We start from the raw sequence: 228,275 nt of genomic DNA on the forward strand, positions 1-228,275 counted from the left end.
GTGACGCGGTGCAGGGGCTGGAGCAGGTCAGTCACGTGTGGCTGTTGTTCCTGTTCCATCAGGCCCTGGAAGACAAGCCACGCCTGAAGGTGCGCCCGCCGCGACTGGGCGGCAACAAGTCGATGGGCGTGTTCGCCACCCGCGCCACACACCGACCGAACGGCATCGGGCAATCAGTGGTGAAGCTGGACAAGGTCGAGGCCAATCGCCTGTTTATTTCCGGGATCGATCTGCTCGACGGCACGCCGGTGCTGGATATCAAACCGTACGTGCCGTATGCCGACATCATCCCGGCGGCGACCAACGACATCGCCAGCGCCGCGCCGCAGCTGATCGACGTGCAATGGGCGGATTCGGCGCTGAAACAGGCGCACACACACGCTCAGCGCCTCGGCGAGCCATTGGTTGAACTGATTGAACAGTGCCTGGCCCAGGATCCGCGTCCGGCGTATCAGACACCGACGCCGGAGCGTGAATATGGCGCACAGTTCTGGGATCTGGACGTGCGCTGGCATTACCCGACGCCCGAACAGATCCGCGTGCTGGAAGTCATCCCGGCCTCAGCGTAGACCCCGGAAACGAAAAAGCCCGCGCTGCCTCTCAGGCAACGCGGGCTTGTTGCTTTTCTGTAGGAGTGAGCCTGCTCGCGATTGCGGTGGATCAGTCAAGATGGATTTCGACTGACACGGTCCTATCGCGAGCAGGCTCACTCCTACAAAGGGGTGTTATTTTTCGACGAACGCACGCTCGATCAGATAATCACCCGGCTCGCGCATACGCGCCGAGATCTTCAGGCCGAAGCTGTCGAGCACTTCGCTGGTCTCGTCGAGCATGCTTGGGCTGCCGCAGATCATCGCACGGTCGTCCTGCGGGTTGATCGGTGGCAGGCCGATGTCGCTGAATAGCTTGCCGCTGCGCATCAGGTCGGTCAGGCGGCCCTGATTCTCGAACGGCTCGCGGGTCACGGTCGGGTAGTAGATCAGCTTGTCACGCAGCGCTTCGCCGAAGAACTCGTTCTGCGGCAGGTGCTCGGTGATGAATTCGCGGTAGGCGACTTCGTTGACGTAACGCACACCGTGGACCAGGATCACTTTTTCAAAGCGCTCGTAGGTTTCCGGGTCCTGAATGACGCTCATGAACGGCGCCAGACCGGTGCCGGTGCTCAGCAGGTACAAATGCTTGCCCGGGTTCAGGTCATCAAGAACCAGCGTGCCGGTAGGCTTCTTCGAGATGATGATCTCATCGCCTTCCTTCAAGTGCTGCAGCTGGGAGGTCAGCGGACCGTCCTGCACTTTGATGCTGAAGAACTCGAGATGCTCTTCCCAGTTCGGGCTGGCGATCGAGTAAGCGCGCATAAGCGGGCGGCCGTTGGGCTGTTGCAGGCCGATCATCACGAACTGACCGTTCTCGAAGCGCAGGCCCGGATCGCGGGTGCACTTGAAGCTGAACAGAGTGTCGTTCCAGTGATGAACACTGAGGACACGCTCGTGGTTCATGTTGCTCATGTACGTTTGACTCCTGGAGATTGGTCTGCGCGGCTCAATGAGGCTTAACGTGCGCAATTGCATCGCATTCTAATAGCGACGACAATATCTGTTAACTGGATTATTAAGATAAGGGTTATCGGTTATATCGATATGCGATTTACTCTCCGTCAACTGCAAGTCTTCGTCGCCGTCGCCCAGCAGGAAAGCGTATCCCGCGCTGCGGGTCTGCTCAACCTCTCGCAATCGGCGGCCAGCACTTCGATCACCGAGCTCGAGCGCCAGTCCAGTTGCCAGCTGTTCGACCGCGCCGGCAAACGCCTGAGCCTCAACGCCCTCGGCAAACAACTGTTGCCGCAAGCGGTGGCCCTGCTCGATCAGGCCAAGGAAATCGAAGACCTGCTCAATGGCAAATCCGGTTTCGGCTCTTTATCAGTGGGGGCGACGCTGACCATTGGCAACTATCTGGCCACCCTGCTGATCGGCAGCTTCATGCAGCGGCACCCGGAAAGTCAGGTCAAGCTGCACGTGCAGAACACTGCCAATATCGTGCAGCAAGTCGCGCATTACGAAATTGATCTGGGTCTGATTGAAGGCGATTGCAGCCACCCCGACATCGAAGTGCAGAGCTGGGTCGAGGATGAGCTGGTGGTGTTCTGTGCGCCGCAACATCCGCTGGCCAAACGCGGCAGCGCGACGATGGAAGAACTGACCCACGAGGCATGGATTCTGCGGGAACAGGGCTCTGGCACGCGGCTGACCTTCGATCAGGCCATGCGTCACCATCGCAGCGCGCTGAACATTCGTCTTGAGCTGGAACACACCGAAGCGATCAAGCGCGCAGTGGAATCAGGGCTGGGAATTGGCTGCATTTCGCGGCTGGCGCTGCGCGATGCCTTCCGGCGCGGCAGTCTGGTGCCGGTGGAGACGCCGGACCTGGATCTGGCCCGGCAGTTCTATTTCATCTGGCACAAACAGAAATACCAGACCTCGGCCATGCGCGAGTTTCTCGAGCTGTGCCGCGCCTTCACCGCCGGGGTGCAGCGCAGCGACGAGATCGTCTTGCCGACCATTGCTTAAAGCAGAATCACCGCCCACACCAGGCCAATCATGCTCAACGCCACGAACTGCGCAGCGCTGCCCATGTCCTTGGCGTTCTTCGACAGCGGGTGCAGTTCCAGCGAGATGCGGTCGATGGCCGCTTCCACCGCTGAATTGAGCAGCTCGACAATCAGAGCGAGCAAGCAAACAGCAATCAACACCGCCTGCTCGACACGGCTGACATTGAGGAAGAATGTCAGCGGAATCAGCACCACGTTGAGCAGCACCAATTGACGGAACGCCGCTTCGCCGGTGAAGGCGGCGCGCAGGCCGTCGAGCGAATAGCCGGAAGCGTTGAGAATGCGTTTCAGGCCGGTCTGGCCCTTGAAAGGTGACATAAGAAAGAAACCAGCCAAAAAGGAGTGGGGAAGCTAGATCAACGAAAGTCAAAAAAGCGTGAAACCGCCAGCCATCACTGGCTCGGAATTGACTCAAGTTGTTGCAGCAGTAAAGCCGCTTGTGTCCGAGTGCGCACATTCAATTTGCGAAAGATCGCCGTGACGTGGGCCTTGATGGTCGCTTCCGACACGCTCAGCTCATAAGCGATCTGTTTGTTCAGCAGACCTTCGCAGACCATGGTCAGCACGCGGAACTGTTGCGGCGTCAGGCTGGCGAGGCCATCACTGGCGGCTTTCGCCTCATCGGACACGCTCACCGCTTCGAAGGCTTGCGGCGGCCAGAACACGTCGCCATCAAGCACCTTGCGCACCGCTTCCTGAATCACGCTCAGATCGCTGGATTTTGGAATGAAGCCACTGGCGCCGAACTCGCGGGATTTGACCATCACCGAGGCTTCTTCCTGGGCCGAGACCATCACCACCGGAATCTGCGGGTACTGCCCGCGCAGCAGCACCAAGCCGGAAAAACCGTAGGCGCCGGGCATGTTCAGGTCCAGCAGGACCAGATCCCAGTCAGCCTTTTCGGCCAGGCGCGCTTCCAGTTCGGCAATGCTCGCCACCTCCACCAACCGCACGTCCGAGCCAAGGCCCAGCGTCACTGCCTGGTGCAGGGCGCTGCGAAACAGGGGGTGATCATCGGCAATCAGGATGTCGTATGTGGCCATTTTTCAAATGATCCTGTTTTTGATGGCCCGCCAGTGCATTCCGGTCAGACCAAAGCAACTCAAGATGCCACATTCCGGCGACATCCACAGGGGCACGTTCAACGCCAATCAGCAACAAACACGGCGTTTCAAACCTTGGCCGCACCCTAATCGGCGCCAAGCATGCCCAGCGCAGCCGGGGTGGTCAAGCAACATGGCCAGCGCTAGCGACAGTATGGGCAACTATCGGGCCAACTCCGGCTGCGGCTTTCGTATATAAGGCAACAGCTCCGCGTGAGCGGGGGTCGATTCGTTCAGGTCCAGTTGCTGTTTCGCACCAAGGTAATGCTGGCTGAACACATCGAAATAAGCGTCCAGCGCCGAAGCAGCATCGCTGTCACCGGCCAGTTCCAGGCACAACGCTGCGACTTCGGCGGTGCACAGGTGCTCGTTGCGGGTCGAACGGCGCAAACGGTAACGCGAGAGTTTGTCCGGCAGCAGGCTGAGGATCGGTAAGCGGTCGAAATACGGACTCTTGCGGAAAATCTTCCGCGCTTCAGTCCAGGTCGCATCGAGCAGAATGAACAGCGGGCGCTTGCTGCTATCGACACTCACCGTGTTGGTTACCCGCGACGGCTCGACATATTCACCCGGAAACACCAGATATGGCTGCCATTGCGGATCGTTGAGCAGTGCTAGCATTTGCGGGTCGGGCTCGGTGCGTGACCAGATGAACGCATGGTTGTCGCGCACCACGTCGGCAATCAGCCAACCGGTATTGCTTGGCTTGAAGACTTCCTTGCCGGTCATGATCAGGCACACGCCAGAACGGGTGTCGACGCTTGGTCGCCACGAGCACAGGCAATGACTGATGATGACCCGGCAATCGCGGCAACGCTCGGAGCGAAAGCCACGCGCCTGAATCGGCTTGATGCCTTCGTCCTCGCGCTGATCGCGCAGGCGGGCCACGGCGTTGGGGGCATGGTTCATCACGGGCAACACCGGCAGACTGGGAAACTCGACACGAACGACACTCGGCAGGGTAATAAAGGCCGGCAGTTTACCAGAGCGACGGCCACAAGCCTGTACCGCCCAGACCGGCTCCCCTATAATTCGCCGCCACTGAACGCACCGCCCCGTGACGGGTCGAACCACCAGTCACCGAATCAGGAGAGTTTCATGCTGCGCCTTATCGTTCCTACCGCTGCCATTCTGCTGGCGTCGTCCTTTACCGCTCAGGCTGCGTCCCTGAGTGAGCAGAATCTGAACCGAGAGCTGCGCAACGTCGCCGCCCAAAGCAGCGTCGGCACGCCACGGGCGATCAATGAAGACATTCTTGATCAAGGCTACACCGTCGAAGGCACGCAACTGATCAACCATCTGAGCGTGCAAAAGAGCCACGCCGACAAGATGCGCGCCGATCCCAAGGCTGTGTATTTCCAATTGGGCGCGTCGGTCTGCAACAACCCGTCGTACCGCAAGCTGATGGCCAAGGGCGCGATCATGCGTTACGACTTCACCGAAGTGAAAACCAACAAAGCCATCGGTTCGGCCAGCTATCAGGAATCCGATTGCCCGAAAGCCGCGCCAGCGAAGAAGAAGTAATCAGCGCGAAGCCTTGGCGCGCCGCTGTTCATCCTCGGCGCGCAGTTCCGCCACCAGCGCCTGCAAATAGCGCGAGCGGCGTTCGCCGCCGGCCAATCGTCGGCAGCACTCTTCTTCGAGACTCAATTGATGCGTCTCGGCCGACTCCTGCAACATTCGATACAGCTGAGTATCGATTTCCAAAACCACTCTGACCATGCATCCCGCCTCCTTGCCACCCACGAATCCTTGAATTGCCTTGCCTTGCGCAAGCGCAAGGTTGTCTTACGACGTCTGTATTTGAGTAAATCAGAGTGATGGCCCTTTGCGACACGTTCAGACGAGCGGCGAGGCTTTGGCGCGAATCAGTAAGCGGTTGCCAGGCGAAACGTTACAGCGCACTGTTCAAGTCAGCGCGAATGCGTGCGAGGGTCTAGATTGAGAGTATTCCCGATCATTCGTTAACGGCAGAAATGGAACTGCCGGCCCTGTGTGTTTTTGCAGTGCGGCCCGGACGCTGTGTCAGGGCTAGCCGCCCTGTACAGAAGGAGACGTTGAATGCCTTATCAACCGAATGACCTCTTGAGCCGTCATTTTCAGGAAAGCGGCGACCTCATCCGCGAGGTCGAAGCACAACTCAACCATGTTTCCCCCAACAGCCCGAACATCCCTATCTACCGCGACATGATCCTCACCGTGCTGCGCATGGCTCAGGAAGACCATAACCGCTGGAACGCCAAGATCACTCTGCAAGCCCTGCGTGAACTGGAGCAGGCGTTCCGTGTGCTCGAACAGTTCAAGGGCCGGCGCAAGGTCACCGTGTTCGGCTCGGCACGTACGCCAGTGGAACATCCTCTGTATGCAATGGCCCGTGAGCTCGGCGCAGCGCTGACGCAGGCAGACATGATGGTCATCACCGGCGCTGGCGGCGGCATCATGGCCGCCGCCCACGAAGGGGCCGGACGTGACCACAGCCTGGGCTTCAATATCACTCTGCCCTTCGAACAGCACGCCAACCCGACCGTGGATGGCACTGACAAGCTGTTGCCCTTCCACTTTTTCTTCACCCGCAAACTGTTCTTCGTCAAAGAGGCTGATGCGCTGGTGCTGTGCCCGGGCGGCTTTGGCACCCTTGATGAAGCGCTGGAAGTGCTGACGCTGATTCAGACTGGCAAAAGCCCGTTGGTGCCGGTGGTGTTGCTGGATGTTCCGGGCGGCACCTTCTGGCAAGGTGCGCTGGACTTCATCCGCAATCAGCTGGAAGAAAATCGCTATATCCTGCCGACCGATATGAAGCTGATGCGACTGGTTTACAGCGTTGAAGAAGCGGTGGACGAGATCAATCAGTTCTATAGCAACTTCCACTCCAGTCGCTGGCTCAAGCGGCAGTTTGTGATTCGCATGAACCATAAGCTCAGCGACCAGGCACTGGCGCAGATGCAGGAGGAATTTGCTGATCTGTGCCTGAGCGACGGGTTTCATCAACACGCCTACAGCGGTGAAGAACACGACGATGCGCAGTTCAGCCACTTGGCGCGATTGGCGTTTGCCTTCAATGGCCGCACTCATGGTCGGCTGAGGGAATTGGTGGACTTCATCAACCTGGCGGAAAACTGGGCCGACTCAAAACCGCCCGCAGCACAACGCTCACGCGAGCCTTTCAACGTAATTTGAAGGCAAAAAAAGGCCCGCTATTTTCTAAAAAATAGCGGGCCTTTTTTGTTGAATCGGTCTAATCGTCCATCCCTCGACCGCTGAACAAGCGGTTGATCATCTCCATCGAAAACCCCCGATACGCCAGAAACCGGCCTTGCCTGGCCCGTTCTTTCGCATCAATCGGTAAATGCCCGGAGAACTTGCGTTGCCACGTATCCTGAAGCTGCGCCTGCCAGTTGATACCGCTTTCGCGCAGGGCAATTTCAATATCGGTGCGTTGCAAACCGCGCTGGCTGAGCTCCTCACGAATTCGCAATGGGCCATAGCCGGAACGGGCGCGGTAGGAGACAAAACTTTCAAGGTAACGGGCTTCGGAAAGCAGACCCTCTTCCGTCAAACGGTCGAGGGCTGTTTCGATCAGCTCCGCCTCGGCGCCGCGCTGACGCAGCTTACGCGTCAACTCGACTCGACCATGCTCGCGACGTGCGAGCAGGTCCATGGCGGTTCGCCGCACCGCGACGAGAGTATCGAGTACAAGTGTCATTCAACGACTCAAACGTCGACATCGGCCTCGGCCATGTTATCGAGCTTGTCCCGGGAGGCCAAAGCCTTGACGTCTGCCACTGGGGCCAGCAGCTTGTCACGCAGTTGCTTCTCGAGCTTCGCGGCGATTTCCGGGTTGTCTGCCAGGAACTTGGCCGAGTTGGCCTTGCCCTGACCGATCTTGGTGCCTTCGTAGGCATACCATGCGCCGGACTTCTCGACGAAACCGTGCAGCACGCCCAGGTCGATCATCTCGCCATTGAGGTAGATGCCTTTGCCGTAAAGAATCTGGAACTCGGCCTGACGGAACGGCGAAGCCACCTTGTTCTTCACAACCTTGACGCGGGTTTCGCTGCCGACCACTTCGTCACCTTCTTTCACCGCGCCGGTACGGCGGATGTCGAGACGAACCGAGGCGTAGAACTTCAGCGCGTTACCACCAGTAGTGGTTTCCGGGCTGCCGAACATCACGCCGATTTTCATTCGGATCTGGTTGATGAAGATGACCAGGCAGTTGGCATTCTTGATGTTACCGGTGATTTTACGCAGCGCCTGAGACATCAGACGGGCTTGCAGGCCGACGTGCATGTCGCCCATTTCACCTTCGATTTCAGCCTTCGGTACCAATGCGGCCACGGAGTCGACGATGATCACGTCAACAGCGTTGGAGCGCACCAGCATGTCGGTGATTTCCAGGGCCTGTTCGCCGGTGTCCGGCTGGGAAACCAGCAGGTCATCAACGTTGACGCCCAGCTTGCCGGCGTACTCTGGATCGAGAGCGTGTTCGGCGTCGACGAATGCGCAGGTCGCGCCAGCTTTCTGCGCCTGGGCGATGACCGACAGTGTCAGTGTGGTTTTACCGGAGGATTCAGGACCGTAGATTTCAACGATACGGCCTTTTGGCAGGCCGCCGATGCCGAGTGCAATGTCCAGACCCAGAGAGCCAGTAGAGATGGATGGGATCGCCTGACGGTCTTGATCGCCCATACGCATTACGGCACCCTTGCCGAATTGACGTTCGATCTGACCCAGGGCCGCAGCCAAGGCTTTCTTCTTGTTGTCGTCCATTAAAGTCCTCACGTAATCAATAAGGCCTGACGGCCAACACCTGTATAAGTAGCCAGTATTATTCCACAGCGTTCGAAGATCGCCTACCCCTGATTTTCGATTTCTCGTGCCGCTAGTCGCACAAGCCCCTCCAGCGCGGCCTTCACCGTTTGACGGCGGACTTCGTCGCGGTTGCCAGGGAAGTGTTGAACCTCGCTGTAAATCGCATCGCCCACGCCCCAGGCCAGCCACACCGTACCCACCGGCTTGTTCGGCGTGCCGCCGTCGGGACCGGCAACACCGCTGACCGCCACGGCAAAATGCGCCAGGCTGTGCTGCTGCGCACCGCGCACCATCGCCTCGACCACTTCACGACTGACCGCGCCCACCGTCTCGAACAAATCGCCCGGCACAGTCAACTGCCGGGTTTTCTGTCGATTGGAATATGTCACGTAACCCGCTTCAAACCAGGCCGAACTGCCGGGAATCCGCGTGATCGCTTCGGCAATCCCGCCGCCTGTGCAGGACTCGGCGGTAGTAACGTGGGCATTGAGCATTTGCAGACGTCGGCCCAGTTCTGCGGCCAGTTGGGTGGTCTCTTTCACGGCGAGCTCCAGATCGTGTGGAATGCCTTCACCGTACACGAGCCGGACGCGCTTTCAATACACAGAATCATTCAAAATGTTCGGGCGCCAACGCTCTGACGTAGGCCTGACAAGCCTGCAAAGCGATCAATCCACGGTCCCCGGTGTCGGTGATGGCGATAATTCGTTGAGCATGCGCCGGGTCAAGTCGGGCGCGTACGGTTGCAGAATCCACGCCGCCGGTGCCGGCGGTGGCTGGCACCGCGCAGGCGTGGGCAACGTCGCCGGCGTCGAGAAGGACTGACAGCCGCACATCGGCAGTAGCAAGGCGATCGCGCAGGCGATCCTGATCACGTTGGGCATCGCTCAGCGCTCGATAATGGGTTTGTTCACTCGCCGCGAGCCGTTGCTCCAGGGCCAGGCGTTTATCCTGCTCGGCCTGCTGCGCGGTGGCGGCGGCGAGGTTCTGTCGATTCACGGCTTCAGCGTTTAATCGGGACTGCTCGGCCAGTTGCCGCCCGTAACGCCAGTCCTGAAATTGCCAGGCGCCAGCAAAGGCTGCTGCGGCCAACGACGAAACGCCGATCATTCGCCAGGGGATTGGCATAGCACCGCCCTCGCCCGCGCCCAGATATCCAGGCGATCCTGCAAACCGTTCAACCCGCCGTTGATGCGTCGGGTAATGGTGTTGAACTGATCACGGTCGGCCAGCTCATTCAGGCCCTTCTGTTCCCAGAACCATGCCGCAGACTCGGCCGCCCACTGCGGCTGTTCAAGCAGTTCGGGCAAGGACAGCAGACGCTCATCGCCGAACAGGCCGACGCTGCACTGGCGATAGTTGGCGCGACCGGTAATTTGAATGAGCCCACGCCCCCGATATTTTTGTCCATCGCCGTCCGCCTCGGGCGTGTTACCCAGACGCAGCGCCAATGTGCCGGTGTCGTATTTGCTCAGGTACTGGTTGTTGCCCAGTTCGCGCACGTAGCGCAACTGCCCGGACTCATGGCCAATTTGCGCAAGAAACGCGGCAATGCGCTTGGGCGTGTCGATGCGACGACGCGCCATGGCGTTGTTGAGTGCAGAAACAAAAACGCCCGCTTGGGAGCGGGCGTTGGGCATGATGTCGATAAGGTTGTTTTCGGTTATTTGCATAATGCTTGATCCTCCCTGGATTGATCCTGATTGAATCACGGCTGACCCGTGATGCCTGCCAGCCATTTATTTGCCAGAGTTTTCAAGGTGCTGGCCGGCGCGGGTTGTTCGGCTGACGCAAACACCCAACCAAGGGTTCCGAAGTGGGCTGTCCAGTCGATTTGCGGTGCCGGCATGACTTCGCTGATATCGACCCAGAGCAGATCCGGGTGAAACATCTCGGCCATATTGCCGTCGGTCGCGAACAACTCGACCACTGTGGCGTTGACGATGCGAGCGTAGGTTTTCATCAGGCGTACTCGTAAATGATGACGACCCCCGGGGCACCTGCGCCGCCGGGTCTGGCCGGTTGACTTGGCGCATTGGCGATTCCGCCTGCACCGGAACCGTAACCGGTGCCTGGAGCCGCTAATGCGTTGGCTGCGCTACTCGCAAAACCGCCACAGCCCAATGGCGAGTTACCGCCATTTCCTGCGAGGGTCGAGCCGTTGACCGATATTCCCGGGGCGCCAGCACTGCCCGCGCTATTGAGGACATTGCCGCCACTTGCCACAAGGCCAGGATAACCACCGGTACAAAGCGCCATTCCCTGATTAGCGACAAATCCGATCCACGGCGACCCGCCACCACCGGCAGCAGAAACCAGCGAACCGAACGAACTGGTGCCACCTCCTCCTGCGTTTGCAGCAGCCTGTCCGGCGCTTCCACCTGCACCCACCGTTACTATCTGTTGGGAACCGATCAAATCGGAGGAAAGCCAGGCTTCGGCATAACTGCCAGAGGCCCCGCCACCCACGGTCGCATATTGCGCAGCGGTAGTCGCGCCAACGCCCGCACTGCCACCGCCACCGGCCATAACCTTGACCAACACATTTCTCATCCCCGCAGTCGGCACATAAGCCCCCGACGCAGTAAACGTTTTCACCCCCAGCAACCGGCCGCTCGCCGCATTACCGCCGCTCGCATAGACCAACACCCAACTGTCCAGCGCAGCGCTGTACACCACCGAGCACACACTGCCGCCAACAATTTCCGCCGGGCGCAATGCGCTCAGTGCAAGGCTGACCAACGGCTTGGGCAGCAATCCATTCGGGGCAAACGTGCTCGCTCCGGTGTTGGCATTGGCTGCGGTGAAGCGCAGTGCCAAGCCATCCTTCAATACGCTGACCACTGGCACATAGTTGGCCATGTAAAGGTTGGCCGCGCCGATGTCCGCGGCGTGTTTGTCGTCACCAGCCTGGCTGAGCTTTTTCACAGCTTGCAGCAGTTGGCTCGCATCGGTTTCGCTCGGTTCCAGCCCGGCGGATTTGATGACATTCAACAACTCATCGGTAACGCTGTTGCCCCAGGCCGCCGGAATCAGCGAGCCCGGCATGCCTGCAACGGCGTCTTCATTGACGAACTTTCCATTCACCAGCCCTACGCTGGGAACGCTTTTCGGATAATCCACGATTGATTCCCTATAAAGTCAGAGCGCCGAGCCAGTCCGGCTCAATCGGGCGCGAATGTGCATCCGGAAACTCAGGCTGATCGGGCCAATCACGCAAGGCCTGGCGATAGGCAAGCAGTTGCTTGAACTCTTCAGCGTGCAGGGTCGTGCCCTCGCCGGTTTCCAGTTCTTCGGCATCACGCAAAACCAGCCATTGGGTGCTTTGAAGCACTTGGTTGCGCCAGGCACGCTCAATTGAGTCATGAGATTGGGCAACCACTGGAACCCGCTCCGGACGGCCGTCTTTATCAAGGGAAAGGACGGTTGCTTTCGGAGCATTCGATACCAGCGCGCAGTACTCGCCTTCGCTGAGTACAAACGCATCGTTGGGAATATTCAGGCCGTGCAGTTCAGAATGATAAAAACCGCTAGTAGTCGGGGAAAAATAATACATATTCAATTTCCTATGCCGATGATGCGCGCGGAAATAGTGGTGTTAGGGTAATCAGGGCAGCGCACATTGATGCCTACCTGCCTGCTGACGGTCGAAACGGCATTCCATGTAAGGAAAGTTGCTGTCGACGTACCTTCGTGAGTTGCCACCGCGACATACAACGCATTGGGGAATGCCAGCGGCCATAAATTCAGCTCGCCATTATTGTTATTGCCTGCCTGACTGGCACTGCCGTTAACCCATTGAATGATTATCCCGCCCATCCATGAGGGAAAAACCACATAACCAGAAGTACCCAATCGCACCATGAAGCCAAGTCTGAGTTTTTTAGGGGTAACGATTGATGCATCGCCAGTGCCCGCATTGACCTCGGCCTGAGAGGCAATTTTCGCCGTCCCCACGAACGCCTCTGTCGCTTGCTGAACCTTCCTGGCTATTGCTTGAAATGTCCGCAAGGGTGTCATGAGTTTTGCTGCGTTCGTACCAGCTTCAGCGTCTTCTTGAGTGGCCAGGCTTTCGTTTTGTTTCTTCAGGATCAATGCGTTGATCGCTGTGCGAAGCTGCGTGTTATCGCCTTCATCCGCCGCCACGCCTGAACTTTTGATAACTTCAAGAATTTCCTGCGTCACGCTGTTACCCCAACTTGCAGGGATCAGCGAACCGGGCGTGCCCGTGACGGGATCTTCATCGATAAATCTGCCATTTACCAAACCGGCACTTGGCAAACTTTTGGGATAATCCATTTTTAATCTCCTTCGGTGAACTTACATTCCGCCCTGTCAGCCATTAACGTTTGCAAGCCAAAGCGGTATTTCCGGCTTGGAACTCAATGCAGGAAAATATGGCGAATCAGGCCAGTCGCGCAGCGACTGAAAGTATTCGAGCAGGTCCAGATATTGCGCGGCCTGGAGGTGGGTGCCGCGTCCCAGCGCCTGCTCGTCACGATGGCGCGTGACCAGCCATTCGGTCGCTGCCAGCGATGTCTGGCGCCAGGCGCGTGCGGATGTCGCAGACTCTGTTTCTGCAGGCGTGGATGTCTGAAGATTCACTGAGTGCTGCGCTGCCGGCGATGGTTCATCTGCGGCCGGGATCGTGTCGAGCGGCGCGCCTATTTCGATTTGCTGGTCGTTCGGAACCAGAACCATCAACTCGACAAAGGACGGTGCAAACAACTGGTTGATGACGTAGTCACCGGTGTCGATCCGCTCGACGACCACGCCGTGTTCGACCCGAGCATAAATAGCCATTACTCGTACTCCCAGATTTCACAGAAGGCGTTGCCGCCGGCGCCGCTCACCACGGCAGCTGAAGCATTGGTCGAACAGGACCCGCTGCCACCGGAACCACGTCCGCCGGAAACGCCGACCCCGTTGACGCCCACGCGGGTACCACCACCGTCATAGGGGCTGGCACCACCTGCTCCGGAGAGAACGCCCCAATTGCCGTTGTACATCGCGTACTCACCGGGGATGCCCCGCGCATTGACAAGATTTCCACCGGTGACCGCTTGCCCTCCGGCCCCGCCCTGTACGAAACCGGCCGCTGTGGCTGAAGAAGCGACAGTGAGCACCTGCCCGCCCTCACCGCCCGCAGCGCTCATGTAGGTGCCGAACGAAGCGCCGCCACCGGCCTGCCCCATCACATTGCTCGCAGCGCCGCCGCTACCCAGCGTAACGGGCACGCCTGCGAGCATATCCGTAGTCACGTCATAAAGGCTTTGTGTGAAAGCTCCAGAGCCTCCGCCGCCGCCAATACCCTGCAAACCGGCGGCAACCGGCGAACATCCACCGCCGCTGCCCCCTGCCCGATCAGCCGGACAAGAATCCGCCTCGCTTTGAGGTTCGGCTTGTACAGCGTGATACCGACCTTTTCGATCTCCCGCTTTATCGGAATTCGACTCAGGGATGTCATCCAACCGGCAAGGCTGGCCAATTTATGTTCTGCGGAAAACCTGGCTGTTTATCGACTTTGTTCAGAGCCAGTTTGTAACCGGCGTAGGCTTTGAACTGCCACATGTCATCGTCATCAAGCAGACCCGCAATGTAGGCGTCTGCCATACCCACGGTCTGTTGATCGGCTTCGGCCAACAACTCGTCACGCCGCGCCAGGGCCGACGCTCGCCGTTCGCTTTCAAGCACCTGCGTAGCGTTCGGACGCGAGTGTTTGGTGACCTTGCCTTCGGTCCATTTCCAGAGGCCGTCGCGCTCTTCGATCGTTCGCAGAAACAGCTCATCGGAAATCTCCACCGCAGTTGCCGGAATCTGCGCGTGGATCGCCGAGTCGTAGCGCCCAAGCAACTCACCCGAGGCATCAAAATCTATATATTTCATTGAATTCACCTTTGATGTCAGAAGCCTATGGCGAACCAGTTCCAACCGCCCGGATCCGAATTGGAAAAGCGCTGAAACTGGCTTTGCGAGAGTCTGAACAGGGAGAAACGCAGATCGGCGAAGCCCGGTGAGATATCGCTGCCAGACAGAAAAAGCACGGCGTTGGGGAAGGCAATCGGATAAGTAATGGTTTCGCTGAGACCACCACCCGTGGCCAGCCCCCACTGCAGAATCAATCCACTGGGCAGGCGCTGATAACCGCCGGCCGTAACCAGCGAGGCGGTGAACATTGGCGAATACTTGAGTGCCCCGTCACCGGAGTCCAGGCCCCAGCCACCGCCAAGCAAAAGACGGCGAAAGGTCACGAAGCTGCCACCGACAAACGACAGCGATGTCGGCGAGGCGCCATTGGGGGTGCCCAGGGTTTCGCCAGCTCTGGCTTTGACCGTCAGACCACCAGAGCTGGCACAAAGCGATATCAGACCTCCCGCCGGGACAGTCGACCACTCCGGCAGTGTTGCAGTACTGGGGCCGGTAAAAATCGAAAGCCTGCCAACATCAGCGGCGGTCAATGACACCTCACCCACATAGTTGGTCTGCCCCGCCAGACTGCCAAGCGCACGCTGCACGAACTCGGTCGTCGCGACTTTCTGACTGGCATCGAACTGAGGCGGCGTTTCAAACAGCTTTTTGCTGCGAATGGCCTCCAGCAGCTGCGTGTTCAAGCCTTCAGTCGGTTCAATTCCCCCTGCTTTGATAACCGTCAAGACCTCTTCGGTAAGGGCATTGCCCCACTCAGCAGGAATCAGTGATCCCGGTGTTCCGGTGACGGGATTTTCATCAACGAAACGACTGTTGACCAAACCGACACCAGGCATGCTTTTTGGATAATCCATCCCTCATTCCTCCCTAGTCATAATTGATGTGCACCTTGGTGTGCGCTGGCGCACTGCGGTGAATCAGGCATTCCAGCGCCGAGCCCGGGTTGACGCCGAAGCGCTCGCCCCAGTAGCTCGCGCCGTAACGCCGGCCGAGCAGCAGGCGGCCGCCGGTGTTGAGCGTCCACATGAATTGCGCTTCCCAGGTGCCCCAATGCGCCGCACCGAACCGGGCACGGCCCATGCGGGGTGCTTCGTGTTCGGTGATGGTGGCGTTGGGGTAGCCCTGGCTTTTGGCAATGTCGAGGTAGTAGCCGACAGCCTGGCTGCCGACCGCGAGCAAGCGGCGGCGTACGGCGAGGCGGCGGTCGTCGAACAGCGGCGTGGCGCCCAGGCACGGGTCGGGCAGGTTCATCACCTGCTCCCAGTCCGGCACCAGTTCGCTGACGCCGGCCGGGTCCATTTCGTTGAGCAGGTCAGCGGCGCGCGCGTCGAGGCGCGCCAGTTCAACGGCGACGCCTTGCAGCACTTCTTCGAGCTCCGGCACACGTTCCGGGTCCCACGCCGGGCCGCTGGGCAGCAAGGCGCGCAGTTGCGCCTGGTATTGCGCGGCGGTTCTTATGCCCCCCATACGCAGCCTCCAAACGTCAGCAGTTCGCTGTCCTTGGCGGTGACGTTGGCGACCGGGGCGCTGAGCACGTGATCGGTTTCACCGGCAGCGCTGCTGATGGCTTCACGAATGTGGCTGATCAGCAGATCCTCGCCGAGGTCGGCCTCGCGGTTGTGCAGATCGCGCAACTGGGTTTCGACCGCTGCGCGCACGGCGCTGGTGTCCGGCGTGAGCTTCAGGCGGTAGGTCACCGGCACCTGAATCGGCGCACGCACATACACCTCGGCGGTCACCGGGCGCAACGGTTCGATGTACGCCTGCACCTGCGCCAGTTGCTCGGCGTTGGGCACCGGTTGTGGATCGTCGTCACGCATGATGTAGACGCCGACGGTGCCGGGGCCGAGAAAGCCGCCTCGGCACCAGGCGCGGGTGACGCCGGGCACTTCCAGCGCCCAGGTTTCGTAATCGTCTGCCGAGCCGCCGTGGGGAATGATCCGGTACGAGCGAATCACCCGCGAGCGCAGCGATTCGAGACTTTCCAGCGCGACGCCGCCGCTGAGGCCCGGCGCCAGGACGACGAAGCTGTTGCCGACCACGCCGGCAATCGGCTGCACCGGCGTCAGCGCCAGCCCGGCGTCGGCATTGCCAAGGCTGCCGGCCTCCAGTGCTGCAATCGTTGTCGTGTTGCTGCCATTAATTGCGGTGCGTGCGCTGGTGACTTTGTAGGTGCGGCCATCGCTCGCTTGCAGCAGCGTGTCGACGTCCAGCAGCGCGCCGGCCGTGGCGCTGAAACTGACGCTGCCGCTGGCGACTTGCGCGGGTTTGCGCGGCTGGTTCAAACGCAGTGCGGCGATGCGTTCCAGGGTCGACTCATCGGCGGTGTCCGGCAGGATCTGTCCGGCGATCCAGTCGAGGTAGCCGTACAGACCATACGCGGCGCCGCTGAGGGTGCGGGCCAGCACTTGCGCATCGGACTGGCGCAGCGAATCGCCGGCCAGGTCGCTTTGGGTGCGCTTGATCAGCACCGGCAGCGAAGGGGTTTCAAACGGCATAGATCACCTGCCAACTGTTATCGGGGTTGATGTCCAGACGTTCGCCGTCGGCCAGGGTCAGGACCGTGCGCAGGTTCAGGCGCTGGGCGTCGAGGCGTTCACTGAGGATGTCGACGGCGCTGCAGTGACCGTCGTCGATCAGCCATTGCAAGGCTTCGCGGGCATAGAATTCGGCGTCCATCTGGGTCTGACGGGTCAGCTTGACCCGGCGCAGCAGCCACAGCCGTGAACCGATGCGATCGTCAGCGACGGTGGGAAAGCTGTCGCCCCACCAACCGAAGCGCTCGTCGTCATCGAGGGCGTCGTCATCGGCGGCGCGGCGCCAGGTGAACAGGCTGATCAACACCGCGCGGGTCAGTGCGGCATGCAGGTTCGGGCTGATCAGCATCATTTGCCTCCTGCCGGCACGCCGGTCTGACCGTTGCCGGCCTGAACGCCGACGTGCACATGGTTGATCTGGCTGATGCCGCCGGCGAGCTGGTCGCCGCTGGAAACGATCTTGCCGGTCTGGTTGATCACCGGCGTATCGAAGTTCACCGCGCTGCTGGCGCGGACGTTCAGCGTGGCGGTTTCAATGTCGATGATCCGCCCGCGCTTGAAATGAATCCGGTCGCCCTCGTCGGTGTAGATCGCCACCTCACCGGCGGCGAGCGATTGCAGGCGATAGCGGCGGTCGGCGATGACCAGGGCGATGGCATGGGAACGGTCACCGCCAATGAAGGTGACGACACCTTCGGCGCCGGCCAGTGGATGGCTGGTGAAACCGTAGGGTTCGAAGTGTTCGAGGTCGTCGTTCACTTCGCCGGCGGTGAGGCGCATTTGCAGCGATTGCAGCTTGGAGGCCGAATTGGCGAGCACGACAGTGCCGCGCGCCAGCAGGCGTGTCAGTAGGCTCATGGGGTTTTCTCAAAATGTGGACAGGACGCGTTCCACTGTAGGAGTGAGCCTGCTCGCGATCGCGGTATGACAGTCGACACTTGTTTGTCAGTTGTACCGCTATCGCGAGCAGGCTCACTCCTACAAGGATCGGTGTCCGGTTCAGGGTTTTTTCGCTGGCGTTGGATCAGCATCGAAGGTATGCGGCGGTGCCACCTGCAAGGTCGTCATCGAGCCCTGCGCGGACAGCGAATAGGTGACTTTGGAAATCAGCATGTCGCCATCGAATCCCAGCACCGGATCTTTCACCCGCACCAACGTGTTGTGCCGCCACAGATCGCCGTTTGCCTGACGCCAGCCCTGCACCTGATAAGTGGTGGTTTGCGCCCGGCCCATGCGGGTGGCGCTTTCCCATTGGGCACGCTGCTGCGCCAATTCAAAAGTCAGTTGCGTGCCTTCATTGATTATCGTGGTGCGCCGACGCTTGAAGGTCAGGTCGGCGGCCGTCGATTCGACTTCGCTGACCGCCGCCCCGCTCTGCTTGTCCGAGCCTTTCTGCTGGCCGATCACCCGGTATTCGGAGAACACCTGGCTGTAATCCATGGGCGCATTGGCGGACAGAATATTCTTGCCCAGCTCGAGCACATCACTGGCCCGCCCGCCACTGCCGGGTTTGGCCAGCACCAGTTGGCCCAGCTCGTTGTCGGTGGAAAACACCCGCAGCAGCGAGAGCAGCCGATCGATCGACTGAAAGGCTGTTTCACCGGGCACGATGGTGTGTTTGGTCAGGCGTGTGGTTTCACTGATTTCGTTAACCACCGACAACCCATATTCCCTGGCCAGATCCTGAACGATGTTCAGCAATGGCTGCTGCTGCCATTGGCTGGGCAGGTTACGGGCGGCACAATCGACCAGATCCTGAGTCCTGGAACTGCCTTCGATGGTCAGGCTGATCTGCCGACCGTCATAGCGGATCGGCGCCTTGAACACGTAGCCGGTCAGCAGCAGATCCTGGCCGATTTTCACTTCGCACGGGTCACCCGGTTTGATCCGCTGATCCACCGTCTGCCCCGGCCACTGCCAGGTGATGTCGAGTTTGAAGGTGCGGAACTGGCGCTCCAGATCAGCAGTGATTTCCACGCTTTTCCAGCCGCCGTATTCCATGTTGTTGACGGTCAGCGTGACAGAGTTGTCCATCTCGCTCATGGCTTACTCCCTGGAGACTTTGACGTCGTTGGGGGCAAAGCCCGGATGGTTCATTGCGTTGCTCTGCGTCACTTCAGTCACCCGTGTGGCATCGGCAAATTGCCGGTAGGCGACCACCACTGCCGGCAGGCTTTCCTGAAACGATTGGCTGACCTGTCGCACCCCCGAAGACGCCACGGCCTTGAGGTGCGCAAGCAGCGCTTCCTTCACGTCATTGATGGCCTGGTGGTGTTTGGGATCGGCCTTGTCGAGCATCGGGTCAATCGCCGCGCCGACCGCTTTCTGCAGCGCTTTCATTTCCTCGGTCACCGGCACTTCCTGACGGGTCACCGGTCGATCCGCCTGATGCGCCACCGAAGGGGTCGAAAGGAGTTTTACCGCAGGGCTGGCGACCGGCATCGACGCCACCCATTGCGCCACTTTGACCAGCAGCGTGTCCTGCACCAGATCGGCCATGGCTTGCGCCGCCGCGTTGGTGTCCTTGCCGGTGGTGATCTTTGGCGCATCGGCCTTGCAAATGGCTTCGAGTTGTTGCGACACGTCGGCAATCACGCCACGGTAGCCCTCCTTCGCGAAGGCCTTCAGCTCCTTGATATCGCCAAGCAAGCCTTTGAATTCTGCCGCCACTTCCTTAGGCAACTCCTTCACGGCCTTGACCAGTTCGGTGATCTGCCGGTACTGCGCGATCAGCGGTTTGAGCTGTTCCTTGATCACCTCATAGACCCCGGTCAGGCTGTTGCGCAGATTGGCGATGCCGATCCGCGCAGCCTTGATCAGCGTCATCGCCTGTTCAAAGCGCGCCACGGCCGAACCCAGCAAGGTATCGGCCTTGGCCAACAGCACTTTCTGGGTACTGACCGTCGCGGTCGGAAACGGCAACGGTTTATCGGGATAAAATTTCAGCGCAAAGGTCACCAGCCCGCCGTCCTGGCGGGTGTGGGTCATGTCGCATTCGCCGACCTTGACCTGCAAGCGCCCAAGCCACGGATGCACCAGCTCGCCACTGCCCGCCTCTAACGCCTTGAGCAGCTTGTCGCGCTGCTCCAGGCAATCGGCGCCGACGATGAAGGCGGTGATGTCGTGAGTCTTCGCCTGCTGGCCGAGGTCTTCGAAATACGGCAGGTCACGTTGCGGGTACTCGTGCAATTGCCCCTTGCGACCGACCGGGGTTTTCGCCTGGTCGATCCAGAAGCCGACACCGCGAAAGGATGCCGGCAACAAACGGTCACGCCAGTTCATTGAGAACCTCCCATCGACAGCGAGCGATAACCGATGCGCGACGCCACGGCCAGGCCCGGTTGATTGGTTTGCGGTTGTTCGGTGCGCAACCCCGCCGGTGCATTTTCGAAGCGTACGGTCAGCCCGCCTTCGAGTTGCGTGCGGTTGTTGATTGCGCTTTGTTGAATCAGCGCACCGGAGCTTTGCGGCAACGTGCTGCCTAGCGCAGGCGCCCCAGGCGCAGCAGCGCTGGTGCCGGTGATAGTGGCGAAGAAGCCGGAAAAGTTACCTCCGAGCAGTTCTTTGACCTGCCCGAAAATACCTTGAAGCCTTGTCCACACATCACTGAACCAGGCGAGAACGGGTTGCCACTTCTGCTGGATCGTCTCTAGCGGCGACTGATTGAAAAGATCACTCAGGGTCACCTTTACCGACTGTGCGTCCGTTTTCAGTGTTGCCCACAAACCGGAGAAGTAGTCCGTGATGCCATTCCACTTCGCCATGACCGCTTCCACGGGAGCACTGCCGAACAAGTTCTGGAACTCGTTTTTCAATGGCTGAGCACCCGCCCTAAGTACGTCCCATAGTGCTGAAAAAACCGGCGCCAAGGGTTGCCAGGCACTTTCGACCATAGCGCTCGGAGACCAGGACAACGTGGATTTGAGTTGTTCCCATCCACTCGCGGCAATGTTTTGCATGTTGCCTACAGCACGGAAAATCGTACTTTGCGCAGTGTTCCAGACCGCCTCCATGTTCGTCGTCAGCGTTCCGTCGAACATAGAGGTGATGGCCGACCAACCCGTTGCGACTCTGTTGCCAATATCTTCAAGCGCCGTTGACGCGGCGCTTTGCGCAGAGTCCCATATGCCCGCCAGTTTTGCCGTCAGCGTGCCGTCGAATGTCGATTTGACCGATTCCCAACCGGACATCGTCGCCGCATAGCTACGATCCCAGTATTCGGTAACGGCCTCATCGGCCGAGTTCCACAGGGCGGTCATTTTTTCCAAAGGAGACGTGTATAGCCGGGCCTTGAGCTCTTGCAATCCAGCAGCAGTGCTGGCTGCGGCGCGGTCCCAGTAACCACGGACGGACACGCTTGCCGAATTCCAGGTTTCGTCGATAAATGCGCCGAATGCGCTCAGGCGTTCGGATGCTCCCGCCGCTAGATGGCTGGCGCCGGCAATCGCGTCAGCACGCATCTCCTGCCACTTCAGTGATGCTGTGGCACGCATCGCGTCGAACCGTTGCCTCGCGCCTGTGACCATGTCATCCCAGCCTTTCTGCACATCGTCGATGCCGCGACGAGTCGCATCGCTGATTGATTGCCAGGTCTGGCTGAAGAAACCCGAGATTGCCCCCCAATTGCTGGTAATCAAGCGCGCGCCAATCACGATGATCGCCACCGCCGCCGCAATCGTGGCGGCAATCAAACCGATCGGCGACGTCAGAATTCCCAACACACCAACCAGCCCCATTGCACCAACGGTCACGACCGTGAACGCGACAGCTGCCGCTGCCAAGCCTTCGACAAGGTACGGATTGTTCGCCACAAACTGACCAATCGAGGTGATCACCGGAGTGATCGCCGTGACGATGCCGTTGACCGCTGGCAATAATGCATTGCCAATGTTCAACGAGACCTTATCGAGGGCTTCGTTGAATTTTGCCAGGTTGGCCGAAGTTTCCCCCTGCACCAGCTTCGGCACCTTGAGACCCTTGAGTGCCATGGCCTTCCTCGCCAGCGCATCCTGCGCTTCGATGGCTTTCTTGATGCCATCCTGAAACGGCTTGAGCAAGCCACCTTCGGCAATGAACCCGGCAACATCCAGCGGCTCAAGACCACTGTCTTCCATGTTTTTCTTGAATGCTGCGACCTTGCCGCGCAGCCCTTTCATCTCGGCCTCCATCTTTTCCGCGCCCTTGAGCACGACAAGCATGTTGACCGTGACGGGAAAGTTCTGCGGGATCAGGCTCAAATTGGTATTCGCCATCACTGCACCTGCTGCATCGCATTGATCCGTTGCGCGTGCTCCAGCGATTCGCGGAGCACATCCAGTGGCCTGGCCATCATCTGTTCGGGGTCAACCTTCCAGAACCAGGCCAGGTCATAGGCGACGGCGATCAGGTCGGTGATGGCGTCGACGCCGCACTCATGAAAAAACTCGCAACGGCCCAGCTCAGCGCATTGAGGTCAGCCAGATCGAGCTGGTTGACCGACGACGGCGGAATGCCGGCGCACACGGCGATGTATTTGGCCGCCACGTCCATGTCGAGGCTGACTTCTTCACTCTTGTCGATCTTGTACGGCAGCGCCTTGATCGCTCGCACTTCCTGCACCGTCGGACGGCGCAGGACGAGTTCGGTCAGAGGCTCGCCGTGGGCTTCGATTGCTACTTGAAGCTTCACGGCGCCGCTCATTGCCAGGTCCCCTTGATGCCTTCGAATTTCAGTTCGATGGTGGCGTCGTCGCCCTTGGAGACTGGCTCCTCGACCAGATAGGCGCCGGCCAGCACGTAGACTTTTCCGTTGCTGAATTCGCAGGTGACGGTGATATCGGTGCCTTCGATCAGCTTCTTCAGCGGGAAGTCGGCGGTGTGCAGCGCGGTCACTTTGAACGACGGCGCGATGTCGGTTTCCTTGTAGAAACCGGGCACGACGGTTTCACGTTTGACAGCCATCAGCGGGGCTTCGCAGCCGCCATTGATAGTCAGTTGCGCGCCGTCGACCTTGACGTAGCAGGTGCCTGCAATCAGTTGACCCATGGTGTTTCTCCCTTGAATAAAAAAGCCCACGCGAGGTGGGCTGAATGCTTAGCGACGACGGCGCCGATCAGGCCGCGTCGTCGTACTGCAGACGGAACTGGTTGAGCAGTGCGAACACGCGCAGACCGTTGATGTAATCCGGCGGGAACAACACGTTCACGCGGCTCGGGTCCTGCACGTCGCGCTCGACGATCAGGTGCTCGGCGAACAGCTCGGCGTTCTCCACATGGCCTTCGAGTTCGAGCTTGGCGTACTGCGCGATCAGCTCGCCGCGAATGGTCGCTGGCGTGACGATCGGTTGGCCGGCGCCGAAACGGGTACCGTCGGAGGCCAGTTTGTGGCGGCCGTATTTGCTGGTGATCACGCTTTGCAGACGACGCACGATGAACGCCGACTGGTGCATGGTTTCGCTGTCCAGATAGGAGTTGTCGGCCTGACCGTAAGCGTTCTTCTGGTAGGTGGTGATCGAACGCTGGATGCGCACGTAACCGCCTTCGTAGTAAGCAGTGGCGATGCCGTAGTTGAGCAGCGACTGACGCTCGGTCAGGGTGAAACGCTCGCTTGCCGGCGCCGGGTCGACGCCCGGCAGGCTGCCGCTTTGTGTCGGGCGGCTGGCGTCGGCGGAGATGAACACCGCCGTGCGCGCTGCCAGTGCCGCCGCTTGTACCCAGAACGGTTGCGGTACGCCCGGCTCCAGCGCCTGGATGGTCATGTGCTGGTCATTACGCGCCTGGCCTGCGGCGACCAGCGTGCCGACCGTGCCGCGTTTGGCGCTGTAGACGTGACCGAACAGTTGCTTGGCCCACGACCAGCGCCCGCTGCTGTCATCCATGATCGCTTGCCAGGTGTTGAGGGTGGCCAGATCGGACCACGGCAAGGCGATGAATTCGAAAGGCTCGTCGCCCAGTGCCGCGACGGCGGCGATCTGATCCGGCACTCCAGCGCCGCCGGTCATGGCGGTGATTGCACTGGTCAGGCCAGCCGGAGTTTCTTCGCCGTTGCTCTTGCCCAGGCGATTGAATTGCAGGCTGATGTCATTGCCGCTGTCGCCGGTCCATTTGGCGTTCAGGGTGACAATACCTTCAGCAGCGGCTGCGCTGACCGGCAGGTCGGCAGTGGCGTTGATTTTCTGCGCCAGTGCAGTGGCCGCTTGCGCGGCGGTGGCGCCATTGACCACGGTGGCTTGCACACGTACGCCGCCGACATACAGGTTGAGCATGCCCGCCTGGGTCGCGGTGCCGGTCAGAGTCAGCACACCCTTGGCGATTGCGCCTTCAGTGTTGTGCAGCGGCAGGCACCAGATCTCGCCGATCGGGTCGGCCTTACGGAAGGTCTCGTACATCGAGGCGAGCATCGAGCCCTGGCCGCCGATGCTTTTCGCCAGCGCCACGCTGGAAACCAGCACCAGTTTGCCGACTTCAGTCGGGGCAATATTGTCGTTGACCTGCGCGACGATCAAACGGCGCATGGCCGAGGTCGCGCTGTTGGCGGCCGAGTTGTCCATTTCGGCATAGAACAGCGGCACACGAATGTCCGCCGGGATGTTGCTGAATCCGATCGCCATTATTTGGCTCCCTGTGGTTTAGCCGCTTTTGCGGTTTTGAGTGTGATATCGCCGTCGGCCAGACGCCGGCGCCACCAGGCGCTGTCCAGCACTTCACGGCCTTCGGCAGGTAGCAAGTCGCCCGCCTCCGGGTCAGGTACGACACGGCCAGCGGCCGGCACTACGGTGATGCGGTTGCTCATGGGGTTACGTCTCCAGAGAAAGTCATTTCCACCCGGCCATCCGGGCCCGGGCGTTGCAGATTGGGGTCAGCCGGATCGATCGCATCGACCCGCACCGTCATCCCGGTAAAGGACGACAAAGCGTCCAGTTCGCGCTCGTGCCAACTCTCCGCAGGCTGACTTGGCAGATTGCGGCCGAGCTGGAACTCGGCATAAAAACGCAGCCGATAGAACACGCGGCTGCTGTTGATCGACGCGAGTTCACCGCCGTCGTAGACGATGGCTCTGTAGTCGGCATCGGGCTTGAACCCCACCAGCGCGCGCCACAGTTCGGCGCGCAGGTCGTGCAACAGATCCAGCGCTTTTGTCGCGTCGGTCGCGTCAAGCACCAGGACGATTTCGAAGCGCTCGCGGATCGGTTGGGTGACGAGGTTTTGGGTGGTGCTGTTGCTGGCCAGATCGGCGATTGGCAGCACGTGGGCCGAAGGTGTTGGCAGATCCGGGTTGCCTTGCAGCAGCGCCAGATCGAGGCCCACCGAAATATGATTGGCAAGCCCAGGGCATTGCCCACGCAGTTGCGTGAGGATCGGGGTGATCTTCATGGGGGTGTTCCGAAGTAAGAGAAATTACAGTGAACGCCGCAGTCCCTGTGGGAGCGAGCCTGCTCGCGAAAGCGGTCGATCAGTCACATCGATGCTGAAGCTGACTTCCCTTTCGCGAGCAGGCTCGCTCCCACAGGAATATGCATTCGGTTCAGGATTACTGTTCAGCCTTGGGATCCAGGCACGACGCATCAATCAGGCAGCGATAGCTGTTCTCGCGACTGCCGCTGGCGGTAACCTTGTCGATCGACCAGCGTCCGCGCATGAAGTCCGGCCAGCTCGCATCGAGCAACAGCAGACCTTCGGCCGCCAGGCGCGGATCGCCCGGGCAGGTGATCTTCACCTTGTACTTTTGGCGCAGCATCTTGCGTACTTCGCCCTCGCCTACCGCGATGGCATCCGCTTCGCTGGGCTGCTTCTGGCGCACGGTCTTGAACGGCGCTACGCCCGTCTCGACCCAACGCAACACCCCGGCCGCCGCATCCCAGAAACAGGTCTTGCAGCCCTTGACCTGCTCGCGGGCCGATTCTTCCAGCGTGGCGCTGATGAATGCGTGATCGCCGGGGCGATTGTTGTGCGTAACCGACAGGGCCACGTCCGGCAGAATCTGCCCCGACAACGACTTGGTCTGCCCGGGCCGCGCCAGCACATACACGTCGCCGTAAGGCTTGGCCACGACGTTGTACTTTTTCGCCAGACGCGTGACAAAACCCATGTCGGTCTCGTTGGACTGGTCGATGTGCTCGATGCGGATCAACGAAACTTCAGGCGCGACCCGTGGCGAAAAGCCGTGGGGTTCTACCAGCTTGCGAAATAACCCGCCCAGCGTCGTCGGCCCATGACTGACGGTGCGGCGCTGCTTGAAGCCGGTTTCATCATCCTTGCTGAACGGCGCCGCAGTGGCCACCAGTGTGAGGCGAAACGGGAACAGTGTCGGCGTCAGACGCGTCACTTTGAACTGGCCTTTATCGATCATTGCGGTTTCCCGATAACCGACTTGCAGACCAATTTTTCCGCCCAGACTCGGCAGCCCTTCAAGGCCCTCCAGATCGATGGTCAGCGTCAGCTGATCGGACTCGAAACCGGCGGCATCAATGTGCTCCCAACTGATCAGACGCTGATTGAGCAGGGCCGCGTTGGCCCCGTAGATATTCACCGCCGGCGTAAATCCCAGTGCCATGCCCCCTCCTTAATCCCAGGCCGTCGCTGCTTTGACCACCGCGGGTTTCACGTCCAGTTCCGGCAGCTCGACCCAGACGCCAGCGGGCAGAATCGACCCGTGCTCGGCCAAGGTCGGGTTGAGTTTCCACAGCGCCTCTTCAGCGGTGTCATCACTGCGCCCGGTTTCCCGAAAGAGCAGCAGATTCACCGAGTCACCGGCCACGCTTCGTGCCTTACGCATTGTTGAACTCCGCCAATTCAATGACCCAATCGACCACCATCGCCGTGCCGTCATCGATGATCTGGGTCTGGGTTTCCTGAACGCTACTGATCCGCCACAGACCCCAATTGCGACCAATCCCGTCGATCAACGGCAGCGGGGTACGCAGATCCTGTAGCGCACGCAACTCATCGAGCCGATCCATGGCTACGGCGTACATCGACTTGCCGGTGATGGTCAGGGTTTCCGGTTTTTGTCCGGTCTGGCTGGACTTGGGTTTGCTGGTGAGGATCTGTATCTCGGTCCAGCCTCCGTCAGACTTGCGCAGTAACTGGTGGTACGCAAAGTTGCGCGACAGGCCAAAGATGAAATTGCCCAGTGCCATTTGTTGTTTCATCAGGCGACTCCATCGGTCAGGGCTGCATCGCGGCGCGTGGCAAGAGGGTTGTTGGTCATCAACGGGGTGATTTGCATGAATTGGTTTTGTAGATGTTGCGCGACCAACAGACCGATCTTGTCCGAGCTGCCGGGATCGCTGCAGTAGACCTGCACAGTCGGTGCATACGTCAGCGGCTGCGCTGCAGGCTGAGCAGTCGTCAGTTCTTTACTGACCTGCTCGGGCGCAGCGAGCTTGTCCGGTGTTGGCGCAACCAGTTTCTCTCCCAGCCAACTGCCTCCTTCCGAGCCAAGCCACCCACCGATGAGCCCACCAATGAGGCCGCCTACCACCATGCCCGGCGCCAACCCGATGCTGCCTATCGATGCACCTATGGCGGAACCGGCGGCCGCACCGGCCCAGCCACCGCCAGCGGCACCCAGGCCTGTCGCCATTTTGCGCTTGTCACCGCTGGCTACGCCTTCGACGACATCGGCGGCGCCGATTGCCGCCTTCACCGGCCAAGGCATGATTCGTGACACGGGGCGAATTTCAGCGGCCGCAACGCCCAGGCGCGGAGCACTGGGCCATGCTGCCTGTTCGAATATCTTCAACCCGTTGCTGGCGCTGGAAACCCGATTGGCAATGACGGGCCCCGCCCCCTGAGTAAGCGAGTTCACAGCGGCACCCGCTGATCCAGCCGGTTTCCAGCGATCAGGAATACGGCTGGCGGCTTTATCGACAATGCCTTTGCCTAAACGCTCCTTGAGTTGATCGGCAACCGATTCGAGAACGAAGTCGAACACTGGTTTAGCCCACTCAGCCGCCGTCAAAACGGCACCGGTGGTTTTCGGATAGGTTTCGGCCAGCTCACTCAACTTATCGGTCGAATGCGTATCGCCCGGTTTCTCGATGTCGGGTGCCAATGCGTTGCCTTTGGCGACCGACAAGCGCTCCTCTCGCGCATTCTTGATGTTCAACTGCCCTTGTTGGGTATTGGCGAGCGCCAGCGCGGACGCTTTCACCGAGGCGTTGTCGCCCAGGGCCGAGGTCGCATATTGGCGTTTATCGGTTACTTGGAAAAACGCTTCGTTGACCTGTGCCAGGTTCTGCGAAAGCGCGAGCGCGGCATTGCCACTGTCGGCAAATAGCGTGCGGGCCAATGCCGTACGTTGTTCGACGGGTTTGGCGTTCAGCGCAGCCAGCACCGTCAGCACAGCGCCTTGTTGCGAGCCTTGGTTGCCGGTATCGCGCAAGGCTTGCGCAACAGCTTTGGGATCAAGCTTCAATTGTTGCCAGGCGGCCGCTTCAGCCGCGGAGGCCTGGTCGCCTTTAGCCAACGCATCGGAAATGTTTTTCAGCGCAACGCCGGCATCATCCTTTTTCGTGCCAGCGTTCAGCAGTGCTGCCGACAGCGCCGCTGCCTTTTCCGGTTGCAGGCCGGCGGCTACTGCTGACTCACCCGACTGTTGCAGGACTGCACCGATGTCGGCTGACTGCACATCCCCAGGCAGCTTGCCGAGGTGGTTGACTGCGTCTGCCAGATCAACGGCCTGGTCCCGCGTAAGCTTCATTGAGGTCCGCCAGACCTTGGCCATTTCGGCCACTTCCATCGCCGGGAGCTTGAAGGCCGCCGCCGTGATCGCCACGTCGTTGGCAAAGGTCAGCAACTCGAGCTTTTTGTCAGAAGCATTGGCGTATTGGCTGCCAAGCCCTGCTTTGGCTGCCACGCTTGCGACATTGACCAGATCCACCCCGGTAGTGCCACCCGCCGCTACTAGCGGGGCGCTGGCCATGATCAGGCTGGACTGGGCGACGTCCTTTCCATCCTCGCGCGAAATTCCGGCGACGCTGCTCAGCGCGGCCGCCGCCGTATCCATTGCCAGCGCCGACTTGCGGGTTGCTGGAAGCTCAGCATTCGCTGAGGGTTTTTCCTCGGTTTTGCGCGCGCCGGATGAGTCGCCCTTCGCTCCAGTACTGGACGTCAGTGACAAAGAACGTAGCGCCGCGAGCGTCACGTTCAACGCGTCTATCGCCGTAGTGAGCAGACTGATCTTGCCGCTGGCCGTCAGTAACGCCTGATGCAGGCCGCCCGTCTGGTCTGTGGCGAGAAGTGGTCCGGCTGCTGCTCCCAACGCCGCTGCGCTCAGGCTGATAGCGGCCAGCGCGAGGCCCTTGCTGTCGTCAGCATTCGTTAGCGCAAATTGATTCACTGCCATTGCCGCTCTACTCCTGTTTCACGCCAAGGCGAGTGATCGCTATGTCGTAGCGGCGCAACGCCTTCTCGGCGTCCCATTCCAGAATCTCCGCCTCACTTACCGAGTAAATGAGCGGGACGATATCGAGGATTACTTCGATGTCGCGTTCCGAAAGTAGGCCGCCGGCTGGTTTAAAAAATCATCAATGCGCACCTGCAATTGCGTCCAGTCGGGGACGGTCAGCTGGGCCAGATCGGGGATCATCAGGCCGGTGCAGTGGGCAGTGATGAATTCGGCGCGTTCCTTCGCCGTTTTCAGTTTCTTCATCACTTTGGTGGCGCGCAGTGCAGGCATTTCCAGGCTCAGCGAGGTCACGGTACGGCCGGTGACGGCCAGCGGTTGCAGCAATTGCACTTGATCGGGATCGTCGGGTTTCTCCGCGTCTTCGACCTGGTCAAGAAAGTACGCACTCGGCCGGGTCGACATCTCATGGACGTACTGGGCGATGCTCACGTAATCCGGGCGTTTGAGCTGGTCGAGTTCCTTGACCGACAGGCCGGTGGCGAGCAACGCCAGCTCGAAAAACTGATCGTCTTCGTCATCGCCGGCGCGTTCCAGCGCTTCTTTCTGTGCGGCGTAGAACAGCGGTTTGAGCTGGATCGTTTTAATCTGCGAACCGTCATCGCCGGTGATCGGTGACAGCAGTTCGTGTTGGGGTGGCATCCACGGCATGTATGAAGTCCTTGGTGATTCTTTGGGAATTATTGAAATCCCTTGTGGGAGCGGGCTTGCCCGCGATGAGGTCGGCACTTCCAACATTGAGTTGATTGACCCACAGCTATCGCGGGCAAGCCCGCTCCCACAGGTTTTGTGTGTGGCGTGCTGCTGGTTTACGGCATCAACACCGCACGCCGGGCATCACCGAGGATGTCGACGCCGTTGAGCACGAATTTCTGCGTGCGCACGTCGATGTCGATCACCGGCACGCCGTTTTCCAGGCGGTTGTAAGTGCGGCAGGACAGTTCCAGGTTGGTCTTGGGTTTCTCGCCCATTTTCACTGCGGTTTCCTCAAGGGATTTCAGCTGGCCGCCGACGGTGTGGTAGGTGAACCAGGTGTTGCCGTCCTGATCCTGACCGGCTTCGCGCACGTTCAGCAGGATGTCGTCGCCCAGCTTCACGCCCAGCGCCAGCAGCACTTCGGCGCCGAGGCCTTGCAGGGTCAGCTTGGCGCCGAGCGCTTTGCCGCCCTTGGCCATTTCTTCGACGATGAAGCGCCCGCCGCGCATCTCTTCCATGTCGAATTCGATTTTCGGCGGGGTGAATTCCTCAACGGTCGCCGACAACGGCAGGCCTTGCAGGGTGGCCGCGATGGCCTGTCTTACGCGGTTGGTAAACATTAGAGAACGTCCTCCAGGAACTGCTCGATGATTTCATCGCGGGCGTTGAGTTGATAAACCATGTGTTCGTTCGGCGCGTAGCGGCCGTAGTCGATGACCACGTACCAGGTGCCGTTCTTGTACTTCTCGACGCTGTTGAGTTCCGGGTGCAGATAGACGCTGCCGCCGGGAATGGTTTCGTCGGCAACCAGGGTCTGCAGCCAGTCGTTGATGCGCTTGACCTCCTGATCCATGAAGGATTTGGTGAGGTTCTTGGCCATGGCTTTCTGGCCGGCCTTGACCAGCTTGCGGCTGATCGCGTCTTCGAGGCCGACGTAGCTGATGAACTTGCCGGTGACCGAGCGGTTACCCAGCAGCGAGAAGCCGCCAAGCACGGTGCGGGCGTAGTAGCTGACGCCGTAACGGTTGAGCAGATCGCCTTCGGTGGAAGTGTCGAGAATGTTGTATTCGACGACGCGCGAGACGTCTTCGGCGTAGGTCACCTGGTTGCCCGGGCTCTCCCACTGCTTGACCTTGGCCAGCGCGGCAATCGCCAGACTGGACGGCGACAGGAAGACGTTTTTCTTCGCCGCTTTCGAATACACGGCGGGCATGTTGTGCACCACCAGGCAACGGTCGAAACCGAGCTCGGCGCCGCCGAGTTCCTGGCTGTACAGCACCTGATCGGCCACCGAGACATCCTTGCCGTCCAGCACCACACGGGCCTTGATGCGCTTGCCGAACGCGGCGAACTCACCGGCCACCGCTTTGCTGCCGGTAAAGCCCGGCGCACCGATGATGGTCAGGTCTTCCGGGACACTGCCCAGCGCCGCCAGACCCAGCTTGCGGCCAGTGGCCGGCTCGACACCGCCAATCACATTGTTGACCGTGTCGGCCGGCGTCGCGCCTGCCTCGACGATGACTACGTACACCGGCACCTTGACCACTTTGAGGATCTGGTAAACCGCGTGATACAGCGTGCCCTCTTCCGACCCGGTCGGGTCGAGCAGCGCGTGAGTGGTAAAGCTGTTGATGCGGAACGGCGCGTTACGCGGAATCAGTGGATCGGCTTTCGGCGCGGTGCCGACCAGACCGATGACGTTGTCACCCAGGCCACCCATGGCCTCGGGGGATTCAGTGGCATTGACGGTAATGCCGTTGTGCTCGAAGTTCAGAACCTCAGCCATGTTCAGTCAGCCTTCTTGGCAGCGGCCTTTTTGGCCTGGGGGATAGGGGTTTTCGGTTCAAGTCGACCGGCAAAGTGCAAGGCGCTGGCCTCGACGTCGAGCAGTTCCAGCTCTTGACCGACGCTCGACCAGTGCCCACGACCTGTGGGGAACGGGACGAGCACGGTGTAGGTTTGGCGGTTTGCCATTTTTCGTTTCTCCATAAACGGGAAAGCCCCTCGAGGGAGGGGCTTTGGCGGGTGTTGGGTCAGTTGAACGGGATTAAAAAAACGCCCCGCAGTCGGGGCGCTCTAGCGAGTTTGCGTTGCGAACCATTCAGGTCGCTCAGGCCGCGCCTGCTCGTCTGGAAAACCCTCAGACTGCGGCCAATCGCGCAGCAATTTCAGATAGTGCAGTAGTGCTTCATATTGCTCACCGGATAACGTCGTAGCGCTTGCCATTTCAACTTCATCACGGTGACGCTCTCTTAACCATTTGATGCTTTCGATCTCACCGTCGCGCCAAATACGCTCGCTGGTGGCCTGGGTTTGAAAGTCAGGCTCAAGCTTTTTCAACACCGGTCGGCCGTTTTCGTCTGCGCCGATCACAAGAGATTGTGCTTCTCCGGCCAAAAGTTCAGAGCGCAGTTCTGCAGTGATCTCAACAGCATCGTCGGGCATTGCAACATGCACAGCGTCGTCATAAAAGCCACCAGTTGAGGCGGCATAAAAAATAGACATCGGTATCTCCCTGTTACCAGCCAACGGAAATCCATGGCCCGTTCGGTTGACCGCTGCTGCCGATGGCAGAAACAGTGAACTTCGTAAGGCCACCGTACATAACGCATAGGGTGGAGGTGATTGAAGTAGAGCCCGTCGAAGAGCTGTTTCCGACCAGTGTCATCACCTGAGCCACTGGGTAGGCTATCGGAAAGGTGACGCTTACTTGTCCGCCTGCCTCAATCGCATTGATCGTCCCCCACTGGATGATCACGCCGCCTAGCCAGCTTGGCAGCATGAGGTATCCGGTACGTTCCCGGGATACAGAAAAGCCCCAGCGCAACTTCTTCGGAGTGACGATTGTTTTGTCATCTGCGCCCGCATCGGTCTGTGCCTGAGTAGCCACTTTTGCAGTGCCTTGATTGGACTCGGTAGATTGCTGTGCGAGCGCTGACAGTGCCGAGATATCGATGTTTCCCTGATTGACCGGGGCGTTCCAGGCTTTGATGCACCACATGACGGCGATGTTGCGGGGGCGTGCCTCTGCGCCACCAGAACTATTGAAGCCTGCCGCGAAATTGGTCATTACGGCCGTATTGCCGTTGTCTACCACTACGGCACTGGGATTGCTGCCGGACGCATTAGCGAACGCCTGCATGCGGGTGACCGTATGAGCGTGCGATTTGTTGTCGTCGGCCTGCCAGCTGCCAAGGCCACGCCCGGCATCCACCCCCCGCCCATGATCCCAACCGCGCAAAAACTCCCCGCGCGCCTCAGGCAACCGAAAGTTGCCAACCCCCTCATCACCCTTATTGAACTTGCCACCCAAATAGGCGCTCAAGTCCGGGTAAGTCGCGCTGCTCTTGACGCTGTTATCCAGCTCCAGAAAACCCGGCGGCGGCGCATCAACCGGAAACGCCACAATCGATCCCACTGGCAACGCCGAAGCCTTGGCGATCAGCGCTTCAACTTCAGCTTTGGTGTACGAATCCTTGATCCCAAATCCGGCCAGCGTCTCCGGGTTTGCACCCGCAGTCGCGCGACCATATTCATCAACCGTCAAACTCTTGTAAGTCCCCGCAGCAATCCCGGTTCGCCCGGCGAGCATCTTGAATTGCAGCGCGGTCGTGCCAAGGGTGATCGGTGCGTTGGTGGTCAGGTGCCACAGCGAATCTCCATTCACTACGCCCTCCTCCACCATAACCGTCAGGCCCGGAGTGACCTTGGCGCTGGTGTTGGCATCAGTGGCCCGCACCCAGTCGCCATTGGCAACAATCCACAGGCCATTGTCCTTGGCCAGGGTCTGGCTCGGCAGCAACACACGATCGCCGGCGATCACTGCCACACCATCAATCTGCTGCGCACCGCTCAATACGACATTGCCCGTTGCTGCGACTCGCACCGACTGCTTGCCATCAAGTTTGCCGAGTTCTTCAGCCAGATAACTCATGACCCAGGCACGCGTCGCCTTGACCACGGTGTCATCGATCAACAACGTCACCAGCGACGCATTACTGGTCTCGAAAATCGAGCGAATGTAAAACTCTTTACCCGAGCCCGACGTCGCCAGCACCGGTTTGAACGACTCCGGATATTTGACGATGGCGTAAAGAATCCCGGTGTCAGTCCACAGCCCTGCTTCCCGCACATACCAGCCGCCAACATCCGGCGGAATGGTCACTTCCGCGAGCAGCCAGCTCGGGTTCTTCTCGTCCTGGAACAGCGCATTCAGCGGTCCGCGCCAGACTTCGCGTTTCAGTGCAGTGGCGGTCGCGGCCGGGTTGTAGACTGTGCCGCCGCCATCGCCGACGGAAATCTGCGTCAACTTGATCGGCGTGCCCGCAGCCTTGCACGCCGTTTCGTAGGCAATCCCTGCGTTGGTGAGCAGGGTGTAATAGTCAGCCATTCAGGCCCCCTGAGGATAAATAGTGGATGTTTCGACGGTGTACAACGCGGCGGCCATGAACGCCTCGCCAGAGGTTTCAAGGCCCTCGATGAACACCGGATAAACCGTGGTCAGCTCGCCGCAGAACGTCGCAGCACCGATGACGTGACTGCCGAATGCGCTCAAACCCACCGATACGGAGAGAACGTCCCTCTCGCTTTTCGCATCGGTCAGACGGCGGTCGAGACGTGCATCGATTTCTTCGCTGTAGGGTTGGTCGCTGAAGGCTCGTACGGAAAAGCTGTACGGCACGCCGGGCGGTGTCTGTTCGTACCAGGCGCGGATCTCGGGTCTTAATTGCAAACCTTTGGCGGCGTTTTCCAGCGCCTTGCGGGTGCCGGCCTGGCGCGCGGTGGGCCAGGCCAGTTCGACGGTCAGGCGCTTCTCCGCCACCGGCGCATCAGTGCTCCATTCGGCGACGCCACGATCGGCAGCCAGATAAGGCAGGAAAGCCACTGGCGTTTCGCTGGGGTTCATCAATTCCGGGAACGGCGGTGCGATGCGATCAAGCAAGGCGCCGAAGCCCAGATCCAGTCCGCGCTCAAGTACCGAGCTGTTGGCTGGCAGTAAGGTCGGGCGCTGAGTTTTTTCACTCATAGCGTCAGCACCTCGACTTCGACCGCGGTGCAATAAGGCGCCTGAAAAGCGGTGGTGACGATCGGCGCCAGCGGTTCGAGAATCTGCAGTTGCACGGCGCCGGCGCTGTGCAACGTGTAGTCGATCCAGCTCGGATCGACCCGACCTTCCAGGCGATGACAACTGTCGGCGTAAGCCTGCAATTGCGCTTGCGCCGCGACCTTGGTCAGGCCCGAATCGGGACCGGAATTGATTTTGGCGACGACGCGGATTTTGTAGCGCTGGATCTCGGCAGCCTTGACGGTGACAAGGTCGGTTTCCGGGCGCACGTCGGGACGAGCAAAGTGCTGACGGACGCCGTCGAGCAATGCTTCGGAAGGCGTACCATCGCCGTCTCGAGAAAGCACGGTGACTTGCACTTCGCCCGGCGCAGTGCGCCGCCCGTTGCCATCCTTGACCTGCGCGGCGAGGCCGTCGGGATCGAAGGTGTAGGTGACGTTTACCACGCCGGAATCAGTGGACTCGACCTGCACCGTGGGCCGCTCGCCGAGGGTGAATACCTCACGGCGATACTGCATCCGCGAACCAGCCGCCGGTGCATGAGGTGCCAGGTAATAACGCAGCCGAGCGTCGTCATCACTTTCATAAATCGCCGGCACCGGCGGAAATGCCGCCGGGTCGCCGGGATCGAGCAATTGCCGCTCCAAGCCCATGTCCGCCAGCCGCGCATCCAGATTGCTGCCGGTCGCCCACCACGCCAGCATCTGCTTGATGCGCGCATTGTATTTACGCTCATGGGTTTGCAGACGCACGCAGAACGCTTCCAGCGCTAGGGTCAGCAATTCGCTTTCGTTTTCCAGACTCGCCTTGAGTTTCACGGCGCTGGTCGGCGAACGAGCACCCACGTATTCGATGACGAAAGTCTTGAACTCGGCGAGCAGATCTTCAAACGCTTCGACTGTGATCAGCGCGGGTTCGGCCAGCTGATTCTGGCCCGGGATAAGCATGCTCATGTCGCCACCTCGAAAGTTTGTTGGCGGTTTTTCCAGGTGCCGGCAAATCGCAGCAGCAGGCCGTCGCCGTGGCGACTGGCAACAATCACTTGCGGCTGAAAATCATCGATACCGTTTTGCGAGTTGTAGAACGCTTGCGCGGCGTGGCTCTGTGCCAGAAGCAGAATGTCGTCACCGAGGTTCTGCCCGAGGAGAGTGGGAATCAGCGAACCGTACAAAGGTCGCTTCTGCCGGGTGCCCAGCGGCGTGGTCAGGGCCCGGGTCGCGCGCTGCACAAACTGCAGCCAGTCGTCGACCGTGGCCCCGCTGTCTCTATCGATTCCGATCATGGAAAACTCTCGATTCAGGGGCTGATGACGCGGCCCTGGTGGTCGACCAAAGGGCCGCTGAAATGCACGCCCGAGGCGTCGATGCTCAGGCCGACGGCGCCCAGTTGCAGGGTGATCAACTGCGGAGTCATGGCCAGTCGCGCCGGGCCGATGCTGAACTGGAGCGACTCGCGAGAACCGTTGAACGCGGCCGGGCCGTTTTGCCAGTGCAAGGTGTGAGTGGCATCGTCGTAACCGCTTTCGCTGCCGTCGACATGCACCCGACGGGTCAGCGTCGGTACGGTCGAGGCCGCTGGGAAACGGTCACTGTTCAAACCGAACAACGCCACACTCTGCGCACCGCTTTCACCGCTGCCATAGTTGAACAGCAGGCACTGCTCGCCCACCGTCGGGATTCGCGATTCGCTTTGCGCACCGGCGCTGGGGTTGAAAAACTTGATCGCCGGCGTGAGCAATCCGCCATGGCTGACCTGGCAAGTGTTGCTAGCCGCATCGACCGATTGACAGATACCAATACGACAGAAACTCTCGGCACGGCGATGCAGGTCTTCGATTTCCGCTTCCATTTCCGCCAGACGCTCAATGATCGGGCCGAGCTGCATACGCAGTAATGCGTCGAACATCGGTCAACCCTCCAGCGCGGTGTATTGCTCGGGATCGTCGATATTGCTGACCTCCCAGGTGCGGGCAAATTTGGGCACGCCCAGCGGATCATCGAGCAGGGTCGGACCGAGGTAGAGGGTCTGCTCGAAGGTCAGGGTCCAGGCTTTGTATGGCTGATCGCCGCGAATGAGCAACGAGGGCAATCCATCGATATTCGTGGGCAGATCGCATTGATCGCCGGGCAATCCCCAGCGGTTGTCGGTGATCAGGTTTTTCAGCACAGCGATCAGGTCGCATGCCGTAAATGCGGTCGCAGAAAGCGCCGGCACGACTTGCAGTGACAACGTCATTACATGAGCGATACGCCCATCTGCGGCGCGCACGCCGGACGCGTTTCGGTCAAAGTCGATCAGTATCCAGGCCTGATCGCCCGCCGCAGTGAAGTCATCGGGACCGCCGACATTGAGGTTGAGACCGGCGGTGTTGCGCAGTGTCGTCGCGATGGCTGTAAACAGTTGCGACGGCTGCTGGATCGGTGTGGGCATACATGACCTCCTTTTCATTCGTCCACGCGCAGCCCTGCCGCCAACATGGCGGCACGGAAAATATTCAGGGTTAAGGCTGGTCGCGCGGCGGTACTTCGCAGACGCCGATGCGCTTGGCCGCCCAGCGTTCGTAAAGGCCGATGGCGACGTCGGCGCCGGCCATGGCGGTCAGGCAGCCAAACGCACCAGCGGCCCAGATCGACATGCCGGCGGCATACAGCAGCATGATTGCCGACACGCCGCAGATCATGCAGGCACCGGAGCGCAGGGCCAGCCGCCGTACCAGTGACCAGCCGCGGGCGCCCTCCTTGTCGGCACGCCACATTTCGCCGGACACCCCTCCGACGACGGCGAGGAGGATGACCAGCCAGATCGGCATGTCCGCCAACGCTTGTTGCTCGTTTGTCATGTCACGCCTCCGTGGGCAGTGGGTGATAGATGGGAATTGAGTTCAAATAATGTCTCTTCAGGCAGGCATTCCAAAAAGCCCGGCCTTGCGCCAGGCTTTTCAGCAATGCGGTCCCGCCGATCGATTACTCGAGTTGGAATCAGTAAGGTGCGACTGGCCACGCGATGTTCGCCGGATAACCAGACTGCTGATCGATGTCGCTGAGGGCGATGCAGTATTGCTTGTGGGCCAACAGCCGAGCCTGGTCGTCGCTGGTGGCGACGCCGACGTCGGCTTTGAACTGCAGCGAGTTCATCAGTAACCAGTTGGCGGCCCCATTCAGCAATTGCCACTTCTGCTGTTCGGCTTCGTTTCGCAGCTCTTCTTCGGTCGGTGCAGAGAAGGTCCAGACCCCATTGAAGGTTGCGCTCCAACCCACCCGAATATCCGTACTGCCGGTTACATCAACCCAAACCGAGGTTGGCGAAGCGGGTGGTTCAAGAATCACTTCACTTTCTTTCAACTGGACAACTCGGTTGTATTCAACCAATGCATAAAGACTCATTGGGTCTTCCTCATTTACTCTTTGGCAGGAATATCGCCGTGCAACTGGCAGGTATTTAAAAGCCCGGCAACAAGGCCAGGCTTTTCGGTAATGCACTGCGCATTTCAATATTGCGGATGCGTCAAATGTCGCTTATGGCACTTCAGGCCAAATGACGCTCAGTGGATAGCCCGGCTGTTTGTTGACTTGGCTCATCGCGATGAAGAACTGCTTGTAGGCCAGCAGTGCGGCCTCTTCAGCAGGTGTTGCCAGCCCCAGCTCGACTTTTTGCACCAGTGCCGACGATGCCAGGGTGAAGTTGACTTTGTCTAAACGAGTCATTCTTTCGTTACGCATTTGAATAGCCAACATGGACGGTTGCCCCCACATATCGCTATCAGTAAATGTCCAGACGCCGTCGGTGTTCACCGCGTTCCAGGAATAATCGATCTTGGGCAATGCGCTGACATCCACCCAGACTTGATCCGCCGGAAACTCATCGGTGATCGGGTTCGCGGTTTCAAAAATGTTGTCTACTTTGCCAGCGACAACACGTGCGTATTTCTTCATGCTCATCATCCTTATTGAGTGCCGGCATCCCGGCGTTTCAGTTTCTGCCCGGTAGGCATTCCAAAAAGCCCGGCGCTTGCACGCCGGGCTTTTCAGTAATGCGCTCCTTCGCCTTCCTTCCAATCCTGTATTCGAGAAGGGAGCTGACTTTTCGGCGCTACTGGCGCGGTACGAGTCCATTCAGATTGTTTTTCCGACCGCGGTCCCTGCCCGCCGGATAACTGCTTCTGGTGCTTTACGCTGCACACCCGGGTCAGTTGCCAACCCTCTGAACCGTTGAGGCCGGTTCATCGCTGCCTGTTCTTGTGAAACTAAAGAGCTTGTCTTGCCAGCCGCTTTATCGAGCGGCTTGGTGGCAAGAATATGCATGGATGCATATACAGTCAATGCGTAAATGCATTTATTTATGCATTAAATTTGCGCTTGCGCATGAAACCCAAGCGGGCCAAGGGGTGGGGAGATTTCTGCAGGCGAAAAAAAACCTGCCGAGGGGCAGGTTTCAGTTGGATGAACGAGAGTTAGCGGGCGTACATGCCCCACCAGAAGACGTGACCGAGGATGACGATCTGCTCTTCCTGGATTTCCTGGAAGCTGTAGTCCTCGTCCGGATGCTCGTCGCGATTGAAGCTGCGCAGGCGAATGCCGGTGGGCAGGCGATAAAGTTGTTTCACGCGCAACTGGCCGTTGTGATTGATCGCATACAGGTCGCCGTCGATGATGTCGCCGATACCGCACTTGCCGGCGTTGACGCCGACAGTCGCACCATCGCGCAGGACCGGTAACATGCTGTTGCCGCGCACCGTTACGCATTTGGCCTGGTCGAACTGCACGCCGTTGTGGCGCAGGCTGCGCTTGCCGAAGCGCAGGCTGGAGCGTTCGCTCTCTTCGATGACGAATCTTCCTGATCCAGCAGCCAATTCAACCTCACGTAGAAAGGGCACCGACACCTCGTCGTCATCGACGGGCGTGTCGTCGTCCCACAGGCTTATGTCCTTGAGTTCCGCATGCACGTCAGCGCGAGTGCCGCCGGTCGTTGGCGTGACATCCGCGCGCCCGCGCAACTGATCGGTGCTGACGTTGAAATACTCGGCGATCTTCGAGATATGTTTATCCGAAGGATCGACAATCTTCCCGCTGAGAATCCGCGAGAGCGTGGATTGAGGCACGCCGGTGCGACGGTGGAGCTCCGTGGGGGAGATCCCGTGCTGGTCGAGCAGTGCTCTTAAGACGGACGAAACGTTGCGTTTTTGCATAACGCGCATAGTGCTTGAAGTTTTTCGCGAAGACAAATGCTAATTTGCATAAATCGTGCATTGATCAACTTTTCACTGCAAGTAAACGCTCTCCCGACCGCAGTGCCTGCGTCGGGCTGACTGCCCATGGTAACCTTGCGCCCATCGCGGAAAAGCCCGGTCACTGCCCGCGCTTTGCCCTACATCTTTTAACGAGTTGCCCGACAATCCGATGAATAAAGCCGTCTCCGACCTGTCCTCCCACACTCCGATGATGCAGCAATACTGGCGCCTGAAGAATCAGCACCCGGATCAGCTGATGTTCTATCGCATGGGCGATTTCTACGAGATCTTCTACGAAGATGCGAAGAAAGCTGCCAAGTTGCTGGACATCACCCTGACCGCGCGCGGGCAGTCGGCGGGTCAGGCGATTCCGATGTGTGGGATTCCTTACCACGCGGCGGAAGGTTACCTGGCGAAACTGGTCAAGCTCGGCGAGTCGGTGGTGATTTGCGAGCAGGTCGGCGACCCAGCCACCAGCAAAGGCCCGGTTGAACGCCAAGTGGTGCGGATCATCACGCCGGGGACGGTCAGCGATGAAGCGCTGCTCGATGAGCGTCGCGATAACCTTATTGCTGCAGTGCTGGGCGATGAGCGTCTGTTTGGTCTGGCGGTGCTGGACATCACCAGCGGCAACTTCACTGTGCTCGAAATCAAAGGCTGGGAAAACCTCCTGGCCGAGCTGGAGCGCGTGAATCCAGTTGAACTGCTGATTCCGGATGACTGGCCAAAAGACCTGCCGGCGGAAAAACGCCGTGGCGTGCGTCGTCGTGCGCCGTGGGACTTCGAGCGTGACTCTGCGTTGAAAAGTCTCTGCCAGCAGTTTTCCACCCAAGACCTGAAAGGCTTCGGCTGCGAAAACCTGACCCTGGCCATTGGCGCTGCCGGTTGCCTGTTGGCCTACGCCAAGGAAACCCAGCGCACCGCCCTGCCTCACTTGCGCAGCCTGCGTCACGAACGCCTCGATGACACCGTGGTGCTCGACGGCGCCAGCCGGCGCAATCTCGAGTTGGACACCAACCTGGCCGGTGGCCGCGACAACACCCTGCAATCGGTGGTCGATCGCTGCCAGACCGCCATGGGCAGCCGATTGCTGACTCGTTGGCTGAACCGGCCGTTGCGCGATCTCACCGTGCTGCTGGCCCGCCAGACCTCAATCCGTTGCCTGCTCGACGGTTATCGCTTCGAAAAGCTGCAACCGCAGCTCAAGGAAATCGGCGACATCGAACGGATCCTGGCGCGGATCGGTCTGCGCAATGCGCGACCGCGTGACCTTGCGCGTCTGCGTGACGCCCTCGGCGCGCTGCCAGAACTGCAAGTGGCGATGACCGATCTGGAAGCGCCGCACCTGCAGCATCTGGCGGCCACCACCAGCACCTACCCGGAACTGGCGGCGCTGCTGGCAAAAGCCATTATCGATAACCCGCCGGCGGTGATCCGTGACGGCGGCGTTTTGAAAACCGGTTACGACAGCGAACTCGACGAACTGCAATCACTGAGCGAAAACGCCGGCCAGTTCCTTATCGATCTCGAAGCCCGCGAAAAAGCACGTACCGGTCTGGCCAATCTGAAAGTCGGCTACAACCGCATCCATGGCTATTTCATCGAATTGCCGAGCAAGCAGGCTGAATCGGCGCCAGCGGACTACATCCGCCGGCAGACGCTGAAGGGCGCCGAGCGGTTTATCACGCCCGAGCTGAAAGAGTTCGAAGACAAAGCACTGTCGGCCAAGAGTCGCGCGCTGGCTCGGGAAAAGATGCTTTATGAAGCGCTGCTCGAAGACTTGATCAGCCAACTGCCACCGCTGCAGGACACTGCCAGCGCACTGGCCGAGCTGGACGTGCTGAGCAACCTTGCCGAGCGCGCGCTGAATCTTGACCTGAACTGCCCGCGTTTCGTCAGCGAGCCGTGCATGCGCATCACTCAGGGGCGTCACCCGGTGGTCGAGCAAGTGCTGACCACGCCGTTCGTGGCCAACGATTTGAGCCTGGACGATAACACGCGCATGTTGGTGATCACCGGGCCGAACATGGGCGGTAAATCCACCTACATGCGGCAAACCGCTTTGATCGTGCTGCTGGCGCATATCGGTAGCTTCGTGCCGGCCGCCAGTTGTGAGTTGTCGCTGGTCGACCGCATCTTCACCCGTATCGGTTCAAGCGATGATCTGGCCGGCGGTCGTTCGACCTTCATGGTCGAGATGAGCGAAACCGCCAATATCCTGCATAACGCTACCGAGCGCAGTCTGGTGCTGATGGACGAAGTCGGGCGCGGCACCAGCACCTTTGACGGTCTGTCGCTGGCGTGGGCGGCGGCCGAGCGCTTGGCTCACCTGCGCGCCTACACCTTGTTCGCCACGCACTATTTTGAACTGACCGTGCTGCCGGAAGCCGAACCTCTGGTAGCCAACGTGCACCTGAACGCTACCGAGCACAACGAACGCATCGTGTTTCTGCACCACGTTCTGCCTGGGCCGGCCAGCCAGAGCTACGGCCTGGCAGTGGCGCAACTGGCGGGTGTGCCGAGCGAAGTGATCCTGCGCGCGCGTGAGCATCTGAGTCGCCTGGAAGACACTGCCCTGCCCCACGAGGCGCCGAAACCGGCGGCCAAGGGCAAACCGTCGACACCGCAGCAAAGCGATATGTTCGCCTCGCTGCCGCATCCGGTACTCGACGAATTGGCGAAAGTGGATCTGGACGATATGACGCCACGCCGTGCGCTGGAAATGCTCTATGCACTGAAGAACCGGATATAAGCACTGAAGAAGCGGATATAACGCAAATCGCTTCAAGCTGTTAGAATCTCGCGCGGTTCGGGATGCTGCTGGCTCATAGCCTGGTCAGCAGGTATCGCTCCCGAACCTGGCGACCCCAACCGTGAAGGGGCAACGCTGCCGCCGCCTGAGGAGAAAATTAGAAATGACCTTCGTCGTCACCGACAACTGCATCAAGTGCAAGTACACCGACTGCGTAGAAGTCTGTCCGGTGGACTGCTTTTACGAAGGCCCGAACTTCCTGGTGATTCACCCGGACGAGTGCATCGACTGCGCGTTGTGTGAACCAGAATGCCCGGCTGTGGCGATCTTCTCGGAAGACGAGATCCCAAGTGGCATGGAAAACTTCATCGAGCTCAATGCCGAGCTGGCGGATGTCTGGCCGAATATTACAGAGAAGAAAGATCCGTTGCCGGGCGCTGAAGAGTGGGATGGCAAGACCGGTAAAATTGCTGACCTCGAACGCTGATCTGCCTCGCGTCGAATGAAAAGGCCCCTTGCGGGCCTTTTTGCTTTGTGCAGGTTGTACTTTTTTGCAGGCGAAAAAAGGGGCGGTATGACCCGCCCACATTTTTTCCCTATTCCCTGTATTCCTTTTCATCGTCCTGATGAATCGCCTCCTGCGATGTCCGTTCCCCTCTTCCGTGAAGGGCGTGTCTGTCCGTCGACACAGCCCTGATATTAGAGAGTTTCCGCAGCGGAGCAATCAGGCTCAGGTGCATGACTACGCTGACATAAAGACATAACAATTGAAAAATTTTCTGCAAAATCAGAAAGTTACCGTTTGGCAACGAGTGCAATCGCCTTCCGCCGAAGTGTAAAAATAGCGAACACTTACGACACAGTAAGCAAAGGCTTACAGCGCGAGACTACAAACTCAGAAAATGCAGACCGCTCGTCTGGCACCTCGCCTGCCAGCCCCGATGCACGAGACAGGCATAAACAAAAAGCCCCGACTGATCAAATCAGCCGGGGCTTTTTGCGGGCGGTCGATCAGGCGCTTACTGAAACAGCGACTCGCTCGACAGGCCATTCTTCTCCAGGATCTCGCGAAGGCGCTTTAGGCCCTCCACCTGGATCTGCCGTACCCGCTCGCGGGTCAGACCGATCTCCAGGCCTACGTCCTCAAGCGTGCTGCTTTCGTGGCCGCGCAGGCCAAAGCGGCGGATCACCACCTCGCGCTGCTTGTCGGTCAGTTCCGACAGCCATTGATCGATGCTCTGCGACAGGTCGTCATCCTGCAGCAGTTCGCACGGATCCGTTGGACGATCATCAGTGAGGGTGTCCAGCAGGGTTTTATCCGAATCCGGACCCAGCGAGACGTCGACCGAAGAAACCCGTTCGTTCAGGCCGAGCATGCGCTTGACCTCGCCCACCGGTTTTTCCAGCAGGTTGGCGATTTCTTCGGGTGAAGGTTCGTGATCGAGTTTTTGCGTCAGCTCGCGTGCGGCCCGCAGGTACACGTTGAGCTCCTTGACCACATGAATCGGCAGCCGGATGGTCCGGGTCTGATTCATGATCGCGCGTTCGATGGTCTGACGGATCCACCAGGTGGCATAGGTTGAGAAGCGGAAGCCGCGCTCGGGATCGAACTTTTCCACCGCGCGGATCAGGCCGAGGTTGCCCTCTTCAATCAGATCCAGCAGCGACAGCCCCCGATTGACGTAACGCCGGGCGATCTTGACCACCAGCCGCAGGTTACTTTCGATCATGCGCTTGCGCCCGGCCGGATCGCCACTTTGCGACAAGCGCGCAAAATGAACTTCTTCTTCCGGGGACAGCAGAGGGGAAAAGCCGATTTCGTTGAGATACAGCTGCGTGGCATCAAGTGCCCGAGTGTAGTCGATGTATTTATGTTGTTTGAGTGTGGCGGAGTGTCTGGATTTGGAACGAACGGAAGGTGGAGCAGCCCCTTCATCATTCAACATCGAATCCGAATCGATGCCGGTCTCCATAAGGAGAACCTCATCGTCGATGTCAAACTCCGGCACTTCTTTACTGAGAGCCATTGTTATAGTCCTTTGGTGAGTTCGACCCCAAGCTCAAGCGACGCCTTTATCCTTGGCAACGCTGGAGCCTGTCCCCTCTACGCGACGGAACAGGCTGGCCTTCAAATCAACGTCTTGGCAGGAACTGCAGCGGATCCACAGGTTTACCTTGGCGGCGAATCTCAAAATGCAGTTTCACCCGGTCTGTACCCGTTGACCCCATTTCGGCAATTGTCTGTCCGACCTTGACCTGCTGCCCCTCCCGAACCAACAGCCTGCGGTTATGTCCGTAAGCACTGACGTAGGTTTCGCTGTGTTTGATGATGACCAATTCGCCGTAGCCCCTTAAGCCACTCCCGGCGTATACGACCGTCCCATCAGACGCAGCTAAAACAGGCTGTCCCAAATCTCCGGCGATATCAATTCCTTTATTCAAACTACCGTTTGAAGAGAATTTTCCAATCAGAACGCCATTAGATGGCCATCCCCAGCCGGTCGGGGCCGGGCCTGCCGGAGGCAGTGGCGCGGGCGCAGGTTTGCTCGCGACGGACGGTACAACCCCTTTGGAACCGGTGGTTGTAGTGGTTGTGGTGCCATTCGCCTGGCGCCGGATTACCGTGGTTTTACTCGACGAAGAAGGTGAAGAACTGGCGTTGCTCACGACCGCAGTCGGCGTTGAACCGCTGCGCCCGTCGAAGCGAATTGTCTGACCCGGATGGATCGTATACGGCGTAGGAATGTTGTTCCGCGCGGCGAGGGTTTTGTAGTCCCAGCCGTAACGAAAGGCGATCGAAAATAAGGTATCGCCAGGACGGACTACATATTGCCCGGTGGTTACGGTAGGACGTTGTGCCACCGCATTGTTGCGATCGACAACCCGCACGTTGCTCGATTTGGTGCTGGAGCAACCGACCAGCAAGGTGCTCAAGACAAGGCCAGTCACCAGGCGCTGAAAGCTCGTGTTACCCATACGCTGCGCAATGACTGTGAGACTCACCCGCCGCTCCCTTTTGTGGTGGCTGAAAATTCTGAATGCCGCACTGCGGCATGAGGTGTCGCAAGTATAACGGGCCGAACCGGCTTTACCTTTAATGAAGCGAAATCACCGGGCGCACACGTTTGCCAGTGGCAAATACGCTGCGTTTAAAACCTGGCTGCCGGTGTAAGACCGGCGCCGTTGAAAGGAATTCAGCGCCTGTTTACAAATGCTCAGGCCAGTGGCCCGTTGAGCAAAGGCACGAAACGTACAGCGCCCAAAACGTGTCGGGAAAAGCCATGTTCTTCGCGCACGATCAGCATCAGTTGCTGCACTTCACCGGAGCCGACTGGAATCACCATGCGTCCACCAGGAGCCAATTGATCAAGCAAGGCCTGTGGCACATCGGTGGCCACGGCGGTGACGATGATGCCGTTGTAGGGCGCCAGCGCCGGCCAGCCTTCCCAGCCATCGCCCCAGCGAAATACCACGTTACGCAGGTTCAACTCGACCAGACGCTCCTTGGCGCGATCCTGCAGCACCTTGATGCGCTCGACGGAAAACACCCGCTCAACCAATTGCGACAACACGGCCGTCTGGTAGCCGGAGCCCGTGCCGATCTCCAGCACTTTATCCAGCGGACCCGCTTCCAGCAGCAGCTCGCTCATGCGCGCCACCATATAAGGCTGGGAAATGGTCTGGTTGTTGCCGATCGGCAGCGCGGTATCTTCATAAGCGCGATGCGCCAGCGCCTCGTCGACAAACAGGTGACGCGGTGTGCGGCGGATCACTTCCAGCACTTTGGCGTTCGATACGCCTTCTTCATACAGCCGCTGGATCAGTCGCTCGCGCGTACGCTGGGAGGTCATGCCAATGCCGCTGCGCAGGCGGTCGTCATGTTCACGCATCAGCTCAGCCCCCCCAGCCAGCCGTCAAGACTTCTGAAGGCATCATTGAAAGTGCGATCAAGCTGCAACGGTGTGATGGACACATAACCCTGCATCACGGCATGAAAATCGGTGCCCGGGCCGCCATCCTCAGCGTCACCGGCAGCGGCGATCCAGTAACCGGCCTTGCCGCGCGGATCGACCACTTTCATCGGGGCTGCCGCGCGAGCGCGGTGGCCGAGGCGGGTCAACTGAATGCCACGGATGTGATCGATGGGCAAATTGGGGATGTTCACGTTGAGTACCGTGCGCGGTGGCAGATCGAGCCCGGCGTGGGCCTCGACCAGTTTGCGCGCAAAGTAGGCCGCTGTCGGCAGGTTGTCCACCTGACGCGAGACCAGGGAAAAGGCAAACGATGGGCGCTGGAGAAATCGTCCTTCCAGCGCAGCCGCCACGGTTCCGGAATACAGCACGTCGTCACCAAGATTGGCGCCCAGATTAATGCCGGAAACCACCATGTCCGCTTCGCGTTCAAGCAAGCCGTTAAGGCCCAGGTGAATGCAATCGGTCGGCGTGCCGTTGAGGCTGATAAAGCCGTTGGCCAAGTATTGCGGGTGCAGCGGACGGTCGAGCGTCAGCGAACTGCTGGCGCCGCTTTTGTCCTGCTCCGGGGCGATAACCACGCATTCGGTGTAGTCCGCCAGCGCAGCATAAAGCGCGGCGAGACCGGGCGCGGTGACCCCATCGTCGTTAGAAATCAGAATACGCATGGGCTGTCCGTCTGCCCCACCGGCACCAGATCAACGAGCTCGCGCACCAATACGGTGGCGAAGCATCCGGCCGGGAGGACGAATTCCAGTTGCAGAATGTCAGGTTGGGGATAATGCCACGTCAACCCGCCAATGGGCAGCCGCAGGATGCGACGTTCATGGCTCATGCCGGCGTGGATCAACCAGTCGCGCAGCTCCGCTTCGCGGGTGGCGATCGCCTGCTCCAGTTCATGGACAGCACCAGCAGCCGGCGAGTCACCTACACCCCACTGCGGACCGGTCGGGTGCAGGTCGAGAATCGCCAGACGCGGGTCGCTGCATTCGGCTTCACCGGCCGGGAAAAAACTGCGGCTGTCGGTGAAGGCCAGCAGATCGCCAACCAGCGCGGTGTTCCAGGTGCCATCGGCGACGCGCGCCGCCAGCACCTGGTTGAACAGAAAGCTGCGCGCCGTCGACAGCAGGCGCGAGCGCACATTGCGCTGTTCCGGCAAAGCCTTGCGCGCCGCCCACGCCCGCGCATCGACAACGTTACCGCCGTCATGGCCGAAACGCTGGGCGCCGAAATAATTGGGAATGCCCTGCTTGGCGATCAGTTGCAGGCGTTGTTCAAGCGCGTCTTTGTCGCCATTGAATTGCGTCAGGCGCAGGGTGAAACCGTTGGCCGAATGCGCACCGCGTTGCAGCTTGCGCTTATGGCGCGTGGTCTTGAGGATCTTCAGCGTGTCGTTTTCCGCCGCCGTCAGATCCGGGTCGGCCTTGCCCGGCAGTTGCACGCTGAACCACTGTCGTGTCAGGGCCTGACGGTCTTTCAGGCCGGCATAGCTGACGGTGCGCAACGGCACACCCGCCGCCTTGGCGATTCGACGGGCCGCTTCTTCGGTATTCAGACCGCGTTTTTCGACCCAGATCCACAGGTGTTCGCCGTCACCGCTGAACGGGATATCCAGCACTTCATCGACCTGAAAATCTTCGGCAATGGCTTTCAGTACTGCGGTACCAAGCGCTTCGCCATAGGCCCGCGGGCCGAGCAATTGCAGTTCATTCATGCGCGCAGCAACAAGGCAACGGAGTGCACGGCGATGCCTTCTTCGCGACCGACAAAGCCAAGCTTTTCGGTGGTGGTAGCTTTGACGTTCACTTGATCCAACTCAACTTGAAGATCCGCCGCGATCAGCGCGCGCATCGATTCGATATGCGGCGCCATTTTTGGCGCCTGGGCAACGATGGTGTTGTCGACGTTGCCGACTCTCCAGCCCTTGGCGTGGATCAGACTGACCACATGACGCAAGAGCACACGGCTGTCGGCGCCCTTGAATTGCGGGTCGGTGTCCGGAAAGTGTTTGCCGATATCACCCAGCGCCGCCGCGCCGAGCAAGGCGTCGCTCAAGGCGTGCAGCAGGACGTCACCGTCGGAATGAGCGAGCAGCCCGAAGCCGTGTGCAATCTGCACGCCGCCCAGAGTAATGAAATCGCCTTCAGCGAAACGGTGCACATCGTAGCCGTGGCCAATACGCATAAAAAAACGCCCCGATTTTTGTCAGGGCGTGATTCTACCTGCATTAACCGCGCAGAGCGCGCGCGTGATGCTGCAAGTGGTCGTCAATGAAGCTTGAGATGAAGAAATAGCTGTGGTCGTAACCCGGTTGCAGGCGCAGCTCCAGCGGATGCCCCGCTTGTTTTGCGGCGTGTTGCAAGGCTTCGGGTTTCAGTTGCGTGGCGAGGAAATCGTCGCGATCGCCTTGATCGACCAGCAACGGCAACTTCTCCGTCGCCTCCGCAATCAGCACACAGGCGTCCCACTCCTTCCACTTCGAACGGTCTTCGCCCAAATAGTTGGAAAAGGCCTTCTGGCCCCACGGGCAATCGATCGGATGGGTAATCGGCGAGAACGCCGACACTGATTGATAACGACCCGGATTGCGCAGCGCGCAGACCAACGCGCCGTGGCCGCCCATGGAGTGGCCGCTGATGCTGCGCTTGTCGGATGCGGGGAAATGCGCTTCGACCAGTGCAGGCAGTTCCTTCACGACATAGTCATGCATCTGATAGTGCCGCGCCCACGGTTCCTGGGTGGCGTTCAGATAAAACCCCGCACCGAGACCGAAGTCCCAGGCCTTGTTCGCATCGTCCGGAACATCCGGGCCACGCGGGCTGGTATCCGGGGCGACAATAATCAGACCGAGCTCGGCAGCCATGCGCATCGCACCGGCCTTCTGCATGAAATTCTCATCGGTGCAGGTCAGCCCCGACAGCCAGTACAACACCGGCAGCTTGCCGCCCTGCTCCGCTTGCGGCGGCAGGTACACGGCAAAGACCATGTCGCAATCAAGCACTTCGGAACGATGGCGATAGCGCTTGTGCCAGCCACCGAAACTCTTCTGACAGGAAATATTTTCCAGATTCAAGGGATTCTCCCTAGCTGTAAGCTGCAAGCCGCAAGCTTCAAGAAAAAGCACGAACACCTTTACTTGCAGTTTGAAGCTTGCAGCTCGGGGCTGCTGTTAGAAATGTATGACGGTGCGGATGCTCTTGCCTTCGTGCATCAGGTCGAACGCCTTGTTGATATCTTCCAGGCCCATGGTGTGGGTGATGAAGGTATCCAGCGGAATTTCGCCGCTCTGGGCCATGTCGACGTAGCTCGGCAATTCAGTACGACCACGCACGCCGCCGAACGCCGAACCACGCCAGACGCGACCGGTAACCAACTGGAACGGACGGGTGGCGATTTCCTGACCGGCACCGGCAACGCCGATGATGACCGACTCGCCCCAGCCTTTGTGGCAGCACTCAAGCGCGGCGCGCATGAGTTGCACGTTGCCAATGCACTCGAAGGAGAAGTCGACGCCGCCGTCGGTCATGTCGACGATCACTTCCTGAATCGGACGATCGTAGTCTTTCGGGTTCACGCAATCAGTGGCACCCAGTTGTTTGGCGATTTCGAACTTGGCCGGGTTGATGTCGATGGCGATGATGCGCGCAGCCTTGGCTTTCACCGCGCCGATCACGGCCGACAAGCCAATACCACCGAGACCGAAGATGGCCACGGTGTCACCTGGCTTGACCTTGGCGGTGTTGAGCACGGCGCCGATACCGGTAGTCACTCCGCAACCGAGCAGGCAGACCTTTTCCAGCGGCGCGTCCTTGGAGATCTTCGCTACGGAAATTTCCGGCAGCACGGTGTACTCCGAGAACGTCGATGTGCCCATGTAGTGGAAAATCGTTTCGCCCTTGTAGGAAAAGCGCGAAGTGCCGTCCGGCATCAGGCCCTTGCCTTGGGTGGCACGAATGGCCTGGCAGAGGTTGGTCTTGCCCGACTTGCAGAATTTGCACTGGCCGCATTCCGGGGTGTAGAGCGGAATGACGTGATCGCCGACGGCAACCGAGGTCACGCCCTCGCCGATCGCTTCAACGATGGCGCCACCTTCGTGACCGAGGATCGACGGGAAGATGCCTTCCGGGTCTGCGCCGGACAAGGTGTAGGCATCGGTGTGGCACACCCCGGAAGCGACCACGCGCAGCAACACTTCACCAGCCTTCGGCATGGCGACATCGACTTCTACGATTTCCAGCGGCTTCTTGGCCTCGAAGGCAACGGCGGCGCGCGACTTGATCATGCTGACTCTCCAATGAATCCAATAAATAAAAAAGCAGACAGACAGTGTAGTTCAGCGCACCCTGAGGAATAATCCGAGCCAAAGCAAAACATTATTGCCATACGGGGATAATCCAAGTGTCGGAAAACCGCTGGGAAGGCATCGACGAGTTCGTTGCCGTCGCCGAATGCAACCAATTCACCGCCGCTGCCGAGCGTCTTGGGATCTCGTCCTCGCACATCAGTCGACAAATCGTACGACTCGAAGAGCGTTTGCAGACGCGCCTGCTCTATCGCAGCACCCGGCGGGTGACGCTGACCGAAGCCGGGCAGACGTTTTTGCAACATTGCCAACGTTTGCAGGATGGTCGCGAAGAAGCCTTGCGCGCGGTGGGCGATCTGTCCAGCGAACCGAAAGGCATGCTGCGCATGACCTGTGCGGTGGCCTATGGCGAACGGTTTATCGTGCCGCTGGTGACGCGGTTCATGGGACTGTACCCGCAGTTGCGCATTGATATAGAGCTGAGCAATCGCCAGCTGGATCTGGTGCATGAAGGGCTGGATCTGGCGATCCGTCTGGGACGGTTACAAGATTCGCGCTTGGTCGCGACACGTCTGGCGCCACGAAGAATGTATCTGTGCGCGTCGCCTTCCTACCTGGAACGGTATGGGCGCCCACACAGTTTGTCGGAATTGAGTCGGCACAATTGCCTGATTGGCAGTTCGGATATCTGGCAACTGGAACAGAACGGGGGGGAGTTTTCCCAGCGAGTGCAAGGAAACTGGCGCTGCAACAGTGGGCAGGCGGTGCTGGATGCGGCGCTTCAGGGTGTCGGGTTGTGTCAGTTGCCGGATTATTACGTGCTCGAACATTTGCACAGTGGCGCGCTGATTTCCTTGCTGGAGGCGCATCAGCCGCCGAATACGGCGGTGTGGGCGCTGTATCCGCAGCAGCGGCATTTGTCGCCGAAGGTGCGCAAGTTGGTGGATTTTCTTAAAGAAGGGTTGGCGGAGCGGGCGGAGTATCGAAGCTGAGTGATGGGTTGTTCGTGCGGCCGCCTTCGCGAGCAAGCTCGCTCCCACAGTGGACGTGCAGTGACTGCAAATCTGGTGTCAGGCGCAAATCAAATGTGGGAGCGAGCTTGCTCGCGAAGGCGGCGCAATGGACGCCACAGCAATCAGCGGCGGTTAGCCCACCGCTGGCGCAACCATTCCAGATCTTCCGGTCGGGTCACCTTGAGGTTATCCGCGCGCCCTTCGATCAGACGCGGCGCCAGACCGGCCCATTCCATCGCCGAAGCTTCATCGGTGATCACGGCATCCGCAACCAGGCTGTCGGCCAACGCCCGATGCAACGCGCCGAGGCGGAACATCTGCGGCGTGTAAGCCTGCCAGATCACGCTGCGATCCACGGTTTCGACCACACGCCCGTTCTTATCAACGCGTTTGAGCGTGTCGCGAGCGGGCACCGCCAACAGACCACCGACCGGGTCATCCGCCAGTTCGGCAAGCAACTTGTCGAGATCGTCGCGACTGAGATTCGGCCGGGCCGCATCGTGCACCAGCACCCAATCGTCATCGTCGGCACCTTGCGCATGCAGATGCAGCAAGGCATTGAGCACCGAAGCGGAACGCTCCGCGCCGCCATCAACCCGCTGAATGCGCGGATCGTTGACGCATGCCAGATTCGGCCAATATGGATCATCGACAGCAAGACTGACCACCAGCCCCTTGAGGCTCGGGTGATCGAGGAAACAGCCGAGGCTGTGTTCGAGAATTGTGCGCCCGCCCAGTTGCAGATATTGCTTGGGACGGTCCGCGGCCATTCGGGCACCGACGCCCGCGGCAGGAATCACGGCCCAGAAGGCCGGCAGGGAATCGATCATTGGGCCAACTGGTAAAGGGTTTCGCCGTCCTTGACCATGCCCAGTTCGTGACGAGCCCGCTCTTCAACGGTCTCCATGCCTTTCTTCAGCTCGCTGACTTCAGCGTCCATCACCCGGTTGCGCTCCAGCAGGCCTTCGTTTTCGGCATGTTGCTCGGCGATCTGCTGTTTCAGCTCGGCGACCTGCGCCAGACTGCCATTGCCCACCCACAGGCGGTACTGCAGACCGGCCAGTAGCAAGAGCAAAACAAGAAACAACCAGTAAGGACTGCGCATCGAATATCAGGTATCCAGTGAAAAAAGACAGCCACGCATCATGTTGCAGCATCTGATAGCACGAAGCCTGGAAAGATCCAGGCTTGTGCTTAAGGCATCAGATTAGTGGCAAATCCATCGCTGTCACGACTTTTCCGACACAATCCGGTGTCCTTTGATCAGGTTGCGCTTAACCGCGGAACTCGGCACGGCCGTTGTACTTGGCCTTGCCGTTCAACTGCTCTTCGATACGCAGCAGTTGGTTGTACTTGGAAACGCGGTCGGAGCGGCACAGCGAACCGGTCTTGATCTGGCCAGCCGAGGTGCCCACAGCCAGGTCGGCAATGGTCGAATCTTCGGTTTCGCCGGAGCGGTGCGAGATCACCGCAGTGTAACCGGCAGCCTTCGCCATCTGGATGGCTTCCAGGGTTTCGGTCAGGGTGCCGATCTGGTTGAACTTGATCAGGATCGAGTTGGCGATCTTTTTATCGATGCCTTCTTTGAGGATCTTGGTATTGGTCACGAACAGGTCGTCGCCCACCAGTTGGGTCTTCTCACCGATCTTGTCGGTGAGGATTTTCCAGCCAGCCCAGTCGGACTCGTCCAGACCGTCTTCGATGGAGATAATCGGGTAACGCTCGGTCAGGCCTTTGAGGTAGTCGGCGAAACCTTCAGCAGTGAACACCTGGCCTTCGCCGGACAGGTTGTACTTGCCGTCTTCGTAGAACTCGCTCGCCGCGCAGTCCAGCGCCAGGGTGACGTCGGTGCCCAGCTTGTAACCGGCGTTGGCAACAGCCTCGGAGATCACTTTCAGCGCGTCTTCGTTGGACGCCAGGTTCGGTGCGAAACCGCCTTCGTCGCCAACGGCGGTGCTCAGGCCACGGGCCTTCAGCACGGCTTTCAGGTGATGGAAAATCTCGGTGCCCATGCGCAGACCTTCCGAGAAAGACTTGGCGCCAACTGGCTGGACCATGAATTCCTGGATGTCGACGTTGTTATCGGCGTGCTCGCCACCGTTGATGATGTTCATCATCGGTACCGGCATCGAGTACACGCCCGGGGTGCCGTTGAGGTTGGCGATGTGCGCGTAGAGTGGCAGGTCCTGATCCTGTGCAGCCGCCTTGGCCGCAGCCAGGGACACCGCGAGGATGGCGTTGGCGCCCAGGGTCGCTTTGTTTTCGGTACCGTCGAGCTTGATCATCGCCTGATCCAGCGCTTTCTGGTCGCTCGGGTCGGTGCCCAGCAGCAGATCGCGGATCGGACCGTTGATGTTGGCTACCGCCTTGAGCACGCCCTTGCCCAGGTAACGGCTCTTGTCGCCATCACGCAGCTCGAGCGCTTCACGCGAGCCAGTGGATGCACCGGACGGCGCGCAGGCGCTGCCGATGATGCCGTTGTCGAGAAGCACGTCCGCTTCCACGGTGGGATTGCCACGGGAGTCGAGAACTTCACGACCTTTGATGTCGACGATTTTTGCCATTGTTGTAAACACTCCAAAGTTGACGAAAACGACGCAGCTAGAGGAAATCTTTATCGTCGGCAAGCGAAGTACAGCGGGCAGACTTGCAGACGACAACGCTCACGCCCGAGGGCATGAGCGACAAATCGTGCGGTACTTTACCGGAGAATCGAGCGTTACGCGGTTTCTACCGTCGGAAAACTCTTCACCAGTTCGTCCAGAGCTTTGAGCTGGGCCAGGAATGGCTCCAGTTTGTCCAGACGCAAGGCGCAAGGGCCGTCGCATTTGGCGTTGTCCGGATCCGGATGCGCTTCGAGGAACAGACCCGCCAGCGACTGGCTCATGCCCGCCTTGGCCAGATCGGTGACCTGCGCGCGGCGACCGCCAGCGGAGTCGGAACGACCACCGGGCATTTGCAGCGAGTGGGTCACGTCGAAGAACACCGGGTATTCGAACTGCTTCATGATGCCGAAGCCGAGCATGTCGACCACGAGGTTGTTGTAGCCGAAGCTCGAACCGCGCTCGCAGAGGATCAGTTGATCGTTACCCGCTTCGACGCATTTGTTCAGGATGTGTTTCATTTCCTGAGGCGCGAGGAACTGGGCTTTCTTGATGTTGATCACGGCGTTGGTCTTGGCCATCGCCACGACCAGATCGGTCTGGCGCGACAGGAAGGCCGGCAACTGAATGATGTCGCAGACTTCAGCGACGACCGCAGCCTGGTCCGGCTCGTGGACGTCGGTGATGATCGGCACGCCAAAGGCTTGCTTGATGTCCTGGAAGATGCGCATGCCCTCTTCCAGGCCAGGGCCGCGATACGAGGTCACAGAAGACCGGTTGGCCTTGTCGAAGCTGGCCTTGAACACGTATGGGATACCGAGTTTTTCGGTGACCTTCACGTACTCTTCGCAAACCTGCATGGCCATGTCACGGCTTTCCAGCACGTTCATGCCGCCGAACAGCACCATGGGTTTGTCGTTGGCAATCTCGATGTCGCCGACGCGGATGATCTTCTGTGCCATCGGGTTAAGCCTTCTTTTGATGTTGAGCCAACGCGGCTTTGACGAAACCGCTGAACAGCGGATGACCGTCGCGCGGGGTCGAGGTGAACTCTGGGTGGAACTGGCAGGCGACGAACCATGGATGATCCGGCGCTTCAACCACTTCTACCAGCGCAGCATCGGCGGAACGACCGGAGATTTTCAGGCCGGCTTCGATGATCTGCGGCAGCAGGTTGTTGTTCACTTCGTAGCGGTGACGGTGACGCTCGACGATCACATCCTTGCCGTAGCAATCGTGCACTTTCGAGCCCGGCTCGAGCAGGCAATCCTGGGCGCCGAGGCGCATGGTGCCCCCCAGATCGGACGCTTCGGTACGCACTTCAACGGCGCCGGTGGCGTCTTCCCACTCGGTGATCAGGCCGACAACCGGGTGGCCGCTGGCACGATCGAACTCGGTGGAGTTGGCGTCTTTCCAGCCCAGAACGTTACGGGCGAATTCGATGACTGCCACTTGCATGCCCAGGCAGATACCGAGGTACGGAACCTTGTTTTCGCGAGCGTACTGAACGGCAGTGATCTTGCCTTCCACGCCACGCAGACCGAAGCCGCCCGGTACGAGGATCGCATCGACACCTTCGAGCAGCGCAGTGCCCTGGTTCTCGATGTCTTCGGAATCGATGTAGCGCAGGTTTACCTTGGTGCGGTTGCTTATGCCGGCATGGCTCATCGCTTCGATCAGCGACTTGTAGGCGTCGAGCAGTTCCATGTACTTGCCGACCATGGCGATGGTCACTTCGTGTTCCGGGTTCAGCTTGGCATCGACCACTGCGTCCCACTCGGACAGGTCGGCGCTGCCGCATTGCAGGCCGAAACGCTCGACGACGAAATCGTCCAGACCCTGCGAGTGAAGGATGCCCGGGATCTTGTAGATGGTATCGGCGTCTTCGAGGGCGATCACCGCACGCTCTTCAACGTTGGTGAATTGCGCGATCTTGCGACGCGAGGACACGTCGATCGGGTGATCGGAACGGCACACCAGCACGTCTGGCTGCAGGCCGATCGAACGCAGTTCCTTGACGGAGTGCTGGGTCGGTTTGGTCTTGGTTTCGCCAGCGGTGGCGATGTACGGGACCAGCGTCAGGTGCATCAGCATTGCGCGCTTGGCGCCGACTTCGAATCGCAGCTGACGGATGGCTTCGAGGAACGGTTGCGACTCGATGTCACCGACGGTGCCACCGATCTCGACCATCGCCACGTCAGCGTCACCAGCACCCTTGATGATGCGGCGCTTGATTTCGTCGGTGATGTGCGGGATGACCTGGATGGTTGCACCCAGATAGTCGCCACGGCGCTCTTTGCGCAGCACGTGCTCGTAGACACGGCCGGTGGTGAAGTTGTTGTTCTGGGTCATGGTCGTGCGGATGAACCGCTCGTAGTGCCCCAGATCCAGGTCGGTCTCGGCGCCGTCGTGGGTGACGAACACTTCACCGTGCTGGAACGGACTCATGGTGCCTGGATCGACGTTGATGTACGGATCCAGCTTCAGCATGGTGACCTTAAGCCCCCGCGCCTCCAGGATAGCCGCCAATGAAGCCGAGGCAATGCCTTTCCCCAATGAAGAAACAACACCGCCCGTGACGAATATGTAGCGCGTCATGAAAAACCCTAGAAGTCTGCGTTAAAGCGGAACGAGCCGCCGGGGAAAGCGAAGGAAGGCCGAAGCCCCCGATCACCTGCATTAATCACAGTGCACCTTTCGAAAAAACCGCCGCGTTGTGACAGACCGGCAGATGAAACACCGGTACGTTGCTCGCTACACATTTTTTGGAATCGCCCAGCAAAGACTGCTTGGTAATCGGCAACTCCTGCAATTCAGGCGAATCCACAGAAGTTGTATCAAGAAGGGAGCGTAGTCTACCGGAATGCTCCTTTCAGCTCAAACCTTGATCTTCGTCTGTTGGCTGCCAGTGCAATGTCCAGCCTTCGTCCATCTGACCAGCAAGACCCGACAGGTTCGCCACCGCAAGCAATTGTTCGCCACGAAACAGCAGCGGCAATCTGCCACGCACGAAGGCCGGCACCGCGCGCTCGTTGAGCAGACGCTTGAGATCACGACTGCCGCGCTCGGCCAGTTGCATGACCTCGCCGCCCTGCCGATAGGCAATACGCAACGGCCCGGTTGGAGCATGCCCGCGGAGCATGACGCCTCCGTTATCGGGCAAACGCAGCGCTGAAGTCGGGGTCTGCCAGTCGGCGCCGATCACAGGCATGCGCAACCAATGGCCGCTGAGCCACCAGACGCGACCGGCGCTGCGGTGCAACTCGCCATCGGCCAGACGCCACATCGGTGAGGCGTCGGTGGTGGCATCGCGCAGGTTGATCCAACCCGACCAATGGTCAGCATCTGGCAGACGGGTCAACGGTTCGAGCCAGTGGCTGAGGGCATTGCGTTGACGGGCGTCAGACAACGCCGCCAAAGGCGCCAGCGCAAGCGATGGTACGCCCAGCCAAGCAAATTCATGGGTCGTTTCGGCTTCTGCGAGATCAATCTGTGCCAACTCATCGAGCAAGCCTTGCGCCTCACGCAGATGCGCAGCCGAGCGCGCCATGCTCGCCTGCGCTTGCGGCCAACGCTCGGTCAGGACCGGCATGACTTGATGGCGCAGGTAGTTGCGCGAAAACTGCCGATCCTGATTCGACGGATCTTCGATCCAGCGCAACTGATGTGCCTGTGCATAACCTTTCAGCTCGGCGCGGCTGACGTCCAGCAACGGTCGGACTAGCGTGCCCTGCCCCACCGTACGCTGGCGCGGCATCGCGCCGAGCCCGCGGACACCGGCACCACGCAACAGCCGAAACAGCAGGGTTTCCGCTTGATCGTCGCGGTGTTGGCCAGTCAACAGCACGTCATTACTCTGCGTCAGCGAACTGAACACCGCGTAACGCGCATCCCGCGCCGCCCGCTCCAGGCTCGCCCCGCCCTTCACGGTGACCCGCTCTACTTGCAAGGGAATGGCCAGCGCATCGCAAACGGCCTGGCAGTGTTGCGGCCACGCATCGGCCGCAGCCTGAAGGCCGTGGTGGATATGAATGGCGCTAAGCGCAGGAAGAGATTCGGTGTTCGCCAGAGTGGCGAGCAGATGCAGGAGGACGGTGGAATCGAGGCCACCGGAGAAGGCGATGTGCCAGTGAGCGGCATTGCGCCAAGGCTCAAGGTTCAGCAGAAGACGGGATGGCAAATCAATCGAGCGTTCACCCATGTCTTTACCCTCGCCGGAAACCAAGTGTGGGAGCGAGCTTGCTCGCGAAAGCTGATTAACATTCAACAATTTCGTCGTCTGTTATAACGCCTTCGCGAGCAAGCTCGCTCCCACAGTGTCTTGCATCGTCAGCCAAATCGGCGCTCGATTAGAGACCGTAGCTCATCAGGCGATCGTAACGGCGCTTGAGCAGCGCTTCGTTATCGAACTGCTTGAGCATCGCCAGTTGCGAGCTCAGCTCGGCGCGGATCGAAGCGGCGGCAGCAGCCGGATCACGATGGGCGCCGCCCAGTGGCTCGCTGATCACTTTGTCGACGATACCCAGGCCTTTCAAACGCTCAGCGGTGATGCCCATTGCTTCAGCGGCATCCGGGGCCTTTTCTGCAGTTTTCCACAGAATCGAAGCGCAACCTTCCGGCGAGATCACCGCATACGTCGAATATTGCAGCATGTTCAGTTGATCGCAAACGCCGATGGCCAGTGCGCCGCCGGAACCACCTTCACCTATCACGGTGGCAATGATCGGGGTCTTCAGGCGCGCCATCACACGGAGGTTCCAGGCAATCGCTTCGCTCTGGTTGCGCTCTTCAGCGTCGATGCCAGGGTAGGCACCTGGGGTGTCGATGAAGGTCAGGATCGGCATCTTGAAACGCTCGGCCATCTCCATCAGACGGCAGGCCTTGCGGTAGCCTTCCGGACGCGGCATGCCGAAGTTGCGGCGGACTTTCTCACGCACTTCACGGCCCTTCTGGTGACCGATGATCATCACCGGCTGGTCTTCCAGACGGGCGATACCGCCAACAATGGCAGCGTCATCGGAGAAATGACGGTCGCCGTGCAGTTCGTCGAACTCAGTGAAGATGTGCTCGATGTAATCGAGGGTGTACGGGCGTTTCGGGTGACGCGCCAGGCGTGCGATCTGCCAGCTGGTCAGCTTGCCGAAGATGTCTTCGGTCAGCGTCTTGCTCTTGTCCTGCAGGCGGGAGATCTCATCGCCGATATTCAGCGAATTGTCATTACCGACCAAGCGCAACTCTTCGATCTTGGCTTGCAGGTCGGCGATCGGCTGTTCGAAATCTAGAAAATTCGGGTTCATAGGCGTCCGTCTTGGGTCGTGTCCCAAGTGAGCTTGGGCCGGCCGGTTGTCTATTCGCGCCCTACCTTAAGGGAGAGGCGCGCTGAGGTCGAGATTAAAAAATTCAGGTTGCGGGCAAGCGCTATGATGGCACCTGCCGGTCAACGGTATTGGAGGAAGACGTTGTCACGCCCGAACTGGTCACGCAGGGCTTGAATCAACGCATCCGCCGGGTCGATCCGCCAGCTCTCGCCAAACTGCAGCAAGGTCTTCGCATCCGGGCTGGTGTACTCCATGGTCACCGGGCACGCGCCGCGATGACGCTTGAGCAGTTCGCCCAACCAGCGTAGCTGATCGCCTTTGAGATCCTGGGTGTGCAGCTTCAGGCGCAGGCTTTCGGCCAGATTGGTTCGCGCATCCTCCATGCTCATTACCCGCTTGACCCGCAGGCGCAGGCCGCCGGAGAAGTCGTCGTTGCTGACCTCGCCCTCGACCACCACCATGGCGTCAGTCTGCAGCAGCGACTGCGCCGAATGGAACGCATCGGCAAACAGCGACGCCTCGATCCGTCCGGAACGGTCGTCGAGGGTGATGAAACCCATCTTGTCGCCCTTCTTGTTCTTCATCACCCGCAGGGCAATGATCATCCCCGCTACGGTTTGCGTGTCACGCGCCGGCTTCAGGTCGATGATGCGCTGGCGGGCGAAACGGCGGATCTCGCCTTCGTATTCGTCGATCGGGTGACCGGTCAGGTACAGGCCCAGGGTATCTTTTTCACCCTTGAGGCGTTCCTTGAGGGTCAGTTCCTTGGCCTTGCGATGGGACGCGTAGACGTCGGCATCCTCTTCGACGAACAAGCCGCCAAACAGATCGGCGTGGCCACTGTCGTGGGTCCGTGCGGTCTGCTCGGCAGCCTTGATTGCTTCTTCCATCGCCGCCAGCAGCACGGCGCGGTTACGATCGATGTTGGCCTGATAAGCCTTTTGCTCGTCGTGGAAATACGGGCCGAGGCGATCCAGCGCACCGCTGCGAATCAGACCATCAAGGGTGCGCTTGTTGATGCGCTTGAGGTCGACCCGCGCGCAGAAGTCGAACAGATCCTTGAACGGGCCGGCCTGACGCGCTTCGGTGATCGCTTCCACCGGACCTTCACCGACGCCCTTGATCGCGCCGAGGCCGTAAACGATGCGGCCGTCGTCGTTCACCGTGAACTTGAACTCCGAAGTGTTCACGTCCGGCGCGTCGAGGCGCAGCTTCATCGTCCGCACTTCTTCGATCAAGGTCACGACCTTGTCGGTGTTGTGCATATCCGCCGAGAGTACCGCGGCCATGAACGGCGCCGGGTAGTGCGCTTTCAGCCAGGCGGTCTGGTACGACACCAGACCATAAGCGGCGGAGTGGGATTTGTTGAAGCCGTAACCGGCGAATTTTTCCACCAGGTCGAAAATGTTACCGGCGAGATCCGCGTCGATGCCGTTGGTCGCGCAGCCCTCAATGAAACCGCCGCGCTGCTTGGCCATTTCTTCGGGTTTTTTCTTACCCATCGCTCGACGCAGCATGTCCGCACCGCCGAGGGTGTAACCGGCCATGACCTGGGCAATCTGCATCACCTGTTCCTGATACAGGATGATGCCGTAAGTCGGCGCCAGTACCGGCTTGAGGCCGTCGTACTGGTAATCCGAATGCGGATACGCCAGCTCGGCGCGTCCGTGCTTACGGTTGATGAAGTCGTCCACCATGCCCGATTGCAGCGGACCCGGACGAAACAGTGCCACCAGTGCGATCAAGTCTTCCAGGCAGTCAGGCTTGAGCTTTTTGATCAGTTCTTTCATGCCGCGGGATTCAAGCTGGAAAACCGCCGTGGTTTCAGCTTTTTGCAGCAACTGGTAGGTCGGTTTGTCGTCCAGCGGAATAAAAGCGATATCCAGCGGCGGCTCGTTGACCTTGGCGCGGTCGCGGTTGATGGTTTTCAGTGCCCAGTCGATGATCGTCAGCGTGCGCAGGCCGAGGAAGTCGAACTTCACCAGACCGGCCGCTTCAACGTCATCCTTGTCGAACTGGGTCACCAGACCGTCGCCGGCCTCGTCGCAGTAGATCGGCGAGAAGTCGGTCAGCTTGGTTGGTGCGATCACCACGCCACCGGCGTGTTTACCGACGTTACGCACCACGCCCTCGAGCTTGCGCGCCATCTCCCAGATTTCCGCCGCTTCTTCATCGACCTTGATGAAGTCACGCAAGATTTCTTCCTGCTCGTAGGCTTTTTCCAGGGTCATGCCGACTTCGAACGGAATCATCTTCGACAGACGATCCGCCAGGCCGTAGGACTTGCCCTGCACCCGCGCCACGTCACGGACCACAGCCTTGGCGGCCATGGAACCGAAGGTGATGATCTGGCTCACCGCGTTGCGCCCGTATTTCTCGGCCACGTAGTCGATCACGCGGTCACGGCCGTCCATGCAGAAGTCGACGTCGAAGTCGGGCATCGAGACCCGTTCCGGGTTGAGGAACCGTTCGAACAGCAGGTCATATTCCAGCGGGTCGAGGTCGGTGATCTTCTGTACGTAAGCCACCAGCGAACCGGCACCCGACCCACGGCCCGGACCTACCGGTACGCCGTTGTTCTTGGCCCACTGGATAAAGTCCATCACGATCAGGAAGTAACCGGGGAAGCCCATCTGGATGATGATATCCAGCTCGAAATTCAAGCGGTCGACGTAAACCTGGCGCTTGGCTTCGTAGTCTTCGGTGGTGTCCTTGGGCAGCAGCACTGCCAGGCGCTCTTCGAGACCTTCGAAAGACACCTTGCGGAAATATTCGTCGATGGTCATGCCATCAGGAATCGGGAAGTTGGGCAGGAAGTGCGTGCCCAGCTTCACTTCGATGTTGCAGCGCTTGGCGATCTCGACGGTGTTTTCGATGGCGTCGGGAATATCGCTGAACAGCTCGAGCATTTCCTCGGCGCTTTTCAGGTATTGCTGATCGCTGTAATTCTTCGAACGACGCGGATCATCGAGGGCGCGGCCTTCACCGATGCACACGCGGGTTTCGTGGGCGGCGAAGTCTTCCTGCTTGATGAAGCGCACATCGTTGGTCGCCACCAGCGGCGCGCCGAGCTTGTCGGCCAGGGCCACGGCGCCGTGCAGTTGCTCTTCATCGTTGGGGCGGTTGGTGCGCTGGATTTCCAGATAGAAACGATCCGGGAACACTGCCATCCACTCGCGCGCCAGCGCTTCGGCTTCCGCCGGGTTGCCGCCGATCATGGCCATGCCGATCTCGCCTTCTTTGGCGGCGGACAGCATGATCAAACCTTCGTTGGCCTCGGCCACCCACTCGCGCTCGACGATGACCATGCCGTTGCGCTGGCCTTCGATGAAGCCGCGCGAGATCAGTTCGGTGAGATTGCGATAACCCTGAGCGTTCATCACCAGCAGGCTGAGCCGGCTGAGCGGCGCATCCGGATCCTTGTTCGCCAGCCACAGGTCGGCGCCGCAGATCGGCTTGATCCCGGCACCCATGGCGTTTTTATAGAACTTGACCAGGGAACACATGTTGTTCTGATCGGTGACCGCGACCGCCGGCATGTTCATGGCGGTCAGCGCCTTGACCAGCGGCTTGATCCGCACCAGCCCGTCGACCAGGGAGTATTCAGTGTGCAGGCGTAGATGAACGAATGAAGCCGGCATAGTGATCCTGTCCAGTTACATAGAGACAACGAGGCCCGGATTGTACCGGGCCTTGGTTAAAACATCAGCCTTGGGCCTAAACCTGCGTCAGGCTTTCCCGCGCCTCGTAAGCCAGGCGTACCGGGGCGAACGAGCGGCGGTGAATCGGCGTCGGGCCGAGCCGCGCCAGTGCTTCCAGATGAACGGGCGTCGGGTAGCCTTTATGGCCGCCGATGCCGTAACCCGGGTAGATCAATTCGAATGCCGCCATCTCGCGGTCACGGCTGACCTTGGCCAGAATCGACGCCGCAGCGATCGCCGGTACCTTGCCGTCACCTTGAATCACCGCCTCGGCGCGCATCGGCAAATGCGGGCAGCGGTTGCCGTCGATCATCGCCAGCTTCGGCTGAATGTGCAGACCGGCGACCGCGCGCTGCATGGCCAGCATGGTCGCGTGGAGGATATTCAGATCGTCGATTTCTTCCACTTCTGCGCGGGCGATGCACCAACTAAGGGCTTTTTCGCAGATCTCTTCGTAGAGCTTTTCGCGCTTGGCCTCGGTGAGCTTCTTCGAATCATCGAGACCGAGGATCGGCCGGTTCGGATCAAGGATCACCGCCGCCGTTACCACCGCGCCGCACAACGGGCCACGACCGACTTCATCGACACCGGCGACCAGTTCTTCGACTTCGGCGACCAGCGTGAAATCCAGGCCCATCTGCATGCTTGTCTTGCTCATTGTGGTTTGCCGATCAGGTCAAGGACGGCTTGCGCCGCCTGATTGGAAGCATCGCGTCGCAGCGTGCGGTGGATCTCGTCGAAGCCACGGGTCTGTTCCTCACCACCTTCGATCAATGGCGACAGGGTCTGCGCCAACGCGTCGACAGTCGCATCATCCTGCAACAACTCTGGCACCAGCAAGCGCTGGGCGAGCAAGTTGGGCAGCGACACGTAAGGGCTCTTGACCATACGTTTGAGAATCCAGAATGTCAGCGGCGCTAACCGATACGCCACTACCATTGGCCGCTTGTACAGCAGCGCTTCAAGGGTAGCAGTGCCGGAGGCGATCAACACGGCGTCACACGCGGCGAGGGCCAGATGAGACTGACCATCGAGCAATGTCACCGGCAGATCGCGGCCGACCAGTAGCGTTTCGAGTTGCACGCGACGTTCAGGATTGGCACAGGGAATCACAAAGCGTACGCCCGGACGCATGCCGCGCAGGCGTTCGGCAGTATCAAGGAACAGCGCGCCGAGGCGGCTGACTTCACCGCCACGGCTGCCCGGCATCAGCGCCACCAATGGTCCGTCAGGCAAACCCAGCTCGGCGCGCGCGGCAGCTCGGTCAGCCTCCAGCGGAATCGTATCGGCCAAGGTGTGACCGACGAAACGCACCGGCACGCCCTTCTCTTCGTAGAACTTCGCTTCGAACGGCAACAGGGTCAGCATCAGATCACAGCCTTCGCGGATCTTCAGCACGCGCTTTTGCCGCCACGCCCACACCGACGGGCTGACGTAATGCACGGTCTTGATCCCGGCCTGACGCAGCTTGAGTTCGATATTGAGGTTGAAATCCGGCGCATCGATGCCGATGAACACGTCCGGCTTCGCGGCGATCAGCGTGGCAATCAAGTCCTTGCGGCGCTTGAGCAACTCACGCAGGCGACCGAGAACCTCGACCAGGCCCATGACCGACAGGCGCTCCATGGGAAAGTACGAAGTCAGGCCTTCGGCCTGCATCAGCGGACCGCCGACGCCGATGAACTCGACCGCCGGGTGCCGTGCCTTGAGTGCGCGCATGAGGCCAGCGCCAAGAATGTCACCGGAAGCCTCACCCGCCACCAGCGCAATACGCAGACTGGCCATGATCAGCGGGTGATGCCGCGAGTCGACGCCTGGATCGAATCGCGGAACACGGCGACTTCGGGGAACTGCGCAGACGGCTCGGCCAGTTCGGCCAGCGCCTGCTCGACCGTCAGGCCTTGGCGGTAGACTGTCTTGTAGGCACGGCGCAAGGCGTGGATCGCGTCTTCGCTGAAACCGCGACGGCGCATGCCTTCGAAGTTCATGCTGCGCGCTTCGGCCGGGTTGCCGAATACGGTGACGAACGCCGGAACGTCCTTGCCGATCGCCGTGCCCATGCCCGAAAAGCTGTGCGCGCCGATGTGGCAGTACTGATGCACCAGGGTAAAACCGGAGAGGATTGCCCAGTCGTCAACGTGTACATGCCCGGCCAACGCAGTGTTGTTGACCAGAATGCAGTGGTTGCCGATGACGCTGTCATGGCCGATGTGGGCATAGGCCATGATCAGGTTGTGATCACCCAGGGTGGTTTCCGAACGGTCCTGAACGGTGCCACGGTGGATGGTCACGCCTTCGCGGATGACGTTGTGGTCACCGATCACCAGGCGAGTTTCCTCACCTTTGTATTTCAGATCCGGGGTGTCTTCGCCTACCGAGGAAAACTGGTAGATGCGATTGTGCTTACCAATGCGGGTCGGCCCCTTGAGGATCACGTGCGGCCCGATCACGGTACCCTCGCCGATTTCCACACCTGCGCCGATGATCGACCACGGGCCGACCTCGACGCCGTCAGCCAGAATGGCGGACGGATCGATGATTGCACGAGGGTCAATCAAACTCATACTTTCTGTTCCGCACAGATGATTTCTGCCGAGCAGACCGGCTTGCCGTCCACCGAAGCCTGGCACTCGAACTTCCAGATCTTGCGCTTGCAGCTGATGAAGGTCGCTTCAAGGATCAACTGGTCGCCCGGCTTGACTGGCTGGCGGAAGCGCAGCTTGTCGGAACCGACGAAGTAATACAGGGTGCCGTCAGCCGGTTTGACGTCGAGCATCTTGAAACCGAGGATCCCGGCAGCCTGAGCCATCGCTTCGATGATCAGCACGCCCGGCATGATTGGATGCGCAGGGAAGTGACCATTGAAGAACGGTTCATTGATGCTGACATTCTTGTAGGCGCGAATTCGCTTGCCTTCAGTGTCCAGTTCCACCACCCGGTCCACCAGCAGGAACGGGTAACGGTGAGGCAGGTATTCGCGAATCTCGTTGATGTCCATCATTCAGGGGAAAGCCTATGTAAAGATTGGGAGCGCGACTGACGCGCACTCCTCTAGCAAATCAAGGAGGCAGTCTAGAGGCTGTGCACACTTGATATGGAAATGGTATCAGCCATCAGATGAAGCATTGCCGTCAGGGGTCACTTCCCCTACGCGCTTTTCCAGCTGTTTCAACCGCCGCGCGATGTCATCGAGCTGACGGATACGGGCCGCGCTTTTGCGCCATTCGGCCGCCGGTTGCATGGCTGTGCCGGAAGAATAGGCGCCCGGCTCGGTAATCGAGTGGGTCACCATGGTCATTCCGGTGAGGAAAACGTTGTCGCAGATATCAATGTGGCCGACCAGACCGACACCGCCGGCGAGCATGCAGTGCTTGCCGATTTTGGTGCTGCCGGAAATGCCGACACACGCAGCCATGGCGGTGTGATCACCGACCTGGACGTTGTGTGCGATCTGAATCTGGTTGTCGAGCTTCACGCCGTTGCCAATCACGGTATCGGCCAGGGCGCCGCGGTCGATGGCGGTGTTTACGCCAATCTCGACATCGTCGCCAATGGTCACGCCACCGATCTGGGCGATTTTCTGCCATACGCCTTTTTCGTTGGCGAAGCCGAAGCCCTCACCGCCGATCACTGCGCCGGACTGAATAACCACACGCTTGCCGATGCGCACATCGTGATACAGCGTCACGCGCGGAGCCAGCCAGCCGCCTTCACCGATCTCGCTGCGGGCGCCGACCACGCAATGCGCGCCCAGCGTCACCTGTGCAGCAACGCGCGCGCCGGCTTCGATCACCACGAACGGGCCGATGCTTGCACTCGGATCAACCACCGCATCTGCCGCGATCACCGCTGTCGGATGAATACCCGTAGCAGCCTTCGGCTTTGGATCGAACAGGTGCGAAATACGCGCGTAGGCCAGATAAGGGTCTGGCACCACCAGTGCGTTACCGGAAAAACCTTCGGCATCAGCCTCTTTGAGCAGCAACGCTGCCGCCTGCGAACCGGCCAGGTATTTGCGGTATTGGGGATTTGCCAGAAAGCTCAACTGAGCTGGGCCAGCCTCTTGCAAAGTGGCTAGCCCAGTAATTTGCGTCTCGGGGTCGCCACGCAGGGTGGCGCCGAGGTGCTCGGCCAACTGGCCGAGCCTGATAGTCACGGTCATGGGTTACTTCAGCTGATTCATGCGCTCGATAACCTGGCGCGTGATGTCGTACTGAGGTTTGACATCGATGACTGCGCCACGCTCGAACACCAGGTCAAAACCACCCTTCTTGATGACTTCTTCCACAGCGCTGTCCAGCTTCGGCTTCAGCTGCTTGAGCATTTCACGGTCAGCCACGGCCTTGGCTTCGTTCAGTTCCTTGGACTGGAACTGGAAGTCACGGGCCTTTTGCTTGAATTCCAGCTCCAGACGCTCACGCTCGCCCTGCTGCATCTTGTCGCCACCGGCCATCAGACGGTCCTGAATGCCTTTGGCGCTGCTTTCCAGGGTTTTCAGCTTGGTCAGTTGCGGACCAAACTTCTTCTCGGCATCCACGGCGTACTTCTTCGCCGCGTCGGATTCCAGCAGCGCCATCTGATAGTTCAGCACGGCAATTTTCATGTCGGCGAACGCCGGGCCTGCCACCAGTACGGAGGCCAGGAGAACCAATTGAGTCAACTTACGCACGATGCACTCCTACAAAATCCATTGTCGTTGTCTTGGGTCAGACGCTTAGAACGTCTGGCCGAGGGAGAATTGGAACACTTGAGTTTCAGCGTCATCCGGTTTTTTGACCGGCATCGCCAGGGCGAAGCTCAACGGTCCCAGTGCGGTGACCCAGGTCACGCCCACACCTACGGAGCTGGCCATGTTGCTCAGGCTGATGTCGTTGCACTGAGTGCTGGACGTAGAACCCGCGCTAGCGTTGGTCGTCTTGTCGCACTTGGAATCGAATACGTTACCCACGTCCCAGAACACCGAGGTCCGCAGCGAACGCTGATCTTTCACGAACGGCAGCGGGAACAACACTTCAACGCCACCTTGAATCAACACGTTACCACCGAATGGCAGCGGATCCTGATCCGGGTCACGAAGAGTCCCCGTATTACCCGTTACATCTGCACCGCGGCTCGGTGTACTGCGCGGACCCAGCGTGCTGTCCTTGAAGCCACGTACGGAGTTGAAGCCACCCGCATAGTAGTTTTCATAGAACGGCAAGCCGTCGGTCGAACCGTAACCGTCGCCATAACCGAGTTCCGAGTGCAGGCGCAGGGTGTAGTTTTCAGTGATCGGCTGGAACAACTGACCACGGTAATCAAGTTTGAAGAACGACAGGTCGCTGCCAGGAAGCGTGGTTTCCAGGGTCAGGCTCTGGGAACGACCACGTGTCGGCAGTACACCTTTGTTCAGAGTCGACTCGGACCAGCCGGCCGAGGCCTTGAAGTTCAGGTAGTTGTCGCCTTCTTTTTCGACGAAATCGAAAATCTCGTCAACGGTGTAGCGACCGGTGTTGATCTTGTCCTGCTGGGCAGACAGGCCGAACGTCAGACGCGAAGTCTCGCTGATCGGGTAACCGACGTTCACGCCCGCACCGAGGCTGTCTACCGCATAGCTGGAAATATCGGCATCGAGTTCATCGTAATCGGTGGTGCGGTAGAACGCGTTGTAACCCAGGCTCACGCCATCGGCGGTCCAGTACGGGTCAACGTAACCGAAGTTGTAGCGGCTCTGGTATTCGCTGCGGGTCAGGCCGATGCTGACGCGGTTACCGGTACCGAGGAAGTTGTTCTGGGTGATCGAGCCACCGAGAATCAGACCGGCACTCTGGGCAAAACCGACGCTGGCAGTGATCGAACCGGAAGCCTGTTCTTCAACGGCGTAGTTGACGTCCACCTGGTCGTCGACACCTGGCACGGCCGGGGTTTCAACGTTGACTTCCTTGAAGAAGCCCAGACGCTCCAAACGGGTCTTGGACTGGTCGATCAGGTAGGTCGAAGCCCAGCCGCCTTCCATCTGACGCATCTCACGACGCAGCACTTCGTCCTCGGACTTGGTGTTGCCACGGAAGTTGATGCGGTTGACGTAGGCGCGCTTGCCCGGATCGACAGCGAAGAGGACGTCCACGGTGTGATCGTCATCATGCGGCTGTGGCACGCCGTTGACGTTGGCGAAGGTGTAGCCCTCGTTACCCAGGCGACGGGTGATCAGCTCGGAAGTGGTGGTCATCAGCTTGCGCGAGAACACCTGGCCCTTCTGCACGAGCAACAGCGACTTTACCTGGTCTTCAGGGACTTTCAGGTCGCCGCTGAGCTTGACGTCACGAACGGTGTACTTCTCACCCTCGGTAACGTTCACGGTGATGTAGACGTGCTTCTTGTCCGGGGTAATCGACACCTGGGTCGAAGCGATGTCCATGTTGATATAGCCGCGGTCCAGATAGTAGGAACGCAGACGCTCCAGGTCACCGGAGAGTTTTTCGCGGGCATATTTGTCATCGTTCTTGAAGAACGACAGCCAGTTGGTGGTTTTCAGTTCGAACAGGTCGGTCAGGTCTTCCTCAGGAAAAACCGTGTTGCCTACCACGTTGATGTGCTGGATGGCGGCAACCGTACCTTCGTTGATCTTCACCTTCAGACCCACGCGGTTACGCGGCTGCGAGACCACTTCGGTATCGACGGTAGCCGAATAGCGACCCTGGGCGACGTACTGACGTTGCAGTTCGTTACGCACACCCTCGAGGGTGGCGCGCTGGAAGATCTCGCCTTCGGCCAGACCGGATTGCTTGAGGCCCTTCATCAGGTCTTCAGTAGAGATGGCTTTGTTGCCTTCGATCTCGATACTGGCGACCGATGGACGCTCGACCACGGTGATGACCAGAACGTTGCCTTCGCGGCCCAGCTGGATATCTTGAAAGAAACCGGTTTTGAACAACGCACGAGTGGATTCCACCAGGCGACGATCATCCGCCTGCTCGCCGACGTTCAACGGCAAGGCACCAAAGACGCTACCCGCGGAGACCCGCTGGAGGCCATTGACGCGAATATCAGAGATAGTGAAGGACTCGGCGTGAACTTCGGCGATCATCAATACGGTGAGAACCGCAGTTAGCAGCAGACGTTTCATGAAGTCCTTTCTTATTCCAACTGGCAATAAACAAACTGCCGCAAAATGCGGCAGATTCGCAATTCAGCGAAGCGTTACAGTCGACCCAGATCGTTGACCAGAGCAAGCAACATCACCCCGACCACCAAACTGATACCGATCTGTATCCCCCAACCTTGCACCCGATCCGACAAGGGGCGACCACGCACCCACTCGATCAGATAAAACAACAAATGCCCCCCATCCAGTACAGGAATGGGCAGCAAATTCAGAACGCCCAGGCTAATACTCAGATAAGCAAGGAAATTCAGGAAATCAGCGACGCCCGACTGGGCAGAAGCGCCCGCCACTTTAGCAATGGTTATCGGTCCACTCAAGTTTTTTACCGAGAGCTCGCCGAACAGCATTTTCTTCAGCGAATCCAGCGTCAGAATGCTCATGGTCCAAGTGCGCCGGGCGCCCTCGCCAATCGCGGCCAGCGGCCCATAACTGACCTCGCGGATCATTTCCGGCGGCCAGTCGATGGCTTTGACGCCAGCCCCCAGATAACCGCTTGGCGATTTGCTTTCGCCGCGCGCGGCCAGGGTCACAGGGACGTCGATTTGAGCACTGTCGCGCGCGACGCGCAGCATGATTTTGGTATCAGGACGCGTACGAACGGTATCGACCACTTGCTGCCAGTCATCCAGCGGCTGGCCATCAAGCGCCAGCAAGCGATCGCCGGTTTTCAGCCCCGCCGCCTGGGCCGGGCCTTTCGGATCGAGCTCGGCAAGCACCGGTGGCAAGGCCGGACGCCAGGGACGGATACCCAGCGAGCGGATCGGATCCGGCTCGTCGGCACCTTTGAGCCAGTTGTCCAGTGCCAGCGTGCGCGGTGACTCGGCGGTCGAACCTTGCTCGCGCACCAGCAATTGAATGGCGCCGCTCTCACCGAGACGACGCACCAGCTGCAGATTGACCGCAGCCCAGCCCGACGTTGGCTCGCCATCGATCGAGACGATCTCCTGACCGGCGTTCAGACCAGCCTTGGCGGCAATGCTGCCTGATTCGACCGCGCCGATGACCGGGCGTACCTGCTCGCTGCCGAGCATCGCCAAGACCCAGAAGAACACTAACGCCAGAAGGAAGTTGGCAATCGGGCCGGCGGCGACAATGGCGATGCGCTGACGTACTGATTTGCGATTGAACGACTGATCGAGTTGATCAACCGGCACTTCGCCTTCGCGCTCGTCGAGCATTTTGACGTAGCCGCCCAGCGGAATCGCGGCGACCACGAACTCGGTGCCTTGCTTGTCGTGCCAGCGCAGCAGTGGCATGCCGAAGCCCACGGAGAACCGCAGAACCTTCACGCCACAGCGGCGCGCGACCCAGAAGTGGCCGAATTCGTGAAAGGTGACCAGCACACCCAGGGCGATCAGGGTGCCGGCAATCATATAGAGCGCGCTCATCTACTTTCTCCGCAATCCTGTTCAGTGTCGCGTGTCGCCGTTGCGTTACAAGAAACTATCGGCCGTGCCGACTCAACCAATGCTCGGCCAGCACTCGCGCTTTCGCGTCCGCCGTAAACACGGCATCGAGGTCGTTCAGCGCTACCACCGGCTCCAGGTTCAAGACCTCCTCGATGATACTCGCGATTTCCAGGTAGCGAACCCGTCCGTCGAGAAACGCCGCCACGGCCACTTCATTGGCCGCGTTGAGCATCGCCGGCGCGCTATCACCGGCTTCGGCCGCCTGACGAGCCAAACGAAGGCAGGGGAAGCGGCTTTCATCGGGTGCCTCGAAATCCAGTCGCGCAATGGCAAACAGATCCAATGGCGGTACGCCGGAATCGATACGCTCCGGCCAGGCCAATGCGTTGGCAATCGGTGTGCGCATATCCGGATTACCCAACTGCGCCAGGACCGAGCCATCGACGTAATCGACCAGAGAGTGAATCACGCTTTGCGGATGAATCACCACTTCGACCTGAGCCGGTTTGGCATCGAACAACCAGCAGGCTTCGATCAACTCAAGGCCCTTGTTCATCATGCTTGCCGAATCCACGGAGATCTTGCGCCCCATGGACCAGTTCGGATGCGCGCAAGCCTGTTCAGGCGAAACATCTGCCAGTTCGACCATCGGCGTCTGCCGGAAAGGACCGCCAGAGGCTGTGAGCAATATCCGCCGCACACCCACCGAGCTCAAGCCGCGCGCAAAATCCGCTGGCATGCACTGAAAAATCGCATTGTGTTCGCTGTCGATCGGCAGCAGCACCGAGCCGCTTTTGCGCACGGCCTGCATGAACAGAGCACCGGACATCACCAGCGCTTCCTTGTTGGCCAGCAGGATCTTCTTGCCCGCCTCGACCGCAGCCAGTGTCGGACGCAAACCCGCCGCACCGACAATGGCCGCCATGACCGCGTCGACTTCAGGCGCGGAGGCAACCTGACACAGACCCTCCTCGCCTACGAGAACGCGAGTCGGCAAACCGGCTGCACGTAGGTCATCCTGCAAACCGCGCGCGGCGGTCACTTCAGGCACCACGGCAAATTGCGGCACATGGCGCACGCACAACGCGAACAACTCACTGAGGCGCGAGAAACCACTCAATGCAAAAACCTGATAACGCTCAGGATGACGGGCAATCACATCCAGAGTGCTCAGACCGATCGAACCGGTCGCACCCAACACGGTAATCTGCTGGGGACGACTCACGGTGCGGCCATCCAGAGCAATACGGCGAACACCGGAATGGCTGCGGTCAGGCTGTCGATGCGGTCCAGCACGCCACCATGGCCGGGCAGCAGATTACTGCTGTCCTTGATGCCGGACTGGCGCTTGAACATGCTTTCGGTAAGGTCACCGACCACGGAAATAAAGACGATCACTGCAGCGCCGATCAGGCCTTTGAGCAGCTCGGCCACGGTCCAGTCGCGTACCAGCCCGACGATCGCGGTAATCACCAGACTCAGCGCCAGACCACCGTAAACGCCTTCCCAGCTCTTGCCCGGACTGACGTGCGGCGCCAGCTTGCGCTTGCCGAACTTGCGCCCGGAGAAATAAGCACCGATGTCCGCGCCCCAGACCAGCACCATCACCGCCATGATCAACCAGTTACCCAGCGGGTACTGTTTGATCTGCACCAGCCCCTGCCACGCAGGCAGCAGGATCAGCAGGCCAATCAGCAGCTTGGTCGCCGCAGTGGACCAGTGCGCACTCGAGCGTGGATAGGTCAGCACCAGATAAGTTGCAATCGCCCACCAGATCACCGATGCACCGAGCACCCAAGGCGCAAGGCCTGGCAGCACATACATGACGAACAGCATCAATGCGACCACAGCCGCAAAGCCGACGCGGAACGATTGCGCGGTGAAGCCGGCCAGACGCGCCCATTCCCAGGCACCGAGGCTCACCACCAGGCCAATGAACAGCGCGAAGCCGGCACCTTTGAGCAGGAAAAACCCGCACAGGGCAATCGGCAGCAGGATCAGTGCAGTGATGATTCGTTGTTTAAGCATTAAACCCGGGCTCCAGCTTCGACCTGTTCGCTCGTTTTACCGAAGCGACGCTGGCGCGAAGCGAAATCGGCCAGCGCGGTGCGCATGGCTTCGTGTTTGAAGTCCGGCCAGAACAGGTCGGAGAAGTACAGCTCGGCGTAGGCCAGCTGCCACAGCAGGAAGTTGCTGATGCGATGCTCGCCACCGGTGCGGATGCACAGGTCAGGCAACGGCAGGTCGCCGGTGGCCAGACAGGTCTGCAGCAGATCCGGGGTGATGTCCTCCGGGCGCAAGTGCCCGGCCTGGACTTCACGCGCCAGACGCTGCGCGGCCTGCGCGATATCCCACTGACCGCCATAGTTGGCGGCGATCTGCAGGACAAAGCGGTTGGCACCGACGGTCATGGCCTCGGCCTCGCGCATCGCCGCCTGAAGCTCAGGGTGGAAGCGCGAGCGATCGCCAATGATGCGCAGGCTGATGTTGTTGTCGTTGAGGCGCTTGGCCTCACGACGCAAGGCCTTGAAAAACAGATCCATCAAGGCGCTGACTTCATCGGCCGGGCGCTGCCAGTTTTCACTGGAAAAAGCGAACAGGGTCAGGACTTCGACCTTGGCCTCAGCGCACACCTCGATCACCGCCCGCACAGCATCCACGCCCGCTTTATGCCCGGCGACACCCGGCATAAAGCGTTTTTTCGCCCAGCGATTATTGCCATCCATGATGATCGCGACATGGCGCGGCACCGCGGACGGCGCAGTCTGCTTGGTCTTGTCCATTTAAAGCTCGACCCTTATACGGCCATCAGGTCTTTTTCTTTCTCGTCCGTGGCCTTGGTGATCTGGGCCTCGGATTCTTTGGTCAGCTTGTCGATATCAGCGATGGCACGACGTTCTTCGTCTTCACTGATTTCCTTGTCCTTGACCAGTTTCTTCAGCTCGCCCAAGGCATCACGACGGATGTTGCGCACAGCAACGCGCGCGTCTTCCGCTGCGCTACGGGCCTGCTTGGTGAAACCTTTGCGCGTTTCCTCGGTGAGGGCCGGCATCGGGATCAGCAGCAACTCGCCCAGGTTGGTCGGGTTGAGGTTCAGCCCGGCGCTCTGGATCGCCTTGTCGACGGCAGCGAGCATGTTGCGCTCGAAGGCCACGACCTGCAGGGTGCGCGAATCTTTCACGGTGACGTTGGCAACGCCGCTCAGCGGAGTGTCAGTACCGTAGTAAGGCACCATGACGCTGCCGAGGATGCTCGGGTGAGCCTTGCCGGTACGAATCTGGCCGAACGCGTGGTTCAGAGATTCCAGGGATTTCTGCATACGCGCTTGGGCGTCTTTCTTGATTTCGTTGATCATTGTTGGCCTTCCTCGATCAAAGTCCCTTCAGCGCCGCCGTGCACAATGTTCAGCAGGGCGCCGGGCTTGTTCATGTTGAATACGCGCAGCGGCATCTTGTGATCGCGGCACAGGCAGATAGCAGTCAGATCCATTACGCCCAGCTTGCGATCCAGTACTTCATCATAAGTCAGATGATCGAACTTCTCGGCATGCGGGTCTTTGAACGGGTCTGCGGTGTAGACGCCATCAACCTTGGTGGCCTTGAGCACAACGTCGGCGTCGATTTCGATTGCACGCAGGCAGGCTGCCGAATCCGTGGTGAAGAACGGATTACCGGTACCGGCCGCGAAGATCACGACGTCTTTGGAGTTCAGGTGGCGCATGGCTTTGCGGCGATCGTAGTGATCGGTCACACCGACCATGGAAATGGCCGACATGACGATGGCCGAGATATTGGCACGTTCCAGCGCATCGCGCATGGCCAGAGCGTTCATCACAGTGGCCAGCATGCCCATGTGGTCGCCTGTTACCCGATCCATACCGGCTTTGCTCAGGGCTTCACCGCGAAACAGGTTGCCACCGCCGATCACCAGACCGACCTGAACGCCGATGCCGACCAGTTGGCCGACTTCCAGTGCCATGCGATCCAGCACCTTCGGATCGATCCCGAACTCTTCCGAGCCCATCAGGGCCTCGCCGCTAAGCTTGAGTAGAATGCGTTTATAGCGAGCCTGATAACCACTGCCCTGCTGAGCCATTGCGAATCTCTCCTGCGGCGTATTTAAAAATTCTTTGCGAGCTGTTTACAGCTGGCGTTCACTCTAGCTTGGCGCTGCTGCAGCGCCATCGGAACATGGCTTTGTAAGTCAGTTCCGGGTGGAAACCAAATAAAAAATTGGTACCCCATCTGAAAAGAGGCTGCGCGCGTTAGCGGGCAGCCTCTTTCGGGCGACAGTTGAAAAACCGTCTTATTGCTTGGCGGCAGCCAGCTGGGCAGCAACTTCTTCAGCGAAGTTGTCGACCGGCTTCTCGATGCCTTCGCCTACTTTGAAGTAAGTGAAGGAAACGATTTCTGCGCCGGCTTTCTTGGCCAGCTCGCCAACCTTGACTTCAGGGTTCTTGACGAACGCCTGCTCGACCAGGCTCGCTTCTGCCAGGAACTTGCTGATACGGCCTTTGACCATGTTCTCAACAATGTTTTCTGGCTTGCCTTTGATCTTTTCTTCGTTCAGCTGCAGGAACACAGCCTTCTCGCGCTCGATCGCTTCGTCGGAGACTTGCGAAGGCAGCAGGAACTCAGGGTTGCTTGCAGCAACGTGCATAGCGATGTCTTTGGCCAGCTCGACGTCACCGCCTTTCAGGACAACAGCAACACCGATCTTGTTACCGTGCAGGTAAGTGCCGACAACATCACCCTCTACGCGTACCAGACGACGGATGTTGACGTTCTCGCCGACTTTGGCAACCAGAGCTTCACGAGCCGATTCCTGAGCGGCGATCAGCGGAGCTGCGTCGGTCAGTTTTTCGTCGAAAGCTTTTTCTACGCTGGCAGCAACGAAGTTCTTGAAGTCGTCTTGCAGAGCCAGGAAGTCGGTCTGCGAGTTGACTTCCAGCAGCACGGCTGCCTTGTCATTCGATTTGATGGCGATTGCGCCTTCAGCGGCAACGTTGCCAGCTTTTTTCGCAGCCTTGATGGCGCCCGAAGCACGCATGTCATCAATGGCTTTTTCGATGTCGCCGTCAGCCTTTTCCAGGGCTTTCTTGCAATCCATCATGCCTTCGCCGGTACGCTCGCGCAGTTCTTTGACCAACGCTGCAGTAATTGCTGCCATTTTCAAATTCCTCTTGGATAGGTTTTCAACCATTCCACCCGATCGAACGGGCGTTCAATTCTTCCCGAACCACCCATGTTGGCTGCCACACATGACAAATACAGACGTGGGCGCCGACAAATGGTTTTCGAGGTGGCAAAAAGGGGGCCAAGCCCCCTTTTTGCTTACTGAGTCAACGCCAGGGGCGTCGATTACTCAGCTGCAGCCTGAGTTTCTTCAGCTGCGAATTCAACAGTACCGCCAGCAACGTTGTTGCGACCGCGGATAACTGCGTCAGCCATCGAACCCATGTACAGCTGGATAGCGCGGATGGCGTCATCGTTACCTGGGATGATGTAGTCAACGCCTTCCGGGCTGCTGTTGGTATCGACAACGCCGATGACCGGGATGCCCAGCTTGTTGGCTTCGGTGATCGCGATGCGCTCGTGATCAACGTCGATCACGAACAGTGCGTCAGGCAGACCGCCCATGTCCTTGATGCCGCCCAGCGAACGATCCAGCTTCTCAAGATCACGGGAGCGCATCAGCGCTTCTTTCTTGGTCAGCTTGGCGAAAGTACCGTCTTCGGCTTGAACTTCAAGGTCACGCAGACGCTTGATGGAAGCACGAATGGTCTTGAAGTTGGTCAGCATGCCGCCCAACCAGCGGTGATCGACGTACGGCGAACCGCAACGTGCTGCTTCTTCAGCAACGATCTTGCCAGCGGAACGCTTGGTGCCGACGAACAGAATCTTGTTTTTGCCCTGGGCCAGACGTTCTACGAAAGTCAGAGCTTCGTTGAACATTGGCAGGGTTTTTTCAAGGTTGATGATGTGAATCTTGTTACGCGCGCCGAAAATGTACTTGCCCATTTTCGGATTCCAGTAACGGGTTTGGTGACCGAAGTGCACACCGGCCTTCAGCATATCGCGCATGTTGACTTGGGACATGATAGTTCCTTGATAAGTCGGGTTTGGCCTCCACGTATCCCAATGACCAACCAGAGGCATAAAGCCCAAGGCACCCAGGTCATCGTGTCGACACGTGTGTGGATTTAAGCTTTTCGGGGCATCCCCGGAAAGCGGCGCATTTTATACCACAGGGTGCGCAGAAACGGAACCCGGAATCTGTATTCGCACCAGGGACATGGGCGCAGCCCCCTTGGAATCGGCTCGATGCGCACCATTGTATAGATAGAAGCCGGACATGCAGGCGCGGATTTGCGCCTCCCGTCTGGTAGAATCGCGTTTTTCAGGGTCGCAAAATGTACGCTTGCCACCCAATTCGTATCCGTAAGCGCCGCCGAGCGCAGAGAGAGCCTGTATGACCGTCAACCTCAAAACACCCGAGGACATCGCTGGCATGCGTGTCGCCGGTAAACTGGCCGCCGATGTGCTGGAAATGATTGCCGAACATGTCAAACCGGGCGTGACCACTGATCAGCTCAACCAGATCTGCCATGACTACATCGTCAATGTGCAGCAGGCCATCCCTGCCCCGCTCAACTACAAAGGCTATCCGAAGTCGATCTGCACCTCGATCAACCATGTGGTCTGCCACGGCATCCCGAATGACAAGCCGCTGAAAAACGGCGACACGCTGAACATCGACGTCACGGTGATCAAGGACGGCTACCACGGCGACACCAGCCGCATGTTCCACGTCGGCGAAGTGCCGGTCTGGGCCGAGCGCCTGTCGCAAGTCACCCAGGAATGCATGTACAAGGCGATCGAGATCGTCAAACCCGGCTGCCGCCTTGGCGATATCGGTGAAGTGATCCAGAAGCACGCGGAAAAGAACGGCTTCTCGGTGGTGCGCGAGTTCTGCGGCCACGGCATCGGCAAGGTCTTCCACGAAGAACCGCAGATCCTGCACTACGGCCGCGCCGGCACTGGCATGGAACTGAAGGCTGGCATGACCTTCACCATCGAGCCGATGATCAACCAGGGCAAGGCTGACACCAAGGTACTCGGCGACGGCTGGACCGCAATCACCAAGGACCGCAAGCTTTCGGCCCAGTGGGAACACACGCTGCTGGTGACCGACACCGGCTACGAGATCTTCACCTTGCGCAGCGATGACACCATCCCGCGCATCTCGGCCTGAGACCCAGTACGTTCCCAGCCTACAGAAGGAAAGCCAATCGATGCCGCAGGTGGATCCCGAACTCTTCGACCGCGGCCAGTTCCAGGCTGAACTGGCCCTCAAAGCTAGCCCCATCGCGGCGTTCAAGAAGGCGATCCGCCAGGCCCGCGAGGTCCTCGACACGCGTTTTCGCAATGGCCGCGATATCCGCCGCCTCATCGAAGACCGCGCCTGGTTCGTCGACAACATCCTGCAAAAGGCCTGGGAACAATTCAACTGGAGCGAAGACGCCGACATCGCTCTCGTGGCGGTGGGCGGCTACGGTCGCGGCGAGCTGCACCCTTACTCCGACATTGATCTGCTGATCCTGCTCGACAGCGCTGACCATGAAGTTTTCCGCGATTCCATCGAGCGCTTTCTGACCCTGCTGTGGGACATCGGCCTGGAAGTCGGCCAGAGCGTGCGCTCGGTCGACGAATGCGCAGAAGAAGCCCGCGCCGACCTGACCGTGGTCACCAACCTGATGGAAAGCCGCACCATCTGCGGCCCCGAGCGTCTGCGTCAGCGCATGCTCGATGTCACCAGCACCGCGCACATGTGGCCGGCCAAGGAGTTCTTCCTCGCCAAGCGTGCCGAACAGAAAGCACGTCACCACAAATACAACGACACCGAATACAACCTTGAACCGAACGTCAAAGGCTCGCCCGGCGGCCTGCGCGATATTCAGACCATTCTGTGGGTCGCCCGCCGTCAGTACGGCACCCTGAACCTGCGCGCCCTCGCCGGCGAAGGGTTCCTGGTCGAAAGCGAAAACGCCCTGCTCGCCTCGTCGCAGGAATTCCTGTGGAAAGTGCGTTATGCCTTGCACATGCTCGCCGGTCGTTCCGAAGACCGCTTGCTGTTCGATCACCAGCGCACCATTGCCGGCCTGCTCGGTTTTGAAGGTGACGACGCCAAACAGGCGGTCGAAAACTTCATGCAGCAATACTTTCGTACGGTGATGAGCATCGCCCAGTTGAGCGACCTGATCATCCAGCACTTCGAGGAAGTCATCCTCGCCCCGGAAGACGAAGCGCCGCCACAACCGATCAATTCGCGCTTCCAGCTGCATGACGGCTACATCGAAGCGCGCAATGACAACGTGTTCAGGCGCACGCCGTTCGCCATGCTGGAAATTTTCGTGCTGATGGCCCAGCAGCCGGAAATAAAAGGGGTGCGCGCCGACACCATTCGTCTGCTGCGCGAACATCGGCACCTGATCGACGACAACTTCCGCAACGATATCCGCAACACCAGCCTGTTCATCGAATTGTTCAAGTGCAAGATCGGCATCCACCGCAATCTGCGGCGGATGAACCGTTACGGCATTCTCGGGCGCTATCTGCCGGAGTTCGGTTTTATCGTCGGGCAGATGCAGCACGACCTGTTCCACATCTATACGGTCGATGCGCACACGCTGAACCTGATCAAGCACCTGCGCAAACTGCAGTACACCCAGGTCTCGGAGAAATTTCCGCTGGCCGCCAAGCTCATGGCCAAACTGCCCAAGCCTGAACTGATCTACATGGCCGGCCTGTACCACGACATCGGCAAGGGCCGGCACGGCGATCACTCGGAGATCGGCGCAGTCGATGCCGAAGCGTTCTGCCAGCGTCACCAGTTGCCGGTGTGGGACAGCCGCCTGATCGTCTGGCTGGTGCAGAACCACCTGGTGATGTCCACCACTGCGCAGCGCAAGGATCTGTCCGACCCACAGGTGATCCACGATTTCGCCCAGGCGGTCGGCGATGAAACCCGCCTCGACTACCTCTACGTGCTGACCGTGGCCGACATCAATGCGACTAACCCGACGCTGTGGAATTCATGGCGCGCCAGCCTGTTGCGCCAGCTCTACACCGAGACCAAACGGGCCCTGCGCCGTGGTCTGGAAAATCCGGTGGACCGCGAAGAACAGATCCGTCAGACGCAAAGCGCGGCGCTGGACATCCTCGTGCGCGGCGGTACCGACCCGGACGATGTCGAGCAGCTGTGGGCGCAATTGGGCGATGACTATTTTCTGCGTCATACCGCCGGCGATGTAGCCTGGCACAGCGATGCGATCCTGCAGCAACCGGTCGATGGCGGGCCGCTGGTGCTGATCAAGGAAACCACCCAGCGCGAGTTCGAGGGCGGCACGCAGATCTTCATTTATGCACCGGACCAGCACGACTTCTTCGCCGTGACCGTGGCGGCGATGGACCAGCTCAACCTGAACATTCACGACGCCCGGGTCATTACCTCGAGCAGCCAGTTCACCCTCGACACCTACATCGTGCTCGACAACGAAGGCGAATCGATCGGCGACAACCCGGCGCGGATCAAGCAGATCCGCGAAGGTCTGACCGAAGCTCTGCGCAACCCGGACGATTACCCGACGATCATCCAGCGCCGCGTGCCGCGCCAGCTCAAGCATTTTGCCTTTGCGCCGCAGGTCACCATTCACAACGATGCCCAGCGTCCGGTAACCGTGCTGGAACTCACGGCCCCCGACCGGCCGGGCCTGCTGGCGCGGGTCGGGGGGATTTTCCTCGAGTTCGACCTGTCGCTGCAGAACGCCAAGATTGCGACCCTGGGCGAACGCGTGGAAGACGTGTTCTTCATCACCGACGCGCACAACCAGCCGCTGTCCGATCCGCTGCTGTGCAGCCGTTTGCAGGATGCGATCGTCGAGCAACTGAGCGTCAATCAGGAACCGGATATCAAACTTTCGCGGATCAGTATCTGAATCACCCGTTTATCCCTGTGAATGCAGCCCATGCTTTCCTCCGGTACATACAATCCCCTGTGGCAGAAAGCTCTTGAGCATTTAAAAGAGGCCCCCATGAACAACGCTCTGAACCAGCTCCAGCCGTACCCGTTCGAAAAGCTCCGCGCCCTGCTCGGCAGCGTTACGCCGAACCCGGACAAACGCCCGATCGCCCTGTCGATCGGCGAGCCGAAACACCGTTCGCCGAGTTTTGTCGCCGAAGCGCTGGCGAACAACCTGGATCAGATGGCGGTGTACCCGACCACCCTCGGCATTCCGGCCCTGCGCGAAGCCATCGCCGGCTGGTGCGAGCGGCGCTTCGGTGTGCCGAACGGCTGGATCGATCCGGCGCGCAATGTGCTGCCGGTCAACGGCACCCGTGAAGCGCTGTTCGCCTTCACCCAGACCGTGGTCAATCGTGGCGACGATGCGCTGGTGGTCAGCCCCAACCCGTTCTATCAGATCTACGAAGGTGCGGCGTTCCTCGCCGGGGCCAAGCCGCATTACCTGCCGTGCCTGGATGAAAACGGCTTCAACCCGGACTTCGACGCAGTAGCGCCGCAGATCTGGCAGCGCTGCCAGATTCTGTTCCTGTGCTCGCCGGGCAATCCGACCGGCGCACTGATTCCGGTCGAGACCCTGAAGAAGCTGATCGCCCTGGCTGATCAGTACGACTTCGTGATTGCCGCCGACGAGTGTTACAGCGAACTGTACTTCGCCGAGCAAACCCCACCGCCGGGCCTGCTCAGCGCCTGCGTCGAACTGGGTCGCAATGACTTCAAGCGCTGCGTGGTCTTCCACAGTCTGTCCAAGCGCTCCAACCTGCCGGGTCTGCGTTCAGGCTTCGTTGCCGGCGATGCCGACATCCTCAAGGGTTTCTTGCTCTATCGCACTTACCACGGCTGCGCGACGCCTGTGCAAACCCAACTGGCCAGCGTCGCCGCGTGGAATGACGAAGTGCACGTGCGCGCCAACCGTGCGCTGTATCGCGAGAAATTTGATGCAGTGTTGAACATTCTCAGCCCGGTGCTGGACGTGCAGCGCCCGGATGGCAGCTTCTATCTGTGGCCGAATGTAAAAGGCGATGACGCGGCGTTCTGCCGTGATCTGTTCGAGCAGGAGCATGTGACCGTTGTGCCGGGCTCGTACCTGTCTCGCGATGTCGATGGCGTCAATCCGGGTGCGGGCCGTGTGCGCATGGCGCTGGTTGCGCCGCTGGCTGAGTGCGTTGAAGCCGCCGAACGGATTCGTGATTTCATCACCCGCCAGAAGTGATTGCGGAGCGCTTGCGGCAGCCACTGCTGCAAGCGCTCAAGCGGTTATTTGACCTGCCCCAGATTGGCCTCGCTCAAATCCAGTTCCCCGAGCACTTCTCGCAACACGTCATCACCGATCTGGTGCTGACGGCTCAGACTGTAAAGCTCAAGACGCTGCGCGCGCAGTGCTTTCAAGCGCAAACGCCGTTCAAGCAGATCCATCTGGAATGCCAGCGCCTGGGCTTCGGCGGAATCGTTGAACACATCAAGTTGATGGCGATATTCGGACATGATCCGCGCCTTGAGTTCCGCCGCCAACGCCGCTTGAGCGGCATCCTGTGGGACCACTTCTTCGCTTTCCAGCGAGTGAATCGCCGCTTCGGCAGTCTTGCGCCAAGCGTCGCGCACTTCCTGACGACGCTTGTCGTCGGGACTTTTGTCGATGCCGCGCAGCAGCAAGGGCAGCGCGATACAGGCCGAGACCAGCGACAGCAGAATCACCCCGGCAGCAATGAAAATCAGCAAGTCGCGTTCAGGAAAAGCCTCGGCGCCGATCAGCATCGGCACCGACATCACGCCCGCCAGCGTCACCGCCCCGCGCACACCGCCCACCGTCAGCAACCAGCATGAACGCGCCGTCGGCACTTGCGTCAGCTCACCCTTGCCGCGCACTCGGCGCAGCAACACCGACAAGCGCCAGATGCTCTGCACCCAGATGAAGCGCAGCAGCACCAGCGCAACGAAAATCGCCAGTACATCGAGGCAGCGGTAGAACAGGGTCGGCCACAGCGTCGGTTCGTGGCTGACCACGGCCTTGATGATGTCTGGCAACTGCAGGCCGAGCAGCAAGAAGATCAAGCCATTGAAGGCAAATTCGAGCAGCGCCCAGACACTGCGGTTGAGCAAGCGTGTGCTGGTCTGGCGTGGCAACAGGTCGAGCCAGCTCTGCATCATCCCTGCCGCTACCGCCGAGAGAATCCCTGAAGCGCCCAAACGTTCGGCCAATACGTAAGCGGCGAACGGCAGCAGCAACATGAACACCACGTGAGTGGCCGGATCGTCCCAGCCCCGGGCGATCATCCACGCGCGCAGGCGCCCGACCAGCCAGCTCAACGCCACGCCGACCGCCAGACCACCCAGCGCCACCGCGACGAACGTCAGGCTGGCATTGGTCAGTGAGAACACGCCTGTGACCGCCGCAGCGAGGGCGAACTTGAAGGTCACCAGGCCCGAGGCGTCATTCATCAGCGCCTCGCCTTGCAGCATGTGCATCAGCGGCGTTGGCAAGCGGTTCTGCGAAATCGCCGAAACTGCGACGGCGTCGGTCGGCGACAAAACCGCTGCCAAAGCAAAGGCCACCGGCAACGGAATCGTCGGCAACAGCCAATGAATGAAATAACCGGCGCCGACTACGGTGAACAGAACAAGGCCGACGGCCAGGGTCAGGATCGGCCCGCGCAGTTGCCAGAGTGCGCGTTTGGGCATGCGCCAGCCATCGGAAAACAGCAGCGGCGGCAGGAACAGAAACAGGAACAACTCGGGATCGAGGGCGACGTGCAGGCCCAAAGTCGGCCAGGCGAGCAAGGCACCGGCGGCGATTTGCACCAGCGGCAACGGTAGCGGGATGACCCGCCCGACCAGGCGCGAGAGGCTGACCAGCATCAGCAGGATCAGGACGGTGTAAGCAGTTTGCATAAAACCAGAATCTCAGGCGATCGACAGCGTTGAACTGCCATATTAGCGCCTTAGGCTGTGGCTGACCGTTGCACCTATGTCGCACGCCTGGACGCCGGACTAAATGTGGGAGCGAGCTTGCTCGCGAATGCAGTGTGTCATTCAGCACAGAAGTTGACTGACAGGCCCCGTTTCGCGAGCAAGCTCGCTCCCACAGGTTTTACAGCGTTACGACAACCGTGGCCGACGAAACCGTCCGGTCATGGCATAATCCGTCACCATTTTTTCCCAGCACCTGTAAAGGGGGCGATTCCTTGGCCGTTTCAAGTAAAACGTTGCACCTTTTCGGCATCAAAGCCTGCGACACCATGAAAAAGGCGCGCACCTGGCTTGATGAACACGCTGTCAGCTATGACTTTCACGATTACAAGACCGCCGGCATTGACCGTGAGCACCTGAGCCAATGGTGCGACGAGCACGGCTGGCAAACCGTGTTGAACCGCGCCGGCACGACCTTTCGCAAACTCGACGACGAACGCAAAGCCGATCTCGACCAGTCGAAAGCCATCGAACTGATGCTCGCGCAACCCTCGATGATCAAGCGCCCGGTGCTCGATCTCGGTGACCGAACCCTGATTGGCTTCAAGCCAGATATCTACGCGGCTGCTCTGAAGTAAGCAGCCCGTCACTCTTTGTAGAGGTATTCACATGTCCAATTCCCTGTTCAGCATCGCCTTTGGTGTCGGCACCCAGAACCGTCAAGGCGCATGGCTGGAAGTTTTCTACGCACAGCCACTGCTCAATCCTTCGGCCGAACTGGTCGCGGCTGTTGCACCGATCCTCGGTTACAGCGAAGGCAACCAGGCCATCACCTTCACCACCGCCCAGGCTGCGCAACTGGCAGAAGCCGTGAAAGGCATCGACGCCGTGCAAGGCAAGCTCCTGACCCGCCTGGCCGAAAGCCACAAGCCGCTGGTCGCCACTTTGCTGGCCGAAGACGCGCAACTGACCTCCACGCCTGAGGCCTACCTCAAGCTGCATCTGCTGTCGCACCGTCTGGTCAAGCCGCACGGCGTCAGCCTCGCCGGGATCTTCCCGCTGCTGCCGAACGTGGCGTGGACCAGCCAGGGCGCGATCGACCTGAGCGAACTGGCGGAAATGCAACTCGAAGCACGCCTGCGCGGCGAGCTGCTGGAAGTGTTCTCGGTGGACAAGTTCCCGAAAATGACCGACTACGTAGTACCGGCCGGCGTGCGTATCGCTGATGCCGCTCGTCTGCGTCTGGGTGCCTATGTTGGCGAAGGCACCACCGTCATGCACGAAGGTTTCATCAACTTCAACGCCGGCACCGAAGGCCCGGGCATGATCGAAGGCCGCGTTTCCGCTGGCGTCTTCGTCGGCAAGGGTTCGGACCTGGGCGGCGGTTGCTCGACCATGGGCACTCTGTCGGGCGGCGGCAACATCGTGATCAAGGTCGGCGAAGGCTGCCTGATCGGCGCCAACGCCGGTATCGGCATTCCATTGGGCGACCGCAACACTGTGGAGTCGGGCCTGTACGTCACCGCTGGCACCAAGGTTGCGCTGCTCGACGAAAACAACAATCTGGTCAAGGTGGTGAAGGCGCGTGAATTGGCCGGTCAGACTGACCTGCTGTTCCGTCGCAATTCGGAAACCGGTGCTGTGGAGTGCAAAACCCACAAATCGGCGATCGAACTGAACGAAGCGCTGCACGCTCACAACTAAGCGCCTGGACGATCGATTGTAGGGGTGAGCCTGCTCGCGATAGCGGTGTATCAGTTACCGGATACGTTGACTGACACACCGTCATCGCGAGCAGGCTCACTCCTACAGGTTTGGCGTACACCCCGCCCAATTTCACAGGGCTGAACTCATGATGATCCCCTCCCCCTGGCGCGCCGATTTCCCGGCCATCGCCGCTCTGCAACGGCAAGACCAGACCTATCTGGACAGCGCCGCCACCACGCAAAAACCACAAGCCCTACTTGACGCACTGACGCATTACTACGCCAACGGCGCGGCCAATGTACATCGTGCGCAACACCTGCCCGGTGCCCACGCGACACAAGCGTTCGAAGACAGTCGGCGCAAGGTTGGCCAATGGCTGAATGCCGGTGACAGCGGGCAAATCATCTTCACGCATGGTGCCACCAGCGCGCTGAATCTGCTGGCTTATGGTCTGGAGCCTCTGTTTCAGCCGGGCGATGAGATTGTCATCAGCGCTCTGGAGCATCACGCCAACCTGCTGCCGTGGCAGCAACTGGCGCAACGCCGTCAGCTGAAACTGGTGATCCTGCCGCTGGATGCCGACGGCCTGATCGACCTCGCCGCTGCCGTGCATCTGATCGGCCCGCGCACACGTTTGTTGGCGGTCAGCCAGTTGTCCAACGTGCTTGGCGCCTGGCAGCCATTGACCGCTTTGCTCGGCATGGCCAAGGCGCAGAACGCGCTCACGGTAGTCGATGGCGCGCAAGGTGTGGTGCACGGCCGGCATGATGTGCAGGCGCTGGGTTGCGACTTCTATGTGTTTTCCAGCCACAAGCTCTACGGCCCGGATGGTCTGGGCGTGCTGTTCGGGCGCAACGCTGCGCTGGAGCGATTGCAGCATTGGCAGTTCGGCGGCGAGATGGTGCTCGACGCCAACTATCAGGATTCGCGCTTCCGGCCGGCGCCTTTGGGGTTCGAGGCGGGCACACCGCCGATCGCCAGCGTCATCGGCCTCGGAGCAACCCTCGACTACTTGGCCGGTCTGGATCAGGACGCCGTATCTGCCCACGAAGCGGCACTGCACGACTATCTGCTGCACGGCCTCGCCGCACGCAATGGCATTCGCCTGCTCGGCAAGCCGCAATTGGCGCTGGCCAGTTTTGTCGTCGAAGGCGTGCACAACGCTGATCTGGCGCATCTGCTTACCGAACAAGGCATCGCCGTGCGTGCGGGGCATCACTGCGCCATGCCGCTGATGAAAAGCTTCGAACTGGCCGGCGCGATTCGCGTGTCGCTGGCGCTGTATAACGATTCGGAAGATCTGGAGCGCTTTTTCGAGGCGCTGGACCAGGCCCTGGAGATGTTGCGATGAGCCTGCCGGTGGAAGCGGCCGAAGCGCTGCAGACGTTTCAGACTGCGGCGGGCTGGGAACAGCGGGCGCGGCTGCTGATGCAGTTCGGCGATCGCTTGGCGGTGCTGGATGACGCGCAAAAGTGCGAGGCCAACCGGGTGCATGGCTGTGAGAGTCAGGTGTGGCTGGTCGGGGATTTGCGCGACGGGCACTGGCAGTTCAAGGCAAGCAGCGATGCGCGGATGATTCGTGGGTTGGTGGCGTTGCTGCTGTTGCGGGTCAACGGGTTGTCGGCGGCGGAGTTGCAGCAGGTGGATTTGCCGGATTGGTTCAATCAGCTTGGGCTGTCGCGGCAGTTGTCGCCTTCGCGCAGTAATGGCTTGAATGCGGTGCTCCAGCGGATGAATGAGTTGGCCGGTTAATCGCCATCGCTGGCAAGCCAGCTCCCACAGGGTTCGGTGGTGTTCATAGATGCACTGAACTTACCCAATACCTGTGGGAGCTGGCTTGCCAGCGATGAGGTCATCAGCCTCACCGTTCAAACCAGAGGTTTTACTCGGTCCGAAGGGCGCCGCACCCCCGCCACAATCTTGTCCACAGCCTTGGTCGCCGCGACCATGCCAAATGTCGCGGTAACCATCATCACCGCGCCAAACCCGCCGGCGCAGTCGAGTTTCACGCCATCGCCGACAAAACTCTTCTGCAGGCAAATGCTGCCGTCCGGTTTCGGGTAGCGCAGCTGTTCCGTGGAAAACACACACGGCACGCTGTAGTGGCGGGTCACGGTGCGAGAAAAGCCGTAGTCCCGGCGCAAGGTCGAACGCACTTTCGAGGCCAGCGGATCGTTGAAGGTGCGGTTGAGATCGCAGACCTGAATCAGCGTCGGGTCAATCTGCCCGCCCGCGCCGCCGGTGGTAATGATCTGGATCTTGCGGCGTTTGCACCAGGCGATCAGCGCCGCTTTGGCGTTCACCGCATCGATGCAATCGATCACGCAGTCGATGTTCGGCGTGATGTACTCGGCCATGGTGTCGCGGGTGACGAAATCGGCCACGGCGTGCACCGTGCAATCGGGGTTGATCCCGCGCAGGCGCTCGGCCATCACCTCGACCTTGGGTTTGCCGACAGTGCTGTCCAAGGCGTGCAACTGACGGTTGGCATTACTGACGCAGACGTCATCAAGGTCGAACAGCGAGATCTCGCCCACCCCGCAACGGGCCATCGCTTCCGCCGCCCAGGAGCCGACGCCACCGACGCCGACGATCGCCACATGGGCGGCACGCAAGCGTTCCAGGCCCTCGATGCCATACAAACGGGCGATGCCTGCAAACCGCGGATCTTCTGTACTCATGACCATTACCCCAAAAACCGGCGCGCATTATAGGGCTACGCAGCGACAAGTTTTAAGCTGCAAGCGACAAGTGTAAGAACTTAAGTCAGAGACGGCTGCCCAATGTCAGGCATTTTCCCGTCAGTTGTACGACTGGTTAACCGCCGGTGTAGGATGCGCGCCCCTCGGGCGTCTATCCGACCGATCCTTCGTTCCACAGCCTTTGGAACCCGAAACAGCTATGTCATCGCGTAAATTTGGACTCAACCTGGTGGTGGTGCTGGCCATCGCTGCCTTGTTCACCGGTTTCTGGGCGCTGGTCAATCGCCCGGTCACGGCGCCGAACTGGCCGCAGCAGATCTCCGGCTTCTCGTATTCGCCATTCCAGCAGGGGCAGTACCCCCAAAAGGATCAGTACCCGTCGGACGACGAGATGCGCCGTGACCTGGAAATCATGAGCAAGCTGACCGACAACATCCGTATCTATTCGGTCGACGGTTCGCTGGGAGACATCCCGAAACTGGCTGAAGAATTCGGCCTGCGTGTCACCCTCGGCATCTGGATCAGCCCGGACCAGGAACGCAACGAGCGGGAAATCACCAAAGCCATCGAACTGGCCAACACCTCGCGCAGCGTCGTACGCGTGGTAGTCGGCAACGAGGCGCTGTTTCGTGAAGAAATCACCCCTGAGGCCTTGATCGTTCTGCTGGATCGGGTGCGCGCTGCGGTCAAAGTACCGGTGACCACCTCCGAGCAATGGCACATCTGGGAGAAATACCCGCAACTGGCCAAACATGTCGATTTGATCGCCGCCCACGTCTTGCCCTACTGGGAATTCATTCCGGTCGACAAGGCTGGCCAGTTCGTCTTCGACCGCGCCCGCGATCTGAAGAAACTGTTTCCAAAAAAACCGCTGCTGCTCTCCGAGGTCGGCTGGCCGAGCAACGGTCGCATGCGCGGTGGCGCCGATGCCTCGCCGGCGGATCAGGCAATTTATCTGCGCACGCTGGTTAACAAGCTCAATCGCCAAGGCTTCAACTACTTCGTGATCGAAGCGTTCGATCAGCCGTGGAAGGCCAGCGATGAAGGTTCGGTCGGCGCCTACTGGGGCGTGTTCAATGCCGCGCGCCAGCAGAAATTCAATTTCGAAGGCCCGGTGGTGGCGATTCCGCAATGGCGCGTGCTGGCCATCGGCTCGGTGGTGCTGGCGCTGCTGTCGCTGACCCTGCTGATGATCGACGGCTCGGCGCTGCGCCAGCGCGGTCGCACGTTTCTGACCTTTATCGCGTTCCTCTGCGGTTCGGTGTTGGTGTACATCGGCTACGACTACAGCCAGCAATACAGCACGTGGTTCAGCCTCACGGTCGGATTCCTCTTGGCGCTCGGTGCGCTCGGGGTCTTCATCGTGCTGCTCACCGAGGCCCATGAACTGGCCGAAGCGGTGTGGATTCACAAGCGCCGTCGGGAATTCCTGCCAGTGCTGGGCGATTCCGATTATCGACCGAAAGTGTCGATCCACGTGCCCTGCTACAACGAGCCGCCAGAGATGGTCAAACAGACCCTCGACGCCCTCGCCGCACTCGATTATCCCGACTTCGAAGTCCTGATCATCGACAACAACACCAAGGACCCGGCGGTGTGGGAACCGGTGCGCGATTACTGCGCAACCCTCGGCCCGCGCTTCAAGTTCTTCCACGTTTCGCCGCTGGCCGGTTTCAAGGGCGGCGCGCTGAATTACCTGATTCCGCACACCGCCAAGGATGCCGAGGTCATTGCGGTGATCGACTCCGATTATTGCGTGCATCCGAACTGGCTCAAGCACATGGTGCCGCACTTTGCCGACCCGAAAATCGCCGTGGTGCAGTCGCCGCAGGATTATCGCGACCAGAACGAAAGCACTTTCAAAAAGCTGTGCTACGCCGAATACAAAGGCTTCTTCCACATCGGCATGGTTACCCGCAACGACCGTGACGCGATCATTCAGCACGGCACCATGACCATGACCCGCCGTTCCGTGCTGGAAGAATTGGGCTGGGCTGACTGGTGCATTTGTGAAGACGCCGAACTCGGTCTGCGCGTGTTCGAGAAAGGCCTGTCGGCGGCGTATTACCACGACAGCTACGGCAAGGGCCTGATGCCGGATACCTTCATCGACTTCAAGAAACAGCGTTTCCGTTGGGCCTACGGCGCGATCCAAATCATCAAGCGCCACACCCGCAGCCTGCTGCGCGGCAAGGACACCGAACTGACTCGCGGTCAGCGTTATCACTTCCTCGCCGGTTGGCTGCCGTGGGTCGCTGATGGCATGAACATCTTCTTCACCGTCGGCGCGTTACTGTGGTCGGCGGCGATGATCATCGTGCCGCAACGGGTCGATCCGCCGTTGCTGATTTTCGCGATCCCGCCGCTGGCGCTGTTCGTGTTCAAGGTTGGCAAGATCATCTTCCTCTACCGTCGCGCCGTCGGTGTGAATCTGAAGGATGCGTTCTGCGCAGCACTGGCCGGCCTGGCGTTGTCGCACACCATCGCCAAAGCGGTGCTGTACGGTTTCTTCACCAGCAGCATTCCGTTTTTCCGCACGCCGAAAAACGCCGACAACCACGGTTTCTGGGTGGCGATCAGCGAGGCTCGCGAAGAGCTGTTCATTATGCTGTTACTGTGGGGCGCGGCGCTGGGGATCTTCCTGGTGCAGGGCATTCCGAGCAATGACATGCGCTTCTGGGTGACGATGCTGCTGGTGCAGTCGCTGCCGTATCTGGCGGCGCTGATCATGGCGTTCCTGTCGTCGCTGCCCAAACCTGCGGCCAAAGCTGAGCCGGTGCCGGTCGTCTAAATCCGCAACGCAGCACTAAACGGCGGCCAATGGTCGCCGTTTTGCTTTAAGATAACCGCCATTTTGCGGGCGCTCTCCTATCCCTGTGGGAGCGAGCTTGCTCGCGAAGGCTTTGTAACATTCAACCCTTATGTTGCCTGATACACCGCTTTCGCGAGCAAGCTCGCTCCCACATTGGCCCTCGCTCAAATTCATGATCCCGGAGTTTTCCATGACGGCCCACGCCGACCTATCGCCGACCCTTCAACTGGCCATCGACCTGATCCGCCGTCCTTCCGTGACCCCGGTCGATGCCGACTGCCAGAAGCAGATGATGCAGCGCCTGGGCGATGCCGGTTTCACCCTGGAGCCGATGCGCATCGAAGATGTGGATAACTTCTGGGCCACCCACGGCAACAACGACGGCCCGGTGCTGTGCTTCGCCGGCCACACCGACGTGGTGCCGACCGGTCCGGTGACCGCATGGCAGATCGATCCGTTCAACGCCATGATCGACGAACACGGCATGCTCTGCGGCCGTGGCGCGGCGGACATGAAAGGCAGCCTGGCATCGATGACCGTCGCCGCTGAACGCTTTGTTGCCGATTACCCGAACCATAAAGGCAAGGTCGCTTTCCTGATCACCAGCGACGAAGAAGGCCCGGCGCATCACGGCACCAAGGCTGTGGTCGAGCGTCTGGTCGCGCGCAACGAGCGTCTGGACTGGTGCATCGTTGGCGAACCGTCGAGTACCACGCTGGTCGGCGATGTGGTGAAAAACGGCCGTCGCGGCTCCCTCGGTGCCAAGCTCACGGTCAAAGGTGTGCAGGGCCACGTGGCCTACCCGCATCTGGCGAAGAACCCGATTCACCTCGCTGCTCCGGCGCTGGCCGAACTGGCCGCCGAGCACTGGGACCACGGCAACGACTTCTTCCCGCCGACCAGTTTCCAGATCTCTAACCTCAATTCCGGCACCGGCGCGACCAACGTGATCCCCGGTGATCTGGTGGCGGTGTTCAACTTCCGCTTCTCCACCGAATCGACCGTCGAAGGCCTGCAGAAGCGTGTGGCCGATATCCTCGACAAGCATGGCCTGGACTGGCACATCGATTGGGCGCTGTCCGGCCTGCCGTTCCTCACCGAACCGGGTGCGCTGCTCGATGCGGTGTCGTCGAGCATCAAAGACATCACCGGTCGCGAGACCAAAGCATCGACCAGCGGCGGCACCTCCGATGGCCGTTTCATCGCGACCATGGGCACGCAGGTGGTTGAACTGGGCCCGGTCAACGCGACCATCCACCAGGTCAATGAGCGCGTGCTGGCGGCGGATCTCGACGTACTGACCGAGATCTACTACCAGACAATGATCAAGTTGCTCGCCTGATGCTCGCGTGCCCGATCTGCAGTGAGCCGCTCAATGCGGTGGAGAACGGCGTGGTCTGCCCCGCCGGGCATCGGTTTGACCGTGCGCGTCAGGGTTATTTGAACCTGTTGCCGGTGCAGCACAAGAACAGCCGCGACCCGGGCGACAATCAAGCGATGGTCGAGGCGCGGCGTGATTTCCTCAACGCCGGGCATTATGCGCCGGTGGCCAAGCGTCTGGCTGAACTGGCGGCGAGCTATGCGCCAGAGCGTTGGGTCGACATCGGTTGTGGCGAGGGCTACTACACCGCGCAAATCGCCGAGGCTTTGCCGACCGCTGACGGCTATGCGCTGGATATTTCCCGCGAAGCGGTCAAACGCGCCTGCAAACGCAATCCGGCGATCACCTGGTTGATCGCCAGCATGGCCCGCGTGCCATTGGCTTCAGGCAGTTGCCAGTTTCTCGCCAGCGTCTTCAGTCCGTTGGACTGGGAGGAAGCCAAGCGTCTGCTCAGCGTCGGCGGCGGCCTGATGAAGGTCGGCCCGACCCGTGGCCATCTCATGGAATTGCGCGAGCGCCTGTACGACGAAGTGCGCGAGTACACCGACGACAAGCACTTGGCTCTGGTGCCGGCAGGCATGGCCTTGGCGCACAGCGAAACCCTGGAATTCAAGCTGACTCTGGACAAGCCCGAGGACCGCGCCAACCTGTTGGCGATGACGCCTCACGGCTGGCGTGCCAGTGCCGAGCGTCGTGCGGCAGTGATCGAACAGGCCGAGCCGTTCGAGACCACCGTGTCGATGCGCTACGATTATTTCGTTCTTCAATAACTTTTGGTCTCGGGCACAGGCCCGGGGCCGGCTAAATCCGCGAATGGATTTTTCAGACCCGCAGTGAGGACATCCATGCGCCAACCGGACATCGAGATTTACCTGAAAGACGCCGACGTCGACCACAAGGCCATCGCCGCCTGGCTCAGCCAAGCGCTGGGCCCGTGCAGCGACTGGGTGCAGAAAGGCCAGACCTACAAGTGCAAGGCGGGCAACGTGCCAGTGACCTGGCTGCCGAAAGCCGTGGGCAAGTGGAACAGCCTGTACCTGGAAAGCGACCAGACCCCATGGGACGACGACATCGCCTGCGCCCGTGCAGCCTTTGCCGCGCTGAACGTGGAAGTGCGTTGTGCACCGGGGACGTGGGTCGAAGAAGAAGGTGAAGAAACCGCCGATCGCTGGATTCGCATCAGCGAAGACGGAGAAGAAGAAATCACCTGGAAGACCGCTTAGCGGCAGCTACAAGCTTCAAGCTTCAAGCTGAACTGCTTGCAGCTTGAGGCTTGCAGCTGCTTTTACAGACCTACAACGTCTTCCGCCTGCAATCCCTTCTCGCCAGTAATCACCGCGTATTCGACCTGCTGGCCTTCAGTCAGCGAACGATGCCCTTCGCCGCGAATCGCGCGGTAGTGCACGAACACGTCCACCCCGTCTTCGCGCTGGATAAAGCCGTAGCCTTTGGCGTCGTTGAACCACTTCACGTTGCCGGTTTCGCGTGTTGCCATCGGTTCATACTCCTTTTTTATTATTGAACAGGCTTTTCGCAGGAAAGCCTTCGAGGAACGTCAGCCTGCGTCCGACGTCCATAACAGGGCACCGGCAACAGAGCGCCGAGTATATGACAGGTGAAGAAACTCTCAACAGGAGATTACTTCGGCGCTTTTTTGCCGATTTTCAGCGAATCCGTCACACTATCGACCGCCCGAGCGCCTGCTCGGTTTTATTCACTCACGCAGAAGCCGTATGACCCGTTCCCCGTTCCGCCGTCTTGTGTTTGGCACCCTGCGCCGCCTGCTGTATCTCTGGGTTCGCTCCGAGACTATCAATCAGTCGTCGTTCACTCTTAACCTCGACCGCAGTCGTCCGGTGTTCTACGTCCTGCAAAACCCATCGCTGACCGATCTGGCGGTGGTCGACACCGAATGCACCAAGGCCGGCCTGCCGCGCCCGGTGCTGGCGGTGTCGGTGGGTTCGCTTATAGAGCCGGCGGCGTTTTTCTACCTGACGCCGGACCCGGACTGGCTCGGTCGCCAAGACAAACGCGGCGCGCCGCCGACCCTCACCCGTCTGGTCAGCGCGCTGACGCAGAACGCTGCCGAAGACGCGCAAATCATTCCGGTCAGCGTGTTCTGGGGCCAGTCGCCAGACAGCGAAAACAGCCCGTGGAAACTGTTGTTTGCTGACAGCTGGGCGGTCACCGGTCGTCTGCGCCGACTGCTGAGCATCATCGTCCTCGGGCGTAAAACCCGCGTGCAGTTTTCCGCGCCGATCCACCTGCGCGAACTGATCGATCACAATAAGGGCCATGAGCGCACCGTGCGCATGGCCCAGCGCATCCTGCGCGTGCACTTCCGCAACCTGAAAGCTGCGGTGATCGGTCCGGACATTTCTCACCGGCGCAATCTGGTCAAAGGCCTGCTCAACCAGCCACTGGTCAAACAGGCGATCCTTGACGAGGCCGAGCGCGAAAAAATCTCCCCGGAAAAAGCCAAGGCCCAGGCCCTGCGCTATGGCAACGAGATCGCCTCGGACTACACCTACACCGCGATCCGTTTTCTCGAAGTGGTGCTGAGCTGGTTCTGGAACAAGATCTACGACGGCATCAAGGTCAACCACATCGAGGGCGTGCAGAATGTCGCGCAGGGTCACGAAGTGATCTACGTACCGTGCCATCGCAGCCACATCGACTACCTGCTGCTTTCCTATCTGCTGTTCCGCAATGGCCTGACCCCGCCGCACATCGCCGCCGGGATCAACCTCAACATGCCGGTAATCGGCAGCCTGCTGCGGCGTGGCGGGGCGTTCTTCATGCGCCGCACCTTCAAGGGCAATCCGCTGTACACCTCGGTGTTCAACGAATACCTGCACACCCTGTTCACCAAAGGTTTCCCGGTCGAATATTTCGTCGAGGGCGGGCGCTCGCGCACCGGGCGCATGCTGCAACCGAAGACCGGGATGCTCGCGATCACCCTGCGCAGTTTCCTGCGTTCGTCGCGGATGCCGATCGTGTTCGTGCCGGTGTACATCGGTTACGAGCGCGTGCTCGAAGGCCGCACCTACCTCGGCGAACTGCGTGGGGCGAGCAAGAAAAAAGAGTCGATTTTCGACATTTTCAAAGTGATCGGCGCGCTCAAGCAGCGTTTCGGTCAGGTCGCGGTGAACTTCGGCGAGCCGATCAAACTCGCGGAATTCCTCGACGCCGAGCAACCGGACTGGCGCCAGCAGGAGCTCGGCCCGCAGTTCAAACCGGCGTGGCTCAACGAAACCACCAACCGCCTCGGCGAAAAAGTCGCCCGGCACCTCAACGAAGCGGCGGCAATCAATCCAGTGAATCTGGTGGCGCTGGCCCTGCTGTCGACCACGCGTCTGGCCCTGGACGATCGGGCCATGGCGCGGGTGCTGGATCTGTATCTGGCATTGCTGCGCAAAGTCCCGTATTCACCGCACACGACCTTGCCGGAAGGCGATGGCCGTGCGCTGATCGAGCATGTAAAGGACATGGATCTGCTCGCCGAGCAGAACGATGCGCTGGGCAAGATTCTGTATCTGGACGAGCAGAACGCCGTCCTGATGACTTACTACCGCAACAACGTCCTGCACATTTTCGCCCTGCCCTCGTTGCTCGCGAGTTTCTTCCAGAGCACCTCGCGCATGAGCCGCGAGCAGATCCTGCGCTATACCCGCGCGCTGTATCCGTACCTGCAATCGGAGCTGTTCATCCGCTGGAGCCTGGATGAGCTCGACGCAGTGATCGATCAGTGGCTGGAAGCGTTCGTCGAGCAGGGTTTGTTGCGGTTCGAGAAAGATCTGTATCTGCGTCCGGCGCCGAGTTCGCGGCATTTCGTGCTGCTGACGTTGCTGTCGAAAAGCATCGCGCAGACCCTGCAGCGCTTCTACATGACCGTATCTTTGCTGCTCAACAGCGGCCAGAACAGCATCAGCGCCGAAGAGCTGGAAGACCTCTGCACGGTCATGGCCCAGCGTCTGTCGATCCTCCATGGCCTGAACGCCCCAGAGTTTTTCGACAAGAGCCTGTTCCGCCACTTCATCCAGACCCTGCTCGACCTCGACGTCCTGCGCCGCGACGAAGCCGGCAAGCTCAGCTACCACGAACTGCTCGGCGAGCTGGCCGAAGGCGCGGCCAAGCGCGTGTTGCCGGCGGAGATTCGCCTGTCGATCCGCCAGGTCGCGCTGCACCGCAGTGAAGATGCGGCGGATCAGATCACGCCACAGCCTGAGGCTTGAAGCCTTACCCCTGTGGGAGCGAGCCTGCTCGCGAAGACGGAATGTCAGTCGAGATTTAGTTTGACTGACCCAGCGCTTTCGCGAGCAGGCTCGCTCCCACATTGAAAGGAGATTCACCCATGAAAAAACTGCTAACCCTCGCCGCCGCCACCCTCCTCAGCGCCTGCCAATCAACCACCCCTGCCGGCAAGGCCAGCCTCGACGGCGAAGTCTTCTACCTGCAACGCATCGCCCTGCCCCCGAGCGCGACCCTGAGCGTGAGCCTGCAGGATGTGTCGCTGGCCGATGCGCCAGCCGTCGTCCTCGACCAACAGAAAGGCCCAATCAAAGGGCAGGTGCCGCTGCCGTTTCATTTGAGCTACGATCCGGCGCAGGTCAAATCCGGCCACCGCTACTCGATCAGCGCACGCATTGAAGTCAACGGCGAGCTGATGTTCATCACCACCGAAAACCACGCCGTGCAACTCGACGGCAACGACCCGCAGCCGCTGAAAATCCGCGTCGACGCCGTTCGTTAATCCACTTTCGCCACAAGGAAGCCGCCATGCGCCGCCCTACCCTTCGCTTCGCCGCCGCCTGCGCCGGCCTGCTGATCTCCGCCAACGCCTTGGCACTGTCGCTCAACGACCTGTCCCAGCAAGACGCCACCGGCGGCCTAAAGGACGCCCTGACCCAAGGCGCCCAGATCGCCGTGAAACAACTCGGCACCCCGGGCGGCTTCAGCAACAACCCCGAAGTGAAAATCGAACTGCCGGGCAAACTCGGCAAAGCCGCCAGCAAAATGAAAGCCTTCGGCATGGGCGCCCAGGTCGAAGAACTGGAAACCGCGATGAACAAAGCCGCCGAATCCGCAGTGACCCAGGCCCAGCCCATCCTCGTCGACGCCGTGAAGAAAATGAGCGTGGCCGACGCCAAAGGCATCCTCAGCGGCGGCAATGATTCCGCCACCCAATACCTGAACAAATCCAGCCGCGAACAGATCCGCGCGAAATTCCTGCCCATCGTCAAGCAAGCCACCGACAAGGTCGGCGTCGCGCAGAAGTACAACGCCTTTGCAGGTCAAGCTGCGGCCTTCGGCGTAGTCGATGCGAAGAGCGCGAACGTTGAGAGCTACGTTACTGAACAGGCACTCAATGGTTTGTTCGAGATGATCGGCAAGCAGGAAGAGACGATACGTCAGAACCCGGCCGCTGCGGCAACGAGTCTGGCGAAGAAGGTGTTTGGTACGCTTTAAGACGTCATCACACTGGGGCGAGGCGACTCGCCCTCGAGCCATTCAGCCTTTTTCTGACGAACATTGGTGTATCCGACCACGGCTCGCAAAATTACCGCGCATTGAAACTCGATGAAATAAGTCAGATCCAGCTCATCCGCCTCGGTGTGCAGGTAGGAGCGTCCGTATTTCACCGGTGCATTGCGCAGCAGCAGACTGATCGCAATGTAGCGAAACGCCGCGAACTCATGTTTGAACATGAACCAGTAAAACAAGGCTCTCGCGACCCGCCCGTTACCGTCGCGAAATGGATGTTCATAACCCATGGCGAAATGCAGCGTCACGGCCTTGATCAGTGGATGCAGATAATTTTTGTCCAGAATCGAGGCAGCGGGCCGGTTGATCCAGGCGGACAGCCTCGCCAACCGCGCAACCAATCCTGCAGCAGGAGGTGGTCGGTGCACGGTGTTGCCTGAACCATCCTGAACAACCACCTCATCATTGGTCCGGAACAATCCGGGGGAGTACTGCTCGTCATCGATCCCCTCCACACCCACTCGATGGATCTCTGCAATCAGCTCAATGCTCAGAGGTTCATAACGCTTTTCCCAAGCGAAATTCATCATTCGATAATTACCCATGACCATGCGCTCATCCGGCGTCCGCGGCTGGCGCTGATGCTTGAGCATGTCCTTGGCAACACGAGTCGTGGTCGCCGCACCCTCCAACTGGCTACTGGCGATGGCCTCGTCTTCGATCAAGTCATTGAGCAGACAACAGAAATGCGCCCGCTCGCCGATCTGACTGGTCATGTAATCCAGCGCGGCCGTACTGGCGTAACGATCCACCACAGACAAGGTTTTCTGCGCCAACGGCGTCGGCACGTATTTGCCCCACTGCACCGGCTCGCCCAACGGCAACAAATGAATGTACTGGGCCGCCCGCGCCTTTTTCACCAACGCCCAACAAAGATTCGCGTCCAACCCTCCCGCCCAGCGATAGCGCAACGCCTCGAATGGCAGATAGCGCCCCTGGTCATCCAGCGGCTTGAGCAGCGCCAGATAATCCGCAAGTCATTGCTTGTGTGGCGAGCGGGCCAACAGGTCGAAAACAGGATCCGTTCTGCCGGCTAATGGCGGTGGTTTCTTCATCGGACAGACTCAAGGACTCGGAAAACAGAACCCGGAGTACAGCATTCGACGGCCAGCGCCTCAAGATCGGAGGTTTCTGAAAAAACTGTGGGAAGGCAGCGCGAATTGGCGATTTGAAATGAATTGCCTGTCAGACCGCCTTCGCGAGCAGGCTCGCTCCCACAGGAGATCGAGTACATCTGATGGCGAATGGTTGGCCGAGAGGGCGTCATCGCGAGCAGGCTCACTCCTACAATTGGATCGGGTACACCCGCGAAATCAGGTCAGCTGTCAGGCCTCCTTCGCGAGCAGGCTCGCTCCCACAGAAAAGCAAGCAGCGCAGCTGCCCGCGGCGAAGCCGCACCACTCAACAATGAGCGCAAGCTCGAGTGCTCTTGATCTTGATCCACCGGCGACGTCGGAAGGCTGAGTGGAGGGATTGATCCGGGCGTGGGAGCGCAGCGACCGTCTGGCGCAGCCAGACACAGCGGAAGGAGGTGCAGCGAAGCAAACCGTAGCCGCTGCGCCCGGATCAGTCCCGGAGCGAAGGGACCCGAGCCTGCGAGGGCCGAACGTAGGAGCTAGCGTTTTTTGCTTACTTTTTTTGGCGCTTGTAAAAAAGTAAGTCGCCGTCAGGCGAAACCGCCAGCAGCCGCTACCGCAGCAACGGATATTCGCGCAAAACCCCAACAGCCTGGTCGGCCCGAGGCCGCCAAGGATCAACCCTCCCGACGAACCCTGAACCAGGCCGCATACAACGCCGGCAAAAACAGCAGCGTCAGCGCCGTCGCCACAATCAACCCACCCATGATCGCCACCGCCATCGGCCCGAAAAACACACTGCGCGACAGCGGAATCATCGCCAGCACCGCCGCCAGCGCCGTCAACACAATCGGCCGGAACCGCCGCACCGTAGCCTCGATAATCGCCTGCCAGGGCCTGAGCCCCGATGCAATATCCTGCTCGATCTGATCGACCAGAATCACCGAATTGCGCATGATCATCCCGGACAGCGCGATCGTCCCGAGCATCGCCACGAACCCGAACGGCTGCCTGAACACCATCAGAAACAGGGTCACCCCGATCAAGCCCAACGGCGCGGTGAGAAACACCATCGCCGTACGCGAGAAACTGCGCAGCTGCACCATCAGCAAGGTCAGCACCACGACGATGAACATCGGCACCCCGGCGTTCACCGACTTCTGCCCGCGCTCGGAATCCTCCACCGTGCCGCCGACATCCAGCAGATAACCATCGGGCAATTCAGCGCGAATCGGGTCCAGCGTCGGCATGATCTGCTTGACCAGCGTCGCTGGCTGCTCCTTGCCATAAATGTCCGCCCGGACCGTCACGTTCGGCAGGCGGTTGCGGTGCCAGATGATGCCTTCTTCGAAGCCATATTCCAGCGTAGCAATCTGCGACAACGCCACGCTGCGACCGTTATCCGTCGGCACCGCGAGACTCGGCAATAGCGACAACTCAGTACGTTCATGCACGGTGCCGCGCAGCAGAATCTCGATCAATTCGTTGTCTTCGCGGTACTGGCTGACCGTCGAGCCGACCAGTGAACTCTGCAGGAATTTCGCCAGATTGGCCGTGCTTACGCCAAGCGCGCGAGCGCGATCCTGATCGATGTTCAGATAAACAACTTTGCTCGGCTCCTCCCAGTCCAGATGCACGTTGACCACATGCGGATTCTCGCGAACCTTCGCTGCGACTTTGCGCGCCAACGCACGGACTTCTTCAATGTGCTCGCCAGTGACGCGGAACTGCACCGGATAGCCAACCGGCGGGCCGTTTTCCAAACGAGTGACCCGCGAACGCAGGGCCGGGAACTGTTCGTTGAGGGTTTCGATCAACCAGCTGCGCAGCGCTTCACGCTCTTCAATGGTTTTCGCCAACACGACGAACTGGGCAAAACTCGCCGCCGGCAGTTGCTGATCCAGCGGCAGATAAAAGCGTGGCGAACCGGTGCCGACATAGGCCACGTAATTGTCGATGCCGGCGTGCTCCTTCAGCAGCGCTTCGAGGCGTTTGACTTCGCTGGTGGTATTGGCCAGCGAAACACCTTCGGCCAATTTCAGGTCGACCATCAACTCCAGCCGGTTCGAAGCCGGAAAGAACTGCTGCGGGACGAAGCGGAACAACATCACCGAGGCGATAAACAGGCCGACGGTGAGCACGATCACCGTCTTGCGATGGGCCACGCACCACTCCACCAGACGCCGCACGCGCTGATAGAACGGCGTGGCATACGGATCAGGCTGACCATCGCCAGTACCGTGTTTTGCCGCGTGAATTTTCGCCAGATCCGGCAGGAGTTTTTCCCCCAGATACGGCACGAACATCACCGCCGCGACCCACGACGCGAGCAAGGCAATGGTCACCACCTGGAAAATCGAGCGGGTATATTCGCCGGTGCCGGACTGCGCAGTGGCAATCGGCAGGAAACCGGCGGCGGTGATCAACGTGCCGGTGAGCATCGGGAATGCGGTGCTGGTCCAGGCATAACTCGCCGCGCGAATGCGGTCGAAGCCCTGCTCCATTTTGATCGCCATCATTTCCACGGCGATGATCGCGTCGTCCACCAGCAAACCCAGCGCCAGCACCAGCGCACCGAGGGAAATCTTGTGCAGGCCGATGCCGAGGTAATACATGCAGGCGAAGGTCATCGCCAACACCAGTGGAATGGTCAGCGCGACGACCATGCCGGTGCGCACGCCGAGGGAGAAGAAACTCACCAGCAAGACGATCGCCAGCGCCTCAACCAACACCTGAACGAACTCGCCGACGCCGGTTTTTACCGCTGCCGGCTGATCGGAAACCTTGCGCAGTTGCATGCCGGCCGGGAGGTTCTTCTGGATCCGCGAGAACTCGCCTTCCAGCGCCTTGCCCAGGACGAGAATGTCGCCGCCGTCCTTCATCGCCACGGCCAGACCGATTGCGTCGTCGCCCATGAAACGCATGCGCGGCGCCGGTGGGTCGCTGAAACCGCGACGCACATCGGCGATATCGGCGATGCGGAACGTACGATCGGCGACGCGGATCGGAAAGCTCTTTATCTCATCGACTGTCTGAAAATTCCCCGAAACACGTAACTGCAAGCGCTCGCTGCCGGTCTCGAAGAACCCTGCCGTGGACACCGCGTTCTGCTCTTCCAGCGCCTGTTGCACCGCCGCCAGCGGCAAGCCGAGGGTGGCGAGTTTGACGTTGGACAGCTCGACCCAGATTTTCTCGTCCTGCAGGCCGAGCAGTTCGACCTTGCCAACGTCCTTGACCCGCTGCAGCTGGATCTGGATGCGGTCGGCGTAATCCTTGAGCACGGCGTAGTCAAAACCATCGCCGGTGAGCGCATAGATATTGCCGAAGGTGGTGCCGAACTCATCGTTGAAGAACGGCCCCTGGATTCCCGGCGGCAAGGTTTGGCGGATGTCGCCGACCTTCTTGCGCAACTGATACCAGAGGTCGGGGATGTCCTTGGAGTGCATCGAATCGCGGGCAATGAAAGTGACCTGGGATTCACCGGGGCGGGAGAACGACATGATGCGTTCGTACTCGCCGGTTTCCATCAGCTTTTTTTCGATACGTTCGGTGACCTGGCGCGAGACCTCCTGCGCGGTCGCACCGGGCCAGCGGGTCTGAATCACCATCGCCTTGAAGGTGAACGGCGGGTCTTCACTCTGGCCGAGTTTGGTGTAGGACAACGCGCCGACAACGGCGAGCAAAAGCATCAGGAACAGTACGATCTGGCGATTACGCAACGCCCATTCGGAGAGGTTGAAGCGCATCGGGGCTTACTCCTTGTTCGCCAGATTGACCACACGGTTGGAGCGATCCACTGGTCGCACCTGCTGGCCCTCGAGCAATACGTGGACACCGGCAGCCACTACCCAGTCGCTGGCATTCAGGCCTTCGAGCACCGCCACGCTTTTCTCGCCGAACGGACCGACCCGCACGGGGGTTTTCTTCAACGTGTTGTTGCCATTGACCACCCAGACGTAGGTCGCGCCGTTTTCAGCGGTCAGCGCGGAAAGCGGTATCGACAACGAGACACTGTCGGCCGACTGCACGAACACCCGGGCGCTTTGCCCCAATTCGGCCGGGACTTTGCCGCTGGTGAACGAGATGCGCGCGGCAAAAGTGCGTGAACGCGGATCGGCGGACGGCGACAACTCGCGGATCTGCCCGGCGAAGCGTTGATTCTGCTGTGCCCACAACTCCACGGTCACTGGCTGACCGACCTTGAAGCGGCCAAAGCTTTGCTCCGGCAGGCTGATCAACACTTCGCGCTCACCATCGGTGGCGAGGGTGAACACGGTTTGCCCGGCAGCGACCACTTGGCCGACTTCCACCGAACGCTTGGCCACCACACCGTCCTGTGGCGCACGCAGCACCGCGTAACTGGCCTGGTTGGTCGAAACGTTGAATTCGGCTTTGATTTGTTTAAGGCGCGCTTCGCCGGAGCGATATAGATTTTCCGCATTGTCGTAGGCCGAGCGGCTGACCATCTGCCGCTCCATCAGGGTTTTGTAGCGATCGCGCTCAGCGCGCACCAGGTTCAGATTGGCCTCGGCGGCAGCAACCTGCGCGCGGGTGGCTTCCAGTTGCAGGCGCACATCCTGCGGATCGAGTTCGGCCAATGGCTGATCGGCCTTGACGCGCTGGCCTTCGTCGACCAGTCGTCGGCTGACTTTGCCGCCGATGCGGAACGCCAGATCAGGCTCATAACGGGCTCGCACCTCGCCCGGATAACTTTCCATCGCCTGCGCCGAAGGCTCGGGCTGTACCACCATGGCCGGTCGCACGGTGACTTTGGTCCCCTCTTCCTGACCGCACGCCGATAACAGGAACGCCAGACTGACTGGCACGGCAAAGGACAACGCATGGCGGAACATGGTGACGGACCTTTCGCGAATGAGGCTTGGAATATTTATACTGGCGGGTATGGTATTAATAGCAAACTCACCAGTCCAGTATTAAAAGCGAAGAATGTCGAACAATCTTTCAGCTCCAAACGGTCCGGGTCGTCCCAAGGATCTGGCCAAGCGCCAGGCGATCCTGAATGCGGCAAAAACCCTGTTTCTCTGCCATGGCTACGCCAACACCAGCATGGACGCGGTGGCCAGCGAGGCCGGCGTGTCGAAGCTGACGGTCTATAGCCATTTCAACGACAAGGAGACGCTGTTTTCCGCTGCCGTCGTCGCGAAATGCGAGGAGCAATTGCCACCGTTGTTTTTCGAATTGCCGGAAAACATCCCGGTGGAAAATGTATTGCTGAACATTGCCCGGGGCTTCCACCAACTGATCAATAGCGATGAATCAGTGAACCTGCACCGCCTGATCATGGCGCTGGGCAGTCAGGACCCGAAGCTGTCTCTGATTTTCTTCGAGGCCGGCCCCGAGCGCGTGGTCAACGGCATGGAAGGTCTGCTGGCGAAAATCCATGCAACCGGCGCGCTGAGCATCGACCAGCCACGCAACGCCGCCGAGCACTTCTTCTGCCTGATCAAAGGCGCGGGAAATTTTCGTTTGTTGTACGGCTGCGGCGAGCCGCTGACCGGAGAGGCAGCGGAACGGCATGTGCGGGAGGTGGTGGGGTTGTTTATCAGGGCCTATGGGGGAGGAGCAGCTGCGAGCTTCTAGCTACAAGCTGCAAGAAAAAGCAAAAGCAGTGAATTGGCTCTGGCTTGTAGCTTGTAGCTTGTAGCTTGTAGCTTGCAGCTGCCTTTAAGACTTCAGCGCTTTCTTCGGATAAATGTCATACCGGCTCGATTTGCCATCCAGCGCATGGCTCGGTTTCGGCCCTTCGATGCAGGGTGCCTTGCGCGGGCGCTTGACCACCACCCGGTGCGTGGCCAGCGCCAGCGCGGCTTCAAGCAAGGCAGGGGCATCCGGATCGTCGCCGACCAGCGGGCGGAACAGGCGCATTTCCTTTTTCACCAGCGCGGTTTTCTCACGATGCGGGAACATCGGGTCGAGGTAGATCACCTGCGGCGGCTCCCCTTCCCAACTGCGCATCACTTCGATGGAATTGCCCTTGAGCAACTTCATCCGCGCCACGATCGGCGCTACATCGAAATCTTCTGCCGCCCGGGCCAAGCCGTCCTCAAGCAGTGCGCCGATCAGCGGCTGGCGCTCGATCAGGCTCATTTCACAACCGAGACTGGCCAGCACAAACGCGTCCTTGCCCAGGCCTGCCGTGGCATCCAGCACCCGCGGGCGCACGCCTTTGGCGATGCCGACCGCTTTAGCAATCATCTGCCCGCTGCCGCCACCATACAAACGACGATGCGCCGCGCCGCCCTCGACAAAGTCGACCCGCACCGGGCCCGGGGCATCCGGGCCGAGCTGCTGCAACTGCAAACCCTGCTCGCCGACCTGCAAGGCGAACTCGCCGTCCGTCTCGCCGAGCGGCAGGCCGAGACGTTCGGCCCAGTGCTCGGCTTGCGCTTGAAACGTCGGGGCGAGGGCCTGGACATGGATGCGGCAGGCCGCGGGTGACTCGATCATGAAAAAACGCTCAAAAAAGTTAAGGATCGACAAAAACCGCCGATAAACCATTCAACGCGCATTTTGCCAGAGCTGAGCGTCAACCGAAAAAAATGTCAGGCATTCTTCCCACATCGATTGGCTACGTTTCGCCCCATGGCGACTTCAGCCGTCATAACACTCAAGCACTGAGCGGCGTCAGTCACCTGTGGCAGGATTTCTTTGCCCAGGCCCTGGCCGAACAGACGAGTGAAGTGGTGCCGGCCTGCGGCACGTTTCCACCGGTTGACCTGAACAGCCCGGAAGAACCAACCGTTGGCAGCGAGCTGCACGCGCACATCGTCAGCCAGCGCGAATGCGATGTGGTCGAAACCCAGGTTCGCCCGCCAGAGCCACTGTTCCTGCCGATCGCCGAGTTCGAAATGGAGCTGCTGGACAAGCCGTTCCCACCGTTCCCGCCAGAAGAACTCCAGGCTCAGCAAGAGCAGCAGGATTTCGACAGCAGCTGGGTACGCCCGATCGTGATCAACAATGGCCAGCCACTGCCGGAGCCAGGTCCTGCTCCGCAGAAACGTCCGCTGTACCTGCCGATTGCCGAGTTCGACCTGGACTTGCTGCAGAAGCCTTACCCGCCGTTCCCGCCGGAAGAAATCGTCGAGCAACAGAAAGCGCTGGACTTCGATAATGGCTGGGCGCGCCCGATCGTTCTGCAGAACCTGCGCCTCGCCGCCTGATTCTCAGCGACACACGCTCCAGCGCCCGACATCGACATGAAAGTGATTGCGATGAGCGGCGTTGTAATCCGGGCTCAACACCACACTGAATGACTCGCAGGCGCCGTCACGCAGCTGGCGCAGAAACTCTGCGTCCTGATTCTGCCTGGGCCAATCCTTGAGCACGCTGATCGTGCGTCCGTCAGCCAGGCGGAAACCGGCGATGTCCAGCGCGTCGGCGCTGGCATGTCGGCTAAGGGCACCGCTCTCACGGTTGTAGACATTGCGACAGGCAAAGCTGCCCAAGTGATCGACCCGCGCGATCTTCTGGCGGTAAAGCGATTGCGCCGCCGGTTGCAGGGTGTGGTGTTCAAACATTGCGTAGGCCACCGCCAGCGGGCAACTGGCGATGAAACTGCTGCTCAGCGCCACTTCACCGCCCTGCACCCGCAGAGCACCGATCAGCGGACACTTGGCTCCGGGACTGTCGGCCTGGGGACTGACGCGCAGATCCGAGCTGCTCAATGCCTGTGCGCACAATTCAGGATCACTGCGCAGGCGCATGAGTTTGTAACCGGTCAGCCAGTTGGGCGCGGCTTTTATGTCCAATGGCGCCCACGGATTCCACTGTGGCGGCACCTCCAGCCAGCCGCGCCAGACACTTACCGCTGCACCACCCATCGCGAGCAACAACCCCCAGAACAGCCAACGTCCCATGCTCAGTCCTTGAAGAATTGATTGGCCCTGGCATACGGCATCGACTGTGACGTGAAGCCAAAGGTGCCGGATTGCTGGATTTCTTCAGCCGCGCGGAAGAACTCGCCGAACGCCGCCAGCGCCAGTGCCGAGCCGGTGCTGATGCGGCGTACGCCCATTTCCTCAAGTTGCTGCACGGTCAGTTTCAAACCGCCAGACATCAACACATTGACCGGTTTTGGCGCCACCGCTTGCACCACTGCGAGCACTTCCTCGGCGCTGCGCAAACCCGGTGCATAGAGCACGTCGGCACCCGCCTCGGCAAATGCCTGCAAACGGCGAACGGTGTCGTCGAGGTCAGGGTTGCCGTGCAGGTAGTTTTCCGCTCGAGCGGTGAGGATGAAGGGAAACGGCAGCGTGCGCACCGCCGCGACAGCGGCTTCAATCCGCGCCACGGCGTGTTCGAAGCAATAGATCGGTGCGTCCGCACGGCCCGTGGCATCTTCGATCGACCCGCCCACCGCGCCCGCTTCGGCGGCGCGCAAGAGACTCTGCGCAGACTCGACCGGATCATCGGCAAAACCGTTTTCCAGATCCACCGCCACAGGCAGATCCGTCGCTGCGACAATCGCCCGGACATTGGCCAGGGTCTCGTCGAGACTCAACGCGCCATCAGCCTTGCCCTGGGAAAACGCGTAACCGGCGCTGGTGGTGGCCAAGGCCTGATAGCCGAGACTGGCGAGCATTTTCGCCGAGCCGGCGTCCCACGGATTGGGGATGACGAAGATTCCCTGGCGATCATGCAGGGCCTTGAAGGCTTGGGCTTTGAGGAGTTGCTGTTGACTGACTTCGACGTTCATCGACGAGCTCCCGGGCAGAAAAAAACCGCCTCAGAGCAAGCCAAGCTGCTCGACGGCGGGTTCTCTGTATAGCTCAGGCAGCGTGGGCAAGCCAGGCAAACGTTGCACCAGCTGGGCGTGAAAACGTTGCGCGAGTTTCGCTGCCAACAGGTTGTCGGCGGTGTGCAGGAAGATGTAAGGCGTGCGCCCCTCTTCGATCCATTCAGCAATCTTCGCCACCCACGGCATGAGAAACGCATCGTTGGCCTCAAGCTCGGGATGGCCGATGAAACGCACCTGCGGAAACTGCGTGAACGCCGCCGGACGGGTCGGTACACGCGGCTTTTTCGACTGCGCGTGGATCACCGAGGACTCGGTCGACAGGCAACTGAACAGCGCGCGCGGGTCGAGGCAGATGCGCTCGACACCGCGATCCAGCAGCAGACGATTGAGCAGGCGCTCGCTCTCGCCTTTGGCGAAGAACTGTTCATTGCGCACCTCGACCGCGAGCGGGCAATCCAGCGCATCGATGAACGCCGCCAGTTCCGGCAGACGCTGCGGCGTGAAGCTTTTCGACAGTTGCAGCCACAGCGGCGAAACACGTTCGCCTAACGGCTTGAGTAATTGCAGGAAGGTTTCGGCAGCGGTCAGTTGCTCGCACAAGTCGCCACTGTGGCTGATGTCGCCGGGGAATTTGGCAGTGAAGCGAAAGTGCGCCGGCATGATCTCGGCCCAGCGCTGCACAGTGGCTGGCGATGGGCTGGCGTAGAAGGTGGTGTTGCCTTCGACGGCGTTGAACACCTGGCAGTAGAGAGCGAGAAAGTCAGAAGTTTTTGCGTCTACCGGATACAGATACTCGCGCCAGGCATTTTCACTCCAGGACGGGCATCCGAGGTAGTAAGGCAAATTCATCAGATATACAGATCGAGGCCCAGCACGTCCGCATCCCAGTCGACAAAACCGGCGGTGCTCAAGTAGCTGGCCAGGGCCATGGCTACGCTTTTCTTCATCGCGCGGTGGTAGATCATGTCTTGTTGACGGGCAGGCAGATTGCTCAGGCGTTGCGCGGTGGCTTGAGCAGCACGGGCGGCCATCTGCTCTTCGCTCGGGAATTCCAGCTCGCCGTCGATGATGTCGACGGATTCATCCAGCGCCGCATTGCCTTTACGCGGCTTGCGCTTGATGGGGTAGGACTGAGTGGAAACGCCGTCTATACGCATAATGTCATGCTCGGTATCAATGATGGCAATTTAGCGGCACTTGACCGACTTAGCAAACCGCCGAGTGATAACTAGAACACAGAAAGCGCAAAAGGTTTTAAGCGAGGGGTCGGAAACTGACGATTGGCGATATTTATATGTGACCAGCGAACCTGTGGGAGCGAGCCTGCTCGCGAAGGGTCCAGCACATTCAACACATGCATTGACTGACCAGAAGCCTTCGCGAGCAGGCTCGCTCCCACAGGAGAAAGCGTCGTATCAGCGGGCTTTGGGGGTGGCGACTTTATCGCGCAGGTAGACGGGCTGGGCGTCATCCGCCGGGATCGCCTCGCCGCGTTCCCAAGCGAAACGCGCGAGCGTTAGCAGGTCTTCGGCGTGGGGCAGCATGCCCGCGTCGGAGCCGCTCAGATTGACCGCGATGCGTTCGCCGTAGCCCCAGCCGGTACCGGCACCGAACCAATCGCCACTGGCATCAGCGGGCAACGCGGCGACTTCCGGTGGTAACACGGCTTCGGCGCCAACCAGACGCATCTCCCCCGCCGTCTCGCGGTAGCAGCCCCAATACACTTCATCCATCCGCGCATCGATGGCGGCTGCCACCTGGCTTACGCCATGTTCACGAAAGGCACGCTGGGCCAGCACCGCAAGGTTGGATACCGGCAACACCGGACGATCCAGAGCAAAGGCCAAACCCTGCACTACGCCAATGGCAATACGCACACCGGTAAACGCGCCCGGGCCACGGCCGAAGGCAATCGCGTCGACCGCTTGCAGCGTGGTACCCGCATCGGCGAGCAATTGCTGGATCATCGGCAGCAACTTCTGCGCGTGCAAACGCGGGATCACCTCGTAATGGCTCGTGACCTTGCCGTCATGCAGCAAGGCAACGGAGCAAGCTTCAGTCGCGGTGTCCAGGGCCAGCAAGGTGCTCATCGATGTTTCCAAAACAGGGGTGGGGAAAAAAGTGCGTCAGTATAAACAACTACGGCCCGCAAGCGGGCCGTGGATTGATGCTGCGGTTCAGACTTTTCAGCTCAGCGCAGCCAACACCTTGGCGGTGATCGCATCGACCGAACCCACGCCCGGAATGTGGCTGTACTTCGGCTTGCCACCATTGGCGGCCGACAGCTTCTGGTAGAACTCCACCAGCGGCTTGGTCTGCGAATGGTAGACCGACAGGCGATGACGCACGGTTTCTTCAGTGTCGTCCTTGCGCTGCACCAGTTCTTCGCCGGTGATGTCGTCCTTGCCAGCCAGTTTCGGCGGGTTGTAGACGATGTGGTACACGCGGCCGCTGGCTTCGTGAACACGACGACCGGCGATGCGCTGGACGATTTCTTCGTCTTCAACAGCGATTTCCACCACTGCGTCCAGCTCGACACCGGCAGTGACCAGTGCTTCAGCCTGCGGAATCGTGCGCGGGAAGCCGTCGAACAGGAAACCGTTGGCGCAATCAGGTTGAGCGATGCGGTCCTTGACCAGCGCGATGATCAGGTCATCCGACACCAAGCCGCCGGCATCCATGATGCTCTTGGCTTGCACGCCCAGTGGAGTGCCAGCCTTGACCGCCGCACGCAGCATGTCGCCGGTGGAGATTTGCGGAATGCCGAATTTCTCGGTGATGAACTTTGCCTGAGTACCTTTACCGGCCCCGGGAGCTCCCAGCAGAATGACGCGCATCGATGTGCTCCTCAATTTTTTATATAAAAGCTTTACAAAACAAAGGATTCGCTCGTAACCAGCGGATCCTGAAAATACGGGTCGTGGCCGCACAAACGGCCAAAGGCTGATCAAGATACACAGCAGGCTGCGCCCACACAAGACGCCAAAAGTCGGAGAAACCGACGCCCGCCGTGACCTTGCGACGCGGTAACCCAAGTCGCAACCCCAACATTAACTGTCGCCTCGCGGCACTTTCCTACGCCAGGCGTGGCGACATCCGGCTCTCATCGCGAATGCCGCCTGAACTGCTCAGCAACCTTAGCCGGTATTGCGCAATCCGGCGGCAATCCCCGCCACAGACACCAGCAGCGCCTGTTCTACCGGGCTGCCCTGCTCGACTTCCTGCTGCCGCGAACGCGCCAACAGTTCGGCCTGCAATAGATGCAGCGGGTCGAGGTAGGTGTTGCGCAGGCGGATGAATTCGAGGGTGTCCGGGCTGTGCGCCAGCAGCTGCGACTGCCCGGTCAGACCAAGCACCACGGAGCAGGCCTGCGACAATAGGTCGCGTAACTGCGCGCCCAACGGCAGCAGGTTCGCCTCGACCAAACGTTCATCGTAGGACTGCGCGATATCCGCGTCGGCCTTGGCCAGCACCATTTCCAGCATGTCGATGCGGGTGCGGAAGAACGGCCACTGTTCGCGCATCTGCCCAAGCAATTCGCCCTCGCCGCGCTCGAGCGCCTTGCTCAGTGCGGTCTCCCAGCCCAGCCAGGCCGGCAGCATCAATCGGGTTTGGGTCCAACCGAAAATCCACGGGATCGCCCGCAGGCTTTCGATACCGCCGGCGCGGCGCTTGGCCGGGCGACTGCCGAGCGGCAGACGTCCCAATTCCTGCTCCGGGGTCGACTGACGGAAGTACTCAACGAATTGCGGATTTTCCCGCACGACCTGGCGGTAAGCGCTGACACCGTCCGCCGCCAATTCGTCCATCAGATGCCGCCATTCAGGCGTCGGCGGCGGTGGCGGCAACAAGGTCGCCTCGAGCACGGCGGCCAGATACAGATTGAGGTTTTGCTCGGCGATGTCCGGCAGGCCGAATTTGAAACGAATCATTTCGCCCTGCTCGGTGGTACGGAAACGCCCCGCCACCGAACCCGGCGGTTGCGACAGAATTGCCGCGTGCGCCGGACCGCCGCCACGGCCAACGGTACCGCCGCGACCGTGGAACAGCAGCAGTTCGACTTGCTGTTCGCGGCAGATTTCCACCAGGCGTTCCTGCGCGCGATATTGCGCCCAAGCCGCAGCAGTGGTGCCGGCATCCTTGGCCGAATCGGAATAGCCGATCATCACTTCCTGCGGGCCGTGCAGGCGCGCGCGATAGCCCGGCAACAACAGCAGACGCTCCATCACCGGTCCGGCGTTGTCGAGGTCGGCGAGGGTTTCGAACAGCGGCACCACGCGCATTGGCCGCAGGACACCAGACTCTTTGAGCAGCAGTTGCACCGCGAGCACATCAGAGGCGGCGCCAGCCATGGAGATCACGTAAGAACCCAGCGATGCAGCGGGTGCGGCGGCGATTTCCTTGCAGGTATTGAGCACTTCAGCGGTGTCGGCCGACGGTTTGAAATGCGCGGGCAGCAGCGGACGGCGGTTGCTCAGTTCTTCGGTGAGGAAATTGATGCGCCGTTCTTCGTCCCATTCCTCATAGCGGCCGAGGCCGAGGTAATCGGTGATTTCGGTCATTGCCGAGCTGTGCCGGGTCGAATCCTGACGCACATCGAGGCGCACCAGAAACAGGCCGAACGTCACCGCGCGGCGCAGGCAATCGAGCAACGGCCCGTCAGCGATAACGCCCATGCCGCACTCGTGCAGCGAGTTGAAACACAGCTGCAAAGGCTCAAGCAGATCGCGATTGTCGTGCAGCACATCGGCGGGCGCCGGGGTCGGCGCGGTCAATGCAGCGTGCGCCCAATTACGCGTCGCACGCAGACGTTCGCGCAATTGCTTGAGCACCGCGCGATAGGGTTCGGCACTGTCGCCGGCCTTGGCCTTCAGCGCGTCGCTGGCCTGCTGCATCGACAATTCGGCAGCCAGATGATCGACATCGCGCAGATACAAATCAGCGGCCATCCAGCGCGCCAGCAGCAAGACTTCGCGAGTGACGGCGGCGGTGACATTGGGGTTGCCGTCACGGTCGCCGCCCATCCATGAGGCGAAGCGGATCGGCGCGGCTTCCAGCGGCAAGCGCAGGCCCGTGGCGGCGAACAGCGCCTGATCGGCCTTGCGCATATGGTTGGGGATCGCCTGCCACAAAGAATGCTCGATCACTGCGAAGCCCCATTTGGCTTCATCAACCGGCGTCGGGCGGGTGCGGCGGATTTCTTCGGTGTGCCAGGCTTCGGCGATCAAGCGCTGCAACCTGGTCTGGATCTGCTCGCGCTCGGCGCTCGTCAGGTCGCGATGATCCTGCGCGGCCAGTTGCGCGGCGATCGCGTCGTACTTCTGGATCAACGTGCGTCGCGCCACTTCGGTCGGGTGCGCGGTCAGCACCAGTTCGATTTCCAGGCGCGCCAGTTGCCGGGCCAGAGATTCGGCGCTGTGGCCTTCGCTGCGCAGGCGCGCGAGCAGTTCCGGCAACACCCGCGACTCGAACGGCGCCGGTTGCGACTCCTCGCGGCGATGGATCAGCTGATATTGCTCGGCGATGTTGGCCAGGTTGAGAAACTGATTGAAGGCCCGGGCGACCGGAAGCAATTCGTCTTCGCTCAATTGATTGAGGCTGGCGCTCAGTTCGGCGTCCATCGAACCGCGCCGGTCGGCCTTGGCACCCTTGCGGATCTGCTCGATCTTATCGAGGAACGCCTCGCCGTACTGGTCTCGAATGGTGTTGCCCAACAGCTCTCCGAGCAGGTGAACGTCTTCGCGCAAGCGTGCATCAATATCGGTCATCAGCAGTTCTCCAGCGGTAATCGGGGACAGCGCAGAAATGAATGCTTTGCCAGAGAGTGCCGCTCTGCGCCGCTTCTTACAAGCAGGCGACGAATCGACTTAAACCTTGCGCGCGAAAGCCAGTCTCAACAGTAAGCCGTACGACGGCCCGCTGCCGGCGCTGCCGGCCATTCACCCAGGCCTGCCATCCGCAGGCGCTAAATGAGGTCATCATGAAAATTCGTGAACTCGCCCAGCATTGGGAAGAAAACGCCAAAGGTCGCCTGACCGATACTGGCTACACGATTCATCTGGATGTGGAATCCGCCGCCAGGCTGGCGGCGATTGCCGAGATGTATCCCAAGCGCCATCCCGAAGAACTGCTCGGCGAACTGATCGGCGCCGCACTTGAGGAGTTCGAAGCGAGCCTGCCGTATGTGAAGGGTTCGACGGTGGTGGCGACGGATGAAGAAGGTGATCCGTTGTACGAGGATGTCGGCCCGACGCCGCGTTTTCTGGCGTTGTCGCGACGGCATTTGCATGATTTGTCCTCGACTGAGAACAAACAGAAGCACTGATTCCTGACACCGAGAAAAATGTGGGAGCGGGCTTGCCCGCGATGGCGGCAGTTCAGTCAAAGATGTGCTGAGCATGATGGCCTCACCGCTGGCAAGCCAGCTCCCACAGGGTACTGATCATCCCTGATATCACCTTAAAACTCACCCGCGCGTACCGCTTCAAACCGCCAAAGTTCCCGTCCCAGAGCCTTGTCCAAACGGTCAATTTAATTTTTGGCGATAGGCCATCTTTTCTGAACTTTTCAAAAATGCCGCCGGTCGGAACAGGTAACCACGCCTGGAACGAGCGTTTCAATTCGCGTCAACAAGCGATGCTTTCGGCTCCTCTGCCAGGATGGATTCAGTTGTATTTTCAGGAGATGCCTAATGGAGTTGAAGACCATGAAAACCCAAACCTCGTTTTCCCACCTGCGCGGTCTGAAACTGGCCGCTCTGGCCATCGGCACCAGCTTCGTACTGGCCGGTTGCGCCGGTAACCCACCGACCGAGCAATACGCCGTGACCCAATCGGCCGTCAACAGCGCTGTCAGCGCTGGCGGTACCGAATTTGCTGCGGTGGAAATGAAGCAGGCTCAGGACAAACTGAAACAAGCTGAAATCGCCATGCACGACAAGAAGTACGACGAGGCCCGTCGCCTGTCCGAACAGGCTGAATGGGACGCTCGCGTCGCTGAACGCAAGGCTCAGGCCGCCAAGGCCGAACAGGCTGTGAAGGATTCCCAGAAAGGTGTTCAGGAACTGCGTCAGGAAAGCCAGCGCACCGTACAGTAAGCGCGCATCCCGACCGCAAAGCTGAAACTCTTACCGATAGAAAGGACGACAAATTATGCGTAAGCAACTGATGATTCCCGCTCTTCTGGCCGCAAGCGTTGCACTGGCTGCCTGCTCCACCCCGCCTAACCCGAACCTGGAACAGGCGCGCACCAACTACGCCGGCCTGCAGGCCAACCCACAGGCGAGCAAAGTCGCAGCACTGGAAACCAAAGACGCCAGCGATTACCTGGACAAGGCCGACAAGGCTTATCTGGACAAAGAAGACGCAGCCAAGGTTGATCAACTGGCTTACCTGACCAACCAGCGCGTCGAAGTGGCCAAGCAGACCATCGCTCTGCGCACCGCTGAAAACAACCTGAAAAACGCCGCTGCCCAACGAGCTCAGGCTCGCTTGGACGCGCGTGACCAGCAGATCAAACAGCTGCAGGACAGCCTCAATGCCAAGCAGACCGATCGCGGCACGCTGGTGACTTTCGGTGACGTGCTGTTCGCCACCAACAAGGCTGATCTGAAATCCAGCGGTCTGGTGAACATCAACAAACTGGCGCAATTCCTTCAGGAAAACCCGGATCGCAAAGTGATCGTCGAGGGTTACACCGACAGCACTGGCACCGCCAGCTACAACCAGTCGCTGTCCGAGCGCCGCGCGACTTCCGTGCAGATGGCTCTGATCAAGATGGGCGTCGATCCTTCGCGCATCGTCGCTCAGGGTTATGGCAAGGAATATCCGGTAGCGGATAACGGCAGCGTGTCGGGCCGTGCGATGAACCGTCGTGTGGAAGTGACCATTTCCAACGACAACCAGCCAGTAGCACCGCGTTCTTCGGTGAGCTCGAACTAAGCTTCACCGGGTAACGCAAAAGCCCCGCCTGGGTGATCAGGCGGGGCTTTTTCATGGGCGACCAGAAATTCCTTGTGGGAGCGAGCCTGCTCGCGAAAGCGGAGTGTCATACACATCAATGTTGAAGGTGAAACCGTATTCGCGAGCAGGCTCGCTCCCACATTTGATGGGGTTACTGCTCAAGCTTCTGCGGGGTCTCTTCACCCATGCAACGCACGGCTTTCTTCTGCGCATTGACCAACACCCCGGTCAACCCTTTCTGCTCGGTATCAAACAACACCAGCACGCCATCAATGCACTGCGCCACTTGCGGCGCGGGGGTCAGCGAGACTTTGTAGTCTTCGCCGGGCACGGTCTTGAGCATGGTGAATTCATTGAGCAGCAGCGCATCCTCGGGTTTGGCGAAGTGCAGGTAGCCGTAGTACCACAGCGCCCCGACGGTGCCGAGGATGCTGCAGATACCGGTGATGATCAGCGGGATGGCATTACGTTCTTCAGTCATTGCGGGGTCTCATCAGCAGAATTCGGAGGCGGCGGATAGTTGGGGATTTCGCCGAGGCGGCGCAGGCCGTCGAAGTGTTCCGGATCGTCGAGATAGCGCAGCATGACCTGCCGCCACACCGGGTCGCCGAAGGTCTGCACATGACCACCACGGGTCAGCTGCAACACGCGCGGCGGCGGCGCTGCCTGATACAGGCGAATGCCGTTGGCCATCGGCACCAGCGGATCGTCGATGCTGTGGAAGATCAGCTTGGGCACGCCCGTCAGCTGCGCCATTGAATTGATCGCGCTGTCGCCGTCCGGCACCAGCCACGACAGCGGCACTTGCAATGGCCAGGTCAGCCACGAAGTGCTGAGGGCGAATTGGCCGACGCTGCGATAACTGGCCGGCACACCATCGAGCACCAGGGCCTTGAGTTGTTTTTGCCGCTCCGGGTGCTGCGCCAGCCAATGCACCGACATCGCGCCGCCCAGACTCTGCCCGAGCAGCACCAGCGGTTTGCCTTTGACCTCAGGCGCGTTGTCGAGCCAGGCGAACGCCGCGTCGATGTCCTGATAGATCGCCGGCAGGCTCGGCTTGCCTTCGGACAAACCGTAGCCGCGATAGTCCACCAGCAGCACCTGATAGCCGTTCTTCGGCAACCACCAACTGCCGCCCAGATGCATCGGCAGATTACCGCCGTTGCCGTGCAGATGCAGGACCGTGCCTTTGACCTCGACCCCAGGTTTGGCCGGCAGCCACCAGGCGTTGAGCTTCAAGCCATCCGCGGTGACCAGCGTGACGGTGCGGTATTCGAGCTTGGCTTTGTCCGGGGTGAAGATCTGGCCCGGTTCAGGGTAGAACAGCAGCGAACTGCAACCGCCGAGGGTCAAGAGCAGGCAAAGGATGCCGAGGATTCTCATCCGGTGAAACCTCGCAAAAACGTGAGACCAACGCAGATCAAATGTGGGAGCGGGCTTGCTCGCGAACGCGGTGTGTCAGTCGACACCTTTTTTGAATGTCAGACCGCTTTCGCGAGCAAGCCCGCTCCCACAGGGGATATACGGGTTGGGGTTAAAGGATATTGGAATAGTCCGCCTCAATCCGGTCCAGGCTCAAATGGTTGAGGAAGTTGGAGAAACACATCCACGCCGACAACGCATTCAAGTCACGGAACTGATCCGGCAGATACTTCGGCGGTACCACCAGCCCCTCATCCACCAGTTGGCGCAGGGTACGCATGTCTTCCAGGGTGGTCTTGCCGCAGAACAACAGCGGGATCTGCTCAAGCTTGCCCTTGCGCACGGCCAACTGAATGTAGTTGTAAACCATGATGAAGCCCTTGAGGTAGGACAAGTCTTTGGTGAATGGCAGACCGGTCGGCGTCGAACCGCGAAACACCCGACTGGCGTTGCCATAGCTTTCCGCCATTTCGAAGCCTTGCTCGCGGAAGAACTCGAACACCTGCAAAAAGTCCGCGCCCTCCTCGACCATGTGAATCGCGCGGGTGCGATTGGTCAGTTTGCGCAGGCGACTTGGGTAGGAGGCGAACGTGATGATTTCCATCAGGATCGCCAGACCTTCCTGGGTCACGGTCGACGATGGCGGACCTTTCGACAGAAACGTGCAGATCGGCTGGTTCAAACCATTGAGCGTAGTGCCGACATGCACCAGCCCTTCGTGAACCTCCAGTGCGCGCACGTCACGGTTGTTGAACAGCGCATCGGTGCGGATCTTGATGTAGTCGGCGCCCGCCGCAGCGTCGGCGACGATGCCGTCGGACTCGAACACGCGAATGGTTTCTTCGGCTTCGCCAAACACCTTGTTCAAGCGGGTTTGCAGCAGGTGCACCGCGTCCTTGGCGGTAAGGATTTTCGGCTCATCCTTCAGATCGCCGCGCCCGTCGATGTTGTTCAGGTAGTCGGACATCATCAGGCCGAGGTCGGCGAGGGTCGGGTCACCGGCGTGGAAGGCATCGGACGCCGCGCCGTACAGCTCCTGCGAGATCAGCCCGAAGTCCTCGGTGCCGCGCGCTTCGAGCATGCGCACCACCATGCGGTATTCCTTGCACATGCGCCGCATGATCTGCCCGACCGGGTTGAACTGGCCGAGCTGGCGGGTGATGTCGCGCTCGATGTTCTGGAATTCCAGTTTGACCTGGCTCGAATCGAACGACAGCGGGCGGTTGAGGTAGTAGTCGCGATCCACCGCCGGCATTTCCTTGCCTTTGGCCTTGAGGAAACCCTTGCGCACGTTGTCGTCCCACTTGACCGCATCAAGCACGCGGATCGGCGTCTGCGCCAGCACAATGCGATCGGACAACATGCGTATCGTCTGCTGGTAATCGTCCACCCGAAACTCCTGTAGAAAACGTGACGTGCTGAAACTCAGTCTTTTGATCGTTCCCACGCTCTGCGTGGGAACGTCGCCCGGGACGCTCCGCGTCCCTTTTTGCTGCGTGACGCAGAGCGTCACAGGATGCATTCCCACGCGGAGCGAGGGAACGATCATCAACGGCTCGCTCCCACGGGGTGTAGCGTGAAACGCTAGACCGACGCCAATACAAGGTGCATATACCGCGTCAGGATCCCGAGCATGTCCTCTTCGGCCAATGGCTCGGCGTCGTTGAGCAGGCCCTGATATTCCATCCGCCCGATAATCGCCGTCAACACCTTGGCATCCTGTTGCGGTTCGCGCGAGCCCAGTACCTGGAACAACTGGCAGGTGCCCTGCAACAGAATCTGCTGATGCGAGCGCACCAGAATGGCCAGACGCGGATTGAGCAGCGCTTCCTGGCGGAACGCCTGTTCGGCCATCAGATGCTCACGGCGGTTGATCAGTTGCCGATGCACGTAATCGGCCATCAATCGCGCAATGTCATCGGCCAGTTGCGAGCGCGACTCCGGGCTGCCGTCGGCGCTGACCACCATTTCGCGCAACAGGCCTTCGTTGTTGATCCACAACTTGGCCATGTACGCCGCGCTGCGTTCAACGTATTGGGCGAAGGTATCGGTGAGCAGGTCATCGATGTCCTTGAAGTAATACGTGGTTGCCGACAGCGGCACGCCGGCCTCCGCCGCGACCGCACGATGGCGCACGGCACGGACGCCGTCGCGCACGACAATGCGCATCGCGGCGTCGAGAATGTCCTGGCGACGCTGCTCACTGCCCTGTCGGCTGGCCTTGCGGCCCTGGTACTGAACACTTTCAGCGACCGCAGTGGCGATACCCGCTGCACCTTCTTGAGCTATTGCACCCATCACGACAGCACTTCCTCTACTAATTCCAAATTAACCAATTGATACATTTGTACCAGACAGGCAATAAAAAGCCGCCTGTTTTAGGCGGCTTTTTAACTGAAACGTTTACGCTTGCGGTCGCATGTGCGGGAACAGGATCACATCGCGGATTGACGGCGAGTTGGTCAGCAACATCACCAGACGATCGATGCCGATACCTTCACCGGCGGTTGGCGGCATGCCGTACTCCAGCGCACGAACGAAGTCGGCGTCGTAATGCATGGCTTCGTCGTCACCGGCGTCCTTGTCGGCCACCTGCGCCATGAAGCGCTCGGCCTGGTCTTCGGCGTCGTTCAACTCGGAGTAAGCGTTGGCGATTTCACGGCCGCCGATGAACAGCTCGAAGCGGTCGGTGACGTTCGGGTTTTCGTCGTTGCGACGGGCCAGCGGCGACACTTCGAACGGGTACTGAGTGATGAAGTGCGGCTGCTCCAGCTTGTGCTCGACCAGCTCTTCGAAAATCATCACCTGCAATTTACCCAGACCTTCGAAGCCCAGCACCTTGGCGCCGGCCTTCTTGGCGATGGCGCGAGCCTTGTCGATGTCGTTCAGATCATCGGCAGTCAACTCAGGGTTGTACTTGAGGATCGAGTCGAACACCGACAGACGCACAAACGGCTCGCCGAAGTGGAACACCTTGTCGCCGTACGGCACGTCGGTACTGCCCAACACCAGCTGCGCCAGCTCGCGGAACAGTTCTTCGGTCAGGTCCATGTTGTCTTCGTAATCGGCGTACGCCTGATAGAACTCCAACATGGTGAATTCAGGGTTGTGGCGAGTCGAAACGCCTTCGTTGCGGAAGTTGCGGTTGATCTCGAACACCTTTTCGAAACCGCCAACCACCAGACGCTTCAGATACAGCTCCGGCGCGATACGCAGGAACATCGGCAGGTCCAGTGCGTTGTGGTGGGTTTCGAACGGCTTGGCCGCAGCGCCGCCGGGAATGGTCTGCAGCATCGGCGTTTCGACTTCGAGGAAGTCGCGCTTCATCAGGAAGCTGCGGATGTGCGCGATCACTTGCGAACGCACGCGGAAGGTCTGGCGCACGTCTTCGTTGACGATCAGGTCAACGTAGCGCTGGCGGTAGCGCTGTTCGGTGTCGGTCAGGCCGTGGTGCTTGTCCGGCAGCGGACGCAGCGACTTGGTCAGCAGGCGCACGTTGGTCATTTCAACGTACAGGTCGCCCTTGCCGGAACGCGCCAGGGTGCCTTCGGCGGCAATGATGTCGCCCATGTCCCAGGTTTTCACCGCGGCCAGGGTTTCTTCCGACAGCGTCTTGCGGTTGACGTAGACCTGAATGCGCCCGGTCATGTCCTGGATCACCATGAACGAGCCACGGTTGAGCATGATGCGACCGGCAACCTTGACCGGGATTGCAGCCTCTGCCAGCTCTTCCTTGGTCTTGTCCGCGTACTGTTTCTGCAAGGCATCGCAGTAGTTTTCGCGGCGGAAGTCGTTCGGGAAGGCATTGCCCTTGGCGCGCTCGGCAGCAAGCTTTTCCTTGCGCAGGGCGATCAGGGAGTTTTCTTCCTGTTGCAGGGCTTGCGGGTCGAGTTGTAGGTCGCTCATGTCTTTAAGTATTCCATCAGGTTCGTTGCCCCCAGCCTTCGGCTGGGGATCGCGGGCGAGCCCGCTCCCACAGAGGGTGTTACAGGCCGGATTTCAGGCTCGCTTCCAGATACTCGTCGATGTCGCCGTCGAGCACCTTGTCACAATCGCTGCGTTCGATGTTGGTGCGCAGATCCTTGATCCGCGACGCATCGAGCACGTAAGAGCGGATCTGGTGACCCCAGCCGATGTCCGACTTGGTGTCTTCCAGCGCTTGCGAGGCGGCGTTGCGCTTCTGCATTTCCTGCTCGTACAACTTGGCCCGCAGCATTTTCATCGCGGTGTCCTTGTTGGCGTGCTGGGAACGCTCGTTCTGGCAGCTGACCACGGTGTTGGTCGGTACGTGGGTGATACGTACGGCCGAGTCGGTGGTGTTTACGTGCTGACCACCGGCACCGGAAGAACGATAGGTGTCGATCCGCAGGTCTGCCGGATTGATTTCGATTTCCACCTTGTCATCGATCTCTGGCGAGACGAAAACCGCGGAGAACGAGGTGTGGCGACGGTTGCCGGAGTCGAACGGGCTCTTGCGCACCAGACGGTGCACGCCGATCTCGGTACGCAGCCAGCCAAAGGCGTATTCGCCCTTGATGTGCACGGTCGCGCCCTTGATACCGGCGACTTCACCGGCGGACAGTTCCATGATGGTCGCTTCGAAACCGCGTTTGTCAGCCCAGCGCAGGTACATGCGCAGCAGGATGTTGGCCCAGTCCTGCGCTTCGGTACCGCCGGAACCGGCCTGGATATCCAGGTAGGCGTTGTTCGGGTCCATTTCATGGCTGAACATGCGGCGGAATTCCAGCTTGGCCAGACTTTCCTCGAGACGGGCCAGCTCGGCGACGACATCGCCCACTGCGCCTTCGTCGTTTTCTTCGACGGCCATGTCCAGCAGGTCGCGGCAATCGGCCAGACCGCCGTTCAGTTCGTCGAGGGTATCGACGATCTGCGCCAGCGCGGCACGCTCGCGGCCCAGCTCCTGGGCGTATTCAGGTTTGTTCCAGACACTCGGATCTTCAAGCTCGCGATTGACTTCAGTCAGACGCTCATGCTTTTGATCGTAGTCAAAGATACCCCCGAATAGTTTCGGAGCGCTCGGACAGGTCCTTGATGGTGTTCAGGATCGGGTTGATTTCCATGACGGGCAGCACTCGTTGGCGAACTTTTGAAAGCCGGCGAGTATAACGTAAAGAGGCTGTCGCGGCAGCCCGTCTGGCGGGTCTGGGGGTGATTCACTTGACACTGACCTGACGCGATCTCCTGTGGGAGCGAGCCTGCTCGCGAAGGCGACCTGCCAGCCGCCGGCAATGTCGAGTGCACAACCGCTTTCGCGAGCAGGCTCGCTCCCACAGGTGGATTGCATCGTCAGGAAAGTTATTCGATCCCGACCTGATTGCGCCCATTGTTCTTGGCCAGATACAACCCGCGATCCGCCGCCGAAATCAGCAGCCGGCAATCACTGCCCGCCTGGGGCACCATGGTCGCCAGACCAATGCTGATGGTCAGACTGGAGCCTTCGGTCGGCGTGTTATGGGGAATCTTCAACGCCGCCACAGTCTGGCGCAGCTTCTCGGCCAACAGCCGCGCGCCGCCCGGCGAGGTGTTCGGCAGCACTAGCACAAACTCCTCGCCGCCATAACGCGCCGGCAGATCCGACGGTCGCGCGCTGGCGTCACGGATGGCTGCAGCAACCTTGCGCAACGCTTCATCGCCTTCCACGTGGCCGAAACTGTCGTTGTACGACTTGAAGTAATCGACGTCGATCATCAGCAATGACAGCTGCGTCTGATCGCGCAGTGAACGGCGCCACTCCAGCTCCAGGTACTCGTCGAAGTGCCGGCGGTTGGACAGCCCGGTCAGGCCGTCGGAGTTCATCAGCCGTTGCAGCACCAGATTGGTGTCGAGCAGTTGCTGCTGGCTGACCCGCAACGCTCGGTACGCCGCATCGCGTTGCAACAACGTCATGTAGGACCGCGAGTGGTAGCGGATGCGTGCGACCAGTTCGATGGTGTCCGGCAGTTTCACCAGGTAATCGTTGGCGCCGGCGGAGAACGCTGCGCTTTTGATCAGCGGGTCTTCCTTGGTCGAGAGGACGATGATCGGGATGTCCTTGGTCGCCGGGTGATTGCGGTATTCGCGCACCAGGCTCAGACCATCGAGGCCGGGCATCACCAGATCCTGCAGGATCACCGTCGGCTTGATTCGCACCGCCTGGGCGATGGCCTGCTGCGGGTCGGAGCAGAAGTGGAAGTCGATGTTTTCCTGATTCGACAGCCCACGGCGCACCGCTTCGCCGATCATCGCCTGATCATCCACCAACAACACCATGGCGGCGTTCTCGTCGGTTTTAATGTCGTCGATCTGTAAATCATTCATGGGCGGTCACCTGAGTACTGCGGGAGCCTGGATTGCCGATCAAGCTGTTCATTTGGGGAAAATCTCCAGCAATCGTGGCGCTATCTTTTCCAGCGGGCGGATTTCCACCGCAGCATCGATCGCCGCGGCAGCCTTGGGCATGCCGTACACCGCACTGCTGTGCTGATCCTGCGCAATGGTCAAATAACCCTGCTGGCGCATGAGCTTAAGCCCTTGCGCACCATCGCGCCCCATCCCGGTCAATAAAACCCCGACCGCGTCACCGTTCCAGTAACTGGCAACGCTCTCGAAAAACACGTCGATCGAAGGGCGGTAGATCTCGTTGACCGGTTCGGCGGTGTAGGCCAGCGTGCCGTTTTTCAACAGGCGAATATGGTGATTGGTCCCGGCCAGCAGCACCGCGCCACTTTGCGGCGGCTCGCCTTCGCGGGCCAGACGCACATCGAGGCCGCTGGCGCTGGCCAGCCATTCGGCCATGCCGGCGGCGAACACCTGATCGACATGCTGCACCAGCACGATCGCCGCGGAAAAATCCCTCGGCAGGCCTTTGAGCAACACTTCCAGTGCCGCCGGCCCACCAGCGGACGAACCGATCGCTACCAGCCGCTGACGCGACGGCGAGCTGCGCGGTGAACTCGGCGCCGGGCGCGAACGGGGTGCCTTGTCGCCGATCAGCCAGCCGATGTTGAGGATCTTGCGCAACAACGGCGCCGCCGCTTCCTGGGCATTGCCGGCGCCGATCGCCGGGGTGTCGACCACGTCCAGCGCGCCGTGGCCCATGGCCTCGAACACGCGGTGCACGTTCTGCTGACGATCCACCGTGACGATGACAATCGCGCACGGGGTCTCGGCCATGATCCGCCGCGTGGCTTCGACGCCGTCCATGATCGGCATGATCAGGTCCATCAGAATCAGGTCTGGCGTGCACTCGGCGCAGCGTTGCACCGCCTCGGCGCCGTTGCTGGCGACCCAGATCACCTGATGCGCCGGCTCGAAGGCCAGCGCTCGGCGCAGGGCCTCCACCGCCAGGGGCATGTCGTTGACGATTGCGATCCTCATGCCCGCGCTCCCCCGATGAGCTCGACCACTGCATCGAGCAGGGCGTCGTCATGAAAACTGGCTTTGGCTAGATAATAGTCGGCGCCGGCGTCCAGTCCACGGCGGCGGTCTTCTTCACGATCCTTGTACGACACGACCATCACCGGCAGCGATTGCAGACGGTTGTCGCGGCGCAGCAGCGTGACCAGCTCGATGCCGTCCATGCGTGGCATGTCGATGTCGGTGATCAGCAGATCGAAGTTCTCCGAACGCAGCGCGTTCCAGCCATCCATGCCGTCCACCGCCACCGCGACGTCGTAGCCGCGATTGAGCAGCAGTTTGCGTTGCAGCTCGCGCACAGTCAGCGAATCGTCGACCACCAAGACTCGTTTGCGCGCCGCTTCGGCAGCTTGATTGCCGTGGCGGGCGATGCGCTCCAGGCGCCCCGTATTGAGCAGCTTGTCCACCGAACGCAGCATGTCTTCGACATCGACGATCAGCACCACCGAGCCATCATCGAGCAAGGCCCCGGCGGAAATGTCCTGAACCTTGCCCAGACGCTCGTCCAGCGGCAACACCACCAGCGTGCGTTCACCCACGAAGCGCTCGACCGCCACCCCGTAAATCGCCTCGCGCTCACGGATCACCACGACTTTCAGGGTAGCGCCATCGTTCTGGCTGGCCGGGCGATTGAGCAACTGGCTGGCGGCAACCAGGCCGACATGTTGGCCTTCGTGCCAGAAATGCTGACGTCCTTCGACCTGCACGATGTCTTCCGGGGCCAGATCGCACATGCGTTCGATGTGCGCCAACGGGAACGCGTAAGCCTCTTCGCCGACTTCCACCACCAGACTGCGCACCACCGAAAGCGTCAGCGGCACTTCCAGATGGAAACGACTGCCCTCGCCCGCCGTCTGCTCCAGCACCACGGCCCCGCGCAATTGGCGAACCATGTGCTGAACCGCGTCGAGGCCGACGCCACGCCCGGACACTTCGGTGACTTTGTCGCGCAGGCTGAATCCCGGCAGAAACAGGAACGTCAGCAGCTCCTCTTCGCTCAATTGCGCTGCGGTTTCGGCTGGGGATAACTGCCGCTCGACGATGCTGCGGCGGACTTTCTCCAGATCGACGCCATTGCCGTCATCGCTCAATTCCAGCACCAGCAAACCGGCTTGATGGGACGCGCGCAGGCGAATCAGACCCTCTTCCGGCTTGCCCTTGAGCAGGCGTTGCTCCGGGGTTTCGATGCCGTGATCGACGGCGTTGCGCAGCAAGTGAGTCAGCGGCGCTTCGAGCTTTTCCAGCACATCGCGATCGACCTGGGTTTTCTCGCCTTCGATCTCCAGGCGCACCTGCTTGCCGAGGCTGCGACCGAGGTCGCGAACCATACGCGCCTGCCCGCTGAGCACGTCGGCGAACGGGCGCATGCGACAGGCCAGCGCGGTGTCATAGAGCACTTGCGCGCGCTGACTGGCCTGCCAGGCGAATTCGTCGAGTTCGGCGTTTTTCTCGCTGAGCAGTTGCTGCGACTCGGCGAGCAAACGTCGCGCATCTTCCAGCGACTCCAGCGCTTCCAGGCTCAGCGCATGCTCCTTGAGGTGCACATTGAGATTTTCCAGCGCGCGCAGGCCGTTGTTCTGCATGCGTTTGAGGCGCTGCATGGTCGCCAGATGCGGCTTGAGACGCTGGGTTTCCACCAGCGATTTGCTCGACAGATCGAGCAGGCTGTTCAGGCGTTCGGCGGTGACGCGCAATACGCGCTCGCCGCCCTCGGTAGTACGTTTGTTTTTGCGCGGGGTCGGCTCGGCGGGCTCGTCGACCATCGGCGCTGACACTATCGGCGCTGGCTCGATCTGCACCTCGGCCATCGGCGGCGCGGCAACCACAGCGGCTGACGCCGACGGATCGAGCAAACGCCCCATCAGCGCCACGTAGGCTTCAATGTCCGCAGGTTGCGGCGCATTGGCCGGCGTGGCGATGCGCATCAGCAGATCGGTGCCCTGCAACAACGCATCGATGTGCTCGGGACGCAGCAACAAACGCCCTTCCTGCGCGCTGACCAGGCAATCTTCCATGACGTGGGCGACGCTGACGCCGCTGTCGATACCAACGATCCGCGCCGCACCTTTGAGCGAGTGCGCCGCGCGCATGCACGACTCCAGTTGATCGGCCTGGGTCGGATTGCGCTCCAGCGCCAGCAGCCCGGCGCTGAGCACTTGGGTCTGGGCTTCGGCTTCGAGGCTGAACAGTTCGAGCAGGGAGGCGTCGCGCATTTGCTCGGGGGTCATGTCAGGCTCCGGGTCACGGCGGACAGCAGCTGCTCTTCATCCAGCCAGCGCAAGCTGCGACCGCGATATTGCAGAACGCCACGGGTGTACTTGGCACTGGCCTGCGCACCGGACTGTGACGCAGCATCGAGGATGCGTTCGTCGATGGCATGAATGCCGTCGACCTCGTCCACCGGCACCACCACCGGCCCGCCATGGGCAGCGATGATCAGCATGCGCGGCATGATTCGCCCGCCGCTGGCCGGCGCAACGCTGCCGTCGAGGTCGAGCAGTTCCACCAGCGACAGGCACGCGACCAAGGCGCCACGGACATTGGCCACGCCGAGCAAGGCTCGCGAGCGCTGGTGCGGCAGCGAGTGAATCGCTTGCAACGGCGCGACTTCGACAAGGCTGCGCGTCGCCAGGCCGAGCCATTCCTCGCCGAGGCGGAACATCAGCAGCGAGCGGGTTTTGACATCGGTTTCGACTTTGCTGACCACCGCTTCGCGCTGGTCCTGCTGCAACGAATAGCGGTCGAGCAGGCGCGTGGCTGCGGCGGAATATACCGAGCAGTTGCGGCAATGGATGTGCTCTTCCAGCAGCGGGCAGGACTTGTCGCCATGAATGCCGATGCGGTTCCAGCAATCGTCGATCGCGCGCGCGTCTTCGTGGGTAACGTTCAAGGTGTCGGACGCGCTCATCGTTTACGCTCACTGTCGGCGGTGCGCCCGCTGCGGGCGGCGCGCTCCTGCAATCGTCGGGCACCCGCCGTGTCGCCCTGGGCCTGCAGCAACGCGGCCAGGTGCATCAGCGCTTCGGGATGTTGCGGTTCAAGGTACAAGGCCTTGCGATAGAAACTCTGGGCCTCGAGGCTCAGGCCGGCGACATCGCTGAGCAGGCCGAGCCAATAGAACACCTGCGCCACCGGTTCATGGCTGCGCAGATAGTCTTCGCATGCGGCACGGGCCTCGGCGCTTTTGCCTTCGTTGGCCAGTGCGGCAATCTGCGCCAACAATGTCGCGGCGTCGGGATTGGCAGTTTTTTTCGTCACCGGCAAAGCCGTCACGGCAGCGAACGGCCGATTGCGCACTGGCGCTGGCGACGCCGCGCTGCGCAGTGGTTGGCTGACCGGCACGGCGACTGGTTTGGGCGTTGGCAACGGTTCGGGGTACGGCTCGCTGTGACGGCTGAAAGCGAACGACTGCGGGATGCCGATCGAGCGCATGCCCAAACGCCCGAGCAGACTGCCCTCCGCCGGGCCAATAAACAGCACGCCGTCGACATGAGTCAGGCGCTTGAGCACTTCGAGCACCTGCTTTTGCGTCGGCTGGTCGAAGTAGATCAGCAGGTTGCGGCAGAACACGAAATCGAAGGCAGGCTCGCTCGCCAACAGCGTCGGATCGAGGACATTGCCGACCTGCCAGCGCACCTGTTCGCGAACGTATTCGTTGACCCGGTGGCCGTCCTGCTCGGCAAAAAAGTGTCGTTCGCGGAATTCCAGATCCTGACCGCGAAACGAATTCCTGCCATACAACGCACGCCGCGCCTTTTCCACCGACAGCGGACTGATGTCCATGCCGTCGACCTTGAATTGATGCGGCCGCAATCCGGCATCAAGCAAGGCCATGGCAATCGAGTAGGGTTCTTCGCCGGTAGAGCACGGCAGGCTGAGGATGCGCAGCGCGCGCATATTGTTGAGTTCTTTAAGCCGGGCTCGCGCCAGTTTGCCCAGCGTCGCGAAGGATTCCGGGTAGCGGAAAAACCACGTCTCCGGGACGATCACCGCTTCGATCAGCGCCTGCTGTTCATCCCGCGAGCCTTGCAACAGCTGCCAATATTCGTCGGCATGGGCAGCCTGGGACAACGTGGTGCGCTGGCGTACGGCACGCTCGATGATCGCCGCGCCCACCGACGCGACATCAAGGCCAATGCGTTCTTTGAGAAAATCGAAAAAGCGCTGATCACCACTCATGGCTGCGCCTCTAACTGCGCCGGATCACGCGGCGGGTCGGGGAACAGCACACTGCGCACGGCGTCATCGAGCAAGTCATTGACCCGCACCCATTGCAGCAATCCCTGCGCATCTTCGCGCACCGGACCGAGGTACGGCGCCTCGCGGTTGTCGAGGCCGTAAGGCTGGAAATCTTGCGGATGGCAGCGCAGCGTGTCGGTGGCCTGCTCGAGAATCAGCCCGAGCCATTGCGCTGCTTGCGCTGGATCCGGCTGATAATTGACCAGCACCAAGCGCGTGCTGGTCCGCGCCTCGGCGGGCTGCCCAAACGTCAGCGCGCTGAGATCAATCACCGGCACCACCGCCCCGCGATAGGCGAACACCCCGGCCACCCAATGCGGTGCCCGGGCAATCGGTTTCAGCGGCAGGCGCGGCAGCACTTCGGCCACTTCGGTGGCACGCAGGGCGTAGCGTTCGCTGCCGATGCGAAACAGCAGAAACAGCGCTTGCTTCGCCACTGGCGCAGCGCCACGTTTGGCGATGATTTCGCTCATCAGACTTTGAATCGCGAAACGCCGCTGCGCAGGCCGACGGCCACCTGGCTCAGTTCGTCGATGGCGAAACTGGCCTGACGCAGCGATTCGACGGTCTGGCTGCTGGCATCGCCCAACTGCACCAGCGCATGGTTGATCTGCTCGGCGCCGGTGGCCTGGGCCTGCATGCCCTCGTTGACCATCAACACCCGCGGCGCCAGCGCTTGCACTTGATGGATGATCTGCGACAACTGCTCGCCGACCTGCTGCACTTCCGACATGCCCCGGCGTACTTCTTCGGAAAACTTGTCCATGCCCATCACCCCGGCCGACACCGCCGACTGGATCTCGCGAACCATCTGTTCGATGTCGTAGGTGGCCACGGCGGTCTGATCGGCCAGACGCCGGACTTCGGTGGCGACTACGGCAAAACCGCGACCGTACTCGCCGGCCTTCTCGGCTTCGATCGCCGCGTTGAGTGACAGCAGATTGGTCTGGTCGGCCACCTTGACGATGGTCACCACCACCTGATTGATGTTGCCGGCCTTCTCGTTGAGGATCGCCAGTTTGGCATTGACCAGATCGGCCGCGCCCATGACCGAGTGCATGGTGTCTTCCATGCGCGCCAGGCCTTGCTGGCCGGAGCCGGCGAGCACCGAGGCCTGATCGGCAGCGGTGGACACTTCGGTCATGGTGCGCACCAGATCCCGCGACGTCGCAGCAATCTCGCGGGAGGTTGCGCCGATTTCGGTGGTAGTCGCTGCGGTTTCGGTGGCGGTGGCCTGTTGCTGCTTGGACGTGGCAGCGATCTCGGTCACCGAGGTGGTCACCTGTACCGAAGAGCGCTGGGCCTGGGACACCAGCGACGTCAGCTCGGTCATCATGTCGTTGAAGCCGGTTTCGACCGCGCCGAACTCGTCCTTGCGATCGAGATTCAGACGCGAACTCAGGTCACCGGTGCGCATGATGTCGAGGATGGTCACGATGCGGTTCATCGGCGCCATGATCGCGCGCATCAACAGCAGACCACAGAGGCCGGCGGCCAGCACCGCAACCAGCAGGGAAATGACCATGCTGACTTTGGCCGTTGCGACCGCGTCGTCGATGTTGGCCATGGCCTCGTCGGCAACGCGCTTGTTCTCGCCAATGATGTCGTTGAGTTTCATGCGCCCGGTGTACCAGGCCGGGGTCAGTTTCTCGTTGAACAGCTTGATGGCGTCGGCTTCCAGATTGCGCTTGTGCAGGTCCAGCACGGCATCCTGAATCTGGATGAAGGTATCGTGGTACTTCTCAAACAGGGCGAATTCGGAGCGGTCTTCATCGGTGGCCATGGTCTTGCGATAGCTGGCCATATGTTCTTGCAGACGCGCCTCGAACGCCTTGTAGTCCGCAGCGTCTTCACTGGAAACGCCCTGGCCTTCCTTGAGGCCGAGCAGTTTTTGGGTCTGCAAATAACTGTCGACCCAAGCGCCGCGAATCATCGAGCTGTAATAGACGCCGGGAATGGCATCGTCGCGCACGCTGTTCTCACTGGCCTCGATCTTCAACAACCGCGAGTAGGACAGCACTACCATCAACAGCATGATGGCGATAATCACCGCAAAGCTCGCCAAAATGCGTTGGCGCAACGTCCAGTTCTTCACAGTGAATCCTCGTGCCTGATCGAAATGCGGGGAGTATAGCCGAGCGCGGTGTTTCATTTATAAGACGCTTTCTAACCCGGGTTTAGAGCAACCCTGTAGGAGTGAGCCTGCTCGCGATAGCGGTGTGTCAGTGCCTATGGTTTGCCTGAACAGACGCCTTCGCGAGCAGGCTCGCTCCCACAGGTGTTGTGGTGGGCTCAAGATTGCGGCTAGCCAAAATCCCCTGTGGGAGCGAGCCTGCTCGCGAAGCAACCATCTCGGTCCCGGCAAATACCCAACTGCGCAAGAAGTTGCGCAGTTGGTCGTAATATTTCAGGGCCTAAATTCCCTGTAGCCCAAGCCGGGCAAGGCCTGCAGCCAAGTGCGCAAGAAGTTGCGCAGTACTGCGCAACTTCTTGCGCACTTTCTCCCGGTTATCGCGGTGAAAATCGCCGCGAATGATGACCAACCACCGCGCCGCCCCCGCCATCCGGGCATCGCACAAAACCTGGCACGCTCCTTGATAACTCTCAGCCACCCACCGGGCGATTTCGCCTCCGGGCACCCTAACTTTATCCGCAAGGAGAGCACCCCATGGCAACACCAGCGTACATGTCGGTTACCGGCGAAAAACAAGGCCTGATCACTGCCGGCGCTTTCACCGCCGACTCCGTTGGCAACACCTACCAGGAAGGCCACGAAGACCAGGTCATGGTTCAGGCTTTCACCCACGACGTGATCATCCCGCGTGACCCGCAATCCGGTCAGCCAACCGGTCAGCGCGTTCACAAGCCAGTTGTGATCACCAAAGTCTACGACAAGGCTTCGCCACTGCTGCAAGCAGCACTGACTTCCGGCGAGCGCATGAGCGAAATCGTTATCCAGTGGTACCGCACTTCGGCTCAAGGCACCCAAGAGCACTACTACACCACCAAACTGGAAGACGCGATCATCGTCGCCATCAACAACAAAATGCACAACTGCCAGGATCCAGGCAACGCGCACTTCACCCACCTGGAAGAAGTGCAGTTCACCTACCGCAAAATCACCTGGACCCACGAAGTATCCGGTACTTCGGGTTCCGATGACTGGCGTGCTCCAGTCGTTTAATTACGGCTGACCGTTACACGCATCGGCCAGCTCTGCTGGTCGATGTTGTTTACGCCCCTCCAGAATTTCGCGTACGTTGAGCCGCTTTTTTGCGGCCGTCGACGGGCGCCGCTGTACAGCACGAGGAACAAGGGATGTTCGCGCCGGCCAATGAAACCCACTTTGCCCTGACCATCGAAGGGCTTTCCGCCGATTTCCAGGTGTTTACCCTCACCGGACGGGAAGCCATCAGCCAGCCTTTTGTCTTTGAGGTGGAGCTGGTCAGTGAGCAGCCGTCGCTGGACCTCGAAACCCTGCTGCACAAACCGGCCTTTCTGCAGCTGTCTCCTGACGGCAGCGGCATTCATGGCCTGATCTACCGCGCCGCGCAAGGCGATTCCGGCAAGCGCCTGACCCGTTATTCGGTGACCCTGCGCCCGCAACTGGCGTATCTGGCGCACCGCATCAACCAGCGCATCTTCCAGAACCTCACGGTGCCGAAAATCATCGGCATGGTGCTGGAAGAGCACGGCATTCAAGGCAACGCCTACGAATTCAAGACCGGCTCGATCTATCCCGAACGCATCTACTGCGTACAATACGACGAGTCGGATCTGCACTTCATCCAGCGCCTGTGCGAAGAGGAAGGCATTCACTTCCACTTCCAGCACAGCGCCACGGCGCACAAGCTCGTTTTCGGCGATGACCAGACGGTGTTCCCGAAACTGGCACCTGTGCCCTATCAGCAAGACTCGGGCATGGTCGCCAGCAACCCGGTGATCAAGCGTTTCGACCTGCGCCTGGAAACCCGCACCAGCCGCACCACCCGCCGCGACTACGACTTCGAAAAACCGCGCCTGACCCTGGAAAGCGAGAACCGTGGCGACGCCCTGCCCGACCTCGAAGACTACGATTACCCGGGCCGCTTCATCGACCGCGAGCGCGGCAAACATTTGGCCAAACGCGCCCTCGAACGCCATCGCAGCGACTTCCAATTGGCCGAAGGCAAGAGTGATCAGCCGTTGCTGGTCAGCGGCCATTTCCTCGCCCTGACCGAACACCCGAAAGCCAAGTGGAACGACCTCTGGCTGCTCACCGAAGTCCTGCATGAAGGCAAGCAGCCGCAAGTGCTCGAGGAGTCGGTGACCAGCGACACCACCGCGCTGAAAGACGATTTCCATCAGGGTTATCGCAACCGCTTTCAGGCCACCCCGTGGGACGTACCCAATCGCCCGCCGCTGCGCCACCCGAAACCGCGCATCCTCGGCAGCCAGAGCGCGGTGGTTACCGGCCCGAAAGGCGAAGAAATCCACTGCGACGAATACGGCCGGGTCAAAGTCCAGTTCCATTGGGACCGCGAAGGTCAGGCCGACGACAAGACCAGTTGCTGGCTGCGCGTCTCCAGCGCCTGGGCCGGCGCCCAATACGGCGGCATCGCCATCCCGCGCATCGGCATGGAAGTGCTCGTCACCTTCCTTGAAGGCGACCCCGATCAACCACTGATCAGCGGCTGCCTGTACCACAAGGAAAACACCGTCCCGTACGCGCTGCCGGCCAACAAGACCCGCAGCACCTTCAAGACCCTGAGCTCGATGGGCGGCGGTGGTTACAACGAACTGCGCATCGAAGACAAAAAAGGTCAGGAACAGATCTACCTGCACGCCCAGCGCGACTGGGACGAAAACATCGAGCACGACCAGAAAATTCGCGTCGGCAACGAACGCCACGACACCGTCGAGCAAAACAGCTACACCGAGTTCAAGGCCGAAGAACACCACACCGTCTACGCCGACCGCAAAGTCGAAACCCGCGCCAACGACCACCTCACCGTCGGTGTGAATCAGCACATCAAGATCGGCACCGGCCAGTTCATCGACGCCGGCCAGGAAATCCACCTGAGCAGCGGCATGAAAGTGGTCATGGAGGCTGGCGCGGAACTGACTCTGGTCGGCGGCGGCAGCTTCATCAAGATCGACGCCGGCGGCGTGACCTTGAGCGGCCCGGTAATCAACATGAACTCCGGCGGCAGCCCCGGCGTTGGTACGGGCGCCGCGCCGTTGATGCCCGGCGTGCTGAAACAGGCGGATGCCGACAAGGCCGGCCAGGTCCTGACCCCGGCCCAGATCAACACCCTCAAACGCAACGCGCCGTTCTGCGAAGAATGCGAAAAATGCAAGGCAGGTGCCTGTGCCATCTGATCGATTGACACCCAAAGACTGGCTGGCGCAACAGCCGTTGCAGAGTGGCGAGCGTTTGTATCTGGTGATCAGTGCGGCGAGCGATGCCGACGCCCTGAAAACCCTGTACCTCACCGAACCCACCGCCCAGCTCCTGCCGATCTGGGGCGGCACACCCTACTCCACTTGGCAACCGGTGATGCCCTACGTCACCGAACTCAAACCGAACTCGGCACTCCTGCCCTGGATCGCCGAAACCGACGTCCTCGACTGGGGCTGGCTGGCCGTCTCACGCGCCGAACCGAACGACGTGTTCGAGCACCTGCGCAGCCTGACACAGGTGAAGATGCCTGACGGGACGGAGGTGTTTTTCCGCTTCTGGGATGGGCGGCACATCTACCCGATTTTGAAGGGGCTTGGGGAGAAGGCTGGGGAAGTACTGCCGGTGTTTGAGCGGTATCTGATCAATGGGCAAACGCTGGAGGTTGGGACACGGGTTTTGCCGAAGGTGCGGGACTGGCCGTGGTGGGAGGTGCCCGAGAAGCTACTCAAACAGCTTGCCGAGGGCGACCTAAACACTGTCATCGACAACCTGATGCAGTGGCTGGGTGAAGACTGTCCTGAGCTGTATTTCGCATTTCCTGAAAACAACCTGCGCCGCAAAGTCGAACGCTTCGTCCGACATCAACCGAATACCGAAGACATGGCAGAGCGCCTCGCCGCGCAGCTGACAAAGGAAGTCAACGCATGATTAGCAGCCCACTGGGAACCTTGGTTCTTCAGGTACTGGACGCCAAAGCTCCCGACGTTAACCTGATCCTTAAAGACTTCAATAATTGCCTGAGCGACTACAAAAATTGGGCGGATGGTTTCTGGACAGGCTGGGCTATGGACGTCGACCAGAAATTCAAGGTTGGCAATGAGGTCAGCGTTACGCAGCGTAGAACCAGGACAGGGGCAGTCGAGACCTTTGCCGTGTGTCCAAAGGATGGCAAGTTTACGCTGATCCATGCATTCGAGACCGCACGCTACGTGCCCATCGGCGATACCCCGGTGCGCATCGAACAGGTCGAAAAAGCAATGATTGGCTACTCCGTGGTAGGAGCCCCGATCAATAAAAAGATTGGCCCCAGTGGTATCGAAACTATCGATAACTGCATCCCGGGGAAACACTATCGCATCACCTTTTTTCCAGACGTCTCCGAAAGCGATGTCAAAGCTCTTTATGGTTCTTATAAAGGTGTGATCAGCGATCTCGACGGCTGGTTGAGAAGCGAGTGGGCGAGCAAGTTCCAAGCGCAGTGGAGCACCTACTCTGCGGCGGATCGTGCGGGTCGCGCGATGATTCTGCTGAAAGAAGCGCTCGATAGCTTCGAGCAGGCGCTACTCAGTTTATGGGATGACTTGAAAAACCTTGTCGGTCTTCTGGCCGATCCGATAGGGAATGCCAAAAAGCTTCGCGACTACTTATCAGACCTTGAACTCGAAAAGCTCTACGCGACCTCCAAAGACGCAATTGCCTCTGCCTTGTTGATACTCAACGACGAACCGCTGATGTTTATCTACATCTCGGCAATTGTGGCCTGGGTGGGCATGCTGCCGCCGCAGGTGATCGTCAACGTGATCGCAAGCATCGGCGTCGAGTTCCTGATCAACGTAGTCATCGGTATCTGTCTTACGGGCGGAGCCGGCCTTGCCGTGCGGTTGGGGACCAAGGCCCTGAGCAAAATGAAGCCTGGGGGAGCACTCAAATACCTTGAGGGTTTGGCTGAACAGTTGATGTCGGCTAGCAGCAAACATAGCCTTCCGGCCCATACAGAGCTTTCCAAGCCTGTAATGCTCAAGGCCAAGGATGTTCCACTGAACGCAGGTAAGAAGGCACCTCTTTCCATCGGTGTTACTGATACTGGTGGTGGCCCTGTGCCTCTTCCCAAGACCGCTGATACCCCCACGCTTAAGGAGCCGAACGCCTCGGTGTTTGCTCGGAAGAAAACAGAACCGCAAAGCCTGCTGGTGAAAAACGAACCGGTTAATGACGCACCTAAGCAGTCCACGAACCCGGCTAATCAAGCGGCACAGTGCAAATCCAAAACCCGTTGCGAGGGCGACCCCATTTCGATGGTCACCGGTGAGGAACTACTAACCCTCACTGATGGAAAATTGGACGGCCTGCTACCGCTGGAATGGGTACGTCTTTACCGCACCAGCGCGGTAGAGATCGACAACCGTCTAGGCTTCGGCTGGAGCCATCCGCTATCACATAGTTTACAAATCAGCGATGACGTCGTGCTGTGGACTGACAACGAAAACCGTCGGACCGAGTTCCCTCTACCTAACGAACAGCGTCCGTCCATCACCAATAGCCTTTCCGAGGCGGCGATTTTCATAGGGGATGCGCCAGGCGAATTGATCTTGGCTCAGGCCGGAGAGGACACACGTTTTTATCATTTCCGCGCCGGACGCCTGACTACCATTAGCGATGCCTACGACAACCAATTGCACATCAGCTATGACTTGGTTGATCGCATCCAGCGCATCGATAACGGAGCGGGACGTTCTTTGCTCCTGCGCTATGAAGATCGCCATATTGTCGCCGTTGACTACCAACAATTAGGTCAGGAGTACAACGAACGAGGCGAACGCCAAGACCCGTGGCAGACGGTCAAGACACTGGTTAGCTATAAGTACAACGAGCGTAATCAACTGATAAGCGCCACCAATGCCGTTGGGGAAGTCGAGCACTATCACTATGACGAGCAGCATGTAATCCAACAGCGCCAACTGGCCGGCGGCGCAAGCTTTCACTGGGAGTGGGAACGCGAAGGCAAGTGGGCCCGTTGTACTCGTCAGTGGTCCAATATTGCGCAGATCGATGCGCGTTATGTTTGGGACGATGAAGGCACAGTTACTGTCGCTAATGCAGACGGCAGCGAGCAGATTTACGTCCACGATAAAAACGCTCGACTGGTCAGCGAGACCGGTCCGGATGGTGCAGAAACACAAAGAGCCTATGATGAAAAAGGTCAGCTAATTGCTGAAAAGGACCCTCTTGGCGCCATCACAGAATATCGATACAACGAAGCCGGACGCCTGGTCGCAATCATTCCCCCTGAAGACCAACCGACTACTTACGAGTATCACAACGGTTTCATACGAGTAGTCCGTCGGGGCAAGGCCACTTGGAAATACCAGCGGAACCTTCAGGGCGACATCACCCAGCAGACCGACCCCGACGGCAATGAGACGTGCTACCGCTATGACCGCCGAGGCCGCTTGCTGGAAATTACCCACCCCGACGGTAGCCGCCATCAGCTCGACTGGAACGGCCTTGGGCAATTGCTTGAAGAACGTCTGCCCGATGGAGGCCAGCGCAAGTACCGCTACGATTCATTCGGCCGATTGATCACCCGCCAAGACGAGAGCGGCGCCATCACCCATTATCAATGGGACGCAGCGCAGCGCTTGGCGCAGATCACTTTACCCGGTGGCACGACACGCACTTTCAGTTACAACGCCTACGGCAAAGTCACCGCCGAACGCGACGAGCTGGGCCGTATCACTCGCTACGAATACGCCGACAACCTGCACTTGGTCAGCCGCCGCATCAATCCGGATGGCAGCCAACTTCGCTACCGCTACGACAACTCGCAACTCAACCTCACCGAGATTGAGAACGAGCGCGGCGAACGCTATCAGCTCGACTACTACTCAAATGGCCTGATCCAGCAAGAAATCGGCTTCGACGGTCGCCGCACTGCCTACGAGTATGACCTCAAAGGCCAGTTGCTGAAGAAAACCGAATTCGGCGACGACGGCAGCGAACTGGTCACCGAATACCAGCGCGACGCCTCCGGTCGCCTCCTGGTCAAAACCCTGCCCGACAGCGAAGAGATTCACTACAGCTACGACGCACTGGGTCGCTTGGTAAATATTGATGATGGTCATTGGCCGCTTGCATATGAATACGATGTACAGGACCGCCTGATCACTGAACACCAAGGCTGGGGCACCACACGTTACGAATATGACAGCGTCGGCCAATTGAGCCATTGTCGCCTGCCCGATGGAAGCACGCTCGACTACCGTCATTTGTCCGGTGGGCGCCTGAGCAGCATCGACCTCAACGGTTCTCGCCTGACCAGCCACCAATTCAGCGCCGGTCGCGAACTACAACGCCAACAAGGACTATTGCTCAGCCAATACCAGTACGACGAACAAGGTCGTTTGCAAGCACACAGCGTCAGTCAGCGTGATAAGAACCTGTTCCAGCGTCGCTATGAATACGACGCCATTGGCAACCTTTCCGGCGTCGACGATAGCCGCAAAGGCAATCGCAGCTATCACTACGACCCACTCGATCGTCTGATCAGCGTGCGCGGCGCCACACCGGAAAGCTTCGCCCATGACCCGGCGGGTAACCTGCTTGGCCAAACCAACGAAGGCACCGCCAACCTCGCCAACGTCAAAGGCAACCGCCTGTTGATGCAGGGTGACCGGCATTACGACTACGACGCCTACGGCAATCTGATTCGCGAACGCCGCGGCGCCGCCCAGAAAGTCGTCACCGAGTACCGCTATGACCGCCAGCATCGCCTGATCGGCGTCAGCCTGCCAGGCGGAAGCACAGCTAGCTACAAGTACGACGCCTTCGGCCGCCGTATCGAAAAAACGGTCGACGGCCGTACCACCGAGTTCTTATGGCAAGGCGAACGTCTGATCGCAGAAAGCGCAGAAAACCGGTATCGCAGCTATATCTACGAACCTGGCAGTTTCCGTCCTCTGGCAATGCTCGACGGCGAAGGCCCCCTGAAGGCAACGCCGTTCTATTACCAACTTGACCACCTCGGTACCCCTCAAGAACTCACCGACTACAGCGGCGAAATCATGTGGTCGGCGAAGTACCGTGCCTATGGCAACCTCGCGGCATTGGATGTCAGTGAAATCGACAACCCGCTGCGGTTCCAAGGTCAGTACTTCGATGCGGAGACGGGCCTCCATTACAACCGCCATCGTTACTACAATCCGGGAACTGGGCGGTTTCTGACGCCGGATCCGTTCAAACTCGCAGGAGGGTTGAACAACTACCAATACGTCCCTAACCCCACTATGTGGGTGGATCCGTTGGGATTGGAGTGCCTAGAGGCGGATGGAGGCAAGGCAAAAACTGCCGGAGCAGTGGATCCGGTTGCAGCAAACCGTAATGAAGCACTAAGCGGTATGGCGACGCCATTGGATCCCCACGCATATAGCGTTTTATACGAGACCAAAATTGGCCCGGATGTGCTAGCAGTTCCGAACCGCGCAGAACATTTCAAGGTTGCAAACGAAAGCCTCTTAAAGTCAGCCGATACTGATGCAGATTTTAATAAAATAATGGAAACCATGGTGCCAGGATTCAGACGTGTAAAGGGCACCAAGATACCAACCAAAGGCATTAGCCCTGGTAAGGAGGTCACATGGCATCACGTACCGGGAACGGATACACTCCAGCTGGTATGGCGCTATCAACATGAACAATCGAAAGGTCCTCAATGGAATGCTCTTTGGCAGAAGATGTTCCACCCCGGAAACAAAGGGGGCTTTGCGGATGGAAAGAAATAATTACGGAGGGCTGACATGAAGATTGACTGGAGTACTTTCGGGATTGAACAGGGATCCTCAGTGGATGCCAATACGATTTCCCAAGTAGAAAAACTACTTGGTGTAATTTTCCCAGAGTCCTACTTGGACTTAGTTAAATATTCCGACGAAGCCTCTCCTGAGGTGTCTTCATTTTCATATGACGACGAAGGAACTTGCATAAGCGAGTTCTTTTCATTTTCGCCCGACGCAACCCCGTATACCATCTCATGGTACTCAGGGGCAGGAAAACCCCCAGGGCTTCCGAATGGATTGGTCCCTATCGCACGGGATGCGGGCGGTTACCTTGTTTGCCTGAATTTCAATACGCCCTCAATTACGGTTGAAATTTTTGACCCAAACTCAAGTAAAACCCACTTAGTTTCTAATAACTTTGATGATTTTATTGGTTTATGGGCGTGAGTAGAAAAAGGGACGAAAACAACCGTGCGCATCCCCTCTCCGACTTTGCGCACATCATGCTAGGGCGTTGGGAGTGACACAGTGCATTTAACCTGATTTAGAAATAGCGAAGTTTCTTTTTTCACAGCTACTACACGATGCTGATGTTCGCTTTGAAAAGCGAAACCCAAACAATGGCTCGATAAAGGCGTTCGGCACTATGATTATACTCGGCCAGACTGTCGTCATAGCGATTCAGTGCTACCGTAATTATAACTTAGCTCAAGGAACGCCCCAGCCGAAAAATAATTATCACTTCTTCTGATCAGTGAAATCGAAAACGAACGCGGACTTGGACCAAGAATTCCATCAGGAAATGAAGCTGGCGATAACGACCTATGGATTCCGGGTCGAAAATTGCCAGATGGAAACAGTGAAGCAATAGTCGACGCTAAAGGCTCGCTTGCACCAAAATTTGAAATATCACCACTGTCTCTATAAGAGGATGATCATGAAATTCAATGACACTTCTATCAATACAGACGAGCGATTTACCATAGGAATAGAAGCAGTTAGTGGAACGTATTATGTTTCTATCCATGTTAACAACCGCTTGGTTGACTATGATGAGTATTACGAAATAAGCAAAGAGTCGTACGAACTCTTTCTTAAAGATCCGTCTGCAGCACTGATTTTTGTAGAGCGCTGTAAAGCTAGACAAGAAGACGAATCTCTCATGTTCAAGCCAGGCGCAGACCGCGGAGTTGCGACCTAAAAAATTTCTGACGAGCCGAACTTGCTATTTTCTCGGGAAGGCTCTAGCCCTTTTTCGGGATAGGTATCTCGTTTCAGCCGATTGCGGCCCTCACAGTCGCATGCTTTTGACTTGGACTGCTAACTCTAAATGACAGCCAACCGTTCTTAGAAAAATAATGACACCGGTATATTCCCAAGCTAGAGCATACTTAGGTTCCGAATCCACAAATTCGTGATTCAAAAAATGCTCATCAAAGCATTGACATTGGAACGTTTTGTGACAAACCTTGATGGCTGGAAAAAGCTCAATGAAGACTACTTTTGAGACGGCTTTAGAACTTCATGAAACATCTGACTTCTTTAAAGGGACTGGAAAGTATTTTTCCCGCGGATCCGACTGGGGAGACCATCTCTTCATCAGCAACTGGCAGGAAATGTGTGGAGTTTTAAAAAATCAAAAAGCAGCACAAAGCCTGTTAACGACCATATTCGAAGATTACGCAAAACATTTAAAAGAAGACTATTCAGATGCAGAGGCATTGCTTTCAAACATAAGCGCTTACTACACACTTAAAAACAAAATCGCGTTTCTGTCAGCCACTAATTACGACCTAATTGAAAGCCTTGATGAACAAAGCAAGAAAAATACAGGGAAATTATTTCGCCTCCTTAGACAGCAGCACGATACAAAAAACAAAGAATCGCCAAAATACAAGTTTGACGACGAGATCAAGCGGTTAAAACTGAAGGGTTGCCTGCTTAATCTCGAAATTTTTTGAGCAGAGCGTATAATGCTAAATTTTTACGCCATCGTGCACTGATACATGACATGCCCTGTTGAACAAACCAAAAATTTTAGCCCTTGGTTTAAGCACGCATTAAAAATGGGTGACAGCGGAGCAAAAAAAAATCCACCCAACCCCACGCACAGCCAACTTCGACAAACCACAGATACCTCCTGAAGAATGATGAGAATTTTTTATGTGATTGCTAGAAAGGATATGGAGCCAAATCTTCTGCACAGTTCAAACTGGCCGAAAATTATAGGCTACTCATTCGAAGACAACTATTTTCACTTATCCCAAGGCAAAGGCCACGGCTTTGCCGCGAACGTCATGCCCGAATGGAAAGCTAGAAGTCCAGAGTGGACTGAAATATTTACAGTTTTAGACTCCACTTGGTTCTTAGATATGATTGCCAACAACAACTTCAGCAGCGAAAAGGCTTTTCTTGAAAAGCTAACCGCGCATATTGACAACCTAGACACAATTAGATTTTGACCAGTCCGAAATAAAAAATTAAAATGGGTACAGATTTGCTTGCCAAGCCAACTTGACAACTGAGAACAACCTCAATGACAACAAACTTTGAAATAGCTTTGAACAAAAATCAGTTCCCTGCCTACTTCAAAGGTAGTGACCAATATTTCACAAGAGATCCTGACTGGGGAACCCAGTTGCATATCATAAATTGGCAAGGACTGTGCACCTATTTAGAGCCGCTAGAAACCTCGATCGAAATATTGAAAGATGCATTTAGCGAATACTTAAATTCGGTTGAGCTGACAAAAAAAGACGCCAGCGACTTGCTTGAAAACATTGGCTGCTATTATTACCTAAGAAACAAATACCCTTTCTTGTCAAAAGACGGATTTGATCTCGTGTGCGACACGACTGAAAGTGAGAAACAGAAAATCTCACGTATCATGGTTTTTCTGGGAGAAACAATCGAAGCCAACAATGATGCTCAGGACCTTGAACTCTATAATCGTCGCATGAGGAAACTCATTGATGACGGTGGCCCAACCAACATTGAGAACCTCTAAATTGTTCGACGAAACCCAACATATTTTTAGAAAAATGGAACAGATTTATTTTCTAATCACGAGAAATAAATCTGTCCCCATTTGTCTTTCTCATTTGTCTTTCTCATTTGTCTTTCTCATTTGTCTAACTCTGGTTTCCTCAATCCCGCAGACGGAAAAATCGCAACTCAACGCTGCGATTTCTCAAACCCATAATTCAAACCGCCGCCAACCGCACCTGCCTCTCCAACTCCACCTTCAACCCCGGCTCCAATTTCAACTGCCGCGCCAGTTCATCCAGATAGCTCTTCTCCATGAAACTCTCCTCATCCACCAGCATCACACTGGCGATGTACATCTCTGCCGCCATTTCCGGCGTGCTCGCGGCGCGGGCGACGTCGGTGGGGTCGAGGGGTTTGTTGAGCTCGGCATGGAGCCAGTGTTGCAGTTCCTGGTCGTTGTCTAGTTTTGTGAATTCACCCTCGATGAGTTCGCGCTCGCGCTCGTCGATGTGGCCGTCGGCTTTGGCGGCGGCGACCAGGGCTTTGAGGATGGCCTGGCTGTGTTGTTCGACTTGCGCCGGTGGCAGGCGGTCGAGGGTTTGCGGTTCGTTTTGAGGGGCGCTGCCTTTTTGCGCGTTGTAGTTGCCGTAGGCCTTGTAGGCGAGCACACCGAGTGCGGCGAGGCCGCCGTAGATCGCGACTTTGCCGCCGACCTTGCGCACTTTTTTGTTGCCGAGCAACAGGCCCATGGCGCCGGCCGCCAGTGCGCCTCCGCCTGCGCCGGAGAGCAGACCGCCGAGGCCGCTGGCGCCTGACGAGCCGCCGAGCAAGCCGCCCAGCCCACCGGCAGCCGATTTGTTCGACGCGCCGCCAGCCTTGTTCTGCAGCAGATCCTGGCCGGATTTGAGCAGTTGATCGAGCAATCCACGGGTGTTCATGTTCCGCCTCCAAACAGGGGTTATCCGGATCTGTAAGGCCCTCAGCCTAGTGCGAAAGTGCCCGAAGCGGCCGCGCGAGTGTGCTTCGAGATGTTGCTTGCATTCGGAATTGAAGTCCGCGGCTGACCTTGAAAAAACCGATCTACACTTCAGCCCAGCACGAAATCTCCATCGCCGATGTCGAGACACGCCCGCCCCGCCACGGCCATCTCTGACTACGCTAATAACAAGCCGCCCACGGCACGCTGCACCGCGTTCACCACTGCCCCGACCATAATATGAAGAAGAGGGATCAACCATGTTCGTGCACAAGACCGCACTGCTCAGTGCAATCACCACGGCCATCCTGGCCAGCGCCAGTTTGCAGGCCGCCGAGCCGTTGAAGGCTGTCGGCGCCGGCGAAGGTCAGCTGGATATCGTGGCGTGGCCGGGTTACATCGAACGGGGCGAGAGCGACAAGGCGTATGACTGGGTGAGCGGTTTTGAGCAGGAAACCGGTTGCAAGGTCAACGTCAAGACCGCCGCGACTTCCGACGAGATGGTCAGCCTGATGGCCAAGGGCGGTTACGACCTGGTCACAGCGTCCGGGGATGCATCGCTGCGGTTGATCGCTGGCAAGCGTGTACAGCCGATCAACACGGCCTTGATCCCGAACTGGAAATCCCTCGATCCACGTCTGAAAGACGCGCCATGGTACGTGGTCAACCACCAGACTTACGGCGCCCCGTACCAGTGGGGCCCGAACGTGCTGATGTACAACACCAATGTATTCAAAACGGCACCGAGCAGCTGGAGCGTAGTGTTCGCCGCGCAGGATCTGCCCGATGGCAAGGCGAACAAGGGTCGCGTGCAGGCGTATGACGGCCCGATCTATATCGCCGACGCGGCGCTGTACCTGAAATCGACCCAGCCTGATTTGGGCATCAAGGATCCGTACCAACTCACCGAAGCTCAGTACAAAGCCGTGCTCGATCTGTTGCGCGCGCAGCAGCCGCTGATTCACCGCTACTGGCACGACACCACGGTGCAGATGAGCGATTTCAAAAACGAAGGTGTGGTCGCATCCAGCGCCTGGCCGTATCAGGTCAACGGCCTGATCAACGAGAAACAGCCGATCGCCTCGACTATCCCCAAAGAAGGCGCCACCGGCTGGGCCGACACCACCATGTTGCACGCCGAGGCCAAGCATCCGAACTGCGCGTACAAGTGGATGGACTGGTCGCTGAAGCCGAAAGTCCAGGGTGATGTGGCGGCGTGGTTTGGTTCGTTGCCGGCGGTGCCAGCAGCGTGCAAGGAAAGCGAGCTGCTCGGTGCTGAGGGCTGCAAGACCAATGGTTTTGATCAGTTCGACAAGATCGCTTTCTGGAAAACCCCACAGGCTGAGGGCGACAAGTTCGTACCGTATAGCCGCTGGACGCAGGACTACATCGCGATCATGGGCGGCCGTTAAAGTCTCTTCGCGAGCAAGCTCGCTCCCACATTGGATTGTATTCCTCCTGTGGGAGCGAGCCTGCTCGCGAAGCTCTTAAGATTCAGGTTTTCCAGCAGTAAGGCCGAGCAGGCGCGACAGCCCTCGCCTTTTGGGGAGCAACACACCATGCCACTTGCAGTCCAGTTCACCAACGTGTCCCGGCAGTTCGGTGAGGTGAAGGCCGTTGACCGGGTTTCCATCGACATCGAGGACGGTGAGTTCTTTTCCATGCTCGGCCCCTCGGGTTCGGGCAAGACCACTTGCCTGCGCCTGATCGCCGGTTTCGAGCAACCGAGCGCCGGTTCGATCCGCATTCACGGTGCCGAAGCCGCCGGTTTGCCGCCGTATCAACGCGACGTCAACACGGTTTTCCAGGATTACGCACTGTTCCCGCACATGAACGTGCTCGACAACGTCGCCTACGGTTTGAAGGTCAAAGGCGTGGGTAAAGCCGAGCGCCATCAGCGTGCCGAAGAAGCCTTGGACATGGTCGCCCTCGGCGGCTATGGCTCACGCAAACCGGTGCAGTTGTCTGGCGGTCAGCGCCAGCGTGTCGCCCTCGCCCGCGCCTTGGTCAATCGCCCGCGCGTGCTGTTGCTCGACGAGCCGTTGGGCGCGCTAGACCTTAAATTGCGCGAGCAGATGCAAAGCGAGCTGAAGAAGCTGCAACGTCAGCTCGGCATCACTTTCATCTTCGTCACCCACGATCAGACCGAAGCGCTGTCGATGTCCGATCGCGTCGCGGTGTTCAACAAGGGCCGCATCGAGCAGGTCGACAGTCCGCGCAATCTGTACATGAAACCGAGCACCACGTTTGTCGCCGAATTCGTCGGTACCTCGAATGTGATTCGCGGCGATCTGGCGCGGGAAATCAGCGGCCATCCACAGCCGTTTTCGATTCGCCCGGAACACGTGCGTTTCGCCGAAGGCCCACTCGCCAGCCATGAAATCGAAGTCAGCGGCCTGCTGCACGATATCCAGTATCAGGGCAGCGCCACGCGCTATGAATTGCAGCTGGAAAACGGCCAGACCCTGAGCATCAGCCAGGCCAACAACCAGTGGCTCGACAGCGGCGTACAGCTACAGACTGGCCAGCGTCTGAGCGCACGCTGGGCGCGGGAAGCGATGATCGCGCTGCACGACACCGTGGCCAGCGGGGTATGAAATGAGCTCGCTCGCGATGACTTCGTCGCCACCGCTGCGCAGGTTTTCCAACCTGCTCTATCGCAAGCCCAACCTGTACCTGTCGATGCTGCTGGTGCCGCCGCTGCTGTGGTTCGGCGCGATCTATCTCGGCTCGTTGCTGATGCTGTTGTGGCAGGGTTTCTACACCTTCGACGACTTCACCATGGCAGTCACGCCGGACCTGACGCTGGCCAATTTTGCCGCGCTGTTCCAGCCGTCGAACTTTGACATCATCCTGCGCACGCTGAGCATGGCCATCGTCGTCTCGATCGCCAGCGCCATCGTTGCATTTCCGATCGCCTACTACATGGCGCGCTATACCACGGGCAAGACCAAGGCGTTTTTCTACATCGCGGTGATGCTGCCGATGTGGGCCAGTTACATCGTCAAGGCTTACGCGTGGACGCTGCTGCTGGCCAAGGGCGGCGTGGCGCAATGGTTCGTTCAGCACCTGGGTCTGGAGCCGGTGTTGCAGATGGTTCTGGGGATTCCCGGTGTCGGCGGCAGCACTCTGTCGACCTCGCACTTGGGGCGGTTCATGGTGTTCGTCTACATCTGGCTGCCGTTCATGATCCTGCCGATCCAGGCCTCGCTGGAGCGTTTGCCGCCGTCGCTGTTGCAGGCGTCTGCCGACTTGGGCGCCAAGCCGCGTCAGACCTTTATGCAGGTGATCTTGCCTTTGTCGATTCCGGGGATTGCGGCGGGTTCGATCTTCACTTTTTCGCTGACCCTGGGCGACTTCATCGTGCCGCAACTGGTCGGCCCGCCGGGCTACTTCATCGGCAGCATGGTGTACGCGCAGCAAGGGGCGATTGGCAATATGCCAATGGCGGCGGCGTTTACGCTGGTGCCGATCGTGCTGATTGCGGTTTACCTGGCCATCGTCAAACGTCTGGGGGCCTTCGATGCGCTCTGAATCTTCATCCCAAGGGCATGCTTCTATAGGTTTGCGCGTCGCAGCCTGGGGCGGGCTGGTGTTTCTGCACCTCCCGATCCTGATCATCTTCCTTTACGCCTTCAACACCGAAGACGCGGCGTTCAGTTTTCCGCCGAAGGGCTTTACCCTGCACTGGTTCAGCGTGGCGTTTTCCCGGCCGGATGTACTGGAAGCCATCAAGCTGTCATTGCAGATCGCAGCCATCGCCACGTTGATCGCCATGGTGCTCGGCACACTCGCCTCGGCCGCGTTGTACCGGCGCGATTTCTTCGGCAAGCAAGGCATATCGCTGATGCTGATTTTGCCGATCGCGTTGCCGGGGATCATCACCGGGATCGCCTTGCTGGCGACGTTCAAGTCGCTGGGCATCGAGCTGGGGATGTTCACCATCATCGTCGGCCATGCGACCTTCTGCGTGGTGATCGTCTACAACAACGTTATCGCTCGCCTGCGCCGCACTTCACACAGTTTGATCGAAGCGTCGATGGATCTCGGCGCCGACGGCTGGCAGACCTTCCGCTACATCATCCTGCCGAACCTCGGTTCGGCGTTGCTCGCGGGTGGCATGCTGGCGTTTGCGTTGTCGTTCGATGAAATCATAGTCACCACATTCACCGCCGGGCATGAACGCACGTTGCCGTTGTGGCTGCTCAATCAGTTGAGCCGCCCACGGGATGTGCCGGTGACCAATGTCGTGGCGATGCTGGTGATGATCGTGACGATGTTGCCGATTCTCGGCGCGTATTACTTGACGCGAGGGGGCGAGAGCGTGGCGGGGAGTGGCGGGAAATAAATATCTGACAGACACCGTTTTCCCTTGTGGGAGCGAGCCCGCTCGCGAAGTGGCCGGCACATCCAACGTTGATGTCGACTGACACAGCGCTTTCGCGAGCAGGCTCGCTCCCACAGGGTCCCGGTTTATTCAGGAAAACAACAGTTGCTGTAAAGAGGACAAACCCATGCAAACCAGACTCTTGATCAACGGCCAACTGATCGACGGCGAAGGCCCGGCGCAGCCGGTGCTCAATCCTGCGCGGGGCGAAATACTGGTGGAGATCAACGAAGCCAGCGAAGCCCAGGTCGATGCCGCCGTGCGTGCCGCCGACAACGCCTTCGCCGAGTGGTCACAAACCGCGCCGAAAGACCGCTCGCTGCTTTTGCTCAAACTCGCCGATGCCATCGAAGCCCACGGCGAGGAACTGGCGAAACTGGAATCCGACAACTGCGGCAAACCCTACAGCGCCGCGTTCAACGACGAGATTCCGGCGATTGCCGACGTGTTCCGCTTCTTCGCCGGCGCCAGTCGTTGCATGGGCGGTTCGGCCGCTGGCGAATACTTGCCCGGGCATACCTCGATGATTCGCCGCGATCCGGTTGGTGTAATCGCCTCCATCGCACCGTGGAACTACCCGCTGATGATGGTCGCCTGGAAAATCGCTCCGGCGTTGGCTGCCGGTAATACGGTGGTGCTCAAACCGTCGGAACAAACCCCGTTGACGGCGTTGCGTCTGGCCGAACTGGCGTCGGACATATTCCCGGCCGGTGTACTCAATCTGGTGTTCGGCCGGGGCGCTACCGTCGGCAGTCCACTGGTCAGCCATCCGAAAGTGCGCATGGTGTCGCTGACCGGTTCGATCGCCACCGGGTCGAACATCATTTCCAGCACCGCCGACAGCGTTAAGCGCATGCACATGGAACTGGGCGGCAAGGCACCGGTGATCATCTTCGACGATGCCGACATCGACGCGGCGGTGGAAGGCATTCGTACCTTCGGTTTTTACAACGCCGGGCAGGACTGCACCGCTGCCTGCCGGATCTACGCGCAGCAAGGGATTTACGACAAATTCGTCGAAAAACTCGGCGCGGCGGTCAGCACGATCAAATACGGCGTGCAGGATGATCCCTCCACCGAGATGGGCCCGCTGATCACCGCACAACACCGCGACCGCGTCGCCGCTTTCGTCGAGCGCGCCGTGGCGCAGCCGCACATCCGGTTGATCACCGGCGGCAAGGCTGTCGAAGGCAATGGGTTCTTCTTTGAACCCACGGTGCTGGCCGACGCGCAGCAGGATGACGAAATCGTCCGCCGTGAAGTGTTCGGTCCAGTGGTTTCGGTGACCAAATTTACCGATGAAGCACAAGCGCTTGAGTGGGCCAACGACTCCGACTACGGCCTCGCCTCCTCCATCTGGACCGCCGACACAGGGCGTTCGCATCGCCTGTCAGCGCGGCTGCAGTACGGCTGCACCTGGGTCAACACGCACTTCATGCTCGTCAGCGAAATGCCACATGGAGGTCAGAAAATGTCCGGGTACGGCAAGGATATGTCGATGTTCGGGCTGGAGGACTACACCACGGTTCGGCATGTGATGTTCAGGCACTGAGGTCAACAACTACCTACGATCGGCACTTCTCTGTGAGAGAGAGCCTGTTCGCGAAGAACTCGGTTTGGCTCAACGCCCTATTTGAGCCCTCACAGACAGGCTGCAGAGGGTCAGAAAGCCAAGAACAATCATTAGAAGGAAAGCTCCGCCTGATCATGTTTCAGTAAGGAAATACGATCAAACAAACGGATTTTTTCGTTGGCTTTTTGCTTGGCGTGATCGGACATGACTGCAATCAACTCCTCGAGCTGACTGACGTCCCCGACCACTTTGAACTGCTTTTCCTTGTTGACGAATACCAGCGACTTCTTTTTTCTCGACAACAGTTCAATAACGTTGCTGAGCGTACCGGTACTCTTGGCATCCCATATCATTAGCCCGTAATCAGCCGCTTCGGCCATGACCAGGTCTTTTTCGGTGAAAAAGGCTCTCGATCCCTTGGAATGTTTTGAGACCACGGTCCTGGCGGGCCACCGCCCAAGATTGTTCCTCGGTACCGAACCGCTGCAAAAGACCGTTGTTCTGGATCCTTCGAGGCTCAGTAGGTACTCCTGAATCGAGGTGTCTGCGCCACCCGCATCACCCACTACCACCTCAAACTCGGACGCCACGATATTACTGATGCGCTCCTTTACCTTGGGATCAAGGTTCTTGATATTGATAGAGCCGGCAATAAATACAGTCGTCATTGAGTTCACTTCCAGGTTAGCGCTGCGACGTAAATTTTCCCCACCTTCGGATATTTACGCAAAACAGCGCAGGCCGCGTCCATCGACGCGCCGCTATCAAACAAATCATCTACAACCAAAACATTCCAGCGCCCATCGGTGGTGATTTCATCATTGACGCTGAAACTGTCTCCAATCGCGGCAACCTTGTCGGCTTTGGAATGCAAATCCTTGAGCGACTTCCCTGTGTTCGCTTTCCGAAGCAAATCCGAGAAAACCGGCCGCCCGATAATTCGTCCTAACGCCAGAGCGACCTCAGTAACAGGTTGTCGCTGACGAATCTTTGAAGCAGGCATAGGCACCACGAAACCTACCTGATCCAGTTTTGGAAAAACATTTGTCGCAACGGCTTGGGCAAGTGGGCTGACCTGCGTCCAATCCTTCTGGTATTTGAGCTGGTAGGTCGCCTCGCCAACTTCAGTGCGCTGATTATCGAAGCATGGATGTCCGCGTTCATCGTTGCCAAGACAGGTACTACTTACCATGTGTTTGTCCAGCACCCAACCCTGATCCCAAGGGCCGTTGATCTGTCTGAGGGAAACCTTCATTGAACTCTCCGTTAGTCATGGAAATCCTCCGAGCCTGAAACGAGGGCCCAGCACCGGCAGCGGTGCGCAAGATTTCCACAAATAACGGAAAAAACACTGCTCAGGGATAGCCTCGCTGGCGAGGGCGTAAAAACAGGCATTTCCTACAGATGCAGCCTTCCTGAAAAAGCTCAATTTCCTACGCTGTGCGGCGAAAGAGTAGACTTGTCGCCGCAAGTGCCTGACCGATAGGCTTTACCCGTCGCTGCAAACTCAGCGACCCGGGGTCGAAGCCGGAAACTGTCAAAACGGTGCTTGCATGCCCTCCATTGAACTGCTGATTGTTCACAACTTCAGTTCTGCTTTATGGCGGGCCGTGTGGCGCGGGCCTTCCGGCTTTACCGTTTCGACAGGAAGTAACCCGACTTCGAACGCCATTCGGCTCGCCACCCAATTTTTCGAAGAATTGGTGGCGGCTTTCCAACTCGAAACGGAAGTCACTACATGTCTACGCAAATCCAGAATGCTCCGTCGACGCACTTCACCCCCACCATCTTCACCCGCCACGACCGCTTCCTTCATGCTTTTATGCAGGAACACGAGATATGGTTCTGTGTTCAGGACCTTGGGCGCCTGATGGGTTACCACCTCAACGAACGTCTCACCCTGAAACTCGATCCCGACCAGCGTCGCAATGTGCTATTGCGAAAGAACGGCGAAATCGTCGATTGCGCGATGGTCAGCGAGTCTGGGCTGTTCGCCCTGCTCATCCATCACTTCGTCCCGGAAAACCGTCACCTGCGCCAATGGTTGAGCCATGAAGTCATTCCGATGCTGCGCGAAGTGCAATCGAATCCTGTGGACAATCAACCGAGCCTCAGTTCGATGCACTGGGCAGGCGTCACCGTGCCATTGCTGCACTGGCAACAGCAGGCGTGGGTCAAATGGCGTGATGTACCGGACTTGATGCACGGCCAGCAACCGTATCCGGTCCGCTAAACCAGAAGGCCTTGTAGCGAGGAAGCTTTCGCCCTCGCTACAAGGCCAGCCTGTAAACCTTCTAGCCAGTTGAATGGCCATCGATATAGGCCTCGCCGATGCCGACGCGAGTGGCTGACTGATCTGGCCGCCGTAAAAGCCAAATGGTTTCACGGCTCCCGCCCCAGCTTTAAAACCGCGAAACACTCCGCATCGCATCCACCAGATACCTCATCGCAATCCGGTCATTCTCGGAAAGCTCTCGATAACGCTCAACCAGCTTCAACTCTTCCGAACTGAGCCGGCGTCTTCTGCGCCCGAGGCCCAAGCATGGAAAGATTCCTAACATTTCGGTGATGCCGTGTATTTTTGCCATGGACGATGTCCTTCTCTATTGAGTCAAGAAACTGCTGAACCTCACATCGCCCTGCCTCTTCGAGCAGCGTCGTGTGCCCCGCCGGCACGAAGGCTTGTATCCGGTCTTGCCCATAGAATAGGAATTAAATCGGCGTTGAAAAGTGGTTTTTAGAGTAATTAATCGAAAAAAGCAGATATGCCCTCTAAATCAGAGAGCCCTGTCAGAAAAATTACAGACATGTCTTGTTTCATTGCCAGATGACGCAACGCAAACAAGCCTTTTTGCCCGACAATCGAACCGATTAAGCTAGCGGGCATCTGTTTATAGTCCGTTGCGTTTGGCCGAAGGCATGACCGAACCGTAATTTCCGATCCGACAGGTGCCAGGAACGGCGCTGGATTGCACACGACAGGTTGTATTTATGCACCGCAGGAATTTGCTCAAAGCGTCCATGGCCATTGCGGCCTATACCGGTCTTTCCGCGTCGGGTCTGTTGGCCGCTCGCGCCTGGGCGGCCAATGGTGGCGCCGCCGATGGCGAGGCCCAGGCCTTCGATTTCGAAGCGTTGAAGCGTCAGGCCAAGCAGCTCGCCGGCAATGCCTATCAGGATACGAAACAGGTGTTGCCGCCAACCCTGGCGACCATGACTCCGCAGAATTTCAACGCGATCCGCTACGACGGCGAGCATTCCCTGTGGAAGGAAAACAAAGGTCAGCTGGACGTGCAGTTTTTCCACGTCGGCATGGGTTTCCGTCAGCCGGTGCGCATGTACAGCGTTGATCCGAAGACGCGCATGGCACGCGAGGTGCATTTCCGCCCGGCGCTGTTCAATTATGAGAACACTTCGGTCGACACCCAGCAGCTCAAGGGCGATCTGGGTTTTGCCGGCTTCAAACTGTTCAAGGCACCGGAGCTGGATCGGCATGACGTGGTGTCGTTTCTCGGCGCCAGCTATTTCCGTGCGGTCGATGCTACTGGCCAATATGGCCTCTCCGCGCGCGGCCTGGCCATTGATACCTACGCGAAGAAGCGCGAAGAGTTTCCCGACTTCACCAAGTTCTGGTTCGAGACGCCGGACAAGAACGCCACACGTTTTGTGGTCTACGCCCTGCTCGACTCGCCGAGCGCGACCGGCGCCTATCGCTTCGACATCGATTGCCAGGCCGAGCGCGTGGTCATGGAAATCGACGCGCACATCAATGCTCGTACCACCATCGAACAACTCGGCGTGGCGCCAATGACCAGCATGTTCAGCTGTGGCACCCACGAACGGCGCATGTGCGACACCATCCACCCGCAGATTCATGACTCGGATCGCCTGGCCATGTGGCGCGGCAACGGCGAGTGGATCTGCCGCCCGCTGAACAACCCGGCCACCCTGCAGTTCAATGCGTTCGCCGATACGGATCCGAAGGGTTTCGGTCTGGTGCAGACCGATCACGAATTTGCCAACTATCAGGACACCGTCGACTGGTACAGCAAGCGTCCGAGCCTGTGGGTAGAGCCGACGACCGCATGGGGCGAAGGCTCTATCGATCTGCTGGAAATTCCTACCACCGGCGAGACGCTGGACAACATCGTCGCGTTCTGGACGCCGAAAAAACCCGTGGCTGCCGGGGACTCGCTCAATTATGGCTACAAGCTCTACTGGAGCGCACTGCCGCCAGTGGGTACGCCTTTGGCGCGGGTGCACGCGACCCGTTCCGGCATGGGCGGTTTCACCGAAGGCTGGGCACCGGGCGAACATTACCCAGAGGTGTGGGCACGCCGCTTTGCCGTGGATTTCACCGGCGGCGGGCTGGAACGTTTGCCGCAGGGCACCGGGATCGAACCGGTGGTGACCTGCTCGAACGGCAAGGTGCAGGATTTCAGCGTGCTGGTGCTGGACGACATCAAGGGTTACCGGATCCTGTTCGACTGGTACCCGACCAATGACAGTGTCGAGCCCGTGGAACTGCGCCTGTTCATTCGTACCAACGACCGCACCTTAAGTGAGACCTGGTTGTACCAGTACTTCCCGCCAGCGCCGGACAAGCGCAAATACCCTTGAAGATTTGAGGCGCCTGCGCGGACCTCATCGCTGGCAAGCCAGCTCCCACAATGAATGGTGTCGAGCATAAATTTCGCGTACGCCACCAAAACTGTGGGAGCTGGCTTGCCAACGATGGCGCCAGCACGGCAACAAAGACAACCAGACGAAAAAAAGCCCCGGCCATCACTGACCGGGGCTTTTTGCTTTATCTCGACTGACTCAATCACGCAAATCCGATTCATGAATCGGCTGATCCCGATGGGTCGCCCGCTGATACTGCGCCGGCCACACCGCTTTGCGTCCACCCAGATCGTCATCGGCATGCAACGGCCAGTACGGGTCACGCAGCAGTTCCCGGGCGAGGAAAATGATATCGGCCTGACAGGTGCGCAGGATGTGCTCGGCCTGCGCCGGCTCGGTAATCATGCCTACCGTGCCAGTGGCGATGCCTGACTCTTTGCGCACCCGTTCGGCGAAGCGCGTTTGATAACCGGGCCCGACCGGAATCTCCGCATTCGCCGCCGTACCACCCGAGGACACATCGATCAGGTCGGCACCCAGGGTGTGCAGGCGACGCGCCAGCTCCACGGTCTCATCCGGATTCCAGCCGTCTTCAACCCAATCGGTTGCCGAGACGCGGACAAACACCGGCAATTCCTCTGGCCACACCGCCCTCACCGCTTCGGTGACTTGCAGCACCAGGCGGATGCGGTTTTCGAACGAACCACCGTATTGATCGCGGCGTTGATTGCTCAGCGGCGAAAGAAACTGATGCAGCAGATAGCCGTGCGCGGCATGCACCTCGACCACGCTGAACCCCGCCGTCAGCGCGCGTTTGGCCGCGTCGACAAAGGCCTGAATCACCTCGGCGATCTGCCCTTCATCGAGCTGTTTCGGCTGGGTGTGTTGCGGATCGAAAGCAATCGGTGATGGCCCGACCGGGGTCCAGCCGCCATCCTCGGGTTTGACGCTGCCATGCTTTCCGATCCACGGCCGGTGGGTGCTGGCCTTGCGCCCGGCGTGGGCCAGTTGAATACCAGCGACCGCACCCTGGGCGGTGATGAAGCGAGTGATGCGTTGCAGCGGTTCGATCTGTTCGTCGTTCCACAGACCGAGGTCTTCGGCGGTGATGCGCCCGTCGGCGGTAACTGCCGTGGCTTCGGTGAAAACCAGACCGGCACCGCCCACCGCGCGGCTGCCCAAGTGCACCAGATGCCAGTCGTTGGCCAGGCCGTCGACGCTGGAGTACTGGCACATCGGCGACACGGCGATGCGGTTGGGCAGGGTCAGTTGGCGAAGAGTAAAGGGTTCAAGCAGCAGACTCATGGGGCACCTCTCGAATCAGTGGGCAGGCTCCAGGGTTCTGTTTGAAAAGTCGACGAGTGACAGAAAAAGGGTGCAGCACCCGCCCCCGCGGGCAAAAATTCGACAAGACGTCACAAGGCCAATCAAGCAGTGCTTAGAGCCTAGTCGACAACCGGGAATGACGGAGGGTTCAGAGTAATTCAGTGTGTGAAAGGACACTTTCGCGAGCAGGCTCGCTCCCACAAGACTGCACCGTATTGTGGGAGCGAGCCTGCTCGCGAATGGCTTAACGCGGTTCGATATGAGCAATCATCAGCTGCACAGTCTCGTTGCCGCGAAACTCGTTAACGTCGAGCTTGTAAGCCAGTTCCACCCATTGAATCGTCGGGTTCGGCCATACATCGCGATCAATGCCAAACGCGATGCCATCGAGCTTCACCGAGCCGCATTCGCTTTTCAGCACCACTTTCAAATGCCGTTCGCCAACCACGCGCTGCTCGACCAACTGGAACACGCCATGAAACAGCGGCTCGGGGAAATGCTGCCCCCATGGCCCGGCGTGACGCAAGGCGCGGGCCAGTTCGAGGTGAAACTCTTCGACGGCCAGCGTGCCGTCCGACAACATGCGCCCGGTGAGGTCTTCTTCGCGAAGTTGCCTACGTACTTCAGCGTCAAATGCCTCGGCGAACAAGGGAAAATTTTCCTGCGCCAAGGTCAGACCAGCGGCCATCGCGTGGCCACCGTACTTGGCGATCAGGTTCGGATGCTGCGCCGCGACCACGCTCAGCGCATCGCGAATATGGAAGCCCTGCACCGAGCGTCCGGAGCCCTTGAGCAAGCCATCGCCGGCATCGGCGAAGGCAATGGTCGGGCGGAAATAGCGCTCTTTCATCCGCGAGGCGAGGATGCCGATCACGCCCTGATGCCACTCCGGATCGAACAGGCACAGACCGAACGGCATCGACTCGACCGGCAGATCCTTGAGCTGCGCCAGCGCTTCACGTTGCATGCCCTGCTCGATGGATTTGCGATCCTGGTTCATGCCGTCCAGTTGCGCAGCCATTTCTCGCGCCAGATTGGCGTCGGCGGTGAGCAGGCACTCGATGCCCAGGCTCATGTCGTCCAGACGTCCGGCGGCGTTCAGGCGAGGGCCGACGATAAAACCCAAGTCGGTGGAAGTGATCCGCGCAGCCTCTCGCTTGGCGACTTCGAGAATCGCCTTGATCCCCGGCCGCGCCCGGCCGGCACGAATCCGCTCCAGCCCTTGATGCACAAGGATGCGGTTGTTGGCATCCAGCGGCACCACGTCGGCGACGCTGCCCAGCGCCACCAGGTCGAGCAGTTCGCCGATGTTCGGTTGTGGCTTGCTCTCGTACCAGCCGAGGCTGCGCAGACGCGCGCGCAACGCCATGAGTACGTAAAAGATCACTCCGACGCCGGCCAGCGCTTTGCTCGGAAACTCGCAGCCCGGCTGGTTCGGATTGACCAGCGCATCGGCCTGCGGCAGTTCATCGCCGGGCAAGTGGTGGTCGGTGATCAACACCTTCAGTCCGGCGCGCTTGGCCGCCGCGACGCCTTCGACGCTGGAGATGCCGTTGTCGACGGTGATCAATAGTTGCGGTTCACGGGTCAGCGCGACTTCGACGATTTCCGGCGTCAGGCCATAGCCGTATTCGAAACGGTTCGGCACCAGGTAATCGACATGCGCCGCGCCCAGCAGGCGCAGACCGAGCACACCGACGGTGCTGGCGGTGGCGCCGTCCGCGTCGAAGTCGCCGACGATCAAAATGCGCTGGCGTTGCTCCAGTGCCGTCACCAGCAGGTCGACTGCCGCATCGATGCCTTTGAGCTGCTGGAACGGGATCAAGCGCGCCAGACTTTTGTCCAACTCCGCTTCCGATTGCACGCCCCGCGCCGCGTACAAGCGGGTCAGCAGTGGCGGCAGATCACCGAGGAAAGGCAGCGTGGCAGGCAGTTGACGAGGTTCGATACGCATGGGGCGAAGGAGGCTTCTCTTTGATTCGTGGGAAAATATCAGCGGTGTCGCGACCTCAGCCGCGCTCACCTTGCAGCCATTGCAACTGGACTTCGTGCTGACCGCGGTCGTCGGTGACGAAGATCGTGCCTTCGCTGATCATCACGTCCCACTTGATGACGCGGGGCATGTCCTTGGCCAAGGTCTCCAGCACTTCCGGCGGAACGGCGGCGATGTTGACGTTTTTCAGGTTCTTGATCGCCGGGATCACCTTGGTTTCCCATACGCGCAGGCTGCCGTAGGCCAGCAGACTGGTGCGTTCGGTGCGGCGCGAGCACCAGGTCAGGCGATCGGCATCCGGCTGGCCGACTTCGATCCAGTGCAGGACACGGTCGTCCAGGCTCTTTTCCCACAAGGCCGGTTCATCCACGTCTGACAGACCACGCCCGAACGACAGCTGCTCGTTGTACCAGAGCGCGTAGGCCAGCAGCCGCACGGTCATGCGTTCTTCGGTCTCCGAAGGATGACGGGCGATGGTCTGCTTGACGCTTTCGTAGACGCTGCGGTCGAGGTCGGTGAGGTTCAGTTCGAATTTGTAGGTAGTGGACGGCTGGGCCATGAACGGGCTTCTTGATACGAGGAAAGTCGGCAAGTCTAACCGATGCCACAGGCAATCATCGAATTGATGGCGATCGAGCTGCGGCGTCTGACAGCCGGCTATGTTAAAACCCTGTATCCGTTCAGCCTTGTCCTACAGGATTTCGCATGCCGCTCACCAGCAAACCGCTCTCGGGTCTGAAAATCATTGAATTGGGCACGCTGATCGCCGGGCCGTTTGCCTCGCGCATTTGCGGCGAATTCGGCGCCGAAGTGATCAAGATCGAATCGCCGGACGGCGGCGATCCCCTGCGCAAGTGGCGCAAGTTGTACGAAGGCACCTCGTTGTGGTGGTTTGTCCAGGCGCGCAACAAGAAGTCGCTGACCCTCAATCTCAAACACCCTGACGGTTTGGCGATCCTGAAAAAGCTGCTCAGTGAAGCCGACATTCTTATCGAAAACTTCCGACCCGGCGTACTGGAAAAACTCGGCCTGAGCTGGGAGACCCTGCACGCACTGAATCCGAAACTGGTGATGGTGCGTCTGTCCGGTTTCGGTCAGACCGGGCCGATGAAAGACCAGCCAGGTTTTGGCGCGGTCGGCGAATCCATGGGCGGTCTGCGTTACATCACCGGCTTCGAAGACCGGCCACCGGTGCGCACCGGGATCTCCATCGGCGATTCGATTGCCGCGCTGTGGGGCGTGATCGGTGCATTGATGGCACTGCGTCATCGCGAGGTCAACGGCGGACTGGGCCAAGTAGTCGACGTTGCGCTCTACGAAGCCATTTTCGCGATGATGGAAAGCATGGTGCCGGAGTTCGACGTCTTCGGTTTCATCCGCGAGCGCAGCGGCAACATCATGCCGGGCATCACGCCCTCTTCGATCCACACCAGCGCCGACGGCAAGCATGTGCAGATCGGTGCCAATGGCGATGCGATCTTCAAACGCTTCATGCTCGTGATTGGCCGTGAAGATCTGGCTAACGACCCGGTGCTGGCCAGTAATGACGGCCGCGACGGTCGTCGCGACGAGTTGTATGGCGTGATCGATCGCTGGGTCAATTCCCTACCGCTGCAGACTGTTCTCGACTTGCTCAACCAGGCTGACGTACCGGTCAGCCGGATCTTTAGCGCCGAGGACATGTTCAACGATCCGCAATACCTGGCGCGGGAAATGTTCCTGCATGCCAAGCTGCCGGACGGCAAGGATTTCAAAATGCCCGGCATCGTGCCGAAGTTGTCGGAAACGCCGGGGTCGTCCGAATGGGTCGGGCCTCAGTTGGGCGAACACAATGCTCAGGTGCTTGGCGATCTGGGCTACGACGCGGCGCAAATCACTCGGCTGCGTGAAGACGGGGCCATCTGAGCACCGCCGGGCGCTTCGGTTTTTCGAGCAACAAGCCGCGCACTGCGCAAACGCCGGGCAAAAGAAACCCCGAGAAGTGGGGAGACGACTCGGGGTTAAACGGGGTCTGCTTCGAGACCCGTAGCAGCAAGCGACAAGCACCGGAGCACAATGCTTGATCCTGCTGTTATGGGGTCTGACTGACAGGGATGCAGGAAGGTTCCCACAAAAAATATTTCATCTTTACAGGGCCGGACGCTTGTCCAGAGCTGCATTGCGCAACGCTGCAATGACGCAGGGTTCCAGCCGCCCTTCGGCGATCATCACGTCGCGGTGCAGGCCGTCCACCACGTCGGTCAGCAAGCGCTTGTCGCTCAACTGGGCCTGATTGAATTCGCGTTCCACCACAATGGCGCCGCTGCTGTTCTTCAGCGTCACCAGACATTCACCATGGCTGCCGCGAGGGGTCAGCGTCACCTGATACGGGCTCAGAGCCTCACCGAGCAATAGACTGATACTTTCCATCTCGATCTCCACTCAATAGTCCGAAAACACAGTGCCTGGGGCGTGTTCACATTAAATGACCACCGGCCCGAGAAGAAAGTTCTGCCTGTCGCCACCCAATCTCATGGGCCTGCGTCTGACAGAGCATGCACGGCGAAGATGACAGAAAAATAACCGCCGGCTTCAGACCTCGACGAGTTCCTGTGGTGTGATCAGATAGCTGTCCAGCAGCCCCCTCATCAACACTGCCGAGACCGGCGTCTGCAGACGCCCCAGCAGACGCAGACGTTGCTGGCGGAGCACCGGTTCCAGATCACTCAACAGGCTCTGCGCGACAGACCCCAGCAGAATCAGCGCGCGCGCCTCATGGTGGGCGGCCAAATGGTGAATCAGAGCCAGGCCATCGCCACCCTTGAGTTGCGGATCGCAAATGGCGATATCTACCGCACCGCGGTGCCCCAGGGAACACAGCGCTGACGCAAGCGAAGGCGCGGTCAAGACGTCGTAGATGCCGATGGCATTGAGCATTTGATGCAATGCCATCAGTTGGAACGGGTTAGGTTCAAGAATCAGGACTTTAAGCGAGCGCATGGGCGACCTCTGGAGCGATCATCGCGGACTCTCACCGCAGTTGTCGTCCACTCTAGGGCAGGCGTCTTAAGCCTCCCATCAGAAAAGTAGTCGCGTCTTGCAGGACATTTCCCTTCTTTATTGCAGACATCGGCAGCCGCTCTCGGTCCGGCGCTGGGTGATGTCGGTCCAGCCGCCCAACAAGCCGCGCAACTTGCCGTCGCCGCTGTAAAAAGGCACGGTCCACTGATAGACCTCTCGAGGCCCGCCATTGAATAGCAACTGGCGCTTGCTGAAGCGCGATTTGCGGGTCTGCAGCTGCGCGATGAATTCGTCGTGCAGCATCCGCGCGGTGGCTTCGGGAAATGCGTCAACCTCGATCAGCAAACGCCCCTGCATCTGATCCAGGCGCACCGACAGCGCTTCTTCGTAACTGCGGTTGCAGATGATCAGACGCCCCTGCAAATCGCGTACGAATACAGGGTCTGGCATGGAATCGATCAGAGCATGCTGAAAGGCCAGTTGATCACCCAGCTCCTTTTCCGCTTCACAGCGCAACTTGATCACCGCCGCCAGGCGTCTGTTCCATACCAACGACAGTATTCCGAACACACCGATCACCCCCATCGCCCAGCATGCCCACTCGACCAGCCGCTCCCAGAGGGACGGCACCGGTGGCGGCGAGATGCCTTCAAGCCATTTGAGACGGATCGCCCGCAACTCGGCAGCCGGGAAAGCTTCCAGCGCCTTGTTGAGAATACTCAGCAGCTGCGGCATGCCTTTTCGCACAGCCAGATGATCGGCTTCCCACTTGCCTTCTACCAGTCCGCCGACCTTGAGCATGCCCAACGGATAAAGCTGCGCGCCGATTTCGTTTTCTATGGTCGCATAGGCTTCACCGCTTTCCACCAACGCTCGCGCTTCGGCGTAGGTCTTCACCGAACGAATTTGAATCGACGGGTAATCGCGCCGAATCACGTCCTCCAGAGCATGGCGGGCGGGTAAAACCACAACGCGCTTGGCCAGCTGTTCGAAGGACTCCACCCTTGGGGTGTTGGCATGTCCGACAAAAACCCAGCCGGCACCTCCGAAAGCATGACTGAAATCCAGAAAGGTCTTGCGATCATCACTCATGGCCAATGTCGTACTGATGTCCGCGACCCCGCTTTGCAGACGTTCAAGCATATGATCGGTAGAGAACGACTCCTGATGCTCGAATTGCAGGCCCGTCATTGCACTGACGCGTTTGAGCACATCGTTGTTCAGGCCGCTCCATTGGCCGTGTTCGTCCTGAAACAGGTACAGCGGATATTGCACCGATGCCACCGTCACTCTGGGGTTGTCGCGGATCCACTGCCGCTCTTGCGCATCCAGCTCGACAGCCGCCACGTTGACCGCGGCATTGGCCTGATCGAGTGCCATCTGCGCCGCCACGCCGCTGTGCATCCATCCCAGCACCGCCAACAAAAACAACCAGCCCAGTGCCGGTTTCAAACCTCTGTAAAACAGCATTGCCATTTCCTTCGTGATCGACTCACCCGTCCTTCGTGGGTGAAAACCCGAGCAGTGTGGCAGCAGAAACAAAAAAGCCCGTCAGGAGACGGGCTTCAAAATGTGACAGCTTTTACTGGCTTAGAGTGGCTTGCCTCGGTTGCCGTGCTGACTGACAAAGGCTTGCACGGCTTTCAGGTCGTTTGGCAGCACGGTGCAGCGCTCGTTTCGCTCAAACAAATCAGAAAGATGTGCAGGTAGTTCGAGCGCTTTTCCTACACCCGCTTTCTCCACTGCCTCGGGAAACTTCACCGGATGGGCAGTGCCCAGAATCACCATCGGAATGTCCAGACTGCGACGGCACTCGCGCGCAGCCTTCACGCCGATGGCAGTGTGCGGATCAAGGACTTCACCGCTCTGCTCGTAGACGTCGGCGATGGTTTCGCAGGTCTGCGCATCGTCCACCGCCAGCGAGTCGAACAGCTTGCGCGCTTCGGTCCAGCGCTCTTGTTCCACGCTGAAGCTGCCATCCTTTTTGAACGAGTCCATCAAACCGGCAATCGCCGCACCGTTGCGACCGTGCAGGTCGAACAGCAGACGCTCGAAGTTCGACGAGACCATGATGTCCATCGACGGCGACAGCGTGGCGTGCAGGGTTTCCTTGACGTACTGGTTGCCGCTCATGAAGCGGTGCAGGATGTCGTTGCGGTTGGTGGCGACGATCAACTGGTTGATCGGCAGGCCCATGTTGCGTGCCAGGTAACCGGCGAAGATGTCGCCGAAGTTGCCGGTCGGCACCGAGAACGACACCGAGCGCGCCGGACCGCCCAACTGCAGCGCGGCATGGAAGTAGTAAACGATCTGGGCCATGATCCGCGCCCAGTTGATCGAGTTCACCGCCACCAGACGCGTGCCTTTGAGGAAGCTCTGGTCGGCAAAGCTGTTCTTGACCATTTCCTGGCAGTCGTCGAAGTTGCCTTCGATGGCGATGTTGTGGATGTTCTCGCCGAAGATCGTCGTCATTTGCCGACGCTGTACTTCCGACACACGCTGGTGCGGGTGAAGGATGAAGATGTCGACGTTTTCGCAATGCTTGCAGCCTTCGATGGCCGCCGAACCGGTATCACCGGAGGTGGCACCGACAATCACCACGCGCTCGCCGCGCTTTTCCAGCACGTAGTCGAGCAGACGGCCGAGCAGTTGCAGGGCGAAGTCCTTGAACGCCAGGGTCGGTCCGTGGAACAGCTCAAGCACCCATTCATTACCGTTCAACTGACGTAGTGGCGCAACGGCGCTGTGGGCGAACACGCCGTAGGTTTCTTCGAGGATCTTCTTGAAATCGGCATCCGGTATGCTGCCGGTAACGAACGGGCGCATCACCCGGAACGCCAGTTCGTGATACGGCAGGCCGGCCCAGGAAGCGATCTCTTCCTGAGTGAAACGTGGCAGATTTTCCGGGACGTACAGACCGCCGTCGGTCGCCAGACCAGCCAGCAGGACCTCTTCGAAATTAAGGGCCGGGGCCTGGCCGCGAGTACTGATATAACGCATAGGGGCAAACCTTTGGTTTGAGCTGCAAGCTACGAGCTACAAGCTTCAAGTAAAAGCCGGACTGCTTTTTCTTGCCGCTTGCAGCTCGAAGCTCGCAGCTGCTTTTTTAGTTCAAATGTTCGACACGGATCCGTACAACCGGGCCATCGACGCCAGCCAGTGCTTCCAGCGCGGTGATCGCATCGTTGATACGCTGCTCGACCACGCGGTGGGTCAGCAGGATCATCGGCACGAGGCCGTCATGCTCTTCGACTTCCTTCTGCATGATCGATTCGATATTGATGCCGCGCTCCGACAGGATGCTCGCCACCTGAGCCAGTACGCCCGGATGATCCTTGGCGTGAATGCGCAGGTAGTAAGCGCTTTCGCAGGCTTCGATCGGCAGGATCGGATGCGCCGACAGCGAGTCCGGCTGGAAGGCCAGGTGCGGCACACGGTTTTCCGGGTCGGAAGTCATCGCGCGGACGACGTCGACCAGGTCGGCGATCACCGACGAAGCGGTCGGCTCCATGCCAGCGCCGGCACCGTAGAACAGCGTCGAACCGGCGGCGTCACCGTTGACCATCACTGCGTTCATCACGCCGTTGACGTTGGCGATCAGGCGATCGGCCGGAATCAGCGTCGGGTGCACGCGCAACTCGATGCCGGCGTCAGTGCTGCGCGCCACACCGAGGTGCTTGATGCGATAGCCCAGCGCTTCGGCGTAGTTGACGTCGGCAGTGGTCAGCTTGGTGATGCCTTCGGTGTATGCCTTGTCGAATTGCAGCGGAATGCCGAAGGCAATCGACGCCAGAATGGTCAGCTTGTGCGCGGCATCGATGCCTTCGACGTCGAAGGTCGGGTCGGCTTCGGCATAACCCAGTGCCTGCGCTTCGGCCAGCACGTCTTCGAACGTACGGCCCTTCTCGCGCATTTCGGTGAGGATGAAGTTGCCGGTGCCGTTGATGATCCCGGCAACCCAGTTGATGCGGTTGGCGGACAGGCCTTCGCGGATCGCCTTGATCACCGGAATGCCACCGGCCACCGCTGCTTCGAACGCCACGATCACGCCTTTCTCGCGTGCCCTGGCGAAAATCTCATTACCGTGAACGGCTATCAGCGCCTTGTTCGCGGTGACCACATGCTTGCCATTCTCGATGGCCTTGAGTACCAGCTCGCGGGCAACGGTGTAGCCGCCCATCAGCTCTATGACGATGTCGATCTCAGGGTTCGTGGCCACTTCGAAGACATCGTTGGTAATCGCAATACCGGTCGTCTGGAACTGAGGCTTTGGCGTGCGCGTGGCAATTTGTGCCACTTCGATTCCACGCCCGGCACGACGAGCAATTTCCTCGGCGTTGCGCTGAAGTACGTTGAAGGTACCGCCACCGACGGTCCCTAACCCACAGATGCCTACTTTGACCGGATTCACTGTGAACTCCCCATGAAACGGCCGACACAGGGTCGGCCGGAAAACAACCGCGTGCTCGCGGCTCTCTGTTGATGGCCCGGCGCTGTTACTGCCGGACCACGATCGTCAACGGTTGCCCGTGACGATGCGAATTACTTCGCGCCAAGCGCCAGTTTGGCGACTTGTGGCGCCGGCTGGTAGCCCGGAATGACCTGGCCGTCAGCCAAAACGATGGCCGGTGTACCGTTCACGCCGATCGACTGACCGAGGGCGAATTGCCTGGAAACCGGGTTATCGCACTTGGCGGCCTTGATTTCCTTGCCATCGACCATTTTGTCCATGGCGGCTTTCTTGTCCTTGGAGCACCACACAGCTTGCAGCTGCTCGTCACCCGGCGAATTCAGGCCCTGGCGCGGGAACGCCACGTAGCGCACTTCGATGCCGCGCTTGTTCAGCTCGGGCACTTCGGCATGCAGTTTGTGGCAGTACGGGCAGGTGGTGTCGGTGAACACGGTGATATGCGATTTGGTCTCGCCCACGGCCGGGTAGACCACGGTTTCGGCCACCGGGATGGCATTGATCAGTTTGGAAATGCCCAGGCGTTCGGTCTTTTCGGTCAGGTTGACCGGTTTGCCATTCGCGAGCTGATACAGGTTGCCCTGCACGATGTACTGGCCATCGGCGCTGGCGTACAGCACGCGGCTGCCTTTGAGTTTGACTTCGTACATGCCAGGCAACGGGCTGGCACTGATACTTTCGACCGGAACCTCGAGTTCGAGTTTTTCCAGGCTTTGACGAATGGCTTTGTCGGCCGCGTCATCGGCGACGGCAAAGGTGCTTACCAACGCAATGGCGGCGGCAGCGAAAATCTGGGTCAGACGCATGAGTACTCCTGAGGGCGGGCGTATGGAACGATCAGAACGCCCGTGCGAAACACCGGGTCATAACCGTCCATCGTGCAAACCGGCAAAGCCTAACACATAAGGTCACGGTGGCCGAATGCGCCTGTCGCCACACACTCATGTGCAACTGACACATCTTCATGCTTGTACAACTGACCCACAACCACATGTAGCTGCCACACATTATTGTGGCGAGGGGATTTATCCCCGCTGGGTTGCGAAGCAGCCCTAAACCATCCACCGCGATCTTCCAGTCAAAATCGAGCCAGCCGGGTTTGCGACTGCTGCGCAGCCTAACGGGGATAAATCCCCTCGGCACAGGTCAGTGTTTCAACATTATGGGATGTGTCAGCCGCGTGGGTGGTGTTTGGCGTGCAGGTCCTGCAATCGGGCGCGGGCGACGTGGGTATAGATCTGCGTCGTAGACAGGTCGCTGTGGCCGAGCAGCATCTGCACCACGCGCAAGTCCGCGCCATGGTTGAGCAGGTGTGTGGCGAACGCGTGGCGCAAGGTGTGCGGCGACAGCGACTTGCTGATCCCGGCGACCCTGGCCTGGTGCTTGATGCGGTGCCAGAACGTTTGGCGGGTCATTTGTTCGCCGCGCTGGCTGGGGAACAGCACATCGCTGGGACGGCCACCGAGCAACTCATTGCGACCATCACGCATATAACGCTCAACCCAGACAATCGCCTCCTCGCCCATCGGCACCAGGCGCTCCTTGCTGCCCTTGCCCATCACCCGCAATACACCCTGGCGCAAGTTGACCTGCTCCAGCGTCAGGCTGATCAGTTCGGTCACGCGCAGACCGCAGGCATACAGCACTTCCAGCATCGCCCGGTCGCGCTGGCCGATGGCCTCGCTCAGGTCCGGCGCCTTGAGCAGCGCTTCGACATCGGCTTCCGACAGCGATTTGGGCAATGGCCGGCCGAGTTGCGGCATGTCGACGCGCAACGTCGGGTCGACGCTGATCAGTTTTTCTCGCAACAGATAGCGATAAAAACCACGTACCCCGGAGAGAAATCTCGCGGTGGAGCGCGGCTTGTAGTTTTGCTCCAGGCGCCACGCCAGGTGATCAAGGATCAACTCGCGGCCGGCATTGATCAGTTCGAGATTTTTCTCCTGCAACCAGCCGTTGAACAGCGCGAGGTCGCTGCGATAGGCGTCGCGAGTATTATCGGAGAGACCTTTTTCCAGCCATAAAGCGTCGAGAAATTGATCAATCAGCGGATGGTCGATGGCAGACATGGATGCTCAGGGCAGGGCTTTTTCGCGCTGCGTGCAATTGGACAGTAAAGGGGCGTCAGTCTTTCATAGCCGGCCAGATCAAGAAACAGGCAGCTCCAATGAGCGAGGCATTTAAGATGGATCCGGTAAATCGCAGGCAACAAAAAAGCAGCCCGTAGGCTGCTTTTTTCTGCATCGGAAGCTGGGCTTAAGCCAGTTTTTCCTTGATGCGTGCTGCTTTACCCGACAGGTCGCGCAGGTAGTACAGCTTGGCTTTACGTACGTCACCGCGACGTTTGACAGCCATGCTGTCGATCTGCGGGGAGTAGGTCTGGAAAGTACGTTCTACGCCAACACCGTTGGAGATTTTACGAACGGTGAACGCACTGTTCACGCCGCGGTTACGCTTGGCGATTACAACGCCTTCGAACGCTTGCAGACGGGAACGATCGCCTTCCTTCACTTTCACCTGAACGACAATAGTGTCGCCTGGGGCGAAGGTAGGGATTTCTTTGGTCATCTGCTCTGCTTCGAGTGCAAGGATGATTTTGTTGGTCATGCTGTGCTCCTAAGGTAAATCGTTCGATCTACCATCGATACGTTGTTAACTATCGTCCCGCTCGCGGATGTATTCCTCGAGCAGCTTCTTCTCTTCTCCAGAAAGCGAGCGGCTTTCCAGAAGATCGGCGCGTCGTTCATAGGTCCGACCAAGGGACTGCTGTAAACGCCAACGCCGGATATGCGCGTGATTGCCACTCAGCAACACGTCGGGAACACGCTGATCCGCATACACCTCCGGTCGGGTGTAGTGCGGGCAATCCAGCAGACCATCCGTAAAGGAATCTTCCTCAGCGGAATCCGCATGCCCTAAAGCTCCAGGCAGCAGTCGTGTAACCGCATCGATCAGGACCATGGCCGGCAGCTCGCCGCCAGACAGTACATAGTCGCCAATCGACCACTCTTCATCGACATGAGCCTCAATAAAGCGCTCGTCAATGCCTTCGTAGCGGCCGGCAATCAGGATCAATGCATCCGATTGTGCCAGCTCGCGTACCGCCGACTGAGTCAGTTGACGGCCTTGGGGGGACAGGTAAATCACCTTCGCCGCCTCCCCGGCTGCTGCCTTGGCCTGAGCCAGCGCATCTTCCAGGGGCTTGATCTTCATCACCATGCCCGGACCACCGCCAAACGGGCGATCGTCCACAGTGTGATGCCGATCCGTCGTGTAATCTCGCGGATTCCAACAGGTCAGCTGCAAGAGCCCCTGTTTGACCGCACGACTGGTGATGCCGTAATCGCCAATGGCGGAAAACATCTCGGGAAACAAACTGATCACTTCTACGCGCAAATTAGCCACGTCTAGAAGTCCGCGTCCCAATCCACCTTCATCTCGCCCGCTTCCAGGTCGACGGCCAACACGCATTGCTCCGTATAGGGCAACAGGCGTTCGCGATCATCCAGGCTGCCAGCGCAAGGCTTGACGACCATTACATCATTGGCGCCGGTTTCCAGAAGATGATCGATTTTCCCGAGCAGTTGCCCAAGGGTGTCGATGACCTTCAGACCTTCCAGCTGGTACCAGTAGTACTCGCCTTCGGTCAATTCAGCGAACAGGTTGCGCGGCACGCAGATCTCATAACCGGCCAGAAGACGAGCTTCTTCACGATCATCGAGACCCTTGAGCTTGGCGACCAGGAACTTGTCGCTCCCGCGTCCACTGACCAGCTCGACCTGTTTGACGTTGCCTTCGCGCTTGAGCGTCCAGGTTTTGTACTGCAACAGGTTTTCAGTCGGATCAGTAAAGGAATAAACCTTCACTTCGCCGCGAACGCCATGAACAGAATAGATTTTGCCAATAACGATCAAATCATCGGCAGGGGCTGGCGTCGCGTTCATATTGCTCAGGCCGCAGCCTTGGCAGATTCCTTCAACAACTGAGCAACACGCTCAGAAGGTTGTGCACCAACGCTCAGCCAGTAGGCAACGCGCTCTTGGTTCACGGACAGACGAATTTCCTGACCACGGGCAACAGGGTTGAAGAAACCAACCTGTTCTTTGTGGGAGCCGTCACGCGGGTTACGCGAGTCGGTTACGGTCAGGTGGTAAAACGGGCGCTTTTTGGAGCCGCCAAGGGCAAGACGGATTGTTAGCATGTGAACATCGTTCCTGTAGTCGGTGCTGCAAATCTAAATGCACAGCGGGCATGGGTGCCCGAAAGGCCGCATATTCTAAGGAATATCCGGACTTTTGCAAATGACTTTTTCCGGCGCCCATGGCATGCCGTGCAGATTTGCATAGAGAGCCGTCGATAAAAACGGCCAGTCAGCTCCCGCCGAGTGCGGGTTTGCTGTTGATCCTGCGGCCTTGCAGGGTCTGCGCCGGTGCGACGACCGGCGAAGTCTTGGTGTCCTGTCTCACATTTTCGGCATGCCGCCGCCGGGCAACATACCGCCCATGCCGCGCATCATTTTTGCCATACCGCCCTTAGCGGTGAATTTCTTCATCATCTTCTGCATCTGCTTGTGCTGCTTGATCAAGCGGCCGATGTCCTGCACCTGCGTGCCGGAACCCATGGCGATCCGGCGCTTGCGCGAACCGCTGATCAGCTCAGGGTCGCGGCGCTCGGCCGGGGTCATGGAATTGATGATGGCTTCCATCTGCTTGAACTGCTTCTCTGCGGCGTTCTGGGCATTGCCCATCTGCGACAGATTGACGCCGCCGATGCTCGGCAGTTTGTCCATGAGCCCGCCGAGGCCGCCCATGTTCTTCATTTGTTGCAACTGATCGCGGAAGTCTTCGAGATCGAAGCCCTTGCCCTTTTTCAGCTTCTTGGCAAGTTTGTCGGCCTTGTCCTTGTCCAGCGTCGCTTCGGCCTGTTCGATCAGGCTGAGCACGTCGCCCATGCCGAGGATCCGCGAGGCGATACGCTCAGGGTGGAACGGATCGAGCGCTTCGCTCTTCTCGCCCATACCAATGAACTTGATCGGCTTGCCGGTGATGGCGCGCACCGACAGTGCGGCACCGCCACGGGCGTCGCCGTCGACCTTGGTCAGGATCACACCGGTCAGCGGCAGCGCGTCGCCGAAGGCCTTGGCCGTGTTGGCGGCGTCCTGACCGGTCATGGCGTCGACCACGAACAGGGTTTCGACCGGGTTGATCGCGGCGTGCAGCGCCTTGATCTCGCCCATCATCTCTTCGTCGATGTGCAGACGACCGGCGGTGTCGACGATGACCACGTCGATGAATTTCAGTTTGGCTTCTTTAATAGCCGCATTGGCGATGTCGACCGGCTTCTGGCTCAGGTCGGACGGGAAGAACGTCACGCCGATGTCGTTGGCCAGGGTTTCCAGTTGCTTGATCGCCGCCGGACGATAGATGTCCGCCGAAACAACCATGACCGACTTCTTCTTGCGCTCTTTAAGGAAGCGCGCCAGTTTGCCGGCAGTGGTGGTTTTACCCGCGCCCTGCAGACCGGCCATCAGGATCACGGCTGGCGGAACGGCACTCAGGTTGAGGTCTTCGTTGGCCGCGCCCATCAGGCTTTCGAGTTCGGCCTGGACGATCTTCACGAACGCCTGGCCCGGCGTCAGGCTGCGCGACACCTCGGTGCCGACAGCGCGCTCCTTGACCGAATTGACGAAGTCCTTGACCACCGGCAGTGCGACGTCAGCTTCGAGCAACGCCATGCGCACTTCACGCAGGGTGTCTTTGATATTGTCCTCGGTCAGCTTCGCCTTGCCGGTGACATGGCGCAGCGTCTGCGAGAGACGGTCGGTTAAGTTTTCAAACATTGCGCGATCCTTTCAGGCCCTGTACGAACCGGGATAATGGCGGCCCAGACCGGAATCAACATGTGCTCGGCGAGCCTGCGGCGTGGGCAGGTCGCGGATTATAGCGAAGACTGCGGCCGGCGGACACCTCGCCGTCAGCTTGCGGAGTCTTTCGTGCCGTGGCGGTTCTATGCCAAACTCAGCGCCTTTCGGGCTCGCCTAACAGGATTTATGCTCCCCTTGTCACCCAGTTTGCTGACCACCCTCGCCGCCGCCCTGCTCTATGCCGCTGCGACCGTCTATCAAAGCACCCGCCTGGCCACCGGCGCCAAGGCGAACAAGCGCCTGCTGGTCAGCCTCGGCGTGTTCGCCGTGCTCGCCCACGGCGCCAGCCTGCTCACGCATCTGTTGACCCCGATCGGCCTCGGCCTGGACTTCTTCAGCGCCTCGAGCCTGATCGCCGCCGCAGTAATCGCTCTGACCCTGCTCGCCTGTTCACGGATCCCCGTGGAAAACCTGCTGGTGCTGCTGTTCCCGCTGGGCGCGATCACGGTATTGCTGGCGCAGTTCGCGCCGACCGGCACGGTGCAGATCATCGACGAAGAGCCGGGCATCCTTGCCCACATTCTATTGTCGATCCTCGCCTACGGCATGTTCACCATCGCCGTGTTTCAGGCATTGCTGCTGCTGGTTCAGGACCATCAGCTCAAGCACAAGCACCCGTCCGGGCTGATCAAGAACTTCCCGCCCCTGCAAACCATGGAAAGCCTGCTGTTCGGCTTTCTCTGGGCCGGCTGGACGCTGCTGTCGCTGTCGCTGATTTCCGGCTGGCTGTTCGTCGAGAACCTGTTTGCTCAGCATCTGGTGCACAAGACCTTGCTGGCCTGTCTGGCATGGATCGTCTTCAGCGTGCTGTTGTGGGGTCGCAATCGTCTGGGCTGGCGTGGCCACAAGGCGATTCGCTGGACCCTCGCCGGTTTCTGCCTGCTGATGCTGGCGTACTTCGGCAGCAAACTGGTTCGTGAATACATTCTGCACATCTGACGGGCGGCATAAATGGACGGTTTGCCCATAGGGCCGATGCTCGCGGTATTTGTCCTGCTGATTTTATGGTCAGGGCTGTTTACCGCCGTCGAAATCGCGCAGCAACACCTGCTCGCGCAACGTATCGCCTCGCGCGCCAGCGATAAACCGCTGGCGAAGCTGAGCTTCCCGCTCGACAGCCTGATCCTCTGCAACACCCTGTGCCGCGCCCTCGCAGTGATCATCGCGACGCTGCTGGCGATTTTCCTCTGCGAAGAAAACGGCCCGTGGGCGGCCTGCCTGGGCGCCGGTGGCATCCTGTTGGTGTTCGCCGATTATTTCCCGCGCACCGTGGCCCGGCGCTATCCCGACGCCGTGCTGGCGTTGGGCAATGCCCTGCTGGCCGTGCCGATGAAAATCGTCTATCCGTTCGCATGGCTGTTCAGCCGGGTCAGCGCTCTGTTGATGACCCCGTTTACGCGCAAGGCGCAGGTGGTGCAACAGAGCGAGGACGAGTTGCCGGCCGATCACGATGATGATCACGAACATCCGGTGCGCAGCCACCCGGTATCGGGCATTCATGCGCTGGACAACATCACGGTCAACGACATTCTGGTGCCGCGCAGTGACGTCGATGGCATCAACCTCGACGATTCGATCGAAGAGATCATCGAGCAACTGCGCGAGAACAAGCGCACGCGTCTGCCGGTGTTTCACAGCGACATCAATCAGGTCGAAGCGGTGCTCAACACCCGTCAGATCGGTCATTTGCTCAGCAACGGTGGATTAACCCGCGAGGCACTGCTGGCCGCCAGCTACGAGCCCTACTTCGTCCCGGAAAGCACGCCGCTGCAACTGCAGCTGCTGAACTTCCACAAGCAGCAACGCCGCCTCGGCATGGTAGTGGACGAGTACGGTGAAGTGCTGGGCATCGTCACCCTTGAAGACATTCTCGAAGAGATCGTCGGCGAATTCGAAAGCGAGCACAGCCTCGACAACCCGCACATCCATCCCCAGGCCGACGGGCGTATGGTCATTGATGGCGCCGCGTCGATCCGCGACCTGAACAAGTGCCTGGGCTGGCATCTGCCGAGCGATGGGCCGAAGACCCTCAATGGCCTGGTCACCGAGGCGCTGGAAACCATTCCGGAAAGCGCGGTGTGCCTGAAGATCGGGCGTTATCGACTGGAAATTCTCGAAACCGAGGAAAACCGGGTGAGCAAGGTGTTGATCTGGCTGACCTCATCGGTGCCTGCTCTGGTGCCTGCTCGATAAAGCTGCATTGTTTGCGCTTGTTTGATCGTTAGCCCCCTTCCTATAATCGAGGCGCTTACCCAAGCGCCGTCGCTCCCCGTGCTTACCCGGCACTACCTGGATCCCGACCGTTTCCGCCAAAAACCGACGACTGTTCCTACTCGAAACAGCGCTCGCGCCCTACCCCACATCCCTGGGTGTTCGACCATAATAATTCGCTCCACTGGAGCTCATGACTGTCAGGGATCACCGCATGACGACCCATACCGCTTACAGCGAAACCGCGCCTGCTCCGCCGACCAATTCCGCCACGCGCGTGGCCACGGCCAGCTTCATCGGGACCGCGATCGAGTTCTACGACTTCTACGTTTACGCCACTGCTGCGGCGCTGGTGATCGGGCCGGTGTTCTTTCCGCAGACCTCCGGCACGGCGCAGATGCTTTCGGCGTTTCTCACTTTCGGCATTGCCTTCCTCGCCCGACCACTGGGCTCGGCGCTGTTTGGCCACTTCGGCGACCGCATCGGTCGAAAGTCGACGCTGGTCGCCTCGCTGCTGTTGATGGGCGTGTGCACCACCTTGATTGGCGTATTACCTGGCTACGACAGCATTGGTGCCTGGGCGCCGATTCTGCTGTGTGTACTGCGTTTCGGTCAGGGCCTGGGCCTCGGCGGCGAATGGGGCGGCGCCGCGCTGCTGGCCACGGAAAACGCGCCGAAGGGCAAACGCGCGTGGTTCGGCATGTTCCCGCAGCTCGGGCCATCGATTGGTTTTCTTGCCGCCAACGGGCTGTTCCTGACCCTCGCCATGACCCTGGATGACGAACAGTTCCGCAGCTGGGGCTGGCGCATTCCGTTTCTGCTCAGCGCGGCGCTGGTGATGGTCGGCCTGTATGTGCGCCTCAAATTGCATGAAACGCCAGTGTTCGCCAATGCGATCGCCCGTCAGGAGCGGGTCAAAGTGCCGCTGGTCGAGTTGTTCAGCCAATACTGGGCGCCGACCCTGCTCGGTGCGGCGGCGATGGTGGTCTGCTATGCGCTGTTCTATATCTCGACGGTGTTTTCCCTGAGCTATGGCGTATCCACGCTGGGTTACAGCCGCGAAACGTTCCTCGGCCTGCTTTGCTTTGCCGTGTTGTTCATGGCCGCAGCGACGCCATTATCCGCTTGGGCCAGCGACCGTTACGGGCGCAAACCGGTGCTGATCATCGGTGGCGTGCTGGCAATTCTGTCCGGATTTCTCATGGAACCATTGCTGACGCAGGGTTCGACCTGGGGCGTGGCGCTGTTTCTGTGCATCGAGCTGTTTTTGATGGGCGTGACATTCGCACCGATGGGCGCGCTGTTGCCTGAGCTGTTTCCGACGCATGTGCGTTACACCGGCGCTTCGGCGGCGTACAACCTCGGCGGGATCGTCGGAGCCTCGGCGGCGCCGTTCTTTGCGCAGAAACTGGTGGCGATGGGTGGGTTGAGCTATGTCGGCGGGTATGTGTCGGCGGCGGCGGTGTTGAGTCTGATTGCGGTGCTCTGTTTGAAGGAGACGCGCAACAACGATCTGAATCAGGTTGCCTGACCGATCGCTATCGCGGGCAAGCCCGCTCCCACAGGTCTTTTGTCGTACACAAAATTTGTGATCAACAGAGATCTCTGTGGGAGTGAGCTTGCTCGCGAATGCCGCGACGCGGTTAGAGCTCGACTACGACAGCCTGAGACGCACGGGTCGCCTTGGCACGCGCGGCCTCGATCGATTCATCCCGCGCCAGCGCCACGCCCATGCGGCGCTGGCCATTCACTTCTGGCTTGCCGAACAAGCGCAGCGCCGTGTCCGGCTCGCTCAACGCAGCGCCCAGATTGGCGAATGCAGTCTGGGTCGACTGCCCTTCCACCAGAATCACCGCCGACGCCGATGGGCCGAACTGACGGATCAGCGGCACCGGCAGGCCGAGAATGGCGCGGGCATGCAGGGCAAACTGCGACAGGTCCTGGGAAATCAGCGTCACCAGGCCGGTGTCATGCGGCCGTGGCGAGACTTCGCTGAACCACACCTGATCGCCCTTGATGAACAGCTCGACGCCGAACAGACCACGGCCACCCAGCGCTTCAGTGACTGCTTTGGCAACGCGCTCGGATTCAGCCAGGGCAATCGGGCTCATGGCCTGCGGCTGCCAGGATTCCTGATAGTCGCCTTTCTCCTGACGGTGGCCGACCGGTGCGCAGAACGTGGTGCCGCCAATGTGGCGCACGGTCAGCAGGGTGATTTCGTAGTCAAAGTCGATGAAGCCTTCGATGATCACCCGACCTTTACCGGCGCGACCGCCCTCTTGCGCGTAATCCCAGGCTTTCTGCACGTCGTCGGCGCTGCGCAGCAGGCTCTGGCCCTTGCCCGACGAACTCATCACCGGCTTGACCACGCAAGGGAAACCCAGGTCCTGAACGGCTTTGCTGTAGTCCTCGAAGGTGTCGGCGAAGTGGTACGGCGAGGTCGGCAAGTCCAGCTCTTCGGCAGCCAGACGACGGATGCCTTCGCGGTTCATGGTCAGCTGCGCCGCACGCGCGGTAGGGATCACGGTGAAGCCTTCGGCTTCCAGCTCGACCAGCGTGGCGGTAGCGATGGCTTCGATTTCCGGCACGATGAAGTGCGGCTTCTCGGCTTCGATCACTGCACGCAGAGCAGCGCCGTCGAGCATGTTGATCACGTGGCTGCGATGGGCGACTTGCATGGCCGGCGCGTTGGCGTAGCGGTCGACGGCAATCACTTCAACGCCCAGGCGCTGCAGTTCGATTACCACTTCCTTGCCCAACTCACCACAGCCACACAGCAATACGCGGGTCGCGGTTGGCGACAATGGAGTTCCGATACGGGTCATCTCAGGTCCTCAAAGGAAGCGGATCATCGAGGAAAGCCACGCAAGTGCGCTTTCCATGGGGAGAAAGCGCGGCATTTTACATGAACCCGAGGGTTTGGCTTCAGCTGGCGACAGCCTGTTTGCGATCACGCCAGGCCATGATCAGCCAGACGGCGGTGACACCAGCGAACTTGGAGGCCAGCGCGGTGATAATCACCGGCGGCGTCAAGGCGTCAATCATGCCGAAAAAAATGAAGGTATCCAGCGGAATGCTCAGCGCCGAACTGATCCACAGACGGTCGCGCAACGGCCGCTTGGTGATGCTGAATACCAGCCAGTCGATACATTCGGAGACTGCGAACGCCGTGGCACTGGCCAGTGCGATGGAAGGGTCAGAGGTGATGTAGGAAAGCACCAGTGCCGCCAGCATCGCCACGATCGCGCCATGACCGAAGCGCGTTTGCACCATGTCGCGCAGCACGAACACCAGGCCGCCCCATGCGGACCAGATGATGTCCAGGTGCGGTGCGGTGGAAAAGGCGAAGTTGATCAGCACGACGCTGCTGATGTAGGCGATGAGGAAGATCATGGGGGCGGCCTGTAAATGTGGCGCACAGGTTACTTGAGCGCTGGTATTGCGCCAATAGGTGCGGTGACAGGACCGACGTCTTCGCGAGCAGGCTCGCTCCAACAGTGGAACGCATTTTCAAGGTGGGAGCGAGCCTGCTCGCGAAAGCGGTGGTTCAGACGCCTGACTTCGCGGGAATCATCCAGACCAATCCACTCGCCTTCGCCCGTTCATGACACAACCCCAGCACCACCCGGCGCTCGTCATTGTTCATGCGGCCCCAGCGGGTGATCTCGGCGACTGTGCGCTGGCACCCGGTGCAGACATCATCCTCATCCAGCGCGCAAATATTCACGCACGGCGAGGCGACGGGTCGTTCAACAGTCGTCATTCTTCCTGCTCGACCAGATCGCGGGCGTAACGCTGCGAGTTATGCACATAGTGCGCGGCGCTGGCTTCGAGCATCTTTTTCTGCGCCTCGGTCAGTTCACGCACGACTTTGCCCGGCGAGCCCATCACCAGCGAACCGTCGGGAATTTCCTTGCCTTCGCCGATCAGCGAATTGGCGCCGATGATGCAGTTCTTGCCGATCTTCGCGCCGTTGAGAATCACCGCGTTGATGCCGATCAGGCTGTAATCGCCGACCGTGCAGCCGTGGAGCATCGCGTTGTGGCCGATGGTCACGCCGGTACCGATGGTCAGTGGATAGCCCATGTCGGTGTGCATTACCGTGCCGTCCTGCACATTGCTGTTCTTACCGATGAGGATCAGTTCGTTGTCGCCGCGCAATACGGCGTTGAACCAGACATTGGCGCCCTCTTCCAGGCGAACCTTGCCCACCAGCACGGCATTGGGCGCGACCCAACTCTGTGGATGGGTTTCGACACGGGCGTCGCCCAGGCGGTATTTCATCTTGTTTTCCTCGGGGCTCACGGCCGTTCGAACGACGGCTCAGGTATCGATAAAGCTTTTCGGCGGTCGGTGCAGGCTGATTTTGGCGTCATAGAGCAGGTTGATCAACTCGACGATCATGATCGCCGTCAGGCCCCAGATCTTGTACTCGCCGAAGCGATAGCTCGGCACGTACCAACTGCGGCCCTGATAGTCAATGCGGTGGGTATGCTCGCGCGGGTCCTTGCGGAAGAATTCCAGCGGCACGCTGAAGACGGCGGCGATTTCGGCATCATTGGGCTGGTATTCGACAAAATCGGGAATCACTCCGACATACGGCGTTACCTTGATGCCGTGCAGGGAGATCAGCGGACTCAGCGGGCCGATGACTTCGACCAGGCCCGGTGGCAGGCCGATCTCTTCCTCGGCTTCGCGCAGCGCGGTGAATATGAGGTCCGGATCTTCCGGGTCGCGGCGCCCTCCGGGGAAGGCAACTTCGCCGCCATGGGTCGAAAGCCCGCTGGCGCGCAGGGTCAGGACCAGTTCCGGTTCGTCACTGCGGGTGATCGGCACCAGCACGGCGGCTTCGGGGAAACGTGCGTCGGTCTCCAGCGTGCGCGGTGTGTGGTTGCTTACCCTATGCAGTAGCTCGTCCAGCATGAGTGTTCTCGATCGGTGCCTTGCTCCGCATCATGCACCAATCAAAGCGAGCGCCCAAGCCCCCGAAACCCGTCGTGTCGCGAAACGACAACTTGCCGACCGGCCCCGCTGCACGCCAAGATAGGCGCAGCATTCAGGAACCCGAGCATGAATTTTTGCAGCCACTGCGGTAACCCGGTCACCCAGCGCATTCCCGAAGGCGACTCGCGGCTGCGATTTGTCTGCGACCGCTGTCAGACCATTCACTATCAAAATCCCAATATCGTCGCCGGTTGCGTGCCGACCTGGGGGACGAAAGTGCTGCTCTGCCGCCGCGCCATCGAGCCGCGCCTCGGTTACTGGACGCTGCCCGCCGGTTTCATGGAAAACGGCGAGACCATCGAGCAGGCCGCCATCCGCGAAACTGCCGAAGAAGCCTGCGCGCGGGTGCGCAACCTGAGCATCTACACGTTGATCGACGTGCCGCACATCAGCCAGGTGCATGTGTTCTTCCGCGCCGAACTGGCCGATCTGCAGTACGCGGCCGGGCCGGAAAGCCTTGAGGTGCAGCTGTTCGAAGAGGCCGACATTCCCTGGGACGAGCTGGCGTTCCGCACGGTCGGGCGCACGCTGGAATGCTTCTTCGCCGACCGGCGCAGCGAGGTTTACCCGGTGCGTTCGGAGTCGATTCCGCCATTGGTGCAGCCGGCGATCACTTGAGCTTCACGGCACCCTGCCGATAACCACACCTGCATCTATCACTCTGTGTCTGCGTCATTCTTGGGGAATTGTTTCAATGCGCTGGTTGCTTGCCCTGTTGTGCCTGTCGTTCGTCAGCGTTTCGCAAGCGTCATTCGTGACCACCGTGACGCCGTCCAATACTCCACTGATCGAAAAAGTCCTGGTACTCAAATCGGCTCACCAACTGCAGTTGATTGCCGACGGCAAGCCGCTGAAGACCTATCGCATTTCTTTGGGCAAGGGCGCGAAGAAAGGCCCGAAACTGATCGAGGGCGACAAACGCACACCCGAAGGTTTCTATTGGATCGACTGGCGCAAGACCAGCGACAAATTCAATCTGTCGATGCACATCTCCTACCCGAACATCAGTGATGCCGCCCGCGCTCGCCGTGAAGGTGTCGAGCCGGGCGGTATGATCATGATCCACGGCACCCCGGACTCGGCAGACAACCCGGAGCAGTTGTTCCACACCCTCGACTGGACCGATGGCTGCATCGCCATGCGCAACGTCGACATGCGTGAAGTGTGGAACCTGGTACCGGACGGCACGATGATCGAGATTCGTCCTTAATCCCTGACCACTGGTCACCCGCAAAAAAATAAATCAAAAGATCGCAGCCTGCGGCAGCTCCTACGGGGTGATACCACTTCTCACTGTAGGAGCTGCCGCAGGCTGCGATCTTTTGCTTTTCAACGACCATCGCTAATACCACTTAAGACCACCGCCCCCTAGCCCCCCGATATTCGCGGGTTACAGGCCGTTTGCATGCGTTGACATGGTATTCAAGTGGTATTAATTTCCGTCGCACAAGCGAGCCACAACAATCCAATACTCGCGACGGAAACGACCTACATGAACGACCTCCAGACCCTACGTCCCGACGATTCCCAGCCGACGCCGCTGTACTTGCAACTGGCGCGCAATCTGGAAGCGGCGATTCATGCCGGGCAGTGGAAGGCCGAACAGGCGATGCCGTCCGAGCGCAACCTCAGCGACCAGCTCGGCATCTCCCGGGTCACCGCACGCAAGGCGCTGGAAGTCCTGCTGGAGCAAGGCCTGATCCGCCGCCTGCAAGGCTCGGGCACGTTCATCACCCCCCGCCTGGAACAACCGCTGTCGCGTCTTTCCGGTTTCAGCGAAATGCTGCGCCTGAAAGGTTTTGTGCCGAGCTCGAAATGGCTGGAGCGTGAAATCACCCTGCCGACTCACGAAGAACTGATCCGCCTCGGCCTGTCGCCCAACGACAAGGTGGCGCGCATGAAGCGCCTGCGCAAAGCCGATGACACGGTTATGGCGATCGAGATGAGCACCCTGCCCGCGTCGATCATGCCCAGGCCGCAAGCGGTGGGCGATTCGCTTTACGAATACCTCGACGGCATCGGCAAACCGATCGTCCGCGCCCTGCAGCACATCCAGGCAATCAACGCCTCGGATGAATTCGCCGCACTGGTCGGCATCGCCCCCGGCACCGCCATGCTGCTGATGACCCGGGTCGGCTATCTGGAAGACAACACGCCGATCGAAGTCACCGACACCTATTGCCGCAACGACTACTACGACTTTGTGGCAGAGCTGCGCCGCTGAGAGCGGCCCCAAGCGAGAACGAAAATGTCCGAAGACAACATCCTCACCGCCAGCGGCTGGGTTCGCGGCCGGCTGATTCACGAACACGGCAAGGTCGTGTCGATCGAGGGCGTGCCCTGCGATCCGGCGGCTAACGATCTACCCTATCTGCTGCCGGGTTTCATTGACCTGCATGTGCACGGCGGCGGTGGCAAAGACATTATGGAAGGCGCCGAAGCCTTCGAAACCATCAGCAGAACCCACGTGCGTTTCGGCACCACCTCGCTGTTGGCCACCACCATGACTGCGCCGAGCGCGGAGATCTCAAATGTCCTGAAAGAGGTAGGACAATTCTGTGAACAGCGTCCGAAAGGCGCCGCGCGAGTCCTCGGCGTGCACCTTGAAGGCCCGTACATCAACCCGGGAAAACTCGGCGCTCAACCGAACTTCGCCCACACCGCATTGATGGCCGAAGTTGAAGAATATCTGGCGCTGGCGCCGATCCGCGTCATCACCATCGCCCCGGAAATCGCCGGTCACGATGCATTGATTCGCGAACTGAGCAGCCGTGGCATCCGCATGCAGATCGGCCACACCCTCGGCAGTTACGAGGAAGGCGTCGCGGCGCTGGCTGCCGGCGCCAGCAGTTTCACTCATCTCTATAACGCCATGAGCCCACTGCATCACCGCGAGCCAGGCATCGTCGGCGCGGCGCTGGCCCACGCCAAATACGCCGAGCTGATTCCCGATCTGCTGCACGTGCATCCCGGCGCGATTCGCGTGGCCCTGCGTTCGATCCCGTGCTTGTACTGCGTCACCGATTCGACCGCCGCCGCCGGCATGCCCGACGGTGAATACAAGCTCGGCAGCCACACCGTGACCAAATGTCTGGGGGGCGTGCGTCTGCCCGACGGCACGCTGGCCGGCAGCACCCTGACCATGGATCAGGCCCTGCGCAATCTGGTGAAGATCGGTTTGCCGATCGCCGAAGCCTCGCAGCGTCTGTCGCAATTTCCCGCCGACTACCTCGGCATTACCGAACGCGGGCGCCTTGCCCCCGGCGCCTGGGCCGACTGCGTGCGGCTCGATCGCTCACTCACACTGACCGCCGTCATGGTCGAAGGAGAAGACATTGACTTCAAAAATGCTTGAAGAGGCGCTGTCCTCGTTCGAGGCCGTGCAAGCCCAACTGCAACAACTCGACGCGCCGATGATCGAGATCGCCGGGCGCCTGCGCCGGCAGCCACCGCAAGTGGCGATGACCGTCGCCCGTGGCAGCTCCGACCACGCGGCGAGTTACTTCGCCTACCTGACCATGCAGCAACTGGGCGTGCCGGTGGCCTCATTGCCGATGTCGGTGGTGACCATGCAGCAGGCGCCACTGAAAGTCAGCGGTCAGGTTGCCTTTGCGTTTTCACAGTCGGGACAGAGCCCGGATCTGGTCAACAGCCTGCGCCTGTTGCGCAAGCGTGGCGCGCTGAGCGTGTCAATGGTTAACGCTGCCGATTCGCCACTGGAAGCGGCTTGTGAATTCAGCCTGCCGCTGCTCGCCGGCACGGAAAGCAGCGTCGCCGCGACCAAGAGTTTTATCGCCACCCTCAGCGCCAGCGCGCGTTTGATCGCGCACTGGAAAGAGGACAGCGAATTGCTGCAAGCCCACGATGCGCTGCCAGAAGGCCTGCGCGAAGCGGCGAAACAGGACTGGAGCGTGGCCATCGAAGCCCTGCGCGATTGCGAGCGCCTGATGGTGATCGGCCGTGGCGCCGGTTTCGCCATTGCCCAGGAAGCGGCGCTGAAATTCAAGGAAACCTCGGCGATTCAGGCCGAAGCGTTCAGCAGTGCCGAAGTCCGTCATGGGCCGATGGCACTGATCGACGAACACTATCCGCTGCTGGTTTTCGCCCCACGCGGCGCCGAGCAGGCCGGCCTGCTGAGTCTGGCGGCGGAAATGCGCCAGCGCGGCGCCCGGGTTTTGCTCGCCGCCCCGGATGACATCAGCGAACGCGACCTGACCCTGACCCGCGCCGAACACCCGGCCCTCGATCCGATTCTGGCGATCCAGAGTTTCTACGTGATGGCCGCGGGCCTGGCCGTGGCGCGAGGCATGGACCCGGATCAGCCGCGCCATCTGAGCAAAGTGACCCGCACGCATTAAGTCCGACTGACTGCACACCTGATGAGACCCAGCCATGCCCGACAACAATAAAGAGCTGACCCTCAGCGCCCCGCTCAGCGGTCCCGTGCTGACGCTCGCCAACATCCCGGACGCGGTGTTCGCCAGTGGCGCGATGGGCGACGGCATTGCCATCGACCCGCTCAATGACACGCTGTATTCGCCCTGCGCCGGCGTGGTCATCCACGTCGCGCGCAGCAGCCACGCGGTGACCGTGCGCGCCGACAACGGCGCGGAAATCCTCTTGCACCTGGGCCTCGACACCGTTGAGTTGAATGGCGAAGGTTTCGCCATGCTGGTCAAGGAAGGCGATCGCGTCAGCCTCGGTCAGCCGCTGCTGCGTTATGACCTGGACAAGGTCGGCCAGCACTGCAAAAGCCTGGTCAGCCTGCTGATACTGACCAACAGCGCGGATTTTCAGGTGCGGCCGATCACCCTCAAAGCGGTGAAAGTCGGCGAGCCGTTGCTGCACATCATCGCGCGCAATGTGGTGGCGGCGAATACCGACATAACCGGTGGGCCCGAGGCTCGTGGTCAGGCGCGCGTCGCTCATCGCGGCGGCTTGCATGCGCGCCCCGCTGCGCTGATCCGCCAAACCGCGCAGGGTTTCAGCAGCCATTCACAGCTGCACTTCAACGGCAAATCGGCGCCGTGCAACAGCCTGATCGGTTTGATGGGGCTGGCCATTGGTGAGCAGGATGAAGTGCAGGTCAGTTGTCAGGGGCCGGACGCCGATGCCGCATTGCAAGCGCTGCTCAGCGCATTGGCCACGGCGCTGCCGGACGATCATCACGCGCAAGCGCCGGTCAGCACTGCGGCGCTGAAACGCCCGGCCGAGGCTGGCGTGTTGCACGGTGTTTGCGCGGCGCCAGGGCTGGTCGCCGGGCCGTTGTTTCGCTTGAACGCGATCACTCTGCCGGCGGATGCGGGCCATCACGATCCGCTGCAACAGCAGCAGACTCTTGAAACGGCGTTGAACGCGGTGCGCAGCGAAATCGCCGCCACCCTCGCTCAGGCGAAAAAGCACCAGAACACCGACGAAGAAGCGATCTTCGCCGCACACATGGCGCTGCTCGAAGACCCGGCCCTGCTCGACTCCGCCCAGCAATTTATCGAACAAGGCACCGCAGCGACCCATGCCTGGAGTCAGTCGATCGACACCCAGTGCGACATGCTGCAAGGCACCGGCAGTCCGCTGCTGGCCGAACGCGCCAACGATTTGCGCGACCTCAAGCAACGCGTCCTGCGCGCTCTGCTTGGCGAGGCCTGGGGATACCAGGTGCCGGCCGGCGCCGTTGTTGCCGCCCATGAACTGACGCCATCGGATCTGCTGCAACTCAGCGCGCAAGGCGTCGCCGGGTTGTGCATGGCCGAAGGCGGCGCGACCTCGCACGTAGCGATTCTGGCGCGCGGCAAAGGTCTGCCTTGCATCGTCGCTTTGGGCGCGCAGTTGCTTGAGCAGCCGCAAGATCAGGCCGTTGTGCTCGACGCTGACGGCGGCCGTCTCGAATTGACGCCAAACGCCGAGCGCCTGGCTGAAGTGCAACAGGCGCAGATCAAGCGTCAGCAGCGTCGCGACAGCCAACAGGCCAAAGCCCATTTGCCCGCTGAAACGCGCAATGGCGTGCACATCGAAGTGGTCGCCAATGTCGCCTCAAGCAACGAAGCGGCAGACGCATTTGCCAACGGTGCCGATGGTGTCGGCCTGTTGCGCACCGAGTTTCTCTTCGTCGATCGCCAGACTGCACCGGACGTCGAAGAACAGCGCAGCGCCTATCAAGCGGTGATCGATGCCATGGGCGACAAGCCGGTGATCATCCGCACCATCGACGTCGGCGGCGACAAACAACTCGACTACCTGCCACTGCCGCCCGAAGCCAACCCGGTGCTCGGTCTGCGCGGCATTCGGCTGGCCCAGGCGCGGCCGGAAATTCTCGATCAGCAACTGCGCGCGCTGTTGCAGATCAAGCCGTTGTCGCGTTGCCGGATTCTGTTGCCGATGGTCACTGAGGTCGACGAACTGCTGCACATCCGCCAGCGCGTCGATGCACTGCGGCTTGAACTGCGCATTGCCGAGCGCCCGGAGATCGGCGTGATGATCGAAGTCCCCGCCGCCGCGCTGCAAGCCGAACAACTGGCCGAACACGCCGACTTCCTCTCGATCGGTACCAACGATCTGTCGCAATACACCCTGGCCATGGACCGCGATCACGCCGGGTTGGCCGCGCGGGTCGATGCCCTGCACCCGGCGTTGCTGCGTCTGATCGCCATGACCTGCGAAGGCGCGGCGGTGCACAAGCGCTGGGTCGGTGTCTGCGGCGCCCTCGCCTCCGACCCGCTGGCGACGCCAGTGTTGATCGGCCTCGGCGTCACCGAACTGTCGGTGAGCCCGGTGCAGATCGGTGAAATCAAGGACCGCGTGCGCCAGTTGCACGAAGCCGAATGTCAGCGTCTGAGCCGCGACCTGCTCAAGCTCTCCAGCGCCGCCGCCGTGCGTCACGCCTGTCATCAACATTGGCCTCTGCGCTAACAAAAACAACAAGGACAAACGCCATGTACCAACTCTTCATCGAAGGCCTGCAACGCCTCGGCCGTGCGCTGATGCTGCCGATCGCGATCCTGCCGATCGCCGGCCTGCTGCTGCGTCTGGGTGATACGGATCTGTTGAACATCGCCATCATTCACGATGCCGGACAGGTGATCTTCGCCAACCTGGCGATGATCTTCGCCATCGGCATCGCCGTCGGTTTTGCCAAGGACAACAACGGCACCGCCGGCCTCGCCGGGGTGATCGGCTATCTGGTGATGATCTCCACGCTCAAGGTGCTCGACTCGACCATCAACATGGGCATGCTCGCCGGGATCGTCAGCGGTCTGTTGGCCGGCGCGCTGTACAACCGCTTCAAGGACATCAAGCTGCCGGAGTACCTGGCGTTCTTCGGTGGCCGGCGTTTTGTGCCGATTGTCACCGGGTTTGCGGCGGTGGGGCTGGGCGTGCTGTTCGGCTACATCTGGCCGCCGATCCAGCAGGGCATCAACGCGTTCGGCGCGCTGATGATGGAAAGCGGCAGCCTCGGCGCCTTTGTCTTCGGCGTGTTCAACCGCCTGCTGATCGTCACCGGCCTGCATCACATCCTCAACAACATGGCGTGGTTCGTTTTCGGCAACTTCACCGACCCGACCACCGGTGCCCTGGTGACCGGCGATCTGTCGCGCTATTTTGCTGGCGATCCGAAGGGCGGCCAGTTCATGACCGGCATGTTCCCGATGATGGTCTTCGGCCTGCCCGCCGCCTGTCTGGCGATGTACCGCAACGCCCTGCCGGAGCGGCGCAAGGTGATGGGCGGGATCTTCCTGTCGATGGCCCTGACCTCGTTTCTGACAGGTGTGACCGAGCCGATCGAATTCGCTTTCATGTTCCTCGCGCCGCTGCTGTTCCTTCTGCATGCGTTGCTGACCGGGTTGTCGATGGCAATCACCAACGGCCTGAACATTCATCTCGGCTTTACCTTTTCCGGTGGCTTCATCGACATGATTCTCGGCTGGGGCAAGTCGACCAATGGCTGGTTGGTGGTGCCGGTCGGGCTGGCCTACGCGGCCATCTATTACCTGGTGTTCGACTTCTGTATCCGCCGCTTCAACTTGAAGACGCCGGGGCGCGAAGACGTGGCCACGGCAGAAAAAGCCGTGCTTTCGGAAACCGAACGCGCCAGTGCGTACATCAAGGCACTGGGCGGCGCAGAGAATCTGCTCACGGTCGGCGCCTGCACAACGCGACTGCGCCTGGAAATGGTCGACCGCAACAAGGCCTCGGATGACGGGCTGAAAGCGCTGGGCGCAATGGCCGTGGTGCGCCCGGGCAAGGGTGGCAGTTTGCAGGTGGTGGTCGGGCCGCTGGCCGATAGCATCGCTGATGAAATCCGCCTGGCGATGCCGGCGTTGGGCCGTGTGGCTGCGATTGAAGCGGCTGACATTGTCGATCGGCCAAAGACCGTTGCGCTCACCAGCAACGAGGCGCAGCAATGGCTGAATGCCGTGGGCGGCAGCGACAATGTGCTGCAACTCGATTGCATCGCCATGACCCGGATTCGCCTGCAACTGGCCGACGGCAAGGCGTTGTCAGAGGCGCAGTTGAAAGCGCTGGGATGTATGGGCGTCAGCCATTTGGACGGTGGCGTCTGGCATCTGCTGGTTGGCGAGAAAGCGGCGAGTCTGAGTGCAGCGATCGAAGGGTTGGTCAGTCGCCGGGAAATCAACGCGCAGGTTTGAACCGGCGGTGATTGGCGGGCCGCGTCGCGAGCAGGCTCGCTTCCATGGTTCAAAACATCCGCCTGTGGCCCGCCGTGCGACAAAGCGCAACACGCACGGCGGGCTATTTTTCCGCCGGCAAAGCAATACATATCTACCACCCTCCTCTCGCGCACCCTCGGCATGCTCGGTGTTCATCCCACACGCATGGAGAGCGTGCCCATGAGCACATCCCCCGCCCCGACGTTCGATGAGATCAGAAGCGATCTCAATCAGATCGGGCATCACTTTTTCAATCTCGAAACCGCGCTGCTGCCCGAGCAAGAAGCCACAGCCGAACAAGCCTGTCTGAACCGCATCAACGGCTTGCTCAAGAGCCATCGCGAACAGTTTGTGCGGCGCAGCCGTGCGCTGTATCAGGCCTTGGCCGACAGCGATCTAGAGAGCAGCAGCGGCAAATCCTTGCTGGCGGACCTGAAAAAAAACCTCGATACGACACTGCTCGACATGGATCTGCGTGACCAGATCGACGGAAAATCCGCAAAGTCTTTTCTGACCTACGATGCAGGATTCACCGCGCTCGAGCACGAGGCGCGGCAGGCTGTAAAAGATCGTCTGCTGCACCCCGACGCCGGCGCGTTGCTGGAAAAACTCACCCTGGGCCCGGCCCTGCGACCGGCAGCCTACGCTGTGCAGTTCAGCTACCAAGGGCAAACCATCGAACTCGCCGGTGCCTTTGTGGTGACTGAAAAAAGCAGCCCGACGCTCGATGGTCTGGTCACCACACAAAACGTCGGCGACGTGCTGTTGTTCACCCCTGCGCGAGGTATCGAAGCCTTCAACTCGCTGGAAGATCTGGATGCCCGGCTGCTGCACTACCTGCAACACCCCGCCAGCCGCGAGGAATTCCGACAAATGCTGCCCGTGCGATATCACGACTTGAGCGCAGCCGGCATCTGGCCGTTGCAACTGTCGTTGATCGACAGTCAGCCGCTGTTCGAGCGCGCCTGTGACACCCTCGCCGATAAACGCACGCAAGACATCGAACGGGCGTTGAGCTTCGTCGACAATCCACAACAGGACCCGGCGCAATTGCGCGCCGCCCTCGACCGTGCCATCGCCGCTGCGCTACCGGAGCTCACCCCGCGCCTCGAATTGCGTGCCCAGACCCTGTTCGAACGGCATTTGCGTAACAGCGCACCGGACTGGTTTCGTAGCGCCAGTGCCACCCGGCAGGCCGAGCTGGCAGAGCATGTCGGCAACTATCAACAGGCGCGACAGAAACTGCTCGACCTGATGGGGCCGCTGGTCAGCCTGACGGCGCTCGCTCGCGAACAATGGCTGCAGCGTCTGAGCGATGACCTGGAAATCGACGATCTGGACATCGATAAACTGCAGATCAGCACTGATCGGCGCGTGCCTGGATTCGGCGTCTATGTTCATCAGCGCAGCCTGCTCGACCTGTCGCTGCGAGGCCCGCACACTGGCGATGAATTGCCGGGGTCGGAATTCCTCAGGCACACCACGCTCACGTATGACCATGCGCCCCTGCCGCTGGAATTCGCCGACCTGACGCCCGCCTGGCTGGTCGAGCAGGCAATCGACTTGCAGCCTCGCGTCGACTTCGCTCAGCTGCAGCGCGACATGCATGCCCGACGTACCGTCCGACCAGCCATCGAGCATATGCTCGACCAAAGGATCGTCGCCCTGGCCTACAGCGCCATGTTGCAGGGGCATCTGCTCGACAGCGACGTACAAATGATCCAGCGACTGCGCAACGCCCGTGACCTCCACTTGCAGGCCGCAACACTGTCCTTGCACGGCGCACAATTGCAGGATCTGTGGGTACTGCGCGAATCCAGCGCCACTGGCGCCGTGAAACGCGTATTGCTGTGCACTCCACAAGCGCCACGCGACCGGCAGTTCCAGGCTTTCGACAGCGAAATCGAATGCCAGACCCACGTGCTCGACTGGGCGAAGAGCCTCGATGACTCCGAGAGCATGGCTGGCTACCTGCTCAATCGCGCGCCAATGCGCTTTCGTCCGAGTATGCGCAAGGTACTGTCCGCGCTGAGCTTCAAGCCTGAAGCCATGGAATACAAAAAGGTCACCTTCGAGCACTGTGGCAGCCATCTCGATTGCCTGCGCGCAATGGCTGAGCACGTGCTGTCGACGCGAATCGATGACTACGACTTCAGCACGCCGCTATGGTATCGCCAGACCACCGCCGCCCACCGCAGACAGCTGACGACCCTGACCGAAGGCGCCGAGAACACGTTGCGCGCATTTGCCACGCATCCGTTATCCGGCAGCCGCTTTCCGGCCTTCGATGCTTTCGTGCACGAGCAGGCAAAGATCAGCCTGAACCGCTTGCTCAAACGCCCGGACAATGATGTAGACCCGGACACCGTCTGGGCCTACTCACCGATGTCGATCATTCCGGCGCTGACCCCCAAGCCGCTGACCTACACCGAGCTGTATCGTGACGGCTATGCCGACGGGATCGGTTTCCTCGATGCAAAATTTTCCCGATCGGCACGCTTCAAAGGTCCGAAGGGTATCGATGTCAGCAATCTCACCGCGGAGAATGTCGCGCGCTCGGTCACCGGGGTCTGGATTGGCAAGCGCTATACCGACAAAGTCAAAGCCGAACTGCAAAGTCCAGCCAGCGAAGGCTATGTGCTCCGGCGCAGCACCCTTCTGGCCATTACTCAGCGGCAGATGAAAAGCGCTGCCCTGGAATGCCAACTGCAGGGGCATATCAGCTCCAGCGATCGGCAATGGCTGGAGCGGAGCATCGCCAGCATGGACGACAATTCGCCGCCAACGCGCACTCGCTATCCGATCCACCGGCTGATGATTGACGGTGAGTGGGTCATCGATACCTGGTTGTTCAGCCACGACAAACAGCCGGCGCTGCTCTACACCCCGGATGCCCCCGACGGTGTCGCTTTTCGCGAAGCGCGGCTGTTCAATTACCTGCTCAAGCAGACCGATGGGCTGATCGAATATCTGACAGTCAGGGTCGGGGTTCAGGCTCAGAAGCGGGTCCGTACGTTTCTGGAAACGGCCAAAAAGGACCTGCCACAGGAGATCAACCGAACCACGCCAGGTCCAGCCCGGTATGACTCGACGACGTCGGTGGATCCGGTCAAGGATCTGCGTGATGTCCTGTATGACATGAAGCTGCAACGCAAGATCGATGATGTCCACGCCACTACCACCAGCCGGGCACAGATGATCAGCAGCCTGGTCTGGACCTGTGTCGAATGGGTTACCGCCATCGCGACCGCGCCTTTTCCTTTGTTGAGCCTGAGCACTGGCCTGTTGCTGGCGTTCAAGGACGCCATGCTGGCGCTGCACGCGTATCGCCAGGGTGAACAGGGCGAAGCGTTCATGCATCTGCTTGGTTACCTGTTCAACAGCGCCGGCGCAGTGCTGACCGATCTGCGTCCCGCCCTGCGTTCACTCAAACCGCTCAACCGACCGCTGCGCCAGACCGCCAGGGCCGCCAGCATAGAGCAGCAACAGACAGTCACGCTGATTGACCGGGTTGCAGCCACACCGCAGCGGGATGACATGGGTACGGTGATGTTCAGGGGCAAGCTCTATTGGGCCAGTCACCAACCCGACGCGCTCGGCCGTTATTTGTTGTACACCACTGTGCCCGGTAGCCCGGAGCTGGTGTCGACGGGCATCCTCACCGTGCGCAACGCGGACGGCATGATGGTGCGCAGCGGTGTGGCCGGCGGCGCGCCAAAATATGACGCTGTTCCAGAAACGCCGGGGCCGCACAAGGATTACGGCGTGGCGCAGAAATACCGCGATCGTGTAGAAACGGTGATGAATCCGCAATCCAGAGATGAAGTCATCAAACGCAGTGCAGATTACATGGTCGCGCCTCAGTCGATCATTGCCGCTGTTGTCGAAGAATTTGCTTCGACCCGTAAGGCTTTCCTCGAACAGGTACAAAAACTGACCGCAGACGCCACTCGCCATTTCGCCGACCTCGCCCCGTTACCCCCTCGCCCTCAGATGGTGGATGTCGCCGCCGACAGCACATTTGCACAGTTGATCACCAGCGATGCGTGCAAGGGGAAAAATCTGGTCGTCGGCGCCCAACCCGGTTCGATCGCCAGTAAACAACTGCTGATCGATAACCTGGACGCGCTCGCTGCCAATGGCTTCAAGCGCCTTTATGTGGAGTATCTGGCCGCCGATATTTTTCATCCCAAGCTGGAAAAAATGAACACGGGTGGGAGCTGGAAACACATCAAACACCACCTGAAAGCCATTGATGCTGCGCTTGGGCATGGTAAGGACGCAACGTATTCGTATCTTGCACTCGTCCGTGCCGCTCGCGAAAAGGGTTTTCAAATCAGTGCTCTCGATGCCTCGACCAGCTATCAACTTGAGCACGCCATGGTGCTGTCCGAGATCTCACCACTGACGCCTCGAAGCAATAGCATCCGCAATTTCTACTCGCACAAGGCCCTGGCTGCCGATATCGGCGATGCGCCGCAGGAACGCTGGATCGTCCTCACCGAACAGTCACGCATATGCACCTTCGACAAGATCCCGGGTCTGGCCGACCTGCATGACGCCGTTGCCGTGCGTGTCGAAGATGTCGACTTGTATCAACCCGCACGCATAGGCAGGGATGCGCCCGGTGCCATTACCGGAGACGCGACAGCGCAAGGTGACTTCCTCGTACAAATGCCAAGCACGTACAAGGCGCCCCGGCCAGTGTCCGGGCCCGCAGCCGCTAGCACCCCTGTTGATCACTTCAGCGAATTCGATATTGCCGCGCCGTTGCGCGACGCCATCGCCGACATGTTGCCTCAGCCCAAGTCCCTGGACTCGAACTACGCCCCGACCGTAGCCCGTGAAAGAAAGGCCTACGACGCGTTCCTCGCCCAGCGCAAACGTCTGGAGAAAACAGCCAGAGACACTTTTACCGAATTCGTCCCTCCCGACGCACCCATCCTGCCGGTGCTCACCTCCGACTGTACTTTCGAAGCTTTTTTGCAGCAGTTGCGCGACGGAAATCTAAATCTGCTGATCGGCGAAGCCCACGCCGATGTAGCAAGCAAAGCACTGCTGAAAAAGCACATGAAAGCGCTCAAGGAAGCGGGGTATGACACGTTATATGTGGAGCACCTGTTCACCGACCTGCACCAGGCCGATCTCGATATTTTCCTGCGGACTCAGCGCATGCCGGACAGGCTGAAGGCCTATCTGCATCGTCAGGATCGCGGACACATGCCCACTTACAAGGGGAACGATACGTACACAGAGGTCTTCCAGGCCGCGGCCAAATACAAAATTCGCATCAGGGCCCTCGATTGCACAGCCTCTTACCACCTCAAGGGCATCTATGACGAGGATATTTCGCGAAACGAGATGTTCAGCTATTTCGCGACCCAAGTGATCGAAGCCGATCAACTGGCTCACGGGCCGCATAAATGGCTGGCGCTCATCGGCAGTGCGCACACTAATTACAATCTCGGTGTGCCAGGTCTGGCCGACACCCTGTCCGCCGTCAGCCTGCACGTACGCGACACTGCCCCTGAGCTGGCCAGGGATATCCACCGTGGCTCGTGGGAGTTTGTCAGCGGCAAGCGCGAGGCCAACGTTCGGGCCTTGACCAGCGACTTTCTCATGGAGGTGGCCGTCCCCGGAACGAAAAAGCCCGTCGCGACGCCTTCTGTCAGTCGCAGCAAACTGACCCAACCCGGGCACTTCCTGATCGAGAACGCAGACACCCGCAGCGCCAGCGTGGTGCATAAATCCAGGACTGGCGAGATCGTTGTCACGCCGATCCAGGTCAATGACAAAGGCCTGTTCTTCGTTGATCGCTGGGAGAAAAAAGATCAGGGTTTCAAATACCTGCGGACGTTGATCGAGATGCTTGTAGCAGATGTGAAGCTGACCCAGGTGAAGTGACGCCAGTACGATTGCACGTAATGGAAAACCACTGGGCTTGATGGCCCGGTGGTTTTTTGGCTTGGAATCCGGCGTTGAATGCCGAGCTCAAAGCCGCGCGCCATTCAACACGGCCCCGCGCTGGGCGGCATCGTCTAGGTGAGACCTGCTTTTCAGGCGCGAGGATCAACCCGATCCAGCGCACGGTTCACCGCCAGATCGGCAAGCATGATGATCTGCTGAATCGCCAGCGCGGTATGGCGTTGCGGTCGCCCCAACTGATCGGCGAAATCACTGGCCAGGGTGTTGGCTGAAGTGAGTGACTCACAGGCATGAGCGAGCAGGCTTTCGGTGTCGATGTCGGGCTGGATGAGGAACATGGTGCCGGGCGGGTGCGCTTTGCTCGGCTGAGGGCACAGGTAAAAATCCAGCGCGCGCTTGATCGCTTCGCGGTTTTTCGCGAGATCGTCGGCGCGGATGGTTTGTTCGAGGGGGGTGGTGGGTTCGAGGGGTGGGTCGGGGACGATCTTATCCAAAATGCTTCTCCTGCTGATGCTGATGGGCAGCCATCGATCGCCGGATCTCACGCGGCGAATAGGTGGCAGCTATGTGCGAGGTGAGATCCACCGGAGCAGGCAACCGGCCAGACCGAAGTCTGCCCGCACACAGCCGCCATAAAGCAGGCAGCAGATTGAGCTGGCGCCAATTATCGTGGTGCTGGCGCCAGTTGCAAGCTATCCGGGGATCTCACTCCCGATCGCTGATTCGCAGCGACGGGAAAAGACTAGAGATCGCACGTCCGACGGACAACCTGAAAACCTTGTGGGAAGGTTCGGGTTATTGGTTACCGGATTTAAACAATCGCCAATTCTCGGGCGCCTGGATGGGCCTCATCGCGAGCAGGCTCACTCCTACAATTGTGATCGGGTGCATTCAGCTAGAAACGGGTCGGCTGTCAGGCCGCCTTCGCGAGCAAGCCCGCTCCCACAGTTTGATCGCAAGCATTCAGCGAGAAACAGGTCGGCTGTCAGGCCGCCTTCGCGAGCAAGCCCGCTCCCACAGTTTGATCGCAAGCATTCAGCGAGAAACGGGTCGGCTGTCAGGCCGCCTTCGCGAGCAAGCCCGCTCCCACGGTTTGATCGCAAGCATTCAGCGAGAAACAGGTCGGCTGTCAGGCCGCCTTCTCGAGCAAGCCCGCTCCCACAGTTTGATCGCAAGCATTCAGCGAGAAACGGGTCGGCTGTCAGGCCGCCTTCGCGAGCAGGCTCGCTCCCACAGAAAAGCAAAGCAGCGAAGCCGCCCCACTCAACAATGAGCGCAAGCTCGAGTGCTCTTGATCTTGATCCACTGGCGACGTCGGAAGGCTGAGTGGAGGGATTGATCCGGGCGTGGGAGCGCAGCGACCGTTCGACGAAGTCGAACACAGCGCAAGGAGGTGCAGCGCAGCAAACCGTAGCCGCTGCGCCCGGATCGATCCCGCAGCGAAGGAACCCGAGCCTGCGAGGGCCGAACGCAGGAGCTAGCGTTTTTTGCTTACTTTTTTTGGCGCTTGTAAAAAAGTAAGTCGCCGTCAGGCGAAACCGCCAGCCGCAGCACCGCAAAAACGGATATTCACCCAAATCAAAATAAAACCAAGGCCAACAAAAAACCCACAGACAATCCCTCATCTGCGGGTTTCACGTTCAAGCAGCAAAGAAGATCAGAAATCCTCCAGCCGCCACACCTCATAAGCCGGCGTCTCATACGGATGACTCAGCTTCAACGCCGCCACAACAGCCACAATCAACTCATCCGCAACGACAAGCTCAACCTTCCATTCCTCAGCCCGCTCGACCTGCCCCGCCTGACCGATAAACGGCTGACTGCCGTCCAACGGTCGAAACTGGCCCAGGCCAAGCACCTGCCATGCACAGTGGTCATAGTCACCGATCCGCCCACCACCGGCAGCGAACACAGCCCCTTTGACCACCTCGACATGACTGTCAGGAACAAAAAACGCCAGCTTGTACACGACGATCAGTTAACCCATACACGCGCATTACGGAACATACGCATCCACGGTGCATCTTCGTTCCAGTCTTCCGACCGCCACGAATTCTGCACCGCGCGGAACACACGCTCCGGGTGCGGCATCATGATCGTCACGCGACCGTCACGGCTGGTGAGGCCGGTAATCCCGCGCGGCGAGCCGTTCGGGTTGGCCGGGTAGGCTTCGGTGACCTTGCCGTGGTTGTCGACAAAACGCATCGCCACGCAACCGGACAGATCAGCTTCCAGCAGTGCCTCTTCGCTGGCGAACTCGGCATGACCCTCACCGTGGGCGATGGCGATCGGCATGCGCGAACCGGCCATGCCCTGCAGGAAGATCGAGTTCGACTCCTGGATCTGCACCATCGCCACGCGCGCTTCGAACTGCTCGGAGCGGTTGCGCACGAAGTGCGGCCAGAACTCGCTGCCCGGGATCAACTCGTGCAGGTTGGACATCATCTGACAACCGTTGCACACGCCCAGCGTGAAGCTGTCGTTACGCTCGAAGAAGCCCTGGAACGCATCGCGGGCGCGGCTGTTGAACAGCGCCGACTTGGCCCAGCCTTCACCGGCGCCAAGTACGTCGCCGTAGGAGAAACCGCCGCAGGCCACCAGGCCTTTGAACTCGTTGAGATCGACACGGCCGGCGAGGATATCGCTCATGTGCACGTCGATCGCGCTGAAACCGGCGCGGTCGAAAGCGGCGGCCATTTCCACCTGACCGTTGACGCCCTGCTCACGCAGCACGGCAACCTGTGGGCGGATGCCTTTCTTGATGTAAGGCGCGGCGATGTCCTGGTTGACGTCGTAGCTGAGCTTGACGCTCAGGCCCGGGTTGTCTTCTTCCAGCAGCGCGTCGAATTCCTGCTCGGCGCAGTCGGCGTTGTCGCGCAGACGCTGGATCTGGTAGCTGGTCTCGGCCCACTGACGTTGCAGCAGACGACGCTGGCCTTCGAACACGGTGTCACCGTTGAAGGTGATGTTGATCTGGCCATTGTTGATCGGCTGACCGATCACCGACACGCAGTCGCCCAGGCCGGCGGCGCTGAATTGCGCGAGGATGTCCGGGGTGGCGTCCTGGCGAACCTGGATCACCGCACCGAGTTCTTCGTTGAACAGGATCGCGGCGATTTCCGAAGCGGATTCGGCAACGCTGTCCAGGTTCAGGCTCAGACCGCAGTGGCCGGCGAAGGCCATTTCCACCACGGAGGTCAGCAGACCACCATCGGAACGGTCGTGGTAGGCCAGCAGGTGACCGTCGGCGTTGAGGCCCTGGATCACCGCGAAGAAGGCTTTCAGGTCTTCGGCGTCATCGACATCCGGCGCATGCTGGCCGAGTTTTCCGTGGACTTGCGCGAGGATCGAAGCACCCATGCGGTTCTGCCCGCGACCGAGGTCGATCAGGATCAGGTCAGTGGTGCCCTTGTCCATGCGCAGCTCCGGAGTCAGGGTCTGACGGATGTCAGCCACTGGCGCGAAACCGGTCACGATCAGCGACATCGGCGAGGTGACGGTCTTGTCTTCGCCGTTATCGTTCCAGCGCGTGGCCATGGACATCGAGTCCTTGCCCACCGGAATGGTGATGCCCAGCTCAGGGCACAGTTCCATGCCGACCGCTTTTACGGTGTCGTATAGACGCGCGTCTTCGCCCGGGTGGCCGGCAGCGGACATCCAGTTCGCCGACAGTTTGATGTCGGAGAGCTTGTTGATGCGCGAGGCGGCAATGTTGGTGATGGTTTCGCCGATGGCCATGCGGCCCGATGCCGGCGCGTCCAGCAGAGCCAGCGGTGTACGCTCGCCCATCGCCATGGCTTCACCGGTGTAGACGTCGAAACTGGTGGCAGTGACGGCAACGTCCGCCACCGGCACCTGCCATGGGCCGACCATCTGGTCACGGGCGACGAGGCCGGTGATGGTGCGGTCGCCGATGGTGATCAGGAAGCTTTTGCTGGCTACGGCCGGGTGATGCAGAACGCGTTCGATGGACTCGCTGATGTCGAGGTTCGACGGATCGAAGTCATCGCCCAGCTCGGCTTCGCGAACCACCGAACGGTGCATGCGCGGCGCCTTGCCCAGCAACACTTCCAGCGGCATGTCCACCGGGTTGTTGCCGAAGTGGCTGTCGGTCACGGTCAGTTGCGGTTCGGCAGTGGCTTCACCGACGACGGCAAACGGGCAGCGCTCGCGTTCGCAGATCGCCTGGAAGCGCTCGAAGTCTTCCGGGCCGACGGCGAGAACGTAACGTTCCTGGGATTCGTTCGACCAGATTTCGTGCGGGGCCATGCCCGGCTCGTCGTTGGGGATGTTGCGCAGTTCGAAACGGCCACCGCGATCGCCGTCGTTGACCAGTTCCGGGAAGGCGTTGGACAGACCGCCCGCGCCGACATCGTGGATGAAGCTGATCGGGTTCTTGTCACCCAGTTGCCAGCAACGGTCGATGACTTCCTGGCAACGACGCTCCATTTCCGGGTTTTCACGCTGTACGGAAGCAAAATCCAGATCCGCCGAGCTGGTGCCGGTGGCCATCGACGAAGCCGCGCCGCCGCCCAGACCGATCAACATCGCCGGGCCGCCGAGCACGATCAGCTTCGAACCAACAACGATCTCGCCTTTCTTGACGTGTTCTTCACGGATGTTGCCCATACCGCCAGCGAGCATGATCGGCTTGTGGTAACCACGCACTTCGTCACCGTGCGGAGTGGTAATCGATTGTTCGAAGGTACGGAAGTAGCCGGTCAGCGCCGGACGACCGAATTCGTTGTTGAACGCCGCGCCGCCGAGCGGGCCTTCGATCATGATGTCCAGCGCGGTGACGATGCGCTCAGGCTTGCCGTACGGCACTTCCCACGGCTGTTCGAAGCCCGGGATCTGCAGGTTCGATACGGTGAAACCGGTCAGGCCAGCCTTGGGCTTGGCGCCGCGACCGGTTGCACCTTCGTCACGGATCTCGCCACCGGAACCGGTCGATGCGCCCGGGAACGGGGCAATCGCGGTCGGGTGGTTGTGGGTTTCAACCTTCATCAGGATGTGCACCGGCTCCTGCACCGCGCCGTACTGGCGGGTTTCAGGGTTCGGGAAGAAGCGGCCGGCAACGTTGCCGACGATCACCGAAGCGTTGTCCTTATAAGCGGACAACACGCCTTCGCTGTGCATCTGATAGGTGTTCTTGATCATGCCGAACAGGCTTTTTTCCTGGCTCTGGCCGTCAATGTCCCAACTGGCGTTGAAGATCTTGTGGCGGCAGTGCTCGGAGTTGGCCTGGGCGAACATCATCAGTTCGATGTCGTGCGGGTTGCGCTTGAGACCATTGAAGGCGTTGACCAGATAGTCGATCTCGTCTTCAGCCAGGGCCAGGCCCAGCTCGGTGTTGGCCTTCTCCAGCGCGGCGCGACCGCCACCGAGGATATCGATTGCAGTCAGCGGCTTCGGCTCGGCATGGCTGAACAGACCGGCGGCCTGCTCGAGGTTGGCCAGCACGATCTGGGTCATGCGGTCATGCAGGGCGTCCGAAATCAGTTGGGCTTCGGCTTCGCTGAACTGCCCTGCAACATAGAAGGCGATACCGCGTTCCAGGCGCTGGATCTTGCTCAGGCCGCAGTTGCGGGCGATGTCGCTGGCCTTGCTCGACCACGGCGAGATGGTGCCGAAACGCGGCAACACCAGAAACAGACGGCCGGTCGGCTCTTGAACCGGAACACTTGGGCCGTACTTCAGAAGGCGCGCTAGCACCTGCTGTTCGTCGCCGGTCAGGACGCCGGTGACTTCGGCGAAGTGAGCGAATTCAGCATACAGGCCACTGACAGCCGGAACCTTCTGGCTCAGTTGCTCAAGGAGTTTGCTGTGGCGAAAGGCAGAAAGGGCAGGAGCGCCGCGCAGGATCAACATCTTCGGGACAGCCTCGGGAAGGGGTGTGCTTTGAGGCCGTGCATTCTAGCCTAAACCGACCTCAACATCACCCGAAACGCTACGCACGGTTGCACTCGGGTAGCAATCTGTGTTTCTGCCTCCGGGGTCAGGTAAATCGAGCGTTTCAGTGCGGCTTATTTTTACTGTAACAAAATGCCCTGAAGGCCCGTATTCAAGGGATTTCGTTCGGATTTGTGATCGCTAGCAGACTCGTCCTACGCTGTCGAGATATGGCGCCCGTGGCCGTTTGCGTATACTGCGCAGATGTTTTTCCCAACGGCTTTGCGTCCGCGATACGCCAAATGGCTGATCGCAACCGGACTCTTCCTGATGCTCGGTGGCTGTGTTGATAAACCCAACACACTTGAGCGCGTAAAGGAGGACGGTGTGCTGCGGGTGGTTACCCGTAACAGTCCCGCCACCTACTTTCAGGATCGCAGCGGTGAAACCGGCTTCGAATACGAGCTGGTGAAGCGTTTCGCCGACGATTTGGGTGTCGAGCTGAAGATCGAGACCGCCGACAATCTCGATGACCTGTTCAATCAGGTCGGCAAGCCGAACGGCCCGGTGCTCGCGGCGGCCGGTCTGGTCAGCAGCGATGAACGCAAGAAGCAGGTGCGGTTCTCCCATTCCTACCTTGAAGTCACCCCGCAGATCATCTACCGCAACGGCCAGTCGCGGCCAACCGATCCGGCGGATCTGGTCGGCAAGAAGATCACCGTGCTCAAGGGCAGCACCCACGCCGAGCAACTGGCCGGGCTGAAACAGAAATATCCCGGCATCGAATACGAAGAATCCGACGCGGTTGAAGTGGTCGATCTGCTACGCATGGTCGATGAGGGCCAGATCGACCTGACGTTGGTCGACTCCAACGAAGTGGCGATGAACCAGGTGTACTTCACCAACATCCGCGTCGCCTTTGATCTCGGTGACGCGCGCAGTCAGAGTTGGGCGGTTGGCCCGGGCGAGGACAACAGCCTGCTCAATGAAATCAACGCCTATCTGGACAAGGTGCAGAAAAACGGCACCCTGCAACGCCTGAAAGACCGCTACTACGGCCACGTTGATGTCCTCGGCTATATGGGCGCCACCACCTTCGCCCAGCATTTGCAGCAGCGCCTGCCGAAATACGAACAGCACTTCAAGAATTACGCGAAGAAAGAGAAAGTCGATTGGCGCCTGCTGGCTGCCATCGGTTATCAGGAATCGCTGTGGCAGCCCGCAGTGACGTCAAAAACCGGCGTGCGCGGCTTGATGATGCTGACTCAGAACACCGCGCAGGCGATGGGTGTATCAAACCGCCTCGATCCCAAGCAGAGCATCATGGGCGGCGCCAAGTACCTGGCCTATATGAAGGATCAGCTGGACGATTCGATCCAGGAACCGGACCGCACCTGGTTTGCCTTGGCGGCGTACAACGTCGGCAGCGGCCATCTGGACGACGCGCGCAAACTGGCGGCGAAGGAAGGCTTGAATCCGGACAAGTGGCTGGACGTGAAAAAAATCCTGCCGCGCCTGTCGCAGAAACAGTGGTACAGCAAGACCCGTTACGGCTACGCCCGGGGTGGCGAACCGGTGCATTTCGTAGCGAACATCCGGCGCTACTACGACATCCTGACCTGGGTAACCCAGCCGCAGCTCGAAGGCGATCAGGTGGCTGAAGGCAATTTGCATGTGCCAGCCATCGACAAGTCAAAACCCGCGCAAGAACCCGCCCCGCTTTAACCCACACCTCAAATCCAACTGTGGGAGCGAGCCTGCTCGCGAAAGCGTCGTGTCAGTCGACATTATCTTTGACTGATACATCGTTTTCGCGAACAGGCTCGCTCCCACAGGGGTTTTGTGTAGCTGCTCAGTGCTTGGCCGCCGCCAGAATCAGCGCCTTCATTTCCGACACAGCAGATTTGAAGCCCACGAACAACGCATGCGCCACCAGCGCGTGACCAATGTTCAGTTCGTTGATGCCCTTGATCGCCGCCACTGCTTCAACGTTGTGGTAATGCAGGCCATGCCCGGCATTGACGATGAGGCCCTGCGCCAGCCCAAACGCCACGCCATCAGCGACGCGCTTGAGCTCTTCAGCCACTTCAGTCGGGGTTTCGGCATCGGCGTAACGCCCGGTGTGCAGCTCGATAGCCGGCGCACCGACGCGCTTGGAGGCGGCGATCTGGCGCTCGTCGGCGTCGATGAACAGTGACACTTCGCTGCCGATTTCCGACAAGCGCTCGACCGCAGCCCTGATGCGTTCTTCCTGTCCAGCTACATCCAGACCGCCTTCGGTGGTCAGCTCCTGACGGGTTTCCGGGACCAGACAGATGTGCGCCGGGCGAATGCGCTCGGCGAACGCCATCATTTCTTCGGTGACGCCCATTTCGAAGTTCATGCGCGTTTGCAGCACATCCTTGAGCAGCAGCACGTCGCGCTCCTGGATGTGCCGGCGATCTTCACGCAGGTGCACGGTGATGCCATCGGCGCCCGCCTCTTCTGCGTCCAGCGCCGCCTTGACCGGATCCGGGTAGCGCGTGCCACGGGCCTGACGCAGGGTGGCGACGTGGTCGATGTTCACGCCGAGAAGAATGCGATTGCTGCTGGTCACGGATGCGCTCCTGGATTGAGAGATTCGGCGCACAGCATATCAGGGCTTGCGAAACAGCTCGCGACTGACAAGCGGACGCCCGCCCAAATGGACTGCCAGCGCCTGGCGCATCAGACGCTTGGCCGCCGACAGCGCGCCGGGCGCCGACCAGTCGGCCTCGGCCATGGCCAGCAGTTCAGTGCCGTTGAACAGGCCTGGCTGCAACAGATAAACCCGCTCGAGTCCGGCATCGACTTGCAGGCGATAGAGACCGTCCGCAGCAACAGGATCGCCATGAATGTCTGTATTCATGGAAAAACCGTAGCCAAGATCATCCAGCAGCCGCCACTCGAAGGAGCGCAACAACGGCTCAAGCGGTCGGCCTTCGGCGAGCGCCAACAGGGTCGCGGCATAGTGATCAAACACCGCAGGATGCGGATCCTCGGCAGGCAGCAGGCGAATCAACAGTTCGTTGAGATACAGACCGCTGAACAGCGCCTCGCCGTTGAGCCAGGCGGAGGTGCCAGAGCTCTCCATGCGCCCGACGTTTTTCAGCTCACCCTTGCCACGGAACTCGACCTCCAGCGCCACAAACGGTCGCGCCAGCGTCCCGGCCTTGCCCCGCGCACTGCGCAACACTGCCCGCAGCCGACCTTGCGGCGTGAGGAAATCGACCAGTGCGCTGGTTTCGCGATAGGCGCGCGAATGCAGGACGTAGGCCGGTTGCGCGGGAGGTGGTGTTGAGGACATGGAGCTCTCATTGATGAAAACGCGGTTCTATATTCACCCCAAAACCAATGTGGGAGCGAGCTTGCTCGCGAATGCTGGGTGACAGTCAACAAATATGTCGGCTGGCACTACGCCTTCGCGAGCAAGCTCGCTCCCACAGGTTTCTTCGGTGTTGCGCCAACCGCGTTTTTACAGGTCGCCGTAACCCAGCGAACGCAGCGCGCGCTCGTCATCGGACCAGCCGCCCTTCACCTTGACCCACAGGTTGAGCATGATCTTGGAGTCGAACAGCAGCTCCATGTCCTTGCGCGCTTCGGTGCCGATGCGCTTGATGCGCTCGCCCTTGTCGCCAATGATGATTTTCTTCTGACCGTCACGCTCAACGAGAATCAACGCGTGGATGTGCAACGTCTTGCCCTGCTGCTTGAACTCTTCGATCTCGACGGTGATCTGGTACGGCAGCTCGGCACCCATCTGGCGCATGATTTTCTCGCGCACCAGTTCGGCGGCAAGGAAACGGCTGCTGCGGTCGGTGATCTGGTCTTCCGGGAAGAAGTGATCATTCTCCGGCAAGTGATCGGCGATGACCTTTTCCAGCGCTTCGAGGTTGTGCCCGTGCTGCGCGGAAATCGGGATGATCTGTGCGTTCGGCAGCTGTTCCTGCAGCCAGCTCAGGTGCGGCATCAGCTCGGCCTTGTCTTCGATGCGATCAGTCTTGTTCAGCGCGACGATCAGCGGGCCGGTCACGTACTGCACACGCTCGAGCACCATCTGGTCTTCGTCGGTCCACTTGGTGCGGTCAACAACGAAAATCACTACATCGACGTCTTTCAACGCCGCCGAAGCGGTTTTGTTCATGTAACGGTTCAGGGCCTTTTCGCCACCCTTGTGCATGCCCGGGGTGTCGACGTAGATCGCCTGCACGTCGCCCTCGGTCTTGATCCCGAGCATGTTGTGGCGGGTGGTCTGCGGCTTGCGCGAGGTGATCGCGAGCTTCTGGCCGAGGATGTGGTTGAGCAGCGTCGACTTGCCGACGTTGGGACGGCCGACGATGGCAACGTAGCCACAGCGAGTTGCGTTTGTATCAGTCATTGCCATTCTCCACGCCCAGGGCAATCAGTGCTGCGGCGGCCGCTACCTGTTCGGCAATACGACGGCTCACACCCTGACCTCGGCTTTTTTCATTCAGTAAGACCACTTCGCATTCGACGAAGAAGGTACGGCAGTGCGGTTCGCCCTGGATATCCACCACTTCGTAGCGTGGCAGTTCGCAACCGCGCGATTGCAGGTGTTCCTGCAAGCGGGTTTTCGGATCCTTGTTGGTGTCGACCAGCGTCAGGCCTTCGAATTCGCCGGCCAGCCACGCCAGCACGCGCTCGCGGGCGACGTCCATGCCGGCATCGAGGTAGATCGCACCGATCAGGGCTTCGAGGGCATCGGCGAGAATCGATTCACGGCGGAAACCACCGCTCTTCAGTTCACCCGAACCCAGACGCAGATAATCACCGAGGTCGAAACCGCGAGCCAGTACGGCCAGCGTCTCACCTTTTACCAGGCGTGCGCGCAAACGCGACAACTGGCCTTCGCGGGCCAACGGGAAGCGATCGAACAGCGCCTCGCCAGCAACGAAGTTGAGGATGGCATCACCGAGGAATTCCAGACGCTCGTTGTTGCGCCCGGCAAAACTGCGGTGCGTGAGGGCCAGCAGCATCAGCTCCTGGTCCTTGAAGGTGTAACCGAGCTGGCGCTCGAGACGGCTTAGAGAAACGCTCACGGTTTACCCACGCTGAGTTCGTGGCTGGTTTCCACTGCCATCGCCGGGGTACGGCGCAGGCCTGGGACAATTAACGCTGTGTTCAAAAAATAAATCCTGGCGATTGCGAAGCCGATTGTGCCGGCTCCAGAAATGCATTCGGCGCTGTGGTCAACAGCGCCGTGTTTGATTACTTGATCAGGCCGACCCGCGAGAAATTCGGCAGGTGGCTGAGTTTCGGCTCCGGCCAGCTCATCCAGACCGCGAAGGCCTTGCCGACAATATTCTTGTCGGGAACCATGCCCAGCAGGTCCTTGGGAATGTTCGGATCATCCCAGTAGCGGCTGTCGTTCGAGTTGTCGCGGTTGTCGCCCATCATGAAGTAGTGCCCGGCAGGCACTGTCCACGAACGATCCGGGGTCGCGCGGTAGCGGCTCATTTCCTTGCGGATCAGGTGCTCGGCTGCGCCGAGTTTTTCCTGATAGAGCTCCGCGCTGCCCAGCGAACCCGCTTCGGCACCGACCATCTTCTCGGCAATCGATTCGCCGTTGACGAACAGACGCTTGTCGGCGGTGTAACGCACCGTGTCACCCGGCAGGCCGACCACACGCTTGATGTAGTTGACGTTCGGGTCGCTCGGGTAGCGGAACACCATGACATCGCCGCGCTGCGGGTCACCGACTTCGATGATCTTCTTGTCGATCACCGGCAGACGGATGCCGTAGGAAAACTTGTTCACCAGAATGAAGTCGCCGACGTCCAGGGTCGGTTTCATCGAGCCGGACGGAATCTGGAACGGCTCCACCAGGAACGAACGCAGCACCAGCACGATGAACAGCACCGGAAAGAACGACTTGCCGTATTCGACCAGCAGCGGCTCTTTGTTCAGCTTCTCGACCACCACAGGCTCGGGCTGGCTGACACTGCCTTGATACGAGGCAATGGCAGCCCGCCGACGCGGCGCCAGGAACAGCAGATCAAGCAACGCCAACAGGCCGCAGACGAACACGGCGATGACCAGCAACAGCGGGAAATTTAGCGACATAGGACCTGATTATTCCAACCTGAGCACGGCGAGGAAGGCTTCCTGTGGAATTTCCACGTTGCCGACCTGTTTCATGCGTTTCTTACCGGCCTTCTGCTTCTCGAGCAGCTTCTTCTTACGACTGACGTCACCGCCGTAGCATTTGGCCAATACGTTCTTTCTGAGCGCCTTGACGGTTGTCCGGGCGACGATCTGACCACCGATGGCGGCCTGAATCGCCACGTCGAACATCTGACGAGGAATCAGTTCTTTCATCTTCTCGGTCAACTGGCGACCTTTGAAGTGCGAATTGTCACGGTGCACGATCAATGCCAGGGCATCGACCTTGTCGCCGTTGATCAGCACGTCCAGTTTCACCAGATTAGCCGATTGGTAACGATCGAAATGGTAGTCCAGCGAAGCATAGCCGCGGCTGGTGGATTTGAGACGGTCGAAGAAGTCCAGAACCACTTCGTTCATCGGCAGGTCGTAGGTCACTTGCACCTGATTGCCGAGGAACAGCATGTCGACCTGTACGCCGCGTTTCTCGATGCACAGGGTAATGACGTTGCCCAGGTGTTCCTGCGGTACGAGGATATTGGCGCGCACGATTGGTTCGCGCATGTCCTCGATCGCCGACACGTCCGGAAGTTTCGACGGGTTGTCGACGTAAATCGTTTCACCGGTTTTCAGCACCAGCTCGAAAATTACCGTCGGCGCGGTGGTGATCAGGTCCAGGTCGTATTCGCGCTCGAGGCGCTCCTGGATGATTTCCATGTGCAGCATGCCGAGGAAGCCGCAACGGAAGCCGAAGCCCAGGGCGTCCGAGCTTTCCGGGGTGTACTGCAGCGACGAGTCGTTCAGGGTCAGCTTCTGCAGCGCTTCGCGGAAATCCTCGAAGTCGTCGGAGCTGACCGGGAACAGACCGGCGTAAACCTGTGGCTGAATGCGTTTGAAGCCCGGCAGCACCGGAACGTCTGGCGTGGAGCTCAGGGTCAGGGTGTCACCGACCGGTGCGCCGTGAATGTCCTTGATGCTGGCGATGATGAAGCCCACTTCGCCGGCCTTCAGATCAACAGTGGCGGTGTGTTTCGGGTTGAACACGCCGACGCTGTCGACCAGGTGCACCTTGCCGGTGGACTTGACCAGAATCTTGTCGCCCTTCTTCACACGGCCGTGGCGCACGCGTACCAGGGAAACAACGCCCAGGTAGTTGTCGAACCAGGAGTCGATGATCAACGCTTGCAGCGGATCTTCGATGTTGCCGGTCGGCGCAGGGATGGTGTGTACCAGACGCTCGAGCACTTCGTCGACACCCAGGCCGGTCTTGGCGCTGCAGGTGACGGCGTCGGTAGCGTCGATGCCGATGATCTTCTCGATCTCGTCCTTGACGCGATCCGGCTCGGCCTGAGGCAGGTCGATCTTGTTCAGCACCGGCATGACCTCGAGGCCCTGCTCGATGGCGGTGTAGCAGTTGGCCACGGACTGGGCTTCTACGCCCTGCCCCGCATCGACCACCAGCAAGGCGCCTTCACACGCGGCCAAGGAACGGCTGACTTCGTAGGTGAAGTCGACGTGGCCCGGGGTGTCGATGAAGTTCAGCTGGTAGGTGATGCCGTCTTTGGCTTTGTAATAGAGGGTAACGCTGTGGGCCTTGATGGTGATCCCGCGTTCACGCTCAAGATCCATGGAATCCAGTACCTGGGCTTCCATTTCACGCTCGGCCAGGCCGCCGCACATCTGGATGAAACGGTCAGCCAGCGTCGACTTGCCATGGTCAATGTGGGCGATGATGGAGAAATTGCGGATATGACTCAAATCACTCACGGATCAACACTCAAAAAGGCTGCAGGCTTGGCCCGCCGAAAAATAGCCGGGAATTGTACCTGATACACGGCGCAAGCGTCACGTTCGCCTGTCACCCGGATCGCATGCAAAAACGCCCCGGTCTGGCGACCGAGGCGTTTTCAGGGTTCAAGCGCTGAATGAAAGCTTGTTCATCAGCCCGCTCGCCTGAGCAGCCAGACACCCGCCAGCGCGCACACGCCGGCCGGCACCAGCACCGCAAACAGCGGCGAGAAACCGAACACCAGACTCGATGGCCCCAGCAGATCCTGGACGATGCGGAAGGTGAAGCCCACCAGCACGCCGGTGAAAACACGCTGACCGAGGGTCACCGAACGCAGTGGACCGAAGATGAACGAGATCGCCATCAGCACCAGCGCGGCAGTCACCAGCGGCTGCAACACCTTGACCCAAAATGCCAGCCAGTAACGGCCGTTGCTCAGGCCCTGCTCGGCCAGATAGTGGATGTAGCCCCACAGGCCGCTGATCGACAGCGATTCCGGCGCCATGACTACGGTGCTGAGCAGTTGCGGGCTCAACGCCACATCCCACTCCTCGCTCGGGGTATTGAGGACTTCAGTACTGCGCTCCTTGAACAGCGTGGTGGCAACGTCGGTAAGCTGCCACTTGGTGCCGTCAAACTCAGCCTTTTTGGCGAAGCTGGAGCTGAGCAGATGGCGCTCCTTGTCGAAGTGATAACGCGTCACGCCGTACAACAGACCGTTCGGTTGAACCGCGTTGATGTGGATGAATTCTTCACCCTGACGGTGCCACATACCGTGCTTGGCGCTTTGTGCGTCGCCACTGCCTTGGGCCAGCGAGCGATTGGCCTGGGCCATGCTTTCAGTGGCCGGGGCAACGTATTCGCCGATAAGCACGCCAGCGAGCATCAGTACCAGCATTGGCTTCATTACAGCCCAGACGATACGGCCGATCGACACGCCAGCAGCGCGCATGACTGTCAGCTCACTGCTGCTGGCCAGACTGCCGAGGCCGATCAGGCAGCCGATCAATGCCGCCATCGGCAGCATTTCATAGAGCCGGCGCGGTGCGGTCAGCAAGACAAAACCGAGCACGTCGACCAGGGTGTAGGTGTCGCTGACGTCGCCCATTTCATCGATGAAGGCGAAAAGCGTTGCCAGGCCGAGGATGATCGCCAGCACGGCGATGATTGCCATGAATACGCTGCTGCCGATGTAGCGGTCGAGTTTAACCACGAGCCACCTCCAGCGCGGCGCTGCGACGGCTGGCCAGTTTCAAGCGCATCGGCTCCCAATACAGCAGGCCGAGGCCGATGACCAGGAAGATCGCGTGCACCCACCACAGGCCGAGGGCTGGCGGGATCTTGCCTTTTTCGAGGGCGCCGCGAGCGGCAATCAGGATGGTCAGGTAAGCCATATAAAGAAGAATCGCCGGCAGCAGCTTGAGGAAACGCCCCTGACGCGGATTCACCCGCGACAGCGGCACCGCCATCAGGGTCACGATGAACACCAGCAATGGCAGGGACATACGCCATTGCAGCTCGGTTTTCGAACGGATGTCATCACTGCCCCACAGGGACGAGGTCGGCATCGCGTCACGATCGGTGACTTCTTCGCTGACGTCCGGCTTGGGCAACAGCACGCCATATGTTTCGTAATGGATGGCACGGTAGTCGGCCTGCCCCGGGCTGCCGTCATAGCGATAGCCGTTGTCGAGGATCAGGTAGCGATTGCCATCGGGGCGGATTACCTGACGACCCGACTCGGCCACCAGCACGGAAATCCCGCGGTCCTTCTTATCGGCACCAAGGTTCTTCTGCGAGATGAACACGCTGCCGAGATTGACGCGGTCGTCGCTCAGGGTTTCGGTGTAGGTCACCCGAGTACCGTCACGCAATGCCTGGAAGCGGCCCGGTTCGAGGGTATCGAACTCGGTCAGCGCGTCCTGCTTGTTCAACAGCAACTGAAACTGGTTGGCGCCCTGCGGAGCCAGGCCAAGGCTCAGCCACGCCACCACCAGTGCCACCAGCGTCGCCGGAAACAGGGTCATGCGAAACAGCTTCTGCTGGCTCATGCCGGTGGCCGAAAGCACGGTCATTTCGCTTTCTAGGTACAGGCGACCGTAGGCCAGCAGGATCCCGAGGAACAGACCCAGCGGCAGAATCAGTTGCAGGAAACCCGGCAGACGAAAGCCCATGATCAGGAACAGCGAGCCCGGATCGAGCTGACCGGCCGCAGCCTGCGCCAGGTATTTGATGAAGCGACCGCTCATGATGATGACCAGCAGCACGGCACTTACGGCGCTGAGGGTCAACAGGACTTCGCGGGACAGATAACGGAAGACGATCAAACCAGACACTCCAGGGTTGTCAGGCTAAGGCGGCCAAACAAGCAAACACATCGACCGGCCCGCCATGCAGAGCGGTCGAAAAAAGATGCGGCATTATCCTGTGATTGGGGGCGCCTGTCACTGCGCACACTCATCCATCTCTGTAATCCTTTGCTCGAGGGTTGTCAGGCGCGGGGAGCGAGGTTCAAACTGCGGCCCTTGTCGCAGGCTTCGGCCTGCGCCTCTTCTCTTTATAAGCAGGCGATTGCGGACAACGTCGAACGCCTGCGTGTTGACCATTCATTCAGGGATCCGGACATGGAACTGGTTGTAAAAAGCGTTAGCCCAGAAACGTTGAAAACCGCCACCCTGGTGGTTGCCGTCGGCGAAGGCCGAAAACTCGGTGTCGCCGCCAGACTGGTCGACGAGTCGAGCGGCGGCGCGATCAGCGCCGTGCTCAAGCGTGGCGACCTGGCCGGCAAGGTCGGTCAAAGCCTGCTGCTGCACAGCCTGCCGAACCTGAAAGCCGAGCGCGTTTTGCTGGTCGGCGTGGGCAAGGACGAGGAACTGGGCGATCGTCCGTTCCGCAAAATCGTTGCCGGCATCCTTAACTCCCTCAAAGGTCTGGGCGGCGGTGATGCCGTGCTGGCGCTGGACGAAGTCATCGTCAAAGGTCGCGACAGCTACGGCAAGACTCGCCTGCTGGCAGAAACCCTGGTCGACGGCGGCTACACCTTCGACCAGTTCAAGAGCCAGAAAGCCGAACCGCGCGCCCTGAAGAAAATCACCCTGCTGACCATCAAGGCTGCGCAAGCCGAAGTTCAGCGCGCCGTGAATCACGCCACTGCTATCGCTAACGGCATGGCCTTCACCCGCGATCTGGGCAACCTGCCGCCGAACATCTGTCACCCGACCTTCATGGGCGAACAGGCGAAGAACCTGGGCAAAGAGTTCAAAGACCTCAAAGTCGAAGTACTCGACGAGAAGAAGATCAAATCCCTCGGCATGGGCTCGTTCTACGCCGTGGGCCAGGGCAGCGCCCAGCCACCGCGGCTGATCGTCATGCAATACAACGGCGGCAAGAAATCCGAGAAGCCATACGCGCTGGTCGGCAAGGGCATTACCTTCGACACCGGCGGCATCAGCCTGAAGCCGGGCGCCGGCATGGACGAAATGAAGTACGACATGGGCGGCGCGGCCAGCGTGTTCGGTACGCTGCGTGCGGTACTTGAGCTGAAACTGCCGATCAATCTGGTGTGCATCCTCGCCTGCGCCGAAAACATGCCAAGCGGCAACGCGTCGCGTCCGGGCGACATCGTCACCACCATGAGCGGCCAGACCGTGGAAATCCTCAATACCGATGCCGAAGGCCGTCTGGTGCTGTGCGATGCGCTGACCTACGCCGAGCGCTTCAAGCCGCAAGCGGTGATCGACATCGCCACCCTGACCGGTGCTTGCGTGGTGGCCTTGGGCGCTCATACTTCCGGTCTGCTGGGCAACAACGACGAACTGATCGACCAGTTGCTCAGCGCCGGCAAGGCTGCCGACGATCGTGCCTGGCAACTGCCGCTGTTCGACGAGTACCAGGAGCAACTGGACAGCCCGTTCGCCGACATCGCCAACATTGGCGGGCCGAAGGCCGGCACCATCACCGCCGCCTGCTTCCTGTCGCGCTTCACCAAGAACCTCAACTGGGCGCATCTGGACATTGCCGGCACCGCGTGGACCAGCGGCGGCAAGGACAAAGGCGCCACTGGCCGTCCGGTACCCCTGCTGACCCAGTACCTGCTGGATCGCGCCAAGGCCTGAAACTGCTGAAAGGCGGCGTCACTTTCGGGTGACGCCGCTTGCCGCCCTGGAACCGCAATGACCAAAGTCGACTTCTATATCCTGCCCAGCGCCGATCCTTCTGCACGCCTGGACTTTGCCTGCAAGCTCACCGAGAAAGCCTGGCGCATGGGCCACCGCATTTACCTGCATTGCAGCGATGCGGCCCAGCGTGACGATCTTGATGCGCGCCTGTGGGCATTCAAGGGCGAAAGCTTCGTGCCCCACGGCCCTGCCGACAGTGAACCGGACGGCTTGATCGTGCTGGGACTCGGGGAAGACTGTGGCGAGCATCAGGATCTGCTGGTCAATCTCGATCTGAAAGTGCCGGCCTTCGCCAGCAAATTCGCCCGAGTGGCGGAGGTAGTGGTGGAAGATCCGACCATTCGAGCCGCCGCGCGGGAGAGTTTCCGTTTCTACCGCGAACAGGGCTATCCTCTGCAAGACCACCGTTTACAGCGACTCTGAGCACTCCAATGGACACTCCGAAACCGCAACAAAAGGCCACGCATCTGCTGGACGATCTCGAATCGATCCGTCAGTTGCTCGGCGATGACAACCTGCAACCACCGCTGTTGACCGATACGGTCGATGACAGCGAACAGGAACAGATTCCGATGCTGTTCGATTCCGTCAGCAATGAGCCGGCGGCGGTCGAACAAGAACCAACGCCGGCCCCGGCTGCCCAGGTTGCCGCCCCGGTCGATAAAGGCCCGGACGCCCTCCTCCACCTGGACCGCGAACTGCGCGCCGCTGCGCAACTGATCATGCAAGACGTGATCGACGACTTCGCCCCGCACATCGAAACCGAAATCAAACGCCGCCTCGATGCGCGGATGGAGCGGCTGCTCGCCGCAGCTGCAAGCGGCAAGCTTTAAGCTGCAAGCCAAAGCCAAAGCAAATCCGCCGCGCTCCTCTTGAAGCTTGCAGCTTGTGGCTTGTGGCTGTCCCCACGGCTATACTTCCCGGCTTTTCCTGAATAAATGCCAATAGGGTCCCGCCGCGCATGGATAAGACCTACCAGCCGCACGCCATTGAAACTTCCTGGTACAAGACCTGGGAGTCCGAGAACTACTTCGCCCCGCAAGGCGCGGGCGAGTCCTACACCATCATGATCCCGCCGCCGAACGTCACCGGCAGCCTGCACATGGGTCACGGCTTCAACAACGCAATCATGGACGCACTGATCCGTTTCCGCCGCATGCAGGGTCGCGACACCCTGTGGCAGCCGGGCACCGACCACGCCGGTATCGCCACGCAGATGCTGGTGGAGCGCCAACTCGAAGCCCAGGGCCAGAATCGTCACGATCTGGGCCGGGAAAAATTCCTTGAGAAAGTCTGGGAATGGAAAGATCAGTCCGGTGGCAACATCAGCCGGCAGATCCGCCGCCTCGGCTCGTCCGTCGACTGGAGCCGCGAGCGCTTCACCATGGACGACGGTCTCTCGGAAGCGGTCAAGGAAGCCTTCGTGCGTCTGCATGAAGACGGCCTGATCTATCGCGGCAAGCGTCTGGTCAACTGGGACACCAAACTGCACACGGCGATTTCCGACCTCGAAGTGGAAAACCACGAAGAGAAAGGCTTCCTGTGGAACCTGAAATACCCATTGGCTGACGGCGTGAAAACCGCCGAGGGCAATGACTTCCTGATCGTCGCCACCACCCGTCCGGAAACCATGCTCGGCGACTCCGCCGTCGCGGTTAACCCGAACGACGAGCGCTACAAAGCCCTGATCGGCAAATTCGTCGAGCTGCCACTGGTTGGCCGCCGCATCCCGATCATCGCCGACGATTACTGCGACCCTGAATTCGGCACCGGCTGCGTGAAAATCACCCCGGCCCACGATTTCAACGACTACGAAGTCGGCAAGCGCCACAACCTGCCGCTGCTGAACATCTTCGACAAGAACGCCAACGTGCTGCCTGCTGCACAGGTATTCAACCTCGACGGCACGCTGAACGAGAGCATTGACGGCAAGATTCCGGCCGAGTTCGCCGGGCTGGAGCGTTTCGAAGCGCGCAAGCAGATCGTCGCCGCGTTCGACGCTGCCGGCCTGCTGGTGAGCGTCAACGATCACAATCTGAAAACGCCGAAAGGCGATCGCTCCGGCACGGTCATCGAGCCGTGGCTGACCGACCAGTGGTACGTGTCGACCAAGCCACTGGCCGAGCCTGCTATCGCCGCTGTTGAAGACGGCCGCATCCAGTTCGTGCCCAAGCAGTACGAAAACATGTACTTCTCGTGGATGCGCGACATCCAGGACTGGTGCATCAGCCGTCAGCTGTGGTGGGGCCACCGCATTCCGGCCTGGTACGACGAGTCGGGCAAGGTCTACGTCGGTCGCGACGAAGCCGAAGTGCGGGCCAAGCACAACCTCGGCGCGGACGTTGCACTGCAACAGGACAACGACGTACTCGACACCTGGTTCAGTTCCGGCCTGTGGACATTCTCCACGCTGGGCTGGCCTGAGCAGACCGAGTTCCTGAAGAAATTCCACTCCACCGACGTGCTGGTCACCGGTTTCGACATCATTTTCTTCTGGGTTGCCCGGATGATCATGATGACCATGCACCTGATGAAGAACGAAGACGGCACGCCGCAGGTTCCGTTCAAGACTGTGTACGTACACGGTCTGGTACGCGACGGCCAGGGCCAGAAGATGTCCAAGTCCAAGGGCAACGTCCTTGACCCGCTGGACATCATCGACGGCATCGACCTGGAAACCCTGGTGCAGAAGCGCACCTCGGGCCTGATGCAACCGAAACTGGCGAAGAAGATCGAGAAAGCCACCCGCGAAGAATTCGCCAATGGCATCGAAAGCTACGGCACCGACGCCCTGCGCTTTACCTTCTGCTCGCTGGCCTCGACCGGTCGCGACATCAAGTTCGACATGGGTCGCGTCGAAGGCTATCGCAACTTCTGCAACAAGATCTGGAACGCCGCGCGTTACGTTCTGGACAAGGGCGAAGATTGCGGCCAGAACGGCGAAGCTTACGAGCTGTCGCTGGCCGATCGCTGGATCATCTCGCAGCTGCAACGCACCGAAGCCGAAGTGACCCGTCAACTGGATCAATTCCGTTTCGACCTCGCCGCGCAAGCGTTGTACGAGTTCATCTGGAACCAGTACTGCGACTGGTATCTGGAATTGTCCAAGCCAGTGCTGTGGGACGAGAACGCGCCCGTAGAACGTCAGCGTGGCACTCGCCGTACACTGGTGCGCGTACTGGAAGTGGCGCTGCGACTGGCGCATCCGTTCATGCCGTTCATCACTGAAGAAATCTGGCAGCGCATTGCGCCGCTGGCCGGCATTCAGGGCAAGACGATCATGCTGCAGCCTTGGCCGGTGGCCAATGAAGAGCGCATCGATCCGGCGGCGGAAAACGACATCGAATGGCTCAAGGAACTGATGCTCGGCACGCGCAACATTCGTGGCGAGATGAACATCGGCCCGGGCAAGCCACTGCCGATCTTCCTGAAGAACGTCAGCGCTGACGACCAGCGCCGGCTGACCGAGAACGAAGCGCTGCTGAAGAAGCTGGCGCGTCTGGAATCGATCACCGTACTCGGCCCTGGCGAAGAGGCACCGCTGTCCGCCACCGCACTGGTGGGCGAGATGGAAGTGCTGGTGCCAATGGCCGGCCTGATCGACAAGGGTGCCGAACTGGCACGTCTGGACAAGGAAATCCTGCGTCTGCAGGGTGAAGTCCAGCGGGTTGGCGGCAAACTGTCCAACGCAGGTTTCGTCGACAAGGCCCCGGCCGAAGTCATCGAGAAGGAACGCGCCAAACTGGCCGAGGCCGAACAGGCCCTGGGCAAACTGGCCGAGCAGCACGCGAGGATTGCCAGCCTTTAACGGCAGATCGCATTGAAAGAGGGAGGCCGCAATGGCCTCCCTTTGTTTCATCCTGCTTTCAACCCTTCACTTCCCTAGGGCTTCTTCGCAATATTCCCCCGCAGCATTGATTAAGTCCACGTGAATGCTCTCGTGCTGTGGATTGCCGCGATTGAGCGTGAAAGACACTTTTCCCCATCCTGTTCGAATGGGTCTGATGTGAAGAAAATAATCGCCAATCGTTCTTTTTAAGCCTTCGGTCGTGTCTGTTGCCGTGACAAAGCCTTTGAGCGGTGGTGTCTGCGTTCCCTCTACCGGCTGCGTAAGTTCTGCATCTCTAAATCCCTCCCATACAAGCTCCCACGGCGAGCCGACCTGAGCTCCTGGCAAGGCGACTTTGACCTCGATTCCCTGTTGCGGTTTCGAATCGCAATTGATCATCCCGGAATCTGCACCGGGAAACGTAATTGATTGTGTCATGAGTGTTTTCCTTAACTTTAAATTGATTAGTTTTGGACGGCTGCGTTGTTTAGGATTGCCCTGACAGTGAACTTGAATAGAACGACAATACACACTGTCAAATATGACAGTATTTTAGACCGTTTACGCATAAGCAAACGCTATCGCTGAACAATGTGGGACAATACCCGCCACTTTCAGCCATACCCGAATCGACCACGCCCATGACTGCCCCCCGCACACCCAAACCTGCGCGCAAGAAGCCTGACGCCGCATCCCCGAGCAAAGCCGTCGAGCCGCGCGAGAAGGCCAGCCTGCATCCGCGCAATCGCCATCAGGGTCGTTACGACTTCCCGGCGCTGATCAAGACCATGCCGGAACTGGCCAAATACGTGATCACCAATCCGTACGGCAAGGAAAGCATCGACTTCGCCAGCCCCGATGCGGTGCGCGTGTTCAACCGGGCGCTGCTCAAGGCGTTCTATGGCATCCAGCATTGGGATATTCCGGCGGACTACCTCTGCCCTCCGGTTCCGGGGCGTGCCGATTACGTACACTTTCTCGCTGACCTGCTGGCGAGCATGAACGATGGCAAGGTGCCGCGCGGTGCGATCGTCAATGTGCTGGACATCGGCATGGGCGCCAACTGCGTTTATCCGCTGATCGGCAACAGCGAATACCGCTGGCATTTCCTCGGCTCGGAGATCGATCCGACAGCCGTGGCGGCGGCCCGAGCCATCGTGCAGTCCAACGATCTGAGCAAGGTCATCCAGCTGCGTCAGCAGGAAAACCGCAAGCACATCCTCATAGGCTTGCTCGAGCCGGGCGAGCGTTTCGACCTGACCATGTGCAACCCGCCGTTCCACGCCTCCATGGAAGAGGCGACCAAGGGCAGCGAGCGCAAGTGGCGTGCTCTGGGCAAGGCTGATCCGAAACGCAAGCTGCCGGTGTTGAACTTCGGCGGACAATCGGCCGAGCTGTGGTGTGAAGGCGGTGAAGCGCGGTTTGTGACGCAGCTGATCGCCGAAAGCGCGAACTTCCAGCACAAGGTGTTGTGGTTCAGCACACTTGTGTCGAAGGCATCGAACCTGCCGGCCATCGAGACAGCACTGAAGAAGGCCGGCGTGCTGGAAAGCCAGGTCGTGGAGATGTCGCAGGGGCAGAAGCAGAGCCGCTTTGTCGCCTGGACATTCCAGACCAAGTCCGAGCAGCAGATCTGGCGGCGTGAGCGCTGGGTTCGCTAAGACACAGCAGGTCCCCTGTGGGAGCGAGCTTGCTCGCGAATGCGGTATATCAGTGACATTGAAGTTGACTGACACACTGCTTTCGCGAGCAAGCTCGCTCCCACAATGGTTTATGGCATTCATGAGTCAGTCGTCAAATCACAGACACAAAAAAACCGTGCCCCGGATCACTCCGAAGCACGGTTTTTTTTATCGCTGCGTCTTACTTGTTCACAGCGTCGGTCAGGCCTTTGGCCACAACCAGCTTGATCACTTTCTTTGCAGGGATTTCGATGGCAGCGCCAGTCGAAGGGTTACGGCCAGTGCGGGCAGGACGCTCGGTCACTTTCAGCTTGCCGATACCTGGCAAGGTGATTTCGCCGCCGTTTTCCAGCTGATCGGCAACGATTTGGCCCAGTTGGTCCAGAGCGTTACGCGCGGTGGTTTTCGGCGCGTCGATAGCTTCAGCGATGTCGGCGATCAGTTGGTCTTTAGTAAGAGCCATGTAGTGTTCCTTCCCTATCAAATTCATATGGATTGCAGAGTGCAGTGTCAGCCATCGAGCCCGATCTTCTGGATCTGGCACCCTCGGCGATAACCACGACGAGTCGGGTTATAGATGCCGAAATCAGGGTTTGGTTCGACCTGACAAATGCTGAATGCACGCTTAACGCAGTGACTTCGCGCAAGACCGGGCAAAACTAGCACAGCGACAAGGAAATATCCGCCTCTAGCTACCCATTTGGTCAGCTTTATTGCGCTAAATCGGTAAAAAACCGCATAAGGCCGGCCTCTTGCCCCGGTTTTGCCCTTCGCCCCCCGCCAAAACCAGTGGTTGCGGTACACTGAGCGCTTTTTCGGGGGAGCCTGCCCTCCTCCCTTCCAACAGCCGAGAAGCCCATGCCGATCCGTCATTGCATCGTCCACCTGATCGACAAAAAACCCGACGGCACGCCTGCAGTTCTGCACGCTCGTGACTCTGAACTGGCCGAGTCCGCAGCCATCGAAAACATGCTCGCCGACCTCAATGAAAGCTACAACGCCAAACAGGGCAAAGCCTGGGGCCTGTTCCACCCGGAATCCGGCGCGTTCCCCTTCAGCGGCTGGCTGAAGGAGTACATGGAAGGCGGCCGTGACTTCACCGCGTTCAGCAAAGTGGCGGTCGAGCACCTGCAGAAGCTGATGGAAGAATCCAACCTGTCGGTGGGCGGCCATGTGCTGTTCGCCCACTATCAACAAGGCATGACCGATTACCTGGCGATCGCCCTGCTGCACCACAGCGAAGGCGTGGCAGTAACCGACGAGCTCGACGTAACGCCGTCGCGCCATCTCGATCTGGGCCAGTTGCATCTGGCAGCGCGGATCAACGTCTCCGAGTGGCAGAACAACAAACAATCCAAGCAGTACATTTCGTTCATCAAGGGCAAGAATGGCAAGAAGGTCTCGGAATACTTCCGCGACTTCATCGGCTGCCAGGAAGGGGTCGACGGCCCCGGCGAGACGCGCACCCTGCTCAAGGCCTTCAGCGACTTTGTCGAGAGCGAAGATCTGCCGGAAGACTCGGCCCGCGAAAAAACCAAGACCCTGGTCGACTATGCCAGCAGCCAGGCCAAACTCGGCGAACCGATGGGCCTGGAAGAATTGTCGGAGCTGATCGACGAAGAACGTCCGAAAGCTTTCTACGATCACATCCGCAACAAGGATTACGGCCTGTCGCCAGAGATTCCGGCAGACAAGCGCACCCTCAACCAATTCCGCCGTTTCACCGGCCGCGCCGAAGGCCTGTCGATCAGCTTCGAAGCGCACCTGCTGGGTTCGAAGATCGAGTACGACGAAGAGAACGGCACCTTGATCATCAAGGGCCTGCCGACTTCGCTGACCGATCAGTTGAAGCGGCGCAACTGATGCTCGGCAATGTGCTGAAAAAAGTCGTCCTGGTGCTGCTGGTGGTCGTGGTCTATCAGAACTGGGGCAAGATCGAGCGGCTCTTCAATCCCGCGCAAATGGTTTCGGAGCAGAAGCGGGCGCAGGCCAATGTCGTGCTCTACGCTACCGACTGGTGCGGCTACTGCAAACAGACCAAACGCTTTCTCGACAGCAAGGGCATTCCGTTCAAGGAGTTCGACATCGAGAAGGACGCCGACGCGCGCAAGGCGTATGAGGCATTGGGTGGGCGTGGGATACCGTTGATCGACGTCAATGGCACGTTGATTCGCGGGTTTGATCCGGAAGAAATCCTCGCTGCCCTGAAATAATCCACTGTGGGAGCGAGCCTGCTCGCGAAAGCGCTGCATCAGCCAACGACAATGTTGAATGATCCATCGTCTTCGCGAGCAGGCTCGCTCCCACAGGTTTTGCAGCTGACTTGATAAATCAGCGTGCTTCGATACGGAAGCCGAAGCGCGGGAAGTGCACATGCACCACGCCGCCACGTTCGTCTTCGCGGCGAATGATCAGCTCTTCACTGCCAGCAAACAGCAGCTCGCCTACCACCGGGTCGACGCCGTAGTCGATAGCGGCAATCGCCACTTGCTGGCCCGCCTTGAAGCCATTCGGATCAACGAACTGCTCATTCGGCAATGCCGCTGGCGTCGCGTTACGCGCGACTTCCAGTGCCTCGACGGAAGACATCTCGCTCGCTGCGCCATGGCCGAATCCCAACACTCGACCCAGCCACGCCGCAACTCCCGGATAGTCATCCACCAGCGGCGCCGTCACGTGGGTCGCCTTGAGAAACCACAGCGGATGCGCCAGGGCGAAGTCGGCAATCGACGGTTCGCCGAAGAGGAAGTCATCCTGCTCGCGCTGCAACTGCTGCTCCAGACGCGCCATGATCGTCGGCCATTGATGTTTGGCCTGCTCGGCGGACAGACGCGTAGCGCTGCCACCGCTGAACAGACCGGCACGGTCGGCCAGAAAAGCCTTGATCGCTTCCGGCGGCAATTTGCCGAAACGCACTGCCACTGATTCTGGCTGGAACACCAGGCTCACCGCGTGCTGGAACACCACCGAATCAGCCCACGCCGCAAAACTGGCGCTGGTCATTTCCTGGCCTTCGGGGAAGAACGCCGGCAGGGCTTTTTGCTGTTCCAGGCGTCGAGCGATCAGTGCGGTGTCGCAATAGATGTCAGCACCGATCTGCAACACAGGGGTCTTGCGGTAGCCACCGGTCAACGCGGTCAGATCCGGTTTCGGCATCACCGGGGAAATATGCACCGAACGCCAGGACAGGCCTTTGAAGCCCAGCAGCAGGCGGGCCTTCTCGGCAAAGGGAGAGGTCGGGTAATGGTGCAGAATCAACTCGGACATGCTCGGCTCCGCCGCTGGAAAAGTGAATCCGCAGCTTAACGCGCATTGCCGGACAGGCCTACCGATCTGGCTGATGGGAACCAATCAGTCAGATTGATAAGACGCGACAAGACATTCCTTGGCGCTCTTCTTGAGCTTTTTGATCAGCCGCTCCTGGCGCAAAGCATCACTTTTGTCGCGGCACAGTTCGGTGTAGACCAGCGCCATCGCCGGGCTGGAAAGAAAGAACCGCGCGCCTTTGCCGCTCTGGTGCTTGGCGAAACGCCGAACGGGGTCGTCGCTGATTCCGCAATACAACGAGCCATTGGCGGCACGCACGAGGTAGACGAACCAGGATTTGTTCACTGGCTCGGCAGCATCGACGGATTGTTCGCTAAGACTGGTCACTTCGGGATCTGAACGTGTAGGAAAACAGGCGGCGATCTTATCAGCGCCCGGCCTGAAATGCCTTCAGTCCCTTGCGCGCCTGGGCGCGGACGGCGTTGCGCACCAGCGGCGTCCACCCCAGTAGCAGGCCTTTGAAACCGAGCGCCTGCCGCGACCAGCGCCACAGATCGAAGTGGTCGTGATGCTCACAGATCTTGCCGTCACGGAACACGAAGCGGGCCTGGATATCGTTGATGACGATGTTGCCGGTCTGGCTGAACAGGTAAGTCGCCACCCAATGCGCGCCGCCCGTGCGCTCGTCGGCACGGACATTGTCAAAAGTCAGGGAAAAATCTTTGGCACGGGTGGTGAGCATGCGCCACATGTCGCCGGCATCGCGCCCGCGCAGTTCACCGAAGGCCGGATCACTGAAGACCACGTCATCGGTGTAGCAGGCGGCCATGGCTTCGGCGTCGAGGCGCTGAAAGGCTTGGTAGAAGCGAGTGATCAGGGCGCTGTGGGCTTCGCTCAAGGCAGTCTCCAAAGAAATAGGTACAGATTGCCAGCACCATAATCTGCCGCGCGCAGAAACACTATCGGCAATACGCAAAACCCTTGTGGGAGCGAGCCTGCTCGTGAAGGCAATTCAACATTCAACATCTATGTTGACCGAAACACCGCTTTCGCGAGCAGGCTCACTCCTACGTTTGCACCCAGTGCATTCAGATCTTTTCGCTTTGCACCTGCACATACAACGCGCGCCCGGCACCGAGGCCGGCAATGATCGCGCCGGTGCCAATGATGCCGAAAATCCAGCCGACGGCATTCCAGCCGCCGGTCCAGTCATGCACCACGCCCACGGCGAACGGCCCCATCGACGCCAGGGTGTAGCCAAAGCCCTGCGACATGCTCGACAGGTTCGCCGCGACATGTGAGTCACGCGAGCGCAGCACGATCAGGGTCAGGGCCAGGCTGAACGTGCCGCCCTGCCCCAGCCCGAGCAGAATCGCCCAGCCCCACAGACCTTCGATAGGTGCATACAGGCAGCCGAACAGCCCGGCCAGGGTCAACGCCATGACCACGACGATCGCCAGACGCTGATCCTTGCCACGGGTCGCCAGCCACGGCGCAGCCAGCGAACTGGCCAGTTGAATGATCACCGAACCGGACAACACCAATCCGGCTTGGGTCGGGGTCAGCCCGCGCCCGATGAGGATCGATGGCAACCAGCCAAACACAATGTAGGCCAGCGACGATTGCAGGCCCATGTACAAGGTCACCTGCCAGGCCAACGGATCACGAAGCAACCCGCGCACGCGATAGGCGACGTTGTGTGCGCCATGTTTGGAGCCGACTTGTGGCAGCCAGAAAACCGCCGCCACCAATGCCGGAATCACCCAGAAGCCCAGGCCCATGGCCCAGCTGTTACCGAAGTGTTCACTCAGGGGCACGGTCGAACCCGCCGCCATCGCTGCGCCCAGGCACAGGGCCATGGTGTAGACCCCGGTCATGGTCCCGGCGTGTTTGGCGAAGTCGCGTTTGACGATACCCGGCAGCAAAACGCCAACAATGCCAATGCTGGCGCCGCCGAGCACGCTTCCAGCGAACAGGCCGATCTCGCCGAAATTGCTGCGCAAGATGATCCCGCCGGCCAGTGTCAGCAGAATCCCCAGCACTACCCGCTCAGCACCGAAACGCCGCGCCAGAATCGGCGCCAGCGGCGCAAACAAGCCCAGGCACAGCACCGGCAACGTGGTCAGCAATCCCGCCTGCGCCGCAGACAGCCCGAGACTTCTGGAGACCTCGCTGAGCAATGGCGCCATGCTCGACAACGCCGGGCGCAGGTTGAGCGCCACCAGAATCAGCCCGAGCAGCAACAGCCAGGGGCGTTTTACCCACGGATGGCTTTGCTGGACCTGCTCGTCATCAGCCTCGGCATCGATCAGCAACTCCTCCAGCTCGGGCGAACGTTTCGACGCTGTGGATAACTCACTGCGGGACATGGTTTTCTCGGTTTCAAGGTTCATTGATCAACTGCCTCGACAAGGCTTTGGCCCGCTCCGGGTCGCGTTGTTCGACCGCATCGAGCAAGTCGATGTGCAGGTCGAACACGTCCTGACGGCGCGGGGAAATATTCAAGGTCTGGCGCAATTGCGCGCCGACGATGCTGGAGAAATAGCGATACAGCTCGCTGAGGGTCGGGTTGTGCGCGGCATCGACCAGTCGCCGATGAAACACCAGATCGCAGGCGATGTAAGTGTCGAGATCACCGTGATAGTGGCTGCCGCTGGTGCCGAGCGCTTCGCGTAGCGCCGCCAGATCCTCATCGGTACGGCGCAATGCTGCCAGGCCGATGGCCTCGACCTCAAGGATGTGTCGGGTCTCCCGGGCCTGCTCCAACGAGCAGCGGGACAACGCTTTCAGCGTATCCAGCGGATCGACCACCGCACGAAGATAACTGCCGTCGCCCTGACGAATTTCAATCAGCCCGGAGAACGCCAGAACACGCATCGCCTCACGCACGGTATTGCGGCTGATGCCCAGTTCGGCACACAGCTCCGGCTCGGTAGGCAAGCGCTCGCCGACCCGCCACGCACCGCTGTTGATGCGCTGGCGTAGCTGTTCCAGCGCCTGATCGACCAGGGATCGCTTGATCAAAGGGGAAATTTCAGACATGAGCCTCGCCTTTTCATCCAATCATAGGATGAATTTTCCGACATGTTAGTCAGACCCATGTAGGACGGCAACCACCTAGGGTCAATCGGAGACACATGGAGCGGCATTTTCGATTGGTCAAAATTACCCTTTAAGGGTAATTTCAGGGACAGGGTTTTGGCTTCTTATGGAAAAGAACACACCCCATTACGATTTGGGAGCGGTGAAACAAGAGGTCATCAGGCTGGGCGCGAAAGCTTTTACAGGAACTGCGATGAGCTCGGGCAAACGCATGGGGTTAAACCTGAAACGAATGCAGCAGGCTATCTGCTTGCTGGAGCGCCGGATGTTCTACAAGTCCATGACTTGCTACACCAATCACCGAGACTGGCAGGACGTTTACCACATTGGACTTTACGACGTGGAGCTGTACATAAAAATCACCTACTGCCCCAACGGCGGTCCTCCCGTGATCTCTTTCAAGGAGAAGAACCTATGAATACACGGCAATGCATGAGCTGTGGCACCCAAGATGCGATGCAGCATTTCGAACGTCGCAGTATGACTGTCGACTACAAAAACGTCTCACGTCGGGTGCACGACATTGCAGGATGGGAATGCAAAGCCTGCGGTGAGATCATTTTTGATAACAACACTGACAGCGCCGAACGCTATTGCGACGCCGGCGATAAATTGCTCGAAGAGTGCTTACAAGTGATGGGCGCCGAGATGAAACGCATCCGCCGTAAATTACATCTCACCCAAAAAGAGGCAGTCAAATTGCTATCGGGTGGAGGGCACAACGCTTTTTCCCGCTACGAACGCGGCGAGCTTCCACCGCCTCAACCCTTGTTCAATCTTATGCGCCTGCTGGATCGTCACCCTCATCTGCTCGCCGAAATACAGGCGATGAACGAAGGCACTGACTTGCGGCGGCTGCTGACCGCGCGCTTCCCGGAGCAGGAGACGGCACCGGTGTCCTGAGAAAATCAGAAAAAAATAAACCCGGGAACTCAGCCCGGGTTTATCTCACTGCGAGGCTTCGATCAATGCAAAATCTGACTCAAGAACAACTTGGTCCGGTCATTCTGCGGATTGTCGAAGAAGTCATTCGGCGCCGCCTGCTCAACGATTTCGCCCTTGTCCATGAAGATCACGCGATTGGCCACGGTGCGGGCGAAGCCCATTTCGTGGGTCACGCAGAGCATGGTCATGCCGTCTTCGGCCAGACCGATCATGGTGTCGAGCACTTCCTTCACCATCTCCGGATCGAGTGCTGAAGTCGGTTCGTCGAACAGCATGATTTTCGGCTTCATGCACAGGGCGCGGGCAATCGCCACACGCTGTTGCTGACCGCCGGACAGTTGCCCCGGATATTTGTGCGCCTGCTCCGGAATGCGTACGCGTTCCAGGTAGTGCATGGCAATTTCTTCGGCCTTGCGCTTGGGCATCTTGCGCACCCACATCGGCGCCAGCGTGCAATTCTGCAGAATGGTCAGGTGCGGGAACAGATTGAAGTGCTGAAACACCATGCCGACTTCGCGGCGGATCGCTTCGATCTGCTTGAGGTCGTTGGTCAGTTCCACGCCATCGACGACGATGCGGCCCTGCTGGTGCTCTTCCAGACGATTCAGGCAACGAATCGTGGTGGATTTACCGGAGCCCGACGGGCCACACAGGACGATGCGCTCGCCCTGTTTGACGTTGAGGTTGATGTCCTTGAGTACGTGAAACTGGCCGTACCACTTGTTCACGCCCTGCATCTGGATGATGCCTTCCGGACCCACAGGCTTTTTGATTGCTTCGCTCATTTACAGAGAACTCCTAACGCTTGTGGCCAGTGTCGAGCTTGCGTTCCAGATGCATGGAATAGCGCGACATACCAAAACAGAAAATCCAGAACACCAGGGCGGCAAACACGTAGCCTTCGGTGGCCATGCCCAGCCATTTCGGGTCGGCGGCGGCTTGCTTGACGCTGTTGAGCAGGTCGAACAGACCGATGATGATCACCAGGCTGGTGTCCTTGAACAGCGCAATGAACGTGTTGACGATGCCCGGGATCACCAGCTTCAGCGCTTGGGGCAGAATCACCAGGCCCATCGACCGCCAGTAACCGAGGCCCATCGCGGCAGCCGCTTCGTACTGCCCTTTGGGAATCGCCTGCAGGCCACCGCGCACCACTTCGGCGACGTAGGCCGACTGGAACAGGATCACCCCGATCAGCGCCCGCAGCAGCTTGTCGAAGTTCATGCCTTCGGGCAGGAACAGCGGCAGCATCACCGAGGACATGAACAACACCGTGATCAACGGCACGCCACGCCAGAACTCGATGAAGGTCACGCAGACCACACGAATCGCCGGCATGTTCGAACGCCGCCCCAGCGCCAGCACGATGCCCAGCGGCAATGCTCCGGCGATGCCGACGGTGGCGATCACCAGCGTCAGCATCAGGCCGCCCCACTGACTGGTCGGCACGGTGGTCAGACCGAAACCGCCATGCAGCAAGGTGAAGGCGATGATCGGGTACACCACCAGGAAGCTCAGGCCGTACACCGCTTTACGCGGCATGCGCGAGATGAACAGCGGTGCTGCGCCAATGACCGCCAGCCACACGGTCAGGTCCACGCGCCAGCGCAGCTCGGTCGGGTAGTAGCCGTACATGAACTGGCCGAAACGCTGCTGAATGAACACCCAGCAGGCGCCTTCCTTGGTGCAGTCGGCGCGGGTGGTGCCGACCCAGTTGGCATCGACAATCGCCCAACTCAGGATCGGTGGCACGACCAGGTAGATCAGGTAAAACGCGAACAGCGTCAGCAGGGTGTTGAGCCAGCTGGAGAACATGTTCGCGCGCATCCACGCCACCACACCGATGCTGCTGTTGGGTGGAGGCATGTCGGGTTTGAAAGTATGAGTACTCATGCGCTTTTCCTTACCGCTCGATCAGCGCAATGCGCTTGTTGTACCAGTTCATCAGCAGGGAAATGCTGATACTGATCGCCAGGTACACGCTCATGGTGATGGCAATCACTTCGATGGCCTGCCCGGTCTGGTTGAGCACGGTGCCGGCGAACAGCGAAACCATTTCCGGATAACCGATACCGGCGGCCAGCGAGGAGTTTTTCGCCAGGTTGAGGTATTGGCTGGTCAGCGGCGGAATGATCACGCGCAGGGCTTGCGGGATGATCACCTTGCGCAGGGTCGGGCCGTTGCGCAGGCCAAGCGAACGCGCCGCTTCGGTCTGGCCGTGGCTGACCGACTTGATCCCGGAACGCACGATCTCAGCGATGAACGCTGCGGTGTACACAGTGAGTGCCAGGGTCAACGCCAGCAGTTCCGGGATCAGCACCCAGCCGCCGACAAAGTTGAAGCCCTTGAGCTCGGGCATTTCCCAGTGCAGCGGAGCACCGAAAATCAGCGCGCACAGGGTCGGGATCACCAACAGAATCGCAAGGCCGGTCCAGAACTTGTGGAACGGTACGCCGGTTTCTTCGAAGCGCTTGTTGGCCCAGCGGCACATCAGCACGATGCCGACGATCGCCAGCACGATGCTGACCACGAAGGCCCAGAAACCGTCGGCAGCCAGTGCGGCCGGCATGTTCAGGCCACGGCTGCTGACGAAGAAGGTGTCGCCAAAGTTGTGGCTGTTGCGCGGCCCCGGCATGGTCAGGAACACCGCGAAGTACCAGAACAGGATCTGCAGCAGCGGCGGAATGTTGCGGAATACTTCCACATACACCGTCGCCAGTTTGGCGATGATCCAGTTCTGCGACAGCCGCGCCACGCCGACGATGAAACCGAGGATCGTCGCCAGGATCACGCCGATAAAAGTCACCAACAGGGTGTTGAGCAGGCCGATGACAAACACCCGCGCGTAGCTGTCCGCTTCGGTGTAGTCGATCA

Annotated in this window: 216 protein-coding genes and 1 pseudogene (2 of these 217 cut by a window edge); 64 read left to right on the plus strand and 153 right to left on the minus strand. The window is 59.7% G+C overall.

Annotation, left to right across the window (positions count from 1 at the left end; translation table 11 throughout):
• Positions 1-569: the 3' portion of a tRNA (N6-threonylcarbamoyladenosine(37)-N6)-methyltransferase TrmO gene (gene tsaA, locus ACMYUN_RS08695; RefSeq protein WP_165368409.1), read on the plus strand. It extends 130 nt beyond the left edge of the window; 569 of the gene's 699 nt are visible here — the last part of the coding sequence; its start codon lies beyond the left edge, outside the window; it ends in the stop codon at positions 567-569.
• Positions 570-725: 156 nt separating this feature from the next.
• Here the strand turns inward: tsaA and fpr are convergent, their stop codons facing one another.
• Positions 726-1,505, minus strand: a complete 780-nt coding sequence (fpr, locus tag ACMYUN_RS08700; protein ID WP_007908723.1) for a ferredoxin-NADP reductase — start codon at positions 1,503-1,505, stop codon at positions 726-728.
• Between the two features lie 132 nt (positions 1,506-1,637).
• On the opposite strand from fpr, the gene ACMYUN_RS08705 reads away from it, so the two are divergent.
• On the plus strand, positions 1,638-2,564 hold the full coding sequence (locus ACMYUN_RS08705; RefSeq protein WP_024011881.1) for a LysR family transcriptional regulator: 927 nt from the start codon (positions 1,638-1,640) through the stop codon (positions 2,562-2,564).
• On the opposite strand, the gene ACMYUN_RS08710 is transcribed toward ACMYUN_RS08705, so the two are convergent.
• The 3 genes from ACMYUN_RS08710 to ACMYUN_RS08720 all read right to left on the minus strand — a co-directional run bounded on the left by ACMYUN_RS08710 (position 2,561) and on the right by ACMYUN_RS08720 (position 4,617).
• Positions 2,561-2,923 (minus strand): diacylglycerol kinase, encoded by a 363-nt coding sequence (locus tag ACMYUN_RS08710; protein WP_016771411.1) that lies wholly within the window; start codon positions 2,921-2,923, stop codon positions 2,561-2,563. The genes ACMYUN_RS08705 and ACMYUN_RS08710 overlap by 4 nt on opposite strands.
• Before the next feature lie 74 nt (positions 2,924-2,997).
• Positions 2,998-3,648 carry a response regulator transcription factor ErdR gene (gene erdR, locus ACMYUN_RS08715; protein WP_129998806.1) on the minus strand — a complete coding sequence of 217 codons (651 nt, stop codon included), beginning with the start codon at positions 3,646-3,648 and terminating at the stop codon, positions 2,998-3,000.
• Between the two features lie 222 nt (positions 3,649-3,870).
• The gene (locus ACMYUN_RS08720) at positions 3,871-4,617 is read right to left on the minus strand and encodes a tRNA-uridine aminocarboxypropyltransferase (RefSeq protein WP_415763482.1); all 747 of its coding nucleotides are present in this window, start codon (positions 4,615-4,617) and stop codon (positions 3,871-3,873) included.
• 189 nt (positions 4,618-4,806) lie between these two features.
• On the opposite strand from ACMYUN_RS08720, the gene ACMYUN_RS08725 reads away from it, so the two are divergent.
• Positions 4,807-5,232 carry a PA3611 family quorum-sensing-regulated virulence factor gene (locus tag ACMYUN_RS08725; protein ID WP_007908738.1) on the plus strand — a complete coding sequence of 142 codons (426 nt, stop codon included), beginning with the start codon at positions 4,807-4,809 and terminating at the stop codon, positions 5,230-5,232.
• Here ACMYUN_RS08725 and ACMYUN_RS08730 read toward each other — a convergent pair whose 3' ends face one another.
• On the minus strand, positions 5,233-5,430 hold the full coding sequence (locus ACMYUN_RS08730; RefSeq protein WP_016770569.1) for a hypothetical protein: 198 nt from the start codon (positions 5,428-5,430) through the stop codon (positions 5,233-5,235).
• 339 nt (positions 5,431-5,769) lie between these two features.
• On the opposite strand from ACMYUN_RS08730, the gene ACMYUN_RS08735 reads away from it, so the two are divergent.
• The gene (locus ACMYUN_RS08735; protein WP_415763483.1) at positions 5,770-6,885 is read left to right on the plus strand and encodes a TIGR00730 family Rossman fold protein; all 1,116 of its coding nucleotides are present in this window, start codon (positions 5,770-5,772) and stop codon (positions 6,883-6,885) included.
• Between the two features lie 58 nt (positions 6,886-6,943).
• Here the strand turns inward: ACMYUN_RS08735 and recX are convergent, their stop codons facing one another.
• The 45 genes from recX to ACMYUN_RS08960 form a co-directional block, all read right to left on the minus strand.
• Entirely contained in the window at positions 6,944-7,411 is a 468-nt protein-coding gene (gene recX / locus ACMYUN_RS08740) for a recombination regulator RecX (RefSeq protein WP_039762574.1), read from the minus strand.
• Positions 7,412-7,419: 8 nt separating this feature from the next.
• Positions 7,420-8,478 carry a recombinase RecA gene (gene recA / locus ACMYUN_RS08745; protein WP_039762573.1) on the minus strand — a complete coding sequence of 353 codons (1,059 nt, stop codon included), beginning with the start codon at positions 8,476-8,478 and terminating at the stop codon, positions 7,420-7,422.
• Between the two features lie 83 nt (positions 8,479-8,561).
• Positions 8,562-9,062 (minus strand): CinA family protein, encoded by a 501-nt coding sequence (locus ACMYUN_RS08750; protein ID WP_039762709.1) that lies wholly within the window; start codon positions 9,060-9,062, stop codon positions 8,562-8,564.
• A 67-nt stretch (positions 9,063-9,129) separates the two neighbouring features.
• Complete coding sequence (locus tag ACMYUN_RS08755) at positions 9,130-9,648, minus strand: lysis system i-spanin subunit Rz (RefSeq protein ID WP_415763484.1); 519 nt, start codon at positions 9,646-9,648, stop codon at positions 9,130-9,132.
• Entirely contained in the window at positions 9,627-10,193 is a 567-nt protein-coding gene (locus tag ACMYUN_RS08760; RefSeq protein ID WP_415763485.1) for a glycoside hydrolase family 19 protein, read from the minus strand. Before ACMYUN_RS08760 ends, ACMYUN_RS08755 begins: the two co-directional genes overlap by 22 nt.
• A gap of 35 nt (positions 10,194-10,228) precedes the next feature.
• Complete coding sequence (locus tag ACMYUN_RS08765; protein ID WP_415763486.1) at positions 10,229-10,483, minus strand: hypothetical protein; 255 nt, start codon at positions 10,481-10,483, stop codon at positions 10,229-10,231.
• Complete coding sequence (locus ACMYUN_RS08770) at positions 10,483-11,643, minus strand: hypothetical protein (RefSeq protein WP_415763487.1); 1,161 nt, start codon at positions 11,641-11,643, stop codon at positions 10,483-10,485. Before ACMYUN_RS08770 ends, ACMYUN_RS08765 begins: the two co-directional genes overlap by 1 nt.
• A 10-nt stretch (positions 11,644-11,653) precedes the next feature.
• On the minus strand, positions 11,654-12,076 hold the full coding sequence (locus tag ACMYUN_RS08775) for a phage tail assembly chaperone (protein WP_415763488.1): 423 nt from the start codon (positions 12,074-12,076) through the stop codon (positions 11,654-11,656).
• A 2-nt stretch (positions 12,077-12,078) separates the two neighbouring features.
• Positions 12,079-12,819: a hypothetical protein gene (locus ACMYUN_RS08780; RefSeq protein WP_415763489.1), complete on the minus strand. Its 741-nt coding sequence runs from the start codon at positions 12,817-12,819 to the stop codon at positions 12,079-12,081.
• A 36-nt stretch (positions 12,820-12,855) separates the two neighbouring features.
• A complete protein-coding gene (locus tag ACMYUN_RS08785) occupies positions 12,856-13,323 on the minus strand; it encodes a hypothetical protein (protein ID WP_415763490.1) in 468 nt (155 codons plus the stop codon).
• Positions 13,323-13,781 carry a hypothetical protein gene (locus ACMYUN_RS08790; protein ID WP_415763491.1) on the minus strand — a complete coding sequence of 153 codons (459 nt, stop codon included), beginning with the start codon at positions 13,779-13,781 and terminating at the stop codon, positions 13,323-13,325. Before ACMYUN_RS08790 ends, ACMYUN_RS08785 begins: the two co-directional genes overlap by 1 nt.
• Entirely contained in the window at positions 13,778-14,008 is a 231-nt protein-coding gene (locus ACMYUN_RS08795; RefSeq protein WP_415763492.1) for a hypothetical protein, read from the minus strand. The genes ACMYUN_RS08790 and ACMYUN_RS08795 overlap by 4 nt, the downstream gene beginning before the upstream one ends.
• Positions 13,984-14,406, minus strand: coding sequence for a phage tail assembly chaperone (locus tag ACMYUN_RS08800; protein ID WP_415763493.1), 423 nt, complete (start codon positions 14,404-14,406; stop codon positions 13,984-13,986). The genes ACMYUN_RS08795 and ACMYUN_RS08800 overlap by 25 nt, the downstream gene beginning before the upstream one ends.
• Before the next feature lie 17 nt (positions 14,407-14,423).
• The gene (locus ACMYUN_RS08805; RefSeq protein ID WP_415763494.1) at positions 14,424-15,302 is read right to left on the minus strand and encodes a gp53-like domain-containing protein; all 879 of its coding nucleotides are present in this window, start codon (positions 15,300-15,302) and stop codon (positions 14,424-14,426) included.
• A gap of 13 nt (positions 15,303-15,315) precedes the next feature.
• The gene (locus tag ACMYUN_RS08810; RefSeq protein ID WP_415763495.1) at positions 15,316-15,915 is read right to left on the minus strand and encodes a YmfQ family protein; all 600 of its coding nucleotides are present in this window, start codon (positions 15,913-15,915) and stop codon (positions 15,316-15,318) included.
• Complete coding sequence (locus ACMYUN_RS08815; protein ID WP_415763496.1) at positions 15,903-16,946, minus strand: baseplate J/gp47 family protein; 1,044 nt, start codon at positions 16,944-16,946, stop codon at positions 15,903-15,905. The genes ACMYUN_RS08810 and ACMYUN_RS08815 overlap by 13 nt, the downstream gene beginning before the upstream one ends.
• Complete coding sequence (locus ACMYUN_RS08820; protein WP_415763497.1) at positions 16,936-17,334, minus strand: phage GP46 family protein; 399 nt, start codon at positions 17,332-17,334, stop codon at positions 16,936-16,938. The genes ACMYUN_RS08815 and ACMYUN_RS08820 overlap by 11 nt, the downstream gene beginning before the upstream one ends.
• A complete protein-coding gene (locus ACMYUN_RS08825) occupies positions 17,334-17,843 on the minus strand; it encodes a phage baseplate assembly protein V (RefSeq protein ID WP_415763498.1) in 510 nt (169 codons plus the stop codon). The genes ACMYUN_RS08820 and ACMYUN_RS08825 overlap by 1 nt, the downstream gene beginning before the upstream one ends.
• A gap of 141 nt (positions 17,844-17,984) precedes the next feature.
• Positions 17,985-19,028 (minus strand): phage baseplate assembly protein, encoded by a 1,044-nt coding sequence (locus ACMYUN_RS08830; protein WP_415763499.1) that lies wholly within the window; start codon positions 19,026-19,028, stop codon positions 17,985-17,987.
• Between the two features lie 3 nt (positions 19,029-19,031).
• The gene (locus tag ACMYUN_RS08835) at positions 19,032-20,267 is read right to left on the minus strand and encodes a DNA circularization protein (RefSeq protein WP_415763500.1); all 1,236 of its coding nucleotides are present in this window, start codon (positions 20,265-20,267) and stop codon (positions 19,032-19,034) included.
• Complete coding sequence (locus ACMYUN_RS08840; RefSeq protein WP_415763501.1) at positions 20,264-22,237, minus strand: hypothetical protein; 1,974 nt, start codon at positions 22,235-22,237, stop codon at positions 20,264-20,266. The genes ACMYUN_RS08835 and ACMYUN_RS08840 overlap by 4 nt, the downstream gene beginning before the upstream one ends.
• A 130-nt stretch (positions 22,238-22,367) precedes the next feature.
• A complete protein-coding gene (locus tag ACMYUN_RS08845) occupies positions 22,368-22,664 on the minus strand; it encodes a phage tail assembly protein (RefSeq protein WP_415763502.1) in 297 nt (98 codons plus the stop codon).
• Entirely contained in the window at positions 22,661-23,008 is a 348-nt protein-coding gene (locus tag ACMYUN_RS08850; RefSeq protein ID WP_007908779.1) for a phage tail tube protein, read from the minus strand. Before ACMYUN_RS08850 ends, ACMYUN_RS08845 begins: the two co-directional genes overlap by 4 nt.
• 67 nt (positions 23,009-23,075) lie before the next feature.
• Complete coding sequence (locus ACMYUN_RS08855; RefSeq protein WP_129998795.1) at positions 23,076-24,572, minus strand: phage tail sheath subtilisin-like domain-containing protein; 1,497 nt, start codon at positions 24,570-24,572, stop codon at positions 23,076-23,078.
• Entirely contained in the window at positions 24,572-24,754 is a 183-nt protein-coding gene (locus ACMYUN_RS08860; protein ID WP_039762541.1) for a DUF2635 domain-containing protein, read from the minus strand. The genes ACMYUN_RS08855 and ACMYUN_RS08860 overlap by 1 nt, the downstream gene beginning before the upstream one ends.
• On the minus strand, positions 24,751-25,335 hold the full coding sequence (locus tag ACMYUN_RS08865) for a hypothetical protein (protein ID WP_129998794.1): 585 nt from the start codon (positions 25,333-25,335) through the stop codon (positions 24,751-24,753). Before ACMYUN_RS08865 ends, ACMYUN_RS08860 begins: the two co-directional genes overlap by 4 nt.
• A gap of 157 nt (positions 25,336-25,492) precedes the next feature.
• On the minus strand, positions 25,493-26,515 hold the full coding sequence (locus tag ACMYUN_RS08870; protein ID WP_415763503.1) for a phage late control D family protein: 1,023 nt from the start codon (positions 26,513-26,515) through the stop codon (positions 25,493-25,495).
• A gap of 9 nt (positions 26,516-26,524) precedes the next feature.
• The gene (locus ACMYUN_RS08875; protein ID WP_039762536.1) at positions 26,525-26,737 is read right to left on the minus strand and encodes a tail protein X; all 213 of its coding nucleotides are present in this window, start codon (positions 26,735-26,737) and stop codon (positions 26,525-26,527) included.
• A complete protein-coding gene (locus ACMYUN_RS08880) occupies positions 26,730-27,113 on the minus strand; it encodes a phage tail protein (protein WP_415763504.1) in 384 nt (127 codons plus the stop codon). Before ACMYUN_RS08880 ends, ACMYUN_RS08875 begins: the two co-directional genes overlap by 8 nt.
• A complete protein-coding gene (locus ACMYUN_RS08885; protein ID WP_415763505.1) occupies positions 27,113-29,311 on the minus strand; it encodes a phage tail tape measure protein in 2,199 nt (732 codons plus the stop codon). The genes ACMYUN_RS08880 and ACMYUN_RS08885 overlap by 1 nt, the downstream gene beginning before the upstream one ends.
• Positions 29,312-29,440: 129 nt before the next feature.
• Positions 29,441-30,022 (minus strand): phage tail assembly protein, encoded by a 582-nt coding sequence (locus ACMYUN_RS08890; protein WP_415763506.1) that lies wholly within the window; start codon positions 30,020-30,022, stop codon positions 29,441-29,443.
• Between the two features lie 158 nt (positions 30,023-30,180).
• A complete protein-coding gene (locus ACMYUN_RS08895) occupies positions 30,181-30,687 on the minus strand; it encodes a phage major tail tube protein (protein WP_039762530.1) in 507 nt (168 codons plus the stop codon).
• Positions 30,687-31,853, minus strand: a complete 1,167-nt coding sequence (locus tag ACMYUN_RS08900; RefSeq protein WP_415763507.1) for a phage tail protein — start codon at positions 31,851-31,853, stop codon at positions 30,687-30,689. Before ACMYUN_RS08900 ends, ACMYUN_RS08895 begins: the two co-directional genes overlap by 1 nt.
• Positions 31,854-31,855: 2 nt before the next feature.
• On the minus strand, positions 31,856-32,041 hold the full coding sequence (locus ACMYUN_RS08905) for a hypothetical protein (protein ID WP_415763508.1): 186 nt from the start codon (positions 32,039-32,041) through the stop codon (positions 31,856-31,858).
• 102 nt (positions 32,042-32,143) lie between these two features.
• Positions 32,144-32,572, minus strand: coding sequence for a phage tail assembly chaperone (locus ACMYUN_RS08910; RefSeq protein ID WP_415763509.1), 429 nt, complete (start codon positions 32,570-32,572; stop codon positions 32,144-32,146).
• A 13-nt stretch (positions 32,573-32,585) separates the two neighbouring features.
• The gene (locus ACMYUN_RS08915; RefSeq protein ID WP_415763510.1) at positions 32,586-34,457 is read right to left on the minus strand and encodes a phage tail protein; all 1,872 of its coding nucleotides are present in this window, start codon (positions 34,455-34,457) and stop codon (positions 32,586-32,588) included.
• On the minus strand, positions 34,458-35,093 hold the full coding sequence (locus ACMYUN_RS08920; RefSeq protein ID WP_415763511.1) for a phage tail protein I: 636 nt from the start codon (positions 35,091-35,093) through the stop codon (positions 34,458-34,460).
• Positions 35,090-36,085, minus strand: a complete 996-nt coding sequence (locus ACMYUN_RS08925; RefSeq protein ID WP_415763512.1) for a baseplate J/gp47 family protein — start codon at positions 36,083-36,085, stop codon at positions 35,090-35,092. Before ACMYUN_RS08925 ends, ACMYUN_RS08920 begins: the two co-directional genes overlap by 4 nt.
• Positions 36,082-36,414: a phage baseplate protein gene (locus ACMYUN_RS08930; protein WP_136492053.1), complete on the minus strand. Its 333-nt coding sequence runs from the start codon at positions 36,412-36,414 to the stop codon at positions 36,082-36,084. Before ACMYUN_RS08930 ends, ACMYUN_RS08925 begins: the two co-directional genes overlap by 4 nt.
• A 14-nt stretch (positions 36,415-36,428) precedes the next feature.
• On the minus strand, positions 36,429-37,037 hold the full coding sequence (locus tag ACMYUN_RS08935; protein ID WP_039762513.1) for a phage baseplate assembly protein V: 609 nt from the start codon (positions 37,035-37,037) through the stop codon (positions 36,429-36,431).
• 3 nt (positions 37,038-37,040) lie between these two features.
• The gene (locus ACMYUN_RS08940) at positions 37,041-37,562 is read right to left on the minus strand and encodes a hypothetical protein (RefSeq protein WP_129998784.1); all 522 of its coding nucleotides are present in this window, start codon (positions 37,560-37,562) and stop codon (positions 37,041-37,043) included.
• A gap of 70 nt (positions 37,563-37,632) precedes the next feature.
• Positions 37,633-37,971, minus strand: coding sequence for a phage holin family protein (locus tag ACMYUN_RS08945; protein WP_024011844.1), 339 nt, complete (start codon positions 37,969-37,971; stop codon positions 37,633-37,635).
• A 139-nt stretch (positions 37,972-38,110) separates the two neighbouring features.
• A complete protein-coding gene (locus tag ACMYUN_RS08950; RefSeq protein ID WP_039762508.1) occupies positions 38,111-38,515 on the minus strand; it encodes a tail fiber assembly protein in 405 nt (134 codons plus the stop codon).
• A gap of 132 nt (positions 38,516-38,647) precedes the next feature.
• Complete coding sequence (locus ACMYUN_RS08955; RefSeq protein WP_415763513.1) at positions 38,648-39,064, minus strand: tail fiber assembly protein; 417 nt, start codon at positions 39,062-39,064, stop codon at positions 38,648-38,650.
• A 518-nt stretch (positions 39,065-39,582) separates the two neighbouring features.
• Positions 39,583-40,326, minus strand: coding sequence for a helix-turn-helix transcriptional regulator (locus ACMYUN_RS08960; RefSeq protein WP_073476015.1), 744 nt, complete (start codon positions 40,324-40,326; stop codon positions 39,583-39,585).
• A gap of 202 nt (positions 40,327-40,528) precedes the next feature.
• Here ACMYUN_RS08960 and mutS point away from each other — a divergent pair, with 202 nt between their 5' ends.
• Together mutS and fdxA are read left to right on the plus strand one after the other, a co-directional pair.
• Positions 40,529-43,111: a DNA mismatch repair protein MutS gene (gene mutS, locus ACMYUN_RS08965; RefSeq protein WP_366301141.1), complete on the plus strand. Its 2,583-nt coding sequence runs from the start codon at positions 40,529-40,531 to the stop codon at positions 43,109-43,111.
• Between the two features lie 163 nt (positions 43,112-43,274).
• Entirely contained in the window at positions 43,275-43,598 is a 324-nt protein-coding gene (fdxA, locus tag ACMYUN_RS08970; protein WP_310406754.1) for a ferredoxin FdxA, read from the plus strand.
• A gap of 532 nt (positions 43,599-44,130) precedes the next feature.
• Here fdxA and rpoS read toward each other — a convergent pair.
• The 8 genes from rpoS to ACMYUN_RS09010 form a co-directional block, all read right to left on the minus strand.
• Complete coding sequence (gene rpoS / locus ACMYUN_RS08975; protein ID WP_016771451.1) at positions 44,131-45,138, minus strand: RNA polymerase sigma factor RpoS; 1,008 nt, start codon at positions 45,136-45,138, stop codon at positions 44,131-44,133.
• Positions 45,139-45,244: 106 nt separating this feature from the next.
• Positions 45,245-46,114: a peptidoglycan DD-metalloendopeptidase family protein gene (locus tag ACMYUN_RS08980; RefSeq protein ID WP_039762497.1), complete on the minus strand. Its 870-nt coding sequence runs from the start codon at positions 46,112-46,114 to the stop codon at positions 45,245-45,247.
• 212 nt (positions 46,115-46,326) lie between these two features.
• Positions 46,327-46,962: a protein-L-isoaspartate(D-aspartate) O-methyltransferase gene (locus ACMYUN_RS08985; protein ID WP_160768345.1), complete on the minus strand. Its 636-nt coding sequence runs from the start codon at positions 46,960-46,962 to the stop codon at positions 46,327-46,329.
• Between the two features lie 38 nt (positions 46,963-47,000).
• On the minus strand, positions 47,001-47,750 hold the full coding sequence (gene surE / locus ACMYUN_RS08990) for a 5'/3'-nucleotidase SurE (RefSeq protein WP_039762493.1): 750 nt from the start codon (positions 47,748-47,750) through the stop codon (positions 47,001-47,003).
• The gene (gene truD, locus ACMYUN_RS08995) at positions 47,738-48,796 is read right to left on the minus strand and encodes a tRNA pseudouridine(13) synthase TruD (protein WP_415763514.1); all 1,059 of its coding nucleotides are present in this window, start codon (positions 48,794-48,796) and stop codon (positions 47,738-47,740) included. The genes surE and truD overlap by 13 nt, the downstream gene beginning before the upstream one ends.
• On the minus strand, positions 48,793-49,266 hold the full coding sequence (gene ispF, locus ACMYUN_RS09000) for a 2-C-methyl-D-erythritol 2,4-cyclodiphosphate synthase (protein ID WP_129998776.1): 474 nt from the start codon (positions 49,264-49,266) through the stop codon (positions 48,793-48,795). The genes truD and ispF overlap by 4 nt, the downstream gene beginning before the upstream one ends.
• A 43-nt stretch (positions 49,267-49,309) precedes the next feature.
• Positions 49,310-50,155 carry an S-formylglutathione hydrolase gene (gene fghA / locus ACMYUN_RS09005; protein WP_415763515.1) on the minus strand — a complete coding sequence of 282 codons (846 nt, stop codon included), beginning with the start codon at positions 50,153-50,155 and terminating at the stop codon, positions 49,310-49,312.
• Between the two features lie 96 nt (positions 50,156-50,251).
• Positions 50,252-51,364, minus strand: coding sequence for an S-(hydroxymethyl)glutathione dehydrogenase/class III alcohol dehydrogenase (locus ACMYUN_RS09010; RefSeq protein WP_110600129.1), 1,113 nt, complete (start codon positions 51,362-51,364; stop codon positions 50,252-50,254).
• 116 nt (positions 51,365-51,480) lie between these two features.
• On the opposite strand from ACMYUN_RS09010, the gene ACMYUN_RS09015 reads away from it, so the two are divergent.
• Positions 51,481-52,377: a LysR substrate-binding domain-containing protein gene (locus ACMYUN_RS09015; RefSeq protein ID WP_039762484.1), complete on the plus strand. Its 897-nt coding sequence runs from the start codon at positions 51,481-51,483 to the stop codon at positions 52,375-52,377.
• 143 nt (positions 52,378-52,520) lie between these two features.
• On the opposite strand, the gene ispD is transcribed toward ACMYUN_RS09015, so the two are convergent.
• From ispD to rpsB, 23 genes are all read right to left on the minus strand, one after another.
• Positions 52,521-53,228 (minus strand): 2-C-methyl-D-erythritol 4-phosphate cytidylyltransferase, encoded by a 708-nt coding sequence (gene ispD / locus ACMYUN_RS09020; RefSeq protein ID WP_041478120.1) that lies wholly within the window; start codon positions 53,226-53,228, stop codon positions 52,521-52,523.
• Positions 53,225-53,503, minus strand: coding sequence for a cell division protein FtsB (gene ftsB / locus ACMYUN_RS09025; protein ID WP_016771460.1), 279 nt, complete (start codon positions 53,501-53,503; stop codon positions 53,225-53,227). The genes ispD and ftsB overlap by 4 nt, the downstream gene beginning before the upstream one ends.
• 169 nt (positions 53,504-53,672) lie before the next feature.
• Positions 53,673-54,962 carry a phosphopyruvate hydratase gene (gene eno, locus ACMYUN_RS09030; protein WP_041478121.1) on the minus strand — a complete coding sequence of 430 codons (1,290 nt, stop codon included), beginning with the start codon at positions 54,960-54,962 and terminating at the stop codon, positions 53,673-53,675.
• Positions 54,963-55,117: 155 nt separating this feature from the next.
• The gene (kdsA, locus tag ACMYUN_RS09035) at positions 55,118-55,963 is read right to left on the minus strand and encodes a 3-deoxy-8-phosphooctulonate synthase (RefSeq protein WP_007954807.1); all 846 of its coding nucleotides are present in this window, start codon (positions 55,961-55,963) and stop codon (positions 55,118-55,120) included.
• Between the two features lie 4 nt (positions 55,964-55,967).
• Entirely contained in the window at positions 55,968-57,599 is a 1,632-nt protein-coding gene (locus ACMYUN_RS09040) for a CTP synthase (protein WP_016771462.1), read from the minus strand.
• 274 nt (positions 57,600-57,873) lie between these two features.
• Positions 57,874-59,202, minus strand: a complete 1,329-nt coding sequence (tilS, locus tag ACMYUN_RS09045; RefSeq protein WP_415763516.1) for a tRNA lysidine(34) synthetase TilS — start codon at positions 59,200-59,202, stop codon at positions 57,874-57,876.
• 148 nt (positions 59,203-59,350) lie between these two features.
• Positions 59,351-60,298, minus strand: a complete 948-nt coding sequence (locus ACMYUN_RS09050) for an acetyl-CoA carboxylase carboxyltransferase subunit alpha (protein ID WP_016771465.1) — start codon at positions 60,296-60,298, stop codon at positions 59,351-59,353.
• Between the two features lie 140 nt (positions 60,299-60,438).
• A complete protein-coding gene (dnaE, locus tag ACMYUN_RS09055; RefSeq protein WP_039762478.1) occupies positions 60,439-63,960 on the minus strand; it encodes a DNA polymerase III subunit alpha in 3,522 nt (1,173 codons plus the stop codon).
• A 76-nt stretch (positions 63,961-64,036) separates the two neighbouring features.
• Positions 64,037-64,663: a ribonuclease HII gene (gene rnhB / locus ACMYUN_RS09060; protein ID WP_039762476.1), complete on the minus strand. Its 627-nt coding sequence runs from the start codon at positions 64,661-64,663 to the stop codon at positions 64,037-64,039.
• A gap of 11 nt (positions 64,664-64,674) precedes the next feature.
• A complete protein-coding gene (gene lpxB, locus ACMYUN_RS09065) occupies positions 64,675-65,805 on the minus strand; it encodes a lipid-A-disaccharide synthase (protein WP_415763517.1) in 1,131 nt (376 codons plus the stop codon).
• A gap of 2 nt (positions 65,806-65,807) precedes the next feature.
• On the minus strand, positions 65,808-66,584 hold the full coding sequence (gene lpxA / locus ACMYUN_RS09070) for an acyl-ACP--UDP-N-acetylglucosamine O-acyltransferase (RefSeq protein WP_039762472.1): 777 nt from the start codon (positions 66,582-66,584) through the stop codon (positions 65,808-65,810).
• Positions 66,581-67,021: a 3-hydroxyacyl-ACP dehydratase FabZ gene (gene fabZ / locus ACMYUN_RS09075; RefSeq protein ID WP_016771469.1), complete on the minus strand. Its 441-nt coding sequence runs from the start codon at positions 67,019-67,021 to the stop codon at positions 66,581-66,583. Before fabZ ends, lpxA begins: the two co-directional genes overlap by 4 nt.
• A 105-nt stretch (positions 67,022-67,126) precedes the next feature.
• Entirely contained in the window at positions 67,127-68,182 is a 1,056-nt protein-coding gene (gene lpxD, locus ACMYUN_RS09080; RefSeq protein ID WP_129998768.1) for a UDP-3-O-(3-hydroxymyristoyl)glucosamine N-acyltransferase, read from the minus strand.
• Positions 68,183-68,185: 3 nt separating this feature from the next.
• Positions 68,186-68,689 carry an OmpH family outer membrane protein gene (locus tag ACMYUN_RS09085; protein ID WP_003222140.1) on the minus strand — a complete coding sequence of 168 codons (504 nt, stop codon included), beginning with the start codon at positions 68,687-68,689 and terminating at the stop codon, positions 68,186-68,188.
• Positions 68,690-68,734: 45 nt separating this feature from the next.
• Entirely contained in the window at positions 68,735-71,125 is a 2,391-nt protein-coding gene (gene bamA / locus ACMYUN_RS09090; RefSeq protein ID WP_310406740.1) for an outer membrane protein assembly factor BamA, read from the minus strand.
• A 74-nt stretch (positions 71,126-71,199) separates the two neighbouring features.
• A complete protein-coding gene (gene rseP / locus ACMYUN_RS09095; RefSeq protein ID WP_415763518.1) occupies positions 71,200-72,552 on the minus strand; it encodes a sigma E protease regulator RseP in 1,353 nt (450 codons plus the stop codon).
• Positions 72,553-72,607: 55 nt separating this feature from the next.
• Positions 72,608-73,798: a 1-deoxy-D-xylulose-5-phosphate reductoisomerase gene (gene ispC, locus ACMYUN_RS09100; protein ID WP_039762466.1), complete on the minus strand. Its 1,191-nt coding sequence runs from the start codon at positions 73,796-73,798 to the stop codon at positions 72,608-72,610.
• On the minus strand, positions 73,795-74,601 hold the full coding sequence (locus tag ACMYUN_RS09105; protein WP_039762465.1) for a phosphatidate cytidylyltransferase: 807 nt from the start codon (positions 74,599-74,601) through the stop codon (positions 73,795-73,797). The genes ispC and ACMYUN_RS09105 overlap by 4 nt, the downstream gene beginning before the upstream one ends.
• Positions 74,601-75,356 (minus strand): polyprenyl diphosphate synthase, encoded by a 756-nt coding sequence (uppS, locus tag ACMYUN_RS09110; protein WP_039762463.1) that lies wholly within the window; start codon positions 75,354-75,356, stop codon positions 74,601-74,603. Before uppS ends, ACMYUN_RS09105 begins: the two co-directional genes overlap by 1 nt.
• 14 nt (positions 75,357-75,370) lie before the next feature.
• Positions 75,371-75,928, minus strand: coding sequence for a ribosome recycling factor (gene frr / locus ACMYUN_RS09115; RefSeq protein WP_007954771.1), 558 nt, complete (start codon positions 75,926-75,928; stop codon positions 75,371-75,373).
• A complete protein-coding gene (gene pyrH, locus ACMYUN_RS09120) occupies positions 75,925-76,668 on the minus strand; it encodes a UMP kinase (protein ID WP_003222124.1) in 744 nt (247 codons plus the stop codon). The genes frr and pyrH overlap by 4 nt, the downstream gene beginning before the upstream one ends.
• A gap of 210 nt (positions 76,669-76,878) precedes the next feature.
• A complete protein-coding gene (gene tsf / locus ACMYUN_RS09125; protein WP_016771476.1) occupies positions 76,879-77,742 on the minus strand; it encodes a translation elongation factor Ts in 864 nt (287 codons plus the stop codon).
• Positions 77,743-77,933: 191 nt separating this feature from the next.
• Positions 77,934-78,671, minus strand: coding sequence for a 30S ribosomal protein S2 (gene rpsB / locus ACMYUN_RS09130; RefSeq protein WP_003222119.1), 738 nt, complete (start codon positions 78,669-78,671; stop codon positions 77,934-77,936).
• Between the two features lie 373 nt (positions 78,672-79,044).
• Between rpsB and map the strand changes: the two genes are divergently transcribed.
• The 3 genes from map (at position 79,045) to dapC (ending at position 83,866) form a co-directional block, all read left to right on the plus strand.
• Positions 79,045-79,827 carry a type I methionyl aminopeptidase gene (map, locus tag ACMYUN_RS09135; protein ID WP_024011828.1) on the plus strand — a complete coding sequence of 261 codons (783 nt, stop codon included), beginning with the start codon at positions 79,045-79,047 and terminating at the stop codon, positions 79,825-79,827.
• 40 nt (positions 79,828-79,867) lie between these two features.
• The gene (locus tag ACMYUN_RS09140) at positions 79,868-82,570 is read left to right on the plus strand and encodes a [protein-PII] uridylyltransferase (protein WP_016771478.1); all 2,703 of its coding nucleotides are present in this window, start codon (positions 79,868-79,870) and stop codon (positions 82,568-82,570) included.
• A gap of 96 nt (positions 82,571-82,666) precedes the next feature.
• Positions 82,667-83,866, plus strand: coding sequence for a succinyldiaminopimelate transaminase (gene dapC, locus ACMYUN_RS09145; protein WP_415763519.1), 1,200 nt, complete (start codon positions 82,667-82,669; stop codon positions 83,864-83,866).
• A gap of 44 nt (positions 83,867-83,910) precedes the next feature.
• Here dapC and ACMYUN_RS09150 read toward each other — a convergent pair whose 3' ends face one another.
• Positions 83,911-85,542 (minus strand): Na+/H+ antiporter, encoded by a 1,632-nt coding sequence (locus ACMYUN_RS09150; protein ID WP_415763520.1) that lies wholly within the window; start codon positions 85,540-85,542, stop codon positions 83,911-83,913.
• A 347-nt stretch (positions 85,543-85,889) separates the two neighbouring features.
• Between ACMYUN_RS09150 and ACMYUN_RS09155 the strand changes: the two genes are divergently transcribed.
• From ACMYUN_RS09155 to ACMYUN_RS09170, 4 genes are all read left to right on the plus strand, one after another.
• Positions 85,890-86,198 carry an arsenate reductase gene (locus tag ACMYUN_RS09155; protein ID WP_238552683.1) on the plus strand — a complete coding sequence of 103 codons (309 nt, stop codon included), beginning with the start codon at positions 85,890-85,892 and terminating at the stop codon, positions 86,196-86,198.
• A gap of 31 nt (positions 86,199-86,229) precedes the next feature.
• Positions 86,230-87,264 (plus strand): 2,3,4,5-tetrahydropyridine-2,6-dicarboxylate N-succinyltransferase, encoded by a 1,035-nt coding sequence (gene dapD / locus ACMYUN_RS09160; protein WP_039762452.1) that lies wholly within the window; start codon positions 86,230-86,232, stop codon positions 87,262-87,264.
• Positions 87,265-87,412: 148 nt separating this feature from the next.
• Positions 87,413-88,618, plus strand: a complete 1,206-nt coding sequence (locus ACMYUN_RS09165; protein WP_415763521.1) for an aminotransferase class V-fold PLP-dependent enzyme — start codon at positions 87,413-87,415, stop codon at positions 88,616-88,618.
• On the plus strand, positions 88,615-89,019 hold the full coding sequence (locus ACMYUN_RS09170) for a SufE family protein (protein ID WP_415763522.1): 405 nt from the start codon (positions 88,615-88,617) through the stop codon (positions 89,017-89,019). The genes ACMYUN_RS09165 and ACMYUN_RS09170 overlap by 4 nt, the downstream gene beginning before the upstream one ends.
• A 116-nt stretch (positions 89,020-89,135) precedes the next feature.
• On the opposite strand, the gene tcdA is transcribed toward ACMYUN_RS09170, so the two are convergent.
• Positions 89,136-89,954, minus strand: coding sequence for a tRNA cyclic N6-threonylcarbamoyladenosine(37) synthase TcdA (tcdA, locus tag ACMYUN_RS09175; protein WP_415763523.1), 819 nt, complete (start codon positions 89,952-89,954; stop codon positions 89,136-89,138).
• Positions 89,955-90,168: 214 nt separating this feature from the next.
• Between tcdA and ACMYUN_RS09180 the strand changes: the two genes are divergently transcribed.
• The 4 genes from ACMYUN_RS09180 to ACMYUN_RS09195 all read left to right on the plus strand — a co-directional run bounded on the left by ACMYUN_RS09180 (position 90,169) and on the right by ACMYUN_RS09195 (position 95,385).
• Positions 90,169-92,760, plus strand: a complete 2,592-nt coding sequence (locus tag ACMYUN_RS09180; protein ID WP_415763524.1) for a glycosyltransferase — start codon at positions 90,169-90,171, stop codon at positions 92,758-92,760.
• Positions 92,761-92,971: 211 nt separating this feature from the next.
• On the plus strand, positions 92,972-94,123 hold the full coding sequence (dapE, locus tag ACMYUN_RS09185; protein WP_415763525.1) for a succinyl-diaminopimelate desuccinylase: 1,152 nt from the start codon (positions 92,972-92,974) through the stop codon (positions 94,121-94,123).
• Positions 94,123-94,932, plus strand: coding sequence for a putative RNA methyltransferase (locus tag ACMYUN_RS09190; protein ID WP_415763526.1), 810 nt, complete (start codon positions 94,123-94,125; stop codon positions 94,930-94,932). Before dapE ends, ACMYUN_RS09190 begins: the two co-directional genes overlap by 1 nt.
• Before the next feature lie 75 nt (positions 94,933-95,007).
• A complete protein-coding gene (locus tag ACMYUN_RS09195; protein ID WP_415763527.1) occupies positions 95,008-95,385 on the plus strand; it encodes a hypothetical protein in 378 nt (125 codons plus the stop codon).
• Between the two features lie 62 nt (positions 95,386-95,447).
• Here ACMYUN_RS09195 and ACMYUN_RS09200 read toward each other — a convergent pair whose 3' ends face one another.
• Complete coding sequence (locus ACMYUN_RS09200; RefSeq protein ID WP_007908870.1) at positions 95,448-95,657, minus strand: cold-shock protein; 210 nt, start codon at positions 95,655-95,657, stop codon at positions 95,448-95,450.
• Between the two features lie 238 nt (positions 95,658-95,895).
• On the opposite strand from ACMYUN_RS09200, the gene plsB reads away from it, so the two are divergent.
• From plsB to ACMYUN_RS09215, 3 genes are all read left to right on the plus strand, one after another.
• On the plus strand, positions 95,896-98,397 hold the full coding sequence (gene plsB / locus ACMYUN_RS09205; protein WP_110600147.1) for a glycerol-3-phosphate 1-O-acyltransferase PlsB: 2,502 nt from the start codon (positions 95,896-95,898) through the stop codon (positions 98,395-98,397).
• Between the two features lie 119 nt (positions 98,398-98,516).
• Positions 98,517-98,915 carry a YbaY family lipoprotein gene (locus ACMYUN_RS09210; protein ID WP_415763528.1) on the plus strand — a complete coding sequence of 133 codons (399 nt, stop codon included), beginning with the start codon at positions 98,517-98,519 and terminating at the stop codon, positions 98,913-98,915.
• A 26-nt stretch (positions 98,916-98,941) separates the two neighbouring features.
• A complete protein-coding gene (locus ACMYUN_RS09215; RefSeq protein ID WP_016771492.1) occupies positions 98,942-99,631 on the plus strand; it encodes a DUF4197 domain-containing protein in 690 nt (229 codons plus the stop codon).
• Here ACMYUN_RS09215 and ACMYUN_RS09220 read toward each other — a convergent pair.
• The 3 genes and pseudogenes from ACMYUN_RS09220 to ACMYUN_RS09230 all read right to left on the minus strand — a co-directional run bounded on the left by ACMYUN_RS09220 (position 99,628) and on the right by ACMYUN_RS09230 (position 105,635).
• A pseudogene (locus ACMYUN_RS09220) lies at positions 99,628-100,761 on the minus strand (Fic family protein). The gene ACMYUN_RS09215 and the pseudogene ACMYUN_RS09220 overlap by 4 nt on opposite strands.
• Positions 100,762-101,459: 698 nt before the next feature.
• Positions 101,460-104,528 (minus strand): efflux RND transporter permease subunit, encoded by a 3,069-nt coding sequence (locus ACMYUN_RS09225; RefSeq protein WP_310406723.1) that lies wholly within the window; start codon positions 104,526-104,528, stop codon positions 101,460-101,462.
• Positions 104,529-104,534: 6 nt separating this feature from the next.
• Positions 104,535-105,635 carry an efflux RND transporter periplasmic adaptor subunit gene (locus tag ACMYUN_RS09230; protein ID WP_415763529.1) on the minus strand — a complete coding sequence of 367 codons (1,101 nt, stop codon included), beginning with the start codon at positions 105,633-105,635 and terminating at the stop codon, positions 104,535-104,537.
• A 94-nt stretch (positions 105,636-105,729) separates the two neighbouring features.
• Between ACMYUN_RS09230 and ACMYUN_RS09235 the strand changes: the two genes are divergently transcribed.
• Complete coding sequence (locus ACMYUN_RS09235; protein ID WP_415763530.1) at positions 105,730-106,383, plus strand: TetR/AcrR family transcriptional regulator; 654 nt, start codon at positions 105,730-105,732, stop codon at positions 106,381-106,383.
• A gap of 84 nt (positions 106,384-106,467) precedes the next feature.
• Here the strand turns inward: ACMYUN_RS09235 and ACMYUN_RS09240 are convergent, their stop codons facing one another.
• Positions 106,468-107,250 (minus strand): class I SAM-dependent methyltransferase, encoded by a 783-nt coding sequence (locus ACMYUN_RS09240; RefSeq protein ID WP_415763531.1) that lies wholly within the window; start codon positions 107,248-107,250, stop codon positions 106,468-106,470.
• A 92-nt stretch (positions 107,251-107,342) separates the two neighbouring features.
• Between ACMYUN_RS09240 and ACMYUN_RS09245 the strand changes: the two genes are divergently transcribed.
• Complete coding sequence (locus tag ACMYUN_RS09245) at positions 107,343-107,963, plus strand: energy transducer TonB (RefSeq protein ID WP_415763532.1); 621 nt, start codon at positions 107,343-107,345, stop codon at positions 107,961-107,963.
• A gap of 3 nt (positions 107,964-107,966) precedes the next feature.
• Here ACMYUN_RS09245 and ACMYUN_RS09250 read toward each other — a convergent pair whose 3' ends face one another.
• The 7 genes from ACMYUN_RS09250 to ppc all read right to left on the minus strand — a co-directional run bounded on the left by ACMYUN_RS09250 (position 107,967) and on the right by ppc (position 115,308).
• The gene (locus ACMYUN_RS09250) at positions 107,967-108,659 is read right to left on the minus strand and encodes an extensin family protein (protein ID WP_415763533.1); all 693 of its coding nucleotides are present in this window, start codon (positions 108,657-108,659) and stop codon (positions 107,967-107,969) included.
• A 2-nt stretch (positions 108,660-108,661) separates the two neighbouring features.
• Positions 108,662-109,498, minus strand: coding sequence for an isocitrate lyase/PEP mutase family protein (locus ACMYUN_RS09255; protein ID WP_415763534.1), 837 nt, complete (start codon positions 109,496-109,498; stop codon positions 108,662-108,664).
• A 30-nt stretch (positions 109,499-109,528) separates the two neighbouring features.
• Positions 109,529-110,389, minus strand: coding sequence for a DUF72 domain-containing protein (locus ACMYUN_RS09260; protein ID WP_415763535.1), 861 nt, complete (start codon positions 110,387-110,389; stop codon positions 109,529-109,531).
• Positions 110,389-110,697, minus strand: a complete 309-nt coding sequence (locus tag ACMYUN_RS09265) for a hypothetical protein (RefSeq protein ID WP_042606956.1) — start codon at positions 110,695-110,697, stop codon at positions 110,389-110,391. The genes ACMYUN_RS09260 and ACMYUN_RS09265 overlap by 1 nt, the downstream gene beginning before the upstream one ends.
• Before the next feature lie 258 nt (positions 110,698-110,955).
• Positions 110,956-111,630, minus strand: coding sequence for a tRNA (adenosine(37)-N6)-threonylcarbamoyltransferase complex dimerization subunit type 1 TsaB (gene tsaB / locus ACMYUN_RS09270; RefSeq protein WP_095180471.1), 675 nt, complete (start codon positions 111,628-111,630; stop codon positions 110,956-110,958).
• Between the two features lie 96 nt (positions 111,631-111,726).
• Positions 111,727-112,377, minus strand: coding sequence for an adenylate kinase (adk, locus tag ACMYUN_RS09275; RefSeq protein ID WP_217864255.1), 651 nt, complete (start codon positions 112,375-112,377; stop codon positions 111,727-111,729).
• Positions 112,378-112,677: 300 nt separating this feature from the next.
• Positions 112,678-115,308, minus strand: coding sequence for a phosphoenolpyruvate carboxylase (ppc, locus tag ACMYUN_RS09280; RefSeq protein WP_310406708.1), 2,631 nt, complete (start codon positions 115,306-115,308; stop codon positions 112,678-112,680).
• A gap of 212 nt (positions 115,309-115,520) precedes the next feature.
• Between ppc and ACMYUN_RS09285 the strand changes: the two genes are divergently transcribed.
• The 3 genes from ACMYUN_RS09285 to ACMYUN_RS09295 all read left to right on the plus strand — a co-directional run bounded on the left by ACMYUN_RS09285 (position 115,521) and on the right by ACMYUN_RS09295 (position 117,480).
• Entirely contained in the window at positions 115,521-115,865 is a 345-nt protein-coding gene (locus ACMYUN_RS09285) for a pilin assembly protein (protein WP_065615306.1), read from the plus strand.
• Between the two features lie 366 nt (positions 115,866-116,231).
• Positions 116,232-116,636 (plus strand): DUF4398 domain-containing protein, encoded by a 405-nt coding sequence (locus ACMYUN_RS09290; protein ID WP_024011747.1) that lies wholly within the window; start codon positions 116,232-116,234, stop codon positions 116,634-116,636.
• A 55-nt stretch (positions 116,637-116,691) separates the two neighbouring features.
• Positions 116,692-117,480, plus strand: a complete 789-nt coding sequence (locus tag ACMYUN_RS09295; protein WP_024011746.1) for an OmpA family protein — start codon at positions 116,692-116,694, stop codon at positions 117,478-117,480.
• A 172-nt stretch (positions 117,481-117,652) separates the two neighbouring features.
• On the opposite strand, the gene ACMYUN_RS09300 is transcribed toward ACMYUN_RS09295, so the two are convergent.
• The 13 genes from ACMYUN_RS09300 to ACMYUN_RS09360 form a co-directional block, all read right to left on the minus strand.
• On the minus strand, positions 117,653-117,982 hold the full coding sequence (locus ACMYUN_RS09300) for a hypothetical protein (RefSeq protein ID WP_039762415.1): 330 nt from the start codon (positions 117,980-117,982) through the stop codon (positions 117,653-117,655).
• Positions 117,979-118,884, minus strand: coding sequence for an alpha/beta hydrolase (locus tag ACMYUN_RS09305; protein WP_415763536.1), 906 nt, complete (start codon positions 118,882-118,884; stop codon positions 117,979-117,981). Before ACMYUN_RS09305 ends, ACMYUN_RS09300 begins: the two co-directional genes overlap by 4 nt.
• 151 nt (positions 118,885-119,035) lie before the next feature.
• Positions 119,036-120,286, minus strand: coding sequence for a flavohemoglobin expression-modulating QEGLA motif protein (locus ACMYUN_RS09310; protein ID WP_415763965.1), 1,251 nt, complete (start codon positions 120,284-120,286; stop codon positions 119,036-119,038).
• A 221-nt stretch (positions 120,287-120,507) separates the two neighbouring features.
• On the minus strand, positions 120,508-121,221 hold the full coding sequence (locus tag ACMYUN_RS09315) for a TetR/AcrR family transcriptional regulator (RefSeq protein WP_056783159.1): 714 nt from the start codon (positions 121,219-121,221) through the stop codon (positions 120,508-120,510).
• Between the two features lie 105 nt (positions 121,222-121,326).
• Positions 121,327-122,829: a lysine--tRNA ligase gene (lysS, locus tag ACMYUN_RS09320; protein ID WP_310406697.1), complete on the minus strand. Its 1,503-nt coding sequence runs from the start codon at positions 122,827-122,829 to the stop codon at positions 121,327-121,329.
• Between the two features lie 79 nt (positions 122,830-122,908).
• Positions 122,909-124,004 (minus strand): peptide chain release factor 2 gene (gene prfB / locus ACMYUN_RS09325; RefSeq protein ID WP_415763537.1). Its coding sequence is split into 2 segments (ribosomal slippage): positions 122,909-123,931 and positions 123,933-124,004, totalling 1,095 coding nucleotides; the frame shifts between segments, so codons are not numbered across the junction.
• A 235-nt stretch (positions 124,005-124,239) separates the two neighbouring features.
• Positions 124,240-125,241, minus strand: a complete 1,002-nt coding sequence (locus ACMYUN_RS09330) for a diguanylate cyclase domain-containing protein (RefSeq protein WP_415763538.1) — start codon at positions 125,239-125,241, stop codon at positions 124,240-124,242.
• Positions 125,242-125,289: 48 nt separating this feature from the next.
• The gene (locus ACMYUN_RS09335; protein ID WP_415763539.1) at positions 125,290-126,300 is read right to left on the minus strand and encodes a chemotaxis response regulator protein-glutamate methylesterase; all 1,011 of its coding nucleotides are present in this window, start codon (positions 126,298-126,300) and stop codon (positions 125,290-125,292) included.
• A complete protein-coding gene (locus tag ACMYUN_RS09340) occupies positions 126,297-128,567 on the minus strand; it encodes a hybrid sensor histidine kinase/response regulator (protein ID WP_039762406.1) in 2,271 nt (756 codons plus the stop codon). The genes ACMYUN_RS09335 and ACMYUN_RS09340 overlap by 4 nt, the downstream gene beginning before the upstream one ends.
• On the minus strand, positions 128,564-129,247 hold the full coding sequence (locus ACMYUN_RS09345; protein WP_039762404.1) for a chemotaxis protein CheW: 684 nt from the start codon (positions 129,245-129,247) through the stop codon (positions 128,564-128,566). Before ACMYUN_RS09345 ends, ACMYUN_RS09340 begins: the two co-directional genes overlap by 4 nt.
• Entirely contained in the window at positions 129,244-130,518 is a 1,275-nt protein-coding gene (locus tag ACMYUN_RS09350; RefSeq protein ID WP_415763540.1) for a CheR family methyltransferase, read from the minus strand. The genes ACMYUN_RS09345 and ACMYUN_RS09350 overlap by 4 nt, the downstream gene beginning before the upstream one ends.
• Entirely contained in the window at positions 130,515-131,051 is a 537-nt protein-coding gene (locus ACMYUN_RS09355; protein WP_415763541.1) for a chemotaxis protein CheW, read from the minus strand. Before ACMYUN_RS09355 ends, ACMYUN_RS09350 begins: the two co-directional genes overlap by 4 nt.
• Positions 131,051-132,673, minus strand: a complete 1,623-nt coding sequence (locus tag ACMYUN_RS09360; protein ID WP_415763542.1) for a methyl-accepting chemotaxis protein — start codon at positions 132,671-132,673, stop codon at positions 131,051-131,053. The genes ACMYUN_RS09355 and ACMYUN_RS09360 overlap by 1 nt, the downstream gene beginning before the upstream one ends.
• Positions 132,674-133,246: 573 nt before the next feature.
• Here ACMYUN_RS09360 and ACMYUN_RS09365 point away from each other — a divergent pair.
• The 9 genes from ACMYUN_RS09365 to ACMYUN_RS09405 all read left to right on the plus strand — a co-directional run bounded on the left by ACMYUN_RS09365 (position 133,247) and on the right by ACMYUN_RS09405 (position 144,520).
• Positions 133,247-133,762, plus strand: coding sequence for an Hcp family type VI secretion system effector (locus ACMYUN_RS09365; protein ID WP_007949952.1), 516 nt, complete (start codon positions 133,247-133,249; stop codon positions 133,760-133,762).
• A gap of 134 nt (positions 133,763-133,896) precedes the next feature.
• Entirely contained in the window at positions 133,897-135,939 is a 2,043-nt protein-coding gene (tssI, locus tag ACMYUN_RS09370) for a type VI secretion system tip protein TssI/VgrG (protein WP_415763543.1), read from the plus strand.
• A complete protein-coding gene (locus tag ACMYUN_RS09375) occupies positions 135,929-136,669 on the plus strand; it encodes a DUF4123 domain-containing protein (protein WP_341639169.1) in 741 nt (246 codons plus the stop codon). Before tssI ends, ACMYUN_RS09375 begins: the two co-directional genes overlap by 11 nt.
• On the plus strand, positions 136,666-141,519 hold the full coding sequence (locus ACMYUN_RS09380) for an RHS repeat-associated core domain-containing protein (RefSeq protein ID WP_415763544.1): 4,854 nt from the start codon (positions 136,666-136,668) through the stop codon (positions 141,517-141,519). Before ACMYUN_RS09375 ends, ACMYUN_RS09380 begins: the two co-directional genes overlap by 4 nt.
• A gap of 15 nt (positions 141,520-141,534) precedes the next feature.
• Complete coding sequence (locus ACMYUN_RS09385; RefSeq protein ID WP_341639168.1) at positions 141,535-141,960, plus strand: SMI1/KNR4 family protein; 426 nt, start codon at positions 141,535-141,537, stop codon at positions 141,958-141,960.
• 490 nt (positions 141,961-142,450) lie between these two features.
• Positions 142,451-142,714, plus strand: coding sequence for a hypothetical protein (locus ACMYUN_RS09390; protein ID WP_394599341.1), 264 nt, complete (start codon positions 142,451-142,453; stop codon positions 142,712-142,714).
• A 289-nt stretch (positions 142,715-143,003) separates the two neighbouring features.
• Positions 143,004-143,474, plus strand: coding sequence for a hypothetical protein (locus tag ACMYUN_RS09395; protein WP_341639166.1), 471 nt, complete (start codon positions 143,004-143,006; stop codon positions 143,472-143,474).
• Positions 143,475-143,663: 189 nt separating this feature from the next.
• A complete protein-coding gene (locus tag ACMYUN_RS09400; RefSeq protein WP_415763545.1) occupies positions 143,664-143,975 on the plus strand; it encodes a hypothetical protein in 312 nt (103 codons plus the stop codon).
• Positions 143,976-144,049: 74 nt separating this feature from the next.
• On the plus strand, positions 144,050-144,520 hold the full coding sequence (locus ACMYUN_RS09405; RefSeq protein WP_341639164.1) for a hypothetical protein: 471 nt from the start codon (positions 144,050-144,052) through the stop codon (positions 144,518-144,520).
• Between the two features lie 196 nt (positions 144,521-144,716).
• On the opposite strand, the gene ACMYUN_RS09410 is transcribed toward ACMYUN_RS09405, so the two are convergent.
• A complete protein-coding gene (locus ACMYUN_RS09410; protein WP_415763546.1) occupies positions 144,717-145,439 on the minus strand; it encodes a tellurite resistance TerB family protein in 723 nt (240 codons plus the stop codon).
• 298 nt (positions 145,440-145,737) lie between these two features.
• Between ACMYUN_RS09410 and ydcS the strand changes: the two genes are divergently transcribed.
• The 5 genes from ydcS (at position 145,738) to ACMYUN_RS09435 (ending at position 151,416) form a co-directional block, all read left to right on the plus strand.
• A complete protein-coding gene (gene ydcS / locus ACMYUN_RS09415; protein ID WP_415763547.1) occupies positions 145,738-146,889 on the plus strand; it encodes a putative ABC transporter substrate-binding protein YdcS in 1,152 nt (383 codons plus the stop codon).
• A 147-nt stretch (positions 146,890-147,036) separates the two neighbouring features.
• Complete coding sequence (locus ACMYUN_RS09420) at positions 147,037-148,074, plus strand: ABC transporter ATP-binding protein (protein ID WP_415763548.1); 1,038 nt, start codon at positions 147,037-147,039, stop codon at positions 148,072-148,074.
• A 16-nt stretch (positions 148,075-148,090) separates the two neighbouring features.
• On the plus strand, positions 148,091-149,011 hold the full coding sequence (locus tag ACMYUN_RS09425) for an ABC transporter permease (RefSeq protein ID WP_415763966.1): 921 nt from the start codon (positions 148,091-148,093) through the stop codon (positions 149,009-149,011).
• Positions 149,001-149,825, plus strand: a complete 825-nt coding sequence (locus tag ACMYUN_RS09430) for an ABC transporter permease (protein WP_415763549.1) — start codon at positions 149,001-149,003, stop codon at positions 149,823-149,825. Before ACMYUN_RS09425 ends, ACMYUN_RS09430 begins: the two co-directional genes overlap by 11 nt.
• A gap of 166 nt (positions 149,826-149,991) precedes the next feature.
• On the plus strand, positions 149,992-151,416 hold the full coding sequence (locus ACMYUN_RS09435; protein WP_415763550.1) for a gamma-aminobutyraldehyde dehydrogenase: 1,425 nt from the start codon (positions 149,992-149,994) through the stop codon (positions 151,414-151,416).
• Between the two features lie 131 nt (positions 151,417-151,547).
• Here ACMYUN_RS09435 and ACMYUN_RS09440 read toward each other — a convergent pair whose 3' ends face one another.
• On the minus strand, positions 151,548-152,105 hold the full coding sequence (locus ACMYUN_RS09440) for a hypothetical protein (protein ID WP_415763551.1): 558 nt from the start codon (positions 152,103-152,105) through the stop codon (positions 151,548-151,550).
• A gap of 5 nt (positions 152,106-152,110) precedes the next feature.
• The gene (locus tag ACMYUN_RS09445; protein ID WP_415763552.1) at positions 152,111-152,692 is read right to left on the minus strand and encodes a ComF family protein; all 582 of its coding nucleotides are present in this window, start codon (positions 152,690-152,692) and stop codon (positions 152,111-152,113) included.
• A 483-nt stretch (positions 152,693-153,175) separates the two neighbouring features.
• Here ACMYUN_RS09445 and ACMYUN_RS09450 point away from each other — a divergent pair, with 483 nt between their 5' ends.
• Positions 153,176-153,670: a Bro-N domain-containing protein gene (locus ACMYUN_RS09450; RefSeq protein WP_415763553.1), complete on the plus strand. Its 495-nt coding sequence runs from the start codon at positions 153,176-153,178 to the stop codon at positions 153,668-153,670.
• A gap of 169 nt (positions 153,671-153,839) precedes the next feature.
• Here ACMYUN_RS09450 and ACMYUN_RS09455 read toward each other — a convergent pair whose 3' ends face one another.
• Complete coding sequence (locus ACMYUN_RS09455; protein ID WP_208938597.1) at positions 153,840-154,025, minus strand: hypothetical protein; 186 nt, start codon at positions 154,023-154,025, stop codon at positions 153,840-153,842.
• 403 nt (positions 154,026-154,428) lie between these two features.
• Between ACMYUN_RS09455 and ACMYUN_RS09460 the strand changes: the two genes are divergently transcribed.
• Positions 154,429-156,057, plus strand: a complete 1,629-nt coding sequence (locus ACMYUN_RS09460) for a glucan biosynthesis protein D (RefSeq protein WP_415763554.1) — start codon at positions 154,429-154,431, stop codon at positions 156,055-156,057.
• A gap of 201 nt (positions 156,058-156,258) precedes the next feature.
• On the opposite strand, the gene ACMYUN_RS09465 is transcribed toward ACMYUN_RS09460, so the two are convergent.
• From ACMYUN_RS09465 to ACMYUN_RS09475, 3 genes are all read right to left on the minus strand, one after another.
• A complete protein-coding gene (locus ACMYUN_RS09465; protein WP_039759093.1) occupies positions 156,259-157,365 on the minus strand; it encodes an NADH:flavin oxidoreductase/NADH oxidase in 1,107 nt (368 codons plus the stop codon).
• Between the two features lie 265 nt (positions 157,366-157,630).
• The gene (gene recJ / locus ACMYUN_RS09470; protein WP_415763555.1) at positions 157,631-159,340 is read right to left on the minus strand and encodes a single-stranded-DNA-specific exonuclease RecJ; all 1,710 of its coding nucleotides are present in this window, start codon (positions 159,338-159,340) and stop codon (positions 157,631-157,633) included.
• A 55-nt stretch (positions 159,341-159,395) separates the two neighbouring features.
• The gene (locus ACMYUN_RS09475; RefSeq protein WP_415763556.1) at positions 159,396-159,938 is read right to left on the minus strand and encodes a YaeQ family protein; all 543 of its coding nucleotides are present in this window, start codon (positions 159,936-159,938) and stop codon (positions 159,396-159,398) included.
• 146 nt (positions 159,939-160,084) lie between these two features.
• On the opposite strand from ACMYUN_RS09475, the gene ACMYUN_RS09480 reads away from it, so the two are divergent.
• Positions 160,085-161,284, plus strand: coding sequence for a CaiB/BaiF CoA transferase family protein (locus ACMYUN_RS09480; protein ID WP_415763557.1), 1,200 nt, complete (start codon positions 160,085-160,087; stop codon positions 161,282-161,284).
• Positions 161,285-161,506: 222 nt separating this feature from the next.
• Here ACMYUN_RS09480 and ACMYUN_RS09485 read toward each other — a convergent pair whose 3' ends face one another.
• From ACMYUN_RS09485 to ffh, 12 genes are all read right to left on the minus strand, one after another.
• Positions 161,507-161,788, minus strand: a complete 282-nt coding sequence (locus ACMYUN_RS09485; protein WP_016771530.1) for a DUF3509 domain-containing protein — start codon at positions 161,786-161,788, stop codon at positions 161,507-161,509.
• A 162-nt stretch (positions 161,789-161,950) separates the two neighbouring features.
• Entirely contained in the window at positions 161,951-162,358 is a 408-nt protein-coding gene (locus ACMYUN_RS09490; protein ID WP_415763558.1) for a response regulator, read from the minus strand.
• A gap of 117 nt (positions 162,359-162,475) precedes the next feature.
• Entirely contained in the window at positions 162,476-163,849 is a 1,374-nt protein-coding gene (locus ACMYUN_RS09495; RefSeq protein WP_415763559.1) for a transporter substrate-binding domain-containing protein, read from the minus strand.
• Positions 163,850-163,969: 120 nt separating this feature from the next.
• Positions 163,970-165,379, minus strand: a complete 1,410-nt coding sequence (gene thrC, locus ACMYUN_RS09500) for a threonine synthase (protein ID WP_415763560.1) — start codon at positions 165,377-165,379, stop codon at positions 163,970-163,972.
• Positions 165,380-165,485: 106 nt separating this feature from the next.
• Positions 165,486-166,790 carry a homoserine dehydrogenase gene (locus tag ACMYUN_RS09505; RefSeq protein ID WP_039759108.1) on the minus strand — a complete coding sequence of 435 codons (1,305 nt, stop codon included), beginning with the start codon at positions 166,788-166,790 and terminating at the stop codon, positions 165,486-165,488.
• 131 nt (positions 166,791-166,921) lie between these two features.
• On the minus strand, positions 166,922-167,653 hold the full coding sequence (gene dsbC / locus ACMYUN_RS09510) for a bifunctional protein-disulfide isomerase/oxidoreductase DsbC (protein ID WP_039759111.1): 732 nt from the start codon (positions 167,651-167,653) through the stop codon (positions 166,922-166,924).
• 366 nt (positions 167,654-168,019) lie between these two features.
• A complete protein-coding gene (gene xerD, locus ACMYUN_RS09515; RefSeq protein WP_415763561.1) occupies positions 168,020-168,916 on the minus strand; it encodes a site-specific tyrosine recombinase XerD in 897 nt (298 codons plus the stop codon).
• A 187-nt stretch (positions 168,917-169,103) separates the two neighbouring features.
• Positions 169,104-169,454, minus strand: coding sequence for a 50S ribosomal protein L19 (gene rplS, locus ACMYUN_RS09520; protein WP_003175895.1), 351 nt, complete (start codon positions 169,452-169,454; stop codon positions 169,104-169,106).
• A gap of 45 nt (positions 169,455-169,499) precedes the next feature.
• Positions 169,500-170,210 carry a tRNA (guanosine(37)-N1)-methyltransferase TrmD gene (trmD, locus tag ACMYUN_RS09525; RefSeq protein ID WP_231507574.1) on the minus strand — a complete coding sequence of 237 codons (711 nt, stop codon included), beginning with the start codon at positions 170,208-170,210 and terminating at the stop codon, positions 169,500-169,502.
• A 44-nt stretch (positions 170,211-170,254) separates the two neighbouring features.
• Complete coding sequence (gene rimM, locus ACMYUN_RS09530; RefSeq protein WP_016771538.1) at positions 170,255-170,791, minus strand: ribosome maturation factor RimM; 537 nt, start codon at positions 170,789-170,791, stop codon at positions 170,255-170,257.
• Between the two features lie 5 nt (positions 170,792-170,796).
• Positions 170,797-171,048 (minus strand): 30S ribosomal protein S16, encoded by a 252-nt coding sequence (gene rpsP / locus ACMYUN_RS09535; protein WP_003185073.1) that lies wholly within the window; start codon positions 171,046-171,048, stop codon positions 170,797-170,799.
• 261 nt (positions 171,049-171,309) lie between these two features.
• Entirely contained in the window at positions 171,310-172,686 is a 1,377-nt protein-coding gene (gene ffh, locus ACMYUN_RS09540) for a signal recognition particle protein (protein WP_007967791.1), read from the minus strand.
• Positions 172,687-172,896: 210 nt separating this feature from the next.
• Here ffh and ACMYUN_RS09545 point away from each other — a divergent pair, with 210 nt between their 5' ends.
• The 3 genes from ACMYUN_RS09545 to ACMYUN_RS09555 all read left to right on the plus strand — a co-directional run bounded on the left by ACMYUN_RS09545 (position 172,897) and on the right by ACMYUN_RS09555 (position 176,512).
• Positions 172,897-173,709, plus strand: coding sequence for an inner membrane protein YpjD (locus tag ACMYUN_RS09545; RefSeq protein WP_016771539.1), 813 nt, complete (start codon positions 172,897-172,899; stop codon positions 173,707-173,709).
• Positions 173,710-173,721: 12 nt separating this feature from the next.
• Positions 173,722-174,963 carry a CNNM domain-containing protein gene (locus ACMYUN_RS09550; protein ID WP_415763562.1) on the plus strand — a complete coding sequence of 414 codons (1,242 nt, stop codon included), beginning with the start codon at positions 173,722-173,724 and terminating at the stop codon, positions 174,961-174,963.
• Positions 174,964-175,195: 232 nt separating this feature from the next.
• Positions 175,196-176,512 carry an MFS transporter gene (locus ACMYUN_RS09555; protein ID WP_310406655.1) on the plus strand — a complete coding sequence of 439 codons (1,317 nt, stop codon included), beginning with the start codon at positions 175,196-175,198 and terminating at the stop codon, positions 176,510-176,512.
• Positions 176,513-176,624: 112 nt separating this feature from the next.
• Here the strand turns inward: ACMYUN_RS09555 and purT are convergent, their stop codons facing one another.
• The 5 genes from purT to ACMYUN_RS09580 form a co-directional block, all read right to left on the minus strand.
• The gene (gene purT / locus ACMYUN_RS09560; protein ID WP_024011715.1) at positions 176,625-177,806 is read right to left on the minus strand and encodes a formate-dependent phosphoribosylglycinamide formyltransferase; all 1,182 of its coding nucleotides are present in this window, start codon (positions 177,804-177,806) and stop codon (positions 176,625-176,627) included.
• 100 nt (positions 177,807-177,906) lie between these two features.
• Complete coding sequence (locus ACMYUN_RS09565) at positions 177,907-178,374, minus strand: VUT family protein (RefSeq protein WP_016771544.1); 468 nt, start codon at positions 178,372-178,374, stop codon at positions 177,907-177,909.
• Between the two features lie 154 nt (positions 178,375-178,528).
• Positions 178,529-178,744, minus strand: coding sequence for a DUF1289 domain-containing protein (locus ACMYUN_RS09570; protein WP_039759143.1), 216 nt, complete (start codon positions 178,742-178,744; stop codon positions 178,529-178,531).
• Positions 178,741-179,265 carry a gamma carbonic anhydrase family protein gene (locus ACMYUN_RS09575; RefSeq protein ID WP_115986558.1) on the minus strand — a complete coding sequence of 175 codons (525 nt, stop codon included), beginning with the start codon at positions 179,263-179,265 and terminating at the stop codon, positions 178,741-178,743. Before ACMYUN_RS09575 ends, ACMYUN_RS09570 begins: the two co-directional genes overlap by 4 nt.
• 39 nt (positions 179,266-179,304) lie before the next feature.
• Entirely contained in the window at positions 179,305-179,904 is a 600-nt protein-coding gene (locus ACMYUN_RS09580) for a CoA pyrophosphatase (RefSeq protein ID WP_016771547.1), read from the minus strand.
• A gap of 147 nt (positions 179,905-180,051) precedes the next feature.
• On the opposite strand from ACMYUN_RS09580, the gene ACMYUN_RS09585 reads away from it, so the two are divergent.
• The 8 genes from ACMYUN_RS09585 (at position 180,052) to ACMYUN_RS09620 (ending at position 194,555) form a co-directional block, all read left to right on the plus strand.
• Complete coding sequence (locus ACMYUN_RS09585; protein WP_039759148.1) at positions 180,052-180,603, plus strand: NUDIX hydrolase; 552 nt, start codon at positions 180,052-180,054, stop codon at positions 180,601-180,603.
• A gap of 76 nt (positions 180,604-180,679) precedes the next feature.
• Entirely contained in the window at positions 180,680-181,195 is a 516-nt protein-coding gene (locus tag ACMYUN_RS09590) for a L,D-transpeptidase family protein (RefSeq protein WP_024011712.1), read from the plus strand.
• A 282-nt stretch (positions 181,196-181,477) separates the two neighbouring features.
• A complete protein-coding gene (locus ACMYUN_RS09595; protein ID WP_016771550.1) occupies positions 181,478-182,209 on the plus strand; it encodes a GntR family transcriptional regulator in 732 nt (243 codons plus the stop codon).
• A 24-nt stretch (positions 182,210-182,233) separates the two neighbouring features.
• Positions 182,234-183,340, plus strand: coding sequence for an N-acetylglucosamine-6-phosphate deacetylase (gene nagA / locus ACMYUN_RS09600; RefSeq protein WP_122880355.1), 1,107 nt, complete (start codon positions 182,234-182,236; stop codon positions 183,338-183,340).
• Positions 183,321-184,343, plus strand: coding sequence for an SIS domain-containing protein (locus ACMYUN_RS09605; protein WP_415763563.1), 1,023 nt, complete (start codon positions 183,321-183,323; stop codon positions 184,341-184,343). The genes nagA and ACMYUN_RS09605 overlap by 20 nt, the downstream gene beginning before the upstream one ends.
• A gap of 34 nt (positions 184,344-184,377) precedes the next feature.
• Positions 184,378-186,891 (plus strand): phosphoenolpyruvate--protein phosphotransferase, encoded by a 2,514-nt coding sequence (gene ptsP, locus ACMYUN_RS09610; protein ID WP_415763564.1) that lies wholly within the window; start codon positions 184,378-184,380, stop codon positions 186,889-186,891.
• Between the two features lie 23 nt (positions 186,892-186,914).
• The gene (gene nagE, locus ACMYUN_RS09615) at positions 186,915-188,630 is read left to right on the plus strand and encodes an N-acetylglucosamine-specific PTS transporter subunit IIBC (RefSeq protein WP_415763565.1); all 1,716 of its coding nucleotides are present in this window, start codon (positions 186,915-186,917) and stop codon (positions 188,628-188,630) included.
• Between the two features lie 201 nt (positions 188,631-188,831).
• Positions 188,832-194,555 (plus strand): membrane-targeted effector domain-containing toxin, encoded by a 5,724-nt coding sequence (locus ACMYUN_RS09620; protein ID WP_415763566.1) that lies wholly within the window; start codon positions 188,832-188,834, stop codon positions 194,553-194,555.
• A 152-nt stretch (positions 194,556-194,707) separates the two neighbouring features.
• Here ACMYUN_RS09620 and ACMYUN_RS09625 read toward each other — a convergent pair whose 3' ends face one another.
• The 3 genes from ACMYUN_RS09625 to purL form a co-directional block, all read right to left on the minus strand.
• Positions 194,708-195,070, minus strand: a complete 363-nt coding sequence (locus ACMYUN_RS09625; protein WP_415763567.1) for a DUF6124 family protein — start codon at positions 195,068-195,070, stop codon at positions 194,708-194,710.
• A 1,163-nt stretch (positions 195,071-196,233) separates the two neighbouring features.
• Complete coding sequence (locus ACMYUN_RS09630) at positions 196,234-196,545, minus strand: NGG1p interacting factor NIF3 (protein ID WP_415763568.1); 312 nt, start codon at positions 196,543-196,545, stop codon at positions 196,234-196,236.
• A 5-nt stretch (positions 196,546-196,550) separates the two neighbouring features.
• Positions 196,551-200,447 (minus strand): phosphoribosylformylglycinamidine synthase, encoded by a 3,897-nt coding sequence (gene purL / locus ACMYUN_RS09635; protein ID WP_073473626.1) that lies wholly within the window; start codon positions 200,445-200,447, stop codon positions 196,551-196,553.
• Between the two features lie 285 nt (positions 200,448-200,732).
• On the opposite strand from purL, the gene mltF reads away from it, so the two are divergent.
• Positions 200,733-202,193, plus strand: coding sequence for a membrane-bound lytic murein transglycosylase MltF (gene mltF / locus ACMYUN_RS09640; protein WP_080769376.1), 1,461 nt, complete (start codon positions 200,733-200,735; stop codon positions 202,191-202,193).
• Positions 202,194-202,320: 127 nt separating this feature from the next.
• Here mltF and pdxJ read toward each other — a convergent pair whose 3' ends face one another.
• The 8 genes from pdxJ to lptF all read right to left on the minus strand — a co-directional run bounded on the left by pdxJ (position 202,321) and on the right by lptF (position 210,725).
• On the minus strand, positions 202,321-203,064 hold the full coding sequence (gene pdxJ / locus ACMYUN_RS09645) for a pyridoxine 5'-phosphate synthase (RefSeq protein ID WP_415763569.1): 744 nt from the start codon (positions 203,062-203,064) through the stop codon (positions 202,321-202,323).
• A 39-nt stretch (positions 203,065-203,103) separates the two neighbouring features.
• Positions 203,104-203,793 (minus strand): DNA repair protein RecO, encoded by a 690-nt coding sequence (recO, locus tag ACMYUN_RS09650; RefSeq protein WP_415763570.1) that lies wholly within the window; start codon positions 203,791-203,793, stop codon positions 203,104-203,106.
• Between the two features lie 168 nt (positions 203,794-203,961).
• Entirely contained in the window at positions 203,962-204,864 is a 903-nt protein-coding gene (gene era, locus ACMYUN_RS09655) for a GTPase Era (RefSeq protein ID WP_016771562.1), read from the minus strand.
• Positions 204,857-205,546 carry a ribonuclease III gene (gene rnc / locus ACMYUN_RS09660; RefSeq protein WP_024011703.1) on the minus strand — a complete coding sequence of 230 codons (690 nt, stop codon included), beginning with the start codon at positions 205,544-205,546 and terminating at the stop codon, positions 204,857-204,859. Before rnc ends, era begins: the two co-directional genes overlap by 8 nt.
• 169 nt (positions 205,547-205,715) lie before the next feature.
• Positions 205,716-206,570 carry a signal peptidase I gene (gene lepB, locus ACMYUN_RS09665; protein WP_016771563.1) on the minus strand — a complete coding sequence of 285 codons (855 nt, stop codon included), beginning with the start codon at positions 206,568-206,570 and terminating at the stop codon, positions 205,716-205,718.
• 9 nt (positions 206,571-206,579) lie between these two features.
• Positions 206,580-208,376, minus strand: coding sequence for a translation elongation factor 4 (gene lepA, locus ACMYUN_RS09670; RefSeq protein ID WP_016771564.1), 1,797 nt, complete (start codon positions 208,374-208,376; stop codon positions 206,580-206,582).
• A 173-nt stretch (positions 208,377-208,549) separates the two neighbouring features.
• A complete protein-coding gene (lptG, locus tag ACMYUN_RS09675) occupies positions 208,550-209,611 on the minus strand; it encodes an LPS export ABC transporter permease LptG (protein ID WP_415763571.1) in 1,062 nt (353 codons plus the stop codon).
• A complete protein-coding gene (lptF, locus tag ACMYUN_RS09680; protein ID WP_415763572.1) occupies positions 209,604-210,725 on the minus strand; it encodes an LPS export ABC transporter permease LptF in 1,122 nt (373 codons plus the stop codon). The genes lptG and lptF overlap by 8 nt, the downstream gene beginning before the upstream one ends.
• 297 nt (positions 210,726-211,022) lie before the next feature.
• Here lptF and ACMYUN_RS09685 point away from each other — a divergent pair, with 297 nt between their 5' ends.
• The 4 genes from ACMYUN_RS09685 (at position 211,023) to ACMYUN_RS09700 (ending at position 216,384) form a co-directional block, all read left to right on the plus strand.
• Positions 211,023-212,513: a leucyl aminopeptidase gene (locus ACMYUN_RS09685; RefSeq protein WP_415763573.1), complete on the plus strand. Its 1,491-nt coding sequence runs from the start codon at positions 211,023-211,025 to the stop codon at positions 212,511-212,513.
• A gap of 57 nt (positions 212,514-212,570) precedes the next feature.
• Complete coding sequence (locus ACMYUN_RS09690) at positions 212,571-212,999, plus strand: DNA polymerase III subunit chi (RefSeq protein WP_310409312.1); 429 nt, start codon at positions 212,571-212,573, stop codon at positions 212,997-212,999.
• Positions 213,000-213,007: 8 nt separating this feature from the next.
• Positions 213,008-213,409: a hypothetical protein gene (locus ACMYUN_RS09695; RefSeq protein ID WP_039759176.1), complete on the plus strand. Its 402-nt coding sequence runs from the start codon at positions 213,008-213,010 to the stop codon at positions 213,407-213,409.
• 128 nt (positions 213,410-213,537) lie between these two features.
• Complete coding sequence (locus tag ACMYUN_RS09700; protein WP_415763574.1) at positions 213,538-216,384, plus strand: valine--tRNA ligase; 2,847 nt, start codon at positions 213,538-213,540, stop codon at positions 216,382-216,384.
• 66 nt (positions 216,385-216,450) lie between these two features.
• On the opposite strand, the gene ACMYUN_RS09705 is transcribed toward ACMYUN_RS09700, so the two are convergent.
• On the minus strand, positions 216,451-216,843 hold the full coding sequence (locus tag ACMYUN_RS09705) for a hypothetical protein (protein WP_415763575.1): 393 nt from the start codon (positions 216,841-216,843) through the stop codon (positions 216,451-216,453).
• 203 nt (positions 216,844-217,046) lie between these two features.
• Here ACMYUN_RS09705 and rlmF point away from each other — a divergent pair, with 203 nt between their 5' ends.
• Positions 217,047-218,066: a 23S rRNA (adenine(1618)-N(6))-methyltransferase RlmF gene (rlmF, locus tag ACMYUN_RS09710; RefSeq protein ID WP_415763576.1), complete on the plus strand. Its 1,020-nt coding sequence runs from the start codon at positions 217,047-217,049 to the stop codon at positions 218,064-218,066.
• Positions 218,067-218,268: 202 nt separating this feature from the next.
• Here the strand turns inward: rlmF and ACMYUN_RS09715 are convergent, their stop codons facing one another.
• On the minus strand, positions 218,269-218,550 hold the full coding sequence (locus ACMYUN_RS09715; RefSeq protein WP_003221909.1) for an HU family DNA-binding protein: 282 nt from the start codon (positions 218,548-218,550) through the stop codon (positions 218,269-218,271).
• A gap of 395 nt (positions 218,551-218,945) precedes the next feature.
• Here ACMYUN_RS09715 and yejK point away from each other — a divergent pair, with 395 nt between their 5' ends.
• Together yejK and ACMYUN_RS09725 are read left to right on the plus strand one after the other, a co-directional pair.
• On the plus strand, positions 218,946-219,950 hold the full coding sequence (gene yejK / locus ACMYUN_RS09720; protein WP_039759184.1) for a nucleoid-associated protein YejK: 1,005 nt from the start codon (positions 218,946-218,948) through the stop codon (positions 219,948-219,950).
• Positions 219,950-220,300 carry a glutaredoxin family protein gene (locus ACMYUN_RS09725; protein WP_039759186.1) on the plus strand — a complete coding sequence of 117 codons (351 nt, stop codon included), beginning with the start codon at positions 219,950-219,952 and terminating at the stop codon, positions 220,298-220,300. Before yejK ends, ACMYUN_RS09725 begins: the two co-directional genes overlap by 1 nt.
• Before the next feature lie 118 nt (positions 220,301-220,418).
• On the opposite strand, the gene ACMYUN_RS09730 is transcribed toward ACMYUN_RS09725, so the two are convergent.
• The 5 genes from ACMYUN_RS09730 to ACMYUN_RS09750 form a co-directional block, all read right to left on the minus strand.
• The gene (locus tag ACMYUN_RS09730; protein WP_415763577.1) at positions 220,419-221,354 is read right to left on the minus strand and encodes a glutathione S-transferase family protein; all 936 of its coding nucleotides are present in this window, start codon (positions 221,352-221,354) and stop codon (positions 220,419-220,421) included.
• Positions 221,355-221,438: 84 nt separating this feature from the next.
• Entirely contained in the window at positions 221,439-221,741 is a 303-nt protein-coding gene (locus tag ACMYUN_RS09735) for a GIY-YIG nuclease family protein (protein WP_415763578.1), read from the minus strand.
• Positions 221,742-221,781: 40 nt separating this feature from the next.
• Complete coding sequence (locus ACMYUN_RS09740) at positions 221,782-222,252, minus strand: nuclear transport factor 2 family protein (protein WP_076565988.1); 471 nt, start codon at positions 222,250-222,252, stop codon at positions 221,782-221,784.
• A 190-nt stretch (positions 222,253-222,442) separates the two neighbouring features.
• Positions 222,443-223,747, minus strand: coding sequence for a CynX/NimT family MFS transporter (locus ACMYUN_RS09745; RefSeq protein WP_415763579.1), 1,305 nt, complete (start codon positions 223,745-223,747; stop codon positions 222,443-222,445).
• Complete coding sequence (locus ACMYUN_RS09750) at positions 223,737-224,396, minus strand: FadR/GntR family transcriptional regulator (protein ID WP_415763580.1); 660 nt, start codon at positions 224,394-224,396, stop codon at positions 223,737-223,739. The genes ACMYUN_RS09745 and ACMYUN_RS09750 overlap by 11 nt, the downstream gene beginning before the upstream one ends.
• A gap of 166 nt (positions 224,397-224,562) precedes the next feature.
• On the opposite strand from ACMYUN_RS09750, the gene ACMYUN_RS09755 reads away from it, so the two are divergent.
• Positions 224,563-224,874 (plus strand): type II toxin-antitoxin system MqsR family toxin, encoded by a 312-nt coding sequence (locus ACMYUN_RS09755; protein WP_039759197.1) that lies wholly within the window; start codon positions 224,563-224,565, stop codon positions 224,872-224,874.
• Entirely contained in the window at positions 224,871-225,359 is a 489-nt protein-coding gene (locus tag ACMYUN_RS09760; protein WP_129999870.1) for a type II toxin-antitoxin system MqsA family antitoxin, read from the plus strand. The genes ACMYUN_RS09755 and ACMYUN_RS09760 overlap by 4 nt, the downstream gene beginning before the upstream one ends.
• 62 nt (positions 225,360-225,421) lie before the next feature.
• Here the strand turns inward: ACMYUN_RS09760 and ACMYUN_RS09765 are convergent, their stop codons facing one another.
• The 3 genes in view from ACMYUN_RS09765 to ACMYUN_RS09775 are tightly spaced (at most 13 nt apart) and all read right to left on the minus strand, a layout consistent with a single transcriptional unit that may run on beyond the window.
• Positions 225,422-226,186 carry an amino acid ABC transporter ATP-binding protein gene (locus ACMYUN_RS09765; protein ID WP_016771581.1) on the minus strand — a complete coding sequence of 255 codons (765 nt, stop codon included), beginning with the start codon at positions 226,184-226,186 and terminating at the stop codon, positions 225,422-225,424.
• Between the two features lie 13 nt (positions 226,187-226,199).
• Positions 226,200-227,294, minus strand: coding sequence for an amino acid ABC transporter permease (locus tag ACMYUN_RS09770; protein WP_039759200.1), 1,095 nt, complete (start codon positions 227,292-227,294; stop codon positions 226,200-226,202).
• A gap of 10 nt (positions 227,295-227,304) precedes the next feature.
• On the minus strand, positions 227,305-228,275 hold the 3' portion of the coding sequence (locus ACMYUN_RS09775) for an amino acid ABC transporter permease (RefSeq protein WP_329515924.1). It continues 211 nt past the right edge of the window; only the last 971 of its 1,182 coding nucleotides appear in the window; its start codon lies beyond the right edge, outside the window — the gene reads right to left on this strand; its stop codon occupies positions 227,305-227,307.

The organism is Pseudomonas sp. CP4, from assembly GCF_047758505.1.
Classification (GTDB): Bacteria; Pseudomonadota; Gammaproteobacteria; order Pseudomonadales; family Pseudomonadaceae; genus Aquipseudomonas; species Aquipseudomonas fluorescens_AO.

Excerpts from the sequence above, each read along its gene's own strand:
- fpr (WP_007908723.1), bottom strand. The coding sequence starts at position 1,505 with ATGAGCAACATGAACCACGAGCGTGTCCTCAGTGTTCATCACTGGAAC.
- ACMYUN_RS08705 (WP_024011881.1), top strand. The coding sequence starts at position 1,638 with ATGCGATTTACTCTCCGTCAACTGCAAGTCTTCGTCGCCGTCGCCCAG.
- ACMYUN_RS08710 (WP_016771411.1), bottom strand. The coding sequence starts at position 2,923 with ATGTCACCTTTCAAGGGCCAGACCGGCCTGAAACGCATTCTCAACGCT.
- erdR (WP_129998806.1), bottom strand. The coding sequence starts at position 3,648 with ATGGCCACATACGACATCCTGATTGCCGATGATCACCCCCTGTTTCGC.
- ACMYUN_RS08720 (WP_415763482.1), bottom strand. The coding sequence starts at position 4,617 with ATGAACCATGCCCCCAACGCCGTGGCCCGCCTGCGCGATCAGCGCGAG.
- ACMYUN_RS08725 (WP_007908738.1), top strand. The coding sequence starts at position 4,807 with ATGCTGCGCCTTATCGTTCCTACCGCTGCCATTCTGCTGGCGTCGTCC.
- ACMYUN_RS08730 (WP_016770569.1), bottom strand. The coding sequence starts at position 5,430 with ATGGTCAGAGTGGTTTTGGAAATCGATACTCAGCTGTATCGAATGTTG.
- ACMYUN_RS08735 (WP_415763483.1), top strand. The coding sequence starts at position 5,770 with ATGCCTTATCAACCGAATGACCTCTTGAGCCGTCATTTTCAGGAAAGC.
- recX (WP_039762574.1), bottom strand. The coding sequence starts at position 7,411 with ATGACACTTGTACTCGATACTCTCGTCGCGGTGCGGCGAACCGCCATG.
- recA (WP_039762573.1), bottom strand. The coding sequence starts at position 8,478 with ATGGACGACAACAAGAAGAAAGCCTTGGCTGCGGCCCTGGGTCAGATC.
- ACMYUN_RS08755 (WP_415763484.1), bottom strand. The coding sequence starts at position 9,648 with ATGCCAATCCCCTGGCGAATGATCGGCGTTTCGTCGTTGGCCGCAGCA.
- ACMYUN_RS08760 (WP_415763485.1), bottom strand. The coding sequence starts at position 10,193 with ATGCAAATAACCGAAAACAACCTTATCGACATCATGCCCAACGCCCGC.
- ACMYUN_RS08765 (WP_415763486.1), bottom strand. The coding sequence starts at position 10,483 with ATGAAAACCTACGCTCGCATCGTCAACGCCACAGTGGTCGAGTTGTTC.
- ACMYUN_RS08775 (WP_415763488.1), bottom strand. The coding sequence starts at position 12,076 with ATGTATTATTTTTCCCCGACTACTAGCGGTTTTTATCATTCTGAACTG.
- ACMYUN_RS08780 (WP_415763489.1), bottom strand. The coding sequence starts at position 12,819 with ATGGATTATCCCAAAAGTTTGCCAAGTGCCGGTTTGGTAAATGGCAGA.
- ACMYUN_RS08785 (WP_415763490.1), bottom strand. The coding sequence starts at position 13,323 with ATGGCTATTTATGCTCGGGTCGAACACGGCGTGGTCGTCGAGCGGATC.
- ACMYUN_RS08800 (WP_415763493.1), bottom strand. The coding sequence starts at position 14,406 with ATGAAATATATAGATTTTGATGCCTCGGGTGAGTTGCTTGGGCGCTAC.
- ACMYUN_RS08805 (WP_415763494.1), bottom strand. The coding sequence starts at position 15,302 with ATGGATTATCCAAAAAGCATGCCTGGTGTCGGTTTGGTCAACAGTCGT.
- ACMYUN_RS08810 (WP_415763495.1), bottom strand. The coding sequence starts at position 15,915 with ATGGGGGGCATAAGAACCGCCGCGCAATACCAGGCGCAACTGCGCGCC.
- ACMYUN_RS08815 (WP_415763496.1), bottom strand. The coding sequence starts at position 16,946 with ATGCCGTTTGAAACCCCTTCGCTGCCGGTGCTGATCAAGCGCACCCAA.
- ACMYUN_RS08820 (WP_415763497.1), bottom strand. The coding sequence starts at position 17,334 with ATGCTGATCAGCCCGAACCTGCATGCCGCACTGACCCGCGCGGTGTTG.
- ACMYUN_RS08825 (WP_415763498.1), bottom strand. The coding sequence starts at position 17,843 with ATGAGCCTACTGACACGCCTGCTGGCGCGCGGCACTGTCGTGCTCGCC.
- ACMYUN_RS08830 (WP_415763499.1), bottom strand. The coding sequence starts at position 19,028 with ATGAGCGAGATGGACAACTCTGTCACGCTGACCGTCAACAACATGGAA.
- ACMYUN_RS08835 (WP_415763500.1), bottom strand. The coding sequence starts at position 20,267 with ATGAACTGGCGTGACCGTTTGTTGCCGGCATCCTTTCGCGGTGTCGGC.
- ACMYUN_RS08840 (WP_415763501.1), bottom strand. The coding sequence starts at position 22,237 with ATGGCGAATACCAATTTGAGCCTGATCCCGCAGAACTTTCCCGTCACG.
- ACMYUN_RS08845 (WP_415763502.1), bottom strand. The coding sequence starts at position 22,664 with ATGAGCGGCGCCGTGAAGCTTCAAGTAGCAATCGAAGCCCACGGCGAG.
- ACMYUN_RS08850 (WP_007908779.1), bottom strand. The coding sequence starts at position 23,008 with ATGGGTCAACTGATTGCAGGCACCTGCTACGTCAAGGTCGACGGCGCG.
- ACMYUN_RS08855 (WP_129998795.1), bottom strand. The coding sequence starts at position 24,572 with ATGGCGATCGGATTCAGCAACATCCCGGCGGACATTCGTGTGCCGCTG.
- ACMYUN_RS08860 (WP_039762541.1), bottom strand. The coding sequence starts at position 24,754 with ATGAGCAACCGCATCACCGTAGTGCCGGCCGCTGGCCGTGTCGTACCT.
- ACMYUN_RS08865 (WP_129998794.1), bottom strand. The coding sequence starts at position 25,335 with ATGAAGATCACCCCGATCCTCACGCAACTGCGTGGGCAATGCCCTGGG.
- ACMYUN_RS08870 (WP_415763503.1), bottom strand. The coding sequence starts at position 26,515 with ATGGCACTGGGATTTACGCCGGCGGTGAATATCTACGGGGCCAACGCG.
- ACMYUN_RS08875 (WP_039762536.1), bottom strand. The coding sequence starts at position 26,737 with ATGCGTAAGGCACGAAGCGTGGCCGGTGACTCGGTGAATCTGCTGCTC.
- ACMYUN_RS08880 (WP_415763504.1), bottom strand. The coding sequence starts at position 27,113 with ATGAAACAACAAATGGCACTGGGCAATTTCATCTTTGGCCTGTCGCGC.
- ACMYUN_RS08885 (WP_415763505.1), bottom strand. The coding sequence starts at position 29,311 with ATGGCAGTGAATCAATTTGCGCTAACGAATGCTGACGACAGCAAGGGC.
- ACMYUN_RS08890 (WP_415763506.1), bottom strand. The coding sequence starts at position 30,022 with ATGCCGTGGATGCCACCCCAACACGAACTGCTGTCACCGATCACCGGC.
- ACMYUN_RS08895 (WP_039762530.1), bottom strand. The coding sequence starts at position 30,687 with ATGTTTACCAACCGCGTAAGACAGGCCATCGCGGCCACCCTGCAAGGC.
- ACMYUN_RS08900 (WP_415763507.1), bottom strand. The coding sequence starts at position 31,853 with ATGGCTGAGGTTCTGAACTTCGAGCACAACGGCATTACCGTCAATGCC.
- ACMYUN_RS08905 (WP_415763508.1), bottom strand. The coding sequence starts at position 32,041 with ATGGCAAACCGCCAAACCTACACCGTGCTCGTCCCGTTCCCCACAGGT.
- ACMYUN_RS08910 (WP_415763509.1), bottom strand. The coding sequence starts at position 32,572 with ATGTCTATTTTTTATGCCGCCTCAACTGGTGGCTTTTATGACGACGCT.
- ACMYUN_RS08915 (WP_415763510.1), bottom strand. The coding sequence starts at position 34,457 with ATGGCTGACTATTACACCCTGCTCACCAACGCAGGGATTGCCTACGAA.
- ACMYUN_RS08920 (WP_415763511.1), bottom strand. The coding sequence starts at position 35,093 with ATGAGTGAAAAAACTCAGCGCCCGACCTTACTGCCAGCCAACAGCTCG.
- ACMYUN_RS08925 (WP_415763512.1), bottom strand. The coding sequence starts at position 36,085 with ATGAGCATGCTTATCCCGGGCCAGAATCAGCTGGCCGAACCCGCGCTG.
- ACMYUN_RS08930 (WP_136492053.1), bottom strand. The coding sequence starts at position 36,414 with ATGATCGGAATCGATAGAGACAGCGGGGCCACGGTCGACGACTGGCTG.
- ACMYUN_RS08935 (WP_039762513.1), bottom strand. The coding sequence starts at position 37,037 with ATGTTCGACGCATTACTGCGTATGCAGCTCGGCCCGATCATTGAGCGT.
- ACMYUN_RS08940 (WP_129998784.1), bottom strand. The coding sequence starts at position 37,562 with ATGCCCACACCGATCCAGCAGCCGTCGCAACTGTTTACAGCCATCGCG.
- ACMYUN_RS08945 (WP_024011844.1), bottom strand. The coding sequence starts at position 37,971 with ATGACAAACGAGCAACAAGCGTTGGCGGACATGCCGATCTGGCTGGTC.
- ACMYUN_RS08950 (WP_039762508.1), bottom strand. The coding sequence starts at position 38,515 with ATGAGTCTTTATGCATTGGTTGAATACAACCGAGTTGTCCAGTTGAAA.
- ACMYUN_RS08955 (WP_415763513.1), bottom strand. The coding sequence starts at position 39,064 with ATGAAGAAATACGCACGTGTTGTCGCTGGCAAAGTAGACAACATTTTT.
- ACMYUN_RS08960 (WP_073476015.1), bottom strand. The coding sequence starts at position 40,326 with ATGCGCGTTATGCAAAAACGCAACGTTTCGTCCGTCTTAAGAGCACTG.
- mutS (WP_366301141.1), top strand. The coding sequence starts at position 40,529 with ATGAATAAAGCCGTCTCCGACCTGTCCTCCCACACTCCGATGATGCAG.
- fdxA (WP_310406754.1), top strand. The coding sequence starts at position 43,275 with ATGACCTTCGTCGTCACCGACAACTGCATCAAGTGCAAGTACACCGAC.
- rpoS (WP_016771451.1), bottom strand. The coding sequence starts at position 45,138 with ATGGCTCTCAGTAAAGAAGTGCCGGAGTTTGACATCGACGATGAGGTT.
- ACMYUN_RS08985 (WP_160768345.1), bottom strand. The coding sequence starts at position 46,962 with ATGACCTCCCAGCGTACGCGCGAGCGACTGATCCAGCGGCTGTATGAA.
- surE (WP_039762493.1), bottom strand. The coding sequence starts at position 47,750 with ATGCGTATTCTGATTTCTAACGACGATGGGGTCACCGCGCCCGGTCTC.
- truD (WP_415763514.1), bottom strand. The coding sequence starts at position 48,796 with ATGAATGAACTGCAATTGCTCGGCCCGCGGGCCTATGGCGAAGCGCTT.
- ispF (WP_129998776.1), bottom strand. The coding sequence starts at position 49,266 with ATGCGTATTGGCCACGGCTACGATGTGCACCGTTTCGCTGAAGGCGAT.
- ACMYUN_RS09010 (WP_110600129.1), bottom strand. The coding sequence starts at position 51,364 with ATGATCAAGTCGCGCGCCGCCGTTGCCTTCGAGGCCAAGAAGCCGCTG.
- ispD (WP_041478120.1), bottom strand. The coding sequence starts at position 53,228 with ATGATCGATTCCCTGCCGGCCTTCTGGGCCGTGATTCCTGCCGCGGGC.
- ftsB (WP_016771460.1), bottom strand. The coding sequence starts at position 53,503 with ATGCGCAGTCCTTACTGGTTGTTTCTTGTTTTGCTCTTGCTACTGGCC.
- eno (WP_041478121.1), bottom strand. The coding sequence starts at position 54,962 with ATGGCAAAAATCGTCGACATCAAAGGTCGTGAAGTTCTCGACTCCCGT.
- kdsA (WP_007954807.1), bottom strand. The coding sequence starts at position 55,963 with ATGGCACAGAAGATCATCCGCGTCGGCGACATCGAGATTGCCAACGAC.
- ACMYUN_RS09040 (WP_016771462.1), bottom strand. The coding sequence starts at position 57,599 with ATGACGCGCTACATATTCGTCACGGGCGGTGTTGTTTCTTCATTGGGG.
- tilS (WP_415763516.1), bottom strand. The coding sequence starts at position 59,202 with ATGGGTGAACGCTCGATTGATTTGCCATCCCGTCTTCTGCTGAACCTT.
- ACMYUN_RS09050 (WP_016771465.1), bottom strand. The coding sequence starts at position 60,298 with ATGAACCCGAATTTTCTAGATTTCGAACAGCCGATCGCCGACCTGCAA.
- dnaE (WP_039762478.1), bottom strand. The coding sequence starts at position 63,960 with ATGCCGGCTTCATTCGTTCATCTACGCCTGCACACTGAATACTCCCTG.
- rnhB (WP_039762476.1), bottom strand. The coding sequence starts at position 64,663 with ATGCAGATGGGCCTGGATTTCACGCTGGTCGCCGAAGTCGAAGAACTG.
- lpxB (WP_415763517.1), bottom strand. The coding sequence starts at position 65,805 with ATGGCCAGTCTGCGTATTGCGCTGGTGGCGGGTGAGGCTTCCGGTGAC.
- lpxA (WP_039762472.1), bottom strand. The coding sequence starts at position 66,584 with ATGAGTTTGATTGACCCTCGTGCAATCATCGATCCGTCCGCCATTCTG.
- fabZ (WP_016771469.1), bottom strand. The coding sequence starts at position 67,021 with ATGATGGACATCAACGAGATTCGCGAATACCTGCCTCACCGTTACCCG.
- lpxD (WP_129998768.1), bottom strand. The coding sequence starts at position 68,182 with ATGACCGTGACTATCAGGCTCGGCCAGTTGGCCGAGCACCTCGGCGCC.
- bamA (WP_310406740.1), bottom strand. The coding sequence starts at position 71,125 with ATGAAACGTCTGCTGCTAACTGCGGTTCTCACCGTATTGATGATCGCC.
- rseP (WP_415763518.1), bottom strand. The coding sequence starts at position 72,552 with ATGAGCGCGCTCTATATGATTGCCGGCACCCTGATCGCCCTGGGTGTG.
- ACMYUN_RS09105 (WP_039762465.1), bottom strand. The coding sequence starts at position 74,601 with ATGCTTAAACAACGAATCATCACTGCACTGATCCTGCTGCCGATTGCC.
- uppS (WP_039762463.1), bottom strand. The coding sequence starts at position 75,356 with ATGGACAAGACCAAGCAGACTGCGCCGTCCGCGGTGCCGCGCCATGTC.
- frr (WP_007954771.1), bottom strand. The coding sequence starts at position 75,928 with ATGATCAACGAAATCAAGAAAGACGCCCAAGCGCGTATGCAGAAATCC.
- pyrH (WP_003222124.1), bottom strand. The coding sequence starts at position 76,668 with ATGGCTCAGCAGGGCAGTGGTTATCAGGCTCGCTATAAACGCATTCTA.
- tsf (WP_016771476.1), bottom strand. The coding sequence starts at position 77,742 with ATGGCAGCAATTACTGCAGCGTTGGTCAAAGAACTGCGCGAGCGTACC.
- rpsB (WP_003222119.1), bottom strand. The coding sequence starts at position 78,671 with ATGTCCCAAGTCAACATGCGCGATATGCTGAAGGCCGGTGTGCACTTC.
- map (WP_024011828.1), top strand. The coding sequence starts at position 79,045 with ATGACCGTCAACCTCAAAACACCCGAGGACATCGCTGGCATGCGTGTC.
- ACMYUN_RS09140 (WP_016771478.1), top strand. The coding sequence starts at position 79,868 with ATGCCGCAGGTGGATCCCGAACTCTTCGACCGCGGCCAGTTCCAGGCT.
- dapC (WP_415763519.1), top strand. The coding sequence starts at position 82,667 with ATGAACAACGCTCTGAACCAGCTCCAGCCGTACCCGTTCGAAAAGCTC.
- ACMYUN_RS09150 (WP_415763520.1), bottom strand. The coding sequence starts at position 85,542 with ATGCAAACTGCTTACACCGTCCTGATCCTGCTGATGCTGGTCAGCCTC.
- ACMYUN_RS09155 (WP_238552683.1), top strand. The coding sequence starts at position 85,890 with ATGAAAAAGGCGCGCACCTGGCTTGATGAACACGCTGTCAGCTATGAC.
- dapD (WP_039762452.1), top strand. The coding sequence starts at position 86,230 with ATGTCCAATTCCCTGTTCAGCATCGCCTTTGGTGTCGGCACCCAGAAC.
- ACMYUN_RS09165 (WP_415763521.1), top strand. The coding sequence starts at position 87,413 with ATGATGATCCCCTCCCCCTGGCGCGCCGATTTCCCGGCCATCGCCGCT.
- ACMYUN_RS09170 (WP_415763522.1), top strand. The coding sequence starts at position 88,615 with ATGAGCCTGCCGGTGGAAGCGGCCGAAGCGCTGCAGACGTTTCAGACT.
- tcdA (WP_415763523.1), bottom strand. The coding sequence starts at position 89,954 with ATGGTCATGAGTACAGAAGATCCGCGGTTTGCAGGCATCGCCCGTTTG.
- ACMYUN_RS09180 (WP_415763524.1), top strand. The coding sequence starts at position 90,169 with ATGTCATCGCGTAAATTTGGACTCAACCTGGTGGTGGTGCTGGCCATC.
- dapE (WP_415763525.1), top strand. The coding sequence starts at position 92,972 with ATGACGGCCCACGCCGACCTATCGCCGACCCTTCAACTGGCCATCGAC.
- ACMYUN_RS09190 (WP_415763526.1), top strand. The coding sequence starts at position 94,123 with ATGCTCGCGTGCCCGATCTGCAGTGAGCCGCTCAATGCGGTGGAGAAC.
- ACMYUN_RS09195 (WP_415763527.1), top strand. The coding sequence starts at position 95,008 with ATGCGCCAACCGGACATCGAGATTTACCTGAAAGACGCCGACGTCGAC.
- ACMYUN_RS09200 (WP_007908870.1), bottom strand. The coding sequence starts at position 95,657 with ATGGCAACACGCGAAACCGGCAACGTGAAGTGGTTCAACGACGCCAAA.
- plsB (WP_110600147.1), top strand. The coding sequence starts at position 95,896 with ATGACCCGTTCCCCGTTCCGCCGTCTTGTGTTTGGCACCCTGCGCCGC.
- ACMYUN_RS09210 (WP_415763528.1), top strand. The coding sequence starts at position 98,517 with ATGAAAAAACTGCTAACCCTCGCCGCCGCCACCCTCCTCAGCGCCTGC.
- ACMYUN_RS09215 (WP_016771492.1), top strand. The coding sequence starts at position 98,942 with ATGCGCCGCCCTACCCTTCGCTTCGCCGCCGCCTGCGCCGGCCTGCTG.
- ACMYUN_RS09225 (WP_310406723.1), bottom strand. The coding sequence starts at position 104,528 with ATGCGCTTCAACCTCTCCGAATGGGCGTTGCGTAATCGCCAGATCGTA.
- ACMYUN_RS09230 (WP_415763529.1), bottom strand. The coding sequence starts at position 105,635 with ATGTTCCGCCATGCGTTGTCCTTTGCCGTGCCAGTCAGTCTGGCGTTC.
- ACMYUN_RS09235 (WP_415763530.1), top strand. The coding sequence starts at position 105,730 with ATGTCGAACAATCTTTCAGCTCCAAACGGTCCGGGTCGTCCCAAGGAT.
- ACMYUN_RS09240 (WP_415763531.1), bottom strand. The coding sequence starts at position 107,250 with ATGATCGAGTCACCCGCGGCCTGCCGCATCCATGTCCAGGCCCTCGCC.
- ACMYUN_RS09245 (WP_415763532.1), top strand. The coding sequence starts at position 107,343 with ATGTCAGGCATTCTTCCCACATCGATTGGCTACGTTTCGCCCCATGGC.
- ACMYUN_RS09250 (WP_415763533.1), bottom strand. The coding sequence starts at position 108,659 with ATGGGACGTTGGCTGTTCTGGGGGTTGTTGCTCGCGATGGGTGGTGCA.
- ACMYUN_RS09255 (WP_415763534.1), bottom strand. The coding sequence starts at position 109,498 with ATGAACGTCGAAGTCAGTCAACAGCAACTCCTCAAAGCCCAAGCCTTC.
- ACMYUN_RS09260 (WP_415763535.1), bottom strand. The coding sequence starts at position 110,389 with ATGAATTTGCCTTACTACCTCGGATGCCCGTCCTGGAGTGAAAATGCC.
- ACMYUN_RS09265 (WP_042606956.1), bottom strand. The coding sequence starts at position 110,697 with ATGCGTATAGACGGCGTTTCCACTCAGTCCTACCCCATCAAGCGCAAG.
- tsaB (WP_095180471.1), bottom strand. The coding sequence starts at position 111,630 with ATGAGCACCTTGCTGGCCCTGGACACCGCGACTGAAGCTTGCTCCGTT.
- adk (WP_217864255.1), bottom strand. The coding sequence starts at position 112,377 with ATGCGCGTCATTCTGCTGGGAGCTCCCGGGGCCGGTAAAGGTACTCAG.
- ppc (WP_310406708.1), bottom strand. The coding sequence starts at position 115,308 with ATGACCGATATTGATGCACGCTTGCGCGAAGACGTTCACCTGCTCGGA.
- ACMYUN_RS09285 (WP_065615306.1), top strand. The coding sequence starts at position 115,521 with ATGAAAATTCGTGAACTCGCCCAGCATTGGGAAGAAAACGCCAAAGGT.
- ACMYUN_RS09290 (WP_024011747.1), top strand. The coding sequence starts at position 116,232 with ATGGAGTTGAAGACCATGAAAACCCAAACCTCGTTTTCCCACCTGCGC.
- ACMYUN_RS09295 (WP_024011746.1), top strand. The coding sequence starts at position 116,692 with ATGCGTAAGCAACTGATGATTCCCGCTCTTCTGGCCGCAAGCGTTGCA.
- ACMYUN_RS09300 (WP_039762415.1), bottom strand. The coding sequence starts at position 117,982 with ATGACTGAAGAACGTAATGCCATCCCGCTGATCATCACCGGTATCTGC.
- ACMYUN_RS09305 (WP_415763536.1), bottom strand. The coding sequence starts at position 118,884 with ATGAGAATCCTCGGCATCCTTTGCCTGCTCTTGACCCTCGGCGGTTGC.
- ACMYUN_RS09310 (WP_415763965.1), bottom strand. The coding sequence starts at position 120,286 with ATGTTGTCCGATCGCATTGTGCTGGCGCAGACGCCGATCCGCGTGCTT.
- ACMYUN_RS09315 (WP_056783159.1), bottom strand. The coding sequence starts at position 121,221 with ATGGGTGCAATAGCTCAAGAAGGTGCAGCGGGTATCGCCACTGCGGTC.
- lysS (WP_310406697.1), bottom strand. The coding sequence starts at position 122,829 with ATGAGCGACCTACAACTCGACCCGCAAGCCCTGCAACAGGAAGAAAAC.
- ACMYUN_RS09330 (WP_415763538.1), bottom strand. The coding sequence starts at position 125,241 with ATGAATGATTTACAGATCGACGACATTAAAACCGACGAGAACGCCGCC.
- ACMYUN_RS09335 (WP_415763539.1), bottom strand. The coding sequence starts at position 126,300 with ATGAGGATCGCAATCGTCAACGACATGCCCCTGGCGGTGGAGGCCCTG.
- ACMYUN_RS09340 (WP_039762406.1), bottom strand. The coding sequence starts at position 128,567 with ATGACCCCCGAGCAAATGCGCGACGCCTCCCTGCTCGAACTGTTCAGC.
- ACMYUN_RS09345 (WP_039762404.1), bottom strand. The coding sequence starts at position 129,247 with ATGAGCGCGTCCGACACCTTGAACGTTACCCACGAAGACGCGCGCGCG.
- ACMYUN_RS09350 (WP_415763540.1), bottom strand. The coding sequence starts at position 130,518 with ATGAGTGGTGATCAGCGCTTTTTCGATTTTCTCAAAGAACGCATTGGC.
- ACMYUN_RS09355 (WP_415763541.1), bottom strand. The coding sequence starts at position 131,051 with ATGAGCGAAATCATCGCCAAACGTGGCGCTGCGCCAGTGGCGAAGCAA.
- ACMYUN_RS09365 (WP_007949952.1), top strand. The coding sequence starts at position 133,247 with ATGGCAACACCAGCGTACATGTCGGTTACCGGCGAAAAACAAGGCCTG.
- tssI (WP_415763543.1), top strand. The coding sequence starts at position 133,897 with ATGTTCGCGCCGGCCAATGAAACCCACTTTGCCCTGACCATCGAAGGG.
- ACMYUN_RS09380 (WP_415763544.1), top strand. The coding sequence starts at position 136,666 with ATGATTAGCAGCCCACTGGGAACCTTGGTTCTTCAGGTACTGGACGCC.
- ACMYUN_RS09385 (WP_341639168.1), top strand. The coding sequence starts at position 141,535 with ATGAAGATTGACTGGAGTACTTTCGGGATTGAACAGGGATCCTCAGTG.
- ACMYUN_RS09390 (WP_394599341.1), top strand. The coding sequence starts at position 142,451 with ATGAAATTCAATGACACTTCTATCAATACAGACGAGCGATTTACCATA.
- ACMYUN_RS09395 (WP_341639166.1), top strand. The coding sequence starts at position 143,004 with ATGAAGACTACTTTTGAGACGGCTTTAGAACTTCATGAAACATCTGAC.
- ACMYUN_RS09400 (WP_415763545.1), top strand. The coding sequence starts at position 143,664 with ATGAGAATTTTTTATGTGATTGCTAGAAAGGATATGGAGCCAAATCTT.
- ACMYUN_RS09405 (WP_341639164.1), top strand. The coding sequence starts at position 144,050 with ATGACAACAAACTTTGAAATAGCTTTGAACAAAAATCAGTTCCCTGCC.
- ACMYUN_RS09410 (WP_415763546.1), bottom strand. The coding sequence starts at position 145,439 with ATGAACACCCGTGGATTGCTCGATCAACTGCTCAAATCCGGCCAGGAT.
- ydcS (WP_415763547.1), top strand. The coding sequence starts at position 145,738 with ATGTTCGTGCACAAGACCGCACTGCTCAGTGCAATCACCACGGCCATC.
- ACMYUN_RS09420 (WP_415763548.1), top strand. The coding sequence starts at position 147,037 with ATGCCACTTGCAGTCCAGTTCACCAACGTGTCCCGGCAGTTCGGTGAG.
- ACMYUN_RS09425 (WP_415763966.1), top strand. The coding sequence starts at position 148,091 with ATGACTTCGTCGCCACCGCTGCGCAGGTTTTCCAACCTGCTCTATCGC.
- ACMYUN_RS09430 (WP_415763549.1), top strand. The coding sequence starts at position 149,001 with ATGCGCTCTGAATCTTCATCCCAAGGGCATGCTTCTATAGGTTTGCGC.
- ACMYUN_RS09435 (WP_415763550.1), top strand. The coding sequence starts at position 149,992 with ATGCAAACCAGACTCTTGATCAACGGCCAACTGATCGACGGCGAAGGC.
- ACMYUN_RS09440 (WP_415763551.1), bottom strand. The coding sequence starts at position 152,105 with ATGACGACTGTATTTATTGCCGGCTCTATCAATATCAAGAACCTTGAT.
- ACMYUN_RS09445 (WP_415763552.1), bottom strand. The coding sequence starts at position 152,692 with ATGAAGGTTTCCCTCAGACAGATCAACGGCCCTTGGGATCAGGGTTGG.
- ACMYUN_RS09450 (WP_415763553.1), top strand. The coding sequence starts at position 153,176 with ATGTCTACGCAAATCCAGAATGCTCCGTCGACGCACTTCACCCCCACC.
- ACMYUN_RS09455 (WP_208938597.1), bottom strand. The coding sequence starts at position 154,025 with ATGGCAAAAATACACGGCATCACCGAAATGTTAGGAATCTTTCCATGC.
- ACMYUN_RS09460 (WP_415763554.1), top strand. The coding sequence starts at position 154,429 with ATGCACCGCAGGAATTTGCTCAAAGCGTCCATGGCCATTGCGGCCTAT.
- ACMYUN_RS09465 (WP_039759093.1), bottom strand. The coding sequence starts at position 157,365 with ATGAGTCTGCTGCTTGAACCCTTTACTCTTCGCCAACTGACCCTGCCC.
- recJ (WP_415763555.1), bottom strand. The coding sequence starts at position 159,340 with ATGCGTATCGAACCTCGTCAACTGCCTGCCACGCTGCCTTTCCTCGGT.
- ACMYUN_RS09475 (WP_415763556.1), bottom strand. The coding sequence starts at position 159,938 with ATGGCCCAGCCGTCCACTACCTACAAATTCGAACTGAACCTCACCGAC.
- ACMYUN_RS09480 (WP_415763557.1), top strand. The coding sequence starts at position 160,085 with ATGCCGCTCACCAGCAAACCGCTCTCGGGTCTGAAAATCATTGAATTG.
- ACMYUN_RS09485 (WP_016771530.1), bottom strand. The coding sequence starts at position 161,788 with ATGGAAAGTATCAGTCTATTGCTCGGTGAGGCTCTGAGCCCGTATCAG.
- ACMYUN_RS09490 (WP_415763558.1), bottom strand. The coding sequence starts at position 162,358 with ATGCGCTCGCTTAAAGTCCTGATTCTTGAACCTAACCCGTTCCAACTG.
- ACMYUN_RS09495 (WP_415763559.1), bottom strand. The coding sequence starts at position 163,849 with ATGCTGTTTTACAGAGGTTTGAAACCGGCACTGGGCTGGTTGTTTTTG.
- thrC (WP_415763560.1), bottom strand. The coding sequence starts at position 165,379 with ATGCGTTATATCAGTACTCGCGGCCAGGCCCCGGCCCTTAATTTCGAA.
- dsbC (WP_039759111.1), bottom strand. The coding sequence starts at position 167,653 with ATGCGTCTGACCCAGATTTTCGCTGCCGCCGCCATTGCGTTGGTAAGC.
- xerD (WP_415763561.1), bottom strand. The coding sequence starts at position 168,916 with ATGTCTGCCATCGACCATCCGCTGATTGATCAATTTCTCGACGCTTTA.
- rplS (WP_003175895.1), bottom strand. The coding sequence starts at position 169,454 with ATGACCAACAAAATCATCCTTGCACTCGAAGCAGAGCAGATGACCAAA.
- trmD (WP_231507574.1), bottom strand. The coding sequence starts at position 170,210 with ATGTTTTCCGCCATTGGCGATTACGGCATCACCAGTCGTGCGGTCAAA.
- rimM (WP_016771538.1), bottom strand. The coding sequence starts at position 170,791 with ATGAACGCGACGCCAGCCCCTGCCGATGATTTGATCGTTATTGGCAAA.
- rpsP (WP_003185073.1), bottom strand. The coding sequence starts at position 171,048 with ATGCTAACAATCCGTCTTGCCCTTGGCGGCTCCAAAAAGCGCCCGTTT.
- ffh (WP_007967791.1), bottom strand. The coding sequence starts at position 172,686 with ATGTTTGAAAACTTAACCGACCGTCTCTCGCAGACGCTGCGCCATGTC.
- ACMYUN_RS09545 (WP_016771539.1), top strand. The coding sequence starts at position 172,897 with ATGCTCCCCTTGTCACCCAGTTTGCTGACCACCCTCGCCGCCGCCCTG.
- ACMYUN_RS09550 (WP_415763562.1), top strand. The coding sequence starts at position 173,722 with ATGGACGGTTTGCCCATAGGGCCGATGCTCGCGGTATTTGTCCTGCTG.
- ACMYUN_RS09555 (WP_310406655.1), top strand. The coding sequence starts at position 175,196 with ATGACGACCCATACCGCTTACAGCGAAACCGCGCCTGCTCCGCCGACC.
- purT (WP_024011715.1), bottom strand. The coding sequence starts at position 177,806 with ATGACCCGTATCGGAACTCCATTGTCGCCAACCGCGACCCGCGTATTG.
- ACMYUN_RS09565 (WP_016771544.1), bottom strand. The coding sequence starts at position 178,374 with ATGATCTTCCTCATCGCCTACATCAGCAGCGTCGTGCTGATCAACTTC.
- ACMYUN_RS09570 (WP_039759143.1), bottom strand. The coding sequence starts at position 178,744 with ATGACGACTGTTGAACGACCCGTCGCCTCGCCGTGCGTGAATATTTGC.
- ACMYUN_RS09575 (WP_115986558.1), bottom strand. The coding sequence starts at position 179,265 with ATGAAATACCGCCTGGGCGACGCCCGTGTCGAAACCCATCCACAGAGT.
- ACMYUN_RS09580 (WP_016771547.1), bottom strand. The coding sequence starts at position 179,904 with ATGCTGGACGAGCTACTGCATAGGGTAAGCAACCACACACCGCGCACG.
- ACMYUN_RS09585 (WP_039759148.1), top strand. The coding sequence starts at position 180,052 with ATGAATTTTTGCAGCCACTGCGGTAACCCGGTCACCCAGCGCATTCCC.
- ACMYUN_RS09590 (WP_024011712.1), top strand. The coding sequence starts at position 180,680 with ATGCGCTGGTTGCTTGCCCTGTTGTGCCTGTCGTTCGTCAGCGTTTCG.
- ACMYUN_RS09595 (WP_016771550.1), top strand. The coding sequence starts at position 181,478 with ATGAACGACCTCCAGACCCTACGTCCCGACGATTCCCAGCCGACGCCG.
- nagA (WP_122880355.1), top strand. The coding sequence starts at position 182,234 with ATGTCCGAAGACAACATCCTCACCGCCAGCGGCTGGGTTCGCGGCCGG.
- ptsP (WP_415763564.1), top strand. The coding sequence starts at position 184,378 with ATGCCCGACAACAATAAAGAGCTGACCCTCAGCGCCCCGCTCAGCGGT.
- nagE (WP_415763565.1), top strand. The coding sequence starts at position 186,915 with ATGTACCAACTCTTCATCGAAGGCCTGCAACGCCTCGGCCGTGCGCTG.
- ACMYUN_RS09620 (WP_415763566.1), top strand. The coding sequence starts at position 188,832 with ATGAGCACATCCCCCGCCCCGACGTTCGATGAGATCAGAAGCGATCTC.
- purL (WP_073473626.1), bottom strand. The coding sequence starts at position 200,447 with ATGTTGATCCTGCGCGGCGCTCCTGCCCTTTCTGCCTTTCGCCACAGC.
- mltF (WP_080769376.1), top strand. The coding sequence starts at position 200,733 with ATGTTTTTCCCAACGGCTTTGCGTCCGCGATACGCCAAATGGCTGATC.
- recO (WP_415763570.1), bottom strand. The coding sequence starts at position 203,793 with ATGTCCTCAACACCACCTCCCGCGCAACCGGCCTACGTCCTGCATTCG.
- era (WP_016771562.1), bottom strand. The coding sequence starts at position 204,864 with ATGACTGATACAAACGCAACTCGCTGTGGCTACGTTGCCATCGTCGGC.
- lepB (WP_016771563.1), bottom strand. The coding sequence starts at position 206,570 with ATGTCGCTAAATTTCCCGCTGTTGCTGGTCATCGCCGTGTTCGTCTGC.
- ACMYUN_RS09685 (WP_415763573.1), top strand. The coding sequence starts at position 211,023 with ATGGAACTGGTTGTAAAAAGCGTTAGCCCAGAAACGTTGAAAACCGCC.
- ACMYUN_RS09690 (WP_310409312.1), top strand. The coding sequence starts at position 212,571 with ATGACCAAAGTCGACTTCTATATCCTGCCCAGCGCCGATCCTTCTGCA.
- ACMYUN_RS09695 (WP_039759176.1), top strand. The coding sequence starts at position 213,008 with ATGGACACTCCGAAACCGCAACAAAAGGCCACGCATCTGCTGGACGAT.
- ACMYUN_RS09700 (WP_415763574.1), top strand. The coding sequence starts at position 213,538 with ATGGATAAGACCTACCAGCCGCACGCCATTGAAACTTCCTGGTACAAG.
- ACMYUN_RS09705 (WP_415763575.1), bottom strand. The coding sequence starts at position 216,843 with ATGACACAATCAATTACGTTTCCCGGTGCAGATTCCGGGATGATCAAT.
- rlmF (WP_415763576.1), top strand. The coding sequence starts at position 217,047 with ATGACTGCCCCCCGCACACCCAAACCTGCGCGCAAGAAGCCTGACGCC.
- ACMYUN_RS09715 (WP_003221909.1), bottom strand. The coding sequence starts at position 218,550 with ATGGCTCTTACTAAAGACCAACTGATCGCCGACATCGCTGAAGCTATC.
- yejK (WP_039759184.1), top strand. The coding sequence starts at position 218,946 with ATGCCGATCCGTCATTGCATCGTCCACCTGATCGACAAAAAACCCGAC.
- ACMYUN_RS09725 (WP_039759186.1), top strand. The coding sequence starts at position 219,950 with ATGCTCGGCAATGTGCTGAAAAAAGTCGTCCTGGTGCTGCTGGTGGTC.
- ACMYUN_RS09730 (WP_415763577.1), bottom strand. The coding sequence starts at position 221,354 with ATGTCCGAGTTGATTCTGCACCATTACCCGACCTCTCCCTTTGCCGAG.
- ACMYUN_RS09745 (WP_415763579.1), bottom strand. The coding sequence starts at position 223,747 with ATGAACCTTGAAACCGAGAAAACCATGTCCCGCAGTGAGTTATCCACA.
- ACMYUN_RS09750 (WP_415763580.1), bottom strand. The coding sequence starts at position 224,396 with ATGTCTGAAATTTCCCCTTTGATCAAGCGATCCCTGGTCGATCAGGCG.
- ACMYUN_RS09755 (WP_039759197.1), top strand. The coding sequence starts at position 224,563 with ATGGAAAAGAACACACCCCATTACGATTTGGGAGCGGTGAAACAAGAG.
- ACMYUN_RS09760 (WP_129999870.1), top strand. The coding sequence starts at position 224,871 with ATGAATACACGGCAATGCATGAGCTGTGGCACCCAAGATGCGATGCAG.
- ACMYUN_RS09765 (WP_016771581.1), bottom strand. The coding sequence starts at position 226,186 with ATGAGCGAAGCAATCAAAAAGCCTGTGGGTCCGGAAGGCATCATCCAG.
- ACMYUN_RS09770 (WP_039759200.1), bottom strand. The coding sequence starts at position 227,294 with ATGAGTACTCATACTTTCAAACCCGACATGCCTCCACCCAACAGCAGC.